The organism is Leptospiraceae bacterium, assembly GCA_016708435.1.
Taxonomy (GTDB): Bacteria; Spirochaetota; Leptospiria; order Leptospirales; family Leptospiraceae; genus UBA2033.
The window spans coordinates 518,482-749,167 of record JADJFV010000001.1; the positions used below are offsets into that span (position 1 = coordinate 518,482).

Below are 230,686 nucleotides of genomic sequence, written 5' to 3' on the forward strand. Positions count from 1 at the left end.
GGATGGTATAGAAGCAACTGTAAGAATTAAATCAAATGCAAATCATAAATCCATTTTTGTTGTAGCTCTCACTGCTCATGCCCAAACAGGTGAGAGAGAAAGAATTTTAAACCATGGCTTTGATGATTATTTAACGAAACCAATTCATTTAAAAGACTTGCGTGATCTTTTTTCTAAATGGGTTCAACTCAAGCGATAGTCAAACTATCCTTCATTTAATTCTTCAACCAATTGTTTTCTTCCCAATAGAACTTTTTGTTTTAATGTTCTCTCAATTACTTCCGGATAATACCTATTAATCAACTTATCATCATCCTTTAGCTTCATTGCCTGTTCCCAGTATGCCTTACAGCGATTGAGATTATCCAATTTATAGTGAGCGATGCCGGCATATTTTAACGCATGGAAATAATTCGGTTTCTTCTTGATTGCTCTTGTAAGATATTTCAATGATTTCAAGTAACGTCTTTCTTTTACGAAGCAATATCCGCGGCTAAACAGAGTTTCCGGTGATTGTTTCTCGGAAGGACCTTCTAAAAGATCTAAAGCTTTTTGGTAATTCTTATTCTTGATATGATTCGAAATCTGAATCCAATAAATCATATCTTCTGTTATATCCTGGCTGGAATTCAGTGTATCTGCTTTTTCTTGAAAACCAATTCTGCATAAGGAAAGATCATCAATTACATCGCCTGCTTTGTAAATTGAATTCACAATTTTTTTGAGATTGCTTTGGCTTCTCTCTATAATTCGCAGAATCAATGTATAATCTTGATTAACCACTGGCTGCTCGGAACCCGGAGACAAATCTAAATCGTCCTTACCGTCACTTCCTGCAAACACAATGTCGCCCGGAAGTAACTGAAACTTCTGAATCTTTAATTGAAACTCAGAAGGACTTCCAAATTTTCGTAAGAATAATTCTTTCTCTATAAACGTTGCCTTACCATCTCGATACAAAATTAAAAAAGGATGCTCTGCATTTACAAATAGCATTTCGCCTGTCGTATCGTTAATCATTCCTATGATTCCAGAAACCATCATTGCTCCGTCGAAGGAAAGAAATATAGTTTGAATTTCATTGTAGGCATCTTTCATCCACTCTTCCGGAGTTACATTTGTAATAGTATGTCCATCCGATCTAGATAAAATTGAATTCAATACAGTTCCCATTACTACAGCACCGCCCGCGCCTTGCACTGATTTTCCCATTGCATCGCCATTGAAGAACAATGTCCAACCCTGGTTTTCGAAAATTAGATTAGCCGATATACAGAGATCCCCGCCTAGTTGATAGTGTTTATTTTTGAATAGAAATGATTTCTTTTGAATAATTACACTGTGGCTACTCACTGTTTTACTCTTATTAAAGTCAACCAACAGTGGTTTCATTAAAAGACTTGTTAAAAAGTAATCTCCGTCCTGCTGACGTTTAAGAGTTTTAATTTCATCTAAAGAAACTGTGAATTCAGTTTGCAGGTTGTTTAATTTTTCAATTGTTCTTTGCAGATCATTTGAATATTTTTTATCAATGTAAAGACCACAATTCATTAGTTTCATTTTGTCAATAAGTGGTTTGATTAATTCTCTTCGAATGACGGAACCATGTTGAGGAGCAATTAAATTAATATCTAATACTTCTATCTTACTGAGCGCATAATTGACAACATCCCTACTTGGCATATATGCCATATGAAATCCTTCTATTTCAGAAAAATAATTTTCATCAGCATAGAAATGCCAGGAATCTTCCAATCCACCAAAGATATCACTTGAGAAAAGAACTTTTGTATTTTCGTCGTAGGTAACAAAGGCTCCGGGCGAATGACAATAAGGCGTTGTATAAAACTGTAAATCTCGATACTTTGTTTTGAGAATAAATTTTTGATGATCTATGTTATAGTATCCAGCTTTGATTCCATAATGTTTAACTAATACTGACATACGACTGTGGGTAACAATCAGTAAATCCTCTCGGTCGATTAATTTCTCAATTGTAGGAACGGCAGCGCAAAGATCTGGATCTTGGTGATGGAGGATAATATACTTTATGTCCTTCATATTACACGCCATATTAATTTTTTCGATGATTCTATCTATCTGCAACATAGAACCTGGATCTACTAGGATGGTTTCATCGCCATTTAGAATTAAATAAGGGTGGCATTGGAATGGATCATTTTCTAAATAGATTCCAACCCAAAAAATATCTTTAGCAATTTCAACTGGTCGAGTGAAGTCTAACTCTGATTCGTTCAATTGCAAAAAAGGCTCATTTAAAATTTTCATGGCGAAACTGTATCATATATTTTTCTGTTTTGCAAGTACAATCATTTCAGAATACCTAAGTTGATACAAAAAATGTTGCTTATATTGAGATTGGTTTTCAGAATTTGCCAAAAACCCCGTTTTTTTGTGGTCTTAACGAGAATTAGCCACTATGATAAAAATTATTCATCTTTAACTCTTCCTACTTCCTAAGACTCTAATACAACTCATCTGTTAAGGCCAAACCAAATCAACATCAATAATTGATAAGATAGCGATGCATGAATGATACGTATCCGCTAATTTAACCCCACCTTCCAAAAGTATTAGAATATGCTAAAGTGTAAGGATGGAAAATAAAAAAACAAAAGATGAACACATGGCTGATTGTGCAATTAGCGGGCTAAGCAAGGCTGAGTATTGCAGACAGAATGGAATACGCTACCAAACCTTTATGAATTGGCAACAGAGGACAAGTGAAAGAAGTATAGACTGGAATCCAATTCAAATACAAGAAGAGGAAGGGAAATTGGAAACTATTTTGAATTACGGATTTTAGAGAATTGGGAATTCGAAATCAGTTTGAGGATACGATTATGATATTAACAAATCCCTTTCAATTTAAAATCTTTCTTTATCCTCAGTATATAGATATGAGAAAATCCTGGAATGGGCTAATTGGTCTTGTGCAAAACGGAATGAATCTTGATCCATTCGAGAAGAGTCTATTCGTTTTCTGTGGACGCTCACAGAGACTAATCAAAATAATCTACTGGGTGCGGAGTCTCCGACTAAGGAGACGTAGGCATGCTAGACGCGAAGCGGGGGCGGCAAATAGTTACTAGCCCCCCTTTCGTCTGATGGACGAAACCTTGCAGACCTTCGCCTTCACGCCTGATGGCTTAAGAAGGCTACGTCGGATGAAGCGACTTGAGAAAGGCAACTTTCCATTTAACCCTAATAAAAATATAAATATTACGAAGAAAGAGTTAATCTGGTTACTTTCCGGTATTGACACAAGGGAAAAAACACAAAGCGATAATTTTTCTAATTCAAAATAAAAAATGCTGTACAAATTCAGGCAGAATGCAAATTAAAAATTGTGAATCTGCCTGAAAATCTTCCTGCTGATATTGAATTTTTACAACAATACATTCGTTCTCTGGCAAACAAGCATAATGCGCTTGAGGAGACAAATGCAAGTCTAGTTAAAAAAATTACTTCTCTCACGCAAGACAAACAATCATTAACCAAAGCAAACGAAATTAAGCAGAATAAGATTTTAAAATTAGAAAGTATCATTTTTGATTTTAATAGAAAGATATTTGGAAAGAAATCAGAGAAAATTGATCCGAGTGAATTGTATTTTGGGTTTCTATTTAATGAAGCTGAAAAAGGAATCAATGATGAAGAAAAAATCTTTGATGGTCATAGTGAAACGATTCATGTAAAATCATTTGCAAGAAAGAAAGTGGGCAGAAAGCCATTACCTGAACACCTTCCAAAAGAAGAAATCATTCATGATATTCCTGAGTCAGAAAAAATTTGTAATTGTGGTCATGAGCTGAAAAGAATCGGAGAGGAAGTTTCTGATAAACTTGGATACATTCCTGCAAAAATTTATATTGAAAGACATATTCGTTTTAAATATGCCTGCAAACATTGCGAAGGTGATGAAAGAAATGAAGTGGGTAAAATTGTAGTAACCGCAGAAATGCCTCCGCAGATTTTACCTAAGAGCCATTTAACTCCTGAATTACTCACATACATTTTAATCAGTAAATTCCTTGACCATATTCCTTTTTACAGAATGGAAAGTATATTTCTTCGACATAAGTTGGAGATAACAAGAGCTACCCTCTGCAATTGGACGATAGGAGTTTACGAGCGGTATCAACATTTATTTTCCTTTTACAAAAATATACTCTTGAGCGGAAGGCTTTTGGGAATTGATGAGACTCGTTTACAAGTTCATAAAGAAGAAGGTCGAAGTGATACCACAGATTCGTATATGTGGCTAATTCGTGGTGGAACTTTTGAACGACCAGTTCTCTTGTATATGTATCGTGAGACTCGAAGTGCGGAATTTCTGAAGAGATATTTGAAAGGGTATAATGGAATTATCCAGACAGATGGATTCGGAAGTTACGATGCACATTTTCGGGATAATGAATATATACTCCATGCAGGTTGTATGGCTCATGCAAGAAGAGAGTTTGAGAAAATCTGGAAGGCAAATAAAAATCCAATTGCTAGAAATATTCTCAATCAAATTCGAAAGCTTTACAAAGTAGAAGAGGAAATGAGAACTTTAGGTCTATTTCAAAAGGAGATGTTTTCTGAAATTGTTCGTATCAGACAAGAGAAAGCCAAACCGATATTAGACGCTCTCTACCTTCACCTACAAGACCTCACTACAAAACCAGAAGGGACTCTTGATCTTGGAAAAGCAATACGATATTCAATCGGTCAATGGGACAAACTCGTATTATACTTATCTCATGGCGAAGTTTACATTGACAATAATCTAGTCGAGAATGCGATCCGTCCCTTTGTTCTAGGAAGAAAGAATTGGCTCTTTTCTGGTTCACCTGTTGGAGCTTTTGCAAGTGCATTCTGGTATTCGCTTCTTCAAACTGCTAAGGCTAATGGTAAAGATACTTACAAATTTCTTCTACAATTTTTAAAAAGGATTACCGTTTTGCCAAACACCACAAGATTGCGAAAAACTTTTTAATGATTCAATAGGGTGGGGTTAATTTAGCGGATACGGAAAGGATTCAGCCCGAAACTAGAATAAAGACTTGAAATAAAATATGTTTATGAGAATCATCATAATCACGATGAAAACTGATTCTGAGATAAGATATGAGGGAATGAATACCCTTTTAAAATACATGAATAATTTAGATGCTGAAAGATTTATTTCTATCATCAAAAGAAATAATTTTGATTATACTAAATGGCGAGAGAATTTACCTAAGTTCAACAGTGTGCAAGAATTGAGCAGGGCTGCAATCCAAAGGTAGAAAGTAATTTTACAAAACAAAGGAAAGCATAACACAAAATGAAAGTAGCAATTATACATGACTGGTTGACGGGGATGAGGGGGGGGGAATTGGTATTAGACTCACTGTTAAAGATTTATCCCGAGGCGGAGCTTTTTACTTTGATTTATAATAAGGGAACGTTAAACGAAAGAATTGAAAATCGAAAGATTCATACTGCGTTTACTGATCGTTTGCCGTTTAAGGCTAGCAAATATCGTTCTTATCTTCCTTTGTTTCCAATGGCAATTGAAACTTTAGATTTGCGCGGATTTGATTTGATTCTTTCTTCTTCTCATTGTGTGGCTAAGGGCATTATTCCTCCCCCGAATAGCATTCATATTTCCTATATACATTCTCCCATGCGTTATGTTTGGGATCTCTATTACGATTATTTTCCCGCAAAGAGTGGACTTAAGTTTCTTATCATTCAAGCTATTTCCAATTATCTACGCTCCTGGGATGTTTCCTCTTCTCATCGAGTAGATCAATATACCGCTAATTCAAAATTTATCGCCAAGCGAATTAAAAAATACTACGCGCGGGATTCTGTAGTCATCCACCCACCCTGTCTGCCAGAAGGATACAAGGTCATCGAGGAAAAGAAAGAGGATTTTTACTTAATCGTCTCCGCTTTCGCTCCTTACAAAAGAATTGACCTTGCCATAGAAGCATTTCGCCAAAATGGAAAGAGACTTGTTATCATCGGAGGAGGACAAGACGAAAAGAAACTTAAACAATCTGTTCCTTCTAATATTGAGTTTCTAGGAGGAAAGCCCCGCGCCGAAATCGCCGAGTATTACAAAAAGGCTCGTGCCTTTATCTTTCCTGGGTTGGAAGATTTCGGAATCACACCCGTTGAGTCCCAAGGCTACTGCACTCCGGTGATTGCTTTTGGAGAAGGTGGGGCTTTGGAGACGGTGGTCGATGGAAAGACAGGCGTTTTTTTCCCAAATCAAACCGTAGAATCGTTAAATGAAGCCATTTCTCGGTTCGAAAGGCTCTCCTTTAAGACAACAGATTTCCAAAAGAATATAAATCGGTTCACGGAAGAAAAATTCATAAATGAAATAAAAAATCAGGTCGATAGACAGATTAGAGAAAACTAAACTCTACACAGGACAGACCTTGATTACCTTACATAGATTAAATAACTCCGAGCTAGTAATAAACTGTAATTTGATCGAAAGTATTGAAGCAACACCCGATTCGGTAATCACTTTACAAAACGATAAAAAAATTATCGTAAAAGAAAAAGTAGATGAAATTATCAAAAGCATCATAGAATACCAAAGAAAAGTTTTTATGAACGCAATACATATTTCCGCAAATGAGGAGAAGTAACTAAAATGGATATAGCAACAGTCGTTGGGATAAGTGCAGGGATGGTTCTATTGACCTTCGGGACAATTTACGCCGGCTTAGGAGCGGGGGACGTTTTGAATATACCTTCCGTTCTTATTACGTTTGGTGGAGCAACTGCTGCTACTATGATTTCTGCCACTTGGGATTCGACTCTTTCTATTGGTAAAGTTACGCGCAAAGCTTTCTTTGTGGATAAGTTCGATATACCTGGACTCATAACAACTCTTGTTTCTTTCTCTGAGAAAGCACGTAGAGAGGGTTTACTTGCATTGGAAGATGATGTAAATGAATTACCGGATGAATTTTTAAAGAAAGGAATTCAGCTTGTAGTGGACGGAACTGACCCTGAGCTAGTTAGAAATATTATGGAAACTGAAATTGGAAATATAGCAAGTCGTCACGCATCTGGTAGAGCTTGGTGGGACACATACGGTGGATTGGCTCCTGGTTTCGGGATGCTTGGAACACTGATTGGTCTTGTGGCGATGCTTAAGAATCTTGGTAGTGGAGACTCTTCTGCTATCGGGGAAGGTATGGCTGCCGCTCTTATTACAACGTTATACGGTTCGTTTGCCGCTAACTTACTTGCAATTCCATTCGTAAAGAAATTAGCAAAGAGAAGTGAAGACGAACTATCAATGAAACAAATTATGATAGAAGGAACTCTTTCTATTCAGTCCGGGGATAATCCTCGTATTGTGAAAGAAAAACTTTCTAGTTATCTTGCTCCATCAGAACGTGCCGTATTAAAAGACGACGGTAAGGACTAAGACTGGTTTATGGCTAAAAAACAAAACTGTCCTGACTGCATTCAAAAAGTAGCGGAGTATATGTTGACCTATGGAGACATGGTGACATTACTCTTATGCTTCTTTATTATGCTGTATACTACTGGAAAAACGAATCAGAGGGAAATGCAAATTATCCTCTCTGTATTCAAATCTTCTACAGGCTTTTTTGATGGGGGACAAACACTTGCGAAAGGATCTCTCGAAGAACTAGGGATGAACGTAGAGAGCTTGCCTTCTCAGACAAGTGGGAAAGCACTTTCTAAAGCTAGAAATCAAGCAACGCAAGTATTCAAATCGGAAATAGAAAAGGGAAGAGTTAGAATCACAGAGGATGAGCGCGGGCTTGTGATTTCTCTGATAGGAGCAGATTACTTTAATCCTGCCTCCGCCATTTTACTTCCACCTGTTAAAGATGTATTAAAAAAAGCTTCTGGACTTATTAAAGATTTAGAGCGTTATGTAAAAGTAGAAGGTCATAGTGATGAAGATGCAGTTCTTCCAGGAACGAACGTTGGGCGTGAAGAAAGAACCTATATCAACAACTGGGATTTAGCGGGGGCAAGATCGATTAACTCCACCGTTTATATGATTAACGTTGGAAAACTTCCTCCCGGATTATTTCAAGCAGTTAGTTATGGCTCAGCAAGACCATTTGCCGTAGAAGATATGGGAAGCCCTGAAGCGAAAGCATACAATCGAAGAATTGATATTGTAATTTTATCTGAAAAATCAGTGAAACGAGGTTTCTCTGAAAGCAACCTAGGATTGCCAGATACAAAACTCCCGAACACGGAAACTTCCGTAGAGGGTGAGGACTAAAAAAAAATTGAACTTGTTTAAGGAGATTACTCATGGGTGATGCAGCAGCAGAATTAGAAGACGAAGATGGTAAGCCGGCGGCGGAGCCGAAAGCATCGTCACCAATTATAAAATGGTTAATATGGATTGCAGCGGGGATACTAGGCGTTATTCTCGTAGCGGTTATATCTACATTTGTCGCACAAAAGACAGCTACAAGTGTTTATAAACAACAAAAGAATATCGCACTTGTAAAAGCTCCACCACCACTCGAAACATTTAACTTCGTTGACGAGTTCCGTATCAATACTGCTGATATTGGCGAAGCACATTTTATCAAGCTGAAATTAACATTTGGTTTTGACGCAGGACAACAAGCATTAGGCGCAGAGCTTGCAACCCGTCTTCCTCAAATGCAAAACATCATCAACTTGATTATCTCTCGTAAAACAAAAGAAGATTTAAAAACTCTAAACGATCAATTGGATTTACGCGAAGAAATTAAAGCTCATATCAATCACATTCTAACAAACGGAAAAATCAAAGAAGTCTACTTCCACGAATTTATCGTGAATTAAGATTTACCACTGAGACAGAGAGGCACTGAGGAGGGTATACATATTCTCTGTGTCTCATTCTGTCATTCCCGAAATTTTTAATCGGGAATCTCAATTTCTACAGATGCCCAATTAAAAAAGAAGCTTAATGTTTATGGGAATGACATCGGAAAATTCAAATCTATTAACAGCCCCTTTATTTCATTGACTAATCGATTTAGAATGAGTAGTTTGTTCACTATTGAAGAGGCAAATCATGATTACATCAAACAAGCCCGCTGACTCTTACTGGGATATTCAAGAAAAATATATTTTCTTTCTAAAAGGCCATTTAAGTCAATGGTGGTATAGTCCATTTATTTATTCTGGAATAGAATTCAATTGTGCAGAACAATTTATGATGTATCAAAAATCAATTCTCATGAATGATCTTGAAACAGCTTCTGATATATTAAATACAGATAATCCAAAAGAGCATCAGCGATTAGGAAGGATTATCCGTAACTTTGATTCAAATTTATGGGATAAAGTAAAATACCAAATTGTATATTTAGGAAATTTTTTAAAGTTCTATCAAAATATTCATCTTAAGGAAATTCTATATCAAACAAACAAAAAAATCTTAGTTGAAGTAAATCCAAATGATAAGGTATGGGGAATTGCTCTTGCAATTGATAATCCTGATAGGTTAGATCCGAAAAACTGGAAAGGCGAAAACCTATTGGGAAAAGCTTTGACCCATTTAAGACAAGATTTACAAAAGGCTATTTGATAAAAATAAATGCAAAGAAAAGAAAATAAGGCTATTGACGATTTGCCTCAGGCTTTTTTGTATGAGACATTTAGGTATGATAAGGAAGAATGAATGCGTATTTATTTAGACAACTGTTGTTTTAATAGACCCTATGACGATCAAAGTCAATTTAAAATTAGAATTGAAAGTGAAGCAAAGCTTGCCATTCAAGAAAAAGTAAAAAATGGGCTTATCGAATTAGTTTGGTCATTTCTATTGGATTACGAAAACGAACAAAACATTGACGAACAAAAGAAAAATGAAATTTACAATTTTGAACGATATGCTAAAATTTACTTTGTTGGAACCGGTGAAACCGAAAAGATAGCTAATAAGTTTCATTTATTAGGAATAGGGAAAAAAGATTCTATTCACTTGGCATGTGCAATTGAAACGAAAGCAGATTATTTTATCACAACAGATAATGGAATTTTATAAAGAAGAAATCGGAAATTTCTGAGATTTCAATTTTAAATCCCGTTGATTTTATTATTAAAATAGGAGAAAGCCAATGAGAACCGATGCAGAAATTAAATCTATAGGATTTAATATCCTATTCAAATATATGGATATTATCGAAGCAGAGAAATTTATTTCTATCATTAATCGTGAAAAGTTTGATTATACAAAATGGAGACAAAATCTGTTTGAAGATATGACGATTGAAGAAATTATTAAAGAAGGCAAAAAGTTCGCTGTTGATTTTAGAAAGATTCAGGGAGTTATATAATAATTCTATGAAAACTAAAAATTTTGATACAATCACTATGAAATGGAAAGCACAAGAAAAAACAGTATGAACATAATCGGAATTATCCCCGCACGTTACGCAAGCACGCGACTTCCTGCAAAGCCACTGGCGAAGATTGGAAGCAAAACTATGATTGAATGGACTTACTTTCATTCCAAGAAAGCAAAGTCATTATCAGATGTAATTGTGGCAACAGACCATGAAGATATTTACAAAGTAATTAAAAATGCAGGTGGAAACGTTGTAATGACCGACCCTAACCATGCAACAGGAACAGACAGACTGATTGAAGTAGTAAGCGGATTATCAGGAGTAGACGTAGTTGTAAATATCCAGGGAGATGAACCTGGAATAGAGCCTGAACTCATTGATGGAGTTGTAGCATTAAAGATAAAAAATAGAAATTGGGAAATGACTACGGCTGCTTGTCTCATGCCTGCATCCGATCAAAGCGACCCGAATCGAGTAAAAGTAGTCTTTGATAAAAACCAGAAGGCTTTGTATTTTTCACGCTCTCTGATTCCATCAAACCACAAAAAGATAACACCCGTTTACCGTCATTTAGGGATCTATTCCTATGAAAGAGAATTTTTACTAAATTACAACAATTTACCGCAAAGCGAACTCGAAGCATCCGAATCACTAGAACAACTCCGCGCAGTAGAAGCAGGGCATAGTATCGGAATTTATTTAACCGACAAAGCAGGATTATCCGTTGACTCACCAGAAGATTTGGAAATAGTGATTAAAGACTTTAAAGAAAGAGGGTTAATCTAGTGGAAGAAACTGCACCTGTGCCAGCACCAATAAAAAGCGGAGTGCCTTACGGTCTCATCTGGGGAGTCTTGTTTATCTGCGTTTACGCTTATCTTTTCTTTTTCTTTGGAATCTATTTCATATGGAACCAGGGACTTCCTAGTGACTTAAGCGGCTTTTTAGTATTAGCCGGAAGTTCCATAGTATATCTGATTGTTAGTGTCTTAGGATTTATTCCCGTATTCATTACCTCAATAGTATTCATTGTCCGCGATCGAAGTATAAGACAAAGCTTTAAAAATAACTGGCCTGTCCTGCTCGCTCTTATTTATCCTGTTCTACCTAACATTCCCGGACCGGTTGATGAATCAGTCATGTCTGTCATCATGTTTTGCATTCGTGTATTTCTTTTCTTCAAAACAGGAAAAGATGTAACTTTGCCTGCAAAGAAATAATTTAACCTATCTAAAATTTACTTCGCTGAATAATAGAATTTTCCAGCGCTAGAAATTACAGTTTAATTTTGAAAGAGCCATAAAAATTTCTTTTCATTTTATGGCTTACTTCATTCTCTAATGTTAGAGGACTTAAATGAAAGAAATTAGAACCTTTGGTGAATTAAAGAAAAGCAATTATATCGAGCGATCTATCAAAATGGAAATGGCAGAAAATCTATCTGCTAAACTCTTAAACAAAGAAATCATATTTCCCAAAATTCACGGCTATGAAGATACAGTAATTCCTCAACTTGTAAATGCAATTCTTTCGGGGCATAATATTGTTATGCTCGGAGAAAAGGGTCAAGCCAAGAGTAGAATCATGCGCGCCTTAGTCAACCTGCTTGACGAAAGAATTCCTATCATCAAAGGAACTGAAATTCCAGAAAGTCCTTTTCACCCTATCACCGCTAAAGGTAAAAAAATAATCAACGAGCAAGGGGATAATACTGAATTAACCTGGCTTACTCCTGATGAACGTTATGGAGAAAGACTTGCTCCCGGTGCAAGAATAGGAGACATCATTGGTGATTTAGATCCTTCTCGTATTGTGAATGGGGAGCCGTTATCTTCTGAAGGTGCAATTCATTTTGGATTACTTCCCCGTATGAATAGAGGCATATTCGCAGTAAACGAAATGCCTGACTTAGATTATCTAGTGCAAGTTTCTCTCTTTAATATATTAGAAGAAGCTGATATTCAAATTCGTGGAATTCCTATTCGCTTTCCGCTTGACGTTATGGTTTGTTTTACTGCAAACCCGGATGATTATTCTAGAAGTGGAAAAATCATTTCTCAATTAAAAGATCGCATTGGTTCGGAGATAAGAACGCATTATCCTAAGACGAGACAAATCGGACTTGAGATAACAAAACAAGAGCTTAAACTTCCCCTCAAGACTCCCGAAATTATTGTTCCTCCTTATATCGAAGAGATCATTGAAGAAATCACTATTCAAGCTAGAAGTTCTCATTTAGTAAATCAAAAATCAGGAGTCAGCGCAAGACTCTCTATCGCAAACTATGAAGTAGCCGTTAGTTCAGCCAGAAAACGTGCTCTGAATTTTGGTGAATCAAAAGGTTACGTAAGACTCACTGACTTGGGAAATATATTTGCATCTTGCTCCGGCAAAATAGAATTAGACCCTTACCGCGACGAAGCCGTCAGCGAATACCAGGTTGTAATCAAACTACTTGACCAGGCAACACGTATAATTTTTGAAGAATATTTTCCTCCCAAAAAATACGCATCGAACTTCAATGACATAGCAAAACAAATATACGCGATGGGCAAATTAGAAATATCCGATCTAATGCCTACTGCAAGTTATCGCGCTTTATTAAAAACCGTTCCTGCGCTATGGGATTTACTGCATGAAAAAGGAATGGATGGAGAAGATCATCTATTTGTAACCGGTGTAGAATTTATTTTAGAAGGACTAGCGTCTACTCAGAAGTTATCCCGTCGTAGACTAGGAGAAATTTCTACTTTTAAAACTGTGGATGCTTATTGATTCAATTTTATGTTTTGAGTTATAGATCAAAAGTATTATGATATTGCCCTAATTAAGACCTTATCGATCTTGACTCCATCCATATCAAGGATTTCAAGCTCGAAGTTTTTCCATTTAAGCTTTTCACCTTCTTTGGGAATATGGGCTAGTTCATTTAAGATTAGTCCACTAATTGTATTAATTTCATAATTATGAACAAGGTCATCTAACTCAAAGTAAATAAGGAAGTCATGTAGCGGATAATGACCATCTACCAACCATGTCCCATCCTCTCGTTTTTCTAACTTTAATTCATTTTGATTAAACTCGGAAGCATTTCCGACAAGGGCTTTTAGAATGTTATCCAGTGTAACAATACCCTGTAGCATTCCATACTCATCAGTAACAAGCGCATAATGCACATTTGTCTTTTTAAATTTTTCCAGTGCCTTATAGGCTGAGGTTGTCTCTGTAATATAAATTGGTTCTTGCAATAGAGATGAAATGTTGAAATTCTCTTGGTCAATATTTACAAATAGGCTCCTTAAACTTACTACGCCTAAAATAGTGTCTGGATTCTTGTTATAAACAGGATATATAGAATGAAGAGCTTCTGTGATTGTCTGTCTTACTTGTTCTTTAGAAAAACCTGACTCCAAGAATGTCATAGAACTTCTATGGGTCATTAGAGAGCTGACCTTTCGATCACCAATATAGAAAACTCGTTCAAGAATATCTTGCTCAATCTTCTGCACTTCTCCATCCTCCGTTCCTTCACGGATAATAGCTTTTATCTCTTCTTCTGTAACTTTATTATCAGTAGAGGGGGTAATTCTAAGTAGCTTTAAAACTAATTCAGTAGTTTGAATCAACAACCAAATAAAAGGAGCTGTGGCGATAGAAATCATCTTCATTGGTTGTGAAATACTCTTGGCGATGCTTTCTGGATAGGTTAATCCAATTCTTTTAGGAACCAACTCACCGAATACTAAAGAGAAAAAGGTAATAGCAACTAATACAGTGCTAACTGCAATTGGGTGTGCGTAGTTTTGAAAAAATTGAATTTGCGCAATATCAGCTTCTAAATTTTTCGTAATATTTTCACCACTGAAAATTCCAGTCAGTATTCCGATTAAAGTAATTCCAATTTGAACAGTCGATAAAAAACGATTAGGAGAACTTGCTAGCTCTAGAGCAATCTTCGCACCCTTACTTCCCTTCTTAGATGCAGATTCAAGCCGGTTCTTTTTGGAAGAAACCAGCGAGATTTCTGACATTGAAAAAATACCATTCAAGAGAATTAGAATTATGATTACAATTATTTCCATAGCACGCTTATCATTCTTTGCAAAAGACGGTTTTCTTGTCTATTTACAATTCGATTTTTGTTAAGAAGAAAAATCGAATTCAGATATCGCGGACTCTAGAATATATTCAAGCCTACACAGGCAATTATCTCTAAAAATCCAAAATTTTGATTCGCTCGATCTTTTGACATACCAGTGGTTTGGATATAGAGTAAATCCATGTAACCGCCTTTGAGGGTTGTGTCAAAGAAATATCTTTTATTATAATCAAACCTAAAACCAACGTTAGTCGATACACCATAACCGCCAATATTGTATCTATTATTCTTTCCTTCGCCAAAAAGTCTTACATCACTCTTGAGGATAATAGGACCTGCACCAACTGCCGCATTTAAACTAAAAGCATGTTTGCCATCAACAGACTCCCAAAGAGCATGAGTAATTCCGATATCACCGCTAAAATAATTTAATCCATCTGTATGCTCAAACTTCAGAAGGTCAGGCGTAACCTTTACTCCTTGCCCTCCGTGATACCCTGCATATGAGTTTGTTGTTTCAGGAAATAAATAAAGATAAACAAGAATATCCGGTGCTGCAAGTAGATGACCTTTTTGAAGTGCGAGTGGGGATATATACCCGTAGATACTTGCATCTTGTCCGCGACTCATTACATATTTCATATGATCTTGCCCAAAGGAAAAAAAGACTTTGTCCGTTATATACTTTCCCCATCGCCAATTGAATTGCGGTATATCGAACTTAGTCGGATTGATATAGTTGCTATCAATCTTTTCTGGTTTGTCTTGAGCGGTTACATCTTGTAAGGTGAACTGATATCCGGGACCTTTGAAGTTAATATCACTTTGCGTATAATAGCCGCGATTGTATCCCCAAGTAAAGAATTTCTTTCCTTTTCGCTCTGTCACTCTACGTTCAGATAAATCAGGAGATTTTTCCTCCTTTGACTGATTGATTTCGGGTGACGGCTTTACTTCTGTCTGCTCCGTGCTTGCCTGTGAATATAAAAATGACCCATTCAATAGGATCAGACATAAAATGATTAATTTTTTTTTTTGCATTATTAGTTTCCAATCAGACTTTAAATTTGCATCAATTTAATTGTCAATGAAAGTAAACCATTAAGCCTCTTATTTATTTCATAAAACGTTTTGAAACATTAGCTAAATCAAAATGAGTCTTGAAAACATTTTGTATCAAACTTATCTTTTATGAAAAATTCAATTGACATTTTGTTTTCTAAGCCTACCATATTTCACCATGCTTTATAGACTTATAATAATTCTATTTTTTCTAGTCAATGTGCTTACTTGTGAGAGTATTCCTTCATCGACTAATTCTAATCTGGGTTTTATTTCATATATAGCAAGACTTTCTAGTATTGTCAGTAATTCAGTAACAGCCGAAAGTGCGCCAACTCTTCCACAAACTCCTACAACTACTGGCATTCCAAAAGTTGTTTCTACAGACTTCACTTCCAAGAATACAATATCTCCTGTTGTCATTTCTAAAACACAAACTCTTTTAGTCACTTTGGACACCCCTATGAGCGCAGTTGGTTGTAATATAAAGATAAATGGAGGAGTTGTTGCTGGCACAACCACAGTTTCAACCGATAAGCTTAGTTTGTCTTTTAAACCAAGTTCTAGTTGGGGAGTAAACATAGTATCTGGTCTTAACTTAGATTTGTCCAGTGATTGTAAAAGTGAAGGTGGAGTTTCGTATGTTCCCGAAAAAGGGGTTACTGTTTATATTGCGGACTCGTTGGTCTACGTAGACTCAATAGCGGGTAATGATAATAATTCAGGAACTTCGCAAAATCCAAAGAAAACATTACAGGCTTCGATTGCTTCCATTCTTTCTCTTTGTTCTGGAACTGTCGCTTGTGTTATAGCTATGAAAGGTGGCACTTACTCTATATCAGCTCCTATATTAATTTCGTCTAACGTTAGTTTGTTTGGTGGTTTTGATCCATCTGATTGGACAAAACGCAGAGCGGATAAGACAAGTTTACCTCCTTATGATACTATTATAACAGATACATCGACCAATGTAACAGGAACAGGACCTGATCCATATTCTTCCGTAAAATTTTTCAATCATGCTGGAACAAAGGAAAAAAGTATCTTAGATGGAATTATTGTAAATGGACCTGTTTCGGCTAATGCTGGCTCTTATGTATCACCAATCGGAGTTGTAAATCTGCAAAGTGGCTCTGGGGTTACTATAAGAAATACCGTTACAAACGATTTTAGTTCAACACTTAGTCTTACTTCGGTAGGCTTTGTTTCTTCGAATAGTGCAGGAACAATCGATCTTACAAATAATAAATTCAATGCTTCTCTTGTTGCAGGCGCATCAAGCACTACGCATGGGATTGTTTATAATGGCTCGACTGGAACAAGTGCAATCTCCATCTTGAATTGTGACATTGATGCTGGAATATCAACGACCAATTCGAGCGGATTTTTTCCAACGAATACTATTAATGGTATTGTAACACTTAGTAAAAATACAATTACAGCTAGAAATTGTCCTGGCTGTGATTCAATTGGGATTACAGCTAGTTTTGCGACAGCAAATGGCATGACTATCTCTGAAAATACAATTAATACTGGATCGGGAATTAATTCTTTCGGTATAAATTATACAAGCGGCAACGGATTATTAGTCGATAAAAATTCAATTACAACCGCGCCTGGAACAACCTCCTCGAAAGGAATCACGACGGGGGCAAGTGCCTCTAATCCTACCATTTCAAATAACACAATCATATCCGGATCGGGCGGGACAAATGGATCTCAAGCAATTGTCTTTTTTAATTCAACGGGGACACATACTATATCTGGAAATAATCTTACATCTGGATTATGCAATGCGGCTAATTGTGTTTCGGCGGGATTACAAATAATTGGTTCTACTACTACAGTAGCAACGAACAATATAATGACTGGCGGGCTATGCACGGGAGTTACTTGTAGTTCAGCAGGAATTCATTTATCAGGTAGTGGAACAACTCATACATTTTCAGGAAATACTATTACATCAAGTCTCTGCAATACCTCAGCTTGTATTAGCACTGGAATTTTTGATAATGCGCAGGCAACGTTAACTTTTAATAATAATACAATTTCATCAGGAACTTGCAGTGGACTTAACTGTGATACCCGCGGTTATTATCTAAGTCATACATTTAATACGATGAGTAATACAGTTACTTTTTCAAATAATAGTATAATATCTGGTAACTGCACTGGAACTTCTTGCAAGGCGTTTGGTATTTCGGCAACAAATTCTATGGGGGCAAGTATTACTTATAATTTTACTGGTAATACAATTTCTTCCGGTGATGCGACATTACAAGCATCGGGAATCAATATTGCTTTTAATAATTCAACATTGACCATAACAAATAACACAATAAGCAGTGGAAGTGCTCCAACTACATGGGGTATCAATAATGCATTTTCTGCAGGAACGACTTATACTGGAAATACAATTTCCGTTGGTGCCTGCACAGGGTCTTGTCTACAAATAGGTATCAGACATGCGGCAAATTCTGGTTTAACGATGACAGGAAATACGGTTAACTCAGGAGTAGCCGGTGCGAGTAATTCAAGCAGAACTGCTCTTAGTTTGGAAAATTGGAGTGGAGGAGCATCAAGCGTTCAAAGAAATTCTTTTTTAAATGAATCCGGTGTAGGAACTCCCATAGCTGTTGATATCCCTACTCCAAATAGTAATCAATTAAAATTTTGTAGCAATGTTTTATTTGGTGGAGGAAGGACTAATGCCGGTAATGCGATAACACTACGAATGGCACAAATGAATGCAGGGGCAGGAACAAAATTTAATGGAAATACAATCATAGGTGCAAGTGTAAGTAGCGGAACTGTTTTTTCTGTAAATTTTATAACTAATGCAGGTTATACGAATTTTAGTTTAGATCAAAATATTATTGCAGGGAATCCGGTATCTTCTGCATCTACGACTTGTATAAAAGAAAATGCTGCATCTACCTATCAAACATTAGCAGCAAATAACTTGTCCAATTGCAATACACTCTATGATGAAAACGGTATTATCCGCAATAATTTTTGTAGTGGAAATTTTGGAAACGGATGCGGGGCAGTTTTGGCTAACCCAACTGGATTGAACAATACAATCTTATCTCCAGTTTTTGTAAACTTTGCAGGAAATGATTTTCATCTTGATCCCGCAACTCCCACAGGAATTTCACAGGGCATGACCTCAGGCGATCTTTCCGTTTTTTCAACTGCCTGCGGAAATTCTCTTGATAGAGATGGAAACACAAGAGTAGCTAACTCAGCTATCGGCGCTTATAAATAACTTTTTTTATGAAACTATGAAATAAAACTCCAAGGCATTAAAAAAGGATTCAATTTAATTGTTATAATCAAATATGGAAAGATATATAAATTTGCTTCTTCGAAAAGGATGCTTGAAGGAATTTTCTGGAATACAAATGGAAATTTATTTTTCACGAGAGATTTATTATAAAAACTGAATAAGATCAGTCTATAGTTAGTCAAAAAATTTCGTCAAATATATATATGAAAACAAGACTCAGAAAATTTATCTTACTGCAAGTAACGACTCTGATCGCTCTATTTGTAAGTTTTTTTTTCTCAGCCTGTGCTCTTGATCAGAATCCTAAGTTGTTTTATATATATGATTTGGTTCAAAAAAATTCAGTAAACACTTCATTAATTCAGTATACGGTGAGCGGAACAGTTACCGGGTTAACTGGTTCTAGTTTAGTTCTTCAGAACAATGGAGCAGATAACATTTCTATTCAAGGAAAGGGTAGTTTTACTTTTAACACTGCATTAAATGCAAATGCAACATATTCAGTGACAATCCTAACATATCCGTCTTCTCCTACACAATATTGCTCCATCGCAAACGGAAATGGATCTATCACAAATGCCAATATCACAAATATTACTATCACTTGCTCGGACTTATCGATAACCTACAGCGGGAGCCCTTTTACCTTTACGATAAATTCAGCAATTAATGCAACAATGCCGACAACAGTTGGATCTATTACATCATGTAGCGCAAATCCTACATTACCCGCAGGTCTAAGTATTAGTAATACCACATGTGAAATCACAGGCACTCCTACGACAAGTCAGACTGCAACTACTTATACAATTACAGCCAGTAATTCCATTCTCACGACGACAACTACGATCAGTATTACAATAAACTCAAATGCATTTTCTGTCACCTTCACAGGAAGTCCTTATACTTATACACAAAATACTCCTATCACGACAAACGCTCCTATCTTGATAGGAACACCAACATCTTGTAGCGCTAGTCCAGCATTACCCGCTGGTCTAAGCATAAATAATACGACATGCGCTATTAGTGGAACTCCAACAACGATTCAAACACTCACTACTTATGTCATTACCGCAAGTAATTCAAATTTGAGTATTACGACATCAATCGGTATAATTATCGATGCAAATCCTCCTTCTGCATTGACCTATACCGGAAGTCCTTATTCTTATAGTCAGAATTCAGCAATCACAACTAATACTCCTACAGTTACTGGCACAGTTACTTCTTGTAGCGCCGCACCGGTGTTACCCGCTGGTCTCAGCATTAATGCGACAACATGCGCGATTTCTGGAACACCAACAGGAACCCAAGCGGCTACTGCTTATACTATCACGGCGTCAAACGCATTCGGAAATACTACGGCTAATATAAATATTTCAGTCATAATTGCTGCACCTTCTGCTTTAACCTATACAGGAAGTCCTTATTCTTATAGTCAGAATACAGCAATCACAACGAATACTCCTACGGTCACTGGCACAGTGACATCTTGTAGCGCATCACCGGCGTTACCCACTGGACTCAGTATAAATGCAACAACATGTGCGATTTCTGGAACACCAACGGTGACACAGGCAACAACGATACATACAATTACTGCCACCAATGCGGGCGGAAATACAACTGCTTCGATTAGTATAACTGTGACAGCAACCCCATCTGCACTAACCTATTCAAGTAGTTCTTATACATTTAAGAATAATACGGCCATTGCAACGATAACTCCGACAGTCACCGGCACAGTAACCTCTTGTAGTGCAAGTCCTGTATTACCCACTGGATTAAGCATTCACAATACGACCTGCGCTATATCGGGAACACCAACAGTCAATCAAGGCACGACGAGTTATACAATTACAGCGAGCAACGCAGGTGGAAGCACAACGGCTACTTTTAGTATTATAGTGCAGACAACTGTCTACAAAATTTTCGTAACTGCTTCCACATTTAATGGAGACTTAAGGACTGCAGGTGGTGGCGGAGACGGTCCTGCTGGTGCGGATAATCTTTGTAATGCGGATGCCAATAAACCAAATACAAGTTCTTATAAAGCAATTTTATTCGCAAATGGTTTAAGAGAAGCAAGGCCAACTTTAAATAATTGGGTTTTACAGGCTAATACTGTGTATGTTCGTGGCTCTGATTCGGCACCTATTTTCACAACCAATGCTTCTAGTATATTTACCTTTGGATCGTTAACAAATCCTTTTGACTCAGGTGCTCAAAAACAATATTGGACGGGCTTTAGAGGATCTGGAAATGAATGGGAATTAGGATTGTTTAGATGTAATGAATGGGAAAGCTCATCGGGTATTATGACAGGACGTTTTGGATTGAGTGATGCTACTAGTTATAGTTCAATTTCAACTGGAGCGCAAAATAATTGCAACACATCAAAGTATCTTCTTTGTGCGGAACAATAATTTGTTGCCAATTCACTCCTAGATTATTTATTCTTAAGTTGCGAATTAAGAATATTACGTTTTATCAACAATGCAGACTTTAGAACAACTTCAATCTGGTAAATTAATTGGAACAAAAAATCTCAAACTCTCCTGTGGATTAAAAAAATTCCCAAGCGAAATACTCGCATTATCCGACACTTTGGAGCAATTGGATTTATCCGGTAATCAGTTATCAGAGCTACCGGATAATTTTGATTTGCTTAAAAATCTAAAAATTCTTTTTCTTTCAGATAATCATTTTACAAAGTTTCCAGGTATTCTTTCTAAATGTATAAACTTAGATATAATTGGATTTAAAGCAAATGAAATTGCAGAAATTGAAGAAGATGCTTTCCCAAATAACTTACGATGGCTTATCTTGACAAACAACCATTTGTCGCAATTACCAAATTCTATTGGCAAATGCTATCGCCTTCAAAAATTAATGCTCGCCGGGAATAGACTTACAACCCTGCCTGAAACCTTAGCTGAGTGTAAAAATTTAGAATTGCTTCGAATTTCAGCAAATAGCCTTACGGAAATTCCTGCATGGCTAGTATCTCTGCCAAAATTAGCATGGTTAGCATTTGCGGGTAATCCTTGTTCTGCTCATTATTTTTCGAGTTCTAATTTACCTGACATTTCATGGAATGAACTTGAAATAAAAGCTCAATTGGGGCAAGGTGCTTCTGGTATAATCCATAAAGCCGAGTGGATAACATCAAATAGGCGGTCTATAGCAATAAAGGTATTCAAGGGCGGAATTACAAGTGATGGACTTCCAATAGATGAAATGCTTGCATCGGTTGCAGCAGGAAGTCATCCTAATCTTGTTAAATTGATTGCAAAACTTTCCAATCATCCAGAGAACAATCAGGGTTTAGCGCTAGAATTAATTCCAGATACTTTTGAAAATCTAGGAAACCCGCCGAGCTTTGAAACCTGCACAAGAGATACTTTTAAAGAAGGCTTGCTTTTTCATCTTGATTCAATACTGAGAATACTTATGAATATATGCTCTGCAATAGAACATCTTCATTCTCGTGAAATCATGCACGGTGATTTGTATGCCCATAATACCCTAGTCGATAAAAGAAATTTCAAAATTCTCTTTGGGGATTTTGGAGCTGCAACCATTTATAAAAGTAATTCCAATGTTGTGGAAAGTATTATTCGCCTAGAAACAAGAGCCTTTGGCTGTCTTATGGATGACTTATTACAAAGAGTTTATGAAACTGAAATGGCATCAGAAGCTTACAAGTCCCTTATGAAAATTAAATTGAAATGTTTAGAAAATGAAGTTCTTGCGCGTCCTGACTTTACAAATATCAATAAAGGACTTGTTGCAATAAAGAAAGATTATTTTGATTGACTTGTGACTCCAACTGCCTTTCATTTGGAATTGTCTATGATGAATTCAAATAAGAAATTAGCAATGGCTGCTCTCGGAGCTCCAGATACAAGAAAAGTTACCGATGAGAAAGTTGAAACTGACATCAAAGTAAGTAATATCATCAGTATGAATGAAGTAACGATTTTTTTAGGGGATGATCATATCAAAGAAGTTCTTCGCTCCAATTACAATAGGCTCAGACATCTCTTCGATCGCTATACTGTTATAATAAAAGATAAACAAGACGAGCGAATTCGTCTGATGAAAAGTTTCGACCAGCCAATAGTAATTTTAAACCGTGACGTTCCTGAAAGCACACCAGCAATGTCAGTGCCATTCAATGATTATTTCCGAATGCTTAAGGGAGAAAAAAATACAGAGCCTTTTAAAGCTGAAATTTGTGTTCCAATAAAATATCGACAGTTTATTATCATTGGATATGTGCAAGTTTTACATTCTAAGAGACTAGATTTAAATTCCTTTAATCTAGTTGGACTTGCCGCTTCGTCTATTAAAAAGGAAATCAGTGAATATAAAAACTATGAAGAATCCACAGAAGTCTGCAAAGTGACAAGCATCACTGAAACTGAAGTTACTTTTTTACATTCATTAAACAAACACTTTTCACGAATTTTTCAAATGGGTTCGATTGTTATTCTGGATTTGTATTCGAAGGATACGCGGCTAACAGTAAAAGTCTCTATTAAGGGACTAAAGCCATTAGACAAATATTTTGCGGTCACAGGTCAGTATGTGAATATGTCAATTGATCAATATGAAAAGATTGAAGGACTATTAATTCCTCAAACAGCTTGATTTTTTCATTCTAAGCTTCCTTTGAATGAAAGCAGAATTTCTGTTCCGTGATTTGTTTTTGGACTTTCGATTGTTTTTATTTCAATATTAGCATTAGACATTTCTAAGAATTTTTTTACAAGTGGCATTCCATAACCTGCGCCTGATTCACCTTTTGTTCCCGGTCTACTAGTTGGCTTAGTTATATCAAAAATATTGTCCAAAATTCTTTGAGGGATTCCTATTCCATTATCTTTGATTGATAGAATTATTTGTTCCTCTTTCTGGAAGGCATGAATCTGAATGCTAGAATTTACAAATGAAAACTTAATTGCATTTGTTATAAGATTATCAATAACGGAGTGCGAAAAAGAGTTCGTATCAACATGTATTAAAAAATTTTTAGGAACATTTACCTCAATGCTTATTTCCTTTTCATGTAATAAATTTTTAAATATTAACAAAGATGAGTTGATTGTTTCTAATAAACTAACTGATTTGATATCTACATTGTATTTCTTATCTTGAATGCTATACATTTTCTTCACACTATCCAAGATTTCCATGCAATTTTTTGTAGCCTGTTGTAATATATCATTCATCTCAATGTAGACTTCTTGATTTTCAGGAAAAATCTGATTGATTGAATCTATTGCGACAATTGGATTTCTGAGATCGTGAAGTAATACTCGAAGCAACTCTTTGTTATTCTCATTTGTTCGTTTTAATTCTTCTGTTCTTTCTTTCAGGGCTAATTGTTGATTCACTCTCGCGAGTAATTCCGGCGGATTAAACGGTTTCGCAATATAATCCACACCACCAACAGCGAAAGCTTTTATTAGATTCTCTGGCTCAGACATCGCAGTTAAAAAGATGATAGGGATTTCTGAAAACCTTTCATCTTCTTTGATTAATTTGCAAGTCTCATAACCATCCATCTCCGGCATATTAATATCTAAAAGAATTAAATCTGGCATTTTTTTTTCGACAGCTTTCAATGCTTGAAATCCACTAGTAGCAAGGAAAATATTATATCCATGTTCTGATAAAACTTGTCCTAATACCTGAACATTTTTTGGCATATCGTCCACGATTAGAATTTGGTGTTGTTTTTTTAATTTTTCCATGAAATATTTTTTAACCCTGCTTATATCTTTAGTTTTAAGAAGAAATTTTTTTTAATTCATCCATTAAATCAGGAAACTGTTTTAGGAGAGAAATAATTTTATCAATATCAAATCGATCTGCATATATCTCTAAATCTCTTCCCCATAAATATAGCGGCTTATATTCATATTCCTTTCCCAGAGATTTGATTTGCTTCGCCAAACGAACAGTTTCCGCTACATCAATTACTTCAATAAGATCTTCCAATTTTTTCATTGTATCCGAAGCTATACTTTTGATGAGTATTCGAACATTGGATAAACTCAATCTTACTTCATTTTCAGATTGGCTTTCTTCGATATCTAATTGCTTAGATTCAACTTTATAGTTCAAAAATTCTGATATTTTTTCAATTAAATTTTTTCGACTTACTGGTTTTTGCAAATAACCATCACAAGAGTCAATCACTTCAGTCTTTGTTTGCTCAAAAGCCGAAGCAGTGAGAGCTATAATAGGAATGTCTTTAGTCTTATTATTAGATTTTAAAATCTGAATGGCTTCGACTCCATTCATAACAGGCATTTTAATATCCATAAGAATTAAATCAGGGCGATTTTCTTCTACCGCCTCAAGGGCAAGTTTCCCATTTTCAGCTTCAATTATTATTAAATTGCTAAAATCTTCTAGAAAATTTCGAACAAGTTGTCTATTCACAAAGATATCATCCACAACTAAGATTTTTCCAGGTTCAAAGTGAAATTCATTTTCTAAAATGTCAAAATTTTCTTCACTGCCAAGATTCGCATTGATGCTAAAGCCTGAGAATACTTCCAAATTTTTTAATACAATTTCAAATCGAGTCCCTTGATTAATTTCACTATGTAAGAAAATTTCTCCGTTCATTAATTTTATTAGTTTCCTAGCAATCGTTAAGCCAAGTCCTGTCCCACCATATACATTGTGATCTTGACCGGATCGCTGTGTAAAGGCATCAAATATTTTACTTTGATCCTTTTTTGGAATTCCTATTCCAGTGTCTTCTACTTCAATTAATAATTCTACTGTATTATCTTTCGAATTATAGGAAATCTGTTTAGCGGATACTTTGATGTAACCAGTATGAGTAAACTTTACAGCATTCCCTATTAGGTTTAGGAGAATTTGTCGTAACCGCAATTCATCCAGAACAATCCTATCCGGGAGCTCTTCCGAAATAATAAAATCTAGTTTTAATCCTTTTTCTTCCAATTTTTGAGAGAAGATTATTTGCATCTCTTCAAACATCTTCTTGAAGTGAACAACAGAATTGTTTAATTCAAATTTACCGGACTCTATCTTTGATAAATCCAATACGTCATTAATTAATTTCAGTAAAACTCTACCGCTGGTAATAATGGAAAGGGCATATTGCTTCAAATTTTCGTCTGTAAGTTTTCTATTTAAAATTTCGCTAAATCCTAAAATTGCATTCATTGGAGTGCGAATTTCATGACTCATATTTGCTAAGAATTCACTTTTTGCCTTATTAGCATTATCCGCAGCATTTTTTGCTTCGATAAGTTTCTTTTGAAATTCATTTCTTTCAGTCACATCTCGAAAACTTGCAATTGCGCCATACAAATTATTGTCTTTATCGAGTAAGGGGAGTGCATGAACAGAAAGCCATTTTTGATTTCCCTCTTCATCTACAATTCCATGCTCAATAGGACCAACTTCTCTTTTTTCTCTCATGGCAATTGCTAAAGGTAATTGATCCAGAGGGTAAGGGTTACCAATTGAATCAACTTGGCGCCATTCTTTAGAATTAAAATAACGCTTTGCAATTTCAGTTTCTTTAATAGAAAGAATTCTTTCCGCTCCCTTATTTGCATAGATGATTTCGCCTTTGAGGTTAACCTCAACTAGCCCCTCAGGCATAGACTCAAGAATCTCGTTTAATTTCTTCTCTGCTTCTTTTAAAGATATTTCAGTTAATTTTAACTCCGTTATATCTGTGACAAGAACAACAAATCCTTTTACTTTTCCTTCGCTGATGTCTGGAATATATTGAGCCCAGGTATATCCTAATTTGCCGTCAGGTTTAGGGATCGCACGCTCAAATCTTTGAGTGACTCCGTTTAAAGCTCCTAATATAAACGGTTCATTTTTTTTGTAGATAGTTTCTCCCAGAACATCCTGAATTTTCATTCCAATCATTTCTTTTGCAGTTCTTCCAAACCATTCATGATAGGCACGATTAGCAAAACAACAACGTAATTCAGTATCCCAATACCCAATCATTCCGGGAATAAAGTCTATTACACTTTGATTGAAATGATTTTGTTCAATAAGAGTTTCCACCTTATTATTTAAATCCAGGAACTTTATTGCATTTCGGCTAAGAGCAATTAACCCATTGATTTGCTTTTCAGAGAATTCTCTGGGCACTACATCCATAACACTTAAAGTGCCAATTCTATAACCGTCAGATGTAACAAGTGAAGCACCTGCATAGGATAACACTTGCTTGCCTCTTAAGAAATAAGGATAATTCCTGAACCGTTCATCTTTAGAGCAATCTGCAACTGTGAGAACGTTATCAGATAAGATTGTTTTTGCGCACAATGAATAAACCAGCGTTGAATCAGAATTCTCAATGCCAATTGCGGACTTAAGCCAAACACGCTCATCAGTTTCGAAACTAATAAATGCAATCGGTGTATCGCAAATTGACCCAGCTAGTGACACAATGTCATCGTATTCTTCTGATGATGTATCAAATGGGGCATAATTTTTAAGCCTCATTACTCTATCCGGATTACTTTGCGAAAATTTTGACATTGCCTTTATGTAACTGTCAATTTGTATAAAAGAATTTCAACCAATTATTTATGAAAAGCGTTTGGGATATTGCATATAACGTTGCGATTTACATTAGCAAATAGAAAAGCTGGAAGTGAACTACCAGCTAAACGTTAGAAGAGAAAATCCTTGAGTGGTTTAGGTAAATCTGCCCACCTACTAGTAGGGAGTAGGCTAATTTATAGTTTAACAAGCATAGCTTATTGAAGATAATACTTATTATGCGAGATTTTAAAATACTAAAAGAAACATCCTATTTATTTTTAATTCTATCAATTCTTATCCAAGGATCTTGTTTCTTTAGAGCCTACAAAGACAGTGAAGAGATTTTGAAATCAGAAACACTGAAGGAAGAAGAAAAATTTGAAGAGAGAATTACATTTGTTATTGCATACTCGTTTAATCAAGAAAACTTATTAATTTCCGTTTCAAGCTATAAAGCTACTCATAGACAAATTATTGCGCTTATAAAAGAGAAATATAAGGATTCTAAGAAAATTAGATTAAACGATCCAGATGAATCGGAAATAGTCAAAGCCTGTCGTCAAATTAGTATCCTATGTGCACCTGGCGCAGTAATTTTAGTTTCAACGGAATTTCTTTTCCTCCCGTTTCGATTAATAAGCTTTCCCGAAGAACGTTACGAAACAAGAGTCATAGACAAAGGTGTTAGTAAAATCGAAGAAATAAAAATCCCAGACAATATTTTTTTAAAAACAGATTATACTCAGGATAAAAATCAAAAGCTTTACGAAATTAAAAATGGATTAGTTCAAATTCCTATTAATGAATTAATCCTTGGAGAATATAAAAAACCTCTCATAAAACTCATTTTATTTAATACCAAAACGGCTACGAATGATTATGCGACATTCATTGATTTAACAAAAGAAATGGAAAAAGATTCCGAGTTGGTAAAGAGATTAAAAGAAAGATTCTAGAAGAAGCTTCTATCATTATCTGTCTTCTCGACATTCTTATAACAGATAAAACAAATCAAAGTTTATTCTTTACGATAGAAATGTCATTATAGAATGGTGGTTTTTCAATTTTACAAATTAACTTATAGTATCCTAAATATTCCGAAAAGGATTTATCATTGTCAATGGAATCAACTGACTCAACAAATTTTGTCTCAATATATATTGTTTCTCGACTGGACAATTCGATATATGTATAGCCATTAAAACTTGCCGCTCTGACTCTTTTATTATCTTTAATTCTACCAAGCAATGGGCACGGATTTCGCAAGGAATTATCTTCTGCCTCCATATTTTGCAAGAAAATACAATCAGAAAAACAGGTTAATAAAAGTAGAATTATAAAAGAAAGAATCGTTTGTTTCATTTTAATATCATAAATCTTTATTTTTTTAATCAAAAAAAAATATTGCGTTAGCGATCAACTGGATGACTGCGGATAATTCATATCATCCGCAGTCAGGAAGGCGAGCGCGGCGGCTGTCTACATAAAAGTAGAGACGCGATTAATCGCGTCTCTACAACATCGAAATTGCGCCGCAACGCCCGAAAGAAAATTAACCTAAAACTTTTTTAAACTCAGCGGTTAATGCAGGAACTACTTCAAACAAGTCAGCAACAACACCGTAGGTCGCTACTTTGAAAATAGGAGCTTCGGCATCTTTGTTGATTGCGACGATGTATTTAGAAGAACCCATACCAGCCATGTGTTGGATAGATCCAGAAATACCGCACGCAATATAGCAATTAGGCGATACAGTTTTACCTGTTTGTCCAACTTGGTGGCTATGAGAAATCCAACCAGAGTCAACAGCCGCACGAGAAGCACCTAACGCTGCACCTAAAAGATCAGCTAGAGATTGTAACATTGGGAAGTTCTCAGGACCTTTCATACCACGACCACCGGAAACGATGATAGAAGCTTCAGTGAGTTGAATTTTGCTTCCACCGGACAATTCAGTTCCAGTGATTTTTACTTTCACATCACCTGCACCTGCGGATACTGCTTCTACTGCACCGGCACCAGCTTTAGAACCAACCTCTTGTGAGTTTGGACGAACTGTGAATGCTTGTATGTCAGTGGTTACTTTGATGTTTGCGTAAGCTTTACCGGAATAGATTGGTTTTTTAGCTACTACTTTTCCACCGTCAACCGAAAGACCAACTACGTCAGCTACAATTCCAGAGCCGATTTTAACAGCTACTCTTGGAGAGTAATCTTTTCCATAACCAGTATGTGGCATTAGAACTACAGTAGGTTTTTTAGCTTTTACAGTTTCAGCGATTACGTTTGCGTAAGCTTCTGCATTGAAGTCACCAACGTTTGCGGTTAACACCTTGTCAGCCCCTACAGCACCGAGGTCGCCAGCAAATTTTTCAGCACCAGCACCGATTAATAATACTTCTACTTGTCCTCCGAGGGTATCCGCGATTTTGCGCGCTGCGGAAGTTAACTCTCTAGAGATTTTTTTTAATTCACCGTCTTTGATTTCACCAACTACGAATACATTTGACATATCAGGGCTCCTTATATAACCTTAGCTTCTTCTCTGAGAGCTTTTACTAATTGAGATGCAAAACCTGCTGCATCAGCCGCTTCTAATTTACGTCCTGCAATACGTGGTGGTGGTGGCTCGAGTCCAACGACTTCGATTTTTCCAGCCGGATTACCAAGATCAGCCGCTTGTTTTACGTCGATTGGTTTTTTCTTAGCAGACATGATACCTTTTAAAGAAGGATAACGTGGCTCATTTAAACCTTTAGTAGCAGTAACAACTACAGGGAGTGAAGTTTCAACGGTAGCAGTTCCACCTTCTACTTCACGAGTAATTTTTGCACTTGTTCCTGCGATTTCAATTTTGATTGCGAGAACAACATGACCTACACCAAGCTCTTCTGCAATTTGAACAGGAACTTGAGAACTATCAGTATCAATCGACTGTCTTCCAGCAAGAATAATATCCGCTTTTTCAGCTTTCGCAAAATTTGCAATTAACTGAGAAGTAAAAATAGAATCGAATGTATTGTAATTGTCCACTTTGATATGAACTGCTTTATCAACACCCATAGCATAAGCAGTTCTAAGAACTTCTTGGACTCTATCAGGACCCACGGAAACAGCGATCACTTCCCCGCCGTTTTTCTCTCTGAGTTTAATGCCTTCTTCGATTGCAAATTCATCATAAGGAGAAATGATCCACTTGATTCCTGCTTCATTGATAGATTTGTCACCGAGTTTAATATTGGTTTCTGTATCAGGAACCTGCTTCACAAGCACGACAACTTTCATAAACGCCTCTTATATATAATATTTTGACTTTAATTGAACTTAATCTTGAAACCCGTATCCTAGAAAAGCCTTTTTTAGTACACTTTGTCTAATTTACGGCGTTTGTTTTAAGCATTGCGATGGTATTAACGGTAGGGAACGCATATATGCATTCCCTACATCGAAAAAACGTCGCCCTAAGCCTGGGTCTTCTTTATAAAACTTAAATCTTCTTTTTTGAATACTTTAAATTCGATTTGTCCGTTTTCTTTTTTGCTGGAGACGTATACTTTGTTGTCATAGAAAGTAATGATCGAATCTGGATTTACTTCTTCTTTAGAGCGGGTAAGGCTTTTTAGATTTTGATCAAAGCGAGTTAGATAAAACTTTCCATCTAAATTTTCGATTGCATATAAAAAATCGCCTCGAATTTCGATTGGTGTTTTGTGATAAACGTTAACTTCTGAATTGCCTACGATTTTTAAATCATTTTTTTTCAGGAAAACTAATTTGATTTGTTCTTTTTTTTCTAAAAAACCTATTACTAAAATATTATCTCCAAAGACTTTAAAGGTTTTTCCACAGATTTTATTGTATTCACTTGTATAAATAAAATCCTCTTTTGCCGGATCAAGCAAATGAATTCCGTTGACGCAATGGCTGTCGATATCGGAAATAGGTTTTATGAAAACTAATTTTCCATCTACAATATGAGAAGAATACTCTGGCTCTAAAAGTCTCGGGTCAAATTTAACTTCTACTTTTTTTTCTTCTGGGGGTAGAGGAATTACTTTGGGAGTTCTTTTGGGTGAGGCAACTCCTGTTAGCTGCTCTTCTCTTTCAATCAAATCGTCTTTTTGTTTTTTAATATCTCTTTTTTGTTTCTCTAAAGCCTGGTATTCTTTTTCTAGTTTTGCGATTTCATCTTTATTTTTCTCAGGATCTTTTTTTAATTCTGTTAGTCTATCTTGAATATTTTTCTGCTTTGCTTCGATTTCTTTTTCTAACTTTTCTAATTCTTCTATCTTTTGGTTAATTTCCATTAACTCCCTGGCACCTTTTTCTTTCATCAATTCTGCAAATTTCTTTTTATCTTCCTCCCCGTTCTTCTTATCGTTAATAATTTTATTCACTTCGTTTTCTAGCTCATTTAAGGTAACATCTTTCTGAAACTCTTTGAGAGCATTTTTTTCAATCGGTATGATGATTTCTGTTTTACCTGGCCAGTCTTTGTATTTAATTGCAATACCTACATTGGAGCTACTCAATTTCTTTAGCAAAGCTTTACTGTATTTTGATTCAAAGAAACTAATATTTCCTCTGTGCATACCATTGTAATACAAAACATAAATCGCTAAAATATCTGCTTTAGCAACATTATAATCGAACGCAGTTTGTATGTATCCTGATAATACTCTTTGGATTGAATTTATATGACCGAAACTAGTGCTTGCATCTAGAAATATAACATCAGCTCCAAATTTATTTTTTTCCATTGAGCCAACACGAATTGCTTTGACTCCATCTAAAGAATGTGCTTCATCGGGTTTATTCGATATTAACCCCGCTAGCTTTTTCCCAATCGATTCATGTAAATATTTCGTTTCAGATGCAGCCTTTTTTCGGCTTTTGTTTTGGAATTCAATCTTTTCGGCTTCCTTGATTTCCGATTCTTCGAGCTTAGTTTTGTCCTCTGCAAATATATCTAAAAAAAATAATCCAGCTATCAAATACAGTATATACTTCATTTTTTCCTTTCCTGAAAATTATATTCTTATTGGTAAAATGTATTACCCCTTCCTAATAATACCACCCAATTCTAGACCTGCAAATTAAAAGTTAAATTACAAAAAAGAATTCAACAGCATCAAATTAAAACCAGTCTTTGGACAAATACCCAAAAAGCTGGAGAACGGCACAACGCTTAGTTTTATAGAGACATAGCCATTGTTAGTGCGGATTATCGCAGATGTTCCTCTCAGATCATAATCTTGGCAACCTCTGTCGCGGAAATGGCTGCACCTTCGTGTAATCCATCATAGAGATAAGCGCCCGCATAACAAGTATTATTCTCTCCATTTGTTATTTTAATTTCTTTCCTATATCTCATTGCTTCTACAGTATAGAATGGGGTTGTATGAATTTGTTTATGTAGAATTTTTTTCGGTGAGATCAGCTTTTCAATGTTATATCCCATAAAGTAAGATGTATTCATGTTCAGGCTTGCAATTCGATTCATATATCCGTTATAGCCGAAGTCTCCTTTCGAGCTTTCAAATATATCAAACTCAGAATAATATTGCAATGGATACTGCGCATAAAGAGAATTATCTGTGTGAATAATGGTTTTAATACGATGAGACTTCCAAGCGCCAAATCTTTTTTTCTCATCGCTTGTCGAATCTTTCAGGAGTTTCAATATCTGATCCGGTGTAGAAGCAAATACAATCTTATCAAAAATAAGCAAATCACCATTAGCCATTTGAATTTGGACTTTGTTTTCATTTCTTGTGACTCCTTGGATTTTACTTTTTAAAATAATTTTTCCTTTAAAGGATTCTAAAATTTTTTCAATATAAGTGTAAATTCCTGTGTGAATTGTATACCATTTAGTGCCAAAAGCATAGGTTTTGAAAAGGGACATACAAAGCTCGGCTGGATAATATCGATCAATTTCTTTATAAGGAACGGAGTGAGCATACATAGCAAGAGAGCGCATCCAACAGTGCAAAATTCTTCTGCTAAATAATTCCCCCGTTGTATATTCTTCGATATGCTTTGGCTTTAATTTTACCTTGATCTGTAATAAGAATAAATCAGGGAAAAGACTGATTAGCTTCAAATATTCTTTCGATTGACTCAATAAGCCTTTTACTTTTGTTTTGATTAAATTTCTTCCCAGATAGTAATCTCCATTGTGTAAATAAAGAGCTCCATTTCCCGGAAAACTAGATAGAATTACTCCCAAATCTTCCATGATTTTAAAGAAGGTTGGAAATTGATTATGCGCAAACTCTATTACTCCGTTATCAATTATAATATCTTCATTTAACGTTGAGTGTTTTACATTTTTATTTAAAGTTCGAATGTTTCCACCGAGTATAGAATCTTTTTCGAATATGGTTATATCATGCTTTGAATTAAGAAGGTGGGCGCAGAGCATTCCTGACGCTCCACCTCCGATGATTGCTATTTTCATATTGTCTCCATGGTGATATGATTGAAAAGACGTGCACCCGTCCAGAAGCCACCGTAAAAACCTGCGTAACCGGAAGATGCGTTACAGAAATATAGGTTATCTAAGGAGCTATTATAATTAAGCCGACCAAGCCCAATATTTTTCGGAGTAAGATTCGAACCATAGGAATGTCCTTCTGGACTCCAGCAAAATCTTTCATTCGTTGTAGGAGAGCCTGTCACATGAAAAGGAGATAGTTCCCGAAAATTCGGTATATATTCTTTCTCTACTACATCCAGAATAGAATTATAAATATAGCTTTTAGCTTCTTTGTATTTTTTTATATCCGTGATTTTTAGTCGCTTGAAATAGTTATAATTGGCTACAGTTAGAATTTCCACTAAATACCTGTCAGACGGACAATCACTATTATCCTCTGTCATGAGTGTGGGACTACAAAGAGCGAAAGAGGGAGAAGAGTAATTAAAGTCATAATACATTTTTCTGAATGATTTATTCAAATCGATATCGCAACTGTGAAAATTATTCCATTTTCCAAATCCTAACTCTTTTAAATCCACTCCAGAAACTACTGCATAGATCATAAAATTGGAAGGAGAATATTGATAAGAAAGTCTCTTTCGGACATCCTTTGAAAAATGTTCTATACCAATCATAGAAGCAGTTTGCTTGGGATCCATATTGCACACATATTCTTTCGCTTTGTAAACAGAACGCTCTAGTGGATTATTTGTATTTTGCGCTAAAACTTCTAAGACCTTACCTTTCTTGACTTCAATGCTAGTTATTTCTTTTTCATACTCGATAACTCCCCCATTTTTAAAAATAACATTTGCAAGTCCCTGGATAACACTTTCAAAATGATGCTCCGGGTAATAGGCTCCATTCATATATCCATCGAATAAAGAAAGCCATGCATAAAAAGATAAAGTATTCGGTGGTAATAAGAAATCCTGCCATTGTGAGGCTATTAGTGATTGTGCGGGGAGTGGAATATGAAAGTGATCAAATGCTTCTTGCAAAGTGGCTCCATAAAATGATAAAGCTTTGATTGCAGAACTCCAGTGATTAATTGAGTATAAAGTGCTTTCTTTCGTAAGATATCCCAATCCTTTTGAAATAACTTGCACCGCTTTAAAGAAACTTCGAAAGTCTTTTCTGTTTTCAGGAAATAAAACACAGAGACGCTCAATTAGAGTTTCATAATTTGCTGGAATGTTTAAAGTATATCCAGGAATTCGCATTCGATCAAACCCATCGGGATCTAGTCTCACAAATGGAATTGCAAGACCAATATGCTTTAGAACCCTGTTTACAAGCTGACCCTCTCCACATCCCCATACATAATGGAATTGAGCGTTAAACTTGTATTTGCCACCAGACTGTGTAAACGTATGCCCGTAACCTCCGGGTTGATCATGTGCTTCCAAGATTCGAACTTTTTTTCCTGAATGTGCCATTAATGCGCCAAAAGATAACGCGGATATACCGCTTCCTAAAATAAGATAATCGTCCATAGTTTTTTTATCAATGCATAACATTGAGACTTCACAACTCATTTTCTTTCTTTACTTTACAATCTAATGATGATTAATCTCACCCCAACTCAAAATAATATCAATTCTATCGCAGTGATAAATCTCATTGGGAAAATACAAAATAGAACTTTAAGAAGTGAAGCCATTCTTTATGCATGGTCGTAGTATAAAAAGAGAAGGAGAAATGTATGTTAGGCGAAATTCTTTCCCAAGATCAAATTTTCTTATTAGAAGAGGAGACTTTGCAAGATGCGTTAGGTATGATGCAATTGCATAGTCCCGGGTTTGAAAAAAAAGAAATTCTCTTTAAGGAATTTCTTCAATCTATTCAAAATCCTTACAACTATGTCAATGATATGATATTAATCCCTCATGTTCGTGTAGAAAAGATGAAAGGAATAAAAGCATTTCTAGGAATATTTCCAAAAGGAATTCTAGTTGGAGAAAACAGAATTCATATTTTACTTTTACTCGCTACACCCAAAGAAAAACCGTCCATTCATTTACAGGTATTACAAGGATTATCCTCACTTCTTCCCTCTATTCAAAACGAACTTCTGCAATGCAAATCCTCCAAAGAAGTCTTAGAAAAATTCCAGTCAGGAGAATCTACTGTTACACTCTCTTTTAAAAATATGACCCAAAAACAAGTAGAATTTGAGTTACAAACGAGCGCAGGTATTGGACTCACCTCAGAACAAGCAGAAGAAAGATTAAATTACTATGGATATAATGAAATTAAGAAAGTTTTAGGAATACCTTGGTATGCAAAACTACTAAAAAATTTCTTCAGCTTCTTTGCAATTTTGCTTTGGATAGCGGCTTTGCTATGTTATATTCCAGGTGTGGATATGCCTGAGCTTGGAACGGCAGTTTTCTTGGTGGTATTCGTGAATGGACTTTTTTCTTTTTTACAGGAATATAAATCGGATAAAGCAATAGAGGCTCTCAGTAAGATGATGGTGCAGCAATGCAAAGTTATCCGCAATGGAAAGTTAACGGAAATAGATGCGAACACTCTTGTGCCGGGAGATTTAATTAGTTTAGAAGAAGGGGATGTTGTTCCAGCAGATGCTAGAATTGTGGAGGCTTATGAAGTAGAAGTTGATAACTCCTCTTTGACTGGTGAGTCTACATCGGCTAAGAGATATAAGTCGGATAAGGAAATTTTAGTCCACGGAAAATTTCTTTGGATTGAATTGCCTAATATTTTGTTCGCGGGTTCTTCTCTGATTAAGGGAAGTGTGAAAGCGATTGTATTCGGAACTGGGATGAATTCTGAAATCGGACAAATCGCGGGACTCACGCAAGCAATTAAAGTAGAAGCAAGTCCTCTTCAAAAAGAATTAAATAGGACAGTTATCGCAATTTCCATTCTCGCCTTTGGAATTGGGATTAGTTTTTTATTTTTGGGTTGGTTCTTTGCTGGACTTACATTTGTTCAGGCTTTTATCTTTTTTATTGGAATTTTCGTAGCGAATGTGCCAGAAGGATTACTACCAACGGTTACACTTGCGTTGGCGATGGGCGTTTCAAGAATGGCGAAGCGAAATGCAATTGTAAAAAATCTTTCTAGTGTTGAGACATTGGGTTGCACAACTGTGATATGCTCGGATAAGACAGGAACATTGACTCAGAACTTAATGATGGTAACTGAAGTATACGCTGATTCAAAACGAATTGAAGTGAAAGGCTCTGGATATAATCCTGTCGGTGAACTCTGGCAGGGAGACAAAAAGCTTTCCAGAGATGATATTCTTAGATTCACAAGTTTAAAAGAATTGCTTACTTGTGCGTATAATTGCAATAATGCGCGACTGGAAACAAGCGGAAATGATATTAAAGTAATTGGAGACCCAACAGAAGGAGCACTTCTTACTCTTGCAAAGAGAGCAGGACTACAAGGAACGGCGCATCGAATCTTTTTAAATCCATTCGAATCCATTCGTAAAAGAATGAGTGTCGTAATTCACAATGGAAATTTAGGAAAGAACTTAGTCTATGTAAAAGGTGCCCCCCTTGAAGTATTAGAGCGATGTGAGTTTGTGCTTACTAAGGAAGGCATTATCCCCATGACGGAAGACTTGCGAGATAAAACCAAACTCGAAAATGATTCAATGGCCAAAAGAGGACTAAGAGTTCTCGCGTTTGCAATGAGAGAGTTTGAACAAATGGATAGCGACTATTCAGTAGATGCCGCAGAAAGGAAGTTAGTTTTCTTGGGGCTTGCTGCTCTTTCTGATCCAATTCGTCCAAATGTTCCAGCGGCAATAAAAGCCTGTCATACGGCAGGTATTCGAGTCATGATAGTTACTGGTGATTATGCGCTAACCGCAGAGAGTATTGGGAGACAGATTGGACTCGGGAGCGGGGGAATATTAAAAGTAATCACTGGAACAGAAATAGCTTTTATGAAAGAGGATTTGCTTTCTGAGCTTCTAAAAGAAGGTGAATGCATATTTGCCAGAGTATCTCCCGAACAAAAACTTCGAATTGTAACAGCCTTACAGAATCTAGGTGAAATTGTAGCCGTAACTGGCGATGGCGTTAATGATGGACCTGCCTTAAAAAAAGCAGACATAGGAATTGCTATGGGACTTCGTGGAACAGACGTAGCAAAAGAAGCGGCAGAAATTATTTTAACCGATGATAATTTTGCCTCCATAGTTTCAGCTATTGAAGAAGGAAGGGCAATATTTGAGAATATCAAGAAATTTTCAGCCTACATATTTAATAGTAACCCACAAGAGCTAATACCATTTATCCTCTGGATGTTAATTCCGGGTTTTCCACTTGTCATGACAGTGATGGGAGTTCTTGCTGTAGATGTAGGAACTGATTTGATCCCGGCTATGGGTTTGGGTATTGAACCTCCAGAGAGAGGTATAATGGAAAAGCCTCCCCGAAAAAAAACAGATAAACTTCTTTCTATTGGATTTGTTATGAGAAGTTATTTTGTGCAGGGCTCTATTCTTGCTTTTTCTTGCTTTGCTACATATTACTATTTTGTTTATACAAGCGGGTTTATGAAAGATGGATTTTCGTTCTTACGTCTTCCGCAAAGTCCCGCAAAATTAAACATGGATATTTCTACAGATTTTTATTTGCAGTCTCTTACTGCATTCTTTTTTCCTACAATTGCAACACAAATTGCAAACGTTATGTGCAAGAGGTCATGGAAAACATCCCTTTTTTCTAAAGATTTTTTACATAGTAGCGTAAGGGAAGGAGTTTTACAAAGAATACGAACTTGGAAAATCGCTCATTATTCTTATTCAATCAATATCCAATATACAATTGAAAGCATAAATAGAAATGAAACAATTCAAGTGCTATCAGTTCTAGTGAAAGAGCTTTTTTTATTTCCGATGAAACTTACTTTACTTACAATGTCTAATTTTGCAAAACCGTTAGATGGGTTCATTGTTAGACCAACTCGATTTGTCCTAGCTAGAGTTCTGGAGCGTTTTCCTTTTTTATTAAATCTTGTTTCAAATCCACTTATTATCGGAGGAATTATTTTTGAGTTAACTTTAAGTTATGCGTTCATTTATACTGACCTGAGACATGTGTATTTTTTTAAAGCAGTTCCCTGGCATGTATATCTATTTGCATTTCATGGTATGATTTTACTTTTAGTTTTCGAAGAAACGAAAAAGTATTTTAGACGTAAGGGTTATTTACTAGAATGGTTAGGATAGTTTTTAGGTTAACGATTCCTTTCCAATTCCCTTAATATACCAATCCTTTCCGCGCACCAATTAGAAAGTCTTGGTTTTTCTTTGGAGTATTTTTCGAAGAAACGAATTACTTGTTTAAAGTCAGATTTTGTAAGAGAAATTGTTCTTAGGTGTAGAATAAAAATATCTATAAAATTCAACTTTATCTGTTTGTAGTAATATAAAAAGAAATTTATTTCACGATTTGATTTGAATTCTTTATTTTTTTCTAGATAATCTTTTTCGAATTCTTCCCATGTTTTATTTAAATCAGATTCTTCATACGTTGTAAAATTTAAAAAAGCAGAAAGTCCCGCGAGTAAATTTTCTAAAGCCTTCTTGTTTTCTTTTTGTAAACAATGAGATTTGCTTAGATTTAGATAATTGGATGCGGTAGTTGCAATAGCTTTAATGTCATTTTGAGTTACAGTTTTTAGATGAAGAGTCTGTGCTTTTTCTAAGTATTCAATTGCTTTTTTGTAATTCTTACGCTCGAACCAAACTTCCCCATAAATCCTATGAGTATTTGCGATATGCGGTAAATCCTGCCAGAGGTCTTTATCATAGATAGCAATTAAGCTCTTAAAAAAATAATTTGCTTTGACTCTTTCCTTTTTCTTTTCATATAAAAAAGCGAGTTCATAAAATATTTCGAACCGAAAAGAGCGTTTTTTGTCGGGTAACTTTTCTAATAGGACAAGAGCTTTATTGTAAGCTTTTATTGAACTTTCTAAATCGCTAGCTCTCTGATATAAAAATCCTAAGTCTATATAGAATTCAATTAGCCCCTTTTGTGAATAATCTTTATTTTCCTCTGCAAAGGCAATCGATTTTTTTAGATATTCAATTGCTTTTTGGTAATCTTGTTTTATTTTATAAGTTCTACTAAGTCCATAATAAACTTGAATCATGCTATCATCAGGAATATTATTTTCTTTTCTGTAACGAATCACTTTTTCTAAATTTTCAACAGCATTTTTTTCATCGCTCATCTTAATATAAGCTTCAGAGATATATGAATAACATTGCATAACCTCAAAGCTATCTGATTTATATTTTCGTAATCGATACTCCAAGAGTTCCTTTCTATATTTGAGCGCTTGTGGGTAATCAGAATTATTCAAAGAAACATCTGCTTTGAGTTTTAATACTAATCCTTTCTCTTCTTTATACTTCTCATATATTGCAATGGATTTATTCAAATATTCGCTAGACTTTTCTAATCTGCCCTTGATTCGATAGCACATACCTAGGTTACTATAAAGCCAACCCAGAGGAAGTTGATTTTTAAAATCTAATTCAAGGTAAATATCTGTTGACCTCTGATAGTAAACGATGGCGGAATCATAATCATCTACACCAGAGCGCGCCAAGCCAAGCTCAGCATAATTTTCAGCCAAGTCTAATGTGTATTCCCCTGTTTCATCTAAAAATATTTTTTCTGCTTTGCGTAAACAATCATAAGCCTTTTCATACTCATCCATTTTATTGTAGGTGAAACCGATTTGATAGTAAAGAATGCCGAGCGGGTAATTGCTTAATTCTGAACCTTGTTTTGCAACAGCAATTCCTTCTTTGAAATAATCTATACTCTTCTGATATTCTTTTTTATTTTGCAATGCTAATGCTTTAGAAAGAATGCGAAGAGCTTTAAACGCTATTTTAATTTCACTAAATATTTGTATCCACATTTGCATTTACGCCGAATTATTTTTTTATTTAGACTAAGAAAAGTAATTTGTAATAACAAAATTTTAGACTTGCTAGAATTCATAAACTCAGTTTTAATAAAGCCATGCATTCTCGAAAATTGGATGAGTTTGCGAATCCTATTGAAAGTCGAAAGTATCAAATACATATGCAATCAATAATGCATCAGGCATGAATAATCATCGGATGAAAATTTATCTGTAATTTCCTTTTAAATCCTCCTCCCGCACCAAGAAGTAAGTCTCCATTAGCCCCCTAGCCTTTGACCTGGATTTCTCGTTTGTCTTTGAGTTTGAGATATACTTCTTTGGAAATTCCTTTACGCATAATGAATAACATTTCTAAACTCCGTTTGGATCGGCTGTATGATTCCACTCTAAAAGTTTTCCTTGTATGAATGTAATGATTTTAGGGTTTATATCTTTTCCGTTTCCTTCTATTTCGATTGGCTCACCAAAGCAGATATGAACTTTTTCTTTCCTGCGAATGGGACCGAAGTTTCGAGTCAAACTCATTTTACCGTTTCCCCAAAAGTCAGTTTTAATTGCGATAGGAAGAATTTTTACTTTTGCTTTCTGAGCCAGCTTTACACCAATAGAACTAAAATGTTCATGATCGAAATAGGGCTTTCTATGACCTTGCTGAAAAATAATGACAGAGGTGCCAGATTGAATTGCTGTAATTCCTTCATCCATTACTGCTTTCAAATCTTCTCTAGGATTTATTCTACCCAATGCAATTGGCTTGGTTGCTTTAATGCAATTTCCAAAAAGAGGCACATTTAATAAGCTATTCTTAACTACAAAAATTGCTTTTTTAAAAGGAAGAATTAAAATCGGAAACACCATCGTCTCAAGTGTGGACATGTGGTTGGAAATAAAAACGACCGGTTCCTCTTTAATTTTTTTTAAATTATCAATTCCCTCGATAGAAAATTTCGCACCCACATCTTCTAATAAATTATAACAATATAAACCATGCAGCATAAATTCTTCATGATGGTATTTATCTTTTTTTGCTAGCTTGGACATTTGGTAAGTAATGTATAAATAAACCCAAACGAAATATATTCTAGAGCCTAAGAACAATTTGTCCCAGAATATTCTGCGCCTATCGACTAACGTCTCTATTTTGTCGTTCACTAACAATTTCTTGAATTCCATTACTTCTTCTCTTCCCTTTTCATGGTTCATGCATTCCTCCGAGCTTAATTTACAGAAGCTAAACTAAATTTCGGTGTCATGGTGAGCTTGTCGAATCCATACTCAATAGAAATAGTATCCTTCGACACGCTCAGGATGACAAGAACCGAAAACCAATTTAGCTTTTGTATGTCTATTCGAATTGTAAGAAAATACCCCATTAAGTCCAGTGTTAAATGGATCGAGGGAAAAATAAAAGAAGGCTAATTACGCAAGAAATACAATCCGAGAAGAATAAATTTAATACTCCATAAGATTGTTCTTATCCAGTTTGTTTGGGTTAATTTATATATTAGAATTATATCTTTACCCTGAAGTAATTTTTCATGAATTGGAACTTGAATAAAAAAAGTGGAAAGCCAAATGAGGATAACAAGGATTAAACTTATAAGAGAAATAGAATTGAAAGCTTTATAAAGATTAAAAAAGCAAGAATTAATTCCATCAACATCAATGGCAATACGATAAAGGTAATATTTCTCTGATGAGAAATCATAGCACTGTGAAAAGTTTCTTCGGCATAATAAATAAAGCTCGGATAGTGCAGAACCTGAATAATCCAGATCAGAACGAATAGTCCAAAACTAATTATAAGCTCTAATATTTCAGGCTTTATTAGATTCATATAATTATCGAATGCTGATTTCAGGTATAATCTCAGTATTCACTGATTGAAGTATAAAACCATTATCGAGCGTTTTTTTTATTAACATATCGGCCTTTCTTTGATCCGAGGGATTGGTGATTTCAATTTTTAGTTTCAGAGTCTTCATCACAGGTTTATTGTTGTCATTTTTATCAACGATTAATTCGCTTGTGACATGCAGCTTATCAAAATTTAATTTTGAATATTCGGCATAAACTTTGAACGTTGCTATAAAACAATTTTGAAGAGAAAGAAGAAAAAAATCTTCAGGACTAAAAGTTCCACCGCATCCTTCAAACTCTTTAGGAACAGCACAACTAGTTTCAAAATTTGAGGATGAAACCGTCCATACATTTTGCATTCCAGAATTTGCTTCACTTACTCCATGAAAAGAAATTGGATAGCTAATCATAATTAACTCCTTATATTTATAGCCTATTTCGGCTAATCATATGTAAATCTTAAATTATCAGTATTTATACCATACGTCAAAAGAAAAGTCTCCATTAGCCTCTTACCTTTGACTTAGATGTCGCGTTTATCCAAGTTTTTTTAAGAAAATTCATTAATAAGAATTAATTTTACATTTTATCCTAGAGACAATAACAAAATTTAAAACTTTAAAAAATGATTTGATTTTACTATTGCTTTTTTATAAAAGAGTAAAAGGAGTAATCAATCAATGATTCAATTCATACAATCCCTAATTTTAATTTGCCTGCTGCTTGCTTTCACTAGTTGCAAAGGAAAGGTGGATACTGACTATTCGGCTCTCTCTGAAAAAAATCTTATCGGTGCTTCCTGGGAGTCAAATCCGTATAGTAAATTCGGGTATGCAATTTCTTTTGAGCAAGGAAATAAATACAAGATTGAATTTTCGGGAGAGGGTTGTGGGGAAGGCTGGATAGGCGAATATGAATTAAAAAGCCCAAATCAAGTTTTATTAAAAAAAGGAATCCAACAAGTCAAAGATTGTGGTTCCGATAAAGAAGAGATCGTATGTGATTACAAAAAAGAATCACAACCGGTTTACTATCAATATTATTTACAATGTGGTCAACATGAAAAGTATTGGAGTCCATTTGCCATTACCCCCTCGAATGTAGAAACAAGTTTTGAGGGAAACCAGGTTATTTCTCTTTCTGGAAAATCGGGAGTAACCACAGATGATGCAAAACTGAGAGCAAAGCCAGATGTAAACTCTAAGTCTTTTAATTGTAGCACGGAAATCGGAGGAGCGCCCGAGTCAAAACCATTCATTCCCAAAAATACACAGCTTGTTCTTCTTTTTAAAACCAAAGAAAAACAAAAAGTTCAAAAATGGGAAAATTATTGGTATTATGCTTATGTTCAGACTGGTTGGTATGGTGGATGTGACTCTCCAGATAATCAAGGTTGGATATTCGGTGAGTTCGTGAAAGAGGATAAGTAGGATTAATCTCTCTGAAAAAATTCATACAGGCTTAAAAGGAAACCAGTAATCCCAAGAATCATCATAAAAGGCTCAACAAATTCCTTGAATGGTTGATAAGTCGCAAGTAGCGTAATCGCGCATGAAACCCATAATGCGCCAAGTAGGAATAGTAATTTTCCACTCATAGGTTATTTTCGAGAAGCTAGTTCTTCTAAGAGGTTATGATCTTGGATTTGTTTTCTATCTAATTCATCTAGCTTCGTTTGAATATTTTTTAAATCAGACTTTTGCATTTTTCTCATTCCTGAATACATTAAATATATCCCAGAAAAAATAGCCAGAAACGAAGATGCAATAAATAGTAAACTCATACTACTTAGTCTAGTAAAAAATGAAATTTGGTCAATCTTTTAAAATGAAATTGTGTTCTTGTTTATTCGATTAAATTATTTTTTTTTCCATAAATAGTATCGACTGCCATGCTCATTCTAGATAAAGTCAATGTATAAAAATCAAGATTTGTTATAAAGCCTTCCTCTTCATAATAAATACCATCTTGCAGAATTATGAAGCCGGAGATTCTTACTAGATTATAGATAACCTTTTGAACACTCGCATTAAGACAAAGCTTTCTAATCTCTTCAGGATTATTGCCAGTAACCGCAAATGTATTATCAAACTTCTCATCTCCAATTAAAATATCTTTGGGATTGATTACTTTCTTAAATAACTTTTCAATAATTCCTTTTCTTTTTATTTCAATTCTATAAGGCAAAGGGTTAGTAGCTAGCATACAGATAATTATATAGGATCTCAGACTTCTACCACTTCCTCTTGTCTCGGCAGAAATTTCGACAAAGGAGTTCTCGTAATTACCAGAAATTTTCCAATTAGAAGGTTTGTTAAAACCAAAATCAATACCTTTAGAACTACTTATCCCGCCTTCATCTATGCTTTGAAATTCAAGCCCCAACTCGAAAGCAATAAACTTTATTGCTTCTAAATCTGCTTTCGCATACATGTATCGAATGAAGAAAAACAGTAAACTAATTAATATAATAACCGCAAAGGGCATCCTAAATCCTCTCCCTCACCAAGAAGTAAGTCTCCATTAACCCCTTTCCTTTTACTTGGATTTCGCGTTTATCTTCGAATTCAAATTTATCTTTGAGTTTTAGATAAACTTCTTTAGAAACATGAATTTTATCTTCCACACCGTGCGATTCCATGCGGCTAGCTGTGTTTACACTATCACCCCAGAGATCGTAAATAAATTTACTTTTTCCGATTACGCCAGCTACGACAGGACCGGTATGAATTCCAATTCGAACTTTGAAGTCTTTTAATTCTCTGGAAATTCCTTTACGCATGATGGATTGCATTTCTAAAGCGCATAACGCTACTGCTTCACAGTGGTCTCGTCTTGCTTCTGGAATTCCTCCAGCAACCATATACGCATCGCCTATCGTTTTAATTTTTTCCAAATTGTAGGCTTTTGTAATTGAGTCAAACTCGGTAAACAAATCATTTAACAGGGCAACTAATTTTTCTGGCTCCATAGTTTGGGATAATACGGTGAAACCCACAACGTCGGCAAACAAGATAGTAGCCTCATTTGTTCTATCGGCAATGACTGCACTACTTGCTTTAAGTCTATCTGCAATTACGGGCGGAAGAATATTTAGAAGTAGCGTTTCTGATTTTTGATGTTCGATTTCCAATAAGTCCTGGGCTTTGTGGAGAGAGTTGTAGTTATACAATGTTACAACATAAATCAAAATGCATAGTGCAACTAACGTAATCAGTCTGCCTAATTGAAAAAACTCTGGCGGTGCTTGAATGATTGGACCTTTGTTTGTTAAATATATTTCAATTCCTACAAATAAAACAAGCGCTGAGAGCGAAACTCTTGTAATATATTTTAATTGGTTCGGCGGATAAGTATAAAATGCCATTACACTGATTAACAATAAAAACAGGTGATTGTCGGATTCCCTTCCAGTTTGTAAAGAGTTACTCGCAACACAGAGCATAGCCGTATAAGAATAAAAAAGTTTCGCAAAGATATACCAATGTTTATGATTAAAATACAAAACAAGAATCCAGATGAGCGGAAAGAAAATCGAATTGAATACAATATATTTGCTAGAAGGATAATAAATTAATATTGGCGGTATAAGCGAGAAGAGCCAGATTCCAACTATCACCACAAGTGCATTTGTTAAACGAACATACTTTGCATCTTTCTCGTGTAATTCAGGGGTAATACCAATATTAGTAATCCTATTCCAAAGAGCTTTCAATGATTTCATAAAAGCGTATACTATTTTAAATTTACCATTATAGCAATCAGAAATTATTCAAAGTTTAAAAAAACGCTTAATACTCGTTATTCTTATAATTATAAAGAGTGACGTTAATTACGGAGCATTACTCTTTAACGATTGAGTTATTATATCTTTGCCTTTATTTTTTTTAATTTATCAGGATAATTAGTAAAAACGCCTGCGACACCAAATAAATTCATTTCACGCATTTCGCGTATCGTATTAACTGTATATACATAGACAGGAATATGCGCAACAGATGCTTTTTTAAAAATTTCTGTTTCCACTTGCGACTTATGCATATTAAGCGATACTGCTTTGACTTTATTCACGAAAGAAATTGGATCTAGTTTTATTTTTTTAAAATTTGGCTCGATTAGATAAGCGAGCTTTACTTTAGCGGATAACTCTCGCAGTCGCGTGAGAACTCTTGGTTCAAAGGAAGAGATTACGATTCTGTTAAAAAGCTTATACTTTTGAATGAGCTGCAATGTTTGTGACTCGATGCAAGAGTCAGAATTTTTTTTTTCAAAGGCAGACGATTTAATTTCTATATTTAAACCAATCTTGGATTTTTTAATTTGTTGTAAGACTTCTTCCAATGTTGAAATTCTCTGGTCTGAAAACTTTGCACTCCGCCATGAGCCAAAATCCAATATTCGTAATTTATCTAAAGTAAGATTTCTTACTTTGCCTTTCCCGTCACTTGTTCGATCAACCATGTCATCATGAATAACAACGGGAACTCTATCACGGGAAAGAGTTACATCTAACTCAATCATGTCAGCACCTAATTCTATAGCCTTCGCAAAAGCGACTTTAGTATTTTCGGGATATTTGCCGCTAAATCCCCTGTGTGCAATATTTTTCATGATTTCTCCTCGGATGTTAAAAAGTAGTTTATTTTAATCCCTATTCCTTACATGCATAACCTAAGAATAAAGAAAGGATTTTTTATGACCCCCGATCAAGTTTTTAAAATTGCAAATACTATCGTGCTTATCCCTTGGATTTTAATGGCGATCTTACCTAGATGGAGTGTCACAGAAAAAATAGTAAACTCTTATGTATTTCCTGCCTTACTCGCTTTCGTTTATATTTTCTACATAGGTATGAGCATAGGAAAAGCAAGTGGCGGATTTTCAACGCTTGATGGTGTCGCAAAATTATTTCGCAATAAGAACGCTCTTCTTGCTGGATGGGTGCATTATTTAGTCTTCGATTTATTTGTTGGAACATGGATATGGAGAGACTCTATTCAAAATGGAATGTCTCATTTCATACTTCTGCCTTGCTTATTCTTTACATTGATGTTTGGTCCTGCGGGATTCTTAGTTTATTATATCATTCGTTTTTTTTTAGTAGGCGCTCCGATTCAGTTTTAAACTATAAAACACAATGAAAAATAAACAGTGCATACTTTTTTATCTATTCTTTCTTATAACAGTTAATTCTATTTTTGCTGAGAAAGTAGTTACGACTAAGGATGATTTGCCGGATGCTTACTTTGGGCTAAAAGTAGGAGCTGTAGTATCTCCTTCCTTTGGATACAGACTACGAGACTCTTCTTCAGGAACATCCAATGCAAAGAAAGATGATCGCACTGGATTTTCTATGCCATGGACTTTGTTTATGGTAAGCAAAGAATGGGAAGATAAAAAAGTTACAGTAGAGTTCTGGGGAGAAATTCTTCGCTCTAGTGTCGTTACCTCGGACACAACAGCGGATAATAACTCTAAGGCGAATGCTTATATACTTGGAATCCGTCGAGCAAGCGTAAAGAAAAATATCGATGTCGGAATATTTAATCTTTCTTTTATATTTGGAATTCATGAACTACCACATGTTTATACTCAATGGAATGGATATTGGAAATGGCGCTATGTTGACAGAGCACCACTTGAATCACTTGGATTTTCTTCACAACCCGCAGACTTAGGCGGTTCATTTCTCATGAAGGTAAAAAGCTTTAACCTTCATGTAGGAGTGGTAAATGGAGAAGGATATAGAGATATGCAAAATACCAACTCTAGCGGATATGATGCTGTTAGCCGTTTTTCTTTCGAGCCCCAATTCGAAAAATTCAAGATGGGTTTTCATGTATTAGGTAGAGCGGGTAACGTTATTGGTGCTGCTGGTGATGAATGCCAAGAAGGAAAAACAAATTGCCTTGCTTCTGACAATAATCTTAAAACAAAAAAGGAAAGAGATCTCCGAGCACAACACAGTGAATCACTTGGGGGTGAATACACATTCTTATTCGCAAATAATATAAATCTAGGAGTCGGCGTTCTCTGGAAAAAACAATACAGAGGAATTACGATTGATAAACTCAACCAAAATACAATGCCTGTGTATCAATCAGATTTAAAAGATCGGGCATTCTACGCATGGATAGGTTTTGGATTTGCAGATTTTCAGTTTGTAATCAGAGGAGAGACTGGAAGAGGGGTTAACGGAGTATTTACCCCTGTAGCAGATAGAAAGAAATTTGTGCGAAAATCTTTTTTTGTGGAATATAATTATTCTGATTCAGTCCGCTTTGCTATTGGTGGTTCAGAACTTATCCAATACGATAACGAGGGACTCAGAGAAAGAACTTATGTAGATCCATTTGGAGATATTTCTACAAAAGAAAAATATAACTCTCAACTACTAAGCGGATCTCCAACAATCGTTGCATACTCTAACCACGATAGGCAATTATTTATAAAATCAACTATGGACTTTTAGGAAACAATATCATGAAATTAAATCGATCAAATTTTTTAAAAAAAGCGGCGGTGGGAATAACGGCAGTAACCGCTTTAAGCAAAACATTCGCTCAAACTTTGCCATCGGAAAAAAAGGCTAGTGGTGCTGCTATAAAGAAAGTAGCCATAGTAGGAGCAGGTCTCTCAGGACTCTATAGCGCCTATCTTTTAAAAAATGCAGGCTATGAAGTAACAATCATCGAAGCAAAAAATAGAATTGGTGGACGAATTCTATCTATTACTGACGACGAATCAAAATTAACTGCAGAACTAGGAGGCGAATGGATTCAAGAAAACCACTCTACAATCAAAAGCCTTTGCAAAGAATTAGAAATTGAATTGAAAGCCTACGTAACTGCAAAAGATATTCTTATTGGGGATAAATTCATAGAATCAAATTTAGTAAAACAGAATCCAGAAACAAAAGAAATCTTAAGAAGGGTTCTTTCCCTCTACGAAAAAATGTCTCCCGAAAAAAAACAAGGATTGGATAAACTAGACATTTATTCTTTTTTAAAATACCAGGGCGTAACCGAAGATGAGCTTTATCTACTCGAAATGAAATACAGTGCACTCTTTGGAGAAAGTATACGCATGGTATCCGCAGAAAAAGCAATTGGTATTTTTGAATTTCACGAAAATGGATTTCCATTTCAATACAAAGTGCAAGCTGGTTCTGATAGAATCATTGAATCTTTGAAAAATAAACTCAAAGGAATTAATTTTTTAATAGCCGATCCAATCATTTCTGTTGAGGATACTGCTAACAGCGTTAAGCTGAAAACAAAATTAGGAAAAGAAATTGCCTCAGATGTTTGTATCTTAGCCATTCCATCTACACAACTTGGCTCGATTAAATTCTTACCTGAACTCCCAAAAGACAAAAAACTTGCAATCCTTCAATCCCGCTTAAGTAGAATGACAAAAGGATTTGTGATTTATAAGGGCACTGATTATGTTCGAGATAAACTTCATGTGCAAAGTGACGGAACTTTTCAGAGCATTTATTCGGGCAACAAGAACAAAGCATTAAACAAAGGAATACTTACGTTAGTTGCTACAGGTGATCGTGCTGATGTAAGTTCAAGAATATCTTCTGAGTTCCAAAATACTTTTATTAAAAATAGCTTAGAGAATATAGAATTACTTTCTACATTAAAACTAGAAAAGATTCAATTGAAAGCCTGGCAAAACGAACCCTATATCGAAGGGGCTATTTCTGTTTATTCGACAGGAACCTATGATGTTAAGTCAATTTTAAAACGTAATCACGGGCGAATCCACTTTGCAGGTGAGCAATTAGGAAATCATAATGGTAGTATGGAGGCAGCACTTTTATCTGCCATCGAAGTAGTTAATAGTCTATAGCCGGCTTAGTTGTGATGGTGATCCACATCATCCACTTTTTTTTCTGCATCTATTTCTCCGTTTATAATTGGACTAGAAATACTATGAGATGAATGATTATGGTTCATACGAAAGTATACAGTGCTAAGACCGATAATGATTATCCCAATCCCGACAAGAGAGGCATAATCTTTTAAAACATAAGACTTAATCCTATGAAAACCGAGACCGAAAAGTAAAAGCCCTGGAAGGGTTCCAAGAAAGAAAGAACTCATTGAGATTCCGCCTAATAACGGATTACCGGTAGCAAGTGCCATAGCGAAAGCAGGATATAGAATCGCACAAGGCAACAATCCAGTAAACATTCCAAACACAAAAGAAAATAAAATAGTATGAGTTGATTTTCTCATAAACTCGATAAACGGAAAAAAGATTTTTTTGATTATCTTATTTGCTCCACTATCTGGAATTAATTTCTTATTCATAATAAGAGCAATGCCAGTTATAAGTATAAACAGAGTCGAGAGAATAACGGATACATTTTGAATTCTCGCTACCTCTCCGGATAAATTTAAACTAAATCCCAAGAAACCCATTAAGAAACCCATCAGTGTATAAGAAGTAAAACGTCCAAAATTATAAACTACGTTTGTGATTAACTTTGATTCGCCGATGATGTTGAGCATCCCAACAAACGGACCGCACATCGTAATACAATGAAAGGAACTACTTATACCATATATAAAGGAAGAGATGAAAATGATTTCATAACTCATTTTTTATTTCCTTTTCATCGTCAAAAAGAATTCTATACTTAGGTGCCTCGATGTCTTCAAACTGCCCATTCTTAACAGAAACTAAGAAGATAACTAATCCAGATAATGCTATTATAAATGCGATTGCAATTGTTAAAAATAAAGCTTCCATTTTAAACCTTCCTTGCGTATAATTTTAATAGAAAAGAATTTGCCACTACGGTCAAAGAACTGAGTGTCATAAATAGTGCACAATAAACAGGCTGCATGAGACCAAATGCGGCTAAGGGCAACATAATTGAATTGTATAAAAGCGAAATTCCAATGTTTTGTTTTATCGTGCGAGAGGTTAATTTTGCGTAACCAATAGCCAGTCTCACACCTTTAAGATCATTCTTCATTAGAATAATATCAGCCTTGTCAATGGAAATATCCGATGCAAGTTCTAATGATATTCCAACATTAGATTTTGCTAAAATGCCTGCATCATTAATTCCATCTCCTACCATTGCAACAATTTTATTTTCTGCCTGTAGGGTAGTTAAGAAATTTAATTTTTCATCCGGCTTCAATTCCCCTTGAAACTTTTCAATTCCTAATTCATCAGAAATTCGTTTTACATTACTAATTTCATCTCCGGATAATAACTGTATATCCTTAACTATTTTTTTCAGTTTGATAATTTCTTCTTTGACTCCTAAGCGAGGAGTATCATTTAAAAGTAAAAAACCCGTATAATCATTGTCTATACTTATATGAATATAAGTTCCAGATTTATCGTTTTCCCTGGCACTTTCGAGAACTTGTTTGGGAGACTTAGTTTGCGTTGCTATAAAATTGAGATTGCCCAAGCATATACGATAATCTTTATTCTTGTGTTTAATCATCCCAATAATTCCTGAACCTTGAACTTCATTTATTTCTACAACTTGAAACTCTGTCTGTTTCTTAAATGAATCATCGGTTTCATCAAATGCGGTTACTATAGATTTTGCGATAGGATGAATAGACTTCTTTTCTATTGCATAAATTAAATTTTTAGTCAATGCTGAATGCTTAAAAGATTCTTCTGTAACTTTTAAACTTCCTTCGGTCAAAGTTCCTGTCTTATCAAAGATTAAGGTGTCTAACTTCGATAAAGGCTCAATGATATCAAGATTTTTTAAGATGATTCCTTTTTCGGAATTAATAATATTGTTAATTACAAGAGTAGAAGGTATTGCAAGACCTAGAGCGCAAGGACAAGCAACGATTAACACAGATATTGCGCTGATAAGAGAAAATTCAAAGTTAGAGGAATAGAGCATCCAACCAACGAAAGATGCAGAAGAAGTAAATAAGACAACTGAAATAAACTTAGTTGCGATCTTATCAGTCTTTCTTTGGATAGAAGGTTTTTCTAAGAGTGCATCTTCAATCATTCTCTGCAAGACTGAAAGAGTAGAATTCTGACTTGAGTTTAATACTCTCAAATAAATTCCACTTGAAATAGACAATGAGCCTGCAAAAACTCGTTCGCCTTTCATCTTAGTAACCGGTTTTGATTCACCGGTTAAGAAGGATTCGTCTACGTGTGCTTGCTCTGATTCTAGGATTCCATCAACGGAGAGTCGTTCTCCCGCTTTAACTATAATTAAGTCTTCTCTTTTTACTTGGCTAGCAGATACTTTCTTTTCTACACCGTCTTCAATGACTGTGCAAAGTTCAGGAAGTTTACTGAGTAGACTGTTGATTTTCCTATTGGCAATATTTCTAGACACTGCCTCAAGATATTTTCCAATTAGAATAAATAAAAAAATAGTGCAGATAGAATCAAAGTAAACCTCTCCCTTGTCGCTCAAAGTTACATAAACACTATAAAAGTAAGCAAGTGAAATTCCTAGAGTTAAAAGGAAGTCCATATTTAGAGTTTTGTTTTTTAGTCCATAATAGGCACCGCGAAAAAAAGGGACGCCCGAGTATATATACACGGGCGTGGCTAGGAGCCAAGAGTAGAAATGGAATAATCTTTTAAAACCTGAATCAATGCCAGAAAAATATCCAGCATACAATGAAACTGTAAACGCCATAATGCTTCCAAACGAGAAAGCAGCTACAACCATACGAGTTAACAAATCTGTCGCATAATTATTATTTGCCTTTTCCTTTTTCCAAGGGGCATACAGTTTTGGTATATATCCAATGCTTTGAATAATGGAAAAAATTTGAGACAACTTCAATACGGAGTCATCCCAAACGATATGTGCTCTACCTGTAGAAAAATTAATTCGAACCTTTTGAATGCCCTTTGTTTCGGATAATACTTTTTCATTTAACCAAACACAGGCTGAGCAGTGAATGTTGGTTACATTAATATAAACTTCGGAATGGTTTATATCCTTTCCGGTAACAAACTCTGTATATGTAAGTTCGCTATCTAGATTATCAGCCTCTTCCCCTTTATAGGATACGATTGGGTCAAGGTTAGAAGATCCGCGAAGATTATAAAAATAATCTTTCCCCATCGCAGTGATAAGCTCACTTACAGTCTGACAACCTGTGCAGCAAAAATATCTCTGCTCATTGTCAACTGTTGAGGAAACAATTATATTTTTTGGAATTGGATTATGGCAATGATAGCAATGATCTAACTCAACTGCCAAAGATTCTACTTTTTCATTACCAGAGTTGGTATCTGTAGATTTAGAATCTTTCAGCAGGCTTTTTATCATTTAACAAGAACCATATAAGCCTTTTCAAATATTCGTCCTTTAAGGTCAGCGGTTAAAGTAACCTGCCAAGATCCATCAAAGGGAAATTCGAGATTTGCTTTATAAACTCCATCTTTATCAAATATGAGTTCTGTTTTCTCAGTATATTTGTTCGTTGCAGTTCTTTCTCTAGTAAGGAAAAGTTTTGCATCATTAACAGGCGCATCTTTTTGAATGAGCTTTACTTGAACTTCTTGCTTTGCTTTTGTTAGATTTGATCCTGCTTGCAAAAGAATAGATTCAAATCTATAACCCTCTACTTGCAACTGTTTACTCTTTGCAATTTCCTTTTCATAGTCCATCCCTTTTTCGTAATAGTTCTTATCTATCACAGGCTCATGCCCCGCCATGGCAACATTAATGGTATGCCAGGTAGCAATAATCAAAGCTGCAAATGCAAGACCTAAAATAGTAAAAAGGAATCTGACACTATTACCACCTTCAGATGGCTTTGGTTTTTGCTCATTGGATGGTTGGGTCATTAGGTAACCTCAAAGGTAAAGTTTTTGTTATTTTATAAGATGGATTATTTACATCTTCAATATTCATAATAATCTGAAATGTGGAAGAAGGTTTTTCTGCTTTAGGTAAATTTTTAGTTTCAATGAAAATTCTTAGTTGAGCACTACCATTAGCAGGAACATTAACAGTAGCCCCTTCTTTTCCTGTGTGGATAACCGGGTGTAACTTTTCACTGTCAACGATTTCCATTTTTAATTCTCTGTCTTCGTAAGTCATGTTGCGAAGGTTCATATTATAGAAATTACGAACTTGTTGTCCGGGAACAATCATTGGCTCCAAACTTCTTTCAGGAATTACACTTGCATAAATGGGAACTCGATTTTTTAACAATACAGCCGCTGTCGTAAGAGTTGCTGTAATAAGAATTGCATAAATAACTGTGCGGGGTCGAATCCATTTTATCTTTTCATTTTTCTCAATTCTATTCAGAGAATCATAGTTAATAAGTGATTTTTTATTTTCTTTTCCCATTTGGATTGTGCAGGCATCAACGCATTTACCGCAGGCGATACATCCAAGATTCAATCCATCGCGAATATCAATACCAGTAGGACAAACCACAAGGCACATATTACATGCCGTGCAATCTCCAATTTTTTCTTTTTTATTTCTACGAGGCTCTCCTCGTTTAAAATCATATGTTATATTATAAGAATGCCCATCCATCATTACAGTTTGAAATCTAGCATACGGACATGCATATTTACAAAACTGCTCTCTCACTACGGTCATATCAATGTATAACGCCATAGCGAAAAATGTCCAAAAGTATGGAAAACTTTTGTCCTTTAAATCAAAATTCATTAATTGAGTAATCATTTCAACGGGATCATTGAAATAAGCTACTATATGAAAGGCAGCAAAGAAAGAGAAAACAATCCAAGCAAAGTATAATAGAAACTTTCCTATTGGACTAGCATCTTTCTTGCCGTATTTGCTTCCTAAAATAAATCGACCGATTATATCAAAAAAATCGGTAAAAACGGTCTGCGGGCAAGCCCAACCACACCATACTCTTCCTATAAGGGAAGTAAAGAAGAAGAGTGACAGACCTGCTGTGATTAAAAACAAGTGCAAGAAAATTCCTTCTTGAGGGATAAAAATACCACCCAGAAGGTGAAATTTTCTTGCTGGAATATCCAGACGCATTAAGGGCTTACCCGCCCAAGAGAGCCAAGGAATGACGATATAAATCAAACCTAAGATCGCTTCTACTACATACCTCTTATTTCTAATTGCCCCTGTAATATGTCTGGAGATTACCATTTGTTTGTTCCTTAATTTTTACTTCTACTTCTTTAAATCCGGATTGATGCTAGCAAGCCAAGCTAAGACTTGATAGACTCTTTCCGAGCCAAGAGATGCTTTGTGTGGAGGCATTGGTCCTCTACCTGTTTTTGTTTTCTCAGCAGGAATGCCTTCCATAACAAGCGCATAGATCACAGCATCGTTATTGCCGTGAATCCATTCATTGTCTGTAAGGTTTGGTCCAACTAATCCTTTTGCTTCTGGTCCATGACAAGCAGCACAAATGCTTTGGAAGTTTTTCTTTCCTTCTTCAATTGCATCTACCTTATCTCGGAGTGGATTAGATCCATCTGCACTCACAAGCACTTTTGCTTCAGGAAATTTAGTTTCATGCTCAGCAACTTCCTTTCTGAAATTATCTTCCATTTTCCAATCTGAAAACCAATGAAAGTAAATGGGGTAAACTATTGCAAAAATAATTGCAAGTCCGAAAAAAAGTTTCCACCATTCTGGCATCGGATTATCCGCTTGTTGGATACCATCAAATTCTTTATTATGATCCATATCTAGTCCTCATCTAACATTCTATATTTTGGAGTTTCTACCAATTCTCTTCTCTTCTTACTATACAAGTAATACGTAATATAGCAAACTGCCACTATCATGACGGGAAGCCTAAGAGCTTTATAAATCATGAGCGCACTCATTACTTGATCTTCCATAGTAGGTTCCTATTTAACGCTTTCCTGCAAGTTTGCAGTATCACGTCCGAGTTTTAAAAGGTAAGCGATTAAAGCATCCCCTTTCGTTTTTCCCGCTACCAAGGATTCAACTGAATCATAGTCAGCTTGGGAATAAGGAACCCCAACTTTTGCAAGACCTTGCATATGGCTTCTAATAGAATCAGGGTTAATTGTAGCATCTGCATCAAACAACCATTCATAAGAAGGCATGATAGAACCAGGAGAAGTCTCACGTGGGTTAATCAAGTGACGCTTATGCCATTCTACAGAGTCTTGAATTTGGGATTCATGCGCTAAATCTGGACCTGTTCTTTTGGATCCCCAAAGGAAAGGGTGATCATATACATACTCTCCACCTTTAGAATATCCATCTTTGCCATAAACTTTCTTAGGATCAAAACGATCTACTTCCCATTTAAAGGGACGAATCATTTGAGTATGACAGTTGTTGCATCCTTCCGCTTGATAAATGTCCCTTCCCGCCAATTCAATTGCAGTGTAAGGCTTTACAGCAGAAATAGGAACAACGGTTTGTGTTAAAAAGAAAGGAGGAACTAATTCAAATAAACCACCGATTAAAACGGCAATGGTTGCGTAGATTGTGAACTTTATTCCATTCAAATCCCATTCTTCTGAAATATCAGAAAACCAATCAAAAAATTTTTGCATCATGATAAACCTCCTTAACCTTTCACTCTTAGGTCTACTTCTTTGAATCCGCTACCTGCAGTTCCAATTGTCTTGACCAAGTTATATACCTGAATAATGAATCCCACTAAAAAGAGCAATCCACCAACGGCACGCATAAGTCTATACGGTTTTAATAAAGCAGTGATTTCTACCCAGTTTGGATATTGTAAAAATCCTTTATCGGTAACTGCACGCCACATAACCCCTTCCGTAATACCAGATACCCACATTGAAACGATATAAAGTAGAATACCAATTGTCCCTAACCAGAAGTGAGTATTCGCCAATTTTTCAGAATATAGATTTGTGTTCCACATTCTAGGAACTAGGTAATAAAAAGCCGCCATTGACATAAATCCTACCCAACCTAGAGTTCCACTGTGAACGTGTCCAACAATCCAATCTGTATTATGACCAAGTGCACTAACTGCACGAATAGAAAGAAGCGGTCCTTCAAAAGTGGACATACCATAAAAGGTAATTCCCACAAGCATCATTTTCAGAGTAGCATCTGTTTTGATTTTTTCTTTCGCCGCCGTCAGCGTCAAGAATCCGTTCAACATACCACCCCAAGAAGGCATCCAGAGCATTATACTAAATACCATACCTGTGGTCTGTAACCAGTCTGGTAAAGGAGAAAAAAGTAGATGATGCGGACCTGCCCATATATACAAGAATATTAAACTCCAAAAGTGAATAATGGAAAGTTTGTGACTGTAAATTGGTTGTTTGATGTGCTTAGGAAAATAGTAATACATCAAACCTAAGAATGGAGTTGTGAGAACGAACGCAACCGCATTGTGCCCATACCACCATTGAATGTTTGCATCAAATACCCCAGAAAAGACAGAATAAGATTTAAATAATCCCACTGGAATAGCCAGATTGTTCACGATGAAAAGAATTGGAACAGTCACGAAAGATGCAATATAGAACCAAATGGCAACGTAGAGTTGTTTTTCTTCGCGCTTAATAATTGTCATCAGGTAGTTTACAAAGAAAATTACATACCAAATTACAATTAATAAGTCCAAAGGCCATTCTAATTCAGCATACTCTTTTGCTTGACTTAAACCCAATGGCAGTGTAATCGCTGCACCAAGTATAGTTAAGTTATATAGAAAAAGATGAACCATAGCGAGTTTATCACTCCAGATTCTAATTCTTAGAAGCCTTTGGGCTGAATGGTAACCGGTGGCAAAAATTGCACTCAAAGCAAATCCAAAAATTGCCGCATTTGTATGCAATGGACGTAATCGTCCAAAGCTAAAATATTGCAGATAGTTCAACTGCGGAAAAACCAATTGAAAAGCAACAATCACACCGATTAGCATGGCGGCAATACCCCATACAAAGGCGGAAATGATAAAAGCTTTTACAATGAAATCATTGTATTTTGTATCAGAGCTGTTCGAAGTAACGTTCGAACCAGGTGATGAGTTTGTATTCATATATATATCCTTCTCCTTGCTTACCGAATTATTCTCTCATCGAAAAGAATCAAAGTGATTTTATAAGTTTTGCTTTCAAACTAATATGATATTTGTCATATGGTAAAAATAGGTATTGCTAATAAGAATTGTAAGGTGACAAAGTATAGATAAATAAAGAAAATGGCTGTCCTTGTTCAACACTTATCAGCCATTTCAGCAGGATTAGGATGGAAGACAAGATTAAATGTGTAAATTGTTCGAGTAGAGAGCATGGAGTTTTCAAATGTGTCGGCTCTGAAACTTTGGATGAAATTTCTGGAAATAAATCATTTTTTCATTACAAAAAAAAAGATGTAATTTTTAAGGAAAGCGAAAAGATCATGGGTTTCTATTGCATAAAAGTGGACTAGTCAGAACCTATAAGACTTCCGGAGCAGGCAAAGAGCAAACTTTTCAAATTGCGGGCAAAGGTAAATGGCTTGGATTTCGAGATATTATCTCAGGTGAAGAATCAAATCACTCATCCGTTTGCCTAGAAGACGTAGAAGTATGCTACATTCCCAAAGAAACGATTACAAGATTAATCAAGACAGATGAAAAATTTCAAATTGAAGTAATGAAATATCTAGCCGAAGAGTGGAAAGAAATGGAAAACCATGTTCACTCTATGGGCACAAAACAAATCCACAGCAGACTCGCTGAACTACTAATTACTTTTCACGGAGCTGCAGGTAGCGACGACCCCGAATTAAATATCAACGTAACCCGTGAAGTAATGGCTACCTGCATCGGAACAACAACAGAAACCTTAATTAGAGCCTTAGCAGATTTCAAAGATAGAAATTGGATAAAAATAGAAAAAAATAAAATCGAGCTTCTTAATTTAAAAGCTTTGTATAACCTTTCGGAAGCTTCGGCGGTGTAAGAGCGTTTGGCTTTAAATCAGATTCACTAGGACCATCTTGTGTGTGCAGTTTTTCATTTTGCTTTCTCTCTGGATTTGGCTCTTTCGATGGATAAACATCAGTATCCTGTGTTTTTAATAATTGATATCCGAGCGCTTAAACCTATCAGCCTGCCCTTGCTTGAATCATTTTTGCATCTTCTGAGCATAAACATAAATCTTTTAAATTTATTAACTCACCTTACGCAAGGTGAGTGCCAGCGTTCCCAGCGCTGAGGGTGGGGTTTACACCTAACGGTGGGTTCGTCCCCCCATCGCTTTTTATTTCGAAAATACATAAATTCAACGTAATGAAATATTTCTTCTAATTTATCATCTGTTAGTTTTTCTAAATAGAAAGATGTTTTCTCTAAAAGTTCTTGTTTGCTCATTTCAGACCTCAACCAATCTCAGTATTATTATAAATTCGTTTAAAAGTAATTCGCAAGTCTTTTAATCTGTAATAAGAATTACCTGCGGATACACCTAAGTTACTCTTTCCTCTTCTATTAGTATCCGCTAATTTAACCCCACCTTCCAAAAGTATTAGAATATGCTAAAGTGTAAGGATGGAAAATAAAAAAACAAAAGATGAACACATGGCTGATTGTGCAATTAGCGGGCTAAGCAAGGCTGAGTATTGCAGACAGAATGGAATACGTTACCAAACCTTTATGAATTGGCAACAGAGGACAAGTGAAAGAAGTATAGACTGGAATCCAATTCAAATACAAGAAGAGGAAGGGGAAATTGGAAACTATTTTGAATTACGGATTTTAGAGAATTGGGAATTCGAAATCAGTTTGAGGATACGATTATGATATTAACAAATCCCTTTCAATTCAAAATTTGTCTTTACCCGCAGTATATTGACATGAGGAAATCATGGAATGGGCTAATTGGTCTTGTTCAAAATGGAATGAATTTGGATCCGTTTGAAAAGAATTTATTTGTATTCTGTGGTCGTTCACAGAGGTTAATTAAAATAATCTACTGGGATGGAAATGGTTTTTGTATGTGGATGAAGCGACTTGAGAAAGGCAACTTTCCATTTAACCCTAATAAAAATATAAATATTACGAAGAAAGAGTTAATCTGGTTACTTTCCGGTATTGACACAAGGAAAAAACACAAAGCGATAATTTTTTCTAATTCAAAATAAAAAATGCTGTACAAATTCAGGCAGAATGCAAATTAAAAATTGTGAATCTGCCTGAAAATCTTCCCGCTGATATTGAATTTTTACAACAATACATTCGTTCTCTGGCAAACAAGCATAATGCGCTTGAGGAGACAAATGCAAATCTAGTTAAAGAAAATACTTCTCTCACACAGGATAAACAATCATTAACAAAAGAGAATGAGATTAAGCAAAATAAGATTTTAAAGTTAGAGTTACAAATATTTAACTTTGAAAGAAAAATCTTTGGAAGAAATTCAGAGAAAATTGATCCGAGTGAATTGTATTTTGGGTTTCTATTTAATGAAGCAGAAAAAGGAATCAATGATGAAGAAAAAATCTTTGATGGTCATAGTGAAACGATTCATGTAAAATCATTTGCAAGAAAGAAAGTGGGCAGAAAGCCATTACCTGAACACCTTCCGAAAGAAGAAATCATTCATGATATTCCTGAGTCAGAAAAAATTTGTAATTGTGGTCTTGAGCTGAAAAGAATCGGAGAAGAAGTTTCTGATAAACTTGGATACATTCCTGCAAAAATTTATATTGAAAGACATATTCGTTTTAAATATGCCTGCAAACATTGCGAAGGTGATGAAAGAAATGAAGTGGGTAAAATTGTAGTAACCGCAGAAATGCCTCCGCAGATTTTACCTAAGAGCCATTTAACTCCTGAATTACTCACATACATTTTAATCAGTAAATTCCTTGACCATATTCCTTTTTACAGAATGGAAAGTATATTTCTTCGACATAAGTTGGAGATAACAAGAGCTACCCTCTGCAATTGGACGATAGGAGTTTACGAGCGGTATCAACATTTATTTTCCTTTTACAAAAATATACTCTTGAGCGGAAGGCTTTTGGGAATTGATGAGACTCGTTTACAAGTTCATAAAGAAGAAGGTCGAAGTGATACCACAGATTCATATATGTGGCTAATTCGTGGTGGAACTTTTGAACGACCAGTTCTCTTGTATATGTATCGTGAGACTCGAAGTGCGGAATTTCTGAAGAGATATTTGAAAGGGTATAATGGAATTATCCAGACAGATGGATTCGGAAGTTACGATGCACATTTTCGGGATAATGAATATATACTCCATGCAGGTTGTATGGCTCATGCAAGAAGAGAGTTTGAGAAAATCTGGAAGGCAAATAAAATCCAATTGCTAGAAATATTCTCAATCAAATTCTAAAGCTTTACAAAGTAGAAGAGGAAATGAGAACTTTAGGCCTATTTCAAAAGGAGATGTTTTCTGAAATTGTTCGTATCAGACAAGAGAAAGCCAAACCGATATTAGACGCTCTCTACCTTCACCTACAAGACCTCACTACAAAACCAGAAGGGACTCTTGATCTTGGAAAAGCAATACGATATTCAATCGGTCAATGGGACAAACTCGTATTATACTTATCTCATGGCGAAGTTTACATTGACAATAATCTAGTCGAGAATGCGATCCGTCCCTTTGTTCTAGGAAGAAAGAATTGGCTCTTTTCTGGTTCACCTGTTGGTGCTTTTGCAAGTGCATTCTGGTATTCGCTTCTTCAAACTGCTAAGGCTAATGGTAAAGATACTTACAAATTTCTTCTACAATTTTTAAAAGGATTACCGTTTTGCCAAACACCACAAGATTGCGAAAAACTTTTTAATGATTCAATAGGGTGGGGTTAATTTAGCGGATAGCGGATACAAAGTGTTTCTAATCTTCTATATCTGTTTCTGTCCAAGTAGAAACTTTTTGAATTCTTTCAAAGTAAACATATTTTATTTCAGGCCTTTATTTCTCTATTTTTCATAGCTGCTTTACTCAATTCTTGCACCTTGGTATATTTGAAATCATCTTCATTGACACGGGAGGAGAAGATTTGTTTTGCGCGAGATTTTTATTACTTGTAAAACTCTATTTCAAAGCTACCTCGGTCAAAATTTTTATTAACTACTCATTTTTTTTAAGTAAAATCATAGAAAGTAGTTTACTTTTTTACTATGATCTTTTGATCTGATCGATCCTAGAGGTTCGAGAATGATTGAAGTAAACAAACTTTATAACTGCGAATGGCAGGATCTAATCCTGAGTATCCCCGATAACTCCATTGACCTAGTTTTGACTGACCCACCATACCAGAGTTTAAGGAAGTGGGAAGAGTTAAAGATGAATAATAGAATGGGACTCGGGCAGAAGGGAACTAGAACGCATAATCCCGATAAGTTCTTTGATACTATTTACAATTCAGAATTACCAAATTTATTAAAACAAATCTATCGCGTATTAAAGCCCGAGCGACATGCTTATATTATGTGTGACTTTGAAACTTTGTTTTTATTACATCGCTCCATTGTTGATGAAAGAATTTTTCCTCCTGTCGGTTATGGAGGAAAGATGTTAGCCTGTAAGCCGCTCATCTGGGATAAGATTCGACCTGGTATGGGATATACCTATCGTGCAACCTATGAAATTATTTTAATGCTTTGGAAAGGCAAGAAACGACAATTGAATGATTATGGAATCCAAGACATTCTTCGTTTTAAAAGAATTCCTCCAACAAAATCAATCGTGCCAACTCAAAAGCCAGTTGAGTTATTTGAAGTATTAGTGAAACAATCCACAAAAGAAAATGAATTAGTTTTAGATTCTTTTATGGGTTCAGGCACTACGGCTATTGCTTCGATAAAAAATAATCGATGCTGGATTGGAAGTGAAAAGAGTGAGTCTAATTTTAAAAAAGCAATCAAACGAATCAAGGATGAAACAGGAATGAAAGATTTGTTTGGTGCCTGATTTTTATTGCTTGTAAAACTTAATTTCTAAACTCATTTAGTAAAAGCACTCGGTAACTGGAGAATCATGAAACAACACGAAGCAGTCATTATTGCATTGGAAAACTTAGGCGGAATTGCAACCTTAGGTGATTTGAATTTGGAAACTATGAAGATTAAAGAGTGTGAATGGAAAACAAAAACTCCATTTGCCAGTATCCGCAGAATTGTTCAGATGAATGAAGAAATTTACAAAATAAAACCAGGACTTTATTCCTTAAAAAAATACCAAAAGAAAAATGAGGCTAATGGTATATTAGTCGAAACTACAAAAAACAAAAATTCTGAAGCAGTAAAAAGTTTCAACCATTCCTATTATCAAGGTATGCTTACCATCATTGGAAATCTAAAGAAATTTAAAACCTATTTACCGAATCAGGATAAGAATAAAAAATTTATCGAAAAGAGTTTAGATGAACTAAGAACTATAAAGGAAATTCCTCATTTTACTTATCAGAAATTAATTCAAAGAAGTTCGACTATCGATGTAATTTGGTTTAGTTCAAGACTAATGGACGAAAATCTCCTAATGCCTACAAGCTTTTTTGAAGTTGAACATTCTACTGATATCCAAAACTCTCTTTTAAAATTTAATGACTTACAAGACTTTGCCGCTCGTATGATAATAGTAGCAGATGAAACTAGAAAGAGAGAGTTTGAAACCAAAATAAAATCAAGTGCGTTCAATGAAATTAGAAATAAAATAGAATTTCTAGAATACGAGGCATTAACGAAAATGTATGAGTATACTTTAGAAGAGCAGGTTTTTAAGACTAAGCTTTAAGAATAATATGAATTTAAAATTTAATAAAGAATTGGCAAAAGGTTATGCAAGCAATACTCAAATCGCTAGAGTATTAACGGAAGGCTGGGTTCGAAATAATATTTATTGTCCTTCGTGCGGAAATAATAATTTAAATAATTTTGAAAACAATAACCCTGTTGGGGACTTCTTTTGTGATTCATGCAAATCGGAATACGAGTTAAAAAGCAAACGAGATTCTTTCACCTTAAAAATAGTTGATGGTGCTTATGAAACTATGATCGAAAGAATTAATTCGAACAATAACCCGCATTTTTTCTTCTTAAACTATTCATTCAAAGAATTAGAAGTTCAAAATTTTCTAGTGATTCCTAAACATTATTTTGTAAAAAACATAATTCAAAAAAGAAAACCGTTAAGTAGCAAAGCAAAAAGAGCTGGTTGGATTGGCTGCAATATAGTTCTTCAAAGTATACCATCTATCGGTAGAATTTTTCTAGTGAAGAACGGTATAGTCGAAAATCGAAAAAATGTGATTGAAACTTGGAACAAAACGGCTTTTCTCGGAAAACAAAAACAAGATAGTAGAGGATGGACAATTGAAATATTAAATTTAATTGAAACTATCAGCGAGAATCAATTCACATTACAGCAAATGTATTCTTTCGAAAGCTTCTTAAAAAATAAATTCCCAAATAACAATTTTATAAAAGATAAAATTCGACAACAACTACAAGTATTACGTGACAATGGTTTACTTGAATTTAAAGAAAATGGATTGTATAGAAAAATCTAATGTTTCTTTACAAACAAAACACTTTTTTAACTTTGAACCTACACATCTAAAAACATCTGTGTTCATCTTTTAAAATCAACGACTTACAAGACTTTGCTGCTCGGATGATTATAGTTGCAGATAAAAATAGAAAAAGGGAATTTGATAGTAAAATAAAATATACTTCATTCGAAACTATTAGCAGTAGAGTAGAATTTCTTGATTATGAATCCTTAAATAAAATGTATGAATATACATTACAGGAGCAGTTTTTTAAAACTAGGTTGTAAATTTATTAGGAAAATAATTATGGATTTGATTGAAATCGAGTAATTTTTATTTCTTGCACAACATAGCTATCAATTTTAGAATTGAATGTAGAGGATAGAATAAGGATATGAAACAGAATCTTTTAGAACCAATGCTCGAATCACTTACTAGAGATGAGAAAGTGCAATTGCTACAACTTATTTTAAAAGATGTAGGAAATAATACTTCCGGAATTGAAAGTCAGCAAGGAAGGAGTATGCGGGGGGAGTGCCTGTATTATCCACACTCGAATTCCTGTATGGCTATTGGTTCATCAAAGAGAGCAGGGTTCAAGTGAAGCTGATATATTGATTTACTATCCGACGCTTCGTGCAGAAGATTTAGTGAATGCATGGAGCTATTATCGTTCCCATAAACAAGAAATCTTAGAAGAGATTAAGGAAAATCAAGACGCATAATGGCTAACTTTTATTCTAATGAAAATTTTCCAATTCCTATTATTCTTGAATTAAGAAAACTTGGACATGATATTCTAACCATTCAAGAAACAGGTAAAAGTGGAATTGCTTTTCCCGATGAAGAAGTTCTTGCGGAGCGTTCGATTTTTAAATATTCATCTACTGTAATAAATGCCTTTTTCTCAGCTTCCATTCAAGTAAATAAGTAGAAAAATTTTAGTAAAGCCCAAAATTGAAAGAATTGACCACTGAGTTTGCCATTCCTGATGAAAATTTCGGGGATGGCACTATTTCTTCCTCTGCGACTCAGTGCCTCTGTGGCAATCCAACCTACCCAAAAAATTACTTTATAAATAAACGTATAGATTTTACACTGTGTTAAAGAGTGAGAATCAAATGGAAGAAATTACAAAATTTTTAGAGCCTTTTTTTATACCGAGAGATTTGTTTGTTAATACAGCTAAGACTCTAATGGAGTTAGTCTATACAGTTGAAGTAACTGGCGATGAGCATGTGCCAAGGACTGGTGGAGCGGTTTTAGTTTGCAATCATACTGACTCGCTTGATATTCCTGTAATCGGTTTTTATATGCCACGCAAAATTGTGATGCTTGGGAAAAATGAAGTGTTTAGTCCACAAGAAGCATTGATTAAAATGATGAATGCAAAGGACTCACCTTTCAATGCACCCGGAATTAATCTACTAAAAACAGGTCTCGAAAATTACCTAAATATTTTAGGAGATATTTATTCTCACCAAATTCAAAAATGGGGTGGAATGCCTATTATCCGTAACTATCATGGAGAAGACGCAAAATCAGCAGTAGCCTACTATGAGGAATTAGAAAATTATATGGTATCACTCTTAAAGGCTGGGGAGATAGTATCCATTTTTCCAGAAGGAACTAGAACTCTCAGTGGAGTCATGGGACCTTTCAAAGCGTTAGCTGCAAAGATTGCCATACGCGCTAACGTTCCAATTATACCGAGTGGAATTTCAGGAGCTTGGAACATGTCTACTCCCAAAGCAATTATTTCTGGAGAAGCACGTAATACTATCATTCGTTACAATATCGGTGTTCCTATTCTACCAGAAGCATTTCCAAAAGAAGCAGAGAAGAAAGCTGCTAAGATATTAACTGAAGAATTGGAAAAGCGAGTTTATTTTTTAACCACACATCCCGAGCGTCGTGGTCAACCAAGACGGTTTGCTACTAAGCTGTAAAAGGTTATGAACAATTCTTCAATCAACGCAAATCTAAAAACAGAAGTTGAAGATATCTGCCAGCAGATTATTAATCTTGTTTCCCCTATATCAATTTATCTTTTTGGCTCCTCCATTAAAAATGAGATGAATGAAAATAGTGATATAGACTGGATGATTGTGTTAGATGATAAAGATATCAATCGAAGAAAAGTTTCTCAATTTTTGTATAAGAATATTAAACGTCAAAAATTTCCATGTGATTTCATTGTAACTAATACTGAGCAATTGGAAAAGCAAAAAAATAATATTGGATTAATCTATTATTATATTTTGAATGAAGGAAAATGTATTTATGCAAGATGATATTCTACCCGGTAGTCCGGCGGATTGGATGCGTCATGCGAAAAGTGATCTTGTTTATGCTTGGGTAGAAGAACAGATTTTTAAATGAAGGATATTCTTCCTAGAATAAGGATTTAGCCATGGCGCAAGAAAAAGATGAGATAGGAAAAATTTATTCTGAAATTGAGTCCATTGAAAATAAAATTGGAAGTTTACAAGGTGAATTAAAAATTTTAAAAACGAAGTTAGATTTATTTGTTCAGAAAATAGAAAAGCCTGCGCAAGAAGAAGTCATTGTTGAGACAGCTTTACAGGAAGAGCTGACTTCTCCGATTACAGGTTCACACGAAATAGTTTCCGAAAATAGCACAAAGGAAACTCAACACTCGCAAGTTGAAGTAAACAAACCAATAGAATCAAAGCCAGTAGGGATTGTTCGACCAAGTCTAACAGCGAATATCCCCACAAAAAAAGAAGAACTCTTCGTTTCTCCCAAGCCAGCCATTAAATCCGAGCCCACTGTAATTCAAAGACCTGTCTTACAGACAGAACCTCCACCAGATATATTCGATGATATAAAAAACTGGGTGAAGAGTAAAATTGGAAATATTCCCGTCGAAGAATTTCTAGGTGTAAATCTTCTAAATAAAATTGGCTTACTCTTACTAGTTGTTGGGTTTAGCTTTTTCTTGCGTCTTGCCTATGACTGGATTGGTCCTTTTACTAAAATCTTTGGCATGTTGTTATTATCGGTTGCTGTATTTGTTGGGGGAGATAGACTCTATCGCAATAAGCTTTATACAGTCTTTGGTCTAGGAACTATCGCTTCTTCGTTTGCTTTGTTTTATTTCACTGCTTATGCTTCTTATAACATAGAGGCAACTCGTATTTTGAAACCCGAACAGGGGTTACTTGGTTTTATCCTCTTACTCCTTGCATCTGGTATTGTAATTGGTGCGAGTCTACGTTATAAGATGGAAGCTTTGACTTCTTTTTCTTATTTCCTTGGCTTTCTTACTATTTCTATAAACGAAAAAGCTGACTTTAATTACTTCTCCATGATAAGCGTTGCGATTCTTTCGGTTAGCTTAATCGGAATTATGACCGTTATGCGCTGGAAGTATTTGACTGGAGTAGGAATTGTAGCTTCCTACGCAAACTATTGGCTCTATGCACAGGGGCTTCCAAGAACGAGTGAAGGATTTTTACTGCGAGTCTCCGAAACTGGACAGAATTATTATTTAGAATCTATTTTGTATCTACTCTTCTTCTGGCTGATTTTCTTTCTTTCTACATTTACTATGAAAGTTGATGATAAGAAGAGTGAAAGAATTTGCTCTGCGATTAATATCATCAATGCTTTTTCTTTTTTTGTGATGCTTGGTCATGTTCGTCCTGAGCCTACAGAGTGGGGACCTTTCACAGTGGATATGACTATGGGCTTATCTTATTTGATTGGGGCTTTTGTATCTAGAAAGATTGGTCGTGAGTTTTTATGGAAGTCTAGCATTATCTTGGGGCTATCTCTTATTACCCTCTCTATTCCTGCTAAGTTTAGTGATTATGCTCATGTATTTGGTTGGTTAATGGAAGGCACGATACTTATAGTTCTAGGATTCTTATACAAAGAAACTTACCTCAAGAATATGGGCTATCTAGTTTTACTTTTGAACCTTGGGAAATTTTTCACTCTTCCCTATGGAGATTTCTTTTATTCGTCAGCGGCTGCTTACCCGTTACTTAGTTTTGATATGAACCGGGGAATGATTTATATCTTTATGCTAATTAGCTTTTATGGGCTAATTCCGTTTATTCGCAATAAGCGATCGGAGTGGGCTAGGTTTGATTTAGCTGCTTATAATATGCTTGGAGTGTTGGCTAGTTTGACTTTGTTTTTGTTTTCCTTTTATTTGATTCAAAAACCTTATCAGGCTTATATAATTATTCCCGCGAGTGGACTTGTTTTATTGGCAGCATTATATTTTAGAAATCGAAATTTATACTATTCTTCTGCGGGGCTTACTGCTCTTAGCCTACTAGCTTCGCTAGAATTAATTATTCAGTCAACGAAAGTTCCCAATCAAATTCACGAAGTCGTATCTTTTCTTTTAATTCTTTCTGGAAATGGAATTCATTATTACTTATCCAAAGAAAACTCTTTAATGATTCGTTATTCTTCAAAGCGGGAAATGAACCATCATAAAAGTTCCCAGTTTTCTTTTTATCTGAAAAATGTATTTTTAAACGGAGAAGTATTTCTCTGGGCGGGAATGATTGCTTTTGTTGGTCTTGTATTAAACGAAGTATCTGCTTATTATCATACTATTTTAATTCTACTTGCGGCTTATGCTAGTATATCTCTACAAAAGAAATATGCGCAGGGAATCAAGCAGGCAGTTGCATTATTTTCAATTGCGTTTTTAGTTGGACTTTATCGATTTGCAGTCTTTCAGGACAATCGAGCAGAAGAGTTAAATGAATATGCATGGGTTGCGATTGCAAACATGGCTACTTTTTGGATTCCCGGGATTGCTATTTTATTCTTGCAGGATACTCTTAATATTGCGCAGGAGTCTAGAAAAATTCTTTCTCCTATTCTAATTTCTGCAACTACTCTCACCGCGATGATGATGGGAGATATTTTAATCAAAGAGCCTTATCTTCTTTCGTTTGCGGCTATTTATTCTTTGGCGTTAATGGGCTCTTATATAAAACTAAAGGATATTTTTTCTGTATACAATTCACTTTTACTGAGTTGGCTTAGCTTAATCCTGGGTGTTGTAGGTATGATGGCAAGTAAACAATCGCCGGTTGGAATTTACGAGCATATGAATTTAGTGACCTATACCATATCGTCCTTACTTGCAACTGTTCTAGCATTTCAGTTAATCTCAAATCCGGTTCCTAGAATTCTTTCTTATGTCGAGAGCATACTAGCGAGTATCTGCTTTATCGTTCTCGTGATTCCAATTGAATATAGACCAATTGCTTTTTCTGTTCTGCATCTGGGTCATTTACTTTTCTTATTCCAGTTTAAAGTTGAGAAGTTTTATGAATATTCCTATCTGACCTTAGGTATTTCTGTTTTATTTTTCCTGAACAATACGAACTTTCCTGGCGCCGGGTTAATTTCCGATACAAAAGGAATTTTACTCGTTAGCGGATACTCACTATTACTCATCGCGCAAACGGTTTATATATTCTTAAACAATACAAAAGAAAGAGATCGTTATCTTTATTATGTTTTAAATTTTCTAATTCTATTCTGGTCAATTCATATTACTGCTCCCCTCGAATATGGAAGCTTACTCTTTGCAGTCTTTGTATTTGCAAATGGAATTTTACTCTCCAGGTTTGAAATAAAAGAAATTGCGAATTTATACTATTATCCGCTTATACTATCAGTAGTTATTTTCTTATACATGCTATTCACAGACAAGCCAAGTGTATTAGAGTCAATGGATTACAGAAGTTTTGGACTTGGTCTTATGACATTATTTTTACTACTACGCGGTGTGAAAGAAGCAGAAATTTACAAAACAAAACAGCCTGACTTTGTTGTGCAAAAGTATAGCTTTGAAAGAATTGTGACTTTGCTATTATTCTTGGAATTTATATTACTGACGATGACTGTAGTTGATGTTAAATGGTGGAGTTTAATTTGGACAATCGAAGCCATGAGCTTTATCGGATATGGCGTATTTAGAAAACAACCATTGATTCGTTATGCCGGTATTGGACTAATAGCATTAGCCGTAGCTAAGATTGCTTTCTGGGATTTACAAAATCTAAAAGAAAACACTCGTGTTTTAGTTTTAATTTCCATTGGCGGCTTATTCGTAGTAGCCAGCTTCTTGTATGCTAAGTTCAAAGATAGGCTTTTTAAGGAAGAAAATTAATTCTAGTTTTTAAGCCTATTTGGGGTTTGAGTTTTTCCCCGTTTGACTGCTTGCTTAACAATATACAAAATGTAAATTACAGCTATACCGATATATATAAATAGACCGCTTATTAATATTTGTCCTAAATTTTCAGTTATCATTTTAAAATCTCCATCTCATCAGTAATTTCAAAACTAGTGATCAATAAACCTAATGTTGCTGTAATCAAAAGCACATTTAGGAATATTCCAATAAAAATCCATAAACTTGTATCATTGCTTCGTATCAATATGATAAGCGAACTTGTTAAGGCAATGATACCAGCTGAAAGAACTTGAATAAGAGTCTTTGTAATTTCCAATAGTCCTTTTAACTTATCTAATCTCATTTTTATTTCCTTTTCAAAATTTTTACAACTAATAATTAAATTAAATCTAACTTTTAGATTCTTAAACATTTGATAGAACCACTGAAAGAAAGTTTTTTGTAAGAGCCTTCAATGTATATAGGTCGAAAAAAAATTTTATGTGCGCTGTTTTTTATAAAAAAAATAAAAAGTTTTAATGGACAGGCAGGGATGCCTATCCTATCATTTAAATTTTCTTACTATTATTTATTACAATTATGAATATAAAGCCTTTTTTAAAACTAATACTTCTTTTATCTTTTTCCCAAATCCAAGCAGAGGATTTTCGTATAGTATATAGCTCTTCGCTAACTGGAAATTTGTATTCTTGTATTTGCGGATTAAAACTTTCCGTGGGTCTTGCCAAGAGAGAAACTTTCTTGAGACAAAGAGGAATTAACCCTTCGAAGGATATATTGGTTGATACTGGAAATTCTTTAGATGTAAAAAGTCCAAAGAATAAAACAGAAGCAATCTTTCATTCCTACCAGAAAATGGGATATGTTTCCGTTGGCTTTGGAACCAATGATTTACAGGAGGAAATTATTCCTGTTGTGGAATTAGACCGTTATCCGCTACAATCTGCGAATGTATTTATTAAAAACTTTTTCGGCTCTACTAAAATCGGAAAGCCGATTAAGTATGTAAAGAAAGGAAATAAGAATATTGGAATTATTTCTTTAACTAGTCCGACCATTCAATACACTCTTTCGGGAAATTTGAAAAAGAAATTTATAATCAAAAGTATTGACTCAACGATTCGCGATCTGCTTTCTTCGCAAGAAGTAGTTGCGGATACTTACATTATACTGCTTCATGGAACAACAGAAGAAGCAGCCAAGCTTGCCTCGATGAATAAAAAGTTCCTAGTCATCTATGGAGACGAAGCAAACAAAAAGCCAATTCTAAACAAAAGCGGCTACTTAGATGTAAACGGTGTTCGCGTCTATTCAACACTTGACTTGCTTGGAGATAAAATCGGAATTCTAAATCTAACCGAAAACGAAACTGGCTTTACAATCAAATCATCCGAAGTAATCGAAATGAACGTTGATAAACTTTCTGATTCAGAGGATATTTTATCTGTAATGAAACAGTATGGTATTAAGCCGGAGTAAAGGATTCCTTGCGTAAACGATTCAATTTCATTAATGCATCTAGTATATTCTGTAGTCGAATTAAATAAGGTATTGAATAGGGCGATGAGTAAAAAATAGAGGGTGCCGAATATAGTTTCATCGCAAGCTGATATAAATGATTTATTCTTGTTAAAATAAGAATTTCTAAAAAAATGGTAAATCCTAGTACAATAATAATATTTTTAGAGGAAAAAAATGGCAGTTCCCAAGAAACGTAAATCAAAATCGAAAGTAAGATCACATAGAGCACACCATGCAATCGGGAAGCCAAACCTAGTTCCTTGCTCGAATTGCAGCGCTTTTATACTTTCTCATCGAGTCTGTCCAGCTTGCGGTTTTTATAACGGCAAATTGGTAGTAGCTCCAAAGATTAAGAAATCTAAACAAGAAGAATAAGCACAATGTGGGTCGCCGTTGACGCAATGAGCGGCGATTTCGGTCCCGCCGGTTTAGTTGAGGGCTCTGTTGATGCCGTAAACCAATTTGGATACTCAGTTATCCTTGTTGGCGACGAAGAAATTCTTAGCGAAGAGCTTCTCAAATACGAATACGATACGTCAAAAATTAGAGTAGTTCATGCTCCTGATGTGATTGGCATGAATGACTCTCCTTCTGTTGCTGTCAGGTCTATGCCTGATTCTTCGATTGTTCAATCTGTAAAATTAGTCGCTGATAGAGAATGTGTTGGTATGTTTTCTCCTGGAAATACAGGAGCCTCTATGGCGGCTTGTCTATTATACCTTGGTAGAATCAGTGGCGTTCATCGCCCTCCTATCGCCGTTCCTCTCCCCCAAGAAGAAGGCAAACCGCTCCTTCTTTTAGATGGTGGAGCAAATGTTGACTGTAAGCCTGAATTCTTAGCTCAATTTGCTCTAATGGGAGAAATCTATGCACGTGAAATCTTCGGAATCGCTCATCCCAAAATTGGAATTTTATCCAATGGCGAAGAAGATAAAAAAGGAAATTCGCTTTCTTTAAAAACATTTGAATTATTAAAAAAAATCCCCTTCAAGTTCATTGGAAATGTAGAGGGACGTGATTTATACGGCTCTGGTCGTGAAGTTGATGTTGTTGTATGCGATGGATTTGTTGGAAATATTGTCCTCAAAGCCACGGAAGGATTATCGAAATCCATCTTTAACATCTTGAAAAATAACATTGCTGAATCTAGTATAGCTAAAACAGGGGCATTGTTATTAAATCCAACCCTAAGGGCAATGAAGAAGCGAATGGATTATGCTGAATACGGTGGAGCAGTTTTGCTCGGTGTCAATGGAACTTGTATTATCGGACATGGGTCTTCGTCTGCACTTGCAGTCAAGAATGCCATTCGGGTTGTAATTGAATGTGCCCGAACAGAAGTGAATATTAGAATTGAAGAAAATTTAATTAAATATGGAATATAATTTTAGGAGAATAAGATGATTGATTTTAAAAACAAGAGTGTGATTATTACTGGTTCGGCAAGAGGAATTGGAAAAGCAATCGCTCTAAAATTTGGTGGTCTTGGGGCTAATCTCGTTATAGTTGATATGAACGAAGAAGCTACTAAAGCAACGGCAGAAGAATTAAAAGGTCTTGGATACAAAGCAATTGCAGTTACTTGCAATGTTACCAAAGAAGAAGATTGTGCTGCAATGATCGATGCTACTGTAAAGGAATTTGGTTCAGTTGATGTTTTAATCAATAATGCCGGTATTACAAAAGATACACTTCTCATGAGAATGAAAAAAGAGCAATGGGATGCTGTAATCGCTGTTAACCTCACAGGAACTTACAATGCGACACAAGCTGCTATCAAAACAATGATGAAACAGAAGAGTGGAAATATCATTAACCTCACTTCTATTGTGGGTATTGATGGTAATGCTGGACAAACGAACTATGCTGCTTCTAAAGCAGGTGTGATCGGATTTACAAAAGCTTGTGCAAAAGAATTTGCTTCTCGTGGAATTCGCGTAAATGCAATTGCTCCGGGCTTCATTGAAACAGATATGACTGCTGCAATCCCTGAGGCAATGAGAGAGGGAATGAAAAAAGCAATCTATCTCGGTAGAACTGGTAAGCCAGATGATATCGCAGGTGCAGCTGCTTTCTTAGCATCTGATGCTGCTTCTTACATTACAGGCGTTGTCCTCGAAGTAAGTGGTGGTGGATTTAGAGCAGGTGGCGGAGAATAGTTTAATTATTCTTATCGTCTTTGTAGAGACGTAGCACGCTACGTCTCTACTCCTATAAATTCATAAATAAAATATTTACAATAACACTCTTAAATTCTTTTTATCCTTGCCGTTTTTACATTTGCGTTCTCTAATGCTTTCTAGTAAATAAATTCTTACGGTTGATAAATGGAATCTGGCAAATCGAAAGACAAAGAACAAGAAATTCGCTATCTTCGCAAAATCATTGACGCGTATGAGAAAGTAACAAAGCTTAGCAACAAAGAATTAATTGAAGCCTATAAAACAATTTCTGCACAGGAAAGCGTTGGAAACCTCGCGCGAGAAGAATTAATCAATGCAACAGTTTCATTGGAAGAATTACGAGGACGCGAAACGAAAATTACAGAAGAAATAATTAAAATCTTAGATGAAGATCTTACAAACGAAGAACTAATCCTTCATAAACTCGAAGCGCTTAGTAAAAATTCTACCGCAGGTTTTTTCTCTGATTTATTTTATGTAATCGCAAACTTAGAACTTACGGAATTCGAAGCATCTGAATTTTGGAAAGAAATTTATAATCATCGTGTTGATATGTGTAATAGAATGGGTAGGAAAGTAAGTTTTAGAGTTGCCCTGCTCGATCATATTCTCGAAAACAATAGAGTCATAAAGAATCCCAAAATAATTGAACTAAATCTTTTTGATTCAGTAGTAAAAAATTCAGTCGTTGACGAACTAACGAGCGTTTATAATAGAAGGTATTTTAATTTAGCAATTAAACGTGAAATTAAAAGAGCCAAGAGATACAATCGTCCACTATGTTTATTTGTTTTTGATGTAGATGATTTCAAATTATTTAATGATAAATACGGTCACCTAGTCGGTGATGAAGTATTGCGGATCATTGGTGTTACCCTGAAAGAATCATTCCGACAAGAAGATACAATTTGTAGATGCGGCGGAGAAGAATTTACAGTAATTCTGCCGGAAGTCGATATCAATTCTGCTTTAATAGCCTGTAAACGCTTTGGTGAAGCTCTGAAGAAGTATTCCATGGAAAAATTAAAAGAACCCGTATTGGTTAGTGGAGGAATCTCTGAATTTCCTGTTCATGGTGATACTCCTGAAGATCTTTATAACAAAGCAGACCTTGCTTTATACCGAGTAAAGAATTCCGGCAAGAACAATATCATTGCCTATTCGGATATTTAGAGAGTCTCTATCTAAAATTACTTTTAGTCAACTTTGCAGTTTGCTTAGAATCAACTCTTGCATTTCTCCTTTCGGATTTACTCCAAGGCTCTGCAACTAAGAATGAAATGGCAAAAACGAAAAGAATAATAGATGTTAAGTTAGCAATGTATAGCATATCTGACGGACCTTCTTTTTTTTTAGGCTCCAAATAATATTCTGCGTTAGATTTAAAGCAAGAATTTTTTTATTTAGGGCTAAATATTTTTCAGGTTATTCCGATATAATTCTGAACGTTATGAGACATAGCTTGAAGATGATTTGTTGAGTAGTTGCTAGTTTTAATAAAGGCAATTTTTTAATTTCTAAATGCCATTTACTACACTTCTTTCTGTTCCTTAATAACCAAATAACTCTTTAAAGATATTCTAGTTTATGTTTCTTATCACATACTTTTGAAATTCCTGTTTGCGGAATGTCAACTTCTTTAAAGCCAGATAGATATTCACAACCGGATAATAGTAATAAGGCGCAAGGAGAAAAAGTAAGAAAGGAAATCTTTGGCACTATTCTGAGTAGCTAGGAGTGTATAGACGTGAATAAATCCATTTGATTTGTTGTGAATTACAAATCCGAGATTTTATTTTTAGAGTAAATCATAACTTCAAAATTTATTTCTCAATATTATTCAAAATCATTTCAGCATTTAGAATTGCTTCTAACGTTACATCAGATGTAAAAGTAGTAATCGCATCATAGTTACTAGCTTGTCTATCTTCAAACAAGCCTTGCAGAATAGCTGTGTAATCTTTTGGAAAAATACTAGACTTCACAAACTCGCGATTAAACGCTCCAATGGTTTAATTATGAGAAGAAAAATTTAGATTCTTAGTCAAAAGCAAAGCTGATATAGCATTAAAGGCACAGTAATAAGAACGTGAAATTGAATCTTCGAATTGACCGTTTTCGAAATCAATGCGAGCGGTTTTTAATTTACTCTTTGCCTTTACCAGCAATGCAAGAATTTCCTCATCTCATTCACAACAAAATTCCTTCTCTCAAAATATTACGACCGATAGAAAAGTTTTTTCTCTTCTCCCACTCAGAAGTATCATAAATTAGACTTGCGGCTAATGTATCGAATTCATCAAGAAAATCAACTTCGAGTTCTCGAACTGATTTAACAAGTTCTCGGTTTTTTTCTTTAAATACAATTAGAAAGTCATAATCGGAATGTTCAGAAAAATCACCACGTGCTCTAGAGCCAAATAGCCATATACCTTCTAAAATATTTGGAAACTTATTCTTAATTTTCTTAGAAAAAGAAATGGCAGCTAGGTCATTCATTGCTTTAATTCAACGACAACTCTTGTCTTGCTTTCTTCAAAACTTCTAGAATTTGGTTGTGAATAAATCCATTCGAGATAACGATATCAGATGGATAAGTAATCATCTGGTCGCCTTTGTAGTCAGAAATGGTAGCGCCTGCTTCTTTGAGGATAACGGATACTGCGGATAAGTCCCATAAGCCCACACGTTTTTCCCAGAGACCGTCGATGCGACCTTCGGCTAACCAGCATAAGTCGAGAACGATAGAACCTGTTCGACGAATACTACGACCTGATGTAAGGAATGCAGAAAGATCTGCGAGAATTTCGTGTAGGATAACTTTACGATTTACAGGGAATGAGGAAATTAACAAAGCACGATCTAGTAATTGAATCTCAGAAACTTTGATGCGAGACAAATTCTTAGTAACCCCTTGTCCGAGGATTGCTTTGTATACATCATTTAACTCTGGAACGATTACAACGCCAGCAACATTTGAATCGCGGTGTTGGATTCCTATTGATATTGCATAGAGTGGAAGCTTACGCAGAAAGTTCATTGAGCCATCGATTGGATCAAGAACCCAGGTAAAATTATTTTTCCCATGCTGGCGATGCTCTTCTTCGGAAGAAACGGAGTCATCTGGAAAAACTTTCGTTATTACTTTCATGAGCGCATCATGGACATTACGCTCAACTTGACCGAGTAAATGCTTTTCCTCTGCGTCTGTTAATGTTGATGAAATGGCTAAATCCTGTTGGATTCGTTTAACAGAGTCGATGATAAATCCAATCTTTTCTTCAATAAAGCTAACTCTAGCTTGGATTTCTTCTAACGGAAAGTTTAATTCGGGAGCGGTGGCATTACTCATAATAATTACACTATGAGTTCATCTTCACCAGAACGAGCAACCACAATTTCGCCCGCTTCCTCAAGTTTACGTATGATATTTACAATTTTTTGCTGAGCGTCTTCCACATCTTTCAATCGGACAGGACCCATAAAGTCCATGTCCTCTCGAAGTAAGTTAGCCGCACGTTTGGACATGTTCTTGAAAATCTTTTCTTGCACTTCGGAGTCGACCGACTTGAGAGCTTTTGCAAGCTCTGTGTTGTCCACCTCGCGCATAACCTTTTGAATCGCACGGTCGTCGAGTAATACGATATCTTCGAAAACGAACATACGCTTCTTGATTTCTTCTGCCAACTCTGGATCTTCTTCTTCGAGAGCTTCGATAATAGTCTTTTCTGTTCCACGATCCACGTTGTTGAGAATTTCCACAACAGAATCGATACCACCTGCTGTCGTATAGTCTTCGGATGCGAGAGTAGAGAGTTTACGCTCTAATACCCGCTCAACTTCACGCAGAACGTCAGGACTAACTCGGTCCATGGTAGCAATCCGCTTTGCAACTTCCGCTTGAATTGTATGAGGAAGAGCAGATAAAATACTCGCTGCTTTGTTTGGATCGAGATAAGAGAGGATTAACGCGATGGTTTGCGGATGCTCCCCCTGTATAAAGTTTAATAATTGCGCAGGGTCAGTTCTTCGCACAAAGTCGAATGGTCGGACTTGGAGAGAAGAAGTCAGACGGTTGATAATATCAATCGCTTTTTGATTACCGAGAGCTTTTTCCAAGAGAGAACGGGCAAAGTCAATACCACCATTGGTGATAAACCCTTGCGCCATCATGAGTTCATTGAACTCTACTAAAACTTTCTCTTTGTCTTCGGGTGTAATCTTATCTAAACGAGCAATCTCAAATGTAATTTGTTCAATTTCATCTTCTCGTAAATGTTTGAAGATTTCCGTGGATACTTCACTTCCTACAGCTATTAAGAAAATAGCAGCCTTCTGGCGACCGGTCAGGTTTGTCTTTTTACTTAGCATTTGAGATTCCTAGTTAAGTATCGGTCACTGCAAAATAAATCAATAAGGAAAAAAGTAGGATTCTTAACTTAATGACAGGTTTAATGCTCTTAGTTCAATAAGCCTTTGCTTTATTTTTAAGGTTATAGCCTTAAAAATAGATTGACTTTTAAGGTTATAACCTTAAAAATAGATTGACTTTTAAGGTTATAACCGTATGAAATCTAAACGAAGAACGCTTATCCTTACACAAATAAATAAAAGATTCTCTAAGTGGGAAAATCTAAAAACTTTGGAAATTCCATCCGAAGGTTGGATTCATTCCATCCGCGTCGCCATTGGAATGAATCTTAGGCAACTGGGTAAGAGACTTGGAATCACGCCCCAAAGCGCAAAGGAACTTGAAAAACGAGAAAAGTCTGGATCGCTGACTCTGAGAGGCTTACAAGAAGTTGCCAATGCATTGAATTTAAAGTTAGTTTATATTCTTTTACCCAATCAAAAAACTTTAAAGGAAATTATCGAAGAGCGATCCCTTGTATTAGCACAAGAAATAGTCCTGAGAACCTCTCAATCAATGAAATTAGAAAATCAAAAAGTCTCTAAAGAAAGAATACAAGTGGCTATAAAAGAAAAAGCTGAGGAAATTCAAAAGGAAATGCCTTCCTATTTATGGGATTAAACCTAGAATACACCGAAGGGCAAACACCGATTGACCCCGAAGAGCGAAATGGATTATTAATTAAAACAATTACTACCCGTAGAGAACTAGACGAACACGAACAACTGAACATTGAGGATGCTTTAGAATGGACTCTCAAGAAAAATTTCAAAGGAGAAGAAATTCTAACTGAAAAATTCATTCGCGACTTACATAAGAAAATGTTTGATAAAGTCTGGCGATGGGCTGGAATTTTCAGAGACTCCAATAAGAATCTTGGCGTAGACAAATTTCAAATTCCTACCTATTTAAAAAATCTACTTGATGATTGTAAATATTGGATTGAAAATAAAATTTTTTCAGAAGATGAAATTTCGATTCGGTTTAAACATAAATTAGTTTCGATTCATTTATTTCCAAATGGAAATGGACGACATTCGCGGCTAATGGCAGATGTGATTATCAGTAAAATATTTTGCAAACCAGTTTATACTTGGGGAAGCCAAACTATTTCGGATGACAATAAACTAAGAGCACTGTATCTCAAAAGTCTACGAGAAGCGGATAATGGTGTTTACTCTAAATTGATTTTATTTTCGCGCTCATAGATATTCTTCGTATGATGGATTTTGATTTGATCATTCAGTCTTTTCTTTAATCGTTCTACCAATCCTTTCTATTTCATCGGCTTTCTCTTGAATCGTGTTTACTATCAGCAGTGCCTTATTAGATGTAGTAACACTCAACTGGGCTATTTGGTTTAATTTAAGTATTCCCCTTTCCCATGGCAAAAAGCCTTCTTCTACAATATTACGGATAATAAAACAGAGAACAGAAAGAATGCTCGTATATACAAAGCAGCAGTTAAGTGAACATTTACCACTATTATAACTAAGTTTGCTCCGAGTAAGGACTTACGAATTACACCAGAAAGCAAACTGAATAAAAATAAAATGCTTTCAATGATTCTAATTCCCAAAAATTGTCTAAGAGAGAGTAAATTGAAATAAAGGAAACATGATTGGAAGATGCAGTAAGAAAAATCCTAACCGATATTGGTGAAGATCCAAAGAGAGAAGGACTTCGGGATACACCTAAGAGAGTCGCTAAAGCTTATGAGTTTTTGACTAGTGGTTACGAAGCGGATATGAATGAAATTGTAAATGGCGCGATCTTTGAAGAGCATGTCGAGGGAATGGTCATAGTAAGAGACATTGAGCTTTATTCTCTTTGTGAGCATCATCTACTTCCCTTTTTTGGTCGTGCGCATGTAGCCTATATCCCTAATAAAAAAATTATTGGGATAAGTAAGATTCCCCGCATTGTAGATGTATTTGCCAGAAGACTCCAAGTTCAGGAGCGATTAACTGATCAAGTTGCCAACGCACTACAAGAAATTCTTGATCCCCTCGGTGTCGGTGTAATTATGAAAGCAAAGCATATGTGCATGATGATGCGTGGAGTCCAAAAACAAAATTCAGAGCTTCTAACTTCTTGTATGCTTGGAGAGTTTCGGGATAGTTCCATTACCCGAAATGAGTTTCTCGATCTTATTCGCACGGGGCAGTAAAATGTATCTTTGGTTTAAAGCAATTCACATCATAGCACTTATAGCTTGGTTCGCTGGAATTTTTTATATCTGGCGATTATTTGTATATCATACAGAAGCAACATCGGAAGAGGTTAAGTCTACATTAGCCGTTATGGAGCGAAAGCTTTATTTCATCATCATGCGACCGGCAATGTATGTCACCCTTATCTTTGGATTTGCGATGCTTTATTTACAATGGAATGCATTCGCCTACACTATATGGCTTTGGTTAAAAATATTTTTAGTGTGTCTAGTGATTGGTCAACATCATATGGCAAATTTCTACAGGAAGAAGCTCTTGGAAGGTGTCGTCTATCGTTCTAAAAAGTTTCGAATATTAAATGAAGTTCCTACTTTACTCATGATAGTTATTGTTATACTCGTTGTATTGAAGCCGTTTTAATTCAAGAGCTTTTAATTGTGAAAAATAAAAGATGACTTCGAATAGATTTAGCGTTGAGAGAAAAGCGGATAAGATTGAGTATTCGTATGACAGGTATGATCATTTCTCCTTTGTTTTAATTGGAGTATCTCTATACTTTATTGTTGATTTCATTTTGAATTTTCAGTTAGATAAAATCAATATGGATTCTCTAGACGATTTTCTTGGTATATTTTTTTTCGTAATTCCTGTATTTTTTCTTTATTCAGCCATTGATACTTCTTTTAATTCTACTGTTGTAACTCTCACACCGGATTTTTTATTCATTGCAGAGTCTCCAATCCCAATTCAATTTACAAAGAAAATCAAGCGATCTGATATTTCGAATGTCATTACGAAGACCGAGACTTTTAACGAGGAAGGCACTTGGAAACACCATTATATTTACCTGAGATTACGGGATAATAGAGAAATTTCTTTATTTAAACTTATTGCTGAATTACGAGAAGCCAAGTCAATCGAATCTATTATGAATGAAGATTTGCTGAATGGGTTTAAAACAATAGAGGATAATGCCTAATAGCAACTCACTCTATTTCACGTGAGTTCGACGAAAGAGTGTCACCCCCATTATGTTGCGACCCTAGGAAGCAACGCTTACGCTATTGAGTTTCGTTTTCTATCGGGGGTCTCTACTTGTTGAGATTCCCGATATAGCTCGGCTGATGGTGAGCGACAGCGATGGGCGGAGAACTCGGGAATGAACTGTGATAAAAAAGTCAAGAAAAACATACTTTTTTATCATCATACAGTTCGCCTTTTTTTACGATTGTGAAAGCAATCTTTACTAGTTTGTTCGCGACAGCCATTAAGGCAACCATTCGATGCTTACCATTCTCTATTAGTCTTTTAAACATTTCCTTACACGATTTATTACATTTGATAGCAGCCATAGAGCACATATACAATAGTTGCCGCGTGGAACTCATACCCATTTTAGATAATGAACTTTTTCCCTTTACACTTGTTCCCGATTCAGAAATACGAGGGCATAATCCAACGTATGCGGATAACTGCTTGTAATTCGTAAAGTTTTCGAAATTCGAAGTGATTGCTATTAATTCAATAGCGGATAACTTTCCTATGCCGGGAATACTTACTAAACTTTCATAAGACTTACTTGCTTTTTCTTTTACTACCTCTTGCATATTTTTTTCTAATTCATCAATCTGCTTTTGCAAATTCGCAATTGTTTCCTCGATAAATTTAATTGAAGTCTTATCAGGACGCACTCTCGCTTTCATTGCATGTAATTGATTTTTAAATCGAACTACAGTTTCTTTAAGTTGACTTAGAACTGCTCTACGTTGACGCATATCGTCAATGTAATCTGGAGTAGGTTTTTCAGGCTCCGGAGACATCTTCAAGCCATACTCTGCAATCATCTCCGCGTCTGACGCATCTGTCTTCGTTCTTCTCAATGTCATCTTAGAAAAATATTTTGTCTGTAAGGGGTTAACAACAGAAACCTCAAATCCAGATTCCATGATTCTTTTGGTTAGCAGTGTTGAATAAGAGCCCGTTGCCTCTAATACACTTCTATCATCTTGTTTTAACTTCTTGATAAACTTTTTCACACCTTCTTCATTATTTACAAACTGAACGACTTTGTAATTTGAATTAGAAGAAGGAAACGCTACGTCAAAAGTATCCTTTGCCACATCAATCCCAATGTATCTCATCGTTATCACCTCTATTAAAATTTTTCTTGTAAAAAATTTCGTCCTTTTGAATAACGGAAATTACCCAAAAAACGGCTTAGCAGGAGAGAAAAAATTAGACTCTATCATCACGCATACAGGCTCGAAGCCTACTGAACTGTCCAGAGTTTTAATTTAGGGTTGGTGAACCTGCATTCCCGTCGGTCTTTCTGACCAATGACACGGACTCGGTTTATTCTCCTCCCCTCTCTCTTGTTAAGTTTATTTTTTTACTATCTTAAAAAGAAAACCTCTTTTTTAACATATGATGACACCTTTAATGTAACATCAAATGATATAAACATCTTACGTCGAACTCACGTTGTTTAAGTTACATCTAATAATTTAGAATCTAATCCTCATTAGCCACTATCCAATCTAATGCAGCAGGCCAAGTTTCTTCGGGAGCATTGATTCCGCACACAATATCCATATGACCATAGCTGGCTTTACTTCCATATTCTTTTCCAAATATCATATGACGGTTGCGGCATTTCAAATTGGTTGTAGTCCATTCAATTCCTTCTAGAGCGCATACCCAGTCTTTGTCTCCGGCTAATAGTAAAGTTGGTGCTACAATACGTCTATCATAAACATAGTGATTGAATCCGCCGGATAAGCGTGTCATACCCTCTACTGCAGAGATAGTCTTTATTTGATTCCATTCTAAAACAGCAATGCGTTGCACTGTTTTATCCATGACAGCGTTTTTTACTTCAGGAGTTAAGTTGTCGGGATTCCAAAGAAACCGATTCCATGGAGTGTTTTCATTTACAAATGCTTTCAGTGGTCTCCAGAGTTGATCGATTGGAAAATAAGGAAGAACAGTAATATAGTCCAACCAAGTTCTAAAATGATTAATTGTAGAATAAGAGTAAGTTAATGCTGCCGCAAATCCTGTGAGGCTTTTTATATTAGCCGCTTTGTGTCTAATCTGATAGAAGAATCCAAGAATCCCTCCAAGACTATGACCTACCCAGTGAAGGTTTTTACTTCCTGTCGTTTCCAGTATGTATTCAACTGCGCAAGGTAAATCACAGAGCAGATAATCATCAATAGACCATTGATTTCCTCTTCCCGTATGAGGACCGTCACTTCCCGATCTTCCACGCAAGTCAATTGAATAAACATCAAATCCTTGTGATGCAAGCCAGGGAGCAAAGTTATAACCCTCAACGCCAATATCCCAGGTCGTGCTGTCAGAAGCAATTCCATGCACGAGTAGGACAGGAGTTTTTCTTGTTATCTTATGACCGTGATAGTGGTAAAGAGCGATTTTCCACATATCGGATGTAGTGAGTTCTAGTTTTTCTTTTTCAATGGTGAGCATGGTGATGACCTTGATACATAGATTCGATTAAGTTTTCATACTTAGTGTGAATTACATTTCGTTTGATTTTTTGTAGATTGGTTAATTCCTGTCCGACTAATAGTTTCTTCGGTAGAAAACGGATATGAGTTACATGTTCAAAAGCTTTAAATCCATTTCTTTCGTTTACGATCTCTGATAATACTGAGCGGAAAAGATGGATTATCTCCGGCATTGTGTTCAGGTTGCAAGTCTCATCGAATTCATTGACAGCATAACCGGCGTCTTCTAGTCTTTCGTAAGAAGGCCAGATTAAAACACCTAAGTTTTTCTTATCTTGACCGACGACTACTGCTTGTTCGATCAGAGGATGTTGTGTTAGAAGAGTTTCGATTGGAACCGGTTCAATGTTTTCTCCTCCTAATAGAACGATAGTATCCTTTGCTCTTCCACGGATACTTAAGTTTCCGAATTCATCGATTCTTCCTAAGTCACCTGTATTTAGCCAACCATCTCTTAATACTGTTTTTGTTGCAATGTCATTTTTATAATAACCACTTGTGACACCGGGACCCTTTACCCAAATCACTCCAATGCTTCCTTGCGGTAAAAGCTCGTTATTCTCAGTTCGAATTTGAATGACCGTTTCATTGACTATGCGACCAACTGTTCCTATTTGCACATTGTCAATGGAACGCATTGCGATTACGGGCGAACATTCTGTCATACCGTATCCTTCATAAACTGGAATTCCAATTGCGTTAAAGAATTCATCTATATGACGTGGCAATGCTCCTCCACCTGAAATTGTTCCTCTCAATTCTCCGCCTAACATTGCTCTCACTCTCATCAGAAAGATTGGATCCAAATACATATCTGGAAATGTTAGCGTTGCTTTTTTTACAACAGACTGCATTAGGTCAGAAATAATTCCTCCGAAAACAGGAAAGGAAGAAAGGAATCCATTTTCTGTAACCCGTTGCCAGGTATGCTGGATTATATTATTGGCTGAGTGTAATTCTTTTTTTATGTCGTAGGATAAATCAAATAATTCTCTGTTTAATGCCTCTGTCTTATCAACGCGCTCTCTGAGTCTTTGGTAAATAGTTTCCCATAATCTTGGTGCGGAAGCCATAAGAGTAGGTTTAACACGAATAAAATCTTCCATTAAATCTTTCGTGCTTGTATAATAATGATTTGCCCCTCGGTAGATAGTGCAGTAAAGCATCAAGCGCTCGAATATATGCCAGATAGGAAGTATAGAGAGGATACGATCTGTTTGCTGCAATTGAAGTAAATCAGGAACTACACGAAGTTGATACATCATATTGGCATGAGTCAAGACGACTCCTTTGGGATTTCCTGTTGTGCCCGATGTATAGATAATAGTAAAAGGGTTGCTTGCTGAAATCTTTGAACGAATTTGATATAATTGGTTTTGTGTTTCGTTAGTGAGAGGTTTTGCATTTGTGAGTAAATCCGCGAGTGTAACACCATTGAACTTTGCTAAACTGTCTTTTGGAAATTCGGGATCTAAGACAAATACTTTTACTTTCAATTCAGAAAGAATTTCTGCTATTTTCTTATAGAGTCGTAAATGCTCTATGAATACAATCTTCGCACCGCAATGCTCTAAGATAAAACGAATTTCATTTGCACTAGAATCACTTCCACGTGGAACACAAACTCCACCAGCTAGTTGAATTCCCATATCAGCAATCAGCCATTCCATTCTATTATCTGCAATGACTGCAACGTTATCCCCCATATTGACTCCAAGAGAAATAAGCTCTAACGCAAGAACTTGTGCTCGCCGATACACCTCCGCAAAAGAAGTGGAGCGATAGTATTTATGTCTGTCCTTGGTGTGAAAGAATTGTTTTGGGTAACTCACTGCTGCTCTTGAGTATACATCTAGTAATGTTTTATCTGGCATGGTATATTCCGATCGAGTTTCTAATGTAAAATTCCTTTCAAGGTCTTTTGTTTAATCCATTCAGTCAAGTAGGAAAAGAAATAATTAAAGCAAGCAAAACTGTTGTTTGTATTCTGTCATCGAGAGCGTGTTCATGGATTCTTTAATAAAAGAGGAATTTGGTTGATTGTATTCGGACGCATTTGCAAACTAGCATGAATAGATTATATCATACATGCTTAGAATGAAAGGTAAAAAGAAGTGATAGAAAAATACTGGGGCATGAAACCAAATTTAGATAAGGCTCTAATGATCGCCAAACGACAATTAGCCGAGCTTGTGCATGATGCAGTGAATCTAGAGGGTCTACATTTTTCTTTGCCAGAAATACAAACATTACTAGATGGAATCACTGTCGGTGGTCATAAATTGTCCGACCAACAAGTAGCGATTAATCAAGCGGAAGCCTGGCGAAAGCTATTTGAATGGGTATCTAGAAAAAGCTTTGCAGTTACAGTTGAGAAAGTCTGTGAATTACATAAAATAGCCGCTAAAGAAGAAGCTTTAACGTGGGGAGTATTTAGAACTGGAAGTGTATTTATATCAGGAACAAGTTATACTCCTCCGCATCATTTAGAATTAGAATCTAGATTCTCTGAAATGTTAAAGTCATTAGAAGGGAAAGAGGATGCATATGACCGAGCTATTCATTTATTTTTAGTGATGGCGAGAACTCAGTTTTTCTATGATGTAAATAAAAGAATGGGTAGATTTATCATGAATGGATATTTACTCATTCACGGGTTTCCAGCGATTAACCTCCCTGCCAAAAGACAATTGGAATTTAATACAAAGATGTTAGCTTTCTATGAATCAGGCGAACAACAAGAAATGAATTTATTTCTCCGATCTTGTTTAGATGAAAAAATAATTCAAATCATGAAAGAAGAATAAATCTAAAGCCTGCTTAATAAATCCGTCTTCTTTGCGATAAATTCAGCTTCGGTTAAGACACCGGCTTCGTGTAGTTTGCCTAACTTTTCTAATAGTTCAAGAACTCCTTCTGAATTTGTATTCATAGGAACTGGATTACTCTGGGTGAAATTAGGTTGTGGTTGTTCTATAAATGGAGTAACTGGTTGCGGATTAATAAAATTAACCTGTTGTTGATTGGCTCCTGCGCCTGAGACTTTAGGAAGGCTATTTACTAATATTGTTCCATACTGACTGCTAAAGGTAAGAGATGCATCTCCTCCTTGTTGTTGGCTAACACCGCCTATACTGTGATCGAGTGTATCGTAAATAGTCACTGATCCATTATAGTCTATTGCCAGTCTACGTGTCTGTGGAAATACCGCATAACGTGTATTATTCTGTGAGCCGCTAGAAGAAGGATTTCCTAACTCAGATGGATACCAATTTGTTGCATAAGGACCTGATGTGATTACTTCAAAGATTTGTGTATTGGCTAGAGCATTCGATAATTCATTGCAGAGGTTGTCTACCGTATTCTTCAACCCGTTGTTGAACATATCGCCAACCATTACCATTCCGCCTCTCATCCATTGACCGCCTCCACCCAATTCAGGACAATTAAATTGTGCCATACTTCCGCTTCCATTGTTCACAGCGATTAACATGTGCATGACCGCATTGTAGCTTAAGTTATATTTGGAACAGATTCTGTTGACTAGGTTTTGACCGTTAGGTGTTAGGTTTTGCATACATTCAACCTAGGCTTGCTCATTCATCTGTCAACGAGTATTTCAATTAATAAAAAACCCCTCTTCCTTGTTCGATTCCTGAGTGGAGTCGAAGGACAAGAAAGAGGGGCTTATTCGTATTAACCAGATCACCCTGATTTTAATCAGGGTGATTTGTTATTAACTATGTTTACGGTTTTTCCAAATTCTTCCTGCTAAGATTGCTCCTACAAGAAGTGCAATAGCGGCAGCAGTTCCTCTTGCTGTATCACTCTTTGCAGTTTTAGAAATATACGCTAGTAGGTTGCTATTTACGGGAAGATCATTCGAACCTACACTCTGTGTGTAATAGGAATAACTAACCGTAATAGGAGTACCCGAAGCTGGAATCGTTCCAGTAAATGAGATTTTATTGGTAGCTGAGTTGTAAATAAACTTTGTAGTTCCAAGACTTGCTATACCCATTTGAATGGAAGAACCATTTACCAGTACCTGTAAGGTATTGGTAATGGGTACATGATCCAATGCGTAAGTTGAAGCACCGGAAGCAGCTTGATCAGCGATCAACTCCATGAAAGCAGAGGGATTGGATGCACAGATAGTTGATCCCATACCACTAGTTTTTGCGATGATATCAGGATATATAGCGTCTGCACCGCCACCTTTTGGAGCTTCTTGGGTATCCCCATTTGGACCTGTACAATACCCTGCATTACCGGAAGTGTTCATTGGATACACTGCATGGACTGTCGCTTTCCCTATGAATTCATTGCTGTCTTTATTGAAAATAGTCGCGGGAGCAGTTAGACCAGCAGTAGTCAGTTCAGTTCTGGCGGCATCGTACTGATCCGGGTCATCACTGATAACGATCACTGTCATAGGTACATTGGAACGACCATTCGTTGCACGTACCTGTGTAAATGTACCGCCACTTGCTATAGCCCTTTCAGCATACAAGATATTAGTTTCTGTACTCCAACCCCGAATACCGATTTTGCTAACGGTTGTATTAAATTCAGTTTCCTTAGTATCGTCAAAATAATTAACTCCGGATCCCCAATCATTGATACCTTCTCCTGTACCTACCCCGGTAGGCTGACAGGTCTGATGTTGACCACTAGCAAAGCCACGTAACACTGTATCTGGTCGCCAGAGTTTGTCGCAGTCAGAGGTAATCACACTCATTCGGAAATCAGTACCTAAACTCTTCAAGCGAGCAAAAAAGCTAGCAAGAGAAGTTTGTAATCCAGTCTGTTCTCCCGCCATAGTTGCCGAGTTGTTGACGGAAATCAGGAAGTCTACTTTTGGTGGTCCGCTAGAAGCAAAGTTCTTAGAGCCGGTTGCTTTGCTATAGCTAGATGGTGCTATGTTAGTTCCATTTACAAGCGAAGTTAGTGGAATCTCAACAACATCAAAATTAGCAGTTGTTGTTATACCCATCATAATGAGAGTACTTGAACTGTTTTTTGATGCCTGAATTTCAATACGGAAAGTGACGCTGGTAGCAACTCCGCTTGTTGCACTAGGTAGGTCAGTAATAGTTCCAGAGCCATCTACTCTTCCAACCAGATTCACATAATGGTTTCTCATGTCATTCACGCTATGAGGTGCAAGTTGACCCGTTTCTGGTAGAGTTTTCGTAGTATTTACTTTTATCTCTACACTGGCAATCTCTGTAGGAATGACAGTACCACTCACTACTTTGCGTGTAACTAGGTTATAGCCACCATTGACAGTTGTTTCAAGAATTGAGTTTGTATTATTTGTTCCGTTAAAATCAAAGTCGTCTTCTGAAATAGACTGTAAAATCTTATTCATCAGGCAGGCTACATCTGCACAATTATGCAGGGTTCCACTGGTAATATTGGCAATAAACCCCTTAGTATTTTGATCTCCAATAATAAGCAAAGCACCATCAAAGGCTCCATTTGGTTTAGTTTCAGTGGTGGTTCCAGAACTTACATCTAGAGTAACTCCAGATATTGCAACAGGTGTAGTTGTAGCAGGTGTAGTTGCAGCAGCACTAATTGTTAATACGGATGTATTACTTGTTACAGTGCCACCACCAGTTACAATACCATTTGTTCCATTTGCTAGAGTTGCTGTGATGTTTGTTGTTCCAACTACCAAGCCATAAGCTAACCCTTTGTCAGAAACCGCATTACTGATTGTAGCATTTGCTGCTGTTCCTGAAAGCCAAGTTACTAAGGATGAAATATCCTGTGTGCTAGCATCAGAAAAAGTTCCCATAGCTGTATATTGAGTTTTATCTCCTGCTGTAATGTTTGTGCTTGCTCCGATATTGATAGAAGTAAGAGTAGCTGCTGAAATATTTAATGTAGAAGCGTTGCTCGTAACAATATTTCCACTAGAGTTAGGGAAAGAAGCTGTAATCGTGCTACTTCCTTGTGAAAGACCAGTCGCTAGACCAATGCTTCCTGTTGAGTTTCCTACGTTCACTTGTGAAGGAGAGCCTGATGTCCAACTAACTAAAGAAGTGATATCTTGTTTGGTTCCGTCTGAATAAACACCGACTGCATAGTATTGTTTTGTAGTTCCCTTTGCAACAGTAAATGGACCAGAAGAAGCAGGTAAGCCTGTTCCTGAATTAATTCCATTTCCAATAGAAATCGATACTAACGTTGCCGATGTTACAGTAAGATTTGCAGTTGCGGATTTTCCACCGATTGCTGCTGTAATAGTCGCTGCACCAGCCGCAATCCCTCTTGCGATACCACCAGTCGTTGAAGAAGTATCAACTGTTCCGAACGATGTATTAGAAGATGTCCAAACTGCAGTTTTTGTTACGTCTGCTGTTGAACCATCGGAATAAGTAGCTGTAGCTGTAAATTGAGTTGTCGTTCCTTTTGCAATTGTTTTTGTAGAAGGGCTTACTGTGATTGAGGATACAGTTAGAGAGTTAATAGTAACTGCTTTAGATCCTGTTACACCGATGTAAGTTGCTTGCACATTTACAGAGCCAGCATTTACAGCAGTAAAGAAACCTTTGCTATCTTGAGCGTCACTGATAACTGCGTTAGCAGAGCTACTAAGAGACCAAGTAGTTTGTGTTGTAATATCAGAAGAAGTTCCATCATCATAAATAGCACTTGCTACATAATTTGTAGTGCTTCCTGCTCCAATCGATGCTACACCAGTTACTGTAATCGAAACGATTTTTGCATTTTTTAATTGTGTAGTAGTAGTTGCAGCACCACCGTTGGTTACGGTTGGGAAATTGGCTGGAGTAATCAATGTAGCAGTAATCGTTGCTGTTGCTGCTGTACTTCCGCCTGTTCCTAAACCGGTAGTAGAATCAATGGCAACGCTGTTTGTAGCACTAGAAGACCAACTAACAAGAGAAGAGATGTCTTGTTTTGTTCCATCAGAAAAAATACCAGTCGCTACGTATTGTGCTGTTCCACCTGGGACTAAACTAGGAATGCTAGTGATTTGAATGGATGAAAGATTAGCACTAGTTACATTTAAATTTGCATCACCAGAAATTGATCCAAAGGTAGCATTGACTTTTGCAGGAGTTCCGGCTGACGTTGCTGTGGAGCCTAAGAATCTACCTTTTTTGGAAGCAACCGTAGATACCTTGTCTGTTTCCGATTTTACAGTCCAAGTGCTTTCTGTAGAAATATTTTTAGTGGTTCCATCAGAATAAACTGCAGGCGCTATGTAATTAGCATGTGTATTTTTAGCGATAGACTGATCACCCGGTGTTACCTGAATTTGTGTGAGGGTCGCCCCCGTTACGTTAGTAGACGGTGAATCAGTCTGTAAAGGTGCACCCGTTGTATTGTTAGAAGAAAAAGGTAAATACTTTTTCTCCTTCTTAGAACAGCCTGCCGTAAAAAGCAGGGCTGTAACCAATAAAAAAATTATTTTTTTCATGACTCTCTTATCTCCATTTTATCTAACTCAATTTGACGTAATCTTTTAAAACATTCTTGTGAGGCATTGTACACAAAACAAAAAAAACCCTCTTCCTTGTCCTTCGGCTCCGCTCAGGAATCGAATTGGAAAGAAAGAGGGGTTAATTTGTATTAACCTCGATCACCCTGATTTTATTCAGGGTGATTTGATATTAACTATGTTTACGGTTTTTCCAAATTCTTCCTGCTAAGATTGCTCCTACAAGAAGTGCAATAGCTGCAGCAGTTCCTCTTGCTGTATCACTCTTTGCAGTCTTTGAAATATACGCTAGCAAGTTGCTGTCGCTAATTTTTGCGGAAGCTACCTGTGCGCTACTGTTCCATTGATATTCTACAGTGATTGTATCACCTGCCGTAGGATAGGCAGTTCCTGAGAATACGATTGTTTTTGTTGCAGAATTGTATGCCCAACCATTCGTTGCATCTTGCGTAACAGCAGTTCCATTTTTCTTAACAACGATTGTTGAAGAAATTGGAGTTTTTGTTAGCACATAGATACTTGCACTACCTGCTGCTTGTGTTGCGATGTTATCCAAAATTGCCGTATAATCATTGCTACAAATAGTAGAAGAAGAGCCACCAGTTGCTAAGGCAAGGTTGTAATACTTGGTGTCAGTGTTGTTGCCATTATCAGCCGATGTTCCTGTTCCAGAACATTTACCAGGCTGACCTATCGCTATGCCAACATTGGCAACAGAGCCATCGTGAATACCTGAAACAGTGTAAACTTTATAGCCATTTGTCACAAAAGTATTACTAGCTGTATTGAAGGTTGTAGAAGGCGCATTTGCACCTGCTTTGTTAGCCATAGTTGTATATCCATCACCTTCATCAGAAAGAATAACAAAGATAAGTTTTGCCCCTGATCTTGGAACAATGGTTGCAGCTTCTCCAGTATGAACACCCAATGCTCTTTCCATGAAGAAAATACCAGTTTCATCTGTTCCACAACCACTAATACCTACAGAACTTACATTATTACTAAATGCGGTTGCTCCATTTGCTGATGTTGTCCAACCAGTTCCCCAAAGTGCCCATGCTTTGTTTTGTGCGTTCATTTCACATTGATTCGTTCCTGTGCTTCCCGTTGCGATTACACCTAAACGGAAATCTATACGCTTTGTGTTGAGTTTAGTAAAGAAAGTTGAAGCATTTGTTACCACGGAAGCTTGCTCTCCTGCCATAGAACCAGAGTTATCCACTACCCATACGAAATCTACTTTAGGATCAGCCGCTGCAGTGAAGGTATCAGTCTTACTTGTATTTGTAGAGCCTGTCGGATTAATATTTGTTCCATCCAATAAGCTTGCTAAGAGGGCAGCATTGTTTGCATAATCTGCTTCTCGACTTACGCCTACACCAACTAATTCACTTCCGGTTGAGCTATAAGTAGCTTGTAAAACAACACGGAATGTTGTTGTAGGTGACTCAGAACCAGCACTTACAGGTAAATTAGAAATTGTTCCACCTGGAACAGTTTTTCCGATTTCCTCAATCAAATGGTTGGAAAGTTGAGTTACTGTCATATTTGCATTTACAGTAACTGCTAGAATATAGACAGCAGAGCAATCAGGATTAGTTCCAATTACGTTGGATGAAATTTGGTTGTTTGTTGTAATCTTATCCGGGCTATCATTAATCATAGCAGTTAGCAGTGTTGATCCAAAGTTTGTACAACCAGCAGTTCCACCATAATTTACAGTACTAACAAAACCAGCTACTTCAGCAGGACTTCCTTGATAAGTAATACCAGTGAAATCTCCTGAAGGAGTCGTTCCATTTGTCATTCCAGATGGAACGGTTACGTTGTAACCAGATACAGTGGAATTGGTTGTTGCTGCTGGAGTTGAAGCTGCAGCCCCGATGGTTAATACAGATGTATTACTGGTTACACCATCGAATCCAGGAGTCGGAGTAGTCGGATTAGTTACAATACCATTTGTTCCATTTGCTAAAGTTGCTGTGATGTTTGTTGTTCCTGCTACTAGACCGTAAGCTTTTCCTTTGTCAGAAACCGCATTACTGATTGTAGCGTTTGTTGGAGCAGAAGAGTTCCAAGTAACTATAGATGAAATATCCTGGGTGCTCACTGTGCCATTATCATTAAAAGTTCCAGTTGCTGTGTATTTGCAGGAGCATCAACTACTAAAGTAGTAGATTTAATCTACAATTGCAATCGAAGTTAAAGTAGCTACAGTGATATTCAAAGTAGAAGGGAGGCTAGTAACCATGTTTCCACTAGAATCAGGGAAAGAAGCTGTGATTGTGCTACTTCCTTGTGAAAGTCCAGTCGCTAGACCTATGCTTCCAGTTGAGTTTCCGACGTTCACTTGAGAAGGAGAACCAGAAGTCCAACTAACTAAGTCAGTGATGTCTTGTTTGCTACCATCAGAATAAACACCAACGGCAAAGAATTTCTTAGTGGTTCCCTTTGCAACAGTAAATGGACCAGAAGAAGCAGGTAATCCTGTTCCTGAATTAATGTCATTTCCAATAGAAATCGATACTAGGGTTGCCGATGTTACCGTAAGAGAAGCAGTTGCAGATTTTCCACCGATTGCTGCTGTAATAGTCGCAGCACCAGCCGCAATCCCTCTTGCGATACCACCAGTCGTTGAAGAAGTATCAACTGTTCCGAATGATGTATTAGACGAAGTCCAAACTGCTGTTTTTGTTACATCTGCTGTTGAACCATCTGAGTAAGTAGCCGTAGCAGTAAATGGAAATGTAGTTCCTTTTGCAATTGTTTTTGAATTAGGACTTACTACAATAGAAGAAACTGTAAGAGCGTTGATAGTAACTGCTTTAGATCCAGTTACCCCAATGTAAGTAGCTTGCACATTTACAGAGCCAGCATTTACAGCAGTAAAGAAACCTTTGCTATCTTGAGCATCACTTACAACTGCGTTTGCAGAGCTACTAAGAGACCAAGTAGCCTGTGTTGTAATATCAGAAGAAGTTCCATCAGAATAAATCGCACTTGCTACATAATTCGTTGTGCTTCCCGCTCCAATCGTTGCTACACCAGTTATTGTAATCGAAAGGATTGTTGCATTGTTTAATTGAGTAGTAGTTGTTGCGGCACCACCGTTGGTTACTCCTGGGAATGTTGCTGGAGAAATCAATGTAGCTGTAATCGTTGCTGTTGCAGCTGTGCTCCCACCTGTTCCCACACCGGTAGTAGAATCAATAGCAACACTGTTTGTAGCACTAGAAGACCAATTGACAAGAGAAGAGATATCTTGTCTTGTTCCATCAGAAAAAATACCCGTTGCTACATATTGCGCTGTTCCACCTGGCACTAAACTAGGAACGCTAGTGATTTGAATGGATGAAAGACCTGCATTTGTAACAGTTAAGTTTGCATCACCAGAAATGGATCCGAAGCTTGCACTTACTTTGGCAGGAGTTCCTGTTGAAGTAGCTGCAGAGCCTAAGAATCTACCTTTTTTGGAAGCAACGGTAGATACTTTTTCTGTTTCCGATTTTACAGTCCAAGTGCTTTCTGTAGAAATATTTTTAGTGGTTCCATCCGAGTATACTGCAGTCGCTATGTAATTCGCATGTGTATTCTTTGCGATCGACTGGTCTGCCGGTGTTACCCGAATTTGGGAAAGGGTCGCCCCTGTTACGTTAGTGGCTGGTGAATCACTTTGTAAAGGTGCCCCTGTTGAGTTGTTAGAAGAAAAAGGTAAATACTTTTTCTCCTTCTTAGAACAGCCTGCTGTGAAAAGCAGTGCTGTTACCAATAAATAAATTATTTTTTTCATGACTCTCTTATCTCCATTTTATCTAACTTCATTTGACGCATTTTTATAAAACATTCTTGTAAGGCATTGTACACAAAACAAAAAAATAAAATCCCGAAAAAAAATTTTATTTGTAATTTTATACAAACAGAAAAAACCCAAAATTACTGTGATTTACTTGATTGTATCTTGCAAAATGCAGTCAATAAATATATGGTTGTTTTCTTTCAATGACAATAAGAATGTATATTAGCAAACTCTAATGTTATGCTTTTTTAATAAAGCAAAAAAACATTTCTCTGAGAAAAGATTTTTCAATTGCGACTAACGATTGTATATCTTTACTAGAGAAAATATAATTAAGCAAGATAAAACTTACCTAGAAGCCAATTCTTCTGAATCAATTTGCTTTCTATTTAAAATACTGAGTTCTGTTTTATCAAATATACTATCATAGATGTCATTTTTTGTGTGGGGGGTTTGTGAGGGGGGGGGGGGGGGTGTTTGTGAGAGGGGGCGCGCGCGGGGGGGGGGGGGGGGGGGAAGAAAAGGGGGGGCCCCCCGCGGGCCCCGGGCACGCGGGAAAAAATTCCCTTTTGATTGAAATTAATTTCCATACGTAGGAAAATAAAGAATTTACTAGAATCTTTATTCAGCTAAGAATTGCAAATGAGGGAACAAAATTGAATTCATTCATTCAAAAGATACAAGCCTATATCTATGAAAGCATTGACAACGATTACCAGGATTTGAATTCTAAGTTAAACTATATTTTCACTTTCGTTTTCGTAATAGTAACTAGTCTGATTTTTATTTTCTTCTGGCCTAAAGAAACAAAACAAGCTCCCATTTCAAAAATAGGAATCGCTCTTTATTCTGTTGAGCCGATTCAACCTATTCCATTAAATGTAGAATTATCAGAAGCTAAAGTTGAATTAGGTAAAAAGTTATTTCATGATCCCATTTTATCCAAGGACAATAGCCTTGCGTGTGCAGGTTGTCACGACTTAGAAAAAGGAGGAGTAGATCATTTGCCTAGATCAATAGGCATTAATAAAAAAGAAGGCGAGATCAATGCTCCAACTGTTTTCAATTCCGGTTTTAATTTCAGACAGTTTTGGGATGGACGATCGGAGACATTAGAAGACCAAATCGGTGGACCGCTTGCGAATAGTAGAGAGATGAATAATAGTTGGGAAGAAGTCATACAAAGACTTTCGAGTCATAAAGAATACAATCAATTTTTTTCAATGATCTATGTGGATGGAGTTACTGCGAATAATATAAAAAATGCCCTTGCCGAATTTGAAAAATCTCTTTATACTCCTAATTCACGCTTTGATCAATTCTTACGCGGTGATTCAAATGCACTGACCGAAGAAGAAAAAAAGGGGTATCAATTATTTAAGGATAATGGCTGTATTGCCTGCCACCAGGGAATGAATATAGGCGGAAATATGTATCAAACCTTTGGAGTATTCGGAAATTATTTTCAAGAGAGGGGATCTGCTACAATGGCGGATAATGGCCTGTATAACCTTACAGGCAATGAGCAAGATAGGTATAAATTTAAAGTCCCTTCTCTTCGAAATGTAGCTCTTACCTCTCCCTACTTTCACGATGGCTCTGTAGATACTCTAGAGCGCGCAATTTCTATCATGGCAAAGTATCAGCTTGGAAGAAATCTAGAAGAAGAGGAAATACAACAAGTAGCCGCATTCCTTAGAACTCTCACCGGTGAATACAAAGGGAAAAGTCTGTGAAAAAGAGAAGTCAATTTGCAATTTGGATATTCTGTATTTGTCTCTTGACCTTTTCTTTTTATCAGACAAGGGCTGTTGACTTTCAAAAACTAGAGCGGATATTTGGAGTTATCCAGTTGATTCGAGAGTCGGACACTGCTCTCGATCAAGATATTTTAAAATCTAGATACTATATAATTAAATCCTATGATCCTTTGAATACTTCCCTTTCTCAAATTCAAACAAGTCTAAACGAATTAAGAAGTGATGAGCTTGCCTTGTTAAAAATCGCGGAAGGAAACGAAGATATTAAAATAGCATTTGATAAATATACGGAAGTCTTTTCGTTTCGGAAAATTCTAATAGATAAATTTAAATCGCAAAATGCTATCTTAAAAAATTCTCTTTATTATTTGCCATTATCTGCTATGAAGTCAAAGAATCTCTCCAGTGGAGGTTATAGTTTATTAGTCGATGATATCGTAAGAGAAACATTACTCTATACGAATTCAGGAGATGAAGAGAATAAAAAACTTGCCGAGGCTTCTATTGTTAAATTAAGAAAATTGAACGAACTTTCTACAGGTCAACTCAAGTCAGAAGCGGAAGTATTCATTAAACACAGCGAGAATATTTTAACTAGAAAGAAAGACTTAGACAATATCGTTAAGGATATTATCAATTTGCCTACGAAGGATGCCATAAACTTGCTCTATTACGCGACGACTGGATTCTACAATCGCTTTTTGAATCAGGCGAATCTATATCGTCTGATATTGTATAATCTGTCTATTGGAATGCTACTCTATATTGCACTTGCCATTATAAAGCTTAAGATTGCGAGTGTGGCTATGCAAAACTTGAATCAAAGTTTAATCCGATTAAATTCTGCTTTTGCTCGGTTTGTTCCACATGATTTTTTAAATATTCTAGACAAGAAAAATATTTTAGAAATTCAGTTAGGAGATCATGTAAAAGAAGAAATGACTGTTTTATTTTCCGACATACGCGGATTTACCTCGCTTTCAGAAAGCATGACACCGGAAGATAATTTTAGATTTATAAATTCCTATTTAGGAACAATGGGACCTATCGTTCGAAACAATAAAGGCTTCATTGATAAATTTATTGGAGATGCAATCATGGCACTCTTTAAAGGTGAATCTGAAAATGCGATAGACGCCGCAGTCGAAATGCTAGAGGGATTAGAAAAATACAACACAGAGCATCGAACAGGAAGATCAAAAGTTCAAATTGGAATAGGACTTCATAGAGGAGAAATGATGTTAGGCACTATCGGAGAGAATAACCGAATGGAAGGAACTGTCATTAGTGATTCTGTGAATCTCGCCGCAAGAATCGAAGGAATGACTAAGATGTATGGAATTCCACTCTTGATTAGCGATAAAGTATTCGATACAATCAAAGAGAAAGAAAAATACAATTATAGAAAAGTAGATACTGTTGTAGTAAAAGGCAAAGCAATTCCAGTGACTGTCTACGAAATTTTTAATTCTGATCCGATTGCCTTACGAACCTTAAAAGACAAATTAAAACCTAACTTCGAGAAAGCGGTAGAATCATATTATGCGCAAGATTTTTTACAGGCTCGAGCGCTTTTAGAATCTCACTTGAAAGAATTTCCCAATGATAAACCTGCAATCTTACATTTGGAAAGATGCACCGATATGATAGAAAATCCTTTAAAAGCAAATACGCAAGGAGCAAGCGTTCTTAATAGCAAGTAAGGTAGATTACTATTTGTCCCATACTTTCTTTAAGAATTGATCTCTGCCTGAGCCATAGCGATAATAGTTGTATCGAACAGGATTTTTCTTATAATAATCCTGATGATAGTCTTCTGCGGGATAAAAGGTAGTAGCCGCTATAATTTCTGTTACGATGGGAGAGTTAAATCGTTTTGATTTGTCTAGGTTTTGTTTTGACTTTTCTGCCAGTGTTTTCTCTTCTTTTGATTTATAGAATATTGCACTTCTGTATTGCTTGCCTCTATCCACAAATTGTCCATCTGCATCTGTTGGATCAATTTGTTTCCAGAAAATGGAAAGCAAATCATTGTAAGAGACCTTTTGTGGGTCGTAGATAATCTGAATTGCTTCAAGATGTCCCGTTGTTCCTGAACTTACTTCTTCATAGGTAGGGTTTTCTTTGTTCCCACCTGTGTATCCACTGATTACTTCTTTAACACCATTTATCTTTTCAAAAGGACTTTCCATACACCAGAAACATCCACCAGCAAAAATGGCAGTCTCTGTTTTTTCGACGGCGGCTAATGGCAAACGAAACATGAGAAATATAAGTATCAAACGATAGAACATAAGCACCTCACATCTAATTAGTCATTGAAAGTTTAGAAAAGTTACAAAAAAAGATTTTCAATATTCCCTTGGTTTGTCGGTTAAGGCATTTAAAAAAGTAACTATGCTTTCAATTTCCTTTTCAGAAAGATTTTTACCTAATTGCATTTCTGCCATTTTCTTTACCGCAAGATCTAGAGTGTTTTGGCTGCCATCATGAAAATAAGGTCCGGTAAGAGCTACATTGCGAAGAGAAGGAACTTTGAATACATACATATCTTCCTCATTCGAAGTAACTTTAAATCTTCCAGTGTCTTCTTTATTCTCATAGTGCTTTTTTACTCCCATTTTTTGAAATGAGTTTCCTCCTAGTAAAGGTCCTTTATGACAATTGGCACAACCCACTGCTAAAAATGTATCGAGTCCTTTTACTTCGTCGCTTGTCAGTGCTTTTGATTTGCCACGTTGAAAGTCATCAAAGCGATCATTCGTTTTAAATGTTCTTTGGAATGCGGAGATACTCCGTGTTATCTGCGCTAATGTAACCTTCCCTGTCTTATCAGAAAATGCCTTTTCGAATAACTCTTTGTATTCCGGTATGGAAGAAATTTTATCAACTAAATATCTCTCATCAGGCATCGCCATCTGCAAAGGATTAAAAAGAGGCACTCGAATTTGTTCTTCTAAAGTTTTTGCCCTTCCGTCCCAAAACTGTGCTATTTGAAATCCAGAATTTAAAACAGTAGGAGTATTTCTTTGTCCTAATTTCCCAAAGACGCCGGGAGATAAATGAAGATTATCCACTCCTGCTTTTTTGTTTAAAACATTATGACATGTGTTACAGGATTGGTTGTCATTGACAGAGAGTCTATTGTCAAAGTATAGTTTTCTTCCTAGGTTTATAATCTGGAGTGAGTCATTTTCACTTCCGGGCATTTTGTCTGGAATGACTCCGAATAATTCATTTGAAGTTCTGATTAATGTTTTCGTTCTCTCACTAGGAGAGCACATAATGATGAGTATACTCAATAATAGAATGCTTGCTTTAAGTTTCATGTTTTAGTATCCATTGATTATATTTGATAAAGTTCTCTTTCCTTCTTTTGTGCTTATTAAAAAAAATTCCTCTTCTTTGATACTTGGATTTTTTTTCTTAGCAATTTGAAAGTATTTATTGAGAGGTGTTAGAGATGCTCGAATGTCATTGCATAAAATTGAATCGCGCCAAACTGTTAAGAAGTCTAATGATGATTTTTCTGACTCCGGTGCTTCTTCAGAAGCTTTGACGGCTAATTTGTATTCGCCTAATTCAAAGTAAGCCTTTGCTAGCATTGTATAATAAGTTTTATCTTTTGTTTTTTCTTTTCTTAGAGGAGTTGCATAAGTTATTACCTCAGTCCAGGATTCATTTATATAGTGAATTAACATCATAGAATGAAGCGCTACCGGATTATACGCATATATCGTCAGAATTTTTTCGAAATAAGGCTTTGCTAAATCCAAATCTCGAATAGAAATAAAATATTCCCCCAATTCTTGGAGTGCTTGCATTTCATATTCTTCGTAATTAGAAATTACATCCAAGAAAAGAACATGTTCTTCTGCTCTACTTGATTCCTTTAAATACTTCATGAATTCAAAGACTTTCTTTTTATCGTGTGCATGATACTTATAGAAATTGTTAAGCATCTTTTTCGCAATCTCGTATTCATCTAGTAAATAATAGATTCTCAGTAAGTTTAGAAATGGAACCATTTCTTGCGGCTTTTCTTTTTGGAGTTTTTTCAATATTTCTTCGCTTGATTCGATATACGATAACATAACTCCGTAGACAGCAAGATTGTTAAGTTCATGAAAAGACTTTGCTCCTTGTAAAGATTTTAATTTTTTGTCCAGAGAAGTAAAATCAGGATTTACTACTGGAGTTAAATTTTCATTGAGCAGTATAAACTGTTTATCCGCTTTCAGTATTTCGGACTTGTCTTCCTCTAATACTGGCGTAGGACGAAATATGGAAACGCATCCAGTGATGGCAAATAATAAAACTAGGCTCCCCAATTTCTTCAAAAGCGGATAACATAGATTTGTCTTATTGGTGAATGATAGATTAAGAATATTTATTCTCTTCATTGATCTGTCTTGCGAAGAATAGATATTTTAATGATTTCTTTTGATTCCCCATCAATAAATATAGAATCGAGAGATCATAAGCGTCCTTCGGATTTGGTTGGATGGAATCTTTTTCATTGTAATAATTTTGTAGATTGTTTTCGAAGCTAACAAGCTTCTTATTTTTTATGGTAATGATCCGATTGATAAAATCTTTTTCTTTAGCTGTAGGATTGATTTTTTTGTATTGCATTTCTTTGATGAAGCTATTGAAACGATCATCCATCGAAGTCGCCTCAGAAACTATCTTGAGGGCTTTCGAATAACGTCCAGTCTTAATCAAAATATCCGACTTAATCAGTTTTATAGAAGAGTCTTCTTTATAGAGGGAATTGTATATACTCAAAGTCTTTATGGCATCTCTATATCTTCTTTGTTTATAATAGAATTTAATTAACTCTTCTAGGCTTGCTTTGTGATGTGGATCAATTTTTATTACATTCGAAAGATATTGTTCCGTTTTATCTACATTATCCGCTTTGGCATAAATGGAAGCAAGGAGAATGTGGGAAAAAAGAAATCGTCTTTTGTAGTAGAGAGATTTTTTTAGACATTGAATTGCTTTTTTAAAACGGTTTTGCTTGTAAAATTCTTGACCGAGATGAAAGTATGTTTCTTCATTTGGATTTAGTTTTGTAATTTTATAAAAGAATTCTAAAGCCTTGGAATTCTCTTCGAGATTGGAATATAGATTTGCTAATCTATAAAGACATTTTATATTGTCTGTCTCCATTTCCAGGCATTCAAGGTAGCACTGTATTGCCTTTTCATACTCAGCATTTTCTTCAAATTGTAATCCGTCTCGGTAAGATTCTCGAAACTTTTTAATTTTAAAATGAGTATACTTTCTCTTTATATTATCTTTCATGCTACTGACGTAACCAGAAAGATTTCTGGATTCTATAACTTCTAATCTATCTTTCATTTTTTAGTAACTCGGAAACTTTGGCTGTGAATAGCAATCTAAGAACCCAAAATAATTTAGCAAGAAAATTAAAAATATTGATTCGAGTTCGATTTTTTACCCAAATCTGTTCTTATTTGCTCTGTTTGCTCCGGGGAAAATTTAATTATTGGAGAAAAATGCCGAATTTGTTTGCTTTTCATGTCGATTATTATACTAATTAAACTTAAGAACTATTAAGGTAGGTTCCAAACACATGAAACATATTCTGATTACATTGGGAATAGTAGCCCTAATCTCCTGCCAATCTTCCCCGAAAAAAGAAGAAGCAGTGACCACCACGACTCAAGAAAAAATTGCTACCGAAACAGAAGTCAAAGAAATTGCAAAAGCAGTTGAGAAGCCTAAATTTGATGAAGTTGGCTTTGCATCTTGGTATGGAATTCAATTTCAGGGCAAACCGACCGCTAGTGGAGAAATGTTTGATCGTTTTAAATTAACGGCTGCTCATAGAACAATTCCTTTTGGCTCTGTTGTTAAAGTGCAAAATCTAGAAAATAATAGAGAAACGGAAGTTGTTATCAATGACAGAGGACCTTTTGATGAAGGAAACATTATTGAAGTAACAGAAAGAGCAGCGGAAATATTGAATTTTAAAGAAGAAACCGTTGTAAAAGTTGGAACAAATATTGTTAAGCCGGCAGAAGAAAACCCTCTTTTAGTAAAAGATGATTCATTCAGCGTTGATGATGACGATGATGACGATGATGACGATGATATTGATGAAGAGACTGCGCCACCTGCCAAAAAAGGAGAGCCCAAAAAGCCAGCAACCGTTACTCCCGTTGCGCCAGAAAAAAAACCTCCTGTAGTAGCACCAGCTCCTGCACCTGCAAAAACAGTTGCACCAGCAAATAACAGTAAGACTGCACCTGCTGAAATCCCTACTATTTCTACTCCTGCACCTACAAATAACAATGGATCACAGCCAAAAGGGGAAACTGTTCAGATTGGAGTATTCAAAGAGCAAAGAAGAGCAGAAGCTTTTAGAGATCAGATTAAAAAAGATTTTTCAGAAAAGATTTTCCTTTTCTCAAGATCAGGAACTTATGTTGTGCAAATAGGCGATTTCGCAAAACGCGAAGATGCTGTAGCCCTTAGAGAAAAACTCAAAGCAAAGAAGATAGCAAATTGTTTCATACCTCCTAAAAACTAAACGTAGTTTAATCACTGCGAAGAACAATAAAACACCCCGATCAAAAGGTCGGGGTGTTTTATGATGGAATGGCTGAATTTATGTCAGTCTCAGGAAAATCATTTCCCTTAAATAGAAGCTTTTCCTTGGTAGCCTTCGTTAATGCATAAGCAAAGCAATCTCCGAAGTTTAATGAGGCAGAGTGACCACTCCCTTTTCCAAAATCCTTAAAAGCTTGTCTTGCAATCTGCGCCTGATCGGGAGTAACCTCTTTTAGCTCTATGCCCATTTCTTCGACTAATTCATCAAACAGACGAGAAAGAATTGGATCACGAAAAGAATCGATTCGAATAGCAGATTCGAGGTAATTTGCAACAGACATTTTTATATACGGGTCTTTTTGGATAGCCTCTAAAAAGGACTCTTTCTCTGGCTCATTAAAAAGAATGGCGAGCAGTGCGGATGAATCTATAATCACTTAGGGAGTCCGTCTTTCCCATAAAGCAGGTCATCATGATCAGAAGAAAGCGCATTTGGAGGAAGACGCTTTAGGAATTTGAGTAATGTATCACGAAGTCTATCATTCTTTACTATGTCATAGGTATGGACAAGCCTATCGAGCCGCTCACGTAAGGAAACTGTTATCACTTGCGTAATGGATTCCCCAGTTAAGCTGGATAACTTACGAGCAAGTCTGTCTGTCTCTGGATCTTTTAAACTGAGTGCCATATATACGTATATAAACTTTGTATATAAAAAAGCAAGATTTTTTTATTTGATATCAATTACCATCAAAGTAACGTCATCGCTATGATTAGAGACTGTATTTCCAATCCAACTTTTGACATCATTCATGACTAATTTCGCAAAGTCAGCAGGCTTCATAAGGTTATGTTTTCGTATATAACCAATCAGTAGTTCTTCTCCGAACATTTCTTCACTTGAATTTCTTGCTTCAATAATTCCATCTGTATAGAGAACGATTCGGTCTCCTTTTTGAATAGGAATCTCGACCATCTCTGTTTGAATTTCAGGAAAGAGTCCTAGAATTTTGCCTTTCTGATTAAACTCTTTTACTTCATCCGTTTCCGATGAATGAATGTAGATAGACGGATGACCTGCCTTTGCATGTTTCATTGTATTATTTTCGAAATCAAGATAGATATAACTTGCAGTAATAAAATTTGTTCCTACATTATTGAGCATACTTTTATTTATCCGCGAAAGTAAACGTGCAGGATCATCAGCAAAGGCGGATTGAATTGAAAAAGCAATCTTTAGCATAGAAGCAATGATTGCAGCAGGAATACCATGACCCGAAACGTCCGCAATAAAGATTCCTATTTTGTTTTTATCTACAACATGGAAATCGTAAAAGTCACCGCCAACTTGCGCCATAGGATAATAGTTTACTGCAATGTCTAAATTTTGTGATGTAGGTATTGACTTTGGAAGGATAGATGTCTGAATCTTTTTTGCTACATTTAATTCATGTCTGAGTGCGGCTAATGACTCTTTTTCTTTATAAGCTTTCTTTAAATTGATGACCATCTCATTGAATTTTTCTGATAGATAGCCAAATTCATCTTCTGATTCAATCACTACGTTTGTTTCCATATTACCAGAAGAAAGCTCATCTACTGCTTGCGAGAGTTTTCTAAGAGGGTCTGTAATATAAATAGACAGAATATAAGATACAATGATAGTGAATATAAGTGCGACTAACGTAATAGTAACCCCTGCCATAGTCATTGTATTATTGAATTGTCTGATGTCGGAAATGGAAACGCTAAAAAGCACAGCACCGACGCATTGAGTTTTTTCTTTGAAGATTGGAGCAATTACAATAATAAAGGTTCCATAGGCAAGTTGTTCTGGTTCATCTGATATATGAGGGGTGCAACTACGAATAGATTTTTTAATTATATTTTTCAGTTCTTCTGTTTCAATAAATTCCCAGCCAGGAATAGATGCTACTGAATTCTTTGATGCAAAGGTGAGAGTAAAAGGAGTTGATTGTCCTTTTAGATTAAGGTGAGCTGATTGAGTCTTATTTTCCTTGTTGATAATTCCATTTTCTGCTTCTGCCAGAAAAGGGTTACGACTGATTATCCTCAAAATACGATTATCGTTTATTCTTAATTCATCCTTATTTGAATCTATTTGAATTTTAAAAAGGTTTTTTTTATATTCAATTTGAAAATCACTGGTATATTCTGTGCTATCCCAGAAAACGCTCAGTTTACCGTTTTTATTGACATATATTTTTAGACCAATGTATTCATTCTCTAACCAAATAGTATCTTCCGGTATCTTTGTTGCGTCTATCGCATATATTAGTTGGTCTGTTTTTTCATCAATGACTACAGAATAAATCCATGTGATATATTCCTCGTTAGCCGCAACATCTTGCATATACTTCAGATATCGTTGAAACTCTTTTAGTTCCATAGATTTCTCATTGATAAAAGTTTGAAATATTTCTCCATCAATGCCTGCTGCAAGGGAGATGCCAAGTGATTTCTTATGTTGCAGAAAAGACTTGTAATAAATTGAATTTGAAATTCTAAAAAGAGTATAACCTAAGCCAACGGAAAGTATAAGGCTTAAACCGCAAAATCCTGTAAATAATTTTACTTTTAGGCGATTCTTCGCTCCGTAGAATTTTTTAATTTGATTTGTTATCACAGCTTTTTCTATTCTCAACCAAGTTAATGTTATGTATCCCAATTCCTTAGTCAAGTGATTCAGTAATTACAGACTCTTTATTTACCCGTAATTAATCTGTAATATCTAACCCATATTCTCTTATTCAATTAAATATAAAAATTTGTGGATTAAAAGAGATTTTAGATGAAACTTAAGCATAAACTATTTCCAATTCTGTTTCTATTGTTTTGTTCTGTTTCCGTTTGGGCACAGGCTAAAACAGGAGCAGGATCAATACAAGGTGAGGTTCTAGACGCGCAAACAGCAGAGCCTATGTTTGGAGTGACTGCTGTCATTCGTTCCATTTCCAAATCAGCTAGAACTGATTTAGATGGTAAATTTACAATCGTTGGAGTTCCCGATGGTGACTTTGATGTGGAATTTATCATGCAAGGCATGGACACTCAAAAAAGAAAAGTATCTATAGCAGGTGGTAAACCAGCAAAAATCAACGTTGCAATGGGAACCAAAAAATTAGATACAGTCGTAGTTGAAGGAAGAGCTTTGAATGATACAGAGTCCTCTCTCCTGAAACTTCAAAAGAAATCTGCAACGGTATCCGATGGTATTTCAGCTCAAGCAATTGCAAAGACGCCGGACTCTAATGCAGGTGATGTTATTAGGCGTGTAACAGGTATTACCCTCGTCGGTGGTAAATTCGTGTTTGTTCGTGGTCTAGGAGAACGTTATTCCAATACAATCTTTAACGGAGTTCCTCTTCCTTCACCGGAACCTGATAAGAGAATTGTTCCGCTCGATTTATTTCCTGCCTCTCTCTTAAAGAATATTATTGTGAGTAAAACGTTTGTGCCTGAGGATAATGCGGAGTTTTCCGGGGGAACTGTTAAGATTGAGACAAAGGATTTTCCTGATCAATTCTTTATGAAGGCAGGACTCACTGCGGGTTACAACAATAATACTACATTTCAAAACTTTAAGACCTACAGTGAAGGTTCATATAATGTCCCAGGTGGAAGTATTGGAAAAGATTTAATAGGCTTGGATGAGGGTAATCGTAAAAAACCCGAAATAGTAGATACGATTCCTGGGGCTCCTTTCCGAGAATCAGGTAGATTCTCTTTCGGATATCCAGAATCAATCATTTCCCTTGGTTCTCAACAATTTAGCAATCAGTGGACACCTAGAAATACAAACGCACCAGCGAATAAAGGATTTAATTTTTCTATTGGAAATACGTATAAAGTGTTAGGTGATCGCAAACTTGGTTTTATAGCAGCCATAACTTATACAAATGATTTTCAATTCAGACAAGAAAAGGATGTGTTTAACCTAGTCGGAACTCTTATTCCGGGTGCTCCCAATTATCAAAATAAAAATAGATATCTCTTAAAATACAATGACTACAACGCAAATGTTTGGACTGAATCCGTAAACTGGGGATCCATCTTTAACACTACATTCGAAATTGCGAATGGACAAAGACTTCATTGGAAAAATTTCTTTGCAGTGAATAACGATAAAGAGGTTCGTGAATACGGTGGATTTACTCAGAAATTGCCGGCAGAGATTTATTCTACGAAATTAAACTACATTCAAAGGAATTTGTTCAACTCCCAAATCGGAGGTGACCATATACTTAGAATTAAGGATATAAATACCAAGTTTGATTGGACACTTTCCCTTGCAGAGGCTAATCGTAATCAGCCAAACATGCGAGATGTTGTATATGCAGCGCAACCTCCATTTACTTTACAAACTGGAACCAGAGCTTCTATATTAACAAATACACAATCGGCGAGTAACTTTTATTCTACCACAAAGGATACAAATCGATATATCTCCCTTAACTATGAAATTCCATTTACCCAATGGTCAGGACTACAAGGAAAATTTAAGACAGGCTACAGTGCCCTCAATAGAGAGCGGGGATTTGAAGCAGAATTCTTTCACCAAGTTCCTAGAACTGGTGCGACTAACGTCGGTTTAACTGGTCAACCAACCCCAGCGCCAACTTATCCTACTCCTCCAGAAATTGTATACAGTCCGCTCAATCGTGGTCCAAGAGGATATTACGTTGCTGAAGATACAAGAGCTACAGACTCATACAATGCGCGTCAAAAATTGCATGCATATTATGGGCAAGTGGACATGCCTATTCTTCCTAAACTTCGCTTCATTGGAGGTGGAAGATTTGAAGATAATTTTCAATCCGTTAAAACATTTAATCCATTTGATCAAAGAGCAGCATTACTCGAAAAATACAATTACAAGACTTATCTAAATGATTTTGAATCGTCTATTATTGATCCTTCCTTTAGAAAATCCAATGTAATCAATGCAAATCGAAATTGGTTGCCAGCGGCTAACTTTGTGTATAGCCCTAATGACAGTTCGAATATAAGAGTTTCTTATTCAGAAACAATTTCTCGACCTGACTTTAGAGAAATGTCTCCGTTCGAATTTACACCAATTCTCGGCGGTCCACCTGTAAAAGGAAACCCATTCTTAAAAAGAACCTATATACATAACTATGACTTGCGTTATGAGTTCTATCCTAAAGGTGATGAGATCATTGCGATCGGCTTGTTTTATAAAAACATGAGTGCGCCTATCGAGAAAGTTACTGAAGTTGACCAACAATTTCGTTATACCTACACGAACGCAAAACGCGCGTATATCCAAGGCTTAGAGTTTGAAGCAAGAAAAGGATTATCCTTTCTTTCTGAGAAAGCAAAGAATTTTTCTGTTGGTATAAATACATTTTTCATCAAATCAGAGGTGACTCTAAACGATTGGCTCTATTATCAATTGGGTCAATTCGGATCTACCAATACGCAATCGCCAACAAATCTATCTCGCCCTCTACAAGGACAATCTCCTTACGTATATAACGTCAACCTTGATTATAAATTTGATGAAAAGGGAGATCACGGTATATCCGTATTATTCAATCAATTCGGTAAACGAATCGAGTCCGTTGGGGGTCTTGGAATTCCTGACACTTACGAAAGACCTGTTGGCATGATAGATATGGTCTATCGTTTGAAATGGAAAGAGAATTGGAATTTCAGAATAGCAGGAAGAAACTTAAACGATGCACGAATCAAAGTGGTTCAAGAAGACCCTTGGAATGGAAAAGACACAACCATCGCATCCTATAGACTCGGACCAACAGTTACGTTTAGTGCAACGTATAATTTTAATTAGTCGGTATCATAGATACAAATTTTAGAAAGGAAAATACAATATGAATAAAATTTTAAGGAAAATAACTCTGTTGAGTATAATAACCATTATACTCTTGGTAACAGCGAACTGCGAAATAATATCTCCTGAAAAGAAGGAAGACAACAGTGCTCTACTTGCACTAGCCCTTCTATCATCTAGCCAAAGCAGCTCTAGAGCACCTGGCGTTTACATTTCAGGAAAATTAGTTGGATCAGATTCTACAACTGCAATTGCAAATGCAACCATTACAATCAAGGGTAGAGGAGAAGCTGCTGCTATCGTTAGAACTGGAGTAACAGCAACTACTCCTGCGGGATTTTATCAAAATGTTCTTTCAACGGGAACAAGCCCTGTTACCCTCTACGGTAATACAACTGGAACACCTACAAACGCTACAAGAGATACAGAATGTGGCACAACCGTTGTATCTATGTATTCTACTAGCACAACAAACAGAGTAATCTGTGACTCTTCTGCGTTAGATGCAACTGCAAAGACTTCAGGCATTTCTGATGCACTTATTGCTGTAGATACAGAAGTAGGAACTATCACATCTGGTGCTGACGGAACTTTTTCTCAAATAAAATTGTCAACTATAGCAACAGGTAATACTTACACTCTTAGCGTTAGTGGAAAGACAAAAACAAGACGACTTAGAATTGCTAAATCAGGGACATCTACATTGCTTGATGGAACAAGTGATTTAATCCTTGGAAGCTCTACAACTGATGCAAAAAAAGGAACTTCAGCAGCAACGGCGGAAGGTGCAAGTGCAAGCTCTACTTCTAATCCCTATGACTTTTCGATCACTGATTTACAGGTAGAAGTAGTTTATTCAAAACCGTATGACATTCTAACTGGAACTCTCGGCAATACTACATTATCCGCTGCTAAAGATTACGTATTGAGTGGAACAGTAATTGTGCCTTCAGGGGTTACTCTTACTATACCTGCCGGAACTAGAATTTATGGAGCAACATCTCCTGCCGGTGCTTTGTTGATCAAGCAAGGTGGAAAAATTGACGCACAGGGCACTGCATCGAGTCCAATTGTTTTCACATCAGAAAAAGCTGTTGGTTCAAGATCCGGTGGGGATTGGCAAGGTATTATCATCCAAGGAAATGGAATACAAACATTCGGTGGTAGAGGTGTAACTGCTGTAGGTGAGGGTGACGTAGGAACGTTCGGCGGAAGCAATGATGCGGATAATTCTGGAACAATGAAATATGTTCGTATAGAATTTGCTGGTGCTCCGTTTTCTCCTGGTAACGAAAGAAATTGCCTTTCTCTAATGGGTGTTGGTTCTGCAACAACATTGGAATACATTCAATGCCATAGAGGATACGATGATGGTTTTGAACTTTGGGGTGGTGCGGTTAATATGAAGTATCTAGTAGCTAGTGGAAATCGTGATGACCAATTTGACTATGCAGATGGTTGGATTGGAAGACTCCAATTTGCAATCGGACATCTTTACGCTACTCCTGTAGCGGCTAATGATGATACTTCCCGTTGTATCGAAGGGGATGGTAACAGTGCTCAAACCTGTACTGGTTCAAAGAAAACTAGCGCCACTGGAACTTGTGCAGATCCTTCTTTTGCGAACGTAACCTGTGTTAGCTTCGGATCTGGTCAAAACATTGGTGATGCAATTTTCGTAAGGAGAGCAAATGGAGAAAAAGCTGGGGAGTTTTCTCACTTCCATATTCTAAATTTTGGTTCTCAAAACTCTTCCGATTGTGCTTCCTCTGGACAAACAGCAACAGCATCAACGGTCAATCATACTTACACGGTTAGCACAGCGGCTAATAACGGTTGCACTAGTGGTGGAACGATTGATCAAGCAGGCGTTGCATTAACTAGCACTTCTGAAACTGCTCCTAATTATGCACCTGCTGCTGCAAATACAGCGGTTGGCTCAGCGAATGTAAATGCACTTAATACAAACTTTGATAGTGCTACTTACTATGGAGCAATTTTAAATGGTGGGACAGATTGGACTACGGGCTGGACATCTTATCCGACTAACTAAGAAAAGATAATAGATATTATCCACAAATTTACTTGGCGGAGGAGACTCCGCCGTTTTTATTTTTGAAGTTACAATTAGGATTCTTATGATTAAATATATTGTAGTATTCTTTCTTTTATTCTGCACTCCCAAAGCTCCGCCACTATCGAACACATTGAACACAAAAGAAGAAGTCATCCAAAAAGCTTTTGAGTTTATTTCTAAAGGGGATGAGGCTTCGCTCGATAAACTACTTCTGACGAGAGAAGAACACAATACCAATTTTTGGAATCATGTTGGAGAGAGATTTACAAGAGATCCTGGGATGACTGCAGATTTGGCATTCGAGCACATGAATATCGAAACCCATTACGGCAAGCAACAATTAATTCATGATTTTAAAGGTAAATACCTCTCAGTTAAAAGCATATCTTGTAGTCGCATTGAAAAATATGGACCATTTAAATTACATTTAGGATGTAAGATAATAGCCATTAACCCGACAGGAAACGGGATTGAAATTACGGGAATTCGAACAGTCATTGAACTGGATGGGAAGTTTAAACTTTATCATTTGAGGAGAGAATGATAAAGTTTATTACTTATTTACGAACTAACAGCAAGATTGTCCTGTATCTGAAGAAGTGGAACAACATGCATTAGCTTGTCCACTCATGAATTTGAATTCAGGGAGCTGGTCTTCTAAGACTACGAATACTTCCCATTCATTTCCATCTGGATCTTTCACCCAAGTTTTATCCTGAATCGCGTAACAACAGGATACGCCTATTTCGTCTCTTGCGGATAATCCTAGTTCTTCCCAATATTGTTTTACTTTTGAAACATCTTCTGTAGAGCTTACTTGGATTCCTAGATGCGATAATCTGCCTTGTGGAATCTTTTGACCCGCTTCATTTAAAGTAAGATTTAATGATGGAAATTCTAAGTCAAACTTAGCGTATCCATTTCTGACTTTCATTGGCTCTATACCAAACATTTTTTTGTAAAATTCAATGCTCTCTTCTACATTTTTTACAACCAAAGCTATATGCGGTTTTAATATACCTACTTTTGGAAATGTTTTTTCTAATACCTTCATTTTATATTCTCCTATATTTTTTTTGCTACATTTGCTTATTTCATTTTGCGTTGAGAATCCTATTTGCAGTTTCTTTGATTCTTTCTTCTTAATTTTTATATCGTATATTTACGATATACATTTTGTCAAGAAAAAAATACAATAATATACACGAGCTAAATTGGTTTTTGATAAAGAAATTTTTTTAGACAGGATTAACAAGATTTACAGGATGAATAATTCCGAAAATGAGTTTAGCTTTTGTATAAGGGACTGTGTAAAAGCATAGAGTTGTACCCCAAAAAAGGCATAAAACTAAATTTTCCAAAATATGGATAATTTAGTTTTAGAGTCATCAGATAAAGAAAAGAAGCAACCTAATGTGAGAAAATCTTCTTTTTACACAGCCTCTGACCAGAGCTGAAGGTGGGATACCTAATGATGCAGTTTTTTGGTTCGCTAAGGTTATATAATTAATTTCTTTTAATTCCTAGGCGATTTCTTACTCTATCGATTACCGGTGCTGCTGCTGCATGAGCTTTCTCGGAACCTTTCTTAAGAAGTTCTTCTACATAATCGCGATTAGCCGCAAGCTCTTCCCTTTTCTTTCTGAAAGGTGCAAAGTAATCCATTATGGTTGAAAATAACTCTTTCTTTACATCACCGTAGCGAAGTCCCGGAGTTTCAAATCTTGTGCGGAGCGTTTTTAAATCTGTTTCATTTAAAAATAACTTGTAAATAGAAAAGATTACACTTTTATCAGGATCTTTGGCTTCCTCAATTCCTGCTGAATCTGAAACGATAGACATTACTGATTTTCGAATAGATGACTCTTTGTCAAAAAAATTAATAGTGTTTCCATATGACTTTGACATTTTAGCCCCATCTGTCCCCGGTATAATGGCAGTATCCTCATCTATCTCTGGCTCAGGAATTAAAAATGTTGTTCCAAAATCATGATTGAATTTGTTCGCAATGTCACGTGTGAATTCTAAATGTTGTTTTTGATCTTTTCCTACTGGAACTTTTTGACTGTCGAACAATAGAATATCTGCTGCCATTAAAACTGGATAGAAAAACAAACCACCTGTTGGATTAATTCCCTTTGCAGTTTTGTCTTTGTAAGAATGAGCAAGATGTAATTGGTTTACATTGATACACATACTTAAATACCATGTAAGCTCTGTTACTAACGGAACATCAGACTGAATCCAGAAAGTTGATTTGTCAGGATCAATTCCAAGTGCATAAAAGTCACATACCGCATCGAATGTATTGTCCAGTAATGCTTCTTTAGATTTGAAAGTTGTAAGAGAATGTAAGTTTGCGACAAAGCAAAATAAATCGTGGTCTTCCTGGTAGCGAATCATCTTTTCCATAACACCAAAATAATTTCCTAAATGAAGTTTCCCTGAAGGTTGAACGCCTGTTAAAATTCTCATATACGGTTAATCTCGTTTATCCGCACTATAAGGTTTAGAAGTTAATCGTTCGTAGTCAGAATAAAGCTTTTGTAATTCAGCTTCGTTCTTTGCGCTTTGACCAAGTTTAGCAAGGAGGGAAGCATCTTTAAAAATAACTGCGTAGTTGTAAAGAAGTCGTGTCATTTCAAAGAGAACTTGAAATACCGTTTTTCCAGAAAGTCTTCCCTGTGCAACTACACGTCCTTCTGCAAAAGGAATAAAGCGTTGCATGATCTTTATTTCTTCAATCACCTTTTCTTTTGTAGCAACGGTCTTTTCGTTGATTTGTCCGCTTTCTTCGTAGCTTTGTGCGAGCATATGATTTTCAATTACGGTAGTCATCTTTGTTGCAAATTTATGAAAGAAATCCGATGCTTCAGTTAATACTTTTAATAATTGTGTTTCAATTTGATCTTGTGTTCCTTTTGCAATGTTTTCAGCATAATTCTGAAAACCGTATTGAAAGCTTGGAAACTTACGATTAAAACTATCAAGTGTGCGGAGTATATTGTTTATCCGATCTACTTCAGGAAAGAATAAACCAATCTGCATAATCAATACATCTTTGACTTGATTCAAATCTAATTTTATATAGCCTTCTACTAAAGGAATATAATTGCTTTGTAGATCACGGCACACTAATTGGAGCAACTTATGTGGGGTATTCTTAAAATTGGATTTTAATAAATCAGTCTGCATATTCTCAGCATAATAGTGAGCTACGTAGTCATCAATGATAGCATTTAGGAATTCAAAGGATAATTTTCCACCCTCAGCAAAAGAGAAATAATTTTTTCTCAAAAAATCTAATTCGTCTTTGATGTTTAATTTAGATTGTATATCATTGGAAAGCTTTGCAGTTGCCAATTCTATTTGCTTTGCTACTTCTGACGTTGCATTGAATTTTCGTTCATCTACTACGGAAACGTTTAAAGTCTTTTCAATTTCTTGCCAGGAAACAAATTTCTTAGTCATAACGATATGAAATGCAACAATAGCATCTGTCAAAGAAGGCTTTCTTGATTCAAGCGACAAACCGTAATTTAACCCTGTGAGAATTGGTTCAATTTTAGAAGAAAGTTTTGCTTCTGTTCGTATTAATGCTGGAACTTTTTCTAGAATAATATCTTTCGTATCGGGTCGTCCTAAAATGCGCGCATAATACATTTGCATTTTCGTGGATCTACCAAGAAATACTTCAGCAGAAATTTCATCTCTAAAAAGACTATCCAAAGATATAAAGGCATTAAAGAACCGATTGTAATTTAAAATAACATTATAAACGAGAGGAGTCCATATTCTCCAGCCTACTTGCTCGGAATATTTTAGAGCTTGGATCGTGCTTATGATTTCATCTTCTTTGAGAGATCGGAAAATCTTTTCGACATTCTTAGATATTGTGGGTTTACGTGCAAATAGCCCCAACTCTAATGATTTGGTTTCTTTTGCAAATTTCGCTACGCTATTTCCTCCACCAAAGAGTTTGTCCATAAACCCGCTTGCATTCGTATCTGTCATTGCAGGGATTTGGGCAGAGGTTTGTGATTTGGATATGACAGGCTTTGGAACCGGAGCGCCTGTTGCCATAGAGACTGCTTTTGAAAATTCTGTTTTACTTCCGACAGAAGCAGACGGTTCTTCTTTTACTCTTTCTTTTTTTTCTTGGTCTTCATCAATTTTTTTAATCAAGTCAATTCGAATAAAAACATCGTTCGAACGAGTTATGGCATCATCGATTAACTGTTGGTGCTCTGGTGAACGCTTTTTGCGATATAAGGATGCGAAAACTTTATGAGCTTCTGTTCTGGATGCTGGATTCAAATTCTTATTCCCTCTGATTCAAAGGATTCTCAACTATCTGTGCATTTGCAGGCGGATGAAAATTGAATATACTAGAAGAAAGCCCAATATTTGTTTGAACTCCTGAAAATGTAATATCCATGAAATCAGATCTACCTTTTGCTCTTAACTTGAGAGACTTTATTATATTATTCGGCGTAACGCTAACAATTATTTCCTCATAATATTTATTATCAGATTTAAGTTTCAAGACTTTTCCTGTGCTTGAGACACTCTCATAGCCAGAAAGTAAACCACCAAGCCCTCCGGTTAGTCCTTTGAGGTCTTGTTTTCCGGCAATTCCTCTTGCAGGCGAGTAAATCCATAAATGTCTTCCATTTCCAGAAAGAACTCGACCATCAGAAAATTTAACATTTAAACTACCTGGTCTTTTATAGGAAATGGAACCAGATAAACCATCTATGGAGATATTTGCTCGAAAGCTATCAAAGCTATTCATTGTTCCAACAATACTATTTAATAGTTCTTCCCCTGATTCAGCAGCGGCAGAAAGGCTCAAAAAAATAAGAAAGAACATAAAGCGAAATTTCATTTTTTCAACTTACAGAGCTATGGTTAATACTACAATTAATATTTTCTTAAGACGATAGGCTTGCACTAGCTGTTTTCCTTGAAGGAGATGCGGACAATCGAAAGATCATCGGATAATTCTCCCTTATTCACCAAATTGGAGTAGATTTTATCTAACTGACCTTCTGACATTTCTATGATTTTTAAGAAAAGCCTTTGATTTTCATTTATGATTCTAGTTCCACTTGAACCTTTATTTAGGATCAAGTCATCCTTACCGTCTGAACCACAGAAAATCACATCTCCTGGTTGTAATTGAAACTGAATTAAACCAACGTCAACATTAAAAGGCATACCAAGCTTATGCGCGGTAATTCCATCTTCGATAAAGTTTGCTTTTCCGTCTCTGTATATTATACTCAATGGATGCTCTGCATTAAAGAATTGCAAGAGTCCTGTTTCATCCTCAATGACTCCCAGGATACAAGAAACGAACATTGTTCCGTCAAATGCTTCCATTACCTTTTGAATTTCGAAGAAAGTTTCTCTTAACCATCTATCAGACTCTTTCGTGATTACTCTCTTGTTTGCCGCTGAGCGTGACATGATAGAGTTGACAAGAGATCCTATGACAAGTGCTCCTCCTGCTCCTTGCATGGATTTACCCATTGCATCACCATTGAAAAACATTGTAAACTTTTTACCTAGGAAGTTTAAATTTCCCGCGATACTGATATCTCCACCTAAATGACGAGTCTTGCCTTTGAATTGAAATGTTTTCTTTTGCTCTGTGAGAAAATCAATTTTTATATAAGGACTTTTGTTTCGATTTTGCATTAAATGCTCTGCAATTAATGTAGTCAGAAAATAATCTCCCTCTTGCTGTATCCTCAATTCCTGAACTTCTGAAAGGGTTTCTTTTAATTCATTTGTTCTTTCTTCAATTCTTTCTTCTAATTGTTTGTTGTGCTTTTGGATTGTTGTAAAATTTGTTTTTAGATTACGAGTCATTGTATTGATGCTTGTAACAAGTTCACCAATTTCATTATTTTCATTGAGGGAAATCGAGTAATTCAAATTACCATTTGCAATTTTTCGAATACCGTAGTTTAATTCGTTAATCGGAGTTACAATCCATTGTTTTATGACTCGACCAGCGAGTATTACAATGATTAACCCTAAAAATAAAAATAATCCGATTAGAAGAAGTGATTCCTTTTTAAGTTCAAGGATTTTTGCAATATTGGAATCAGCGCCTATTACACCTATAATCTTACCATTTACATTAATAGGATAGAATGCAGACTTAAATGTTCCCAACTGATTAGAATAATGTCCATTTACAACGACCATCTTGCCTGATGTAAAGGATTCAAATGCTTCGGAAGGCGGGTCTTTATATTCTTTAAAGTAATTGTCATGCGGTTGTTTTGTAGTCGGATCATCTCCTGAATCATATACAAAGTAGAATTGACTTCTTTCATTCATCAGCACGATGTAAATGGATGCCAATCCCAATTCTTTCTGAATATTTTTAATTTTTTTCCAGTTCTGAATGTATTCTTGTGATTGTGAACTCTTCTTATTGAGATTTGGCAAACTTTCCATATCCACAATATTATAAATGGAAAATAATCCATTGTATAATTTGTCGATTACTGATTTCATCATATAATCATTTTGTTTAAAATAGAAAGTTACTCCAATACTGAGACCAACAGCAAGCAAACTTAGGAATAGTATACTGTTGATCTTTTTCTCGATACCAATTTTCATTTTAGTTTAATTTTTTTTTGAAATCAAAAGATGCGAACAGGCCAGTTAGTAAAAGTCTTATGCTCTTTTAAATTGCAGGTAAACCCGCCAACTCGAATCGTGATGATATTAATTAATTGAGCTTCTGCGGCACACTGGTCTACTTCATATTTATCGTAGAAAGCATTTTCTTTTACTCCAGCAAGCTTATTTGATATGAGTGACAGCAATGCATCTATAGAAACTTTTCCTTCTGCAGAGCTGGAGATGGCTGCACCGGTGATTGCTGCTGTAAGTATAGTGTTCTTAGCCTCTTTGCCTGTAACCGATTCTGGAACAGATAGATTTAATGTATCTAATACAATGCATTGCGACATGCTTAGAACAAAAACTAACAATGTAAAAATTTTTCTCATAGTGAATACTCCTTTTACCCAACATAAAATGCTCATTACAATAAGAATAGTCAATCTATCAATTAGAATTTGATTTTTCCTTGTAATTAAAATGTAATCCTTCTTTGCGAAACTTAGGTTTACGAAAAAAATTTAAAGAGATTGTATGAACAAAGGAGAAGGTTACATGAAATTTACCAAATACATTATTTTATTTTTTATCAGTTTATTTTTCACTGATTGCAAGAAGCAAGAAAAGATTATTATCACTGGCTCGGAAACTATGCACTCGATGATATTGCTCATCTCAAATAATTTTATGAAAGAAAATAAAAATTATTCCATAGATGTTCGAGGCGGTGGTTCAGGAGAGGGAATTAATGAATTAATTAATGGGATTACTGATATTGCTTTAAGCTCTAGAGATTTAACTGAAAGCGAATTTGAAAAACTAAATCATAAACAAACACTAGAATCAATCGTTGTAGCATACGACGGTGCCGCGTTTGTAGTTCATCCAACTAATCCTGTTGAAAAATTAACGTTAGAGCAAGCCTCTGATATATTTACAGGAAAAATAAACAACTGGAAGCAAATGGGAGGTCTTGATAAGCCAATTAAAGTTGTGATTCGAGATAATTATTCAGGAACAGCGCATTATATAAGAGAGCACGTTGTTCGACAACTTGATTTAGGACAGAGTCACTACTTTAAGAATAAACAAAATGATTATTCGAAAGATGCTGTTGTGCTAATTAATAATGAAGAGATTGTTGATTTTGTTGAAAAGAATCCGGATGCCATAGCTTATATGGGAATGGGATTTGCTCATGTGAATAGCAAATTGAAACCATTGAAGTATGCAAGAACTAAAGAAGACGAACCAATTCTTCCAAACATTGATAATATCGTGAAGAGAAAATATAAACTCTCTCGTGCTTTAAAAATTTTATACAAAACAGATAAAGCGGGTGCAAAAGTGGATGCGTTTATAAAATATATTTTGAGTGAGAGTGGACAAAAGGGAGTCTTGCAAAGTGGATATCTTCGCTCCACACTTCCTGAAGTAGAAGTAAATGCAATAAAGCAATGAGGTAAAAGCATAAAATGATTTTCGTTTACATAACTTGTAAGAATAAAGAAGAGGCGATGTTGATTGGTCGATCTCTCGTCGAAGCAAAACTAGCTGGCTGTGTAAACATGATTGAACATATGACATCCATTTATGAATGGGAAGGAAAATTAGAAATCAATGAAGAAGTCATTCTCATAGCAAAAACAAATGAATCTTTTTTTGAAGAAATTATTTTTCATGTAAAGAAGATTCATTCATATACTGTGCCCTGTATTTTATCTATTCCCATTCAAAACGGCAATGAAGAATACTTGAAGTGGTTGGAATCTGGATTAAAAAAGAAGTAATTTGTTGCCACAGAGGCACAAAGACACAGAGAGACAGAGTTTTTGAAATGGGTTTAGTTTATTCATAAGCTTCACTCTAAAGAGAGTCTTTCATGAATAATCAATTTATGAATCTACTTTGAATAAATTCATAAATCATATCCTACATTTAAACCATCTCTGTGTCTCAGTGGCAAAAGAACCAATAAAATCAGGGTTTTTTGATAGGTGTAGATAATAAAAAACCCGCTCGTAAGCGGGTTTAGTTTTAAAAAAAATTGATCTATTTTTTTTAAAGAAGTTTAATTACTTCTTTTTTGCAGCAGGTTTCTTTTTTGCAGCAGGTTTTTTCTTAGCAGCAGCTTTCTTTTTTGCAACCATTGATGTAGCCTCCATTTAGGATTTTGGTCTTTTTTATTTTTTTCTAAATCCGACCAATAGATGTTAGTGACATAATTAATACGGCTATTAAATTATGTAAAGTATTTTTTTATTTTTTACAAAATATTTTTTACTTCTACAAAGAATATCGCAACAAAACACAAAATGCATTAATATTAATTATGAAATTTATTTCATAGATGTATTTTAAAAATAATATTTCATTCAAAGAATAATTTGTAGAGATAAATTATGTGTATTCCCTTCTTTCAATGTCACTTGAAAGTTTTTTTCTTACTCTTAAATAAGATTTTCCATCTTATGAATGACTTATTAACCTAAATAATTTCTTCGAGCTATAGATTAACAGTCTGTAAACGCTATCAATCAAGTAAAAATACTAAATACGTTTAGATGTTTGTGATAAAAACTTATTCACTGTTGTAAAAAAGATACATTTGGAAGAGAAAATGAATGCTAAATTGTTTTAAACAAGACATGTAATTACTTTTATAAAAGATTTCTTTGTCCAGAAAAAATAAATCTTCAATCATTCATTTGTATTGGCTATAAAAAAAATAACTCCTTCTATCGAAGAAGATTCATTTTTTGATTTTATATCATCAAAGCACAGTCTCATGTAATTCTTTTTGTAAAGAGATGCACAAAAAAATATTTTCTTACTTTAATTCTTCAAGAGCAATTTGAATCAATAAAATACAGGCTGAAATCTTACGAATGAAGCACCGAATGAAATGTTTTTCTTTCTAATTTATGCTGAACTGGATTAAAAGTTATGATTTAAGTTCATAAAAAACTGTTTGTCCTCTCTAGAGACTGCATAGTCGAGAGAAATTACAGTAGATTGATTCCAAATAATTCGAAAAAGAATTCCGCGAGAGTATTTATATCCTTGCAAGTTGATTGAATTTATTGAATCCCATACTCTACCCAAACCAAAAGAAGGACCAATATGAAATGTAAAGTATTCATCACCTAATCGAAATGATCCAAACTTATATCTTATTTCTGTATTTGCTAAACTCATTACGTTACCTACAAATCTATCTTGTTTATATCCTTGCAGTGTGCTTCCTCCACCTAAACCATAAATTGGGGTGTCAATGCTCCAGATATGTCTGTATTCGTAGAAGGGGATAGTGCCTGTTATACGCGTGAGAGCAACTCTTCCTGCTAAAACCATTTCCGAAAAGTATTTTGGAAAGAGTTGATAGAATATTTTTGCATGAAGGAGTGATCTTTGAAAATCATAATCGGCTCCCCATGCTTTTGAAGATTTTATGAAATTGATTTCTGCAAAAATTCCTCTTCGTGGATTTGGTTCAAAGTCTCTTGAGTCGTATGCAATTCCTGTTTTAAGATAAATGGTATAGCCACCACCAAATCCATTTATCTTTCCCGCATCTTTGTCTTCTGTTAGTTTTGTTTTTGCGTTTGGAGTTGGAAGAACTACATTCAAAGCCGAAAAATCAGTTTCTCCGAAGTAAGGATCTTTTGCTTTCGAAATCTTTCCGTCGTAGCTCCTTATAATCATACGGGATACGTCCGTTCCTAAAGCAAATCGAAATGCACCCCAAAAGGTTCTGTCTAGATTCAGATTAAAGCCTGAATTTTCTCCCTCGTATTCATTATATCTTTGATCTGTCACATATTCATACCCACTCGCAGTTCTTCCTGGTCTTCTGTAAGATAATGCATCTTCTCGCTTATCATATTCCGCATTGGTTTGAGTTGGTTGCGAATCATCGTTTCTAGGATGATAAGAAAGTGGTTGAAGGGTTGTTTCTCCTACACCAAAATACAAGGCACGAAGGTTTCTATCATAAAAGCTGTAGAAATTGATTCTGTAGGGACTATCTCGAAAGAAAGGTAAGTCAATGCCCGCTCCATAGTATTTTGCACCTACCGACGATTGATAAATGTCGGTAGCAATTCTATATTTATAAGGAGAATACGCAAAGAGAGGATTTGTCTTCTTACCATTTTCAATAAAATAACCACTACCTCCATACCAGACTCCAGTTACAGGATCTGAACTAATAGAAGGAAGTCCTGTCATAAAAGAGCCTTCCCGTTTTGATTTTAATTCTTCCGAATCAATTTTTCTAGATTCATCTAAATGAAAAGGTAGTTTGGTTTTTGTATCTGGATGAATGTCTTCTGAATGCAAAGAGAAAATGCAAAGAAACAAAAATAAAATACTGTAAATCAAAAAGATTTCACTTCACGACAATTGCTCTTGGAAAAGTTGGGCAGGCATGGACACAGATTCCACAACCAGTGCAGTCTTTTGATATACGAGGTTGAAATTTTTTATTATATGTGATAACATTTTCAATAGGACAGGAATCGCGACATGCATTGCAGGTAAGTTGCTCGGTTTTAGTATTGATGCAATGATCCACAAGAGCTTTCGCCTGTCCAAGTTTCAAAGTTTCTTTTTTCTTGAACGACTTCAGTGCATCTACCTCACAAGCATTGATGCAAGGATAGTCAAAACACATCATGCAAGCATTCATGTTCGGATCGAGATGAGGTATATTCTTTTCTAATTTGGGATCAAAAACGGGAAAAATCGTATTGTAAGGACAAGCTTGAATGCAATCTCCACAGCCTGTGCATTTCTTTAGAAATTTTGGCTTATCAACTAGAGCACCGGGCGGATATTTTAAATTTCGATGAATCTTTTTAGATTTTGAAATTCCCGGTGTTTCAGGGAGATACTCTTTATTATCCGCTAGACCAGAAATGTCTTCTGTAGGTGCTTTGCCGGCTACTGATTCCTGAATTGCTTCGTAGACTTCTTCTGTCGTATCAACAGCCTTTTTTAAGGCTTTGAATAATCCTTTTTTAAAAAAATCCTTTCGTTGCATGAATCACCTAGCAAATAGTATGTCGAGACTATGTAAAACAGAATATTTTTCCGATCAAATAAGACTTGAAAATAAGAGTTTAGCCATTTCTCAATGCTTCTGCAAGGCTCGTATTTACTTTGAGCATAGTTTTTAGTTTTGTTAGCTCAAGGACAGCTAGAACTTGCTTGGTAGGACAGCATACTTTGATGTAGCCGTTTAATTTCATAAGCTTAGACTGAACGGCAAGAAAGGCACCTAGACCAGAAGAATCAATGTAGTGAAGATTTTCCACGTTCACGAATATCTTGACTTTGCCCGCATCAGTAAGGTAAGAAAGAATCTGTTTTAAAGCAGGAGTCGAATATAAGTTAAGATCTCCGGCTATATCAAGAATGATTCCATCTGTAGGTTGATTTGGTTCTGATTTAACACGGGTGGTAATTTGTAATTCTGTTCCTTCGTGATGATAGATTGGGTTAGTAAAATCGGTGCTTGGGTTACTCATAAATTTATTTCCTAGTGTAATTCTGAAACTCCGTCTGAAATTTGAAAACCATAAAACGAAGCTTGTATATTAAATTTTTCTTTGTATCGATTTTTGATTTCGCTTTCTATCTTTGCTCGATTTCCAATCTTATCTAAGACCAATACACTCCCACCAAATCCTCCGCCAATCATTCTAGCTCCACTGGCTTGTTCTCGTTTTAATTCAGCAATTAGAAAATCTGTTTCTACACAGGATACTTCAAATAGCTCTGATAAAGAGTCATGCGTTCCGTAAAGACATTTGCCAGCAGAAAGAATATCTCCTTTCTCAAAAGAAGCAAGAAGCTTGTTCGTGCGATCTTTCTCTCCGATGACATGCTGCACTCGCTTTAATTCTTTTTCGGTGAATAAAAAAGAGATTAGGTCAGTTTCAATTGGTAGATCGTAAAGATTTTTTATTTGAGGAAGTTTAGCTTGCACTTTTTTTAACGCACTCTCACATTCTTTTCGGCGATTGTTGTAGTCGCTGTCTTGGAGAGAGTGTTTTACATTGGAATTGATTAAATAAAACTCGTGGTCTTTTAAATCAAGGTTGTGATAAGTTTTTTCGAGAGTGTCTGTATTGAGCAGAATGCATTGATTCTTCTTTCCATTTGCGATGATGAATTGATCCATGATGCCACATTTCATTCCAACGAAGTTATTCTCTGCGGCTTGTCCGATGAGAGCAATTTTTTCACGAGAAATTTCAAATTGAAAAAGAGTAGAAAGCGCAAAACAAGTAACTACTTCCAAAGCAGCCGAAGAAGATAATCCTGCGCCCTGTGGAATGTCTCCATCAATAGCCATATCAAAGCCACCGATAGTAAATCCTTCTTTGTTTAGCTCATCTACGACTCCGTATACATAATTTGCCCAGAGATGGGACTTATCGTATACAGGTTTATCAGTAGTAGCCACTTCTTTGTATTGCTCCGAGTAAAGACGTATCTTTCCGAGTGAATTTTTGCGGATGCTTACACAAACCTGAAAGTCAATGGCAGCAGGAAGAACGAATCCGCCTAGATAATCCACATGCTCACCGATTACATTGATTCTGGCTGGTGCTCTAAATGTATGAATAGACTCATCGCTTGAGCCTAAGTTAGTAGTAAGAAGGTTTTTGATGTTTAAAATCATAAGTTTAATTTAACATATCTTGAAAAAAACATTTACTCTGTCTAGATAAATTTATTTTGTGGAAGATGTTATTTATGACACGGAGGAGTTTTTGTAATGAATATTAAAATTGATTCTAAATTTTTAAAATCTTATTTCCCGGAAAGCTTGCTTTCTAAGAATCTAGAAAAATCCATTTCTAAAAGAGAACTATTACACAATAAAAAAGGCGCTGGCTCTGAGTTTTTGGGTTGGGTAGATTTACCATCCCAAATTAAAGACGCTGATTTAAAAAACATACAAGAAACAGCAGACGAAATCAATTCCCATTCTGAATACTTGGTAGTGATTGGAATCGGTGGTTCTTATCTCGGTGCAAGGGCAATGATCGAAGCAAACGTCAATAGCTTTCATATGTTTGACAACCATAAGAATAAAAAAGCCAAAATACTATATGCAGGACATCATCTTGATGCTGACTATCACAATGACTTACTAGAATTTTTACAAGACAAAGAATTTTCAGTGAATGTGATTTCAAAATCAGGCACGACTACGGAGCCTGCCTTAGCTTTTAGAAGTCTCCTTGCTCTGACAGAAAAAAAATACGGAAAAGAAAATCTAAAGAAAAGAATTTTCTCTACGACAGATGCAAAGAAAGGTGCGCTAAAAAAACTATCCGACGAATACGGACTTAAGACTTTTGTAATTCCAGATGATGTTGGTGGTAGATACTCGGTATTAACCCCTGTAGGTTTAATTCCAATAGCTGCATCTGGAATTTCCATTGCAGAATTTGTAAATGGTGCTAAGTCTATGCAAGCCTATTTAGCTAATGAAAAAGATCCTATAAAGAATCTATCCTGTTATTACGCTGCACTGAGAAATACTCTTTATGAATCAGGAAGAAAAGTTGAGATCATGGTAAACTACAATCCTAAGATGCATTACTTTACCGAATGGTGGAAACAACTCTTCGGAGAAAGTGAGGGTAAAGACAAACGAGGCATTTTCCCTGCTGGAGTAGACTTCACAAGTGACTTACACTCTATGGGTCAATACATCCAAGATGGAGAACGCATGTTATTCGAAACAGTTCTTCATATTGAAGAGCCGGGTCGTGATAGCGTCATACAAGAGTTTGCCGGTGATCCCGATGGACTGAATTACATAGCAGGACAAAAACTTTCTTATATCGGAGAACAAGCAATCAAAGGAACAAAGCTCGCACACTATGAAGGTGGAGTTCCTAATATTGAAATTTCAATTCCTAAAGTATCGCCTACCGTATGCGGAGAGATGGTATATTTCTACGAATATGCTTGTGGTGTTTCTGGTTATATGCTTGGAGTCAATCCATTTGATCAACCTGGAGTTGAGGATTATAAGAATAATATGTTCGCGCTTTTAGGAAAGAAAGGCTACGAAGAAATGAAGGTAAAAGTAGAAGAAAAACTAAAAGGACTAATGTAGGATTAACAACATCATTTCGAACATTGCTTTGCTGCAAGATTTGCAGCAAAGTAAATGAGTGATGTGAGAAATCTATTTTGCAATACGACGGTATTATTAAGCAAAATAGACCTCTCACGATGTTCCCACCCGCTATTGCCCAATGTCATTAAGTTAAGGAAATTAGAGAACATTCTTGTAATTTAAAAAGTTTCGATGTTTGCCTCGTGGCTTACTGACTTTTATGATACGGGGAGATTGTCTATTTAGTCTGACAGGTTCTAGGTGAGATAAGAAAAGTTCATTCAATTTTTTCATTACTAAGTCAGACTTATTGGTCATAAAAATTTTTACGACTTCATCTTTTAATAACCCTAATGAAACGCTTCGATTGAAGTTATAATTTAAATTTCTTTGCTCGTTTATTTTTTCTAATTCAGACTCACTTTTAAGAAATGGGGTAATAATACTACGACAAGACAGATGATTTAGTAAATCGTAATGTATATGCAACCTTGCCAATTTAGTCATGGATTCGAGAGCCTCGTTAGAGCTACCATGACAATCTTAACTCAACTATGATACTTCTTCTTATCTTCGATGATTGTAGCAACTACGGAAGGATCGGCTAATGTGGATATGTCGCCAAGACCATCAAATTCATTTGCAGCAATCTTACGTAAGATTCGACGCATGATTTTTCCTGAACGTGTTTTAGGAAGACTAGGAGCCCAATGAATTATATCGGGACGAGCAATCTTACTAATCATCTTCTCTACAGTAGCAAGTAACTCTTTTTTCAATTCATCATTTGTAGTGATTCCATTTTTAACAGTCACATAAACATAAATACCCTGACCTTTGATGTCATGCGGATAACCAACAACTGCCGCTTCTGCTACCGATTTATGAGCAACAAGTGCGCTCTCTATTTCAGCCGTTCCAATTCTATGCCCGGAAACATTTAATACATCATCCACACGACCGGTTATCCAATAGTATCCGTCCTTATCACGACGAGCCCCATCTCCAGTAAAATACAATCCTTTGAACTGAGAAAAGTAAGTTGCCTTAAATCGCTTAGGATCTCCGTATACTCCGCGCATCATAGAAGGCCAGGGAGATTCAATGCATAGATTTCCACTAACCTCTCCTTTGTCGGTGATCTTCTTTCCTTCATTGTCAACTAGAATAGGCTTGACTCCAAAGAAAGGAAGTGTTGCAGAACCAGGCTTAGTCGCAATTGCTCCGGGGAGTGGAGTAATTAAAATTGAGCCTGTTTCTGTTTGCCAATAGGTATCGACTATTGGACATTTGCCTTTACCAATATTCTTACTATACCACTCCCATGCTTCTGGATTGATTGGCTCACCTACTGTTCCCAAAAGCCGAAGTGATTTGAGTGAATGTTTTTCTATATGAGAAGTTCCTTCTTTGGCTAACGCGCGTATGGCGGTAGGTGCTGTATAAAATACATTTACGCTGTATTTGTCTATCACTTCCCAAAATCGACCGGGATTTGGAAAGGTAGGAACTCCTTCGAACATGATAGATGTTGCTCCATTAGAAAGAGGTCCGTATAAGATGTAGCTATGTCCTGTTATCCACCCAATGTCTGCCGTGCACCAGAATGTATCTTCTGGTTTGTGATCGAACACATAATGAAAAGTTAAATTTGCTCCTAGCAGATAACCGGCAGTAGTATGCAACACGCCTTTTGGTTTACCTGTAGAGCCAGATGTATAAAGAATAAAGAGCGGATCTTCTGCATCTGCTTTGTATGGCTCACAAACACTAGAAGAATTTCTCATTAGGTAATGCCACCAATGATCTCTACCTTCTTGCCAATTCAAATCTCCTTCCATTCCAGTGCGCTTAACAACGATTACGTTCTTGACTTTCGTATGTGACTTATCTAGTGCCTGGTCAATGTTCTTCTTAATGTCAATGAATTTACCGCCGCGATAACCACCATCTGATGTTACAATTAAACTTGGTTTACAATCTTCAATTCTTCCAATCAGTGACTCCGGAGAAAAACCTCCAAAGACAATAGAATGAATGGCACCTATTCGCGTGCAAGCAAGGGCAGATACAGCAAGCTCAGGAACCATCGGAAGGTAAATGAGAACACGATCTCCCTTCTTAACGCCTTGCGACTTTAGAACGTTTGCGAATTTACAAACGTCGCGATGTAGTTCCTGATAGGTTAGAGTTTTAGATTCCTCACCACTATCACTTTCCCAAATAATCGCGGCTTTGTTTTTTAGAGAGGAGTCAAGATGTCTGTCAAGGCAATTGTAGGATACGTTTAATTTGCCGCCTTCAAACCATTTTACTTTTCCTTCGGCAAAATTCTCTGATAGAATTTTCTTCGGTGGGTTAAACCATGTTAGACGCTCTGCCTGTTTCTTCCAAAATGTCTGCGGTGATTTAATGGACTCGTTGTATAATTTCTGGTATTCTTTTAGGTTTAGGTTTGCTGATTTTATAAATTCTTTCGGTGGTTGTATAAATCTTTCTTTTGCCATTTTGCTTACCTTTGATTTTTGTATTGGAATGAAGTTTTATTTCAAAATCGTTTTCATACTCCTATCTGTCAAGAGTAGATTTTTTCATCAAAAAATTGCGCTACACTAAAAAAAGAAATTCACAGAATAAGGGCTTCAAAATCTTATACAACCAATGGTAATTAATGTATGACTCAAAAGAGTAAAGAAACCGAAAAGCAGTCCTCCAATCAGTCCCAATCCTTTTTAGCATCCCTAGGTTCCCTTGCGTTTATTATCATTTTAGTATTTGCTTTTAAATCATCTATCTTGGACGCAAACAATATTCCTTCTGGCTCGATGATTCCAACTTTAAAGATTGGAGACTTCCTTTTCGTAAACAAAATGCGTTATTCTCTAAGGATGCCATTTACCGAAAAAGAACTTTATCGCTTTGATGATCCCAAACGTGGTGATATCGTCACCTTTGCTCCACCGAATCGAGATAAAATTCGCGCCCTATTGATAGCACTCGGATTGAGTCCAGAATTATCTGCCTACATTCCTCCAGCAATCGAGGAAAACTACATCGAGACAAACGCTCCACAAAGATACTTTGGGCTTGGAAATATGTTCTCGAAAAGATTTGTAAAACGAGTTATTGGTCTACCCGGAGATACAATTCGCCTAAGCCAAACACAAATGAAAGCAAATCGCGGCGACCTAGTCAGTTATACATTCATAGAATACAAAGAAAAAGGCGCTAATAGTTTTACAAGCTACAATCCTCAAATTCATCCAGCCGAAAAAGAACTTTCTGATTTAGACAATGTCAATGCTATCGGCAAATCCTTGTTTGTCGAAAACAAGAGAGATTTCAAGCATTTCATAATAGAAGGCTCACATGTAGGAAGCTATACTTTTTTTGAGCACTGTTCTCGAAATGGCGGAGTCTGCAAAATTCCAGAAGGCTATTACATGGTTATGGGGGACAATCGAGATGATTCAAGTGACTCTCGTTTCTGGGGACTTGTGAAGCGTGAGGATATTCTTGGTAAGGCGCTTATTATTTATTTTTCAATCAACTGGAAAGACTACACCTGCATGTATAAGAGTAGCGTAGAAAATATTGAAACTGATCCATATCACGAAGAGAAATACGAGAACGAAGAATTATTTAAACACTGTCATATTTCAGAAATCGATCGCTCCATGATGAATGAATCTTTGCTCGGATGGCTCGACAGAACTTTGCGTTATCGTATCTGGCGCATGGATATTCGTTGGAAGCGCATTGGGCGCATTTTAGAGTGAACCTCTGGGAACTGTCTAGCCTCGGCATCGAGTTTGCATTCATCTTCGTAGGCTCTGTTCTACTTGGAAATTATCTAGATGAAAAATTGAATACTTCTCCCTGGGGATTATTGCTATTTGCCGTTCTTGGATTTTCTTTTGCCATCTACTATATCGTCTATCGTGCCAATAAAGTAAACTCAGACGACAAATAATAGCATTCTCAACCAATTCGGAAACAATTAGCTTAGAATCAAGCCTAGTAACGCCATGCCTTATCTTAAATAACTTTACTATATATTTATGCAGAAAACTCTACGAGCGCAAAGAAATTAATACTGCTTGCATACATTAATTCGAATCTTCTCTGTAAAGAGAAAACATAATGGTTTGACTCAATTCTTTTTCGAAAATGAAATAAATAAGAAGAGAAAAGTTTTAAGGAAATAATAACTTGACTTTAGAAATAAGAGTTGGAAGCAAATGAATTTTTTAAAAAGACATTCGAGAAAACCTTTTTTAAGTAAGATTAGTTCTTATATAGAAAACTCTGTTTCTCAATTATTACTGGCAATTTTAGTTGGAATAAATTTATTTGCGACGAATATTTCTGCTAGCGAAACAGCACTCGATGTGGGAAAATTAAACAGTGACTCGATACCATTGACTCCATACATTTCCATTTTAGAAGATCCCAGCCACAATTTATCTATTACTGATATTCAAAAAGCGGAATATAGTTTTCAATTCAAAAACACCTTTTCCTCGTCGAATGCACTTAATTTAGGTTATTCGCGCTCTGCGTATTGGCTTCGTTTTGAATTAACAAATCCAAGTGAAAAATCTTTGGAGAGGATACTTGAAATTAGCTACTCTCGCATTGCCCACATTCATTTCTACCAGCCATTAACCAATGGAATTTATAATTCAATCCTAACTGGTAATGCCGCTCCTTTTCCTTCTCGTCCACATCCAAATCGATTCTTTGTATTTCCAATTGCAGTGCCTGCTCATTCAGTGCAGATTTATTTTATTAGAATTGAATCTCCTACAGACCTACTCATTCCCGCAAAACTTTGGGATCCGCACGCATATGAGATTTACGAGAGAAATGATTATTTGACTCAAGCTTGGTATTTTGGAATGGCATCTGCAATGGTATTTTTTAACTTACTAATTTTTCTTACCTTATGGGATCTCGTTTACTTATTATATATCTCATTTGTAACAAGTGCTGCCATTACTCTAGCCGCGCAAAATGGATTAGCAAAAGAATTTCTCTGGCAAAACTCAATGTTCTGGTCAGAAATAGATTCAATGGTAGGTTACTGTATTTCTTTACTCACTCTATTGCTATTTATGCGGCAAATGCTAAATACCTGGAAAATTATTCCCAAAATCGACTTAGCTATTAAAACACAAATAGGGTTACTTCTGATTAGTCCCATTGGCTTAATTACTTCATTTCAGACATTTATTAAACCGGTTATACTACTTTGCCTTATCACAATTATAATGGTAATAAGCACAAGCGCTCTCTGTTCCATAAAACGACAACGGAGTGCCTATTTCTTTGTTGTTGCATTTTTAATGCTGTGCGTAGGTGGCATAATGATGATTATGCGCAGCTTTGGACTCATTGCAAGTAATGTAATTTCAACCAATGGATTGCAATTTGGTTCTGCATTAGAAATGCTTTTATTAGGTCTAGCTTTAGCAGATCGTTTTAATAACATCCGCAAAGAAAAAGAAAAAGCGCAAAAAGAAGCACTCGAAGCACAAAACTTATTACTCGAGAATCTGAAATCTCAGGAGAGGTTATTAAAAGAAAGAGTAGAAGAGCGCACAATAGCACTTTCAAAAAGTAACTCTGCCCTTGTAGCGGCTAACGTCGAATTAGAAGAAAAAAGATTACAGTTAGAACAGCTTGCTGTAACAGACAGGCTAACAGGACTTTACAATCGATTTATGCTTGATCATGTTTTGGAAACCGAGCTATATCGAAGCCAATACCATTCCAGTCAATTCACTTTAGTGTTACTCGATATAGACCATTTTAAATTAGTGAATGATAATTATGGTCACCCAGTGGGAGACCAAGTTCTTGTAGAGTTTGCACGTTTGCTTACAAATAATGTTCGACACATAGACATTACCGGTCGATGGGGTGGAGAGGAATTTCTTATAATTTGCCGCAACACAGAAATGGTTACAGCCAGAACGTTAGTAGAAACATTGCGCGATCGAATATCGCAACATACCTTTCCTGTCATAGGAAGTAAAACATCTAGTTTTGGAATCACTGAGTATAAAAAAGGAGACTCAATTATGCAAATGATGTCTCGCGTAGATAAAGCCCTTTATCGCGCCAAAAGAGCCGGACGAAATCGCATTGAATGCGAGATATGACTTTTTAGTAATGGATAAATTTATTCGGTAAAAATAGAAAGTAAAATTATGAGTAAAATTCAATATAACCTTTCAATCCTAGAAGCAGAGCTAATACATATTAATCTCATATTACCATTATTTAACAAATACAGAAAGTTCTACGAAGTAGAAAATAGACCAGAAGACGCAAAAGCATTTATCCAAGAGAGAATAGAGAAAAATCAATCCAAGATTTTCTTGGCGATGCAAGAAGAAAAGGCAATCGGATTCACGCAATTATATCCTTCCTTTTCATCCCTATCTCTTAAATCAGTCTGGATATTAAATGATTTATACGTAGACGAAGACTTTCGTAAGCAAGGCGTGGGAAAATTGCTATTAGACGCAGCAAAAGATTTTGCAGTCAAGACAAAAAGCAAAGGTCTTACTCTTTCTACAGGAATACAAAACGAAGCAGCACAAAGCCTCTATGAAGAATACGGCTTCATTCGCAATGAACATTTCTATGAATACTTTTTGTTTTTCTAATATTATTCTTAAGTTGACAGCATTAGTAGCAAGGTTCACAATCAATAAAAGGATTTTAAATTAACCTTAATCAGATTTAAGAAGGATGCATCCAATGAGCCTGGAAGATAACAAACAAATCGTTCGAAATTACTTTGAATTCATTAACAAAAAAGAGAATCAAAGTGCTTTTGATTTGCTAAGTGATGATATAAATTGGTGGATTTTAGGTAGCACAAAAGTTTCGGGGACCAAAGACAAGCGGCTAATCACTCTTGGCTTCAAAATGATTCAACGTGCATTTGAACACATTGAATTTATCTTACATGATTTCACTGCAGAAGAAAATCGCGTTGCCGTTACAGCGGAGTCAAAAGGTAAACATTCAAACGGGAAAGAGTATAACAACCATTACCATTTTCTTTTCACAATCGAAAATGGTAAGGTTATTAAAGTTAAAGAATATCTAGATACAGAACATGCTTCTTGGATCGATGCAAAGTGATATACTACTTTGCTACGAATAATGTCTTGTAGCTCTCTCTATGATTGTAGGCTAAGAATGAGTTTGCGAAAACTAAAAAAATTCCCACCGGTAAACCTTGCATATCCAGAAATAAATGAACTAATAAAATATTTACTATGATCGGCGCAATCACCACTGTAGCAAGAGGAACAAATCTTCCTGACAGAAACATGATTCCACAGATAAGCTCGATTACCTTCACTGTAGGCATCATATAAATCGATGCTTCTAATCCATCATTAAAAACTTTCATTGCACCCATTTGCTCTGGTGGTGTAATGAGCTTAAACAAAAAGTAATTGAGCCAAATAGGAATAACGCCCCCATTAAACTTCTTACAACTATCACTGCTATTTTCATAAATTAATCTCCTAAAATTTATTCTTTTTTTATCGCTAAAAATTTTGAACCAACAACTTTTCCTTCGTATGCAGTCTTAAATAACATTTATAATTCAAATTTTTTTTAAGCTTCATTATATGCTTTTTCCAGTGGAGCAACTTCCAGTTTTATCATTTCCATCATGGCATCCATTACAGCCTTTACTTTTGTCGGATTAGAGTCGTTGATAAGTTCCATGAAACGTCTTGGAACAATTTGCCAAGTTAAACCGAATGGATCAGTAATCCAACCACACTGCATTGGTTTTGCACCCGCACTGATAAGCTTATTCCAATATTCATCGACTTCTTCTTGATCCTCACAGTTAACAAAAAGAGAAAAACCATTTGAAAACTGGAAATAGGAACCGCCGTTGTATCCCATAAAATTTTGACCGCCGATTACGAATTCCGCTGAAGTAATTGGACCTTCCTTACCATTGCGCGCAACGTTCTTTATTTCTGAATCAGGGAAGGTTGAAGTGTAGAATTCTATTGCAGCCTCAAGTTGATCATTAAACATGAGGAAGGGTGTAATTTTAGACATAGTTGTCTCCTTTATATTTTTGTATTTTTTTTGTAGTGCAATGCAATGACACCAGTTTGAAATTTTTTCGTACTGATGAGATCGAGCTTGAAGACTATTTTTAGATTGAAATGTTTCAAATAACCTCGGACCTTTTCCGGCAACGATTGGTTGAACTACAAAATGGTATTCGTCAATCAAACCAAGATCGGACAATTGGGAAGCTATACTCAAACTTCCTACTGCGATATCTTTGCCAGGTTTATTTTTCAAAGCGATCAATTCTTCTGCGATGTTTCCGCGAACGATTCTTGTTTTGTTTTCGGAAACTTCTTTTAATGTCGTTGAGAATACTAATAAATCAAGAGAGTCAAATACACGAGCAAATTCATTGCTAGACTCATCATCTGATTGGCTCTTAGCAACATCTGGCCAGTAAGGCACCATCAATTGGTATGTTTTTCGACCATAGAGAATAACATCTGTTTTCCGCAACAGTTCAGTAAAATAGTTGTGCAATTCTGCATCAGCAATCCCATCTTCATGGCTACAATATCCGTCTGCAGTAATATTGATTCCAAAAACTACTTTTCTCATATTTCTCCTTGCTGAAATGAATGGAGCAATTCATCCAGTCCCTCCATTGCAATTGTTAAACCTTCTTTGAATCCCATTTGTATGATTGCTTCAAGTTGTGTTAAGTCATCATAGCTAATTAGGATTTCTACCAAGGTGCCTTTTTCTATTTTATTAAATTTTGTATTCCAGTTTGATTTCGGTAATTCATTGTTTACCTCTCCATTTGCATCACAAAAACCATCTTCTAAAGTAAAATTTTTTTGATTTTGTATAGACAGGTATTTGGCGAATGACCAGTGCTCTTCTCCTTCTGGTCCAACCATAGCATAGAGCCAAACTCCACCTTCTCTAAAGTCCATAGATTTTGTTTTTGTCTTCCATGGTTTTGGTGCCCACCATTGATCCAGAATTTCGCTTTTTGTAAATGCATCCCATACTAAAGGGAGTGGTGCGGCAAATTCTCTTTTCACGATGATCGCATTATTACTCTTATCCACAACAAAATTCATAAGTAATCTAATAGGCATTTTATTTACCATTTTTTGTTATAATAATATGCATTGCTGCTTCAGAGGGTTTATGCTCTTTTATTTGATAACCAAGATCTGCCAAATCAATTCCATAAAAAAGATTTTCTCCTTTTCCTAAAAGCACCGGTGATACTGCTAAATGCATTTCGTCGATTAATTTCTTTTGTAGATATTGGCGAATTGTATTTACTCCCCCACCGATACGAACATCTTTACCGTTAGCCGCTATTTTGGCTTTTTGTAATGCTACTTCAATTCCCTCAGTGATAAAATGAAAAGTAGTTCCTCCCTCCATAACAATAGGCGATCTAGCATGGTTTGTTAATACGAAGACGTCGCAGTGATACGGAGGATTATCTCCCCACCATCCCTTCCACTCTTCATCTTTCCATTCCCCACGAATGGGACCGAACATATTTCGTCCAAGAATCCAGGCTCCAATGTTTTCAAATCCTTTAACAGCAAAATCATTATCAATTCCCATGGTGCCTTCCTGTTTATTGCCTCCATGCATTTTTTGAAATGATTGAGTTGGAAAAACCCATTCATGCAAAGCCATCCCCCCCATACCCAATGGATTTTCCAAACTTTGATTTGGTCCCGCTCCATATCCGTCAGCCGAAAGTGAAAAACATAAAACTTTTAGTTTACTCATTCTTATTATCCTTTATCCTTGCACGTGATTAGGATTCATCCAGAAAATTTCCCAGACATGCCCATCAATATCTTCAAATGTTCTGCTATACATAAAACCTAAATCCTGCGGGTCTTTTGTTTGCGTCCCACCGGCAGAGATTGCTTTATCTACTAATTTATCTAATGCTTTTTTGCTTTCAGCGGATAATCCGAGTAATGCTTCAACAGTTGTTTTAGTATTTGCAATTTCTTTGGTATTGAATGTTTTAAAGTAAGTTTCAACAAGTAACATAACATAAATTGTATCACTGATAATCATACAAGTTGCATTTTCATTTGTGAATTGTTGGTTAAATGTATAACCAAGTTTTGTAAAGAATTCAATTGATTTATTTAAATCCTTTACCGGTAAGTTTAAAAATATATTTGTTGCCATTTGATTCTCCTTTTTGTCCTCTCAATTTATTATTTATGAAATGATCCTAACCATACAGTGCACATCTAAATCTGTATAGTTTTTATAAACTTCCAAACAGTAACCTTTGGGATCGAGTTTAGGATGTTTGAGTAATTCTTTAAATGCATTCCCAATATTATTTCCATCTTGAAAATGATTTACTATGTACAATGTTGCAAAATTTCCTTTTTCAATTTTAAACTTTTGTAATTCACTATTTGGAATAGTATCAGAGCTTAATACTTCTGCACAAGCCTTGTATTGGATCACTCCTGTTTTATCAGGATGCGAAATTCCGAAATACCTTCTGTTGGGATGATCTGGTAACAAAGCATGTAATTTTTTGTAAGTCACTGGAACGTTATTTGGAAAATCGGGAGATGGTAGGTATACTACGTCAATATCCTTTTCAATTTTGATTTTATCCATTTATTTCATACCAGCTTTAATATATTTAACTAGCTGGTCTATGCAAGTTCCCCAACCTTCGTAAAAACCCATCTCTTCATGTTTCTTGCACTGTTCCACTGTCCAATGTCTTGCGATTGCGGCATATCTTGATTTACCGTTACCGAGGTCTTCAAAGTCTAAACTTGCAACAAGTAAGAAAGGTCTATCAGATGTATCTTCTGTAGGAAACCATCCCGGTAGAAACGCATCCGTCCACACAATACGTTTATTTTTAATTAGCTCCAAGTAAACTCCGGAGTTAGGAAACTCTTCCCCTTCAGGAGATTTCATCATGGTAAAAAATTCTCCACCAACTTTTAAGTCACATCTTGCGTCTATCGTTTGCCAAGGTTTTGGTGTAAACCAGGGAAGTAAATATTTAGGTTCAGTCCAACATTTCCAAAGAAGCTCTGCGGGTGCTTCTACGATTCTTTCTATTTTTAATTCTCTATCTTTCATGTTATTTGCCTGCTTTGATCCAATTGTTAATTATTATCTTGAGATTTTTCGATTTTGTTTTTATATCATTCTGATCTTTAAAGGATGCGACTGCTCTATCAGTAGTTTTCCAAACCAATAATCCTTTATCATCCGCAATCAAATTTTCACTTGGTAGCTTTTGCGTTTTTGCTCCTCGATGAAAAATCAATTGAATTTGAGTTGGTGGATGAATTCGCATCGTTATTCTATCTTGTCCTTCATAACAAAAGTTGGGAGCATTCCATTTAATGTTTTCCGTTAGCCCCTTGTTTGCTTCCAATATAACTTTGCGTAAGTATTCTATTTCTTTTTTTAAAGGATGTTTGAGGTTAAGTAAATACTGGTCAAGACTGCCTTCCTGTTTTGTTGATTTGGAAGTAACTTTTGTTTTATTTGTTAATTCCTCTGCTCTAAACCTTACAATTCGTTTAATCAAATCATAAGGGATTGGTTGATCCAATGGAAATTGAACGGAGCCTTTTCCTTGTTTATAGTTTGCTAGTTCCTTTTTAAATTCTTTATGTCCGGTAGGCGTTGCATAAAATCCAATATGATTTTTAAATCCAGCAAAATGAACCAATGACTTTCCATTTAACTGAAAAGTAGGTATCGCATAACTAATAGTTTCCTCTGCCTTCGGAATTATTTTTTTTATCGTTGCTCGTATTTTTTCTAAAATTTTCTGCACATTGTTAGGAAAGCTTGCGATGTATTCATCAATTGTTTTAAATTTTGTATTCATTTTGTTTTCCTTTTAAAAGCAGAATCAAATGGCTATCTTGCCATGTTTTTTCTTTTAAAATTAACTGCTCAGAATCCGCTTCACTAAACTTAATGGCTTTTAAGGCGTATTTAGCAGCATAAATCGCATGCGTAGCAACATGTGCTGTGGCGCAAGCATGACCTACTGCTCTAGCAGCAAATATTGCTGATTCGAAAGTGGAATTTCTTGCAGAATTATGACATGCAAAGGCTTTTTTTCTAGCCTCTACCATTTTTATTTTATCATTTATCCACAATCTTGCAGTCAAAATTGCATTGACGAGATTAGAATCGTCAGGATGTTCTTTTTCGAAAAGATTCAAAACACGCTCCGCACAATCACAAGCCCATATTGCTAATATTTTATGATTTGCTTTATCGGCAACAATTCGGTCATACTGATTTTTATCCATGGTTAACGAGGCTCTTTATGTTCCTGTTTTTTTGAACATGCACTCATTTTTCCGTAGCCTCGTAGTAAAGCGTTACAGCACTACCACCAAAAGTTTTAGTCTTCACGAGTTTCAAAATAGTTCTGTCGTTTATATTTTCAAATAATGCCTTACCGCTTCCAGCAACAACAGAGTGAACACAAAATTGGTATTCATCAATCAAATTAAGTTTCATTAGCTGTATAATTAAACTAGGACTGCCAACTAAAATGTCTTTAACCGATTGTTGTTTTAGTTCTAAAACTTCTTCTTCAACAGTTCGATTTGACAATCTTGCACTCTTCCATTCTAAATCTTTCAGCGTATGCGAAAAAACTATTTTCGGAATTCTGTTTATTGCAATCGCAAAGTCATTCATTGATTTTTCTTCGGAAGGATTTTCTAATATAGTTCGCCAATATTCCATAAGCTGATAGGTTGTTCTGCCATAGAGTATCGAGTCTGCTTGACTTAATAGATCCGTATAATGCTCGTGCATTCCTTCAACTGGTAGTCCCGCCGTATGATCGCAAATCCCATCCAGTGTCATATTCATAGCTGCAATTAATTTACTCATAGCATTCTCCTTTAAAAAATTTTTTTCATCAGTTTACGCTTATTCATTAGTATCCTCAACATCATAATCCTTTTTCATTTTCTCGAAAAAGATTGAGGCCCCCGTCTGTTCTCTCCCCCAAGAGGGGGAAGGAATAGAATGGGTAACGCCCAAACTATTTTTGTAATTCAGCCAAGTATTCTTCAAACTTAGCAAATGATCCTGCCCAACCTTTACTCATTCCATCCATTGCACCATTGAAGGTAACAATATTCTCGTCATTAGCCTCATACGGTGTCCATATTAAGGTTAATAATGTTTTGCCGCTCTTTTCTTCAAGGGTGATTGTTGTTTTCATTGTGAGAGGCCAAGTGGCGCTCATTGGATGAGAGATGATGTTTCCTTCTGCATCGGCGAAGGATTGGAGGTAAACCAACTTATGCGTTGGATGGATTTCTAAGTATTTTTGTTTGCCCCACATTTCGTTACCGTCTAACGTTCTTTGGCAGTAGTGATTTTCTCCACCTACTTTGAACTCAAACTTTTTGCAGGTCATTGTGAACCCTTGTGGCGAGCCCCACTTTTCTAAATGCGCTTGTTCTGTCCAAGCCTTCCAAACTAAATCTTGTGGAGCGTTAAATTCTCTTGTGATTATAAAATCTTTTAATTCCTCTTTATTTGCCATTGTCCTTCTCCTTTTTTTGTATCTCTTTTAAATATTCATCCAACCGATCAAAGCGCTCTTCCCAAAACTTGCGGTATTGGTCTAACCAGTTGTTAGCCTCATGCAAAGGCTCGGTTTTGAGATGACAAGGCCGCCATTGTGCGTCCTTGCCACGCGTGATGAGACCAGCTTTTTCTAAAACTTTCAAATGTTTGGTGATTGCCGGCATGCTCATATCAAACGGCTCAGCCAATTCTGAAACAGAAGCCTCCCCCTTGGAAAGCCTCGCGAGCATGGCTCGTCTAGTGGGGTCTGCCAATGCCCCAAAAGTCAAACTGAGCTTGTCTGTATCGCCTACATATTTAACCATTTAGTTAATTAACCTTTTGGTAAAATAAGAAAGGTAGGTTTTATTGTCAAATATTTTATATATTTTTAAGGAAGATTTATAAGTATTGAGAAACCTAATAATAGGTAGGAGACAAAATGAAAACAATATCAATGATTATCATGGTAACTTTAATTGCGATCGCTTCCCTTTCTGCAGAAACATCGCAAGAATGCACAAAGAAAGCAATGGATGTAAACAAAGAAGAGAGAAAAGCTTGCGATGCAAAAAAAGGGGACGAAAACAAAGCCTGTAAAAAAGAAGCAGCAGATAAGTTGACAGCAGCAAAACAATCTTGCGCTGAAATTGGAAAAAAATAATTTTAAAATTTAAAATTTAATTAACATAAACCAAGACAATCCTCATAATTAATAGTAAACTAGGTTGACATTATAGTCAACTTAGTTTACTATTAATTCATGCTAGGAAATTTCGAAAACTATAACTCCAACCCGCCAAATGAGCACGAACCACTTGTCTTTCAATTATTTTCTTTGTATAAGGAGATTGAAAAGGAATTATTAAATCAAATCCATACTCAGAACTTTGCGAATCTTACGATGGTTGATATTCAAACTTTATACTTAATCAAACAATCTGGATTCTATGCAAAAAATCTTATCAAGAAAACTGGGACGACTAAGCAAGCCGTTAGTAAAAATATAAATTCACTCGTGAGTAGAAAATATTTATCTTACGTCGAAGACAAAGAAGACGCAAGAGCAAAACAAATTTTAATTACCAAGAAAGGAGAGCGGCTACTTATTGAAGTTTATAGCATTCTTAAAATGATTGAATCAAAATATGAAAACCAAATTGGGAAATTTACCTTCGTTCAACTCAAAATGAATTTACAAAAATTATTGTCCACGCATTCAACTTCGAATTAAACGTTAAAATCTATTTCACAATCGAGCCTTCTTTGATTCCTTCCCCTGGAAATAAAATCACTTCGTCGTTTTCAGCTAACCCTTCGGTTATTGACGCAAATGATCCGCTTCTAACTTCTACTTTTAAAATAGTCTTCTTTGCTTTTCCGTTTACAACTTTATAAACCGCCCATTCTTCTCCTTCCCTAAACATAGCGGAAGATGGGGCTAATATTCGATTATCCTCACGACTTGTTTCAATTTTACAGAGGACTTTGAATCCTTCTCCCATATGCTCCGGGGTTTCAAAATCTATAATTACTCGAACACGCTGCTCTTCTACACCAAGGGAAGAAACTTTTTTATAAGCCTCTGGCTCCACAAGCCTAACCTTCCCGTTTAAGGCATTCCCACCCCAACCTTCGAGTAAAACGGGATTATCTGAATTAATCTTTACCGCCTCTTGAGTAAGAACTTCCGCGACAATCTCCTGCTTAGCCGTGTCACCAATATCTAAAATCGGATTTCCCATCGCAATCGGTCCGGCGCTTTCTCTTTGAACTAAAAGAATTTTTCCTGCGATAGGCGAAAGAACTTCTCTCTTATAATCCCAATCTATTACAGCTACAATTTCTCCCTTTTTAACAACGTCACCTGCATGTTTTTCCACTCGCTTTAAAACTCCGTTCACAGGAGAAAGAATGCTATACTTTTCTTTGACTCTAGAAATTCCTTCTTCTTCTACATACTGAATCAAAGTGCCCCGATGAATCGTAGCCAATTCTGCACTTACCTTCTTTGGCTTAAAAGAAAACCAAACTAAGAAAACAATAAAAAAGATTCCAATTCCATACTGAACATTTCGCATTTTTAAGATTGTTTTTATTTTTTCCGACAAATTCATATTATTCCCTTACCTTTAGGATACTGATTAGATCCATTGATTTAATTTTGAAATATAAAATAATAAAGCTGATGATGGACGTGGCAATGGTTGTAAGAAGTGCAATTCCATAAGTCGTGAGTGAAATATTCAATGGAACATTGAATCCTTCTGTCTCTACAGAGGAAAACATCAAATAGGCGAAAAAGTATCCAGTTAAACATCCAATCGGAAGAGCAACTATGGTCAAAATAGTTAACTCTCCAGCAAGAATAGAAAACACTTCTCGTTTTTTAAAACCTAAAATTCTAAGACTGCCCAATTCGAAAGCTCTTTCGGATAACGCAATCATCGCCGTGTTGTATACGACACCGATCGCAATGATACTCGCAAAAATCAAAAGCACGAGAGTAGTCGCGAGCATACTTCTAGAAGTCATCTCATGAAATACTTTTAGAGTTCCTGCTCTTGTATTCACGCCCCCGATCTTGGGGATACTTTTGAGTTTGCGCAAAAGAGAGGCCTCTTCATTAGAGTCTGTTCTAAGTGCGAGTAAATTAAAGGAGTCGCCTTCTCCAAGTAATCTACTGACTGCCTTTCTCTCCATATATGCACCTTGACCTAGAATCTCGGTTACAATTCCTTCTACAATTACATTTACCTTTTTACGATTTCCTTCTAAAATTTCTATTTGAATTTCTTGTCCAACGGATATTCCTAATTTGCCGGCAACTTGAGAATTCAAAAGGATTCCTGTTTCGGGTGGAATTAGAATTTTTTCTCCTTCGCCGATGAGCCTTCTAAGCTCTGCTCCCTTTGGCAAGCCTTGCAGTAAAATTTCTTTACTCAGTGAACTCGACCTGATACGAATGGGAACCAATCTATATCCTTCCGTAAATAAAACGGATTTTTCTTTTGCAATTTCTAATTCAACGTCAGACGATACAGGTCCAAAAAAAGTAATAGTGACAGACTCCCGTTGCAGCAAATCAAATTGAAGCTCAAGCATATTATCCACTGCATCATACATAAAAGTTCCAATCACCATAATCATCACAGAAGTAGAAATTCCAAGAGAAGAGAGAATGGTTCGAACAGGTCGCTGGAATAAATTACGTAGAATCATCTTTCCCTGTGTAGGCAAAGACTGCATTAGCCGCTCGAGAGGAACTCTAGAAAAAGATTCCGGCATAGGTGGTCTCATCGCTTGAGCTGGATTTAATTTTAAAACGCTTCGAATAGAAAAGAGTCCGCCTAAAATTCCTGAAAGCATTCCCACTCCAAAGCCCTGCAAAATTAAAATTGGGTCAATTAGTAGTTTTAGATTTGGAAATTGATAATACTCTCCGTATAAAGAAAGCATTGCATCTCCAAAACATATTCCCATAAGAATTCCAAGAATTGCTCCCCCCGAACTGATTATCGTTAATATTTTTACATAGTGCAGCGCTATGGTCAAATCACTGTAACCCACTGCCTTTAAAGTAGCAATTTGTTCTCTCTCTTTTGAAATGATTCGAGTGGAAACAATGTGAAGCAAAAAGGCTGCTACACCTAAAAAAATCATTGGCATTGCATAAGCGGTTGTTCTAAGTTGTTTAAATTCATCTCTCAGAAAAGAATGAGAAGGGAGCTTTTCCCTATCATAAGCGCCTAATCCACCGTAACCTTCCAACTCGTGATCTAATAATTTAAGTGTAGATTTTCGATTCGCATCTTTGGAAAATATAAAGATTATATCATTAAAAGCACCCTGCATTTGAAAGGCGGCTTCTAGGGCGTCTTTTTTCATCCATAGAATTCCAAAATGTTTTGGATCGGGTAGTGGACTTGAACTTCTAAAAATATAAACAAATTCAGAAGAGAGAGCAAGTCCTACTACGTTTAGAAATTTCCGCCTGCCTTCTAAAATGACTGCCACCTTCTTCCCCGGCAAAAGATGATTAGCCCGCGCAAAGGATTCACTCAATACTACTTCGTCATTCGTAAGAGGCATCCTACCTTCTGTAATCGTAAGTTCATTCATTCCATCTGTGATAGAGACAAACTTTCCCGCAGAAGGCAATTCCTCTTCTGGAAAGTCAATCACTGACTCATGCACAATGCGAAGTCTTAGGTCTTGGACTCCGGGGATATTTCGTATTCGCCGCTCTAGAATTTCTGGCGCTGGTTTTGAAGAAGCAAATCCTTCTGCGAATAAAGTATTAGCGTAAAATTTATCGCGGGCGTCCCATAGAGAATCATAAGCCGTTCTTGAAGCGATAAACATGGCAATTCCCGAAGCAACAACTAAAGCTATTGTAATGCTTTGTGATTTTAAGCCGAGAATGGCTCGAACCACTTTCAGATTTAAAGTCTTCACCAGCTAATTTCTCCAATGGAAATTCTTTTTGTGTTTTTCTCATCCGAAAGAATTGTTCCATCTCGCATTGTAATAATTCTATCAGCCATGCCAGTAATCGAAGCGTTATGCGTTATAATAATCGTTGTCGTTCCTAGTTCGCGATTTACTTTTTCAATAGCCTCTAAGACCACGCGACCTGTTTTAAAATCAAGCGCTCCTGTTGGTTCGTCGCATAATAATACATCCGGTCTTTTTGCAATCGCTCTCGCAATGGATACTCGTTGTTGTTCGCCACCGGATAATTGCGCGGGAAAATGATCTTTCCTATCTAAAAGACCGACAAGTCCTAAGGCTTCTTCCGGTGCCATTGGATTGGAACTAAGCTCTGTCACTAAAGAAACATTCTCACTTGCGGTAAGACTCGGAATTAAATTGTAAAATTGAAATACAAATCCAACATGCTCACGCCTAAACAGTGTTAACCGCTCTTCGTCCGAATCAAATAAATCCTGGTCTTTAAAACGAACCGCTCCTTCTGTTGGAGTATCCAGAGCACCAAGGATATTTAATAAAGTAGACTTGCCACTTCCCGAAGGACCAAGAAGCACAACTAACTCACCTGCATTTATTTCAAGATTAATTCCATGAAGCGCATTCACACGAATTTCTCCCATCGAATATATCTTTGAAACATCTCTGGCGTGAAAAACTATTTTAGTGGATTGAGTTTCATTATTTAGTATCATAATATTAAATTTAATGATTCTACCTTACCGTCACCCCCGAAATTTTCTGTCGGGGGTCTCAATATCTAGAGATTCCCAACATCGCTTGGCGGTCGTGTGAGCGAAGTTCCACCCATTTGCTTGGTCGCAAATCCAACGCCTTCGCCAGGGTGGAATTTTGGGAATGACAATTTAAAGGATTTCAATATTTTTATTCTTTCAACATCTCGGCTCTCTCTTCTAAAGAAAGCGGTTTTAATTTTTCCATTTCCGCATGAAACTTTTTAAAATCTCGACCGACTTCTTTGAACTTGTCCTGAAAAAGTTTTGAGCCAGAATGGTAGCGCAAAATACCGATAAAGTTCTCGTTGTTAAGAGGAGTCTTCTTAAATTTTTCAGGATTAAAATTGGAAAACTTATCAGCATTCGCTAAAATTTCAGTTCTATATTCTTCAATAATTCTTTTTTTCTGTTCCAATTTTTCTATGTCAGCCAAATCTTCTCTCTCATACATTGCTTTTAGTTTAAAGGCAGTTTCTTTTACTTTAGAGATAATAATATCCGATTGTAACTTTGCTTTTTTGCGCTTCTGTAAAACCTCTTCCGCCTTATCAGAATTATGCGCTCGATAGAAAAGTTCCGTTCCTTCTTCCTCAACAAAGCTTGCATAGGATTCATTAAAATTAGAATCTCCTGGAAAATACACAGTAGCATGAGACATTTCGTGTATCACAAGTGAAACCAATTCATCTTCGGTCATACGAAGTTGTGGAGAGAGAACTGGATCCGAAAACCAACCAAGTGTGGAGTAAGCAGCCGTTATCCGCACGCGTGTATCCAAACCTTTTTCAATGAGATTTTTTTCTTCATCCTTGGCTTTGGCTAAATCAAAATAGCCTTTATAAGGAACAGTTCCAGCAAACGGAAACCACCAGGTATACGATTCAAATTTTAAGGGATAGGAGGCACTTACATTCCAACCAACTTCCTCCCTATCAAGATTAGTAAAATATTCAAAGCCACCCTTCGGATTCAAATGAATTTCTTTGACTGCAAAATTTCTTACTGTTTGAATGAGCTTGAGTTTACTCTTTGTTAGGCTCTCTTCTTTTTCAGATTCTATTACCTGAGGAATTTCTTTTCGATTTAAAATTATTCTCGCCTGTTCGGTGCTTACATGGTAAAGATAAGGAATGCAGTTTTGAAAAAGGAATAGGGAAAATAAAATAGAATTTTTTACAGAAAAGTTGTTCATAAGAATCGATGGTTTGCAAGATGTTAATTGCTGTCAAGATAAGGATTTATACAGTCATTATATCATATACTTTGTTTGTAAAATAGACCTCTCACGATTTTCCTCCCTGCGCTTGGTCGCGCCCTTCGCCTTCGCATGTTCGAGGTGACTGTGTAAGCACTTCCTCAACTTGACAGCATCACTCTACGTTACCTGTGCCAAATCTTTGCTATTTTATTTCCGAAGCGCCCACACTCCATCCCAGTTCTTCGGCGGATTTTTTATTAAGTATTCACAGCGTATAGCATACACCTTGGAAGGATTTGTAGGTCGTCCGGGATAGACTTCCTCTAATTTATTTGCTTGCACAAAATGGTTCTTAGCCTCTAGAAATTTTCCTCGCACATAAGCATCCTTTCCGCGATTGTAAATTTCTAAAAGTTCTCTTTGTGTGTCAGTTAGTTTTCCTTTCTTTCCAAGTAATTCATAAACAATGACGGGAACATTTTTTCCATAGACTTTGATTTTATCTATTTCGCGAACTTCAATCGACTCAGAGACTAACGCATACGTATATTGACTTAACAACGATTCAACGCCATATTGCTTAGAGGCAGATTCCAAACGCGCTGCAAGATTTACATGATCTCCAATGACGGTCAAATCAATTCTAGCCTCAGAGCTTCCAATATCGCAAAGAATAATTTCTCCTGAATTCATACCATAGCGAATGCGTATCGGATCTTTTGTTAAAATTTCCGACTGTAAATTTGCTTCTGCAATTTTATCGCGAATCTCCTGCACTGCGTTAATTAATTTTAGAGCGGATGACGCGTGTTCGTCGCCAATCCAATAAGCCATACAAGCATCGCCCATAAATTTATCAACATCCCCCTCATGCTTATGAATCGTTTTTGTAATGAGTTCAAAGATTGTATTGATTTGTTCCACGACTGAATCGGGAGGATACTTCTCACAACGCGCTGTAAAATTTACAATGTCCGTAAAAAGTAGAGAGGCATATTTTTTTTCTGATCTACGTCCTCCTGCTCCATTTGTCAGGATCGCTTTTTCAGAGGCAATCTTAGCCGATGACTTTGACAAATACTTTAGAAGTTGTTTTCTCTCTGCAGCAGTGCGTCTATCAGCGAGTAACCGCTCAACAGAAGCAAGAAGTGTATCCATCGAAAAGGGCTTACTGATAATTCCTGACACACCCATATTCATAATCATTTTATAATCAGCATTATTATCACGAGAAGTGAGAATTAAAATAGTTGGATGAAATCCAGTATTCGCATTCTTTAGCGACAAACATAAATCCATTGCTGTCTCTGCACCTAATTCCATTTCGCTAATGATTAAATCAAAAGGATATTTCTGAATCAGATGAATCGTTTCCTCGATTGTAGAAGTGGAGCGAACGGAAAAACCCTGCTTACGTAACGACTTAGTTATATTCGCAATAATATGCTCATCCTTCTCGAGGATAATAATGTTTTCCCGCCCACTCAGAGATTGTTTGAAATGTCGATTAATGCGCTCGAGCAATTCTCCAATCACAACAGGCTTTGTAATATATTCATCAACGCCCGCATTAAATCCTTTTTGAATGTCAGAAGCAGAGCCGAGAGTGCTTGACATGATAATATAAGTATCTTTCACATCTGGATGCTTTCTGATTTCTGTGCAAACTTCAAACCCGTTCATATTCGGCATTTCAATATCGCAAATAATTAAATCAGGCTTATATTCAATTGTTAAGTCTAATCCCTCTTTGCCGTTAAATGCTTCAAAAACTTTATAGCCCTCATTTGCAAGCGGCGGGACGAGATGATTGTGAACAAGCTTTGAATCATCAATCACTAAAATTTTATGAGTATCCGTTAAAAATTTCTGAATCGAATTTTCAATTTCTCTAAATGTTACAGGCATTTGAAAAAATTTATCGGTTACATTGCTTGCATCTTCTTCTGTTTTATAATCAGCAGAAAGAAAAATAATTCTAGTTTCATACCCATAAAACATTTTTAATCTACGCGAAAGTTCGATTAGGTGATACTCGTCTTCATCTGTTTGTAAAATCAAAAGTGATTTTTTAAGTTCAGAAATTTTTAAGGTGAGTTCAACAAAGCTTATTTTTTCAAAGGCAAATTTGTTAATCGATAATTCATTGCTTAAATATTCACTTAACAGCGGATTATCCACACAAACGAAAATGGGATAATTTGAATTTTTTATTATAACAGGCTCTTCCACTATTCAACTCCAATATAACGCTTAGCTAAATCAGTCAGTATTTCAGGATCTACAGGTTTCTCCAAAAACTCACTCGCGCCAATTTTTAATCCTCGCTCTTTATCTTCTGTAGAATTTTTTGAAGTAATCACGATAACCGGAATACTTTTGTATAACGGTAAACTTTTCAAGCGGGTAACAAGATCAAACCCGTCCATGAGTGGCATAACTAAATCAACGCAAAAGAGAGAGTATTTTTTTACACGAACCATTTTCAATGCGTCGAATCCATTTTCGGCTTCATCCACAATGTATCCCGCGCGGGTTAAAATAGATTTAATACTTTTTCTTTGCATTGGCGAATCATCCACAACAAGAATAGAAACTGGATCTTCTTTTTTTAACATTTTAAGGAATGGAGTTTTGTTATCTAACTTATTTTCTTGATTATTTAAGGCTGCGACTGTTTGAGTGGCTACTTCTATTAATTCTCTCGGATTTAAAATCAACACCAGGCGCCTATCGCTAAGGATTGTGCATCCCATGATAAAGGGGACTTTCTTTAACAAGTTTCCTAAATTTTTTATAACTATTTCCTGTCGTCCTAAAAGAGAGTCTACAATGAGTCCCACTTTTTGAACACCATCCGAGAGGATAATTACAGGTATCTCCTCTTTAAAAAATACAGGTTGTGAAATTCCAAGTAAATCCGAGATAGGAACTAAAGAAATTACTTCTGATCGCAAATGATATAAAAGTTTAGAGCCAACGCTTTCAATCTCATCTCTAGATACAGTTAAAATCTCATCGACATTAGTCATTGGAAAAGCAAGGAGCTGACTTCCAGATTCAAAAAGTAAAACACGAACCACTGCAAGTGTCAGAGGGATTTTTAAAAATATAGAAGTGCCCTGTCCTTTTTTAGTTTGAATGTCAATACTTCCCTGCAAGCTTTTGATCGTAGACATTACAACATCCATTCCAACTCCACGTCCACTTAGCTCTGTAACTTTTGCCGCAGTAGAGAAGCCTGGAGCAAATATAAATTCTAAAATTTCTTTCTGGCTAATATGACTTAGCCGATCTTCTGTTACTAATCCTCTTTCAATTGCTCGCTTTAAGACTGCATCTGTATCAATTCCTCTTCCATCATCTTTAATTTCAATGACAGCATGAGAGCCTTGGTAATAGGCACTTAAATGAATACTACCCGTTTCATTTTTTCCAGCCTTAATTCTATCTGCCGGCTCTTCCAAACCGTGATCGATTGAATTTCGTAAAATATGAAGAAGCGGATCTAAGAGGGTATTTATCATTACCCTGTCAAGTTCCGTTTCCTGTCCGTATAAAATCATTTTTACTTTTTTGCCGGCTTGCCTTGCCATATCTCGAATCAAAGAAGGAAATCTTTCGAACAATGTAGAAATCGGAACCATTCTGAAATTCATCACTTCATTTTGTAATTTAGAAGTAAGTGTTTCTAAGTTCTCTACGTTTTTCATCATGGAATTTTTTAATTCCTGGAATGAAATTAAAATAAGCGTTAGTTCCTCTTGTTGGCTTAATTCATTTCTAGAAATTTCTGATTTCATTTCATTGTGAAATCTATAAACCAAATCATACAATGTGCTTTCGGGAATATTTGAGCCTGATTTTTCTAACTGTGATTTTAATTCAGAAATCAAAGTTTGATTCGAGCGCGAAATTCTTTCTAGTAATTTCTTTGATTCAAATTCTTCCGAGTTAACAAGACTTCTTTTTATATCACGAGTCATTCGGGAGATATTCGCTATTTGCTCCTGAAATTGAATTCTAGAAATAGACAGCTCGGAAGCAGTATTGATTACCTCATCTAGTTTATCAATACTGACTCGAATGGATTCAACTTGTCTATCTTTGATTCTAACAACTGGCTCTTTTTCTTTTACAATTATATTTTCTGATTTTGTCGTAACGGGAGCGGGTAATTCTGATTTTACCGCAACTTCTTTTATTGGCTCTTTTTGAATTTCTTTTGGAGTTTCCTGTCTTAGTTTCTCTTCCTTAGTTGTAACTTCCGGAAGACCAATTCCACAGGCTTCATTTAACTTTCTAACGAGAGGAGCAATTCTAGTTCGAATCGGACCTTTGGAAGCAACTTCTTCTATCATCTCACTGATTGCAGTTCTAGCCTCAAGCAGATAATCAATATAAACCGGTGTTACTTCCATCTTTTGATTTCGAAGTAAATCTAAAAGATTTTCAACCGAATGGCTTAGTTTTTCAATCTTAACAATTTTTAAAAGCCGCGCTCCTCCTTTTACGGTGTGAACGGAGCGAAATAATTCATTTATAATTTCTAGTGAATCAGGATTTGACTCTAAATCAATTAATCGATTTGCTATCTTGGAGAGATTCTCATAACTCTCTTCATAAAAATCACTAATGAGACTAACTTTTTCGATTGGAATATTTAAATCTTCCGGCTCATCATTTATTTTCTCTGATTGAGCTTGTTGCATGGAAGAATCTTTAATAATAGGAGGTGATTTCTCCTTTAGAACAGGTTGCTCTGGCGGATTATTCGTATTTTGCGCAGTAGTTTCAGTTTCTTCTGATTTATATGGAGTTGGGATTGTGTAAGATTTTTTAGCAAATACAATCTGGTTTTGTTTTTGTCTTTCATTCCAAATTTCTAATGGCTTAGACAAATAGACCTTAGACTCTTCTACCAATAAAGAAATATCTTCTTTAATAAAACCTGCATCCGAAAGTTGATTTAATACCTTTACTTCCGAATTCAAAATTAATTTTATCAAATAATCTACAGAGAATTTAGAAACAGAATTTTCTTTTCTAGCAAAATCAAAAATAAAATCTAAAATGGAAGTGAGATGAATCATTTTTTGAATTCGCAAAATTTTTGCAAATCCAAGAATTGTATGATTTTTGCGATAGGCGGTATCTAAGTCTCCCTGTTTATTTTTACTTAACTCAAGGCCATTTACAATGGCTAATATCGATTGCACTTCACTGAGAGACTGAGTGATAAATTGCTTGAATAGATTTCGACTCTGAGCTTCGATCAAAGGATTCTCTGGACTTTTGTCTTCTTGCCAGATTGTTAAAATTTCTTCAGAATACATTACTGCGCCTCCGATGAAAAATATCCGCGTAAATCACTCGACTCAACTAAGTTCTTGGCAGAAATCATAAGTAGAGTTTGTTTTTGTAACTGTAAAATTCCAGTCGCGTATTCGCTAATCGGTCCAGTTAAAACACCTTCGTTTGATTGAATCAAAGCATTGTCGACTTCTTTCATTTTAGAAACTGAATCCACACATAGAGCAATCTCAGCACCACCGCTTTGCAAAATTACAAATTTAGTATTCTCATTCAGACTACGAGCGGATAACCCTAAGTATGTGGAGATATCCATACAGGGAATTACTTTTCCTCTTAAGTTAATAAGTCCTCGTAAAACAGGAACGACTTTAAATAAGGGAGTAACGTCTAAGCTTTCTAAAACTTCAAGGACTTCTTTAATTGGCACGCCGAAGTTTACTTCCCCAATCGTGAAAAAAATAAATTTTTCTAGAACTTGTTGTTTGGTCGAAACAAACGTTTCTTCTTTTTGATTAGATTTTAATGAAACTTGTTTAGTAAAAATTTTTCTGTAATGTTTGGTAATTTTTTCTTCATTTAAAATAACAAGAGGTTTATCGGCTAACATAGAAAAACCGACAATAAAACTTTCAAATGAATCTTCTTGAAAATCTTCCGAATCTTTTTCTGGCTCTGGAATTATATTATAAAATTTATCAACAGCAAGTGCAATTTTACAGTTGTCTCTTTCAAAAATTACGACAGTTTTTATCGGACGATTTTTTTTGTCAGATTTTAAATTTGCAATTGCTATTGGATCGATTACAGGAATTGGAATTCCGCGGTATTGAATCATTCCACGAAGTCCAATCTCTTCCCAAGGTAAATCTTTTACATCCGGGGAATCATAAACTTCTATTACACTCGTGAGTTGAATTGAAAAATAGGCAGCACCGTATAAAAATACAAATTGCTTATTTTCTAGAACGGTATTTAACTCGGCTGGATTAATTGTTAATTCATTGGACATTTGACATTACCCGCTAGTTATTCAAAACGTTTTTGTTGTAAAATCAACACACACCAACCCTTACCCTGATACTTATTATATCCTTCTGTTCTAGAATATCCAACTAAATAGATATTGTTCGAATCAGAATCTCGCTCTACGATAAATCCATTTCCTCCTTCCATAGCGAGTTTAAATGCTTCAAACTTACTAAAATCTTTTTTGAGGATTTCTCGATTATCCTGTGAGGCAATGACAAGACCGGCAGAGTTTAGAAGGTATACTTTGCAATCACTGTATACTTGCGTTGCGTTAATAATATCCATAATAAAATTCCAATTAAATCTTGTTGTGAGGACACCCACGATTTGCCCCATTTTATTTTTTACAGGTGCACAGTAAGTAACGGTATGAACTCCAATCGTATCAGATTTATACATATCGGTTACTGTGACGTAGCCTTGAATTGCCTGCTGAAACCAATCTCTATCGGATTGATCTTGACCAATTAAATCCTGCCTGATACCAGCGGCGCATACAATTCCTTTCTGATTTAAAAGGTAGATATCGTAATACACTTCATAAATTCCATGCAGATCTTTTAGAAGAGCGCACGCCTCGTCTCGATTCATGCCTGACTCAGCGCAATTGATTACTTCATCAAATGTTGTCCAAGCCTGAACGTCACAATTTCTTTCGAAAAGATTTCGGTCAACTTTATCAATCGTGTCAAATGCAGCATCCGCAAGACGGGTAGATACGGTTTCACGAACGACTTGATTTAGAGAGTCTAACGTAGTATTAATCTCTTCTGTTAGTTGATCTGACTTTTGAGAAAAGGCTCTGACTTCTTCGGCTAATACTGAGAAGGCGCGACCTTGATCCCCAGCTCTATCAGCACGAATGGCAGCGTTTAAAGCAAGAGTAGTTGTGACATTATTTATTTTATTGATTGATTCAATCGATTCACCTAGCTGGTGGGTAATCTGTAGTAACTGGTTGTTGACATCTTCTGAGTGTGCTCTTGATCTAGTTCCGATTTTATTTTCACCTGTTTCAGGAAAGGATTCAATTATCACTCTCGGATTTTCTAATTGGATTGGCTCATCTACAACTACAGACCAACCTTTGCCAGCATATGCATTGTATCCTTTTGTTCGAGAAAAACCGTAAGCTTTCCATTGACCATTGCGAGCGGTTTCTATACTGTAACCTCTATGACCCTGAATGGCACTTTCACCAGCTCCAAGCCATAAAAGATTATCTCGCAAAATATCATACATGTGTTTGGAAGAAATGATCGTTCCAAAAGATGAAATTAAAAATATTTTACAATGCTTTTCTAGTTTTACTTTCTCAATGATGTCATAAACAAAATCCCAATTAAATCTAGTAGTAAGAACTCCTATGATATTTTTGTTCTGATCTCTAACAGGAGCCGAGTAGCTAACGGTATAATTCCCCACCGACTCAGAAAAATACATATCTGTTACATGCACTGAATTGGAGCGGATAACTTCGCGAAACCACTGCCGATTTGATTGATTCTGTCCAAGTAGGTGCGGATTCTTTCCTGTTGCAATGACATATCCATCTTTGTTTAAAAGAATTATATCATGGTAAACTTCATATACATTAACAAGGTTGTTTAAAAGATTACTAGCATCAAATCCATTTCCAGTCAGACAAGCGTTGACATTATCCTCAAAAGTTGCCCAGGCTTGACAGTCGCAATTACGTTCAAATAAATTTCTATCAATTTTATCGATGATGTCTATAGATAAATCTGCAAGTCGAACAGCGATAGCTTTTGCACAACAAATTCTTAAATTCTCAATCAAAACTTGAATCTCACTGAAAGATTCTTCTGATCGAGTCGAAAGAGTTCTTACTTGTTCGGATAAAGAAGAAAAGTTATCCGCTAATTGTGCTGACCTAGAAGACTCGATTGCAGCATTGATTGCAATTAGTTTGGTTGTGCTATTGATGTCCTTAATTTGTCTTAGAATATTTACTATCTTAGTTGTTGCATCGATAAGTTGTGAACTAATAGATGTATTTGCCATTTTTTTCCTCTATTTGATTTTAAGTTGCAGCTTTCTATTAAAAAAATACGCGATAAACCCTGTTGGGCGAATTAAAAATAAATTCGTAAATAAATTAAATAAAGAAATATAAAGCAAGCAATTTTGCTTAATAAATAAGTATTTTACGGATTTAGAAATAGGCTGAGTGTTAGAAAATTAATCAATCTTTCCCAGTTCCTATTTATAGATAATAAATATGCAGGTATCAGACCAAAGTGTAATAATTTAGTAATAAAAAACTTAAACTATTAATGAGACATATACAAGATTATTATGTCACAAGAATGTCAATAAGACATAAGTAAGTTTTACGCAAGTGTAAATAAGACATAATAATTTATTATGTAACTTAATTTTTTGCCGTTAGGAATCTTTCTGTAGAAAACAAAAAAAGTTATTTTCAAAAATCAATGCGACATATTCCTTATAAAAACACGCTGCTTTTAAGTTATCTACTTATTTACGGGTACAACAATCACAGCAATTAATATATATATTTATAATATGATAGGGAGTAAGACATGAAATTTAAAGTTAAAACATCTGATTTTCAAAAAGCGATTAGTTCTGTAGAAGGGGTTATCACTGTAAGGGAAATAAAGTCGATACTTTCTAATATCAAAGTCGAAGCTGAAGACGGCAAAGTATACTTATCCGCTACTGATTTAGAAATTTCTATTAAGACATCTGTAAGCGCAGATACATTAGAGCCAGGATTAACTTCTATTCCAGCGAAGCAGCTCAGTAACACTTTCAAAACAATTAATTTTCCAGAAGCGTTAATTGCTCATAATCCTGATGCAGAAGGAACTGTCAGCACAGTTATCACTGACTCCGAAAAAAAGAAAGATTTCAAAATGAATATCAATGGAATTGAAGGCGAAGAAATTAAAACCATTTCCAAAGTGGATGATTCTCTTGTAGTTGATTTCCCATGTTTTACAATTTCTGAAATGATTAAGAAGACTTCTTACTCCGTTGCTCTCGAAGATACTAGATTTGTATTCAATGGTCTTTATGTAACTTCTAGCGAAGGAAAAATTTCTTTTGTAGGAACAGATGGTAGACGACTTGCAAAAATTGATCGAGTGATTCCAAATTCTCTCCCATTCAGCAAAGGTGTTATTATCCCCCACAAAGCAATCAAAGAAATTATGAAGATGATTGATTCAAATGATTCTGGAAAAATTGGAATTGTAGAGAATCAAATTTACCTCAAGATTGGAAACGTTGAACTACTCTGTAAATTAATTGATGGAAACTATCCAGACTACGAAGCAGTAATCCCAAAAGAATCAAAGAACTCTGTTCGCATTAACAAAGACGAATTACAAGTAGCTCTTCGCCAAGCATTGATTGCTGCAGAAGAGCCATCTAGACAAATCAGAATGACTTTTTCTGGAAACCTACTTCACATCAATTCTTCTACTCCCGGCTCAACAGAGGTTAATGTGAGTATACCGGTAGACTATAAAGGTGAAGAAACTTCCATTGCGTTTAAGGGCGATTATCTCGCTGACGTAATTAAATCTATCGACGATCCAGAAATCATCATGGAATTTTCTAGTTCAAATTCCCCTGCAGTATTTAAGGACCCGTCTGACGCTCAATACATATCTGTCATCATGCCGATGAAGTTGTAAATTTTAAACTGTCATTTCGAACTAGCGTCATCCGAGTTTGCGCCGTGAGAAATCTATCTGGCAAATTTAGTAATAGGTTAATCTTTTACCAAGTTTGCCAGATAGACCTCTCACGAAAGGCTGTTCGAGGTGACTGGGGTAATACCCTGAATGACAGCTTGACACACAGCAAGCAAATCAATGTTTCTCACTAAACTAAAACTTCAAAACTTCCGCAGCCATGCGGAGGTTCAATTAAACTTCAAAGCCAAATTAGTTTTCTTCATTGGAGAAAATGGAGCTGGGAAAACAAATATTATAGAAGCAATCAATCAATTTGCAACTTTAAAAAGTTTTCGTGATAATTCAGACGAAGAACTTGTAAATTGGAATTCAAATTTTTATTATATCAAAGGCGATCTTGTTTCAGAAGAAATGAACAAGACAATCGAGATTGGTTATAGCAAAGCTGATTCTTTAAAACGCAAAGTAAAATTAAACGGCGAAATTATTCAAAAGAAGCAAGACATTATCGGCGAACTAAAAGCAGTCGTGTTCTCTCCTGTTGATTTAAAAATAATTGATGGTGGTCCTTCTGAAAGAAGACGTTTTATCGATAGTTTTATCTCAACGGTTAATCGTAGTTATTTCGCAAATATTTTAGATTATAATAAAATTCTAAAGCATAGAAATACACTTCTGAAGAAAAAAGATTTTTCCCAGTCTGAACTCGCTCCCTGGGATCAAATGCTTGTAAAAAAAGGAGTCGAAATAGCAAAAGAAAGAGCGCGCGTCATTGAAATCATTAACCAAATTTATAAGGAGAATCTTGCCAAACTCAGCGGGGAAAAAGACAAATTTGAAGTAGTCTATAAACCCAACGTAGCGAATAACGAAGAGTATGCGAAAAAACTTGCTGAACGAGTTTCGCGAGATACTCATTTGGGTTATACTTCTGTAGGAATCCACCGTGATGATATTTTTGTTGGGGCTAATGGCAAAGACATTATAGAATTTGGTTCGCAAGGACAAAAAAGAAGCACTGTCATTGCCCTTAAAACTTCTCAATTCAAATTCATCCAAAACCAAATTGGAGAAGCTCCAATATTATTAATCGATGACGTTATCCGCGAGCTAGATGTGAAACGCAGAGAATATTTTGTGAATCTCATAATAGACTGTGGTCAGGCTTTTTTTACGACTACTGACTTAGAGGGTATTCAAGATTACCTCGGAAATTTAGAAGAAGCGAAACAGGTTTTTGTAATTCAAGAAGGGAATATAAATGAGCTAGGTTAAAATTTTGGAATGTCATTCCCAAAATTTTCTCTTGGGAATCTCTAGTTCTTGAGACCCCCGACAGAAAATTTCGGGGGTGACACCAAAAAATTATTAGAATTTGCTTAAATAAACTATGTCCGACATACACAAAGTAAATATTACTGATTTAGAGTCCCTTGTTCATCAGATTGGATATGATAAAGAATCTCTTTTAAATTCCGTTATACTCAATCAAGTAAAAGAAAACTGGAAAGATATTATCGGACCCGTTTATGTCAATCAAGCACAGCCTTTTAAAGTAGATCGAGATATTCTATTTGTGCGAGTCGCGCATTCAGCATACAAGATGGAGATAGGATTTATAAAAGAATCTATTTTAAGAACTGCAAATAAAATGTTTCAGCAACCACTTCTAAAAAGAATCGAAGTTCAAGTTGGGAATTTACAGTATAAGCCAGCTTCTCGAGAAACGCCAATAGACACCCTGGAAGGAAAATCAGAGTTAGTCGAAACTATCGAAAAGGAAGAAGACGAGTTTATTCGTAATAAGCTATTAAATTTTGTGAAGAAGTTAAAGATTTAGTAATTCATAAAACATACAATTATCCACGGGGAAAAATACCCTAACAAATAAATAAATTATCAATCGACAAACCTAAAAGGATTTTCTAGTTTGGAACTATGATAAAAAGAATATTACTGTTAGGTTTTCTTGTAAGCTTTTTAATAAATTGCGATACTAAGAAAAATCAATACCCTGAGCAATTTAGATCACAGTTGCTTTGTTACGTAGGAGCCATTTGCCCTACGCAGCGTGGAGTAAAGTATGGCATTTTGGGAGATAGTTGGACGGACTTAGTATTAGGCGTTCCACTCATTGAAACCCTTCGTGTGCAGCTTGAAAAGCATTATAATTATAAGATGGTTGGGTCTACTCTTGGTGGTCAGACAATGACAACAATTTACCAAACAGGCACCCATACAAGAGTAATTGATGAAGCTGGTCCTGATATTAAATACATGTTACTTTCTTTGGGAGGCAATGATATTCAAGGAAATCCTGGAAGATATGTAGGTAGATTCGCTACAGAAAAACAAGAGCGATTTAATCTTGTCCAAACAACCCTGCTTAATATGATTCGAACGGGTAATGCGTATAAGGTTCAGAAATACGGAGGAGCTCCCTTGCTTTGGATTATTCATGGATATGATTTTCCGAATCCAGATGTTCCAAGCATGCAAGATTCTACTGGTTGTAGACCAACATTGAAGTCAGTGGGATTTACGGATTCAGAAGTTACAGCCTTAGTAGTAGATGGATTAGCAGATTACAATAATATGCTGCGCGATATCACTACGAGAGAGCCTCAATTGCGTTACATTGATCTTCGTGGAACGTTAGGCGGTCCGCCAGCATCGTCAGCGGGAAATATGTGGGATTGTATTCATCCTAATACGGGTGGGTTTAATTTAATTGCTAAAAAATATGTAAATGCTTTAGAAGGATATACAAATTATGAAAAATAAAGTGATTAGCGTTTTCGGTTTGTTAGCCTTTACAATTGGAATATATGCTGACGATAAGAGTTCCTTTGCTGTTCCTCTCCGAGTAGAGCCAGCAGCGGTATATACAAAAATCCGTATCGATGGACAAGCAGCAGAAAATAGAGAAGCCAATGTATACGAAAGAGAAAAGCAAGGTAATATAGAAGGTGAATTGAAATTTCTACAATATTTTTCTGTAAAAGTAGGAACAACAAAATCACAATGGGAAAAATCTGGATCTAAAACTCTAACGCAAATGGATCGTTTATATGCAGGGCTTAAATTTGCAAAAGAACATCAATTATCTTTCGGCTCCATCGTATGGGGTGGAGGTGTTAAATGGTTTGACCAGCAATCCAAAAAATATGCTCGTGATGGTCAGGCTCCAGAGTTATACTTATTACGTCCAAATTTAAATTTTGGATTAAAGCTAGGAGCATTTGAAGCCATTGTAGATCTACAATTTCAAACTGAGACTAACAGGGCATTCAAAGAAAACCCAAAAGAAGAATTCAGAAGATATTACCAGAGTGGACTTTCTCTATCTTATGGGCTAACAGAGAATTTCCGCATATTCGCTGAAACAGAATACAGAAAGCCTTATAACCCAACAGTAGATGTTCATACAAAATTCTGGAATGTGTATCCGGGAGTTAGTTATCAAATTTATAATGGTGGCTTTCTTTCTGCATCATTACAATTTCCTATTATTCCAGAAAGACAAATGGACAGGGGAATACGCATTAGCTACTTCCACATCTTTGATTATTAAGGAATAAGGTATCGCATAAAAGCATTACCACAGAGACGCAGAGAAAGCAAAGAGTATTGATTTAATTAACTCACATTACGCAAAAGAGTAAAACTATTGAACAATTTATGAAATTAAAAATATTAGATAATTCTAATGGACTAATAAAATCGATAGCCCGCGGCAGCGAACCCACCGTTAGGTGTAACCCACACATCCAGCGATGGGCACGCTGGTCACTCACCTTGCGTAAGGTGAGTTAATTAACTCTTTTCTCTGTGCCTTCGCGTCTTTGTGTGAACAAATCTTCTTTTATACAACCAGTTATTTAATATCTCTTGATAATATTAAAATATCTTTATCTGATGATTTTAAACTAGATTGAATTTTTCCTAAATCCTCTGAAGTCTGTGCTGGCTTTGACAATACGTTAACTAAGTCGGCAAATGGATATTTGTCTCCCTCCAATCTATCAACGTAATAGAGCGTATTTACTCCTTTTCTCATCCAGAAGTCTGACCAGAAATAATAATCAAGGGAAACTGAATCGAGTGACGATTTTGGAAAGATTGTATTAGAAAATAAGATTGCATTTGGTATCATTCTTAGATCTACGCGACGTTGCATCTTTAAGAATGATATAGACGAATTATTTTGACATCTCCATTCAAAGTTTTCTATGGAAGAAGTGTCGCGATTTCCTAAGTCTCTTGTGTTCCAAATATGAAGTCTGTCTTCTGTTGGAAAAGTTTTAAGTCCTTCGAAATAATCTGTGGGTAAATATTGAATTGTTCCAGCAGATACTTCACTTCCATTCTCACAACTTACGGCAACTGGTTGTAAGTCGCTTTCTAACTTTTTAGAATTAGATTTACCAAATCGATAAAATAGCCTTACATTTAATAATGCATTATTCTTTTTCATTGCTTGGTATAAATCTATACCAATTGGATTCAGGAATATTTGCACGTTTCCTGCTCTTTCAAGGAAGGGAATAGATGCAAAGACCTTATTGTAATAAGCCGTTGTTCTATAGTCGATAGAATTATGCTGACTATAATTCCATTTATCCCTTGTTGCTTCTGGATTGTAAGAGATAACATAGATTTTTTCGTTAAATGAGAACGCCGATACAAACGGATCCTTTAACTCTTTGAGAATGCTTAAATCAAAAGTTTCTGTTTCTGAAATAATCTTAACTGCTTCTGCGTCGCGTAATTTAGAGTAACCGCTTTTGCTATAATACATATCGTTCGCAGGTCTAAAGGCTCGGTATTGTTTCATTCTTTTTACAACATCTGGAATTTGCGAAATGCTTTTACCTGCAATGACTGGAGATTTCACTCTCATCTTTTGATAATAATACAAAAATTCAGCAAGCGATTGGTAATTTTTAGTGTGAATAAAAAACTGAACGGCATTTCTAAAGAATGCTTCTGTATCAAAGCGAGAATCTAGAAAATTTTTAACTCCAAGTATATCGTCTAACGGTTCTTCATTTCGCATAGAATGGAGTAGAGAACGATAAGATGCTGCATGATTGCCACGTTCTCCGCCTTGCACACGAGCAAATAAGATGCCAGATGATCGCATCCATTCAGAACTAAACACTGGATCTGAACCACCAATGATGCCATAACTCTTTGTAAATTGAACAGTGGACTTGCGGTATTTCTTACTCAATATACTGCAATAACCGTTCATCAAAGTCGCCGCATATTCTACACGTTTCCAGCCTTTGCTTTGCGCAATATACAGAATATCCTCTGAAATCTTTTCGGCTACTTCTGGTTTATCAAACATCATTATCTGTGCAATGCGAAGTCGGATAAAGAGGCTATCCTCTGTCACTCTTCCTTCTGGATTTAAGCTTTTAAGTGCTTTGACTGCATTCACTGCTGACTTCGATTTCCATAAAGAAAGGGAAATTAGATTTCTAGCACCGTTAATAGAAATGTAATCATCGTAGAATGGGTTTTTCAAAGATTTATTCCAATCTTTTAAATTCAATTCCAAGTAGTAGGTTAATGACTGTTTGTAATCTTTTCGCAGGTATGCTATGGCGCCGAGCTTTAAGAATAAATGATTTTTATTCGAACTAATCGATGGTGTTCGTTTCGATACATAAACAAGTGATTCTTCTGCTCCCAATAAATCATCATTTAACATTTGGTAATACGATAGTCTTTCATGATTTACAGGATCGAAAGAGCCACTTACCTTTTGTAGATTAACTAACGTTTTTTGAAAATGCACTGCTTCGAATACAAATCCGAGATAGGCTAATTTAGTTGGTAAGTCAGTCGAGAATTGAGATAGATAGCTAATATGGAATAATTCCGATTCTTCAAAGAAAGGAGCAACCAATCTGTCGAGATTTAGAAAGTCACGGTGGGGATAATCGCTGTTTTCTACTAAATGTTCTAAATGGATCGAGAGTTTCATCAGCCTACAATAACCATACATGGGTTTGCTTCGATTGCAGTTTAGATTTTTAATTGCCTCTTTTGTGTCTGCGCCAACGGCTGTTTTCTTTAAATTGCTTTTTATTAATTTAGCAATGCTAATGTTTAGAGGATTTTCTTCTCGATTAATTAAATCATCTAGCTTGACAGTTGCATCAGCAGTTTCTCCTTTTTCAATTTTCCAAAATACTAAAATAAGGTTTGCTAGAAAGTCATAATTATTTTTGTCATTCTTAAGAAGACTAACTAGGTTGGTTAATCCGTCTTTATCCCCACGAGCAATATAGTATTCAGAGACAAATAAAGCATATTGTTGCATCTGGTCACTGTTTAACTTTTGTGGCAGATAACGAATCGTATCCCTTGTATCGAAACTATTTATATCATTAATATATAGAATGGAATGGTTATTACCCACTTCCCATCCTGTAAAAGGTGCTGCTAAAATTGTTGTGCTGAAAATAAGAAAAAGGAAAAATGCTTTTTTAAAATTCATAAATTTTTACTCAGTAGAAAAGAAATTTTTATTCGCTAATCTCTTTTTTGATTAGATTGACCAAATCCTGCAAACTTTTTTTATCCATTACGAAACTAATATTCCCTGATTCAAATAATTTTGGTAATGGAACCGAACCTCCAAGCGAGAGAGCTTTTAAATAGTATTCTATTGCTTCTTTTTCATTTACAAGACTATTACGCCAAAATTGCAAAGCTCCTAATTGTGCAATGCCATATTCAATATAATAAAAAGGAGATGTGTAGACATGTGGATACTGCCAACGGGTCTTTTCGATTCTATCTAATCCACTCATATCGAGGAAAGGTTGAAATCTACGATTGAGCTCTTGCCATTTTTTACCTCTTGCCTCCCGTCCATTATCTTCTGTCGTATAAACCCAGTGTTGAAAAGAATCAATCATAGACATAAATGGGAAAAATTCTACAATCTTAATGAGTTGCTCTCGTTTAACGCGCGTTATCTCTTCTTTCTTGTATACGTTGTGAAAGTAGGGTCTTCCCAAAAGTTCCATAGACATGGAGGCGACTTCTGCAAATTCTAAAGGAGACGAACGATAGCTTTTTAGGAATTGATCTCGTGCTTGAAATGCATGAAAAGAATGACCGGCTTCGTGTAACAATGTATCTACATCTCTTTTGGAACCGACTGCATTCATGAAAATAAAGGGAACTCTTTTTTCGGAAAGCTCAGTCATGTATCCACCCGGAGCTTTGCCTTCTCGACTTGACAAATCTAATAGCTTATGCTCTCGCATATACTGAAAGTATCCACCGATAATCGGATTTAATGCAGAAAATATTTTTTCTGTCTTGTCGCAAAGTTCTTTCTCTGAATCAAATGCTTTTATAATTCCGTATCCATCCGGGTCAACATATAAGTCCCAGGGGCGAAGGCTTGTTATTCCTAACTTCTTACATTTTTCCTTTGTCCATTCTGAAATTAAAGGAACCAATGTTTCGGCAATGGAGTCATGCATATTTAAACAGTCTTGAGGAGTATAATCAAATCTTCCCTTTGAAACAAACGCATAATCACGATAATTCGCAAAGCCTGCATTGCGTGCTGCTTGCGTTCTGATTTTCAACATTTCATCAAATAAATCTTCTAATTGCTCTGCATCTTTTAGGTGAACGTCAACTCTTGCTCTGTATGTTTTCTCGCGTATAATGCGATCTGGATTTTCTTGGAAAACAGCCATTTGCTGCACAGTATAATTTTTACCTTCGTATTCTACCATCCAGGAGCCGGTTATCTTTTGATAAGTCTGTGATAACTTTGCGTCTTGTATAAATAAATCAATGTTTTCCTTTCTGTAAATTTCTTTTTCTGATTTAGTCTTCTTGATAAAAACCGCATAATAACTATTATCCAGTTCATTTATAAAGGAAGAGGCTAGAAATTTTTCTTGTAGGGAATTCTCAAACGGATCAATGATTGGGGAAATATTTTCAATAAAGTGTAGGTATTCTGCTTCTGCCGCTTTATCTTTAGTATCCACAGTCATGTTTACATAGCTAATAGAAATTGCTTCATCTACAATTGAATTAAGTTCTGACCAGAACTCAAGGAAGGATTTTAAATCATCTACAGAGTTAATTTTATAATCGAGTAATTGTTGGTAAACGGTTTTTAGCTCTGATTCGTTTTTGGGGTTTAGTTCTTTGCTTAGATATTTTCTACTATACGTTTGGTCAAGGTTCTTCATGCAATGCCTTATTCTAAATTGATATCTATCTTCTCTGATTCAAGAGATGAATCCTCGCTTTTTTTGAATCGGAAAGAGATCATATCCACAATGTGTTCTGTATAATATCTGTCATTCGTATAAGTTTTGGAGATTTCATATAATTGCTTTTCTTCCTCGTGATTGAGTTTTCGTTCCATTGAAATATTGAATAGAGTAAGAAATCCAAGCGCGGATAATGCTTTGTTTTCTGATTTCAGATAGCCGAAGAATTCTTCGGATTTTATATTCGAGAAACTTGGAATCAATGTGGAAAGAAGTTCAATCGCTCCATTTGGGGTATCTTCTTTAAAGTTTTGAATATACCATTTTACTATTGCATAGGCTTTTTCATTTCCAATATCTATTAATACATAGAAAATGCCCACTACAAGATTGGTTTTCTCGTTCCATATATTGCTATCTTTTATCAAATCGCCAACTATGTTTTTAAATAAAAACCAGATTGCCTTTTCGTCCTCTAATGCTTTTTCTTTCAACTCTTGTAAAAGATTTTGAAAATGAAATGAGCCTTCAACTTCCGCCAATTGCTTTAAATATTCTTCTACCTTCTCATTTATGGGGTCACTCATTAAATCATAAACCTCTCTCGTTTTCGCTACTCTTAAATAATTTACTCACTATGAAATGCAATTAAAAAAAACTTCAATGAAATGAACTGAGTCCCATGGCTGGAAGTTTGTATTTTTTTCTTTTAGTTACGAAAATATCATCAATTGCAATCAGATATTCCTTCTCTTTTGTCAAACTTTGATGCGGATTGAATTGAATTCCAGTGATTTTACTGTTACCATGCTTTCCGATGAGAAAATCAGATTGTGCAATTCGATTCCCAATTGGTATTCGGAAGCTTTGCCAACCTTCATAGTTTAAATTAGCAATTCGAATCTTATGCTTTTCAAACTTTGCATCTTGCAAGTAAAGAAATAATTCACCGTTCGCTTGATTCGAATAAATATAGAACTCAAATTCAATAATATAATCCTCCAATTTGTATGGGCTAGGGAATGATAAGTCTATTGGAATACCGTTTCCTTCGGTCGAAATTCGAATGAATAAACTCGTATTGGATTGTAAATCTGGAGATGTTAAATTCTTACTCATTCGAACTTCTGGTAGATAATGTTTGTTTGCCTGCACTTGAATAGATTTATTCGTGATTTGGACTGATTCAAAATCTTCCAATAGAATCTTTTCTTTATAATCAAGGACTTTTATCTCTTGCCCATAAAGTAAAAGAGTTGATAGACCTATCATCAACGTAAATATTTTTTTTGTCTTCTTAAAATAGAGCATAGGAGGCAAAAACAATGTTGATTTTATGACATTTTACTTCAAGAGTAAATGTGTTTTTTCAAATTGAATATTCCTCGCATAGCTGTCAATCCTTGACATACATGCTTGTATTGTAATATATGGTAAATTAAACAGTTAAATTACACATTACTAGGAGACTTTAGATGAAAAACATCATTAAACTCTTTCTCATGCTTACCTTTACTATCGCATTGGTTGCACAGTCCGGTATTAAACCTCTTCCTAACGACGGAAAAATGGATAAAGCCGAGAAAGCTATCGAAACAATTCCTACGACTTCAGTTGACAAAATGAAAACTGAGTCTAAAACAACAACTACAACGACCACAACTACTACTTCAACAGTGCCTGCGGTAACTTCTACTCCAGTTGCACCTGCTCAACCTGCTCAACCACCTGTAACAACTACAAGAGCAATTGATCCAAACCTAGGTAACTCACCTGCTCTTTATATCAATTCTAGAACTGCTTTCGAATTGGTAACTGGTGACGACTTAAGTGGTGTTGATTACATTGAATACAAAATTAATGATGGCGAATACTCAAGATATACCGTTCCTATTTCTTTAAGCAAAGAAGGTCCTGCTACCATTACTTACAAAGCAACTGATAAAGTTGGAAATAAAGAATTAGCAAAAGTCATTAACTTAATTGTTGATAACACCGCTCCTTCTGTAAGTGTTAAAGCTTCTGAGCCTTTATTTGCAACTGGAAATACCCAGTATTCTTCTCCAAAGAATACATATCAAATTCTTGCTGAAGACAAATCTTCTGGCGTTAAGCAAATTGTATACTCTGTTGACAATGAGCCTAAACAAGATTATAAAAATGAGCCACTCAAATTAGAGAAGCCTGGATTTCATGTTATTAACTTTTATGCAATTGATAATGCTGGAAACGTAAGCCAAGAGAATAGCTACATTGTGAACGTAGATGGAATCAAACCAACTGTTGACATCAAAGAATCTATCCCTTACATCGTAATCAACAACAAAGTTTATGCAAAGAAAGAAACTATATTCACCGTTACTGCGGCTGATGGACAAAGTGGAATCAAGCAAATTCTAGTAAAAACAGATGGTGCTCCTGATTTCGTTCCATACGTTGAAGCTCTTACCTTCGGAACTTCTGGCGAGCATGTTATCGAAGCAAAGGCTATTGATAATGTTGGAAATGAAAGCGACATTAAGAAAGTTATTTTCTCTAACGACATCAAAGCTCCAAGCACAGTTATTAAAGCCGTTTCTAATTAATTCTAAAAAACTCTCTGGGGCGCACATTCGTGCGTCCCTTTCTTCTAAAAAAATAATCTTCTTTTCTTAAAAAAATTAAGACTTTCCTGCACATTATTCTAATTTCTTAGCCTATTCTATGTATGATTCAGAAATTTATCATACTCGTCTTAGATTATTTATTCCCTATCGCTTGTAACTTTTGTGGAGAGTTTGATTTTTTTTCCTCTAAGTTGTCTCTTTGTAAAAAATGCTATAAAGAAGGAAATAAAGAGAAAGCGGTATTGCTGGATACTTCCTATTGTGGTGTTTGCAAAACTGAACTAATAAATGAAGAATGCAATTATTGTAACTCCCGCAATGTTTTCTTTTCTCAGTTAAATTACATTCGTATTCGCGGGGAGTTTGAGAGGGAAATTATTCAAAGAATAAAGTTTGGGAATGCACCGCATTTGAGCAATTACTTTCGACTCGGTCTTAGAAAAGTAATGCGAGGCTTGAACAAAAAGAGATATACTGCGATTGTAAGCATTCCTTCTAACAAAAGCACTATTCGCAAAAGACCGATTCCTGTTTGTAAACCTGTCACTGATTTGTTGATTCATCATTTACGAATCAAAACTATTATCCCCTTCGAAAAGAAGTCAAAGGAATTACAATCCGGAAAAAGTTTCCGAGATAGATTTATACATGCCCAATCTGCCTTCATTATTAAAGAGTCTTATTCTAATAAATTGAAAGGCAACTATCTATTAGTCGATGATGTATTTACCACGGGTGCAACCATCAACGAGATGGCAAAGATATTACTCTTAAATGGCGCAAACGAGGTGGATGTATTAGTGCTTGTAAAAGGGAAGATGTAAACCTTACTCTAAGAATTTAAAATCATCCTTTACTTCTGGCTTCGTCATCTTCTGATTGTATTTGGCGTCTCCACCGGTTAACCAAATATTGCCTTTCAATGCACCTGATTTTTTGAACTGGTATTGTAAGTAAAAGTTAGTAATTTTTTTCCAGAATTCCTTTTGATCGGATCCTACTTCTTTAAGATTGCATTCATCGGGAATGACTTCAATGGTTCCATACGTTGCTGATACTTTTTTCGGATTTGTAAAGGATACTATGGAGTATTCACAAAAATCATTTTGATTTGCAATATAAGGAATTACTTTAAGTTTATACGTATTCAAATCTGTATCTTTACGAACAGAAAAATATCCCCGTTTATTTCCTGTAATTCGCGCTGAATTCGGAAGCTTAAAATAACTATGCATCACTTCATTTTGAGAAAATTCAGCATGTATTTTGCTAATTTCCTTTGTAGGATTATCTTTGTTATTCGCTGTGATAATTTTAGAATCTTTTTTAGGCTGTGTATTCGTATTTTCTGTTACACCATCTTTGCTGATAAAAATGCTTACATCTGCACTTACCCATTGTTCGGGCGGGAGTTTTTTCGTTAGTTTTTTTAACCAGGCTAAATTATTCGGACTCATTCCTTGATAGACTGGCTTTATCCAATACTTAGCTTTGTGTAATTTCTTAATTCTATTCCTAGATGCAATGGCAATGATTGTGTCCTTTCCAAGTGCCTCTCCTGCAAGAAATTCGTAATCCTTTGTATCATCAGGAATTCGAATCTCTTCGTTAAAGATCATATTATCTTGCTCATCTTCATTTGGATAAAGTAGGTTTAAGTTTCCATCACTTTGCAGTGTTAGAATATAGAGATAAGCTGCTTGTTTTAGCTTAACATTAATTTTGATAGATTGACCCGGGCGATAATTTCGATAGTTTGTCTCTAAAGAAATTCCCATATCATTGGAGGAGGGAGAACTGGAAAATAAAAGTAATAAGGGGATTAGAATTAGAAACCGCTTCATCCCATGACAATTTTACAGATTTTTATTTTGTCAACAAAGATAGTAGGAAAAAACGATGACAAGAGACTTAGGTTCTAAAGATTGTAAAGGAAAGATGAGCGAAGAAAAAAAAACGAGAGATTATTTTGAGATATTCAGAATCACTCTTATCCATGTAACAATTATAACTTTTTGTTATGTCCTGCTAAGCATTTTTTCCCAATTCACGATGGCAACCGTTGCCCTTCAGAATCGTTTTCCTGACAACTTCGTTGAATTAAGCGATGAACAAAAATCAGAAATTCAAAACAAAACCGTTAAGGAATTTGAAGTTTTGATGAAGAATAATCCACAAAAAATTAATGATGAATACATCGAAGCGGTTACTAAAACATCTCCTAGTCTTTTGTTTGTTCAAAATTTTCTCTGGCTAATCTGCTTTGTTCTCCCAGTTTATTTCATTCTAAAGAAATTAGTTCGAGTAGATATAAATAGTCTGAATGATGAATTGGGGTTTATTCAGATTAACCGTGGACTCGTTGCAGGTTGCGTTGTCTTTTTAATATTACTTGCAGTTTCGATGGTTTTTTCTTTCGTGAATTTTAAACCAAAGATTAATGAATTTCAAGCTAAGCTCTTTATAAATTTAAAGGGAAATTATTATCTACTCGCTTGGGCAATCTATACTGTGGGTTTAATTACAGGAATCTTAGAAGAGTTTTTATTTCGCGGTATGTTTCTTGCGCATTTCGTAAGTAAGGGATTGGCTAGAGAGGGACTTTTTATTACTTCCTTTCTTTTTGGTATGATGCATTTCTCATTTGATGCGTCTCCCGTTGTGCCTGTCATATTGACTTTTGTAGGTGTATTGTTTGGTTTAATCTATCTTCAGTCTAAGAATATATGGGTTGCGGTTGGTGCTCACGCTACTTACAATTCATTGGGACTGATTGCAGCATATTTCCTTGGGGACAAACTTCTGTGAGAAAAAATTTTCTTTTAATAGCGCATACTCTTATTTATCTCTTTGCTTTGTTTTTTTTCTTTCCACTTTCTGCTTCTGAGTCATTTGAAAGTCCTGCCTCGGTAGAAGATACAAATCTAAAGATTGTAAAACTTTTAAATAAAATTACCGACAATTCTATTCTTCCTGTAGAGTCTACAGGTGGTTTTAATTACAGGTATCGGAGTAGTCTTCTCAGTCCATTTCGATTTAATGTTTATGTAGGTCGGTTCACTAAGAAGTCAGAGGATTCTATTGTTAGAATAGAAGCAAGCAAGAACGGAGAGGCAAAGTTGTTGAAAACGATTTTGGAAGTAGAAGTAAATAAAAACACTGCCGAATATAGATTCGAGCAAGCACTAAATCCTAAATATCATGTCGTATCACAAACTTTGAACTTTGTTACCCCAGCCGCAAGTGTATTCTACAACTCTTACAACTCTCCCTTTTATACTACATCTGATACCGTAATCAAGATGGGAACTTATGCCTTGATTGATATGGTAATCCTAGCAATTGCTGCATTCTATATAAATAACAATAAGACAGGAAATAAAAATATATACGCGGATTTGTTAAATAAGCAAGGTCCGAGCAAATATATGTTTGCCCCGCCGCACGGGGAAATAATTTTAGCCGCTCTTTTGTTGCCTAGAATATATAGAAGTGTAGAAGCATTCCATGATACCTCTGCACAAAATCGAATTGCTGAACTTTCTTATACTTATAGATTTTAGTATAAACCTATTGTATTTACTCAGTGGGTTTGCCACAGAGGCACTGAGACACAGAGGGTTTTGGGTTTGCTCTATTTCTAATCATATAAGACATCCTAAAGAGAACTGAGAATACCAATTTGTATTTTAAATGCATACACATAAGCTTGAATTGGGAAAATAAGCGTTATTTGTTAAACAAACTCTCTTGAAATTCCTCCGTGCCTCTGTGGCAATCTTTTATGCTAAGTAGTTACAACCTATTTTATATTCATATTCGAAAGTATGCGATCCATTTCATCCATATTGTTGTAGCTAATAATGATTTTCCCCTTTCCTATTTTGGAATTGTGGGCAATCTTTACTTTTGCCGATAGCTTATTGCGGATTTTACTTTCAACGTTTGTAATGGAAGGATCTGAATTATCTCGCTTTGTGCTAAGTGTAGTTTTTGTTTCCCAAAGTCCTGCTACATACTCTTCGACTTCTCTAACAGTAAGATTTTTTTCTACGATTTGTAATGCATACGCTTCAAGTTTGCGTTTGTCTCCAATTGAGAGGAGAGGTCTTGCATGACCTTCTGACAGCTTTCCTGTTTTAATCAGTTCCTTTACTGAATCAGGAAGTTGGAGGAGGCGAATCATGTTTGATACAGTGGAACGATTCTTTCCCACGCGTGCGGCAACTTCTGTTATCTTCATCGATAATTTTTCTGTGAGTTGTTGGTATGCCATCGCTTCTTCGATTGGATTTAGATCCTCTCTTTGAATGTTTTCAATGATCGAAACTTCAAGTGTTTCTTTTTCGGAATAATTTCGAACGATAGCAGGAATTTTATGAAATCCAGCTTCTTTGCAAGCGCGGTATCTTCTTTCACCGGATACTAGCTCGTAACCGTCAGTAGTTCGATTCACTACAATTGGTTGAATCAGTCCATGTTGTTTTATAGTCTCTGATAATTCAGTGATTGATTCGGCGGAGAAGGTTTTTCTGGGTTGGTTTGGATTTAGCTTTATCTCGGATAGTTTAATTTCCTTAAGTGGTGAATTACCGGTATTATCCGCTGCTTCCGTATTTCTTGAACTTGATGCACCAATTAGATTTCCGAGACCTTTGCCTAGAACTTTAGGTTTCATTTTTTCTCCTACGCGTTTTGCGCGATGACTTCTTCTGCTAGCCCACGGTAACTTTGTGCACCAATTCCGTCGGGGTCGTAAAGGTTAATTGGTTTCCCGAACGATGGCGCTTCCCCCAATTTAATATTTCTAGGAATCATAGTCTTATAAACTTTATCCTTGAAATATTCTCTTACATCATTTGCAACCTGGTTTGCTAAATTGGTTCTCTTATCATACATGGTGAGAACTACACCTTCTAATTCGAGAGAAGTGTTAAGGTTCTCTTGCACCAAGGAGATAATCTTCATTAGCTGCGTAAGACCTTCTAAAGCAAAATATTCAGTTTGCAAAGTAATCATCACACTATCGGAAGCACAGAGTGCGTTCACAGTGAGAACTCCAAGGGATGGCGGACAATCAATGATTATAAAATCAAATCTTGGGCGAATCGAAGTAAGTGCTTCTTTGAGTCTAAATTCTTTTCTATCTTCAGACATTAAATCTATTTCGGCTCCACTCAAATTAATATTGGAAGGAATCATCGAAAGATTTTCAATTCCTGTTTTTTGGATTGCTTCAGTTGCTGAGACTTCTCCAATCAAAACTTCATAAGAAGTATTTTCCATTTGGTTGATGTCGATGCCAAGACCCGAGCCTGCATTTCCCTGTGGATCAATATCAACTAATAAAACTTTTTTTCCTCTACTGGCGAGAAAAGAACTGAGGTTGATAGACGTAGTTGTTTTTCCAACTCCTCCTTTCTGATTGCTAATAGAAATTATTTTTCCCATGATGTCCTCTTAATCTCTTTACTTATTGCTTCCCAACTTCTTGGAAAACCTTTTTTTGATTCTGCTACCTTTTTCAATAATTTAAGATGCCGCTTTCCTAAAAACTCTAATTCATCTAGTTCGAATTCTTTTTCTATTTTTAATCCCAAATTTTCTAACATCTTGTTCTCGAAATCTAAATCGTAGTTTTTTCTTCCGAGAAAAGGAATAAAGTAAGAATTAGTTTTTAGAAGCTTATAAATCATTTCTGCCGACCATGGATACTTTACTGTAGAGCGCATGACTACAAGATCAAACTTTTCTTTTAAATCTTCCACTCTTCCATAAATGAAATTAACCCCTTGGTCTTTGAATTTTTCTTTGTGAAATTTTTCTAAAATTCCAAGCCTTCTCATTTGGGAATCTACAAGCGTAATGACTGGAGCATTTTTTAGACAGAAAAAAATATAGCCAGGCAGTCCGGGACCTGTTCCGATATCCGCCAATCTAGTTTCATGTGAAACCGAATAGGAAGATAGAATCCTGTGAATATGAAAAATGGATTCAACGATATGCCTATCTAAAATATTTTCTGAATCGGACTTAGAAAAGAATCCGCCAATCTCATTATAGTCTTTTAAGAATTGAAAATAGACTTCTAACTTATCAAAATCAAATTCTCTTTCGATTTGATTTATTAATTCAGGAAATAATTCGGATAATCTGTTCTTAATTAAATTATTATTCATGTAATTTGCTTTTAATTCATTATTATTTTTGTCCATTTTTCACAAACAAGGTTTTTTATTTCATTCAGTTCGAAACTGCTTTTTATTTGCTCTTTATGTGTTATGAATCTGTCAGCTAAGCAAGAAATTTTTTAAGTAATTCTGGATTATCTGACTACTGTTGGTTAGGCTATGCCAAGGAGAGACTACATAAATTGATTTGCCTTATTTAGTCTGTCTATGAGCTAAAGAGTTAGCTCATAGCGGTTCATGTTGCGGTTCAAGTTGCAGTTCATCTATCACTTATTGATTTTTTTGGCTAAACTTAGACTGCAACATGAACCGCAACATGAACTGCTACATAGGCTATAGAGATTATGAAGTTAAATTAATTTTAACAATTTGGAACCTAGAAAAAAGAGGAAGGTCTTACTTTCAAAACAAGGAGATAAGAATGAAACATCTTATTAAAATATTTTCCATTTCGTTGATAGCATTGCTTGCTATTGTAAATTGCCGCCATCACTCACTCGCAGATCGAGCTGATTGGATCGCGAAGAGAGTTGCAAGTGAACTTGATCTAAATGATAAGCAAAAAGCTGAATTGCAGAGAATCAAAAAAGAGATTCTTGATAAACGAAAAGAGCTCGATGTAAAAATGTTCCCAGACGAAATTGTTGATCAGATCCGTCAGGCACAGATTGATGAAGCAAAGGTTAACAAAGCATTCGAAACCAGTGGAACTAAAAGAGATCAGATGAGAGTATTCATGACAAAAAAATTCATAGAATTCCATGCTGTTCTTACACCCGAGCAAAGGAATAAATTAGCCGATAAAGTAACGGAGCTTTTAAAGAAACACAGCCATGACTAATTCTGACTTTACCGAAATAGTAAATTCGACTAAGTCTATAGTTCTCTCTGCGATAGAAAAAAATCTCGCAGAGAGATTCTTTCATGCTATAGATGATGTAGTGCAGGAGACTTATCTTCGAGCATACAAAGCATTGTCGAGTGGAAAGTTTAGAGAAGAATCAAAACTTTCCACTTGGCTCTATACGATTGCTCGAAACGAAGCATATCGTATGAATGAGAAACTCTTGCGGGAGGAAAGAAAAATTGAAAAGGCAACTATTAAACTCAAAGAGTCTAGATCAGACGATTCTAATTTACTTGAAAGAACTAATACTCTGATTCAGTATCTGAAACAAATACCGGAAAAATATAAGACAATTTTACAGCATTATTCAAATGGACTCTCTGAAAAAGAGATAGCTGAAAAACTTTCTATAAAACAAGGGACTGTTAAATCAAGAGCCTTCAGAGGAAAAGAGATGTTGCGAAAAATTGCATTTATGGGAGATAAAAATGAATAATGAAGAAATACATTCTAAAGAAATTCTATCACGTTTGGAAAGCGAGCAATGGAGTCAAAGTATTGCAAAGAATGTTTCTATTCGATATGAGCGTAATCAAACTAGGAATCGAATTCTAATTTCTACTACTGCTTTTATTATTTTAGGAATGGCTGTTGGAATTGCTTTTTTCTCTCCAATTGAATTATTAAATCCTAGTCTTGTTGACCTGGATTTGTATAATTTATTTTTCTCGGATGAACTCTCTCCAATTTACGAAACGGTATATCGAGAAGAAGGAATGTCATCCCTACTTGAACCAATTTCTTATCTGATAGAATAAAAAATCTCGCAGGTGTAATTCATTATCAGACCAATGATAATAGGATAATGATTTTTACGCTGCCCTTACACTACTAATTTTATTTTTGATTTCGTCGATACAAGTATTGATGAAATCATTATTAATCTTTCTATTAATTTCAACTTTTAATCTATCAGCTTACACTCCCGGTAAATGGTCTTACTTAGATCGTTATTCCCTTGGTTCAGAAAAATCAGGTCCTGTTGGAGAAACTGTAAAAAATAGGACAGGACAGATCGTATATTCCGCTACATACGAATATGATCCAGATGGAAAACTCAGTAAGGAAAAATTCCTTAACATGAAAAATGAGCCTGATGGAGAAATTGTTTATACATACGAAAATGGTAAGCTGAAAGTAGAAGAATTATTTGCTCCCGATAAATCCTCTCAAGAAAAAAAAACTTTTCTATACACTCAATCAGGAACTTTAAAAGAAATTAACGTTGTATTGGGAAATGGAAAGGGACTTCTTCGTCATAGAATTTATTCCATGAATGATTCGTTTGCTATGGAGTGCGAAACAAAATGGGAAGAGGAAGCCAGCCAGGAATCCTTTTCTACAAAGAAAGATATCCTGGAGGAGAATATTTTAAACCAAGAAATTTTCGATGAAAAGAAGAAGTCTATCGGTTTTATAAAATACTATTTTGATAAGAAGGGTCGCCTAGAAAAAAGAGAAAATATCCAAGGCTCCTCTAAAAGAATGCAAGTTCTCACTTACGATGAATCTGGAAGGTTAATTAGTTTTTCGTTTCACGTGAAACAAGACGAAAACTGGGTTTTACTAAAAACACATTATCTTACGTATAAGTGAATTAAGATAATGCATTGCCACAGAGGCACTGAGACACAGAGAAATTTTGAGAGACTCTTTCTCAAAGAATATTGCTTGTTTTCGTAATTCAGGTTAATAATATTCACTGACAACGTGATATTTTTTCAAACTCTTTTACTAACTCTCTTTCACATGATGCACATGAATAAAACGGAAACATTTCATAACCCTCTGCGACTCTGTGACAAAATAATCTGAGTAGATATGAATTAAGTCTACTTATTGGAATCAACTTCTCCCTCTGATGAAATTGGTTCGATATTCTTTTTTGTTAAAATTTTGGTAATACTTTCGGCGATAAGGCTTAACGTAATTGTAAACGCTCCTCCATAATTTAAACCATTCAGAAGCTGATATATCATCTTCCTAAGTGCAAGATCAAAAGGCATTTGATAATCAGACCAATCAATCTTAAATTTATAATTCAATTTCTTTGGCTCAATAATTGTTTCTTGCTTCAACGGATTGCGATCAATTTGTCCAAGAGTTCCAACGAAGGTTGTAGACTTTTTACTATGAGTAAAGGAAACATTTAGATCAATTTTGTTTTTCAAAAAGCCAATTGGTAGTATATCTAAATTGACAAGCTTGCCCCATGTCACTCCTTGCACTTGAAGACTACCTTCTCCATTTTCACAGCTAGATAGTATATCACCTGAATCAATTTTACAGTAAGCATACTCAGAATCAAAGATTAGTTTTAAGGGAATGCCTAAATCAATATTGGAATTTTCAAGATCAATGTTTTCAATTGTAACTTTATACAAAGGGAATACTGTGCGATCTTCAATTTCGATTTTCCCATTTCTTATAATAGCGGAGGGAAGAATTACTTTTCCTTCTGGCGGCATATACTTAATTTTCTGAATTGAGGGAATTCTATTTACATACTTCATCTCCATACTCGTTATTTCGAAATTGCTAATTCTAATTTTTCCTACGATTAGATAGAAGGGATTGATCCAGAAGAAGATTTTTTGGGCTTTCAGTTTGACAATGTCTGTTTTATTAAATCCACTTGTCTTGATTTCGAAATCCTTTGCGTAGAAAATAAATAAAGGAAGTATGAAGCCGCTAGATTGCATTTTAATTACTAGGAATTTTTTAAAAAAGACATTTATAATTAAGACAATAACAGGACCTAGAAGCAAGACCTGTAAAAGCAAATAAATGGAAAAGAAGGAATATAGAATTTCTGATTTCATAAACGCCCTATGAATTAAAGTAACCTAATACCATAGACATAGCTGTAAACTACAAAACTGATTTAATTTCTTTATCATGGCACCTTGTAATGAATCTGTGCTTCATCAGTAAACTAGATCGAGTATTTAAATCTTATCAGACATAATGAAATCCAAATCAGGAAGAGAGTTATTTTTTCCGTTAGGCATATTTTAATTGAAAGAATTGGGGAAGTAAAAAAATTTAATATGTATTGAACTTGGTAAAAGTCTTTTTGAATAATACAGAAAAAAACAAAGAAATTTTTGAAATTCAGAATTCTGAGATTAACGTAGCAGAGATCATGCACGAAATCGAATCGAATTTGAGACAGCGCTCTATCGATAAAAGCGAGATTGATAGAATTGCAAAGTTAAAACTTTCATCAGATTCGCCAGCCGGACATAGAGAGTTTGATCCATCCCTTACAGCGAACTTATTTGAAAAAGGAATTGCTCCGCCTAAATTTTCTAATCCACGATATTGGTTTATTAGGGGACCTCTAAAATGGATTATTATAAAGTTTACTGAGTTCTACTCCTTGGTGGATAAAAAGCTTTCCGAAAATCGAATCAAGGCTTTCTATTCAGTTTTACATGAATTGATTTTATTAAAAGCGAAACATCAACGGTTGGAATTGAAACTTGCTGATTTGTATAAGCATGTTGTTGAGTTGAGAGCTTCTTACAATCCAGAATTTCAAAATGATTTTTATGATAATAATAAACCACTCTCGGAGAATTTTAGTAAAAGCAATTTGAGAATTCTATCTTTATTAAAGAATGAAAAGCCAACGCTAGTATTGCTCCCTGATTGGGAAAATTTTTTAAACCTACTAAAAGTAAATCGAATTCCATTTCATGCAATCGTTCAAAGCAAAAGCCAATTTGATTATATTGAAAAGCAAATTACCAGTCAGGTCACGCTCATTGAATCGATTGAAGAATTCTCTCAATACAAAAAATATTCTAATATAATTTTGCATTGCAATGCCTGTATTCTTCCTGCTTGGATTATGGATAAGATAATTCTTTGTGTAAAAGAAAATGCAGACAAAGATACTCAGATATTTATAAATTATTCCAACTCTGCCAACAACAACTATTCTCCTTTTCAAGAAAATCTTCGGACCCGAATTGACATAGATAAAATTCATTCTTATTTGAATGATCTTGGATTTAAAAATATCGTTTCGCACTGTGTTGATAAAGATGAAATGCAATTATTTACATTTACTCTTCCATGAAAATTTATCAACATGTAGACGAATTGAATGATCGGGATGGAATTGGAAATGATATCTACGGGTTTCATTCTGTATTTGAAAAATTGGGATTTGAAAGTTCAGTAGTTACCAGAATTAATAATTCTAAAAATACCTTTCCAATTCATTCTCCTCAAAAGCATCCTTGTTTCTTATCGAGTGATATTCATATTCTACATTTTGGTTCCACCGGTTACCCTTTAGATTTTTTTGAGGATTTACCTGGACAGAAAATACTTCGATTTCACAATATGACACCTATTTCTTTTTTCAAAAGCTTTATGAATGAAGACTTATTTAAAACATTCGAAAAGAATGAAACGAAGGCGCATCTTGAATTGTATTCGTTGCATAGATCAATTTCTCACGTAATTTCTGATTCTAACTATAATCAAGATGAGTATCTACAGATTGTTGGTCGCAGAGGAAAAGTTCGATTTGAAGTAATACCGGTTATTCGTAATTATCCGCTAATAGCAAAGACTGGAAAATCGGGATATAGAATTGGCTTCCTCGGTAGATGGGTTCCAAACAAAAAATTGGAGGATTTATTATTTACACTTTTCTTTTTACGAAAAATTGATTCACGCTATACGCTTGTCTTACTTGGAAAAAAAAATCCAATCTTCCAACTATATAACAATGAAATACAAAGACTCATTACGAAGCTAGACCTTGGCAATTCTATTGAGATATCTGAAAATCTGACGGATGAGGAAGTTAAAAAACAGTTAGCCAATTTGGATATTTATCTATCAATGAGTGAACACGAAGGATTTGGAATTCCAATTTTAGAAGCTATGGCAGCGAATGTTCCCGTCCTTGCGTATTCCTGTAGTGCTGTCATCGAAACGGTGCGAGATGCAGGAATCCTTTTTACTAAAAAAGATTTCCCTTTACTTGCTGAATTGATTCATAAAATTCGGACTTCAAGCGATTTAAAAGAATCTATTTTAAAAACTCAATTTAATCGTTTATCGAAATACAATCATTTTCCCTTTGGATCCTCATTATCTAATCTTTTGCAAAAATAAAAAAATTGTCATAGTAAGCCCATCGAATCCATGACTATTATAGAAAAATGACTTCGATCAGTATAAAAAGAATTATTCAATTCTCGGCTGGTTTTAATCCAGGCGACGCTATTAGCAATGAAATGCTTATACTCAAATCTTACTTTTTAGAAATTGGATTTGAAGGAGAAATCTTTTCAGAGAACATTGGAAGAAATACAAAAGGACTTGCTAGTAAGTTCAAATCATATAGACTAAGAGAAGGTGATTTTATAATTTATCATCATTCTATTCATTCTGCTGTATTCGAATTTTTATTGGACATTCCTTGTCCTAAAGCGTTGATCTATCACAATGTAACTCCGAGTCATTTCTTCGAGCCTTATGATTTAAAGTTAACTCATTATTTAAAAAAGGGAAGAGAAGAGTTAATTGAGTTGAAGGAAAAATTTCAACTTTACTTTGCGGATTCAAAATTTAATCAACAAGAACTTTTAGATTTAGGTTTTCCCTCTGTGCAAGTGCTTCCGATTATTTACGATTTTGGACGTTTGATAAAAAAAGAAATCTTGCAAAAGCCGCAGACAAAGAGTATTATCTTTGTGGGTAGAATTGCTCCGAATAAAAAGCAAGATGATATAATTAAATTAGCAAAAGTATTAAAAGACCATTTTCTAACGGACTTTCAAATACATCTTGTTGGATATTGTTCGCGCGAATTAGAATTGTATAAAGAAGAATTGAATTCTCTCATTCAACTTTTTGATTTAGATAAGCATGTGTTTTTCTCTGACTTTATTGATGATGAGCGATTGGCAGAATATTATCAAAATGCAGATTTATTTTTATGTATGAGTGAGCACGAGGGATTCTGTGTGCCTTTACTTGAATCGATGTATTATGAAGTCCCTATTCTTGCCTTTGATGCGGGAGCTGTAAAAGATACACTTGATGGTGCCGGTATTCTATTTAAAGAAAAAGACTTTCCAACTATTTGTGAATGCATTCTAAAAATACTTTCCGATAAAGAGTTTAGAGAGAAAATTTTAGTGACCCAAAGAGAAAGACTTGATCGTTTTCAGAAAGGGAACTTCACTAGCATCATAGGTTACGCAATCAAATACTTCAATTTATGAAAAAATACTTTATCAAAAGATTCTTACTTTTATTTCCAACTGTTCTCGGAATTACCTTTGTTGTTTTCATCATTTCCCATATGGCACCCGGCGGTCCTTTTGAGTCAGAATTAGCAAAATGGAGAGGGACAGCAAATGAAGCAGGAGGAAGCCAAAAACAAATCTCTGCCGAAGAAATTCAGTTATTAAAAGAGCGGCTACACTTGGATAAACCCGCACCGGTAGCTTACCTCTACTGGTTAAAAAATATCGTTCAGTTCGATTTGGGAGAATCTCGCATTAATTATAAAAAAGTGAGTGATTTGATTTTTGAGAAAATGCCTATCTCGCTTACGTTTGGACTGAGTGGGTTTTTTATTTCTTATTTGATTTGCATTCCACTTGGAATTTACAAAGCTCTTCATCACGGAGAAGCATTTGATCTGGCGACTAGCTTTTTAATTTTCTTTACCTATTCCATTCCTATCTTTGCGCTTGCACTTTTACTTTTATATTTCTTAGCTTCTGGAGAATTCTTTTCTCTTTTCCCATTGGGGCATGAAGTCTCTGATAACTATGAATCCTACGACACCTGGGGGCAAATATTGGATAGACTCCATCATATGTTTCTTCCTGTGCTCTGTTATATTTTCCATTCCTTTGCTGTGCAAACTATCTTAATGAAAAATTCTCTCTTAGAAGAAATTAGCAAAGACTATGTAAGAACTGCTGTAGCGAAAGGAATGACATTTAAAGATGCAGTCTTCAAACATGCATTTAGAAATTCATTGATTCCGATTGCTACTGGCTTTGGAAGTAATCTTGGTTTGCTATTTGCTGGCTCTCTTATTATTGAATTAGTCTTTAGTATCGACGGGATGGGTTTACTCAGTTTTAATGCTGTGAGAGAACGAGACACAGATCTTATGATGGGACTTCTTCTAGTGCAAAGTATTCTATCTCTTGCTGGAAATATTCTTTCTGATTTTTGTTATGTATTAATTGATCCAAGGATAAAGTTCGAATGACACTAAATCCAAATACTAAAAAACGATTACAAAAATTTCGAGCGAATAAAAGAGCTTATTATTCTTTTTTATTTTTGCTCACAACTTACGTCATATCCTTGTTTGCCCCAATTCTTGTGAATGATATTCCGATTTTAGTTTATTACAAAGGCTCAACGTATTTTCCTATTTTTAAATTTTATCCCGATAAGACTTTCGGCGGGAAGCAGGACACGGTTGCCAATTATAAAAAATTAAGAAAATCCCCTCAATTTCAAGAAAGCGGCAACTTTATGTTATTCCCAATTGTTTCTTATGGCTACAATGAAAGTAATATGTCCGACTTGCCCTTCGGTGTCTCTCCTCCAACTAAACCAGACGCGAAGCATTGGCTGGGAACAGATGATAGAGGTAGAGATGTATTTACGCGAATTTTTTATGGATATCGAATTTCACTTAGCTTTAGCTTGATACTTGTATTTCTAGAAATTTTAATTGGAACTATTATTGGCGGCTTACAGGGATATTTCGCTGGAATCTTTGATCTTACCTTTCAACGAATTATCGAAATCTTTTCTGCCATTCCATTTTTGTATTTGATTTTAATCATGGGCTCTTTCTTTGGAAGAAGCTTTACTGTGCTATTAATAACGTATGGAGCCATTAGTTGGATTGGAATCAGTTATTATATGCGTGGAGAATTTTATCGACTCAGGCAAGCACAATTTGTAGAAGCAGCAAAAGCATTTGGCGTTCCCTCTTACACGATCATATTTAAGCATATCGTTCCAAATGCGCTTACTCCGATTGTAACATTTTTACCTTTTATATTAATTGGGTCTATATCCGTGTTATCCGCTCTTGACTTTTTAGGTTATGGGATTCCCGCTCCCAATCCTTCGTGGGGAGAACTGATTGGGCAGGGAAGAGAAAGACTCAGTGCGTGGTGGCTAATAGCATTTCCCTCCTTTGCACTATTTCTCACCATACAATTGAGTGCATTCATTGGAGAAGGACTTAGAGATGCATTTGATGCAAAGGAAAAGGTTACATTCAAATGAAAAAAGCCAATCCAACTCCAAAGACGAAAACAGTAAAACCAAAAAAAGAAATCATCAAAAAAGAAATTCTTTCTATTGATAATCTGTCTGTCACGATTCAGGCTAATCCTGTTTTGCCGGTATTGCAGAATGTTTCCTTTTCCATGGAAGAAGGAGAAATTTTGGCTCTAGTGGGAGAGTCCGGAAGTGGAAAGTCTCTCACTGCTCTTTCGATTACAAAACTTCTTCCCGTTAAACAATTCGAATACACAAACGGTTCGATTGTTTTTAATGGGACGAATATTTTACAAATCGAAGATGAAAAACTAAGAAGTATTCGCGGGAAGGAAATCGCCTATATTTTTCAAGACCCATTTACATCTCTAAATCCTCTTAAAAAAATCAAAGACCAAATTATTGAGTCGTATAAAATTCATATTTCTGAAAATGAAAGAGAAGCAGTGGATAAGGCAAAGTATCTGCTTAATAAAGTGGGACTCACAGAATTAGATGAAAGACTCAATTCCTATCCAGGTCAGATGAGTGGTGGAATGCTACAACGAATTTGTATTGCAGCAAGTTTAATGTGCGATCCAAAGCTTTTGATTGCAGATGAGCCAACAAGTGCTCTCGATGTAACGATTCAATCCCAACTTGTAGATTTACTTCTAAAGATCAAAGAAGAAAATCAAATGTCGATTTTATTTATCTCTCACGACATATCGCTAGTAGCCTCTCTAGCCAATCGAATTGCTGTCATGTATGCGGGACAAATCGTTGAAATTGGTGAAACAGATGCTTTGATAGATAAGCCAACCCATCCTTATACAGAAGCACTTCTTCGCTCCATTCCAAGTGGAATTAAAACACATCATAGGCTAGCTGTAATCGATGGGATTGTTCCTTCACCTGCTGATTATCCTGTCGGGTGTCATTTCTCTACTCGATGCCCGGAAGTAATGGATAGATGTAGAAGGGAAAAGCCCGCCTTATACCAGCTAATTAAGAATAGGCGCTCAGCTTGTTTTTTAAGGGAGAAGAAAAAATGATCGAAGTAAAAAATCTTTCTTCCAGTTATAAAGTTAGCTCAAAAGAATTTTTTAAGAAGAATATAATTCGCGCTGTAGAGGATGTTTCCATTATTATTCCGGAAAATCATACACTTGGACTCGTTGGCGAATCCGGTTGTGGTAAATCATCATTAGGCAGAACAATTCTTCGTTTGCAATCCTTTAACTCTGGAAGTATAAAATACAATGGAGTTGAGTTAACTACTCTTTCGCAAAAAGAATTACTTCCATATAGAAAGAATCTGCAAATTATTTTTCAAGACCCTTATTCATCGTTAAATCCTAGACTTACTATTTTTGAAATCATTACGGAAGGGCTTACTATACATAGAAAAGTTTCTCGTAAAGAATCGCAAGACCTAGCAGTTGCTATCTTAGAAAAGATGAGTCTTAAGTCGGATATACTTAGCCGTTATCCGCACGAATTCTCTGGTGGACAACGACAAAGAATCGCAATCGCTCGAGCTCTTATTCTAAATCCTGAATTTATTGTATGCGATGAAATTGTTTCCGCTTTAGATGTATCTAACCAAGCACAGGTGATTAATCTTTTAGCAGATTACAAGATGGACAAAAATCTTTCTCTTTTATTTATCTCTCACGATTTAAATATCATAACTCATATTTCAGATGACATTGCCATTATGTATCTAGGAAAAGTAGTAGAAGTAGGAAGCAAAAAAGAAATCGTAGACAAGCCATCTCATCCTTACACAAAATCGTTATTTGCCTCTACATTCGAGCTAGAGAACCGTAAAAAGAAAAGAGTCATTCTCTCAGGGGAAATTCCAGGTGTATTAAATAAACCCAGCGGATGTTACTTTCACACTCGCTGCCCAATTGCACAGGATATTTGTAAAAGAGAAGCGCCACCAGTGAAGACTCTTTCTAAGACCCATACTTCGGCTTGTCATTTTAGTTAGCGCGATTCCCCCAGTCACCTCGAACATGCTTCTTCATCCTCCCTTCGCTCCAAGTATTCGCGACCAACGCCTTCGCAAGGTCTATCTGACAAAAATAGTAATAGATTAGCCTTATTGTTTTTTTACCAAATAGATTTCGCACACTGCGCACATACTGAAGTGCTTGGTTCGAAATGACCGGCTAAAATCTTATCTGTATTCAATCTATCGCTCGCTCCATTTATTTGCTCAAAGCCTTCCAAAGGTAATCTTTAATTAGAAAAGAGTTGACATTTATATAAAATTCCTCAATTCTAAGTTATGGCATCGCATGTATTAGAAAGAGAATTCCTTCGAGAAAATTTTGTTCCCATTACTGTAGAGGCATACCATTATCTTGCCGAAAAAAATCTAATATCTGAAAACTCAGAATTAATCGAAGGAGGTATAATTAAAAAAATGCCTAAATCTCCAATTCATTCTGCTTTAGTTCGAAAATTGATACAGTTTTTTCAGAAATCCATTGGTGCAGAATACAATGTATCAAGTGAAAATCCCCTAACACTAAAACACTCTGAGCCAGAGCCAGATATTGCAATTGTTGATTTTAGAGACGACTATTACGCAGTTGCACATCCAAGTTATGCGCATCTTGTTATAGAGATTTCTCTTACAACGCTTGCATTAGATCGAGATAAGGCAGATATTTATGCTTCATCCAATATTCCTGAATATTGGATATTTAATTTACAGAATAAAACTCTGGAAGTATTTCAGAATCCTTCTGACGACAAATACCAATTAACCACAATTCTTACAGCTACTGATTCTATTCATCCTCTCTTTCAGCCTGAGCTTTCTTTAGATTTAAAAGAATTTTTATAAATGAATACAGCATAAAAAGAAAAATCACCAAAAGGAAACCTTACATTATTCTTATCTCAGTTATTTAAAGGCAAATAACTATTAGTCTATAACTTGAAACTCTGTCCGTCTATTCAGTCTATTGGATTCTGGTTCAAGATTATTGATAATAGGTTGAGTCGATCCTTTGCCATCTGAAATCATTCTCTTCCGATCAATTCCCTTTGAATGTAAGTATGTGCGAACAGATTCCGCTCTCTCAAGGGATAATATCTTGTTAAGCGCTGTGTCCCCTGTAAGATCAGTATGACCAGTGATTCTGATTTTGCTTTCTGGATTGTCTCGGAGAAAATCTGCAATTTGATTTAGAATAGGAAAAGAATCACTTAAAAGCTCACTTGAATTGGTATCGAAATGCACACTATTAAGAGTTAATTTCTTCTTGTCTTTAAGCGTTTGCGTTATTTCGTCTTTAGTTACTACATCTTTCTTCGGAGTCTCTTTCTTGGGAAGCTCAACTACATTTGGAATTTCAATGTCTTTTTGTGGAGGATTGACTTTAGCCTCTTCGATTGGTTTATCTCGAATCGGTTTATCATTGATTGCAACTTCTGTATCGTCCTTCAATATGAGAGCAGTGTATATATCATAATTCTCATTTACATTCTTTCTACAGAAATAAAATGCGTTATTCGCCTTATCGATAATCATATAGGCTTCATCGCCTTGTGTGTTTATTTCTGGTCCTAAGTTTTCTGGCTCTCCATATGAGCCATCTTTTCCGATTTTTGAACGATAGATATCATAGCCACCGTAACCACCGGCACGATTCGATGCGAAGTATATGTATTTGCCGTCCTTAGATATAACGGCAGCAATATTAGAGGTGCCTTCAAGATTGATAGGCGAAGGAAGTTCTTCTGGTTCTTGTAGTTGGTTACCGATAATCTTTGCTCTCCATATCTTTGCTTCTGCCGGAGTGCCGAATGGGTAACGTGTAAAGTAAAAATCATTTTCATGAAGGAATGGATTTTCTTCCATTTCCTCCGTATTAATTTTATCGGATAGACTAGAGGCTTTTGCCCATTTGCCTCCAATGCTTTCTGCATAGTATAAATCTCTGGATACTCCTAATTTGCCGTTAGCCAATCTAAACTCTATTGAGCCATCACGATTAGAGGAGAATACGATAAATTTTTCATCATCTGATACGAAAGGACTTTGGTCATCATACGGAGAGTTTAATGCGCGTAATTCAACAGGATTTGACCACTTGCCATTGACAAGTGTTGATTTATAAAGATCAGTGTATTTAGAATTATTTCGCTTTGAATAAAAATACATTGTCTTGCCGTCAGCAGTCAGTGACGGAGCAAATTCTTGCATATCTGTATTGATATTTCCTGGAATTGGAATTACTTTTACTTCAGGAATAGAGAATAAAGAAATAGATAAAAGAAAAAGAATTAGAACGAACATTTTTTTACCGGACATAAATCAAAATCTCCTTTGTGATAGATCGAAATTTGAGATTAATCAATGTATCGGAAAAGAAAAAAATAGATTAACGCGTCTATAGTCTATTTCGTTAAATTTTCGTAAGACAGTTTATCATAAAGAATGGCAGCGCCAAGAATCATTTGATCTAATGTGCTGATTAATCCTACTGCTTCCTCTTCTGTGATAATTTTGTCTTCGAGTGCTTTCTTTAAATCCTCTGTAAAATTCAGAATTTCTATTTTGAAATAATGTTCATACCAGAACTTTACTGATTTTACATTTTGAATTTCTTCGACAGAGTATGTATACGTTAGCTGAAATGAATACTCATCAATAAACTTGAGATTTAATTTCTCAGACGGAATTTGTTTCTTAACATATTTGGTTTGAAGAAAGTTTCTCAAGGTGACGGAAATTTGAATAATGTCGCGCATATTGCGGATGATTACGATTTTTTCATTCCCAATTAATTTCCCATCATTCTGAACAAATGCATCATACACTCCACCTGTATGTTTAAATTCGTGAATCAAAGATGATATCAATTCGTTGAATTGCAATTTTGCATAACTTGAACTTATGTTCCAACGTATATAGAGTTCACCGCTTTCGTTTAAAGAAAAATCTTCCATAAAGTTAGTTTCAATTCATCCAAGAAAAAGTCAAGTGGGATGATAAAGGATTTGAAATCTTATCTATAATTCATCCCAGCCTGATTCACTGCGCAAAATTTGTTCCGTTCACTTTATAGTGTAATCAGAATAATCTTGCATTTTTTTAAAGCTTCTTTGAAAATGCCTCATCGTATGAATCCAATCAATCTCTTCCGAAAATCAATCAATGTTCAATTCTTAACTTTATCGGCAGTCTCAATCGCCTTTACGGGAGCCCTTGTTGGTTTTCTAAGTTTTCAATACGCTAAGGATGAGTTTGAAAGTAAATTAACGAATAAAGACATACCTGCTTTATTAAGCTTAAAAGCTACAAAGATTGAAAGCGAATTAGATAAAGCACTTGAAGTCTCCGAAATATTTTCTTCTGATCCAGAATTAATCGAATGGTTCAAATCAAATGGTTCGAATTCTAAATTGGAAAACTCAGCGAAAACCAAAATGAATACTATCGCGAAACGCTTGAATTATACGAGAGTCTTTGCTTCTAATTATTCTACAAAGGAATATTTTTTTTATGGAGAAAGAAAACAAAATCGACTGGGAAAATTCGAAAATAATCCAGCTATCTTGGATGAAGGCGAAGAAGGGGACAAATGGTTTTTTGACTTTTGGAAATCAGAAAAAGATTCTGAAGTGAACATTGGTAAGTTGAGTGAGCAAGACAAATTAGACAAAGAGAATACGAATGCATATATTAATACGATTATAAAAGACGGACAAAATAGAATTGGAGTGGCCGGTGTAGGTGTTCGATTGACTGACTTTGTAAAAACATTCTTTGCTGATGATGAAGATGGCGGTAGAACGTGGTTAGTCGATAAAAAATCAATGACGATAAAAATTAGTATGGATTTCTCTGAGATTGATAAAGAAGCAGCAGATATAATTTCAAGAGATATAAAAAACCATATTCAAAACTACGAACAAAACAAAGCAGAGAGCATAAAAAAAATATTAAGCAAGAATGGGGAACTAACCTTCTTTGGCTACAGGAAGTTACCCATGCATGAGTCTTTGATTGTTGTTTATGCAGTTCCTTATGAAAAAGTTATGGAGCCATTATCTATTATCCGTAAAGTTACAATTGGTTCAACTATTTTCATTGTAATGATTGCTTTCTATGTGTTCTTAGTTTATTCACGAAAAATTACGAGACCAATTATAGGACTTACGGATATTGCTGAAAGAATTAGTGATGGTGAGTTAAATCTCCGTTATGCTACAACTACTAGAAACGAAATTGGAAGATTAGCTGCTTCTTTTAATGCAATGACAGAAAGCCTTGCCGAGAAAAATCGTAGTCTTGAGGATTACAGTAAGAATCTCCAAGAAAAAGTTTATGAGCAAACCTATGAACTGGCAAGGCAGAAGAGAGAATTAGAAATTAAGAATAAAAGTATGCAGAAAGAATTGGAAATGGGACAGAAGGTGCAAGGAATTTTTCTTTTGCCATTTAATAGTCGTTCGGATTGGTATGAAGTCTATGCTACTAGTTTTCCTTCAAAGGAACTAGGTGGTGATTTTTTTAGAATTTATGAATCCTCAAGAGACGAATTATGGCTTTTTATCGGAGATGTGTCAGGAAAAGGCGTTGGTAGTTCACTGATTATGACTGCTGCTGTTTCTCTTTTAGATCAGATGCAGGGAATTGGAGGATCGCTAAATGAATTGGCAAGAGATTTTAATTCTCAGCTATTTCATTTGATTGGTTCTAATAAAGGTAGTGCTCCAGGATTCTTCATTACTGCTGGTTGTGCTTTTTTAAAAAAAGAAGGTAATCTATATTATGCGTATACAGTGAATGCAGGGCATGAGCCACCATTACTTTTGCGAGAGAATAACTTTACCGCTTTACCTTCGGGCGGGAGAGCTTTTGGTATATCTGGGGATACTCATTATAAGCTGTTCAAGACAGAATTGAAGAGAGGAGATATTCTTTTCTACGTCACTGATGGTATATTTGAGCAAAGAAGTGAAACGGGTGATTTTTTTGAGTTTAATAATATCCAAGACTCAATACAGAAATATCAAAATGAATCAATGGAAACTATTTGTCATAGATTGCTCGAAGAACTAGATGAATTTGCCGCGAATGTTCCCCAAGAAGATGACAGAACTGTTATTGCCTTAAAAATTTTATAGTCTTATAGTAAGAAAACAATCTTGGTCTAGTTTTTTATTTTTTATCTCTTAATTCTTCTAGATCACTTAATTCAACGGAAAGTGCGTTAGTTGAAATCTGTATTTCCCATACAGAAAGAGAAAGAGACACTGCCAAAAGAACTAGACTTAGTTCGAAGATGATTCTAGCAAATGATAGTTCACTTACAAAAATAAGCAACATACAGATAACGCAAAGTAGAATACTGGAAATTCCAAAGAATTGCATATAGCGAATAAGGTTTAGACGATGACGAAGCGATTGTATTTGAACGAGGAGTTTTTGCTCCTTTGTAGTGGAATATTCAGTGTATAGGTCACGGATTAATTTGGCTAAACTCAGAAATCTATTTGTAAAGGCTAGCATCAAAAGTGAAATTGCGGGGAATAAGAGTGATGGGGTATTCAATGTAAGTTCCATTCCTTTCATCTATTTTTATATTTGTCTTGGGTCAACGTAAAGTTTTCTATTAAAGTAAAAATAGTCTTGCTAAAAAAAATAAGAACACAAATTTGAAGAGAACAAAGAAAGGAAGTTGAATATGCAATGGCTTAATGATCTAATTCAAAACCATCCAGACTTAGTAAAATTTATTTCCATACCTGTTACTTGTGCATTCGTTGGTTGGATAACAAACTATATTGCAGTGAAGATGATTTTTCATCCTGCTGAATTTTGGGGGATTGGTAAGCTAGGTTGGAAAGGAATTATCCCTAATCATGCAGTTAAAATGAGCACCCTCATTGGAAAGATTTTAACAGAGCGTTTGATTAAGCCACATGAATTATTTTTGCGAGTGGATCCGAATGAAATCAGCCATCAGATACAGGACTTGATTGATATTAAAGCAAAGGAAATTATAAAAGATATTATCGCAACAGAGAATCCTGTTCTCTGGTCATTGCTTTCTGAGGATATAAAAAAAGCTCTCGAAGAAGAAGTTCGTAAAGAAATTCCAAAACAAATTGTAGAAGTATATAAATCCTTTGGTCTTGAATTAGATAATGTGTTAGATTTTGAGGAAGTTATCAAGTCTTCCCTCAGTGGTCACAAGACTTCCATATTGATCGAAATGTTTGAAAGATGCGGAGGACCTGAATTTCAATTCATCATTGTATCTGGAATTTATTTTGGATTCTTAATCGGGCTGATTCAACTTGCCTTCATTAATATTCTAGGTCAATGGTGGACGATGCCGATTATGGGTGTTGTTGTCGGGTATTATACAAATTGGATTGCAATTCAGATGATTTTTAAACCTCTTGAACCAACTAGATATTTTTATTTTATTAAATACCAGGGACTTTTTTTAAAGCGGCAAGAGGCTGTATCAAAAGAGTTTGCGAATGTTGTTGCACATAACGTATTAAACACAGAGAACTTAATTCGTCTTATCTTTACAGGCAAAGGTGGGGATTTGATAATTAAACTTGTAATTGAGCGTGCATATAAATTAACTCACGACAAGATGATGGAGAAGGCTCCTCTTATGCCAGTTATTTTAGGCTCGGAGAAAATTCGAAACATAAAAGAAACGATTGCTGAAAGGCTAATCTGGATTTTACCCGATGTAGCGAATCGTATCCAAAAATACTTGAATGATAAATTACAAATAGAAAAAACAATTGCAGAAAGATTATCCGTATTGCCAAAAGCAGAGTTCGAAGAATTACTTCATTCTGTTTTCAAAGAAGATGAGCTAACGCTGATTATCCTTGGCGCCTTGCTTGGTGGACTTGTGGGGCTATACCAAGCTTATTTAGTGTTCTAAGAAACTATTTAAACGAAAGATGAATCGTTAAGGCTTAGCTACACATCTTACATAGAAGCGAGTTAGCTTCGTTGAGTAAAATGCATCGTAGCTCTTTACCGAAATTGTATATGCTGAATCAGGCTCGTCTTCGTAAGGGGTAGATGACCAGTATTCGCAGCATGGACTTATCAAACGATGAATTTCAGAACTATAAATTAGTTTTAATTCATTGCGACTAGGTAGACGCATCTTAAGATTACGACAGTAACTAATAGCAGAATACCAATTCATTTGTTTTATATCAGAGGTTTGCCAAAGTAAGCCCCCGTAAGAAAGTAAACCATTGTCTTTCACAGGCTCTTTTACTTCTGTAGTGTCCTTTGTATCTTTCGCCTCTTTTGCGTCGGTAGAATCTTTTGCATCCTTCGTGTCTTTAGCATCTGGAGGATTAAGTGTATTATCCGTTATGTCAATCAGAGGCGGCATATCTGCTTCTAGCTTAACGAGTCTAGTCTCTTTTTTTTGTAAGTCGCTCAACTGAATTTCGGTTATGCCTTCTTTATAACCGTCTAGTATTAATTTGTAATTATAAATTCCAGGCTGATCTTTGGAAGAGACAAAGGGAGTTTTGCCTTCTTCTATATTCGTTGTAGTGTTAATTACTTTTGCACCGGGAGGATCTGTATCAATGAAAATATTATTTCCAATTTCGACTTTAGAAGTCAATACAATCATGCGATAGCCTAAGAATCCACCAATTCCCAATCCGAGAAGGAGCATAGCCACGATTAGCCCCCAGTTGAGATTGCGGTGAATAGGACTTTGCTTAAGCGTGTTAGGAATATCTGAGCCAACTAAACTGGCTAATGCTTCTGCAAATTCTTTAGCTGACTGATATCTTTTCTTTCTGGATTTTGCACAGGCTTTTTCAATGATTGCTTCGAGTTCCGGTCCTAAGACTGAAAAGTCAGGGTCAACTTTTTCGGATTTTGATTTCATCTTACCGGAGAGGCTTGGCATTTTTTCTTTTACTTGCTTGATCATAATGGAGAGTCCACTATCACCTTTAAAGGGAAGATCACCTGTCAATAATTCAAAGAGCATAATTCCGACAGAATATACATCGCTTCTTCCATCAATGTCCTTTCTTCCCTGGCATTGCTCTGGGCTCATATAATTTGCTGTGCCCATTGTCATACGAGTGCGGGTAATCGAAGAATCCGTTATCTTGGCAATTCCAAAATCTACGATAATAGGCTCGCCATTTGCGCGATACATAATGTTTGCAGGTTTAATATCTCTGTGAGATTGTAGATTATTCAAATGACAGTAATGAAGTGCATCTAATACTTTTGTGATTAACTCGGCTGCTTCTTTTAATGGAAACATCGAGCCCTGGTCACGGTATTTTTTTTGCTTATCTGCAACAGAACCACCGGATGCGTATTCCATAATATAATAAGGTCTATCATCGCAGAGACCTACATCTATTACCTCAACGATATTTGGATGCTTTAGTCTTGCAGGAGTGCGGGCTTCTAAAATAAAACGCTCTCGTATTTCATCATCATCAGAAATGTCTTTATTTAAGAACTTAACAACGATTTTGCGCTGAAGAGCTGTTTGCTCGCCTAGGTAAACTGTTGCCATTCCTCCTTTGCCAATCTTTTTCTCGATTGTAAATTTGGGAGAAAGATGAGAACTCAATAGCTCGATATCGGCATCCGGTTTATTTCCCGTAACCGCTGACTGTAAGCCATTGCCACATTGGCGACAAAACTTATCTGTCTCCGAATTTTCTGTTCCGCAATAAAAACACTTTATCATATATTTACTAACGATCTGACCTGCTAGAGAGTTGCAGTGAAATCCTTATACTTATTTGAATCCATTAGAGAATCAGCCTCTGTTAGGTTAATATTTTTTACTTTAATCATCCATGCGCCAAATGCATCTTTGTTTACAATGGAAGGGTCTTTTGAAATCGCTGGATTGATTTCGATTACCTCGCCACTCAAAGGAGCGTATAAATCTTCGGCTGCTTTCACGGATTCAATCGTGCCAAAGCTTTGTCCTTTCTTTACTAGCTTTCCGATTTTTGGTAAGTCTACAAATACGATGTCCCCTAACGCATTTTGTGCAAAATCAGAGATTCCGAAAGTTGCTGTATCTCCTTCGATTTTCACCCATTCATGTTTTTCTGTATATTTATGTCCGTCTAAAATTTTTGTCATAGAATCCTACTTATTTCTTTCTAACGCTTCCCTTAATAAAATTTCCTGTTTGAATAATGCTTTTTTTCTTAGCACCACGAATTTCAACAAACACGACTTTGTCGTTTTGAATGAATCCTTTCTTTATAAAAACTAATCCGATTCCTTCTTTGAGGGAAGGTGAATAACTTCCCGAAGATGTCTGACCGATTAAATTCCCTGCCTCATCATAAACGGAATAATTTTCTCGCAATACTCCCGCCTCTGTGAGCTTAATGCCTGTTACCCCGTATTCGGCGCCATTCTTTTTTTGCGAAATGATTTTGTCATATGCCAAATAAGGAGTAGTCTTTTCCTTTACGATCCAACCGATTCCTGATTCTACAGGCGTTCTAGTCGAATTTAATTCGTGACCGTATAATGCATATTTTGCTTCTAAGCGAAGTGTATCTCTTGCTCCAAGTCCAACGGGAGCTAAGCCAAAAGGTTTTCCGAATTCTAAAAGTTCTGTCCAGATTTGAACTCCAGTTGGAATGGTTGAATAGATTTCAAATCCATCTTCGCCAGTGTAGCCTGTGCGGGAAACAATCATTTGCTCCCCTTTAAATGAAATGAGTTTAAACTTATAATAACCAATGTCTTCTAAATCTTGACCAAGGTATTTTGAAAAGATTTGATTTGCCTTCGGACCTTGGATTGCAATCTGATGCCAGTTTGCACTTTCATTTGTAATCTTGAGATCAGTATTAAATTTGAGTAAATGCGCATATACCGCTTCATAATTAGAAGCATTTGAGCATATCATGTATTTCTCATCGTTGAATTTATAAATGGTAATATCGTCTACCAAGCCACCATTTTCATTGAGGACGGCATTGTATTGGACTTGAAAGTCATGCATTGTTGCGACTTGGTTGCAAGTTAGCTTTTCTAAAAAAGTCAGGAGAGATTCCTTTTTCCCGGTGAGGAAAATTTCTCCCATATGAGATACATCAAATAGGCCAGCGTTTGTTCTCGTAGAGAGATGTTCCTGTATAATGCTCGTATATTGAACAGGCATATCCCATCCGCCAAAAGGCACCATACGCGCACCAAGATTTCTGTGAACCTCGTTCAATGGAGTAACTTTTAGATTTTCCAAACATCGCCCTCGTTTCGTTTTTTACCAATATCTAATGACTCTATCAAATGCCAAAAGCAAAATTTCTATTGAAATAAAAAATGAGTAAATCCAGGTTAATAAAAGAACATAATCTTCTTGTTTTCAAGCCAATAAATCCCTTTCGAGATGTTATCTATAAAGAGTATGGAAGTAACTTTTAAGAAACGGCGATTGGACTTTATTATAAATTAATAGAAAATATGGGCTTTAATAAAATGGAAGCCTTAAATAGCATTCAATCTTTTACGCCTGACCTATTTGTAAAATAAGCCTCGATGTCTTGTAGCAATTTTTTACTAAAGCCCTTTTTGCAGTAAGTCATGAATTAACACTATACCTACAAGATGATTTTCTTGGTCGGTGATTGGGGCAACAGAAATGGGGCGGGATCTTTCTTCCATAGCGACTAATACATCGTATGCTTTCATTCCTAGTTTGAAGGAACTTGGATTTGGATTCATGATTTCGCGTGCTGTCTTTTCTTTGGTGAGGGAGCCTTGTAACAGAAACTTTCGAATATCATAATCAGTGATAAAACCGATGAGTAGGTTTTGTTCGTCTACAACACCAACAGCACCAAGTCGCTTTGTTGTGATTTCATTTAGAATGGTTGAGAGATCAGCATCTGGTTTAATGACTGCATTGTTTTCCCCGGCGCGCATAACGTCTTCAATATCAAGACTAAGCCTTTTTCCTAATCTTCCTGCTGGATGAAATAGAGCAAAGTCATTGGCTTGAAAATTCTTTAATTCCATGAGAGCCATTGCTATCGCATCTCCCGCGATGAGTGCAATAGTTGTGCTTGAAGTTGGTGCGAGTGCTAAAGGGCAGGCTTCTTGTAATATGGGGGTAATGAGTGTTACATCACAAGCAAGAGCAAGTTTTGATTTTGAATTGGCAGTGATTCCTATTAGTTTGGCACCGATTTTTTTGATAGTGGGGATAAGGGCTATTAGTTCATCACTCTCTCCGCTTTTTCCAATGGCTATTACTACATCATCTTTGGCTATCAGTCCCGCATCTCCATGAGCAGAATCGGTTGGGTGAAGAAAAATTGCTGGAGTGCCGGTGGAACTCATTGTGGAGGAAATCTTTTTAGCTATGTCTCCTGACTTTCCGACTCCTGTAACAATCACTTTTCCATTGGATTGTAAAATTAGCTCAACGGCTTGCTCAAAGTTCGGGTCTAATGTCTCTTGGAAGTGTTTGATTGCGTCTACTTCGATTGTGACAGCTTTTTTTATTTTTTCTAAAATCTCGCTCATAGCTGAATGAAAAATCTTTGAATTTGTTATGTCAACAGTAAAAGATTTTACTTCTTCGAATAACAGTGGAAGAAAAAAGATTGCACTCTGCTTGCAATTTAGGATTATACAATTAGGAAAAGAATTAATTTATGAAATATATTTATTTATTTGCCGTAACATTTTTAATACAAGCTTCGCTTTTTGCCGATTCAAAAGTTGTCCTTGGAGAAGAGGAAATACGAAAAGCCCCCTACACAAAATTTGAGAACCGTTCTGATAAATTTGCTACTCCCGAATTGAAAGCTATTGAAGTTGAGATTGGAAAAGGACTTCATGAACAAGTAATTGAAACGAATAAGCCAATCAATTACAAAGGCTTTACTCTCCAAAGATTTTATTCAGACGAGCCTGGAAAATTCGGCGGTGATATTTTAGTTTTAAATAAAAATTCTAGTTACGGACATATCAATTCTATTAAGAGAATTTTAAATGCATATATTCAGAGTTCATTTGAGTATACAGAAAAAAATGCAGATGTTCTAGTAATGGAAGTTTTATACTACAATGCACAAAATCGTCAGAAGCTAGATCGAATAAAAAAAAGATACACCAAATCGCTAGTAGCCGCTCTAAATAAAAACAAAGTTGGCATTGGTAAAAAATTCAATGACTGGCCTGGTAATACACAGATTGTAATTCCAATTAAATCTTCCGCCGAATCTAAAACTCCTACGATTACAGAAAATAAGACTGAGAAAAAAACTGAAACCAAGACTGAAGAAAAGAAAGAACCCACATCCACTGAAAAAAATCCAGTTACAGAGCGTGAAAAAATAAAACCAACCAAACCAAAAGTTCCTAGCTCTGAAATGTCAAAAGAAAATATTACCAATACCGCTAAGACGGTGGATGATAAAAAAACTCCTGCGAAGGAAACGGCTAAGGAAGCGAAACCGACAGACGTTGTAGTGGAAAAGAAACACATTGAAGAGCGAGTGGTTGAAAAGGATAAAGGAAAAACATCCAATATAACTGAGTCGGAAGTAAAACAACCGGAAAAAACAAAAGAAAGCAATCCTGAAATTAAAAAAGCGGTTACTATAGATAAACCGGTAGCAAAGGATACAAAACCAACAGTAGTCATAGAAGAAAAGAAAACACCTGCGAAAGAGCCTGCAAAAGAAGTAGCAAAGGAAACGAAACCCGCAGTAGTCATAGAAGAAAAGAAAACACCTGCGAAAGAGCCTGAAAAAGAAGTGGCTAAGGAAACGAAACCAGCAGTAGTCATAGAAGAAAAGAAGACTCCTGCGAAAGAGCCAGCAAAGGAAGTAGCAAAGGAAACGAAACCGGCAGTAGTTATAGAAGAAAAGAAAACACCTGCAAAAGAGCCTGAAAAAGAAGTGGCTAAGGAAACGAAACCAGCAGTAGTCATAGAAGAAAAGAAGACTCCTGCGAAAGAGCCAGCAAAGGAAGTAGCAAAGGAAACGAAACCGGCAGTAGTTATAGAAGAAAAGAAAACACCTGCGAAAGAGCCAGCAAAAGAAGCGGCTAAGGAAACGAAACCGCCAGTTGTTATAGAAGAAAAAAAGACTCCTGCGAAAGAGCCAGCAAAGGAAGTAGCCAAGGAAACGAAACCACCAGTAGTCATAGAAGAAAAGAAGACTCCCGCGAAAGAAGTCGCTAAAGAGACAAAGCCAGAAGAACCAAAGAAAGAACCTGCCAAAACAGTTGCGCTGAATGAAACCAAGCCTGAGCCTGCAAAGACGGTTACTGTTGATAAGCCAGTGGAGCAGCCTAAAAAAGTAGAAGAGCCAAAGAAAGAAGCACCCAAGACTGTAGTTACTCCTCCACCAGCTAAGAAAGTAGAAGAAAAACTACCGACTACTAAAACCGAAATAAAAAAGATGGCGCAAGAATTAACTGAACTCAAAGCAAAAGAAAAAGATAAAGTAGAAAACAGCGAAAACGTTGTTGGAGAAAAAATTGTTTTTCTAAAGGTAAAAGAATTTTTAGCAGAAGGTCATTATAGCTCTGAAATGTGGGCGGTAGATACTGAAAATGATGACGAGCTTTTTCAAAGTCCATTTAAAAAAGTATGTGGGAAAGAATTCAAAGAGCTTGGAACCGGTGTAGTGGTAATGAGCTTTAGAGAGAATGACGTTCTTGGAACGGATACTCATCATCTTGCGCTACTTGATAAAGAAAATTTAAAATTAATAAAACAAACACAGGAAATTATTTTCTGGAGATCTTTTGTTAAAGAGCAAAGCGGTAAAATTTATGCAATCGAAGTTAAAGATGGAAAGTATTATCTAGCTCAATTCAAAGAAGATCTTACATTTGAAATGAGAAGTAGCGATCCAATTAATCCTGACTGTGAAATCGCATTTAAGAAAAATAAAATCTATCTAACCAAGCGAGCACCGGATAACTCAGGTGTATCGATTCGAGTTTTAAATCGCGACAATTTGAAATTACGCGACCTTAAGGTAATGAAGTAGTCGATTGTGAAATTTAATTTAGTTTCTTATGTAAAAACAGTCTCTAGAAAAATTCTAGAAGAACTGAATAATGTAAAATTATTTTTTATTCGTTCGAAAGATCGAATTATAAAAAAAAGAAAAGAGTTTCTCACTGTGATGATTATTCCTCACAATGAGAAACCAAGTTATAAAATTAGCATAACTTATAAATCTATCACTCTTGTGTTTCTTGCTCTCTCTATTGTAATTGCAACTTCGGCAGTCATTGTGCTTGGTTATAGCGGGAGAGTTCATGAGATGGAAGAGTTAGAAATTTCCAGTGGTGATTTTCAAAGACAATCGCTGAAGCTCAAATCCGAAATGAATCTTTTACATGAAATGAGTTCGTATTATTACCAGAGAGTTTCTAGGCTCTATATAAAATTGGGTGGTGACCCTTCGCGTGTAGGCTTGAGCGACAAATCGAAATTACCCCTTGGAGTCTTTGATACAAAATCCGATATTATTCCCGAAACATATACTTTGAAGTCAGATATTTACTCTTTAAAGAAATCAGCAGAGCTTACAAAAGAAATTATCAAAACGATTAAGCAAAGAAAGTCAATCATCAAGAACACTCCCTCACTCTGGCCAACTCGCGGTTATATTTTATTTCCATTCGGAAAATACTTTTCCTCAATCACTGGACGGGAAGTAATCAACAATGGAATTGATATTGGAACATTTCCTGGAACCGAAGTAGTTGCTACTGCACCCGGAGAAATTTATGAAACAGGTTATACTGAATCCACTGGATATTATTTAAAGATTACACATAAATATGGTTGGAGAACAATATACTCTAATCTAGAAAGATTGCAGGTGAAGAAGGGAGAGATGGTTTCAAAAGGGGATGTGCTTGGTTATGTTGGAAAAACTTCTGGTAGTTCCATATTCCACTTGCATTATGAAGTGCATGTTGGCACAAATCCATTAAACCCATATTCCTTTTTAAATCAGGTGCAAAATTAGGGAGCAAAATGAGCGAAGAACAAGAAGAATTTTCAGTTAATAGTATTATCGGAGAAGGTTCCGAGTTTTACGGCGAATTCAAATTATCCGGTCTAATCCGTATTGATGGAAAATTCAAAGGTCTAATTCAAACAGATGGAAAAGTAATCATCGGCAAAACGGGATTAGTCGAAACTGACATTAGAGCTCGCGTAGTTGTGGCGGGTGGAGAGATAAGAGGAAATATCTATGCCTCCGAAAGAATTGTTCTCCTGTCAACATGCAAATTATATGGCGATGTAATTACTCCTAAGCTACTAATTGAAGAAGGTGTCCTCTTTGAAGGCAAGTGCACGGTAAATCCATAATGCAATTCTCGATTAATACGGATAAACCAAAAGCTACTGCTGATAAAAATTCTAAAGGAATAAAATCAGATGGCTCTGCTAAAATAAAAGAGAAGGAAAACTCTTTTCTCTCAATCTTAGAATCTATAGTTCCATCTGATAGAGAAGACACAAGAGAAATCAATGAGCTATGGCAAAAGCTTCCAGAAATGGAAAAGCGTTTTCTAAATACTCCTAGCCAGGATAATCTACAAGAATATAAAAAATTAGTCAAAGACATCACAAATACGATTCTCAAAAACAACACGCAATTATCACAAGCAAAGCAACGCGGTCGTAATGATAAGAAAATTTTAATGACAGTCAAAATTTTGGATGAGAATATTCAAATTCTCGCTTCCACAATGCTTAGCCCTCAGAACTCTGCTTTCTCTCTCTTGAAACAATTAGAGCGCATTCGCGGCTTACTCATGGATTTAAAAGAATAATCGAATAGGTAATTCAAGTAGTTAGGGAAACTACTCATGGCGTTAATTTAATTTTTATGAGATAATGGTATCATTATGAAACGATTAATGATAGTTATTCTTGTTTTTATTTCCCTTGCTTGCTCCAATCCTCAGATGGAGGAAGAGAAAAAAATAAACGAAAGAAGAATCTTACTGCAAGTTCTTTATAGAAGTGATAATCCAATAAGCGCTACGCCCACGAGCGAAAGCTATGGCTCGACTTCATCCGGGTCAACTAGTAATTATGGCTCAAGTAGTAGTTCCTCTGGCAGCAGTGGAACTGGATCGGGTAGTAGCTCAAGCTCAGTATATAGCGACCAATGGCCATTAGACTACATCGCCAAGCTATCATCTGGAGATTGTAAAGCAATTGCTTCCGGGGATAAATACTATTGCACCACAAACGATTGCAAAGGAATTGTAAGAAGCGACAAATACTACTGCACTACCTATGACTGTAAAGGTGTAGCGGCTAACGACAAATACTATTGTAGATCAAAATTATGCAAAGCATGGGTGACAAAAGACAAATACTATTGTGACTCAAGCGATGCTGATTGTAGAGGTATTGCGAGTAACGATTCCTATTATTGCAAATCAAGACAATGCAAAGCAATTGTGAAAAGAGATAAGTATTATTGTAATTAACGTGAGTTTGACGTAAGGATTTTTGTCTACCGTCACCTCGAACAGCTTCACCGTGAGAGGTCTATCTTGCTTAATACTATCGTAGTATTGTCAGATAGATTTCTCACATCCACTCATTTGCTTAGCTGCAAATCCAGCCGCCAAGCGATGTTCGAAATGACAGTATAATTCTTATATCAAACTCATGTTAATTACTCAACTCGCGCAAGGTGAGTAATTAAAACTTATTTCAATCTATTTTTAATCTCTATCAAGAAAGGCACGAACTTATCTAGTATCTCTGGTAGTTCGTATTCTAGAATATCTCCAGCGGTTACTATGTCTTTATCCGCTAAAGCTTTTTCTATTTGGGAAAGTTTTTCAGTCAATAGATTGTTTGTTGTAAATAAAGTCTCACCGTTAATCTGAATGTCTTCTACTTTTACATCGTTTCCGCGGCTACCGACAGAAATTAGTCCAGATATCATTACATGTAGTCGTCCAGTAGAATGAGATAGTAATTCAGTGGCTAAGTGATCTTTGCCGGATTGAAAGTTTTCATTGACGCGAACGAATTCTTTTTTTAAGACTTCCATATGCTCGCCATAGGTAGTAAGAATTTCTTTTACTGTTTCTGTGTCAATGTTTAAGAGTGTTACCCGATTGAGTAAGTCCATTGTGAATAGTTTTAGGTCTCGGAGATTTTCGAGGTAATCTTCGATTAGCTTCACTGAATCTAATTTATTGCTCGGATCTACTGCTTTCGCAATGATCTCGAGCATGTTCTTATCTGAGCCGTGGGGGATAATGCGTGTATAATCCAAACGAAGAAGAGTCTTTGCGGAGCTAAGAACAGTCTGAATCCAATTGAGTCCTTCTTTTAAATCATGAGATTCTTTTTGAGTAAGGGAGTCTCTTCCAAAAAGAGCGCTTCCTACATTATCAATGTATTTATCTAATTCAAGAAGGCTAGCGATTAGTATATCAATGTCTTCGCCAACATAGAAATCAAGTCTTTGCACATTGCTTATTTCTATTTCTTTTAACTGAGAAAGACTTTTCTCGACTCCGTCCACGAAACAATTTACTAAATACTTTCCACTTGATTCAATCCAAGAATTAATAGCATTGTATACTTCATCTACTGTTTTTTCTTGTTCAAGTTTTGTCTCTAAGACTTCTTCATTTAAATAAATAATCATAACTTTATCTATAGAATTTTAATAACGTATACTAGCAAATAAAAATTTTCGGGAATAACAAATCAATCATCCCCGCCTCGACGTTGAAAATTATTTTTTAGGTAGCTGCCAACTGCTTTGTTTTTGCCTACGCCTTGTTCCATGTTGAGATATTTCTGTTTTAATTTCTTTTCAAAGCTAACGAGATGGGATTCAAAGTCTTTCACCTTCTTGCTATTTTCAGAAATGGTAGACTCGGCTAATTTGATTTTACTCGTCACAAGTCCTGATGTTAATTGTGTGTATGGCTTTAAATGCTCCAAGATAGCAACACCTACTCCATCATCGACTCGGTTGTCGTTGTTGTTGTCAGAGGCAAATAGTTCACGAATCGATTCAGGATTATCATTGAGAGCAATGGACAGAGTCGATTCATCAATTTTAAGAAGTCCTTCTTGAATTTGTTTCCAATTGCTTCCTAGTTCCCCGGTAGAAATTCCAATATCAGAAAGGACTTTGTATCTTGGTTCAGCAGATGATGGATAAGACGCACTAGTCGCTGTCTTGAGTCCTGCCACTAAGCGGATAATAGCATTATCCCCTGCAAGGATTCCTGATTTAGTTTTATTTTTCCAATATTCTTCTGAAATATCTACTGCATTATTATCTTCTGCCGCTGTGCTTAGATCTACCTTTGCATCTTTGTTTGCTGTGCTTACTTCTTTTGAATACTTAATCAATTCATTGTATGCATCCACAAATTCTTTTATCATCACAACTCCCTTGTTTGTCTCAACGGAAATTTCCATTGTAATAGGTTGTGTTGTTTCTTTGATTAAGTTAAACGATACACCTTCAATTGCATCTTTGATATTCTCATTCGTGTCGCGTGTTACTTCGATTCCATCAATCTTAAAAAGAGCATTTTCTGCTGGCGCAATAATGTTGTTAATCGCTGCACCTTGTATTTCTCCAGGAACTACAAACTTGACTTCGGAGACAGTCATCTCTGCATCTCCCGTGTTTCCTAAAACGATTTTGGTAATTAGATTGTCTCTCGCAAAAGTCGCAACGGGGACTACATATTTTCCACCTTTTGCGGGAATGTTTTCGTATTTTAGTTTTTCTCCGTCTTTGGTTTCGTAATAAATTCCAATCGCTAAATAATCAGGAATAGTTCCAGTTGTCTTTTCTGGATAAAATTCTAAATAGGAAAGTTTCTCTATTCTAAATTTATCTACTGGGAATGCAAAGGCAGTATTTTGTTTAATCAACACTCCTCCATTCACTCCAGGTGTAGCGGCAAATTCAGGTTTTGCGTTATTGACAAATTTCTCCGGCTGATACGAAGTTTGTCCTTCTGCACTGAGTCGGATAGAACTGATCGTTGGTGCAGGCTCTGGCACGTTAGCTCCTACAATTCCAGCAGCCTGTAAAATTCCATTTGGATCTAGAAATTTCATCGCTGCTTCTTGTCCATACTGCAATGCATGAATAGAGAAAACCATATTGTCAGAATCTACTTTCATTAAGTTTGATTTGACAATCTGACTTCCGAAGTTTCTAATTTTTTCTTGTAAGTCTTCTAATTTTCCACCGGCAAAGTCAATGTCTATACGCTTGTCTTTGGAGATAATAGAGAATTGCCCCGCAGGCAGAGTTGTGTCCAGTTTAACTTTGCTACCTGCAATTTTTTGTTTGGAGGCGAGTTTCATAATTTCAATTTCTTGTTTTGCTGACTTAGCATTTCGATTGGCTTCGCCGGTAATATATCCTTCTTCGTTAGCAGAAACTTTCTTGGAAGAAAAAGGAGCAGTAAAAGATGTGAGGGCTTTTGTCTTGATTTGTAAGTTGAGTGTTAAATTTCTAAGCTCATTCCATGCCTTAATTTGAATTTTCTGGTATTCATTTTCTTTTTCCCACCTTTTAATGGGCTTTGCTTCTAATTCCAGAAGTTTACGGATTATGTCATTTGTGTTCTGACCAGAACTAAGTCCTGATATTGTGTATGCGGGCATAAGAAATTTTCTCCTACCAAAATATGTTCGTCTTATCAATAAAAAAGATTACTAATTTAGACCAAAAAAATACAATGGAAACATGGATAGATTGGATAGTTTAAATAACAAGGATATATTTTTTGAGCGAGAGCTCTCTTGGTTAGATTTTAATTTTAGAGTTTTAGAAGAGGCATGTGACCCTTCTAACCCGGTATTAGAAAGACTGAAATTTTTATGCATCACTGAATCGAATCTCGATGAATTTTTTATGGTTCGAGTCGCTGGTCTCCGAGATCAGATTAATTCAGGCATTGACGAAAAAAGTTTAAACGGAATGAGAAGCTCGGAAGTCATTCTAGAGATTTCCAAGAAGGTAAATATTTTCATCAAAAAGCAATACGAAGTCTTAGTTGAAAAAATTATCCCCGATCTAAAAGCAAATAAAATCAATATCATTAACAATGAAGCCGAACTCAAACCAACAGAGATTGCTTACATAAAAAAATATTACAAAGAAGAAGTATCCAGTATTCTTACTCCGCTTGCAATTGATCCATCTCATCCGTTTCCTCATCTACTCAATCGTTCTCTTAATCTTGCTATTACACTGACAGGAGATGAGGATAATACGCGTAATCTCTTTGCTATAGTGCAAGTGCCTTCTTTGTTACCGCGCTTTCTTGAATTGCCCTCTAGCGATGGAGATAGAAGATTTTTTCCTTTAGAGGGGATAATCACTCTTCACCTCTCGGATTTGTTTTATGGATTGACTGTTAAAGAAATTCATGCCTTTCGAATCATGCGAGATTCTGATCTTTCGATTCACGAAGAATTAGAAGGAAGTCTATTAACAAACGTAAAGAAAGAATTAAAGAATCGTTTTTGGGGAGACGCTGTAAGGTTAGATGTTCACAGTAAGATTCCAGAAAATCTAAAACAAATAGTGATGGAGCTTCTTAAAATTCAAGATCATGAAATGTATGAAATTCCGAGCTTCTTAAATCTTGGAGATTTAATGTATTTCTATGGAATCTCTGATACTGCTGCATTAAAATTTCCAGCAGTCCCGGTAAAGAATAAACTAAGTGAATACAGTCTGGATAAAATTTTTCAACTTATTCGCAAAGGCGATATTGTATTTCATCATCCCTATGATTCGTTTCAAGCTGTTGAGGATTTATTAAAATTTGCGAGTGAAGATCCAAAAGTTCTCGCTATCAAAATGACTCTCTATCGCACAAGTGGGGATTCTCCGATTATCCAATACTTAAAGCAAGCAGCGGAAAACGGTAAACAGGTCACAGTTCTTGTTGAATTAAAAGCTCGTTTTGATGAAGAGCGAAATATTATTTGGGCACAGAGATTAGAAGATTCAGGTGTTCACGTAGTATACGGAGTAATCGGTCTAAAGATTCATTGTAAAGTGTTACTGATTCTCAGGCGAGAGACTGACAAATTAAAACGTTATGTGCATTTGAGCACAGGTAATTATAATTCGGCAACGGCGCGGTATTACACTGATTTGTCGCTATTCACAAATAATGTAAGTATCACCGAAGACATTGGAACTCTTTTTAATGCGCTCACAAGCTCAGCTAAAATGCCAAAGCTCTCCACCATATCTGCGGCTCCTTTGTATTTACGAGATGATATATTGAATTTAATTTGGAATGAAATTGAAAATGCTAAGCAGGGAAAACCAGCAGCCATTTTTTTAAAAATGAATTCGCTTGTAGATAGAGAATTAATTCTAGCTTTGTATGAAGCAAGCGGCATGGGAATCAAAGTGGATCTAGTCATCAGAGGAATTTGTTGTCTAAGACCGGGCATTCCGGGTGTTTCGGAGAATATTGTTGTTCGCTCTATCATTGGAAGATTCTTAGAGCATTCGCGTATTTTTATTTTCCACAATGCAGGAAAGCCAAAAGTCTATCTATCGTCTGCGGATTGTATGCCTAGAAATTTCTTCAAGAGAATCGAGGTAATGTTTCCAATTCTAGATGAAAGAATTCAAAATAAAATTTTCAAGATTATCGATATTATAATGAAAGACAATGTAAAGGCTCGCATTCTCGGTAGTGATGGAATTTATCGCAAACTTTCTCCGGCGGAAGGAGAAATTCCGATTGATTCTCAAATGGAACTCGCAAAAATATAGCTTTATTGGATAGATTCATGTTGTTAAAATTTTTACTTTCATTCTTTATTTTATTTTTTGCGGTTACGCAAAGTTATGCGGACGATTGTGATCGAATGCTAAATTCTTTTGATGAACCAATTCCTCTTAAGTCTGGATGGGTGTTCATGAAAGGCGACAACCCGGAATGGAAAAGTCCTGACATGGAAGATTCAAGTTGGGCAAAGAAGACTTTGCCAGATTCAGGCTATGATCAAAATCCAGAAGTTACAGTAACAGGCTATCATTGGTATCGATGTCGCTTGCTGCTTCCTGAAAATATAAAAGAGGCTTCTATTTCTCTTGCCATTAACTTTGGAAAAATTCGTGACGTTGATGAAGTCTTCTTTAATGGAATCAAAATTGGCTCAACCGGAAAAGTATCTCCAGTCCTACAAGCGGATTTAGAAAAAGATAGAATCTATTCCATTTCTTCTAAGTTGCTACAACCCGGCAAAAACCTATTAGCCGTTCGAATCTATACTTCTACCGACTATTACGGATTAGATAACGTTCCTGTGATTGGAAATGAATTTACTTTATCTTGGAAGAATGCGAGAAAAGAAATATTCAATATTATTTCGGGCTTTGTATTTATTGCGATGGGACTTTTTTTTATTTTAGGCTCACTTGCCCGCTCTACCAATAAGAGTAATCTCTTCTTTTCTTTCTTCTCAATTATTTTGGGTATGTATACTCTTATCCGCACGCAATTTAGATATAGAATATTTGATGACTTTAGTTTATCTTATCGAGTCGAATTAATCCTTCTCATGATGCTTCCGATTTTGTTTGTAAATTTCATTACTTATTTTGTAAACCATAAACGCAAATGGCATAATTGGATTTATGAATTAATTATGGTTTTACTTATGATTGTTACTTGGTTAGCGCACACTCCTGACAAATGGGAGACTATTGTTCGATATAACGGCTACTTTATGTTATATCCTCTAGCGCGTTGCTTTTATATCATTTCAAAAAATTATATAAAAAATAAAGATAAACTCAAATACGTATTTATTGGAACGCTTGCACTTCTGCCTAGCGTTGTTGTAGACTTACTTAAAGCTTTGGAGTTTATAAAGTTTCCTTCTATAGTTCATTTTGGATTTATGTTTTTTCTAATCAACATTTCAGTTCAGCTATCTGAGGAGATGGTAGAAAATTATAATCGTTTCCTTGGACAGGAAAATGATTTAAAGAAAATGGAAAAGTCAAAAACAAAATTTTTAGTTAATCTTTCTAATGAATTCAAGCAGTATATGGATGGAATTAATTCTACCGTCAAAGACTTGTTAGCCGAGTCTGATCCCAAACAGACTCCAGACAAAATCAAGCGTCTTGAAAGCTATGAGGGTTTAACACGCTCTATTATCAGTGATGCAGTTGTATTAAATGCAATTGAAAGTAGAAAATATGAAAATGTAATCGAGAAATTTTCTTTGAAAGATTTAGTCAATGATACTCTTTCTATGATTGAAAGCAGACTTTCTCAGACTAGAGAATCGAAACAGGTTTCTATTTCTTCGGGTGACATTGAACTCATGCAATCAAAGGAGTTAATCTTCCTTATCCTTTATCATTTGTTAGAAAATGTATATAAGTATACACCGGAAGATACAGGCTTACAAGTTTTGATAAAATCAGAAACTAAAAATTTAATCGAAATCACTGTGATTGATGAAGGAAAAGGAATTGATAGTCTAGAGCAGCTAGACATTCAGAAAAAGTTTGTGCGTGGAACAAGTGGTAACGACAAGACAATGGGTGTTGGAATAGGGCTCACACTGGTGAAAGCAATTTCCGAATTCTTAGGCGGTGGCTTAGAAATCCAAAGCGCGAAAGGCACTGGATCAAAATTCATAGTAACAATTCCGGTATAAAACATGAAAAAATATTTAACCTTTTTTAGATTTTTAACATTAGCCGCTTCTTTATTCGTTCTAGGAAACTGCTATGCGCCTTCGGAAGAATTGAGCACAGAGATTATCAATCTTGCTGAAACAGAATGGCAGGTCGATTTTGAGGATAATGCTGAGTATGCAAACTTAGATTTTTCTCATCAAAACTGGCAAGCAGTAGAAGTTCCCGGAAATCTCAGAACAGTAGATAGTTCTCATCGGGGAATTTTTTGGATGAGAAAGTCTTTCGAACTCGATGCTGAGAATTTTACGAGCGCATTAGCTCTTACCCTAGGTATTATATACGATAGGGATGAAGTTTATCTCAATGGTAAAATCATTGGTATCAATGGAAAAAGTCCGGAAGATATTCATCAAAATGAAGTTGCTTTTGGTAGATTACGAATTTATTCAATACCGCCCGGATTGCTACGAAAGGGCAATAACGTATTAGCCGTAAAGATAAATTCAAACTTCCGAGCGTATGCTGGTATAGTTTCTGGTCCAGTGGGAATTGCAACTTTAGAATCTGCAACCTCTTTTATTATTCAAAATTCTGTTGATGATACAATTTTTGAAGCAGTTTATCTTTTTATTGGAATATTTTTCGTTATCAGTTTTTTAAAGATGAAAGAGATGAAGGAATACCTTGCGTTTAGTATTTTTATCATTTCCTTTTCGATTCTTTTGTTTACCAAAAATGAATTTCGATTTGAATTTTCGCATAATTTTCTAGTTTTCAAATACTTGGAATCAGCGTTAATTTTGAATATGCCATTCTTTTATGTGCAGTTCTTTCAAAGTTTTTTCAAACTATCAAAGATAAAATATCAGAATTATTATTTCCTGCTCAATCTTGCCTTCTGTGTTTTATTTCTTGTAATTCCCAACTATGTTTTCTGGAATAATTTTATCAATATATGGGTAATCAATATTTTGCTCATCTTGGGCTATTCGTTGTACGTCTCTATTCAGAAAGTAAAAGAAAAAGATAGAGACGCAATTATCTACAGTGTCGCACTCGTATACTTTATTTATAGTGTAATCAAAGAGGTTTTCCTGCTTAGAGGTTATATTCAGGGACAATCTTCCATTGAGGCATCAGTTCTGTTTTATATTCTTTTAGTAACTATGGCTCTTCGCCTTAGATTTATTTTTTTGAAAATTAAAATTCAAAATAGATTTGAGCAGCTAACAGAGATTGATCAACTACGAGAAAAGATTTTCTTATATATGGATAGAATTTTAAGTCCTTCTATAGATGAATCTATTTTAACAACTAGAGCACTCAAGAATAACAATAATCCGCAAGCAGTAAAGGAATCTCTTTCGAAAATCCAAGTCATTTACGATGAGATGCAATATTCTCTCGATGATATTTTAGAATTATCGCGTCTAGAAGTAATGGCAGAGCCCTTATCGAAGGAGACAGTTGATTTCGTCGATTTTATAAGAACGATACTTGCAATGGCTAATGTCACTTATACCATCAAAGTAGATGACAAATTTCAAATTCACAATAGTTTAGATTTAATTAATTCGCTTATCATTCGCCTGATTGACTTTACTGGCTTTAAAGATATAAGTAGCATAGATTTAATTGTAACGTCGGATTTAAAAAATCATCTTCATTTTCGGTTTATGCTATATAGTCTCGATCATAAGAAAACACAAAAGCTTTACAAGCAGTTAAATGATTTTACAGTTGGGGGTAATATCCATTCTGTGCGATGGGCGATTATAAAAGAAATTCTACGTTTACTCGATGGTCATTTAGAAATGAAACTTATCAATAAAAAATATGTGAGAATCGACTTCGAATTACAAGCGTTACCTCTTGAACAAGAAAAAGTAGAAAAGCCAAAGTTTGAATTAAAACTTCCTAAGTTAAAATTTAATTTTAAAATGCCTACATTCAAGAAATAAAAGTTAAGGAAGCAGTATGGATTTTATTATTGCTAATGATGGGACTCGGATTGCTTACTATGTGCAAGGGGAAGGATTTCCTATTTTTATTTTCAATGGCTTTACTTGTAGCGAAGCAAATTTAAAACCAATAGTAAATCTACTTTCTGAAAAATATAAAGTCATCTATTGGGATTATAAAGGGCATGGTATGTCTGGAACACCTAAGAGCTATAAGGAAGTAACCGTTGCAGGAAGTGTTGATGATGCAAGAAGAGTCATAGAAAAACTAAATGTAAAGAAAGCGATTTTTCTTGGTTACAGCACAGGTGCGCAAATCATGTTTGAGTATAATTTCCGTTATCCGGACATACCGAATTCTCTTATATCAATCGCGGGATTTAGTGATAGAGTGATGGATTCTTTTTTAAATTTAGATACTACTGTGTTTGGTCAACTCGGCGAGGCTTTAAAAAAACTTTCACCCGTTGTTCCACATGCATTTGCTAGTGCGTGGAGATGGATTCATGGACTTCCTTTTGATCTTAGACTCTTTGTTGCAAAGAAGACTTTTTTGAACGAAGAAAGAACAGTTCGCGAAGACATTCAACCATTTCTAGAAAGTATGAAGCGTCAGGATCTAAATTTACTCATTCATTTTTTAATGGATGTGCACAATCATCCTCTCTGTCAACCATTGGAATCAATTCTTTTACCTACTCTTGTTATCGCAGGCGGAAAAGACCTATTTGCCCCAGCAAGACGTTCCGAGGAAATGCATCAAAAGATTAGCCATTCCGAATTGCTAATCGTCTCGCGCGCATCACATAATATAGTTCAAGAGGAGTATGAAATTTTAGCATCCACTATTCTGGATTTTTTAAAAAAGAATAATTTGTGAAGAAAATGATCCATTGAGTTACACTTGACAAGCTGCTTTTTGGATAATTTATGGAAGGTAAGTATTAAGGAAGGATAAATGACAACTAATCCAAACTCAACTCTCTCCCAAAAATCTATCAATCCGCTCGACCCAGCAGACAGCTTCTTGAAACGTCATGTGGGATCTGACAATAACGAAGTGCAAGAAATGTTAAATACTCTTGGATACTCATCGTTAGACGCAATGATTGATACAGCGGTTCCCAAAAACATTCGCTTAAAAAATCCGATTCGTGTGACTGAGCCAAAGAGCGAATACGAAGTGTTGCAGGAGTTAAAGAAAATCCTTTCGCAGAATAAAATTTTTAAAACATTTATTGGAACAGGATTCAATGACTGTATTATTCCAGCAGTCATTCAAAGAAATATTTTAGAAAATCCCGGTTGGTATACAGCGTATACACCTTATCAGGCAGAGATAGCGCAAGGACGTTTAGAAGCACTTCTAAATTTTCAAACTATGATCATCGACATGACCGGTCTTGAAATTGCAAATGCCTCTTTACTTGACGAGTCAACAGCAGCAGCAGAAGCGGTTACTCTTTGTCATGCGGTGAAGGCTGATGATAATGGAGACACGATTTTTATTTCAGATGAATGTCATCCGCAAACAATCGACGTAGTAAAGACTCGTGCTCTTCCTGTCGGAATCAAAGTAGTTGTAGGAGATTTTAAAACGTTCAAAGCCGACAAATCGTATTTTGCCGCTGTGGTTCAATACCCTGCGACGAATGGAAATGTCTATGATTACGAAGAATTTGTAAAACAAGCTCATGCTAGCGGAGTATTGGTAGTAGTCGCCGCTGACTTACTTAGTTTGAGTATTCTAAAAGCTCCGGGAGAATTTGGTGCTGATGTGGCAGTTGGTAGCACACAAAGATTTGGTTTACCGCTTGGCTTTGGTGGACCTCATGCGGGATACATGGCAACGAAGGAAGGATTTAAACGTAGCCTTCCGGGAAGACTCATTGGTGTATCTAAAGATTCACAAGGTGCGCCTGCTATGCGTTTATCGCTACAGACTAGAGAGCAACATATTCGTCGCGATAAAGCAACTAGCAATATCTGCACGGCTCAGGTATTACTCGCTGTAATTTCCTCTATGTATGCAGTCTATCATGGACCGGAAGGAATTAAACATATCGCTACTCGAATTCATTTGCTTACTTCTATTCTTGCAAAGGGAATTGAGTCGCTTGGATTTAAAATCAATACTGCAAATTATTTCGATACCATTTCTATTGCTGCGGATAAAGGCACACAATCCGAAATTCGTGCACTTGCAGAATCTAAAAACGTAAATCTTCGCTACGAAGAAAACTCGATTGGAATTTCTTTAGATGAAACTGTAAGCAAAGAAGATATTCTTACACTGCTTTCCGTATTTAATAAAGGCGTAGCGGTTAATGTAAATATTGCGGCAGACACCGTATCTTATAATTTTCAGAAGTCACTCGTTAGAACCAGCAAATACCTGACTCATCCTGTATTTAATACTTATCACACTGAAACAAAAATTTTGCGTTATATCCGCAAACTTGAATCTAGAGATGTGAGTCTCACTCATTCTATGATTCCACTTGGTTCTTGCACGATGAAACTAAATGCTGCTACTGAAATGCTTCCTTTAACTTGGCCTGAAGTTTCTAAGCTTCATCCATTTGTGCCAGAAGCGCAAACTCGTGGTTATCTAGAAATGTTTTCTCAATTAGAAAAATGGCTTTGTGAAATCACTGGATTTAAAGCAATTTCACTTCAACCAAATGCAGGCTCTCAAGGAGAATACGCGGGATTACTCGCTATTCGAGATTACCATTTAGCTAAGAATCAGGGGCATAGAACTGTTTGCCTCATTCCAACATCTGCTCATGGAACAAACCCTGCGTCTGCTGTGATGGCAGGATTTAAAGTAATCGTAACTGCTTGTGATGAAAATGGAAATATCGATGTCGCTGATCTAAAAGAAAAAGCTGAGAAGTATAAGAACGAACTTGGTGCGTTGATGATTACTTATCCTTCTACTCACGGTGTATTCGAAGCAACGATCAAAGAAATTTGTGAAATCATTCACGTCAATGGTGGACAGGTTTATATGGACGGAGCAAACATGAATGCACAGGTGGGATTAACCAGTCCCGGTGAAATTGGTGCGGACGTTTGCCATTTAAACTTACACAAAACATTCTGTATACCACACGGTGGTGGTGGACCCGGTGTAGGACCTATCGGAGTTGCGGCTCACCTAGTTCCATTTCTTCCAGGACATGCGTTAGTCGATAACGGAAGCAAACGAAATACAAATTCAGTAACTAGTGCACCTTGGGGTAGTGCAAGTATAACAACAATTTCTTGGATATACATTGCTATGCTTGGTGGAGAAGGTTTAACATATGCAACCAAGATGGCAATTCTCAACGCTAACTATGTTGCAAAACGTTTAGAGTCTTATTATCCTGTTCTCTATCGCGGTAATAAGGACTTAGTCGCTCATGAGTGTATTATCGATGTTAGACGCTATAAGGCGAGCGCAAAAGTAGAAGTAGACGATATTGCAAAACGTCTTATGGACTTTGGATTTCACGCTCCTACTATGTCCTGGCCTGTTCCTGGAACTCTCATGATTGAACCAACGGAAAGCGAGTCTAAAGAAGAGCTAGATAAATTCTGTGATGCTATGATTGCCATCCATAAAGAAATCAAAGACATCGAAGCTAAGAAGCTAGACGAACTAGACAATCCTCTCAAGAACGCACCGCACACTGCTAAGATGGTCATCTCTGATAAATGGGATCATCTCTACTCCCGTGAGTTAGCCGCTTATCCGCTTGCCTATCTTCGTGAGCACAAATACTGGCCTGTTGTAGGTCGTGTGGATAATGTGTATGGAGATAGAAATCTGGTTTGTGCTTGTTTGCCTCTCGAGAGTTATAGCGAGTAATATAGGATTAACACCCTACTTCTTCGCAAAATACAATTCAAGTATTTCATGATAGCGCAAGTAGCCGACGAATTCGTTTTCTTCGTTGACGATAGGCGCTTTATCTAGGTGCTTTTCTTTGAGTAGATTGAGGGCATCACCGATGCTCTCTTCTAGTCGAATGGGATGAATGAGAGAAATGGATGACTTGAATTGTTTTTTATTTTCGATACGAGTCAATTGCAAAGAAGTAATCATTCCTACATATTTATTTTGGGAATCAACGACTACGAAATCTTTATCATCGAACTTGATTAATTCTTTTTTAATACTACTGAGCGGTTTATCGAGAGAAACCACAAGAGAATGTAAAAGGAATTTCTTGTAGCGGAAAACAGGCATTGTCTTCAAGACATCTGTCTGTATATCCCATGCGTGTGCGGGAGAGTGAAAGCGGTTATGTGTTTGTGCTTGGTAGAGGTTGAATTTTTTGGATAGCAATACAACTAGAATGGAACAAAGCATAAGAGGTGGAAGCAATACATAACTTCCGATCATTTCACAAATCATAATCATGGCAGCGATAGGCGCACTTGCGATACCCGCATAAAAAGCTCCCATTCCCACTAAGACGAAGCTTTGGTAATGTGCAGAGTCTAATTGATAGTAGACTCCAACAAATTCTGCTGTAAGCATTCCAATTGAGCCACCTAGAAATAAAGAGGGACCAAAGATTCCTCCTGATCCGCCAGAGGCAATTGTAAAACTTGTTGCGATTACTTTAAATCCTATCACGAATAAAATGAAATAGATTAAATCTAACTTTGCAAAGGTTGAGCGTAGTCCTGATTCTAAAAGAAATTTATGAATAAAATTCTCTCCCGTTCCTGAAACAATAGGAAAGAATAAATAAATAATTCCGCATACTAACCCACCGATAGCGGGTTTTAAAGGAGGATAGATTTTCCATTTAGCAAAAAAGGCTCTTAGCGTCTTAATGAAATTAACCAATAAAAATCCTATTAGAAAACAAATAAAACCGAGTATAGGGTAAAATGGTAAGTATGCGACAGACAATTCATCGAGTGGAAATAAATCTCTATGTATGACGCCAAAGAAACTCAATAAAAAATAAGCTGATACAGACGAAATGATAGAAGGAATCAGAGCATCACTTTCTAAATCTTCTTTGTAGACCATCTCTATTGCGGTTAACGCACCACCAAGAGGCGCTTGGAATATTGTTCCCAGAGATGCACTGACTCCGGCAAGGAGCATAGTTCTTCTTGCTCGTGCACCTCCGCCGAAAAAATCATTGATCGATGAACCTATGCTTGCTCCTATTTGCGCGGCAGGTCCTTCTTTACCGGCACTTCCGCCTAGAGAGAGTGTAAGAATTGTAACGATTGATTTATAGACAGAAACTCTTCCGCGCATCTCTCCATCTCTGTTATGAAAGGCATCCAATACATTGTCTATCCCGTTGCCCTTAGCCTCAGGACAATAGTAATGCGTGATAAATCCAACCAATAAACCACCTAATACCGGTAGAAATAGATACTGCCAGTTGAACCCTTGCGTTAAATATGAGTTAGCCGATACATTTAGGAATGGAAAAAAGTTTTCGGCGTAGGAAAGAATTTTTGAGAATAGGATGATGAAGCATCCGGTTATAATTCCTGTCAGAAAGGAAATGAAATATATATGAATACTATTTTTTATTTTTAACATTATTACTTATTTTATTGGTAATGAGACTTGCCACGGAGGCGCAGAGACACGGAGTAAGGTTCATTGTTGAATTTGAATTGTCTCAGTATAATATCAGAAATAAACTTACTAAATTCTCTGCGTCTCCGTGCCTCTGTGGCAAAATAATCACCCAGCTACATACATCGATTCAACTAATATATCAGGGACTTTCATTGAGCTAAAGGAGTCATTGTATTCATTAGAAAGTCCGCGAATGAGAGGAAGTAAATCAAAGTAGTTTGAATTGAGTGTGATGCGGTCAATCGGTCTTATGCGCTTTCCGTTTTGATAGAGAAATCCTTGCACTCCAATAGAAATTTCTCCAGAGATAGCAGAGCATCCCGATGATCCTTCTAGCTTTGTTACATAAATGCATTCAGGATAAACGGCTAATAGCTCTTCGAGGCTCTTAGTTCCTTTGTCTACAATTAGATTGGATGTCCCGGTGCCTGCTTTGCCGGCATAAGAGCGACTTCCATTTCCTGTCGGTGCAATTCCTGCTTTCTTAGAAGATTCTAAATTGTAGAGAAATGTTTGTAAGACTCCATTCTTGATAATGGGAGTAATCTTTGTTGCAACACCTTCACTGTCAAAAAGTCTAGATCCAGGGAATCCCGGCAAATGAGGATTACACGTCATGTTAAAATCATCAACTGAAATCTTTTGATTGATTTTGTCGGCTAATCGGGATTGTCCTTTCTGAACTAATTCAGCGTAATAAGGAGCTAGAAACATACCGATGATTCCAGAACTCACTCGATTGGAAAATACAACAGGATATTGTTTGCTTTCAACTGGCTCTGCGCCTAATAGTTCCAGTGCTCGCTCTACTGCTTTTTTTGACATATAGTCTGTATTAAAAATAGAATAAGACCTTCCCCCGTTGGAGTAAACTCCCATTTTGCTAGAATCGCCTTCTTTGGCTACTACACCTAGACCTGCGGATACCGCGTTAGCCCGCTTTGCATAATTAACACCTTTAGAATTTTGAATTACAGAACGACCGGAAGATTTAGATACTCCTAAGAAAGGAACATTTACAATCTTCTTGTCTTGGCTAAGAGCGATTTGCTCCAATTCCATTCCTAGTTTTATCATTTGATCAAAGCTGATTTTATCTACTTCTTCTTTATAGCTTTCTAAATCTAGATCAAGTAGCTTGACTCCTTCGGGTAAGTCTAATTCCATTTTGTCTGTGATTTTGGAATGAGCCGTTGCATCTATTACTGCTTGCTTAATTGCTTCCATGGAAAATTTTTCTGTGTAGGCAATACCGGGACGACCATCTCTAAAAAGTCTAATTCCAATTCCTCTAGAGCTCGCGATTTCTGTGCTCTTTACTTTTCCTTCGAATACTTCTACGCCCGATTCATCGGATTCTACGCCAATCACGTCGAAGCTATCTGCTGTTTGCCGCTTAGCTTCTGCACTCATAAATTCTACTGCTTCTTCTAATTTCATTATCTACCACCCACTAAAATTTCATCTACTTTTATACTTGGCTGACCTACTGTTACAGGAATAGAACCAGATGAAGCACCGCACATACCCGCTGTAATCTCCAAGTCATCTCCCACCATAGAAATTTTTGGCAGTATTTCATGACCCTTTCCTATTAACGTTGCTCCTCTGACTGGAACGGTTATCTTTCCGTCTTTAATTAGATATCCTTCTTCCACGGCAAAGTTGAATTCGCCGGTAGCAGGATTCACAGAGCCACCACCCATTTTCTTTGCATAAAGTCCGTCTTTAATAGAAAGAATCATTTGCTCGAATTTGTCTTTTCCTCTGTCGATGTAAGTATTTCTCATACGTGACACCGGCGCATAATGGTAAGATTCCCGTCGTGCTGATCCAGTTCTTCGCACCCCTGTTTCCATTGCGCCGACTTTGTCTGAGAGATAGTTTTTTAAAATTCCATTTTCAATGAGAACTGTTTTTTCTACCGGATAACCCTCATCATCCACATTGATTGAACCCCATGAATAAGGAATGGCTCCTTCGTCTATCGCTGTCACAGAAGAGTGAGCAATTTGCTGACCCAATTTATCACAGAAAGGAGACGCTTTTTTACGAATAGCTTCCGTTTCAAGCGGATGGCCACATGCCTCGTGAAAGATTACTCCACCAAATCCATTTCCCATAACGACTGGCATTTTACGACCGGTTGCATATCCAGCGGATAACATAAGTAAGGCTCTCTCTGTTGCTGTCTTTGCGTAACTTGCAACATCTAGAGACTCAAAGAATTCAAATCCTCTTTGTGCGCCAGGTGATTCTCCAGCAGAAAACATTTCTCCTCCATCTTGTGCTGTTACGGACATTGAGAAGCGAGAGAGAACACGGAAGTCTTTTACCATTAGCCCCTCGCTATTAAAAATAATAATATTTGATACAGCATCAAAAGCGCGTGCACTCACTTGTGCAATCTTAGGAGAGATAGCGCGAGCTGTTTCGTCTGCTAGTTTTAAGATAGATAATTTCTTTTCTTGTCCAACTTTTCTCGGGTCGAGGGTAACAGTGTGTATGCTTGGAAAGAATTTCTCTTGTAGATGAATTAGTTTGCCCGCTTGACTTGAGTCTCTAGTTTCTGATTTTGTTTTGGATAATGCTTCGATGAGTTGAAGCAAATGCTCTTCGTCATCGTTACTTGTATTTGCATAGAACACTTCTGTTCCGTAGATCATTCGAATTCCGATACCATAATCAGTTCCTGCACTTGCAGTCTCCACCTTACGGTTGTTATACGCTACAGACGCACCACGCGTTTCTTCTACAAATATTTCTACGAAGTCTGCTTTTTTATCAAGCCCAGCTTGAATGATTTTCTCTGCCTTTCTCTCGTCCATTGATTACTCCATAAGTGTTAGACCATTTTGAAACTAAACAGACTAGTCTTTCTGTCGAGTGAAAATTTTTTTAGAAATCCTGTCAGTAAAGGTAAGATATTCTTCGTGAGCGGCTAATCGAAACTAAACTGAACGAAATAAATAGTGCATGTGTCCTAGACATAGCGGTTGTAGAAAATCTTGCGATAATTGAACAGGTTAGTTTTGGTAACCTGTATAAAACCACCGAAGAATTACAGGTCATATAGAAAACTTGCAGTTCTTCTTGCAGTTCATCTATACTCTCAAAATTCCAAGACTAAGGATGGACTGCAACATGAACCGCAACTTGAACTGCAAGGAAGGGATAAGCGCTGTATAAAAAAACTCATAGATTGCTCTTTACCTGCCAATTAAATTCTCTTGCAATCTTAGCTATTTGAAAAAAAATTAATTTTAGGAGTAATTATATGAGACCATTTAAAGTTTTAGGAATTCAACAAGTTGCAATCGGAAATGAGAGCAAGGATAAACTCAGCAAGTTCTGGGGCGACATCATGGGACTAACAAAAGTCCATGCTTACAAAAGTGAAAAAGAAAACGTAGACGAAGATATTTATCGGATCGGAAATGGGGCTTTTGCAGTAGAAGTCGATTTAATGATGCCGATTGACGCAAACAAAAGTCCCAAAGTTCACGATCCAAAATTAAACCATATCGGATTGTGGATTGATGATTTACAAGCTTGCGTTAAATGGCTAACAGAGCAAGGAGTTCGTTTTACTCCAGGTGGAATTCGCAAAGGTGCCGGTGGATTTGATGTTTGTTTTATTCATCCAAAGGGTAATGAAGAGTTTCCTCTCTGCTCGGAGGGTGTGCTTGTTGAACTTGTGCAAGCACCTGAAGATGTAATTAAAGCATTTAGTAGCATTGCATAATTTTTCTTATCAAAAGAATTTTCGTTCGTAAGTAAACTAAAAAAGTCAAAAACTCGCTTTTGCTTGCACTTTGGTAAGCAAAAGCAATCCTTTTAGTAAATAATCAGTATTCTCCCTTCTATTATGTCTTATATCTGCTTAACTGCGTAAGTTTTGCAAAAAAATATCTCTAACTTTTATTTCTGATTTGTAAAAGTTCTACCATTTAAGAAAAAAGTTTAATCATCATACTCTAAGTTGTCCTATGGTTATAAGATAATGCAATGTATGGATGATAAAACTTTTTTGGAAGGGCTAATTCGTATGTATCAATCTAACGTAAAGATAAAAGAGACAGATAAAAATTTAGATGGCTCCTATTTCAGTAAATCAGAAATTCTTGAAATTATTTCCGCAATGAAAGAGAACTACAATCATCTTATCTGGTTCAAGCTTCTATATTCGTTTGGAATGAATTTGCAAGAGCTTGTAAATTTGAAAGTGAGAGATGTTGATTTCGAGAATGCTAGCCTCAGAATAAATTCAGGTAAGCGCTCTACTCCCCGGAATTCCGACATTCCCCAATCATTGGTCCAAGAATTAAGGCTGCATTGTAATCATAAGTCTCCTGATGCTTATGTATTTCATGGAAGAAATGGAAAGCTTCATACCCGAACCATTCAAAAGGCTTTGGAGAAAATCGAGCAGCGAATAAATAAACAAATTACCATTGCAAAGCTTAGAAAAAGCATTGCAGTTCATTTATGTCAAAATGGATGGGATTACAGTGAGATTGGTTCATTCTTAGGACATTCAAGTTATCGCGCGACGCGTAATCTGCTGGGTCAGCCGAGAGGTCATTACAGATCCACTGCTCAAACGATAGATGATATTTTTCAATAAGTTATTTTAGTTTACAAGACTTGAACAATTGTTAAAAAACATCTTGACAATTAATTTATTGGAAAAACACTATTTGACTAAGAATGATTTTCTAGTAGAAGCTCAGTTGCTTTGGTATTGAGTTCTATTTTTGAAATTAATTGCTCAGGAGATTCCTTTGGATATCAAAACTCAAACAATAGGTAAGCACGTATTAGTTAAACTCGCAGGTAGGCTAGACATCACTCAGTCAGATGAAGTAGAGTCACACCTTGCGAAAGACGTACTCTCTGGAGGTGGCGATATTATAATTCATTTGGGATCCATTTCCTATATTTCCTCTTCGGGAATTCGTATTTTTGTTGGAATGGTAAGGGAACTAAATCGACAAGGTAGAAAGTTAAAACTCTGCAATATTACTCCCCCTGTTAAAAAAGTATTCGATGTAGTAGAGCTTCTAGACCTTTTTGATGTATATACAACAGAAGAGGAAGCAATCGCCTCTCTTCCATAATTTCAGAACAGTGCTTATCTAGTTTCGAAAAAAGAATCAGTATATTTGGATTCAATGAAATATAAGCACGTAGTTTTTTTCTCCCTTTTTCTTTTTTCTTTTTTTTCTATTCTATTTCATACAAACATTCCAGTGATTTGGCCGGATGAAGTTTTATTCTTTAGTCCTGCCTTTGAACTTGGGATAAATGGGATTATGCGCACTAATGTATTGAATGGATTAATTCCGGGAATGGATACGCATACTCTTTGGATGCCTCCCGCATACATTATTTTATTATCAGGTGTGTTTCATTTTTTTCCAACAGAATTACTTACTGCAAGACTCTTTAGTTCTTTCATTAGTCTTGGTTCCATACTTCTTGTTTATAGAATCTGTTTGCAATATCAGTTCTCTTTTAAGCGAACTAGTTTGGTATTATTGTTGTTAGCCTCTGATTTTCTTTTTTTGAAATTTTCCCATACGGCTCGCATGGAAAGTCTTTGCTTATTCTTTGCACTATTGGCTTTTTACTTTATACTGCGTAGTGCAGGCGTCTCCCTTCGTAAGGACTTGATTAATCAAGTCCTTACGAAGGGAGACGCCTCTACGAAACCAACGAGATTTGACATCTTTCTTTCCGGTATCTGTCTTTCTTTTTCTTTCTTGTCTCATCCATTTGGGATTGTGCATTCTATTCCAGTATTGTTTTTATTATACCAGAGAAATGCTTTAACGATTCAGAATTTAGCTCTGTATGCAATCGCAGGCTTATTGCCAATAGCCGCTTGGGGAGTTTACGTTGTTCCTAACTGGGAATTATTCATTGTTCAGTTTGGTGCCCAGTTGTCACGAAAGAATGAACTATTGGGAAAGTTTACCTGGCTTGATAAAGTGAAAATTATTTTTTCTGTCTATAAATTTCCAATGGTTAAACTGGGATTATTTGCTACAACGATTGCTTTGTTGCTCTATGGATTCATCTCACAGAAAAAGAAAGGGGATAATGCTAATAATTCTCTTTTGCTCTGGATAAAGAATTCGCCGGAAATTTTTTTCTTTGTATGGCTTTTTACTTTATTAGGGTTTTTATTTGTCTCTAGCGAGTCCTGGTATGTTTTTCATATTGTAGTTCCGTTTACTTTGTTGTTATCCGCAATGGTTGATAATAAAGAAAAGCCCATTCGTATTTTTCTTTTTATTAGCATTGTTTATAATATTTTTGTTATACTATGGGTTCCATTCAGTGTTTACTTTGTTTATAAATCTCCAGAGAAAACAAAAGAATTTTTTCTTTTAATAGAGAAAGAAATTGAGCGCAAAAACAATATTTACCTCCAAGCAATTCCTGATCCCTATTTTTATTTAAAGAAGAAATTTCCAGAAAAGACATTGCATGAGTTTATTCCCGGTGAGTTATCTGCTATCCAGGATAAGAATCCGGATGGGTCAGAAAAAAAGAGTCTTCTAAATAGATTAGGAATTGCAAAAGAGAATTATAAAATTGATGCAAATTTTTATAAAGAAACAATTCATAGGCAAGAAGTTTTTATCTTTTACAATGAGAGCCTCATGAATGACTATATTCATGCATATTTAATGAAAAATGCTGATAAATTTGAGCGTAAACTTCTCCACGTAGAAACTCCTAAGGGAAGCGATTTAAAGCTTGAGGCAGTGATTTTTGTTCAAAAGTAAAAAGCTTACCTTTTTTTGCCTATTTATTAAAATTTGTAGTCAAAAACAACTATTTCAGAGATTTGTTATTTTAAGAGTACACTTGGAGTAAGGAATGATTTTCGATAATTTATATGCTCTCTTTTCAAATGACATGGGTATCGACCTAGGTACTGCGAATACGCTTGTACATGTCAAAGGTCAGGGCATTGTTCTATCAGAGCCCAGCGTTGTTGCAGTTCAGGCGTCCACAGGTAAGGTTTTAGCTGTAGGCCAAGAGGCGAAGCGTATGCTTGGTAGGACTCCAGGTGATATCGTCGCAATTCGACCAATGAAAGACGGTGTAATCGCCGATTTCGAGACAGTCGAAAAAATGATTCGTTATTTTATTGCTAAAGTTCATAATCGCACGACCTTCGTTAAACCTAGAATCGTAATTGGTGTCCCTTCTGGGATTACTGAGGTAGAAAGACGTGCTGTTCGTGAGTCTGCTGAGCAGGCTGGAGCACGCGAGATATTCTTAATTGAAGAAGCTCTTGCGGCCGCTATTGGCGCTAATGTCCCTATACACGAGCCTGCTGGAAATATGATTGTAGATATAGGTGGGGGAACTACCGAAATCGCTGTAATTTCTCTTGGTGGTATGGTAATCGCAGAATCCATCCGAACAGGTGGAGACGAATTCGATGAAGCCATCATCAAACATCTACGTAACCAATACAACTTAGTAATCGGGGATAGAACCGCTGAAGACATTAAGCTTACCATCGGAAACGCTTACATGGATAAGCGAACTGATACAATGGAAGTAAAAGGTAGAGATGCAATTTCCGGTTTACCTAGAACTCTCGAACTTGACAGTAACGAAATCAGAAAGGCTCTCAAAGAACCAACCGATCAAATTTTAGATGGTGTAAAGCGTGTTCTTGAAAAAACACCACCTGAACTTTCTGCTGATATAGTAGAGCGTGGAATTATTTTAACAGGCGGCGGATGCCTGCTTCGTGGTTTGGAGTATTTTATTTCTAGAGAAACTGGTGTTCCTGTGTTCCGTGCAGAGAATCCATTGACCTGCGTCGTATTAGGAACAGGTAAATATCTAGACGAATTAAAATACATCAAGCGTGGAGTTAAGTAAGATTGCTCCAATATGCTATGGGATAGACTTAGTCAACTTCGAGAATTCATTTCTGTCCTATTTTGCATCCTTTTCTCTATTTCTTCCTTGATCTGGAATGGCAACCTTGTTGTAAAAGGGGTTGCTAGCACTCAGACAGTCAGCAATGCAGTATCCTCTTCCATTGACTCCTTTGGAAGTTTCTTCAAAAGTGCTTATAACAAATTAGAATCGTATGAATCAGTTCGTAAAGAGCGAGATTCTTATGCAAAGTTAATTGAGGAATACAAGGTGTTGCCGCAAGACATTAATGCCTTACGTGCCGAAAATGATTTACTCAGAAAGGAGCTTGGCTTTGCGCCTAAGATCGAGTATCCTTATATTAAAGCCGAAGTCCTCTCCATACGGCTAAACTCTATTTACCGCATTATTATTATCAATAAAGGAAAAGATGCTGGAATTCGTCCTTATATGCCTGTGATAGGACGTGCTATTGATGAGTCAAATGGTCAAGTGATCCAAGCCTTAGTCGGTAAAGTAATTGCTGTAAACAATGGCACGAGCGTGGTGCAACCGATTATTAATTCTAATTTTACAATGGGTGTTCAAATTCCGAAGACAAATTTCTGGGCAACTCTTTCAGGCAATTCAGGGAGAGGAATGGAAGCCGTTCTTAATTACATTGACAATGGATTTATAATTGATCCAAAGCTCATTACAGGAAAACAAATTGGACCTAGCCTACCTACTAGTGAAGCAAGTTTTATTGATTCATTTGGTAACTTAGGCAAACCAGTATTTTCCTCTTCCAGTGGTGGAGTATTTCCGGCTGCTATTCCTGTTGGAATTATTGCAGAAGAAGGACCACGCTCCGGTTCATTCAAAACTGCTTATATAAAGCCATATATCCGATTTGAAGAGTTGCAATTTGTGTCTGTAATCAAGAAGACTCCTGATAAATGGGTAGAAGATTGGCCTGAAGAAAAAAGTATTTCTATTGAAAATCCTTACTTCGGTGAGTTAAATTTCCCGGGTGAAATTTTAGAAAGCAAAGAAGCAGGGAGCAAAGACAAAAAGCCATTACCCGCTCCAGCACCTCAGCCTATACCAGTTCCAAAGAAAATAGAAATTAAGCCGGTTAATCCAACGACTCCTGTAATTCCAAAAGAAAAAAAGAAACTATCTACAGATACCGATGATAGTGATGAAATGCTTCGTAAGTTAGAGGATACAAATCAATGATCTTAGAACGAATCGTAATAGGAATAGGAATATTGCTTGCGCATGTATTGAACGGGACAAATCTTTTTGATATTGGCACTGCAATTAAACCTGATTTTATGATTCTTCTCGTAATCTTTTTTGCTCTTCGTAAGGGAGGAATGAGTGGATTATGGATTGGATTTATCGGAGGACTTTTGACGGATGCAGCACTGGGTGGAGAAGAAGGAATTGGTGGTAAGGTATTTTATAAAATAGGGATTCATTCTTTAAGCTTTTCCATTATTGGATATTTGTTAGGAAAATTCGGAAGAATATCTTACAATGAAAACTTTGTATCCATTTCTATATTTGCATTTTTCTTAACTCTTGCAGCTCGTGGATTAACATATATGCTTTTTAGTTTTTTCTTTCATCCAAATCTCAACTATTCATTCGTAGCAACCTCCATTTATAACGCAGCCATTGCACCACTAACGTTTTTTACATTGTCATGGGTATATAATTTAGATCCTACGTCTTCAGAGGGAATTAGATAGTGTCAAGAAATTCAACCTCGTCGATTGAGTTTAAACTTGAGCAGGGATTTAGATATCGTCTGTATTTTTTTACGGGGCTAATTTTATTTACCCTCATTGCATTCATATTACAACTATTCAATTTACAAATCATCAATGGAAGTGAAAACTCTTTAAAGGCAGAAAGGTTTGTAAGACGAAGTGAATCCTTGCCAGCAGCACGCGGTCAAGTGTATGATAGAAATTTTATCAATCCAGAAATGTCTACACAGCATATGCTGATTTCCAATTCTGCTTCCTTAGATGTTATAGTCAATTCAGGTTTACTAAAAAATAATCCACAGCGGATAAAAGAGTTTATGCTCGTATTCTATAAGACTCTTTCCATTCCTGAGGCTTATTATGCAGATGAAATTAAAGAGCCAAAGTTTACTAAGAAAGTAAAATCGAAAATTCCAATTGTTTTATTACAAGGTATTTCCTCTGAGCAACACGAAAGAATTTCTGTTTTTGATAATATATCTCGCTTTGTTGTTTTAGTTCCTTCGCCCAAAAGAAATTATATTATGGGTCCTGCATTGGCTCATGTGTCCGGCTATGTTGGTCTTCCTAATTTAAAAGATTTAACCAATCGTGAAATTAAATCTTATCAATTAGTTGGTAAAGGTGGTTTGGAAATTCAATATGATTCTTACCTGCGTGGGACTGATGGATTTAGATATCAAAAACGAAATTCAGATGGGAATATTGAAGAAGAGAGAATCATTGAACATGCAAAGATGGGAAACCATTTAGTTCTTACGATTGATAAGAAAATACAATTTGCTGCCTACAATGCGCTCAAGAATTATCGTGGAACTGTAATTGCAATTAAGCCTGCTACTGGAGAAATATTGGCATTAACCTCTAATCCAAGTTTTGATCCAAATCTTCTTTCGGGAAAGAACAAGCAATTAAAACTGCAACACTTCAACCGCGTAAAAAATAATGGCTGTTTTTTAAATATAGCACTTCAATCTAAATTTCCTCCTGCCTCTACATTTAAGACTCTTGTAGGACTTGCAGCTTTAGAGAGCGAGCACAAAATAGACTTTAGCCCCTCACAGACATTTCATTGTAATGGGAGCTTTATTCTAGAATCTTCTTTTGCGAGTGTTCCAGATCAAGAATTTAAATGTTGGGATAAGAAAGGTCATGGAACAAATGATCTTATACATGCAATTGAAAAATCTTGCTCTGTGTATTTCTACAATTTAGGACATAAGCTTGGTTCAGAGGCAATTTTATATTATGCGAAGCTATTTGGTTTAGATAAAAAAAGCAATATTGATTTACCTAGCGAAATTGAAGGATTTGTTCCTAGCAATGAATGGAAGAAAAGATCTTATGGAACTAAATGGTTTGCTGGGGATACTGTTAATTTGTCGATAGGACAGGGATTTATTTCTTCGACTCCGATGGGGATGACATTATTTTATATGGCGCTTTTGAACAATGGAAAGATTCATCAGCCATTTCTTGTTTCTGAAATTCGAAACCCAATTGATAATTCAATAGTTGTAAAGAATACTGGCAAGATGTTGCGAGATATTCCGTTGAAGAGCTCTACTCTAGAAGCATTGAAGCAAGGCTTGCGTGCTGTTGTAAAAACTGGGACTGCTTCAAGAATATTAAACTTACCAGAGCTGCCTGAGCTTGCGGGCAAAACTGGAACCGCGCAAACAAGAAGACGTGGTTTGTCAAAATCAAATCACGCATGGTTTATCGGTTATGGACCATATAACGCTCCAGTGGAGCAACAAGTGTTAGTCACTGTATTCGTTGAATATGGTGTTGGTGGATCGGTAGGTGCGGCACCTATCGCTAAAGAAGTTTTTAAAGCTGCATTTCCACCTGGTTCCTTTAAAAGAACAGAACGAATTGATGGAAATAGAATGGATGATGAGATGCCAGTTGAGGAGATACTGCAATAATGCTAGAAAGAAGATTGGAAAAAATCGATTACTTCTTAATTATCTCTGTTGTCGTTGTTGTTCTCTGCGGTATATTCACATTATACTTCCAAGAAGCAAATATCTCCGATGGACCAGGTAAATGGTATAAACAATTATTTTATTTTATCATTGGTCTTATGACAATGTATTTCATGAGTCGAATTAATTATCAATTGCTTGGCTCTTATGCATTGCCGATTTATCTATTCTCTATTTTTTTATTAATCCTGACTTTGATTCCAGGCATTGGCTATTTGCCTAATGGAAGAGGTGCAAGATCCTGGTTAAAGCTTGGTCCCTTTAGTTTGCAGACGAGCGAATTCGCCAAATTATCCACTGTGATACTGCTCGGACAGTATTTAGTTTTAAAAGAAAGAGAAATTCGAAGTATTACAGTTTTAATTATTCCATTTATTATTGTGATTATTCCAATGGTGTTCATTATTGTGCAGCCTGATTTTGGAACTGCGGTTTCTTTTATTCCAATTTTACTTGCAATGCTATTTCTTGGTGGGGCGGACATAATGCACATTAGCTCCTTGATAATACTCGGAGGAATTTCTCTTAGCATTCCAATGTATTTAGAATATACAAGGCTTACCCTGATGGCTCCACTTGTTGAGCTTCTAACTAAGACAGAGAAGACTGAAGTTCTATCTGTTGTAAATCAACTCGGTGGAAAGATTTGGCTTGTATTAAATGGAGAAACGGTTCTTGCTAAGGAAGGGGCAATTCTGATTAACCCCAAGAATTTTAAAATATTACAAGACGCTGCAGACCAAGTAATTGATGAGAATACCAGTTTCTTGTTTAAGCTTTTTTCCAATGAAAGCTTTATGATTACATTTGGTGGAAGTCTTATTCTAATCAGTGCCATTTTGATTGGCTTACGCATTACTCGTGGTTCTGATAATCTCAGAAAGTATTATATCCCATTGGGGGTTCTCGGTATTAGCTTCTTATTTGCATTTGCGGTAACAAAGAAAATTCCTTTCCGAGAAAACCAAGTGATTCGTTTAACTGCATTTATCAATCCTGATCAGTTTAAACAGGGTGCAGGTTATCAGCTACGTGCTTCTAAACCGGCGATTGGCTCTGGACGTTTTGTTGGTAAAGGGTTTGGTCATGGTGAGATGACAGAGGGAAGAGTTCCTCATGTTCCTGAAAGTAGCACTGACTTTATATTTGCCTCCTGGGCAGAGCAGACTGGGTTTATTGGATCTGTATTTCTTTTATTTTTCTTATTATCAATTCCTTTGCGTGGACTTCAGATTAGTTTCGAAAGTAAGGATAGGTTTGGTTCGCTGTTAGCCGCAGGCATTGTCGCGTTGATTTTTTTTCATATGGCTATTAATATTGGAATTGTAATTGGACTTATGCCTATTACTGGTTTGCCTCTTTCGTTCATGAGTTATGGAGGCTCACATCTACTTATGTCGATGGTTGCCGTTGGTATCATTCTTTCTATAAAACTTAGAAAACATGCAAATTAAAGTTGTGCGATAATGCTAAATAGATCTACTATTCATGAAGAAGTAAGAGAATTTTTTGACGTAAAGAGTAATCTTGTCAGAGAAATCGAAAGGTATGAAAAGAAAGTCTATTCCGAGAAGCAAGACTTAGCTAGGATACAGAAAATATTAGATCAACTATGGACGCTTGTTGATAAAAGTAATTCTGAATATTTCAGAGTAAGACTGGTTACTCTTGATAAGCTGCTCAAAAGAAATGCAGAAAAGAGAACTTACCGTAAAATTGAATTTGATAGAATCTTTAAAATTCTATCAAAGATCAAAGAAGATGATGGAGTAGAATTCTTAAATGAAGGACTCAGGAATCGGATTGAGAAAATATCAGAAAGACTATTTCGCACAACGCATCATTTAGAACCGGAGACTG

209 protein-coding genes and 5 pseudogenes (2 of these 214 running past the window's edge) are annotated in these 230,686 nt (G+C 35.9%); 108 read left to right on the forward strand and 106 right to left on the reverse strand.

The features are described 5' to 3' along the window. Positions 1-199 carry the 3' end of a response regulator gene (locus tag IPH52_02540; GenBank protein MBK7053920.1) on the forward strand. The gene continues 2,258 nt to the left of window position 1, outside the view, so only the last 199 of its 2,457 coding nucleotides appear in the window; its start codon lies off the left edge, out of view; its stop codon occupies positions 197-199. A 5-nt stretch (positions 200-204) separates the two neighbouring features. Here IPH52_02540 and IPH52_02545 read toward each other — a convergent pair whose 3' ends face one another. Continuing rightward, the gene (locus IPH52_02545; protein ID MBK7053921.1) at positions 205-2,289 is read right to left on the reverse strand and encodes a SpoIIE family protein phosphatase; all 2,085 of its coding nucleotides are present in this window, start codon (positions 2,287-2,289) and stop codon (positions 205-207) included. A 328-nt stretch (positions 2,290-2,617) separates the two neighbouring features. On the opposite strand from IPH52_02545, the gene IPH52_02550 reads away from it, so the two are divergent. The 15 genes and pseudogenes from IPH52_02550 (at position 2,618) to IPH52_02620 (ending at position 13,136) form a co-directional block, all read left to right on the forward strand. Continuing rightward, positions 2,618-2,827 (forward strand): hypothetical protein, encoded by a 210-nt coding sequence (locus IPH52_02550; protein MBK7053922.1) that lies wholly within the window; start codon positions 2,618-2,620, stop codon positions 2,825-2,827. Positions 2,828-2,864: 37 nt separating this feature from the next. Next, the gene (tnpB, locus tag IPH52_02555) at positions 2,865-3,113 is read left to right on the forward strand and encodes an IS66 family insertion sequence element accessory protein TnpB (GenBank protein MBK7053923.1); all 249 of its coding nucleotides are present in this window, start codon (positions 2,865-2,867) and stop codon (positions 3,111-3,113) included. 257 nt (positions 3,114-3,370) lie between these two features. Continuing rightward, positions 3,371-5,005 (forward strand): IS66 family transposase, encoded by a 1,635-nt coding sequence (locus IPH52_02560; GenBank protein MBK7053924.1) that lies wholly within the window; start codon positions 3,371-3,373, stop codon positions 5,003-5,005. A 106-nt stretch (positions 5,006-5,111) separates the two neighbouring features. After that, positions 5,112-5,297 (forward strand): hypothetical protein, encoded by a 186-nt coding sequence (locus IPH52_02565; protein ID MBK7053925.1) that lies wholly within the window; start codon positions 5,112-5,114, stop codon positions 5,295-5,297. Between the two features lie 38 nt (positions 5,298-5,335). Beyond that, positions 5,336-6,424, forward strand: a complete 1,089-nt coding sequence (locus IPH52_02570; protein MBK7053926.1) for a glycosyltransferase — start codon at positions 5,336-5,338, stop codon at positions 6,422-6,424. Between the two features lie 19 nt (positions 6,425-6,443). Further along, positions 6,444-6,659, forward strand: a complete 216-nt coding sequence (locus IPH52_02575; protein ID MBK7053927.1) for a flagellar FlbD family protein — start codon at positions 6,444-6,446, stop codon at positions 6,657-6,659. 5 nt (positions 6,660-6,664) lie between these two features. Then, positions 6,665-7,450 carry a motility protein A gene (locus IPH52_02580; GenBank protein ID MBK7053928.1) on the forward strand — a complete coding sequence of 262 codons (786 nt, stop codon included), beginning with the start codon at positions 6,665-6,667 and terminating at the stop codon, positions 7,448-7,450. 9 nt (positions 7,451-7,459) lie between these two features. Beyond that, positions 7,460-8,290: a flagellar motor protein MotB gene (motB, locus tag IPH52_02585; GenBank protein ID MBK7053929.1), complete on the forward strand. Its 831-nt coding sequence runs from the start codon at positions 7,460-7,462 to the stop codon at positions 8,288-8,290. Positions 8,291-8,322: 32 nt separating this feature from the next. Beyond that, positions 8,323-8,847 (forward strand): flagellar basal body-associated FliL family protein, encoded by a 525-nt coding sequence (locus IPH52_02590; protein MBK7053930.1) that lies wholly within the window; start codon positions 8,323-8,325, stop codon positions 8,845-8,847. A gap of 235 nt (positions 8,848-9,082) precedes the next feature. Next, the gene (locus IPH52_02595) at positions 9,083-9,598 is read left to right on the forward strand and encodes an NADAR family protein (GenBank protein MBK7053931.1); all 516 of its coding nucleotides are present in this window, start codon (positions 9,083-9,085) and stop codon (positions 9,596-9,598) included. Positions 9,599-9,691: 93 nt separating this feature from the next. Then, positions 9,692-10,134, forward strand: a pseudogene (locus IPH52_02600) (PIN domain protein). Further along, entirely contained in the window at positions 10,131-10,349 is a 219-nt protein-coding gene (locus tag IPH52_02605; protein ID MBK7053932.1) for a hypothetical protein, read from the forward strand. Before IPH52_02600 ends, IPH52_02605 begins: the two are co-directional and overlap by 4 nt. Before the next feature lie 66 nt (positions 10,350-10,415). Beyond that, positions 10,416-11,147 carry a 3-deoxy-manno-octulosonate cytidylyltransferase gene (kdsB, locus tag IPH52_02610; GenBank protein MBK7053933.1) on the forward strand — a complete coding sequence of 244 codons (732 nt, stop codon included), beginning with the start codon at positions 10,416-10,418 and terminating at the stop codon, positions 11,145-11,147. Beyond that, complete coding sequence (locus IPH52_02615; GenBank protein MBK7053934.1) at positions 11,147-11,581, forward strand: hypothetical protein; 435 nt, start codon at positions 11,147-11,149, stop codon at positions 11,579-11,581. The genes kdsB and IPH52_02615 overlap by 1 nt, the downstream gene beginning before the upstream one ends. 136 nt (positions 11,582-11,717) lie before the next feature. Next, a complete protein-coding gene (locus tag IPH52_02620) occupies positions 11,718-13,136 on the forward strand; it encodes a magnesium chelatase (protein MBK7053935.1) in 1,419 nt (472 codons plus the stop codon). 35 nt (positions 13,137-13,171) lie between these two features. Here IPH52_02620 and IPH52_02625 read toward each other — a convergent pair whose 3' ends face one another. From IPH52_02625 to IPH52_02635, 3 genes are all read right to left on the reverse strand, one after another. Further along, on the reverse strand, positions 13,172-14,443 hold the full coding sequence (locus IPH52_02625; GenBank protein ID MBK7053936.1) for an HlyC/CorC family transporter: 1,272 nt from the start codon (positions 14,441-14,443) through the stop codon (positions 13,172-13,174). A 95-nt stretch (positions 14,444-14,538) separates the two neighbouring features. After that, on the reverse strand, positions 14,539-15,501 hold the full coding sequence (locus IPH52_02630) for a hypothetical protein (GenBank protein ID MBK7053937.1): 963 nt from the start codon (positions 15,499-15,501) through the stop codon (positions 14,539-14,541). Between the two features lie 204 nt (positions 15,502-15,705). Then, positions 15,706-15,972, reverse strand: coding sequence for a hypothetical protein (locus tag IPH52_02635; protein MBK7053938.1), 267 nt, complete (start codon positions 15,970-15,972; stop codon positions 15,706-15,708). Positions 15,973-15,985: 13 nt separating this feature from the next. Between IPH52_02635 and IPH52_02640 the strand changes: the two genes are divergently transcribed. The 4 genes from IPH52_02640 to IPH52_02655 all read left to right on the forward strand — a co-directional run bounded on the left by IPH52_02640 (position 15,986) and on the right by IPH52_02655 (position 23,470). Continuing rightward, positions 15,986-18,790: a right-handed parallel beta-helix repeat-containing protein gene (locus IPH52_02640; protein MBK7053939.1), complete on the forward strand. Its 2,805-nt coding sequence runs from the start codon at positions 15,986-15,988 to the stop codon at positions 18,788-18,790. Positions 18,791-19,014: 224 nt separating this feature from the next. Then, entirely contained in the window at positions 19,015-21,240 is a 2,226-nt protein-coding gene (locus IPH52_02645; protein MBK7053940.1) for a putative Ig domain-containing protein, read from the forward strand. A gap of 70 nt (positions 21,241-21,310) precedes the next feature. Continuing rightward, positions 21,311-22,633: a protein kinase gene (locus IPH52_02650; GenBank protein ID MBK7053941.1), complete on the forward strand. Its 1,323-nt coding sequence runs from the start codon at positions 21,311-21,313 to the stop codon at positions 22,631-22,633. Positions 22,634-22,669: 36 nt separating this feature from the next. Continuing rightward, a complete protein-coding gene (locus IPH52_02655; GenBank protein ID MBK7053942.1) occupies positions 22,670-23,470 on the forward strand; it encodes a hypothetical protein in 801 nt (266 codons plus the stop codon). A 5-nt stretch (positions 23,471-23,475) separates the two neighbouring features. Here IPH52_02655 and IPH52_02660 read toward each other — a convergent pair whose 3' ends face one another. Both IPH52_02660 and IPH52_02665 read right to left on the reverse strand, forming a co-directional pair. Next, the gene (locus IPH52_02660; GenBank protein MBK7053943.1) at positions 23,476-24,576 is read right to left on the reverse strand and encodes a hybrid sensor histidine kinase/response regulator; all 1,101 of its coding nucleotides are present in this window, start codon (positions 24,574-24,576) and stop codon (positions 23,476-23,478) included. A 34-nt stretch (positions 24,577-24,610) separates the two neighbouring features. After that, positions 24,611-27,376, reverse strand: coding sequence for a response regulator (locus IPH52_02665; protein ID MBK7053944.1), 2,766 nt, complete (start codon positions 27,374-27,376; stop codon positions 24,611-24,613). 242 nt (positions 27,377-27,618) lie between these two features. On the opposite strand from IPH52_02665, the gene IPH52_02670 reads away from it, so the two are divergent. After that, positions 27,619-28,338: a hypothetical protein gene (locus IPH52_02670; GenBank protein ID MBK7053945.1), complete on the forward strand. Its 720-nt coding sequence runs from the start codon at positions 27,619-27,621 to the stop codon at positions 28,336-28,338. Positions 28,339-28,393: 55 nt separating this feature from the next. Here IPH52_02670 and IPH52_02675 read toward each other — a convergent pair whose 3' ends face one another. The 6 genes from IPH52_02675 to IPH52_02700 all read right to left on the reverse strand — a co-directional run bounded on the left by IPH52_02675 (position 28,394) and on the right by IPH52_02700 (position 35,386). Beyond that, entirely contained in the window at positions 28,394-28,744 is a 351-nt protein-coding gene (locus IPH52_02675; protein MBK7053946.1) for a hypothetical protein, read from the reverse strand. Between the two features lie 190 nt (positions 28,745-28,934). Further along, on the reverse strand, positions 28,935-29,894 hold the full coding sequence (locus IPH52_02680) for an electron transfer flavoprotein subunit alpha/FixB family protein (GenBank protein MBK7053947.1): 960 nt from the start codon (positions 29,892-29,894) through the stop codon (positions 28,935-28,937). An 11-nt stretch (positions 29,895-29,905) separates the two neighbouring features. Continuing rightward, positions 29,906-30,667 (reverse strand): electron transfer flavoprotein subunit beta/FixA family protein, encoded by a 762-nt coding sequence (locus tag IPH52_02685; GenBank protein MBK7053948.1) that lies wholly within the window; start codon positions 30,665-30,667, stop codon positions 29,906-29,908. 176 nt (positions 30,668-30,843) lie between these two features. Next, positions 30,844-32,394: a hypothetical protein gene (locus IPH52_02690; protein MBK7053949.1), complete on the reverse strand. Its 1,551-nt coding sequence runs from the start codon at positions 32,392-32,394 to the stop codon at positions 30,844-30,846. 230 nt (positions 32,395-32,624) lie between these two features. Next, positions 32,625-33,845: an NAD(P)-binding protein gene (locus IPH52_02695; protein MBK7053950.1), complete on the reverse strand. Its 1,221-nt coding sequence runs from the start codon at positions 33,843-33,845 to the stop codon at positions 32,625-32,627. Beyond that, on the reverse strand, positions 33,842-35,386 hold the full coding sequence (locus IPH52_02700; protein ID MBK7053951.1) for an NAD(P)/FAD-dependent oxidoreductase: 1,545 nt from the start codon (positions 35,384-35,386) through the stop codon (positions 33,842-33,844). Before IPH52_02700 ends, IPH52_02695 begins: the two co-directional genes overlap by 4 nt. Positions 35,387-35,571: 185 nt before the next feature. Between IPH52_02700 and IPH52_02705 the strand changes: the two genes are divergently transcribed. Then, positions 35,572-39,084, forward strand: coding sequence for an HAD-IC family P-type ATPase (locus IPH52_02705; protein MBK7053952.1), 3,513 nt, complete (start codon positions 35,572-35,574; stop codon positions 39,082-39,084). Positions 39,085-39,092: 8 nt separating this feature from the next. Here IPH52_02705 and IPH52_02710 read toward each other — a convergent pair whose 3' ends face one another. The 4 genes from IPH52_02710 to IPH52_02725 form a co-directional block, all read right to left on the reverse strand. Continuing rightward, entirely contained in the window at positions 39,093-40,793 is a 1,701-nt protein-coding gene (locus IPH52_02710) for a tetratricopeptide repeat protein (protein MBK7053953.1), read from the reverse strand. Positions 40,794-41,153: 360 nt separating this feature from the next. Next, positions 41,154-41,975 carry a 1-acyl-sn-glycerol-3-phosphate acyltransferase gene (locus tag IPH52_02715; protein ID MBK7053954.1) on the reverse strand — a complete coding sequence of 274 codons (822 nt, stop codon included), beginning with the start codon at positions 41,973-41,975 and terminating at the stop codon, positions 41,154-41,156. A 424-nt stretch (positions 41,976-42,399) separates the two neighbouring features. Then, positions 42,400-42,639 (reverse strand): hypothetical protein, encoded by a 240-nt coding sequence (locus IPH52_02720; protein MBK7053955.1) that lies wholly within the window; start codon positions 42,637-42,639, stop codon positions 42,400-42,402. Positions 42,640-42,643: 4 nt separating this feature from the next. Then, positions 42,644-43,072 carry an OsmC family protein gene (locus IPH52_02725; GenBank protein MBK7053956.1) on the reverse strand — a complete coding sequence of 143 codons (429 nt, stop codon included), beginning with the start codon at positions 43,070-43,072 and terminating at the stop codon, positions 42,644-42,646. Between the two features lie 270 nt (positions 43,073-43,342). Between IPH52_02725 and IPH52_02730 the strand changes: the two genes are divergently transcribed. After that, positions 43,343-44,092 (forward strand): hypothetical protein, encoded by a 750-nt coding sequence (locus IPH52_02730; GenBank protein ID MBK7053957.1) that lies wholly within the window; start codon positions 43,343-43,345, stop codon positions 44,090-44,092. A gap of 2 nt (positions 44,093-44,094) precedes the next feature. Here the strand turns inward: IPH52_02730 and IPH52_02735 are convergent, their stop codons facing one another. The 5 genes from IPH52_02735 to IPH52_02755 all read right to left on the reverse strand — a co-directional run bounded on the left by IPH52_02735 (position 44,095) and on the right by IPH52_02755 (position 47,273). Beyond that, positions 44,095-44,259: a hypothetical protein gene (locus IPH52_02735; GenBank protein ID MBK7053958.1), complete on the reverse strand. Its 165-nt coding sequence runs from the start codon at positions 44,257-44,259 to the stop codon at positions 44,095-44,097. A 3-nt stretch (positions 44,260-44,262) separates the two neighbouring features. Beyond that, complete coding sequence (locus IPH52_02740; protein ID MBK7053959.1) at positions 44,263-44,445, reverse strand: hypothetical protein; 183 nt, start codon at positions 44,443-44,445, stop codon at positions 44,263-44,265. Between the two features lie 62 nt (positions 44,446-44,507). After that, positions 44,508-45,149: a hypothetical protein gene (locus IPH52_02745; protein ID MBK7053960.1), complete on the reverse strand. Its 642-nt coding sequence runs from the start codon at positions 45,147-45,149 to the stop codon at positions 44,508-44,510. A gap of 1 nt (position 45,150) precedes the next feature. Then, a complete protein-coding gene (locus tag IPH52_02750; GenBank protein MBK7053961.1) occupies positions 45,151-46,386 on the reverse strand; it encodes an adenylate/guanylate cyclase domain-containing protein in 1,236 nt (411 codons plus the stop codon). A 140-nt stretch (positions 46,387-46,526) separates the two neighbouring features. Beyond that, entirely contained in the window at positions 46,527-47,273 is a 747-nt protein-coding gene (locus IPH52_02755; protein ID MBK7053962.1) for a glycerophosphodiester phosphodiesterase, read from the reverse strand. Between the two features lie 51 nt (positions 47,274-47,324). On the opposite strand from IPH52_02755, the gene IPH52_02760 reads away from it, so the two are divergent. From IPH52_02760 to IPH52_02770, 3 genes are read left to right on the forward strand one after another with little or no spacing between them, the layout of a single operon-like run. Continuing rightward, the gene (locus IPH52_02760) at positions 47,325-47,786 is read left to right on the forward strand and encodes a DUF4281 domain-containing protein (protein ID MBK7053963.1); all 462 of its coding nucleotides are present in this window, start codon (positions 47,325-47,327) and stop codon (positions 47,784-47,786) included. 13 nt (positions 47,787-47,799) lie between these two features. Continuing rightward, a complete protein-coding gene (locus tag IPH52_02765) occupies positions 47,800-49,134 on the forward strand; it encodes a hypothetical protein (protein ID MBK7053964.1) in 1,335 nt (444 codons plus the stop codon). 11 nt (positions 49,135-49,145) lie between these two features. Further along, positions 49,146-50,522: an FAD-dependent oxidoreductase gene (locus IPH52_02770; GenBank protein MBK7053965.1), complete on the forward strand. Its 1,377-nt coding sequence runs from the start codon at positions 49,146-49,148 to the stop codon at positions 50,520-50,522. A 5-nt stretch (positions 50,523-50,527) separates the two neighbouring features. Here the strand turns inward: IPH52_02770 and IPH52_02775 are convergent, their stop codons facing one another. The 9 genes from IPH52_02775 to ccoN are packed head-to-tail and all read right to left on the reverse strand — an operon-like array spanning position 50,528 to position 58,660. Next, positions 50,528-51,277 (reverse strand): sulfite exporter TauE/SafE family protein, encoded by a 750-nt coding sequence (locus IPH52_02775; GenBank protein MBK7053966.1) that lies wholly within the window; start codon positions 51,275-51,277, stop codon positions 50,528-50,530. Next, positions 51,267-51,428, reverse strand: a complete 162-nt coding sequence (ccoS, locus tag IPH52_02780) for a cbb3-type cytochrome oxidase assembly protein CcoS (protein ID MBK7053967.1) — start codon at positions 51,426-51,428, stop codon at positions 51,267-51,269. Before ccoS ends, IPH52_02775 begins: the two co-directional genes overlap by 11 nt. Before the next feature lies 1 nt (position 51,429). After that, positions 51,430-53,967, reverse strand: coding sequence for a heavy metal translocating P-type ATPase (locus IPH52_02785; protein ID MBK7053968.1), 2,538 nt, complete (start codon positions 53,965-53,967; stop codon positions 51,430-51,432). Continuing rightward, positions 53,964-54,488, reverse strand: coding sequence for a FixH family protein (locus tag IPH52_02790; protein ID MBK7053969.1), 525 nt, complete (start codon positions 54,486-54,488; stop codon positions 53,964-53,966). Before IPH52_02790 ends, IPH52_02785 begins: the two co-directional genes overlap by 4 nt. Further along, a complete protein-coding gene (gene ccoG / locus IPH52_02795; GenBank protein ID MBK7053970.1) occupies positions 54,469-55,794 on the reverse strand; it encodes a cytochrome c oxidase accessory protein CcoG in 1,326 nt (441 codons plus the stop codon). The genes IPH52_02790 and ccoG overlap by 20 nt, the downstream gene beginning before the upstream one ends. Before the next feature lie 24 nt (positions 55,795-55,818). After that, positions 55,819-56,340 carry a c-type cytochrome gene (locus tag IPH52_02800; GenBank protein ID MBK7053971.1) on the reverse strand — a complete coding sequence of 174 codons (522 nt, stop codon included), beginning with the start codon at positions 56,338-56,340 and terminating at the stop codon, positions 55,819-55,821. Positions 56,341-56,342: 2 nt separating this feature from the next. Next, on the reverse strand, positions 56,343-56,483 hold the full coding sequence (locus IPH52_02805) for a cbb3-type cytochrome c oxidase subunit 3 (GenBank protein MBK7053972.1): 141 nt from the start codon (positions 56,481-56,483) through the stop codon (positions 56,343-56,345). 24 nt (positions 56,484-56,507) lie between these two features. Then, on the reverse strand, positions 56,508-57,191 hold the full coding sequence (locus IPH52_02810; GenBank protein ID MBK7053973.1) for a cbb3-type cytochrome c oxidase subunit II: 684 nt from the start codon (positions 57,189-57,191) through the stop codon (positions 56,508-56,510). A gap of 11 nt (positions 57,192-57,202) precedes the next feature. Then, complete coding sequence (gene ccoN, locus IPH52_02815) at positions 57,203-58,660, reverse strand: cytochrome-c oxidase, cbb3-type subunit I (GenBank protein MBK7053974.1); 1,458 nt, start codon at positions 58,658-58,660, stop codon at positions 57,203-57,205. Between the two features lie 373 nt (positions 58,661-59,033). Here ccoN and IPH52_02820 point away from each other — a divergent pair, with 373 nt between their 5' ends. The 12 genes and pseudogenes from IPH52_02820 to IPH52_02875 all read left to right on the forward strand — a co-directional run bounded on the left by IPH52_02820 (position 59,034) and on the right by IPH52_02875 (position 71,302). After that, complete coding sequence (locus tag IPH52_02820; GenBank protein MBK7053975.1) at positions 59,034-59,567, forward strand: Crp/Fnr family transcriptional regulator; 534 nt, start codon at positions 59,034-59,036, stop codon at positions 59,565-59,567. A 587-nt stretch (positions 59,568-60,154) separates the two neighbouring features. After that, positions 60,155-60,406, forward strand: coding sequence for a hypothetical protein (locus tag IPH52_02825; GenBank protein ID MBK7053976.1), 252 nt, complete (start codon positions 60,155-60,157; stop codon positions 60,404-60,406). Then, positions 60,403-60,747, forward strand: a complete 345-nt coding sequence (gene tnpB / locus IPH52_02830) for an IS66 family insertion sequence element accessory protein TnpB (GenBank protein ID MBK7053977.1) — start codon at positions 60,403-60,405, stop codon at positions 60,745-60,747. Before IPH52_02825 ends, tnpB (IPH52_02830) begins: the two co-directional genes overlap by 4 nt. 182 nt (positions 60,748-60,929) lie before the next feature. Continuing rightward, positions 60,930-62,443: pseudogene (locus IPH52_02835) on the forward strand (IS66 family transposase). 352 nt (positions 62,444-62,795) lie between these two features. Further along, positions 62,796-63,551: a site-specific DNA-methyltransferase gene (locus IPH52_02840; protein MBK7053978.1), complete on the forward strand. Its 756-nt coding sequence runs from the start codon at positions 62,796-62,798 to the stop codon at positions 63,549-63,551. 66 nt (positions 63,552-63,617) lie between these two features. After that, a complete protein-coding gene (locus IPH52_02845; protein ID MBK7053979.1) occupies positions 63,618-64,373 on the forward strand; it encodes a hypothetical protein in 756 nt (251 codons plus the stop codon). Between the two features lie 7 nt (positions 64,374-64,380). Then, on the forward strand, positions 64,381-65,148 hold the full coding sequence (locus IPH52_02850; protein MBK7053980.1) for a restriction endonuclease: 768 nt from the start codon (positions 64,381-64,383) through the stop codon (positions 65,146-65,148). A gap of 376 nt (positions 65,149-65,524) precedes the next feature. Beyond that, a pseudogene (locus tag IPH52_02855) lies at positions 65,525-65,855 on the forward strand (DUF433 domain-containing protein). After that, the gene (locus tag IPH52_02860; GenBank protein MBK7053981.1) at positions 65,855-66,064 is read left to right on the forward strand and encodes a DUF5615 family PIN-like protein; all 210 of its coding nucleotides are present in this window, start codon (positions 65,855-65,857) and stop codon (positions 66,062-66,064) included. Before IPH52_02855 ends, IPH52_02860 begins: the two are co-directional and overlap by 1 nt. Positions 66,065-66,251: 187 nt before the next feature. Continuing rightward, positions 66,252-67,079: a 1-acyl-sn-glycerol-3-phosphate acyltransferase gene (locus IPH52_02865; GenBank protein ID MBK7053982.1), complete on the forward strand. Its 828-nt coding sequence runs from the start codon at positions 66,252-66,254 to the stop codon at positions 67,077-67,079. Positions 67,080-67,085: 6 nt separating this feature from the next. After that, positions 67,086-67,424, forward strand: coding sequence for a nucleotidyltransferase domain-containing protein (locus IPH52_02870; protein MBK7053983.1), 339 nt, complete (start codon positions 67,086-67,088; stop codon positions 67,422-67,424). A gap of 119 nt (positions 67,425-67,543) precedes the next feature. Continuing rightward, positions 67,544-71,302 carry a DUF2339 domain-containing protein gene (locus tag IPH52_02875; GenBank protein ID MBK7053984.1) on the forward strand — a complete coding sequence of 1,253 codons (3,759 nt, stop codon included), beginning with the start codon at positions 67,544-67,546 and terminating at the stop codon, positions 71,300-71,302. Positions 71,303-71,441: 139 nt separating this feature from the next. Here the strand turns inward: IPH52_02875 and IPH52_02880 are convergent, their stop codons facing one another. Continuing rightward, positions 71,442-71,672, reverse strand: coding sequence for a hypothetical protein (locus IPH52_02880; protein MBK7053985.1), 231 nt, complete (start codon positions 71,670-71,672; stop codon positions 71,442-71,444). A 236-nt stretch (positions 71,673-71,908) separates the two neighbouring features. Here IPH52_02880 and IPH52_02885 point away from each other — a divergent pair, with 236 nt between their 5' ends. From IPH52_02885 to IPH52_02905, 5 genes are all read left to right on the forward strand, one after another. Further along, positions 71,909-72,808 (forward strand): hypothetical protein, encoded by a 900-nt coding sequence (locus IPH52_02885; protein ID MBK7053986.1) that lies wholly within the window; start codon positions 71,909-71,911, stop codon positions 72,806-72,808. A gap of 216 nt (positions 72,809-73,024) precedes the next feature. After that, positions 73,025-73,225, forward strand: a complete 201-nt coding sequence (gene rpmF, locus IPH52_02890; protein MBK7053987.1) for a 50S ribosomal protein L32 — start codon at positions 73,025-73,027, stop codon at positions 73,223-73,225. A gap of 5 nt (positions 73,226-73,230) precedes the next feature. Beyond that, on the forward strand, positions 73,231-74,235 hold the full coding sequence (gene plsX, locus IPH52_02895) for a phosphate acyltransferase PlsX (GenBank protein ID MBK7053988.1): 1,005 nt from the start codon (positions 73,231-73,233) through the stop codon (positions 74,233-74,235). A 15-nt stretch (positions 74,236-74,250) separates the two neighbouring features. Next, complete coding sequence (gene fabG / locus IPH52_02900; protein ID MBK7053989.1) at positions 74,251-75,009, forward strand: 3-oxoacyl-[acyl-carrier-protein] reductase; 759 nt, start codon at positions 74,251-74,253, stop codon at positions 75,007-75,009. 168 nt (positions 75,010-75,177) lie between these two features. After that, a complete protein-coding gene (locus IPH52_02905) occupies positions 75,178-76,206 on the forward strand; it encodes a GGDEF domain-containing protein (GenBank protein MBK7053990.1) in 1,029 nt (342 codons plus the stop codon). 7 nt (positions 76,207-76,213) lie between these two features. On the opposite strand, the gene IPH52_02910 is transcribed toward IPH52_02905, so the two are convergent. The 6 genes from IPH52_02910 to fliG form a co-directional block, all read right to left on the reverse strand. After that, a complete protein-coding gene (locus IPH52_02910) occupies positions 76,214-76,396 on the reverse strand; it encodes a hypothetical protein (protein MBK7053991.1) in 183 nt (60 codons plus the stop codon). A gap of 460 nt (positions 76,397-76,856) precedes the next feature. Continuing rightward, positions 76,857-77,018 (reverse strand): hypothetical protein, encoded by a 162-nt coding sequence (locus IPH52_02915; protein ID MBK7053992.1) that lies wholly within the window; start codon positions 77,016-77,018, stop codon positions 76,857-76,859. A gap of 27 nt (positions 77,019-77,045) precedes the next feature. Next, positions 77,046-77,201 carry a HEPN domain-containing protein gene (locus IPH52_02920; protein MBK7053993.1) on the reverse strand — a complete coding sequence of 52 codons (156 nt, stop codon included), beginning with the start codon at positions 77,199-77,201 and terminating at the stop codon, positions 77,046-77,048. A 22-nt stretch (positions 77,202-77,223) separates the two neighbouring features. Further along, on the reverse strand, positions 77,224-77,532 hold the full coding sequence (locus tag IPH52_02925) for a nucleotidyltransferase domain-containing protein (GenBank protein MBK7053994.1): 309 nt from the start codon (positions 77,530-77,532) through the stop codon (positions 77,224-77,226). A 4-nt stretch (positions 77,533-77,536) separates the two neighbouring features. After that, positions 77,537-78,385, reverse strand: a complete 849-nt coding sequence (locus IPH52_02930; GenBank protein MBK7053995.1) for an inositol monophosphatase — start codon at positions 78,383-78,385, stop codon at positions 77,537-77,539. Positions 78,386-78,390: 5 nt separating this feature from the next. Continuing rightward, on the reverse strand, positions 78,391-79,404 hold the full coding sequence (gene fliG, locus IPH52_02935; protein MBK7053996.1) for a flagellar motor switch protein FliG: 1,014 nt from the start codon (positions 79,402-79,404) through the stop codon (positions 78,391-78,393). Between the two features lie 196 nt (positions 79,405-79,600). Between fliG and IPH52_02940 the strand changes: the two genes are divergently transcribed. Both IPH52_02940 and IPH52_02945 read left to right on the forward strand, forming a co-directional pair. Then, positions 79,601-80,065 carry a mobile mystery protein A gene (locus tag IPH52_02940; GenBank protein ID MBK7053997.1) on the forward strand — a complete coding sequence of 155 codons (465 nt, stop codon included), beginning with the start codon at positions 79,601-79,603 and terminating at the stop codon, positions 80,063-80,065. Then, positions 80,056-80,652, forward strand: coding sequence for a mobile mystery protein B (locus IPH52_02945; GenBank protein MBK7053998.1), 597 nt, complete (start codon positions 80,056-80,058; stop codon positions 80,650-80,652). Before IPH52_02940 ends, IPH52_02945 begins: the two co-directional genes overlap by 10 nt. A 30-nt stretch (positions 80,653-80,682) precedes the next feature. On the opposite strand, the gene IPH52_02950 is transcribed toward IPH52_02945, so the two are convergent. Together IPH52_02950 and IPH52_02955 are read right to left on the reverse strand one after the other, a co-directional pair. After that, positions 80,683-80,835 (reverse strand): hypothetical protein, encoded by a 153-nt coding sequence (locus IPH52_02950; GenBank protein ID MBK7053999.1) that lies wholly within the window; start codon positions 80,833-80,835, stop codon positions 80,683-80,685. Between the two features lie 11 nt (positions 80,836-80,846). Further along, positions 80,847-81,023: a hypothetical protein gene (locus IPH52_02955; protein MBK7054000.1), complete on the reverse strand. Its 177-nt coding sequence runs from the start codon at positions 81,021-81,023 to the stop codon at positions 80,847-80,849. Between the two features lie 42 nt (positions 81,024-81,065). On the opposite strand from IPH52_02955, the gene folE reads away from it, so the two are divergent. From folE to IPH52_02970, 3 genes are read left to right on the forward strand one after another with little or no spacing between them, the layout of a single operon-like run. Then, positions 81,066-81,614 (forward strand): GTP cyclohydrolase I FolE, encoded by a 549-nt coding sequence (folE, locus tag IPH52_02960; GenBank protein ID MBK7054001.1) that lies wholly within the window; start codon positions 81,066-81,068, stop codon positions 81,612-81,614. A 1-nt stretch (position 81,615) separates the two neighbouring features. Further along, complete coding sequence (hemJ, locus tag IPH52_02965) at positions 81,616-82,038, forward strand: protoporphyrinogen oxidase HemJ (protein ID MBK7054002.1); 423 nt, start codon at positions 81,616-81,618, stop codon at positions 82,036-82,038. A 31-nt stretch (positions 82,039-82,069) separates the two neighbouring features. Continuing rightward, entirely contained in the window at positions 82,070-82,597 is a 528-nt protein-coding gene (locus IPH52_02970; protein ID MBK7054003.1) for a hypothetical protein, read from the forward strand. A 199-nt stretch (positions 82,598-82,796) separates the two neighbouring features. Here IPH52_02970 and IPH52_02975 read toward each other — a convergent pair whose 3' ends face one another. From IPH52_02975 to IPH52_02985, 3 genes are all read right to left on the reverse strand, one after another. Then, positions 82,797-83,759, reverse strand: coding sequence for an IS110 family transposase (locus IPH52_02975; protein ID MBK7054004.1), 963 nt, complete (start codon positions 83,757-83,759; stop codon positions 82,797-82,799). 370 nt (positions 83,760-84,129) lie between these two features. Then, entirely contained in the window at positions 84,130-85,107 is a 978-nt protein-coding gene (locus tag IPH52_02980; GenBank protein ID MBK7054005.1) for an alpha/beta fold hydrolase, read from the reverse strand. Further along, positions 85,094-87,022: an AMP-binding protein gene (locus IPH52_02985; GenBank protein MBK7054006.1), complete on the reverse strand. Its 1,929-nt coding sequence runs from the start codon at positions 87,020-87,022 to the stop codon at positions 85,094-85,096. The genes IPH52_02980 and IPH52_02985 overlap by 14 nt, the downstream gene beginning before the upstream one ends. 261 nt (positions 87,023-87,283) lie before the next feature. Here IPH52_02985 and IPH52_02990 point away from each other — a divergent pair, with 261 nt between their 5' ends. After that, positions 87,284-87,955: a Fic family protein gene (locus IPH52_02990; protein ID MBK7054007.1), complete on the forward strand. Its 672-nt coding sequence runs from the start codon at positions 87,284-87,286 to the stop codon at positions 87,953-87,955. Positions 87,956-87,957: 2 nt separating this feature from the next. On the opposite strand, the gene IPH52_02995 is transcribed toward IPH52_02990, so the two are convergent. The 4 genes from IPH52_02995 to IPH52_03010 all read right to left on the reverse strand — a co-directional run bounded on the left by IPH52_02995 (position 87,958) and on the right by IPH52_03010 (position 96,415). Then, the gene (locus IPH52_02995; GenBank protein MBK7054008.1) at positions 87,958-88,725 is read right to left on the reverse strand and encodes an SHOCT domain-containing protein; all 768 of its coding nucleotides are present in this window, start codon (positions 88,723-88,725) and stop codon (positions 87,958-87,960) included. A gap of 159 nt (positions 88,726-88,884) precedes the next feature. Further along, on the reverse strand, positions 88,885-92,604 hold the full coding sequence (locus IPH52_03000) for an Ig-like domain-containing protein (GenBank protein ID MBK7054009.1): 3,720 nt from the start codon (positions 92,602-92,604) through the stop codon (positions 88,885-88,887). 193 nt (positions 92,605-92,797) lie between these two features. Continuing rightward, entirely contained in the window at positions 92,798-94,735 is a 1,938-nt protein-coding gene (locus IPH52_03005; GenBank protein MBK7054010.1) for a hypothetical protein, read from the reverse strand. A 69-nt stretch (positions 94,736-94,804) separates the two neighbouring features. Continuing rightward, the gene (locus tag IPH52_03010; protein ID MBK7054011.1) at positions 94,805-96,415 is read right to left on the reverse strand and encodes an Ig-like domain-containing protein; all 1,611 of its coding nucleotides are present in this window, start codon (positions 96,413-96,415) and stop codon (positions 94,805-94,807) included. 662 nt (positions 96,416-97,077) lie between these two features. Here IPH52_03010 and IPH52_03015 point away from each other — a divergent pair. Beyond that, positions 97,078-98,157 carry a cytochrome-c peroxidase gene (locus IPH52_03015; GenBank protein ID MBK7054012.1) on the forward strand — a complete coding sequence of 360 codons (1,080 nt, stop codon included), beginning with the start codon at positions 97,078-97,080 and terminating at the stop codon, positions 98,155-98,157. Further along, positions 98,154-99,884: a hypothetical protein gene (locus tag IPH52_03020; GenBank protein MBK7054013.1), complete on the forward strand. Its 1,731-nt coding sequence runs from the start codon at positions 98,154-98,156 to the stop codon at positions 99,882-99,884. Before IPH52_03015 ends, IPH52_03020 begins: the two co-directional genes overlap by 4 nt. Before the next feature lie 9 nt (positions 99,885-99,893). Here IPH52_03020 and msrA read toward each other — a convergent pair whose 3' ends face one another. Genes msrA through IPH52_03040 form a run of 4 tightly spaced genes read right to left on the reverse strand, consistent with a single transcriptional unit; the run spans position 99,894 to position 103,548 of the window. After that, complete coding sequence (gene msrA, locus IPH52_03025) at positions 99,894-100,475, reverse strand: peptide-methionine (S)-S-oxide reductase MsrA (GenBank protein MBK7054014.1); 582 nt, start codon at positions 100,473-100,475, stop codon at positions 99,894-99,896. A 57-nt stretch (positions 100,476-100,532) separates the two neighbouring features. Further along, positions 100,533-101,510 carry a c-type cytochrome gene (locus IPH52_03030; GenBank protein MBK7054015.1) on the reverse strand — a complete coding sequence of 326 codons (978 nt, stop codon included), beginning with the start codon at positions 101,508-101,510 and terminating at the stop codon, positions 100,533-100,535. Positions 101,511-101,513: 3 nt separating this feature from the next. Next, complete coding sequence (locus IPH52_03035; protein MBK7054016.1) at positions 101,514-102,584, reverse strand: hypothetical protein; 1,071 nt, start codon at positions 102,582-102,584, stop codon at positions 101,514-101,516. Then, on the reverse strand, positions 102,562-103,548 hold the full coding sequence (locus tag IPH52_03040) for a hypothetical protein (protein ID MBK7054017.1): 987 nt from the start codon (positions 103,546-103,548) through the stop codon (positions 102,562-102,564). Before IPH52_03040 ends, IPH52_03035 begins: the two co-directional genes overlap by 23 nt. A gap of 235 nt (positions 103,549-103,783) precedes the next feature. Between IPH52_03040 and IPH52_03045 the strand changes: the two genes are divergently transcribed. Beyond that, entirely contained in the window at positions 103,784-104,743 is a 960-nt protein-coding gene (locus IPH52_03045) for a septal ring lytic transglycosylase RlpA family protein (GenBank protein MBK7054018.1), read from the forward strand. A 58-nt stretch (positions 104,744-104,801) separates the two neighbouring features. Here the strand turns inward: IPH52_03045 and IPH52_03050 are convergent, their stop codons facing one another. The 3 genes from IPH52_03050 to IPH52_03060 are packed head-to-tail and all read right to left on the reverse strand — an operon-like array spanning position 104,802 to position 107,428. Beyond that, the gene (locus tag IPH52_03050) at positions 104,802-105,200 is read right to left on the reverse strand and encodes a type II toxin-antitoxin system VapC family toxin (GenBank protein ID MBK7054019.1); all 399 of its coding nucleotides are present in this window, start codon (positions 105,198-105,200) and stop codon (positions 104,802-104,804) included. Beyond that, complete coding sequence (locus IPH52_03055) at positions 105,197-105,451, reverse strand: type II toxin-antitoxin system VapB family antitoxin (protein ID MBK7054020.1); 255 nt, start codon at positions 105,449-105,451, stop codon at positions 105,197-105,199. The genes IPH52_03050 and IPH52_03055 overlap by 4 nt, the downstream gene beginning before the upstream one ends. 42 nt (positions 105,452-105,493) lie before the next feature. Beyond that, entirely contained in the window at positions 105,494-107,428 is a 1,935-nt protein-coding gene (locus tag IPH52_03060) for a PP2C family protein-serine/threonine phosphatase (protein MBK7054021.1), read from the reverse strand. A 147-nt stretch (positions 107,429-107,575) separates the two neighbouring features. On the opposite strand from IPH52_03060, the gene IPH52_03065 reads away from it, so the two are divergent. From IPH52_03065 to IPH52_03075, 3 genes are all read left to right on the forward strand, one after another. Beyond that, complete coding sequence (locus IPH52_03065) at positions 107,576-110,599, forward strand: TonB-dependent receptor (protein MBK7054022.1); 3,024 nt, start codon at positions 107,576-107,578, stop codon at positions 110,597-110,599. Positions 110,600-110,639: 40 nt separating this feature from the next. After that, positions 110,640-112,652: a hypothetical protein gene (locus IPH52_03070; GenBank protein MBK7054023.1), complete on the forward strand. Its 2,013-nt coding sequence runs from the start codon at positions 110,640-110,642 to the stop codon at positions 112,650-112,652. 85 nt (positions 112,653-112,737) lie between these two features. After that, positions 112,738-113,220, forward strand: coding sequence for a hypothetical protein (locus IPH52_03075; GenBank protein ID MBK7054024.1), 483 nt, complete (start codon positions 112,738-112,740; stop codon positions 113,218-113,220). A 24-nt stretch (positions 113,221-113,244) separates the two neighbouring features. Here IPH52_03075 and IPH52_03080 read toward each other — a convergent pair whose 3' ends face one another. The 6 genes from IPH52_03080 to IPH52_03105 form a co-directional block, all read right to left on the reverse strand. Further along, positions 113,245-113,730 carry a VOC family protein gene (locus tag IPH52_03080; protein MBK7054025.1) on the reverse strand — a complete coding sequence of 162 codons (486 nt, stop codon included), beginning with the start codon at positions 113,728-113,730 and terminating at the stop codon, positions 113,245-113,247. A gap of 452 nt (positions 113,731-114,182) precedes the next feature. Beyond that, a complete protein-coding gene (gene trpS, locus IPH52_03085) occupies positions 114,183-115,151 on the reverse strand; it encodes a tryptophan--tRNA ligase (protein MBK7054026.1) in 969 nt (322 codons plus the stop codon). 6 nt (positions 115,152-115,157) lie between these two features. Then, a complete protein-coding gene (locus tag IPH52_03090; GenBank protein MBK7054027.1) occupies positions 115,158-116,993 on the reverse strand; it encodes a hypothetical protein in 1,836 nt (611 codons plus the stop codon). 4 nt (positions 116,994-116,997) lie between these two features. After that, on the reverse strand, positions 116,998-117,564 hold the full coding sequence (locus IPH52_03095) for an outer membrane lipoprotein carrier protein LolA (protein ID MBK7054028.1): 567 nt from the start codon (positions 117,562-117,564) through the stop codon (positions 116,998-117,000). 65 nt (positions 117,565-117,629) lie between these two features. After that, a complete protein-coding gene (locus IPH52_03100; protein ID MBK7054029.1) occupies positions 117,630-119,318 on the reverse strand; it encodes a SpoIIE family protein phosphatase in 1,689 nt (562 codons plus the stop codon). Positions 119,319-119,341: 23 nt separating this feature from the next. After that, positions 119,342-119,713 carry a TIGR04452 family lipoprotein gene (locus tag IPH52_03105; GenBank protein MBK7054030.1) on the reverse strand — a complete coding sequence of 124 codons (372 nt, stop codon included), beginning with the start codon at positions 119,711-119,713 and terminating at the stop codon, positions 119,342-119,344. Between the two features lie 145 nt (positions 119,714-119,858). On the opposite strand from IPH52_03105, the gene IPH52_03110 reads away from it, so the two are divergent. Both IPH52_03110 and IPH52_03115 read left to right on the forward strand, forming a co-directional pair. Continuing rightward, entirely contained in the window at positions 119,859-120,785 is a 927-nt protein-coding gene (locus tag IPH52_03110) for a phosphate ABC transporter substrate-binding protein (protein MBK7054031.1), read from the forward strand. A 14-nt stretch (positions 120,786-120,799) separates the two neighbouring features. After that, entirely contained in the window at positions 120,800-121,114 is a 315-nt protein-coding gene (locus IPH52_03115; protein ID MBK7054032.1) for a divalent-cation tolerance protein CutA, read from the forward strand. A gap of 1,147 nt (positions 121,115-122,261) precedes the next feature. On the opposite strand, the gene IPH52_03120 is transcribed toward IPH52_03115, so the two are convergent. The 4 genes from IPH52_03120 to galK form a co-directional block, all read right to left on the reverse strand. After that, a complete protein-coding gene (locus IPH52_03120) occupies positions 122,262-123,665 on the reverse strand; it encodes a BamA/TamA family outer membrane protein (GenBank protein ID MBK7054033.1) in 1,404 nt (467 codons plus the stop codon). 49 nt (positions 123,666-123,714) lie between these two features. Beyond that, entirely contained in the window at positions 123,715-124,368 is a 654-nt protein-coding gene (locus IPH52_03125; protein ID MBK7054034.1) for a 4Fe-4S dicluster domain-containing protein, read from the reverse strand. A 79-nt stretch (positions 124,369-124,447) separates the two neighbouring features. Further along, a complete protein-coding gene (locus IPH52_03130; protein MBK7054035.1) occupies positions 124,448-124,855 on the reverse strand; it encodes an STAS domain-containing protein in 408 nt (135 codons plus the stop codon). An 11-nt stretch (positions 124,856-124,866) separates the two neighbouring features. Next, positions 124,867-126,015 (reverse strand): galactokinase, encoded by a 1,149-nt coding sequence (gene galK, locus IPH52_03135; GenBank protein ID MBK7054036.1) that lies wholly within the window; start codon positions 126,013-126,015, stop codon positions 124,867-124,869. 96 nt (positions 126,016-126,111) lie between these two features. Between galK and IPH52_03140 the strand changes: the two genes are divergently transcribed. Then, positions 126,112-127,467 carry a glucose-6-phosphate isomerase gene (locus IPH52_03140; protein MBK7054037.1) on the forward strand — a complete coding sequence of 452 codons (1,356 nt, stop codon included), beginning with the start codon at positions 126,112-126,114 and terminating at the stop codon, positions 127,465-127,467. Between the two features lie 551 nt (positions 127,468-128,018). Here IPH52_03140 and acs read toward each other — a convergent pair. After that, entirely contained in the window at positions 128,019-129,977 is a 1,959-nt protein-coding gene (gene acs / locus IPH52_03145) for an acetate--CoA ligase (protein ID MBK7054038.1), read from the reverse strand. 168 nt (positions 129,978-130,145) lie between these two features. On the opposite strand from acs, the gene lepB reads away from it, so the two are divergent. The 5 genes from lepB (at position 130,146) to IPH52_03170 (ending at position 134,631) form a co-directional block, all read left to right on the forward strand. Then, a complete protein-coding gene (gene lepB, locus IPH52_03150; GenBank protein MBK7054039.1) occupies positions 130,146-131,249 on the forward strand; it encodes a signal peptidase I in 1,104 nt (367 codons plus the stop codon). After that, a complete protein-coding gene (locus IPH52_03155; protein MBK7054040.1) occupies positions 131,171-131,443 on the forward strand; it encodes an AtpZ/AtpI family protein in 273 nt (90 codons plus the stop codon). Before lepB ends, IPH52_03155 begins: the two co-directional genes overlap by 79 nt. Positions 131,444-131,711: 268 nt before the next feature. After that, positions 131,712-133,637 carry a diguanylate cyclase gene (locus IPH52_03160; protein MBK7054041.1) on the forward strand — a complete coding sequence of 642 codons (1,926 nt, stop codon included), beginning with the start codon at positions 131,712-131,714 and terminating at the stop codon, positions 133,635-133,637. Between the two features lie 48 nt (positions 133,638-133,685). After that, entirely contained in the window at positions 133,686-134,147 is a 462-nt protein-coding gene (locus IPH52_03165; protein ID MBK7054042.1) for a GNAT family N-acetyltransferase, read from the forward strand. A gap of 94 nt (positions 134,148-134,241) precedes the next feature. Continuing rightward, positions 134,242-134,631 (forward strand): nuclear transport factor 2 family protein, encoded by a 390-nt coding sequence (locus IPH52_03170; GenBank protein MBK7054043.1) that lies wholly within the window; start codon positions 134,242-134,244, stop codon positions 134,629-134,631. Positions 134,632-134,635: 4 nt separating this feature from the next. On the opposite strand, the pseudogene IPH52_03175 reads toward IPH52_03170, so the two are convergent. The 13 genes and pseudogenes from IPH52_03175 to IPH52_03235 form a co-directional block, all read right to left on the reverse strand. Then, positions 134,636-135,012, reverse strand: a pseudogene (locus tag IPH52_03175) (DoxX family protein). 105 nt (positions 135,013-135,117) lie between these two features. Next, complete coding sequence (locus tag IPH52_03180; GenBank protein MBK7054044.1) at positions 135,118-135,579, reverse strand: VOC family protein; 462 nt, start codon at positions 135,577-135,579, stop codon at positions 135,118-135,120. A gap of 11 nt (positions 135,580-135,590) precedes the next feature. After that, positions 135,591-136,155, reverse strand: a pseudogene (locus tag IPH52_03185) (dihydrofolate reductase family protein). After that, positions 136,152-136,664, reverse strand: a complete 513-nt coding sequence (locus IPH52_03190; protein ID MBK7054045.1) for an SRPBCC domain-containing protein — start codon at positions 136,662-136,664, stop codon at positions 136,152-136,154. Before IPH52_03190 ends, IPH52_03185 begins: the two are co-directional and overlap by 4 nt. 1 nt (position 136,665) lies before the next feature. After that, the gene (locus tag IPH52_03195) at positions 136,666-137,322 is read right to left on the reverse strand and encodes a dihydrofolate reductase (GenBank protein MBK7054046.1); all 657 of its coding nucleotides are present in this window, start codon (positions 137,320-137,322) and stop codon (positions 136,666-136,668) included. Between the two features lie 12 nt (positions 137,323-137,334). Beyond that, positions 137,335-137,739: a glyoxalase/bleomycin resistance/extradiol dioxygenase family protein gene (locus IPH52_03200; GenBank protein ID MBK7054047.1), complete on the reverse strand. Its 405-nt coding sequence runs from the start codon at positions 137,737-137,739 to the stop codon at positions 137,335-137,337. A 33-nt stretch (positions 137,740-137,772) separates the two neighbouring features. After that, positions 137,773-138,189: a transcriptional regulator gene (locus tag IPH52_03205; GenBank protein MBK7054048.1), complete on the reverse strand. Its 417-nt coding sequence runs from the start codon at positions 138,187-138,189 to the stop codon at positions 137,773-137,775. Further along, positions 138,190-138,669 carry an SRPBCC family protein gene (locus IPH52_03210; protein MBK7054049.1) on the reverse strand — a complete coding sequence of 160 codons (480 nt, stop codon included), beginning with the start codon at positions 138,667-138,669 and terminating at the stop codon, positions 138,190-138,192. 1 nt (position 138,670) lies between these two features. Further along, a complete protein-coding gene (locus IPH52_03215; protein MBK7054050.1) occupies positions 138,671-139,432 on the reverse strand; it encodes a DUF1801 domain-containing protein in 762 nt (253 codons plus the stop codon). Beyond that, a complete protein-coding gene (locus IPH52_03220; GenBank protein MBK7054051.1) occupies positions 139,416-139,865 on the reverse strand; it encodes a hypothetical protein in 450 nt (149 codons plus the stop codon). Before IPH52_03220 ends, IPH52_03215 begins: the two co-directional genes overlap by 17 nt. Positions 139,866-139,908: 43 nt before the next feature. Continuing rightward, positions 139,909-140,460, reverse strand: a complete 552-nt coding sequence (locus IPH52_03225; protein MBK7054052.1) for a dihydrofolate reductase family protein — start codon at positions 140,458-140,460, stop codon at positions 139,909-139,911. Positions 140,461-140,614: 154 nt separating this feature from the next. Next, positions 140,615-141,124 carry an SRPBCC domain-containing protein gene (locus IPH52_03230; protein MBK7054053.1) on the reverse strand — a complete coding sequence of 170 codons (510 nt, stop codon included), beginning with the start codon at positions 141,122-141,124 and terminating at the stop codon, positions 140,615-140,617. After that, positions 141,114-141,473, reverse strand: coding sequence for a winged helix-turn-helix transcriptional regulator (locus IPH52_03235; protein MBK7054054.1), 360 nt, complete (start codon positions 141,471-141,473; stop codon positions 141,114-141,116). Before IPH52_03235 ends, IPH52_03230 begins: the two co-directional genes overlap by 11 nt. Positions 141,474-141,589: 116 nt before the next feature. On the opposite strand from IPH52_03235, the gene IPH52_03240 reads away from it, so the two are divergent. Both IPH52_03240 and IPH52_03245 read left to right on the forward strand, forming a co-directional pair. Next, the gene (locus IPH52_03240; GenBank protein ID MBK7054055.1) at positions 141,590-141,811 is read left to right on the forward strand and encodes a hypothetical protein; all 222 of its coding nucleotides are present in this window, start codon (positions 141,590-141,592) and stop codon (positions 141,809-141,811) included. Between the two features lie 99 nt (positions 141,812-141,910). Continuing rightward, positions 141,911-142,381 carry a MarR family transcriptional regulator gene (locus IPH52_03245; protein ID MBK7054056.1) on the forward strand — a complete coding sequence of 157 codons (471 nt, stop codon included), beginning with the start codon at positions 141,911-141,913 and terminating at the stop codon, positions 142,379-142,381. 10 nt (positions 142,382-142,391) lie between these two features. Here IPH52_03245 and IPH52_03250 read toward each other — a convergent pair whose 3' ends face one another. From IPH52_03250 to IPH52_03285, 8 genes are all read right to left on the reverse strand, one after another. Beyond that, entirely contained in the window at positions 142,392-143,264 is an 873-nt protein-coding gene (locus tag IPH52_03250; protein ID MBK7054057.1) for an HlyD family efflux transporter periplasmic adaptor subunit, read from the reverse strand. A 1-nt stretch (position 143,265) separates the two neighbouring features. Beyond that, a complete protein-coding gene (locus IPH52_03255; GenBank protein MBK7054058.1) occupies positions 143,266-145,608 on the reverse strand; it encodes an FtsX-like permease family protein in 2,343 nt (780 codons plus the stop codon). Next, positions 145,602-146,333, reverse strand: coding sequence for an ABC transporter ATP-binding protein (locus IPH52_03260; GenBank protein ID MBK7054059.1), 732 nt, complete (start codon positions 146,331-146,333; stop codon positions 145,602-145,604). The genes IPH52_03255 and IPH52_03260 overlap by 7 nt, the downstream gene beginning before the upstream one ends. A 190-nt stretch (positions 146,334-146,523) precedes the next feature. Next, complete coding sequence (locus IPH52_03265; protein ID MBK7054060.1) at positions 146,524-147,567, reverse strand: aminopeptidase; 1,044 nt, start codon at positions 147,565-147,567, stop codon at positions 146,524-146,526. A 213-nt stretch (positions 147,568-147,780) separates the two neighbouring features. Then, on the reverse strand, positions 147,781-149,805 hold the full coding sequence (locus IPH52_03270) for a response regulator (GenBank protein MBK7054061.1): 2,025 nt from the start codon (positions 149,803-149,805) through the stop codon (positions 147,781-147,783). Further along, complete coding sequence (locus tag IPH52_03275; GenBank protein ID MBK7054062.1) at positions 149,805-152,909, reverse strand: response regulator; 3,105 nt, start codon at positions 152,907-152,909, stop codon at positions 149,805-149,807. The genes IPH52_03270 and IPH52_03275 overlap by 1 nt, the downstream gene beginning before the upstream one ends. Continuing rightward, complete coding sequence (locus tag IPH52_03280) at positions 152,909-153,898, reverse strand: chemotaxis protein CheW (GenBank protein MBK7054063.1); 990 nt, start codon at positions 153,896-153,898, stop codon at positions 152,909-152,911. The genes IPH52_03275 and IPH52_03280 overlap by 1 nt, the downstream gene beginning before the upstream one ends. A 17-nt stretch (positions 153,899-153,915) precedes the next feature. Continuing rightward, positions 153,916-155,943, reverse strand: coding sequence for a hypothetical protein (locus IPH52_03285; protein MBK7054064.1), 2,028 nt, complete (start codon positions 155,941-155,943; stop codon positions 153,916-153,918). A 542-nt stretch (positions 155,944-156,485) separates the two neighbouring features. On the opposite strand from IPH52_03285, the gene dnaN reads away from it, so the two are divergent. The 5 genes from dnaN to IPH52_03310 all read left to right on the forward strand — a co-directional run bounded on the left by dnaN (position 156,486) and on the right by IPH52_03310 (position 161,184). Then, complete coding sequence (dnaN, locus tag IPH52_03290) at positions 156,486-157,607, forward strand: DNA polymerase III subunit beta (protein ID MBK7054065.1); 1,122 nt, start codon at positions 156,486-156,488, stop codon at positions 157,605-157,607. A gap of 180 nt (positions 157,608-157,787) precedes the next feature. Then, positions 157,788-158,885 carry a DNA replication/repair protein RecF gene (recF, locus tag IPH52_03295; protein MBK7054066.1) on the forward strand — a complete coding sequence of 366 codons (1,098 nt, stop codon included), beginning with the start codon at positions 157,788-157,790 and terminating at the stop codon, positions 158,883-158,885. Between the two features lie 115 nt (positions 158,886-159,000). Further along, a complete protein-coding gene (locus IPH52_03300; GenBank protein MBK7054067.1) occupies positions 159,001-159,450 on the forward strand; it encodes a DUF721 domain-containing protein in 450 nt (149 codons plus the stop codon). A 98-nt stretch (positions 159,451-159,548) separates the two neighbouring features. Then, a complete protein-coding gene (locus IPH52_03305; GenBank protein ID MBK7054068.1) occupies positions 159,549-160,394 on the forward strand; it encodes an SGNH/GDSL hydrolase family protein in 846 nt (281 codons plus the stop codon). Continuing rightward, positions 160,384-161,184: a hypothetical protein gene (locus tag IPH52_03310; protein ID MBK7054069.1), complete on the forward strand. Its 801-nt coding sequence runs from the start codon at positions 160,384-160,386 to the stop codon at positions 161,182-161,184. Before IPH52_03305 ends, IPH52_03310 begins: the two co-directional genes overlap by 11 nt. Positions 161,185-161,487: 303 nt before the next feature. On the opposite strand, the gene IPH52_03315 is transcribed toward IPH52_03310, so the two are convergent. From IPH52_03315 to IPH52_03330, 4 genes are all read right to left on the reverse strand, one after another. Next, complete coding sequence (locus IPH52_03315) at positions 161,488-164,124, reverse strand: hypothetical protein (protein ID MBK7054070.1); 2,637 nt, start codon at positions 164,122-164,124, stop codon at positions 161,488-161,490. Between the two features lie 28 nt (positions 164,125-164,152). Further along, entirely contained in the window at positions 164,153-165,853 is a 1,701-nt protein-coding gene (locus IPH52_03320; GenBank protein ID MBK7054071.1) for a M3 family oligoendopeptidase, read from the reverse strand. 8 nt (positions 165,854-165,861) lie between these two features. Beyond that, complete coding sequence (locus IPH52_03325) at positions 165,862-166,464, reverse strand: hypothetical protein (protein MBK7054072.1); 603 nt, start codon at positions 166,462-166,464, stop codon at positions 165,862-165,864. 73 nt (positions 166,465-166,537) lie between these two features. Next, the gene (locus IPH52_03330; GenBank protein ID MBK7054073.1) at positions 166,538-167,149 is read right to left on the reverse strand and encodes a hypothetical protein; all 612 of its coding nucleotides are present in this window, start codon (positions 167,147-167,149) and stop codon (positions 166,538-166,540) included. Positions 167,150-167,352: 203 nt separating this feature from the next. Here IPH52_03330 and IPH52_03335 point away from each other — a divergent pair, with 203 nt between their 5' ends. Further along, complete coding sequence (locus IPH52_03335; GenBank protein MBK7054074.1) at positions 167,353-168,462, forward strand: hypothetical protein; 1,110 nt, start codon at positions 167,353-167,355, stop codon at positions 168,460-168,462. A gap of 122 nt (positions 168,463-168,584) precedes the next feature. After that, on the forward strand, positions 168,585-169,307 hold the full coding sequence (locus IPH52_03340; protein ID MBK7054075.1) for a ComF family protein: 723 nt from the start codon (positions 168,585-168,587) through the stop codon (positions 169,305-169,307). Between the two features lie 3 nt (positions 169,308-169,310). Here the strand turns inward: IPH52_03340 and IPH52_03345 are convergent, their stop codons facing one another. Then, a complete protein-coding gene (locus tag IPH52_03345) occupies positions 169,311-170,327 on the reverse strand; it encodes a DUF4384 domain-containing protein (GenBank protein MBK7054076.1) in 1,017 nt (338 codons plus the stop codon). A gap of 55 nt (positions 170,328-170,382) precedes the next feature. Here IPH52_03345 and IPH52_03350 point away from each other — a divergent pair, with 55 nt between their 5' ends. Together IPH52_03350 and IPH52_03355 are read left to right on the forward strand one after the other, a co-directional pair. Then, on the forward strand, positions 170,383-171,291 hold the full coding sequence (locus IPH52_03350) for a CPBP family intramembrane metalloprotease (GenBank protein MBK7054077.1): 909 nt from the start codon (positions 170,383-170,385) through the stop codon (positions 171,289-171,291). After that, positions 171,288-172,046, forward strand: a complete 759-nt coding sequence (locus tag IPH52_03355; protein ID MBK7054078.1) for a hypothetical protein — start codon at positions 171,288-171,290, stop codon at positions 172,044-172,046. Before IPH52_03350 ends, IPH52_03355 begins: the two co-directional genes overlap by 4 nt. Positions 172,047-172,285: 239 nt before the next feature. On the opposite strand, the gene IPH52_03360 is transcribed toward IPH52_03355, so the two are convergent. From IPH52_03360 to IPH52_03370, 3 genes are read right to left on the reverse strand one after another with little or no spacing between them, the layout of a single operon-like run. Then, positions 172,286-173,161, reverse strand: a complete 876-nt coding sequence (locus tag IPH52_03360; GenBank protein MBK7054079.1) for a ParB/RepB/Spo0J family partition protein — start codon at positions 173,159-173,161, stop codon at positions 172,286-172,288. 8 nt (positions 173,162-173,169) lie between these two features. Next, positions 173,170-173,934 (reverse strand): ParA family protein, encoded by a 765-nt coding sequence (locus tag IPH52_03365; GenBank protein MBK7054080.1) that lies wholly within the window; start codon positions 173,932-173,934, stop codon positions 173,170-173,172. Further along, positions 173,922-174,662, reverse strand: coding sequence for a class I SAM-dependent methyltransferase (locus tag IPH52_03370; GenBank protein ID MBK7054081.1), 741 nt, complete (start codon positions 174,660-174,662; stop codon positions 173,922-173,924). Before IPH52_03370 ends, IPH52_03365 begins: the two co-directional genes overlap by 13 nt. 433 nt (positions 174,663-175,095) lie before the next feature. Here IPH52_03370 and IPH52_03375 point away from each other — a divergent pair, with 433 nt between their 5' ends. The 4 genes from IPH52_03375 (at position 175,096) to IPH52_03390 (ending at position 177,177) form a co-directional block, all read left to right on the forward strand. Beyond that, complete coding sequence (locus IPH52_03375) at positions 175,096-175,515, forward strand: Spy/CpxP family protein refolding chaperone (protein ID MBK7054082.1); 420 nt, start codon at positions 175,096-175,098, stop codon at positions 175,513-175,515. After that, entirely contained in the window at positions 175,508-176,017 is a 510-nt protein-coding gene (locus tag IPH52_03380; GenBank protein ID MBK7054083.1) for a sigma-70 family RNA polymerase sigma factor, read from the forward strand. The genes IPH52_03375 and IPH52_03380 overlap by 8 nt, the downstream gene beginning before the upstream one ends. Then, a complete protein-coding gene (locus tag IPH52_03385; protein MBK7054084.1) occupies positions 176,010-176,339 on the forward strand; it encodes a hypothetical protein in 330 nt (109 codons plus the stop codon). The genes IPH52_03380 and IPH52_03385 overlap by 8 nt, the downstream gene beginning before the upstream one ends. Positions 176,340-176,448: 109 nt before the next feature. Further along, on the forward strand, positions 176,449-177,177 hold the full coding sequence (locus IPH52_03390) for a hypothetical protein (GenBank protein MBK7054085.1): 729 nt from the start codon (positions 176,449-176,451) through the stop codon (positions 177,175-177,177). A 236-nt stretch (positions 177,178-177,413) separates the two neighbouring features. Here the strand turns inward: IPH52_03390 and IPH52_03395 are convergent, their stop codons facing one another. Further along, positions 177,414-178,403 carry a hypothetical protein gene (locus tag IPH52_03395; protein MBK7054086.1) on the reverse strand — a complete coding sequence of 330 codons (990 nt, stop codon included), beginning with the start codon at positions 178,401-178,403 and terminating at the stop codon, positions 177,414-177,416. A 254-nt stretch (positions 178,404-178,657) separates the two neighbouring features. Between IPH52_03395 and IPH52_03400 the strand changes: the two genes are divergently transcribed. From IPH52_03400 to IPH52_03435, 8 genes are all read left to right on the forward strand, one after another. Further along, a complete protein-coding gene (locus IPH52_03400) occupies positions 178,658-179,668 on the forward strand; it encodes a hypothetical protein (protein ID MBK7054087.1) in 1,011 nt (336 codons plus the stop codon). Then, on the forward strand, positions 179,665-180,720 hold the full coding sequence (locus IPH52_03405) for a glycosyltransferase (protein MBK7054088.1): 1,056 nt from the start codon (positions 179,665-179,667) through the stop codon (positions 180,718-180,720). Before IPH52_03400 ends, IPH52_03405 begins: the two co-directional genes overlap by 4 nt. A gap of 62 nt (positions 180,721-180,782) precedes the next feature. Next, a complete protein-coding gene (locus tag IPH52_03410) occupies positions 180,783-181,835 on the forward strand; it encodes a glycosyltransferase family 4 protein (GenBank protein MBK7054089.1) in 1,053 nt (350 codons plus the stop codon). Further along, positions 181,832-182,842 carry an ABC transporter permease subunit gene (locus IPH52_03415; protein MBK7054090.1) on the forward strand — a complete coding sequence of 337 codons (1,011 nt, stop codon included), beginning with the start codon at positions 181,832-181,834 and terminating at the stop codon, positions 182,840-182,842. Before IPH52_03410 ends, IPH52_03415 begins: the two co-directional genes overlap by 4 nt. Continuing rightward, the gene (locus IPH52_03420; protein MBK7054091.1) at positions 182,839-183,882 is read left to right on the forward strand and encodes an ABC transporter permease subunit; all 1,044 of its coding nucleotides are present in this window, start codon (positions 182,839-182,841) and stop codon (positions 183,880-183,882) included. The genes IPH52_03415 and IPH52_03420 overlap by 4 nt, the downstream gene beginning before the upstream one ends. Then, positions 183,879-184,910: an ABC transporter ATP-binding protein gene (locus tag IPH52_03425; protein ID MBK7054092.1), complete on the forward strand. Its 1,032-nt coding sequence runs from the start codon at positions 183,879-183,881 to the stop codon at positions 184,908-184,910. The genes IPH52_03420 and IPH52_03425 overlap by 4 nt, the downstream gene beginning before the upstream one ends. Next, a complete protein-coding gene (locus IPH52_03430; protein ID MBK7054093.1) occupies positions 184,907-185,854 on the forward strand; it encodes an ATP-binding cassette domain-containing protein in 948 nt (315 codons plus the stop codon). The genes IPH52_03425 and IPH52_03430 overlap by 4 nt, the downstream gene beginning before the upstream one ends. Before the next feature lie 300 nt (positions 185,855-186,154). Continuing rightward, entirely contained in the window at positions 186,155-186,718 is a 564-nt protein-coding gene (locus tag IPH52_03435; protein ID MBK7054094.1) for a Uma2 family endonuclease, read from the forward strand. 81 nt (positions 186,719-186,799) lie between these two features. On the opposite strand, the gene IPH52_03440 is transcribed toward IPH52_03435, so the two are convergent. Continuing rightward, complete coding sequence (locus IPH52_03440; protein MBK7054095.1) at positions 186,800-188,191, reverse strand: PD40 domain-containing protein; 1,392 nt, start codon at positions 188,189-188,191, stop codon at positions 186,800-186,802. Between the two features lie 86 nt (positions 188,192-188,277). Further along, positions 188,278-188,829 carry a hypothetical protein gene (locus IPH52_03445; protein ID MBK7054096.1) on the reverse strand — a complete coding sequence of 184 codons (552 nt, stop codon included), beginning with the start codon at positions 188,827-188,829 and terminating at the stop codon, positions 188,278-188,280. A gap of 174 nt (positions 188,830-189,003) precedes the next feature. Here IPH52_03445 and IPH52_03450 point away from each other — a divergent pair, with 174 nt between their 5' ends. Continuing rightward, entirely contained in the window at positions 189,004-191,013 is a 2,010-nt protein-coding gene (locus IPH52_03450; GenBank protein MBK7054097.1) for a SpoIIE family protein phosphatase, read from the forward strand. A gap of 34 nt (positions 191,014-191,047) precedes the next feature. Here the strand turns inward: IPH52_03450 and IPH52_03455 are convergent, their stop codons facing one another. Further along, entirely contained in the window at positions 191,048-191,452 is a 405-nt protein-coding gene (locus tag IPH52_03455; GenBank protein MBK7054098.1) for a DUF2721 domain-containing protein, read from the reverse strand. A gap of 121 nt (positions 191,453-191,573) precedes the next feature. Here IPH52_03455 and IPH52_03460 point away from each other — a divergent pair, with 121 nt between their 5' ends. Then, positions 191,574-192,803: a DUF445 family protein gene (locus IPH52_03460; protein MBK7054099.1), complete on the forward strand. Its 1,230-nt coding sequence runs from the start codon at positions 191,574-191,576 to the stop codon at positions 192,801-192,803. A gap of 27 nt (positions 192,804-192,830) precedes the next feature. Here IPH52_03460 and IPH52_03465 read toward each other — a convergent pair whose 3' ends face one another. The 4 genes from IPH52_03465 to IPH52_03480 all read right to left on the reverse strand — a co-directional run bounded on the left by IPH52_03465 (position 192,831) and on the right by IPH52_03480 (position 197,425). Then, a complete protein-coding gene (locus tag IPH52_03465; protein MBK7054100.1) occupies positions 192,831-194,612 on the reverse strand; it encodes a protein kinase in 1,782 nt (593 codons plus the stop codon). Positions 194,613-194,635: 23 nt separating this feature from the next. Next, complete coding sequence (gcvH, locus tag IPH52_03470) at positions 194,636-195,019, reverse strand: glycine cleavage system protein GcvH (protein MBK7054101.1); 384 nt, start codon at positions 195,017-195,019, stop codon at positions 194,636-194,638. A gap of 10 nt (positions 195,020-195,029) precedes the next feature. Then, positions 195,030-196,139 carry a glycine cleavage system aminomethyltransferase GcvT gene (gene gcvT / locus IPH52_03475; protein MBK7054102.1) on the reverse strand — a complete coding sequence of 370 codons (1,110 nt, stop codon included), beginning with the start codon at positions 196,137-196,139 and terminating at the stop codon, positions 195,030-195,032. A 317-nt stretch (positions 196,140-196,456) separates the two neighbouring features. After that, the gene (locus IPH52_03480) at positions 196,457-197,425 is read right to left on the reverse strand and encodes a KpsF/GutQ family sugar-phosphate isomerase (GenBank protein ID MBK7054103.1); all 969 of its coding nucleotides are present in this window, start codon (positions 197,423-197,425) and stop codon (positions 196,457-196,459) included. Positions 197,426-197,556: 131 nt separating this feature from the next. Between IPH52_03480 and IPH52_03485 the strand changes: the two genes are divergently transcribed. From IPH52_03485 to IPH52_03505, 5 genes are all read left to right on the forward strand, one after another. Next, entirely contained in the window at positions 197,557-199,908 is a 2,352-nt protein-coding gene (locus IPH52_03485; GenBank protein ID MBK7054104.1) for a hypothetical protein, read from the forward strand. 138 nt (positions 199,909-200,046) lie between these two features. Next, positions 200,047-200,901 carry a M23 family metallopeptidase gene (locus IPH52_03490; GenBank protein MBK7054105.1) on the forward strand — a complete coding sequence of 285 codons (855 nt, stop codon included), beginning with the start codon at positions 200,047-200,049 and terminating at the stop codon, positions 200,899-200,901. Between the two features lie 8 nt (positions 200,902-200,909). Next, positions 200,910-201,248 carry a polymer-forming cytoskeletal protein gene (locus tag IPH52_03495; protein MBK7054106.1) on the forward strand — a complete coding sequence of 113 codons (339 nt, stop codon included), beginning with the start codon at positions 200,910-200,912 and terminating at the stop codon, positions 201,246-201,248. Beyond that, entirely contained in the window at positions 201,248-201,715 is a 468-nt protein-coding gene (locus IPH52_03500) for a DUF327 family protein (GenBank protein ID MBK7054107.1), read from the forward strand. The genes IPH52_03495 and IPH52_03500 overlap by 1 nt, the downstream gene beginning before the upstream one ends. Positions 201,716-201,790: 75 nt before the next feature. Next, positions 201,791-202,384 carry a hypothetical protein gene (locus tag IPH52_03505; protein MBK7054108.1) on the forward strand — a complete coding sequence of 198 codons (594 nt, stop codon included), beginning with the start codon at positions 201,791-201,793 and terminating at the stop codon, positions 202,382-202,384. A gap of 224 nt (positions 202,385-202,608) precedes the next feature. On the opposite strand, the gene IPH52_03510 is transcribed toward IPH52_03505, so the two are convergent. After that, positions 202,609-203,565 carry a hypothetical protein gene (locus tag IPH52_03510; GenBank protein ID MBK7054109.1) on the reverse strand — a complete coding sequence of 319 codons (957 nt, stop codon included), beginning with the start codon at positions 203,563-203,565 and terminating at the stop codon, positions 202,609-202,611. 62 nt (positions 203,566-203,627) lie between these two features. Continuing rightward, positions 203,628-205,562, reverse strand: a complete 1,935-nt coding sequence (gene fliD, locus IPH52_03515) for a flagellar filament capping protein FliD (GenBank protein ID MBK7054110.1) — start codon at positions 205,560-205,562, stop codon at positions 203,628-203,630. A gap of 82 nt (positions 205,563-205,644) precedes the next feature. Here fliD and ppk1 point away from each other — a divergent pair, with 82 nt between their 5' ends. The 5 genes from ppk1 (at position 205,645) to gcvP (ending at position 215,409) form a co-directional block, all read left to right on the forward strand. Further along, positions 205,645-207,702, forward strand: a complete 2,058-nt coding sequence (gene ppk1 / locus IPH52_03520) for a polyphosphate kinase 1 (GenBank protein ID MBK7054111.1) — start codon at positions 205,645-205,647, stop codon at positions 207,700-207,702. Between the two features lie 17 nt (positions 207,703-207,719). Then, entirely contained in the window at positions 207,720-209,606 is a 1,887-nt protein-coding gene (locus IPH52_03525) for a hypothetical protein (GenBank protein MBK7054112.1), read from the forward strand. Between the two features lie 3 nt (positions 209,607-209,609). After that, the gene (locus IPH52_03530) at positions 209,610-211,550 is read left to right on the forward strand and encodes a hypothetical protein (protein MBK7054113.1); all 1,941 of its coding nucleotides are present in this window, start codon (positions 209,610-209,612) and stop codon (positions 211,548-211,550) included. A 16-nt stretch (positions 211,551-211,566) separates the two neighbouring features. Then, positions 211,567-212,430, forward strand: a complete 864-nt coding sequence (locus IPH52_03535; GenBank protein MBK7054114.1) for an alpha/beta hydrolase — start codon at positions 211,567-211,569, stop codon at positions 212,428-212,430. Between the two features lie 78 nt (positions 212,431-212,508). After that, entirely contained in the window at positions 212,509-215,409 is a 2,901-nt protein-coding gene (gene gcvP, locus IPH52_03540) for an aminomethyl-transferring glycine dehydrogenase (GenBank protein MBK7054115.1), read from the forward strand. 15 nt (positions 215,410-215,424) lie between these two features. Here gcvP and IPH52_03545 read toward each other — a convergent pair whose 3' ends face one another. From IPH52_03545 to IPH52_03555, 3 genes are all read right to left on the reverse strand, one after another. Next, positions 215,425-217,119 carry a chloride channel protein gene (locus IPH52_03545; protein ID MBK7054116.1) on the reverse strand — a complete coding sequence of 565 codons (1,695 nt, stop codon included), beginning with the start codon at positions 217,117-217,119 and terminating at the stop codon, positions 215,425-215,427. A gap of 147 nt (positions 217,120-217,266) precedes the next feature. Beyond that, positions 217,267-218,601: a TldD/PmbA family protein gene (locus tag IPH52_03550; GenBank protein ID MBK7054117.1), complete on the reverse strand. Its 1,335-nt coding sequence runs from the start codon at positions 218,599-218,601 to the stop codon at positions 217,267-217,269. Further along, complete coding sequence (locus IPH52_03555) at positions 218,601-219,989, reverse strand: TldD/PmbA family protein (protein ID MBK7054118.1); 1,389 nt, start codon at positions 219,987-219,989, stop codon at positions 218,601-218,603. Before IPH52_03555 ends, IPH52_03550 begins: the two co-directional genes overlap by 1 nt. A 449-nt stretch (positions 219,990-220,438) precedes the next feature. Between IPH52_03555 and IPH52_03560 the strand changes: the two genes are divergently transcribed. From IPH52_03560 to IPH52_03605, 10 genes are all read left to right on the forward strand, one after another. Next, on the forward strand, positions 220,439-220,906 hold the full coding sequence (locus IPH52_03560) for a VOC family protein (protein MBK7054119.1): 468 nt from the start codon (positions 220,439-220,441) through the stop codon (positions 220,904-220,906). Between the two features lie 267 nt (positions 220,907-221,173). Continuing rightward, positions 221,174-221,788: a tyrosine-type recombinase/integrase gene (locus tag IPH52_03565; protein ID MBK7054120.1), complete on the forward strand. Its 615-nt coding sequence runs from the start codon at positions 221,174-221,176 to the stop codon at positions 221,786-221,788. 157 nt (positions 221,789-221,945) lie between these two features. Further along, positions 221,946-222,281 carry an STAS domain-containing protein gene (locus tag IPH52_03570; protein MBK7054121.1) on the forward strand — a complete coding sequence of 112 codons (336 nt, stop codon included), beginning with the start codon at positions 221,946-221,948 and terminating at the stop codon, positions 222,279-222,281. A 54-nt stretch (positions 222,282-222,335) separates the two neighbouring features. Next, positions 222,336-223,958 carry a phospholipid carrier-dependent glycosyltransferase gene (locus tag IPH52_03575; GenBank protein MBK7054122.1) on the forward strand — a complete coding sequence of 541 codons (1,623 nt, stop codon included), beginning with the start codon at positions 222,336-222,338 and terminating at the stop codon, positions 223,956-223,958. A gap of 94 nt (positions 223,959-224,052) precedes the next feature. Next, the gene (locus IPH52_03580) at positions 224,053-225,075 is read left to right on the forward strand and encodes a rod shape-determining protein (GenBank protein ID MBK7054123.1); all 1,023 of its coding nucleotides are present in this window, start codon (positions 224,053-224,055) and stop codon (positions 225,073-225,075) included. A 12-nt stretch (positions 225,076-225,087) separates the two neighbouring features. Continuing rightward, positions 225,088-226,296 carry a rod shape-determining protein MreC gene (locus IPH52_03585; protein MBK7054124.1) on the forward strand — a complete coding sequence of 403 codons (1,209 nt, stop codon included), beginning with the start codon at positions 225,088-225,090 and terminating at the stop codon, positions 226,294-226,296. Then, on the forward strand, positions 226,293-226,814 hold the full coding sequence (gene mreD / locus IPH52_03590) for a rod shape-determining protein MreD (GenBank protein ID MBK7054125.1): 522 nt from the start codon (positions 226,293-226,295) through the stop codon (positions 226,812-226,814). The genes IPH52_03585 and mreD overlap by 4 nt, the downstream gene beginning before the upstream one ends. Further along, the gene (gene mrdA, locus IPH52_03595; GenBank protein MBK7054126.1) at positions 226,814-228,766 is read left to right on the forward strand and encodes a penicillin-binding protein 2; all 1,953 of its coding nucleotides are present in this window, start codon (positions 226,814-226,816) and stop codon (positions 228,764-228,766) included. The genes mreD and mrdA overlap by 1 nt, the downstream gene beginning before the upstream one ends. Then, the gene (rodA, locus tag IPH52_03600) at positions 228,763-230,280 is read left to right on the forward strand and encodes a rod shape-determining protein RodA (protein ID MBK7054127.1); all 1,518 of its coding nucleotides are present in this window, start codon (positions 228,763-228,765) and stop codon (positions 230,278-230,280) included. Before mrdA ends, rodA begins: the two co-directional genes overlap by 4 nt. Before the next feature lie 12 nt (positions 230,281-230,292). Continuing rightward, positions 230,293-230,686, forward strand: partial view of a hypothetical protein gene (locus IPH52_03605; GenBank protein MBK7054128.1) — the 5' portion only. The gene runs 368 nt beyond the window's last position; only the first 394 of its 762 coding nucleotides appear in the window; the start codon lies at positions 230,293-230,295; the stop codon falls past the right edge of the window.

Coding starts and splice junctions, on each gene's coding strand:
- IPH52_03340 (MBK7054075.1), top strand. CDS start 168,585: ATGATTCAGAAATTTATCATACTCGTCTTAGATTATTTATTCCCTATC.
- IPH52_03445 (MBK7054096.1), bottom strand. CDS start 188,829: ATGGAAGATTTTTCTTTAAACGAAAGCGGTGAACTCTATATACGTTGG.
- hemJ (MBK7054002.1), top strand. CDS start 81,616: ATGTATCTTTGGTTTAAAGCAATTCACATCATAGCACTTATAGCTTGG.
- IPH52_03560 (MBK7054119.1), top strand. CDS start 220,439: ATGAGACCATTTAAAGTTTTAGGAATTCAACAAGTTGCAATCGGAAAT.
- IPH52_03125 (MBK7054034.1), bottom strand. CDS start 124,368: ATGCAACGAAAGGATTTTTTTAAAAAAGGATTATTCAAAGCCTTAAAA.
- ccoS (MBK7053967.1), bottom strand. CDS start 51,428: ATGGAAGCTTTATTTTTAACAATTGCAATCGCATTTATAATAGCATTA.
- IPH52_03430 (MBK7054093.1), top strand. CDS start 184,907: ATGATCGAAGTAAAAAATCTTTCTTCCAGTTATAAAGTTAGCTCAAAA.
- recF (MBK7054066.1), top strand. CDS start 157,788: ATGTTTCTCACTAAACTAAAACTTCAAAACTTCCGCAGCCATGCGGAG.
- IPH52_02570 (MBK7053926.1), top strand. CDS start 5,336: ATGAAAGTAGCAATTATACATGACTGGTTGACGGGGATGAGGGGGGGG.
- IPH52_03130 (MBK7054035.1), bottom strand. CDS start 124,855: ATGAGTAACCCAAGCACCGATTTTACTAACCCAATCTATCATCACGAA.
- IPH52_02880 (MBK7053985.1), bottom strand. CDS start 71,672: ATGAGATTAGATAAGTTAAAAGGACTATTGGAAATTACAAAGACTCTT.
- tnpB (MBK7053923.1), top strand. CDS start 2,865: ATGATATTAACAAATCCCTTTCAATTTAAAATCTTTCTTTATCCTCAG.
- IPH52_03220 (MBK7054051.1), bottom strand. CDS start 139,865: ATGGATAAAAATCAGTATGACCGAATTGTTGCCGATAAAGCAAATCAT.
- IPH52_02625 (MBK7053936.1), bottom strand. CDS start 14,443: ATGGAAATAATTGTAATCATAATTCTAATTCTCTTGAATGGTATTTTT.
- gcvP (MBK7054115.1), top strand. CDS start 212,509: ATGACAACTAATCCAAACTCAACTCTCTCCCAAAAATCTATCAATCCG.
- IPH52_02810 (MBK7053973.1), bottom strand. CDS start 57,191: ATGATGCAAAAATTTTTTGATTGGTTTTCTGATATTTCAGAAGAATGG.
- IPH52_03075 (MBK7054024.1), top strand. CDS start 112,738: ATGATTAAATATATTGTAGTATTCTTTCTTTTATTCTGCACTCCCAAA.
- IPH52_03195 (MBK7054046.1), bottom strand. CDS start 137,322: ATGAGTAAACTAAAAGTTTTATGTTTTTCACTTTCGGCTGACGGATAT.
- fliG (MBK7053996.1), bottom strand. CDS start 79,404: ATGCTAAGTAAAAAGACAAACCTGACCGGTCGCCAGAAGGCTGCTATT.
- IPH52_02630 (MBK7053937.1), bottom strand. CDS start 15,501: ATGCAAAAAAAAAAATTAATCATTTTATGTCTGATCCTATTGAATGGG.
- IPH52_02750 (MBK7053961.1), bottom strand. CDS start 46,386: ATGAAATCATTGAAAGCTCTTTGGAATAGGATTACTAATATTGGTATT.
- IPH52_02865 (MBK7053982.1), top strand. CDS start 66,252: ATGGAAGAAATTACAAAATTTTTAGAGCCTTTTTTTATACCGAGAGAT.
- IPH52_03385 (MBK7054084.1), top strand. CDS start 176,010: ATGAATAATGAAGAAATACATTCTAAAGAAATTCTATCACGTTTGGAA.
- IPH52_02620 (MBK7053935.1), top strand. CDS start 11,718: ATGAAAGAAATTAGAACCTTTGGTGAATTAAAGAAAAGCAATTATATC.
- galK (MBK7054036.1), bottom strand. CDS start 126,015: ATGATTTTAAACATCAAAAACCTTCTTACTACTAACTTAGGCTCAAGC.
- IPH52_02725 (MBK7053956.1), bottom strand. CDS start 43,072: ATGATTAGCTATCCAATTTCTTTTCATGGAGTAAGTGAAGCAAATTCT.
- IPH52_03000 (MBK7054009.1), bottom strand. CDS start 92,604: ATGAAAAAAATAATTTTTTTATTGGTTACAGCCCTGCTTTTTACGGCA.
- IPH52_02580 (MBK7053928.1), top strand. CDS start 6,665: ATGGATATAGCAACAGTCGTTGGGATAAGTGCAGGGATGGTTCTATTG.
- IPH52_02930 (MBK7053995.1), bottom strand. CDS start 78,385: ATGAGTAATGCCACCGCTCCCGAATTAAACTTTCCGTTAGAAGAAATC.
- IPH52_03285 (MBK7054064.1), bottom strand. CDS start 155,943: ATGGCAAATACATCTATTAGTTCACAACTTATCGATGCAACAACTAAG.
- IPH52_03585 (MBK7054124.1), top strand. CDS start 225,088: ATGCTATGGGATAGACTTAGTCAACTTCGAGAATTCATTTCTGTCCTA.
- IPH52_02715 (MBK7053954.1), bottom strand. CDS start 41,975: ATGGAATTCAAGAAATTGTTAGTGAACGACAAAATAGAGACGTTAGTC.
- IPH52_03440 (MBK7054095.1), bottom strand. CDS start 188,191: ATGTCCGGTAAAAAAATGTTCGTTCTAATTCTTTTTCTTTTATCTATT.
- IPH52_03350 (MBK7054077.1), top strand. CDS start 170,383: ATGACAAGAGACTTAGGTTCTAAAGATTGTAAAGGAAAGATGAGCGAA.
- IPH52_03530 (MBK7054113.1), top strand. CDS start 209,610: ATGAAAAAATATTTAACCTTTTTTAGATTTTTAACATTAGCCGCTTCT.
- IPH52_03425 (MBK7054092.1), top strand. CDS start 183,879: ATGAAAAAAGCCAATCCAACTCCAAAGACGAAAACAGTAAAACCAAAA.
- IPH52_03380 (MBK7054083.1), top strand. CDS start 175,508: ATGACTAATTCTGACTTTACCGAAATAGTAAATTCGACTAAGTCTATA.
- IPH52_03310 (MBK7054069.1), top strand. CDS start 160,384: ATGAAAAATAAAGTGATTAGCGTTTTCGGTTTGTTAGCCTTTACAATT.
- IPH52_03320 (MBK7054071.1), bottom strand. CDS start 165,853: ATGAAGAACCTTGACCAAACGTATAGTAGAAAATATCTAAGCAAAGAA.
- IPH52_02755 (MBK7053962.1), bottom strand. CDS start 47,273: ATGAAAAATATTGCACACAGGGGATTTAGCGGCAAATATCCCGAAAAT.
- mreD (MBK7054125.1), top strand. CDS start 226,293: ATGATCTTAGAACGAATCGTAATAGGAATAGGAATATTGCTTGCGCAT.
- IPH52_02805 (MBK7053972.1), bottom strand. CDS start 56,483: ATGAGTGCGCTCATGATTTATAAAGCTCTTAGGCTTCCCGTCATGATA.
- IPH52_03465 (MBK7054100.1), bottom strand. CDS start 194,612: ATGATAAAGTGTTTTTATTGCGGAACAGAAAATTCGGAGACAGATAAG.
- IPH52_03455 (MBK7054098.1), bottom strand. CDS start 191,452: ATGGAACTTACATTGAATACCCCATCACTCTTATTCCCCGCAATTTCA.
- IPH52_03180 (MBK7054044.1), bottom strand. CDS start 135,579: ATGTCTAAAATTACACCCTTCCTCATGTTTAATGATCAACTTGAGGCT.
- IPH52_03545 (MBK7054116.1), bottom strand. CDS start 217,119: ATGTTAAAAATAAAAAATAGTATTCATATATATTTCATTTCCTTTCTG.
- IPH52_02695 (MBK7053950.1), bottom strand. CDS start 33,845: ATGAAAATAGCAATCATCGGAGGTGGAGCGTCAGGAATGCTCTGCGCC.
- IPH52_03110 (MBK7054031.1), top strand. CDS start 119,859: ATGAACAAAGGAGAAGGTTACATGAAATTTACCAAATACATTATTTTA.
- IPH52_03330 (MBK7054073.1), bottom strand. CDS start 167,149: ATGATAGGTCTATCAACTCTTTTACTTTATGGGCAAGAGATAAAAGTC.
- IPH52_03510 (MBK7054109.1), bottom strand. CDS start 203,565: ATGATTATTTATTTAAATGAAGAAGTCTTAGAGACAAAACTTGAACAA.
- IPH52_03190 (MBK7054045.1), bottom strand. CDS start 136,664: ATGCCTATTAGATTACTTATGAATTTTGTTGTGGATAAGAGTAATAAT.
- IPH52_02605 (MBK7053932.1), top strand. CDS start 10,131: ATGAGAACCGATGCAGAAATTAAATCTATAGGATTTAATATCCTATTC.
- IPH52_03235 (MBK7054054.1), bottom strand. CDS start 141,473: ATGGTTAAATATGTAGGCGATACAGACAAGCTCAGTTTGACTTTTGGG.
- IPH52_03550 (MBK7054117.1), bottom strand. CDS start 218,601: ATGAAATTAGAAGAAGCAGTAGAATTTATGAGTGCAGAAGCTAAGCGG.
- IPH52_02685 (MBK7053948.1), bottom strand. CDS start 30,667: ATGAAAGTTGTCGTGCTTGTGAAGCAGGTTCCTGATACAGAAACCAAT.
- tnpB (MBK7053977.1), top strand. CDS start 60,403: ATGATATTAACAAATCCCTTTCAATTCAAAATTTGTCTTTACCCGCAG.
- IPH52_03580 (MBK7054123.1), top strand. CDS start 224,053: ATGATTTTCGATAATTTATATGCTCTCTTTTCAAATGACATGGGTATC.
- IPH52_03395 (MBK7054086.1), bottom strand. CDS start 178,403: ATGAAATCAGAAATTCTATATTCCTTCTTTTCCATTTATTTGCTTTTA.
- IPH52_02985 (MBK7054006.1), bottom strand. CDS start 87,022: ATGCCAGATAAAACATTACTAGATGTATACTCAAGAGCAGCAGTGAGT.
- IPH52_02760 (MBK7053963.1), top strand. CDS start 47,325: ATGCATAACCTAAGAATAAAGAAAGGATTTTTTATGACCCCCGATCAA.
- IPH52_03225 (MBK7054052.1), bottom strand. CDS start 140,460: ATGAGTAAATTAATTGCAGCTATGAATATGACACTGGATGGGATTTGC.
- IPH52_02655 (MBK7053942.1), top strand. CDS start 22,670: ATGATGAATTCAAATAAGAAATTAGCAATGGCTGCTCTCGGAGCTCCA.
- dnaN (MBK7054065.1), top strand. CDS start 156,486: ATGAAATTTAAAGTTAAAACATCTGATTTTCAAAAAGCGATTAGTTCT.
- IPH52_03095 (MBK7054028.1), bottom strand. CDS start 117,564: ATGAAATTTCGCTTTATGTTCTTTCTTATTTTTTTGAGCCTTTCTGCC.
- IPH52_03065 (MBK7054022.1), top strand. CDS start 107,576: ATGAAACTTAAGCATAAACTATTTCCAATTCTGTTTCTATTGTTTTGT.
- fliD (MBK7054110.1), bottom strand. CDS start 205,562: ATGCCCGCATACACAATATCAGGACTTAGTTCTGGTCAGAACACAAAT.
- IPH52_03370 (MBK7054081.1), bottom strand. CDS start 174,662: ATGAATAATAATTTAATTAAGAACAGATTATCCGAATTATTTCCTGAA.
- gcvH (MBK7054101.1), bottom strand. CDS start 195,019: ATGACAAAAATTTTAGACGGACATAAATATACAGAAAAACATGAATGG.
- IPH52_03325 (MBK7054072.1), bottom strand. CDS start 166,464: ATGAGTGACCCCATAAATGAGAAGGTAGAAGAATATTTAAAGCAATTG.
- IPH52_03500 (MBK7054107.1), top strand. CDS start 201,248: ATGCAATTCTCGATTAATACGGATAAACCAAAAGCTACTGCTGATAAA.
- IPH52_02665 (MBK7053944.1), bottom strand. CDS start 27,376: ATGTCAAAATTTTCGCAAAGTAATCCGGATAGAGTAATGAGGCTTAAA.
- IPH52_02800 (MBK7053971.1), bottom strand. CDS start 56,340: ATGGATCATAATAAAGAATTTGATGGTATCCAACAAGCGGATAATCCG.
- IPH52_02850 (MBK7053980.1), top strand. CDS start 64,381: ATGAATTTAAAATTTAATAAAGAATTGGCAAAAGGTTATGCAAGCAAT.
- IPH52_02875 (MBK7053984.1), top strand. CDS start 67,544: ATGGCGCAAGAAAAAGATGAGATAGGAAAAATTTATTCTGAAATTGAG.
- IPH52_03360 (MBK7054079.1), bottom strand. CDS start 173,161: ATGAAACCTAAAGTTCTAGGCAAAGGTCTCGGAAATCTAATTGGTGCA.
- IPH52_03565 (MBK7054120.1), top strand. CDS start 221,174: ATGGATGATAAAACTTTTTTGGAAGGGCTAATTCGTATGTATCAATCT.
- IPH52_03280 (MBK7054063.1), bottom strand. CDS start 153,898: ATGTCCAATGAATTAACAATTAATCCAGCCGAGTTAAATACCGTTCTA.
- ccoG (MBK7053970.1), bottom strand. CDS start 55,794: ATGGTAATCTCCAGACATATTACAGGGGCAATTAGAAATAAGAGGTAT.
- ppk1 (MBK7054111.1), top strand. CDS start 205,645: ATGGATAGATTGGATAGTTTAAATAACAAGGATATATTTTTTGAGCGA.
- IPH52_03490 (MBK7054105.1), top strand. CDS start 200,047: ATGATTATTCCTCACAATGAGAAACCAAGTTATAAAATTAGCATAACT.
- IPH52_02980 (MBK7054005.1), bottom strand. CDS start 85,107: ATGCTCACCATTGAAAAAGAAAAACTAGAACTCACTACATCCGATATG.
- acs (MBK7054038.1), bottom strand. CDS start 129,977: ATGGCAAAAGAAAGATTTATACAACCACCGAAAGAATTTATAAAATCA.
- IPH52_02740 (MBK7053959.1), bottom strand. CDS start 44,445: ATGAGTTTACTATTTATTGCATCTTCGTTTCTGGCTATTTTTTCTGGG.
- IPH52_03100 (MBK7054029.1), bottom strand. CDS start 119,318: ATGAAAATTGGTATCGAGAAAAAGATCAACAGTATACTATTCCTAAGT.
- IPH52_02565 (MBK7053925.1), top strand. CDS start 5,112: ATGAAAACTGATTCTGAGATAAGATATGAGGGAATGAATACCCTTTTA.
- IPH52_02745 (MBK7053960.1), bottom strand. CDS start 45,149: ATGCCCTTTGCGGTTATTATATTAATTAGTTTACTGTTTTTCTTCATT.
- IPH52_03115 (MBK7054032.1), top strand. CDS start 120,800: ATGATTTTCGTTTACATAACTTGTAAGAATAAAGAAGAGGCGATGTTG.
- IPH52_03035 (MBK7054016.1), bottom strand. CDS start 102,584: ATGAAGAGAATAAATATTCTTAATCTATCATTCACCAATAAGACAAAT.
- IPH52_02675 (MBK7053946.1), bottom strand. CDS start 28,744: ATGAAACAAACGATTCTTTCTTTTATAATTCTACTTTTATTAACCTGT.
- IPH52_03485 (MBK7054104.1), top strand. CDS start 197,557: ATGAAATATATTTATTTATTTGCCGTAACATTTTTAATACAAGCTTCG.
- IPH52_02550 (MBK7053922.1), top strand. CDS start 2,618: ATGGAAAATAAAAAAACAAAAGATGAACACATGGCTGATTGTGCAATT.
- IPH52_02690 (MBK7053949.1), bottom strand. CDS start 32,394: ATGAAGTATATACTGTATTTGATAGCTGGATTATTTTTTTTAGATATA.
- IPH52_03495 (MBK7054106.1), top strand. CDS start 200,910: ATGAGCGAAGAACAAGAAGAATTTTCAGTTAATAGTATTATCGGAGAA.
- IPH52_03555 (MBK7054118.1), bottom strand. CDS start 219,989: ATGGACGAGAGAAAGGCAGAGAAAATCATTCAAGCTGGGCTTGATAAA.
- IPH52_03420 (MBK7054091.1), top strand. CDS start 182,839: ATGACACTAAATCCAAATACTAAAAAACGATTACAAAAATTTCGAGCG.
- IPH52_02590 (MBK7053930.1), top strand. CDS start 8,323: ATGGGTGATGCAGCAGCAGAATTAGAAGACGAAGATGGTAAGCCGGCG.
- IPH52_02595 (MBK7053931.1), top strand. CDS start 9,083: ATGATTACATCAAACAAGCCCGCTGACTCTTACTGGGATATTCAAGAA.
- IPH52_03405 (MBK7054088.1), top strand. CDS start 179,665: ATGAAAATTTATCAACATGTAGACGAATTGAATGATCGGGATGGAATT.
- IPH52_03210 (MBK7054049.1), bottom strand. CDS start 138,669: ATGAAAGATAGAGAATTAAAAATAGAAAGAATCGTAGAAGCACCCGCA.
- IPH52_03240 (MBK7054055.1), top strand. CDS start 141,590: ATGAAAACAATATCAATGATTATCATGGTAACTTTAATTGCGATCGCT.
- IPH52_03460 (MBK7054099.1), top strand. CDS start 191,574: ATGCAATGGCTTAATGATCTAATTCAAAACCATCCAGACTTAGTAAAA.
- IPH52_03300 (MBK7054067.1), top strand. CDS start 159,001: ATGTCCGACATACACAAAGTAAATATTACTGATTTAGAGTCCCTTGTT.
- IPH52_03365 (MBK7054080.1), bottom strand. CDS start 173,934: ATGGGAAAAATAATTTCTATTAGCAATCAGAAAGGAGGAGTTGGAAAA.
- IPH52_03505 (MBK7054108.1), top strand. CDS start 201,791: ATGAAACGATTAATGATAGTTATTCTTGTTTTTATTTCCCTTGCTTGC.
- IPH52_03315 (MBK7054070.1), bottom strand. CDS start 164,124: ATGAATTTTAAAAAAGCATTTTTCCTTTTTCTTATTTTCAGCACAACA.
- IPH52_03205 (MBK7054048.1), bottom strand. CDS start 138,189: ATGGATAAAATCAAAATTGAAAAGGATATTGACGTAGTATACCTACCA.
- IPH52_02680 (MBK7053947.1), bottom strand. CDS start 29,894: ATGTCAAATGTATTCGTAGTTGGTGAAATCAAAGACGGTGAATTAAAA.
- IPH52_03010 (MBK7054011.1), bottom strand. CDS start 96,415: ATGAAAAAAATAATTTATTTATTGGTAACAGCACTGCTTTTCACAGCA.
- IPH52_03305 (MBK7054068.1), top strand. CDS start 159,549: ATGATAAAAAGAATATTACTGTTAGGTTTTCTTGTAAGCTTTTTAATA.
- IPH52_03375 (MBK7054082.1), top strand. CDS start 175,096: ATGAAACATCTTATTAAAATATTTTCCATTTCGTTGATAGCATTGCTT.
- IPH52_03080 (MBK7054025.1), bottom strand. CDS start 113,730: ATGAAGGTATTAGAAAAAACATTTCCAAAAGTAGGTATATTAAAACCG.
- kdsB (MBK7053933.1), top strand. CDS start 10,416: ATGAACATAATCGGAATTATCCCCGCACGTTACGCAAGCACGCGACTT.
- IPH52_02710 (MBK7053953.1), bottom strand. CDS start 40,793: ATGTGGATACAAATATTTAGTGAAATTAAAATAGCGTTTAAAGCTCTT.
- IPH52_02940 (MBK7053997.1), top strand. CDS start 79,601: ATGAAATCTAAACGAAGAACGCTTATCCTTACACAAATAAATAAAAGA.
- fabG (MBK7053989.1), top strand. CDS start 74,251: ATGATTGATTTTAAAAACAAGAGTGTGATTATTACTGGTTCGGCAAGA.
- IPH52_03165 (MBK7054042.1), top strand. CDS start 133,686: ATGAGTAAAATTCAATATAACCTTTCAATCCTAGAAGCAGAGCTAATA.
- IPH52_02945 (MBK7053998.1), top strand. CDS start 80,056: ATGGGATTAAACCTAGAATACACCGAAGGGCAAACACCGATTGACCCC.
- rpmF (MBK7053987.1), top strand. CDS start 73,025: ATGGCAGTTCCCAAGAAACGTAAATCAAAATCGAAAGTAAGATCACAT.
- plsX (MBK7053988.1), top strand. CDS start 73,231: ATGTGGGTCGCCGTTGACGCAATGAGCGGCGATTTCGGTCCCGCCGGT.
- trpS (MBK7054026.1), bottom strand. CDS start 115,151: ATGAGAATTTTAACAGGCGTTCAACCTTCAGGGAAACTTCATTTAGGA.
- IPH52_03070 (MBK7054023.1), top strand. CDS start 110,640: ATGAATAAAATTTTAAGGAAAATAACTCTGTTGAGTATAATAACCATT.
- IPH52_03170 (MBK7054043.1), top strand. CDS start 134,242: ATGAGCCTGGAAGATAACAAACAAATCGTTCGAAATTACTTTGAATTC.
- IPH52_03155 (MBK7054040.1), top strand. CDS start 131,171: ATGGCTCGACAGAACTTTGCGTTATCGTATCTGGCGCATGGATATTCG.
- lepB (MBK7054039.1), top strand. CDS start 130,146: ATGACTCAAAAGAGTAAAGAAACCGAAAAGCAGTCCTCCAATCAGTCC.
- IPH52_02735 (MBK7053958.1), bottom strand. CDS start 44,259: ATGAGTGGAAAATTACTATTCCTACTTGGCGCATTATGGGTTTCATGC.
- msrA (MBK7054014.1), bottom strand. CDS start 100,475: ATGTTCTATCGTTTGATACTTATATTTCTCATGTTTCGTTTGCCATTA.
- IPH52_02785 (MBK7053968.1), bottom strand. CDS start 53,967: ATGATAAAAAGCCTGCTGAAAGATTCTAAATCTACAGATACCAACTCT.
- IPH52_02765 (MBK7053964.1), top strand. CDS start 47,800: ATGAAAAATAAACAGTGCATACTTTTTTATCTATTCTTTCTTATAACA.
- IPH52_02700 (MBK7053951.1), bottom strand. CDS start 35,386: ATGTTATGCATTGATAAAAAAACTATGGACGATTATCTTATTTTAGGA.
- IPH52_02650 (MBK7053941.1), top strand. CDS start 21,311: ATGCAGACTTTAGAACAACTTCAATCTGGTAAATTAATTGGAACAAAA.
- IPH52_03245 (MBK7054056.1), top strand. CDS start 141,911: ATGCTAGGAAATTTCGAAAACTATAACTCCAACCCGCCAAATGAGCAC.
- IPH52_03030 (MBK7054015.1), bottom strand. CDS start 101,510: ATGAAACTTAAAGCAAGCATTCTATTATTGAGTATACTCATCATTATG.
- IPH52_03160 (MBK7054041.1), top strand. CDS start 131,712: ATGAATTTTTTAAAAAGACATTCGAGAAAACCTTTTTTAAGTAAGATT.
- IPH52_03265 (MBK7054060.1), bottom strand. CDS start 147,567: ATGAACAACTTTTCTGTAAAAAATTCTATTTTATTTTCCCTATTCCTT.
- IPH52_03105 (MBK7054030.1), bottom strand. CDS start 119,713: ATGAGAAAAATTTTTACATTGTTAGTTTTTGTTCTAAGCATGTCGCAA.
- IPH52_02790 (MBK7053969.1), bottom strand. CDS start 54,488: ATGACCCAACCATCCAATGAGCAAAAACCAAAGCCATCTGAAGGTGGT.
- IPH52_02885 (MBK7053986.1), top strand. CDS start 71,909: ATGAATATAAAGCCTTTTTTAAAACTAATACTTCTTTTATCTTTTTCC.
- IPH52_03250 (MBK7054057.1), bottom strand. CDS start 143,264: ATGAATTTGTCGGAAAAAATAAAAACAATCTTAAAAATGCGAAATGTT.
- IPH52_02825 (MBK7053976.1), top strand. CDS start 60,155: ATGGAAAATAAAAAAACAAAAGATGAACACATGGCTGATTGTGCAATT.
- ccoN (MBK7053974.1), bottom strand. CDS start 58,660: ATGAATACAAACTCATCACCTGGTTCGAACGTTACTTCGAACAGCTCT.
- IPH52_02770 (MBK7053965.1), top strand. CDS start 49,146: ATGAAATTAAATCGATCAAATTTTTTAAAAAAAGCGGCGGTGGGAATA.
- IPH52_02860 (MBK7053981.1), top strand. CDS start 65,855: ATGGCTAACTTTTATTCTAATGAAAATTTTCCAATTCCTATTATTCTT.
- IPH52_02905 (MBK7053990.1), top strand. CDS start 75,178: ATGGAATCTGGCAAATCGAAAGACAAAGAACAAGAAATTCGCTATCTT.
- IPH52_03055 (MBK7054020.1), bottom strand. CDS start 105,451: ATGGCACTCAGTTTAAAAGATCCAGAGACAGACAGACTTGCTCGTAAG.
- IPH52_03345 (MBK7054076.1), bottom strand. CDS start 170,327: ATGAAGCGGTTTCTAATTCTAATCCCCTTATTACTTTTATTTTCCAGT.
- IPH52_03045 (MBK7054018.1), top strand. CDS start 103,784: ATGAAACATATTCTGATTACATTGGGAATAGTAGCCCTAATCTCCTGC.
- IPH52_02775 (MBK7053966.1), bottom strand. CDS start 51,277: ATGAGTTATGAAATCATTTTCATCTCTTCCTTTATATATGGTATAAGT.
- motB (MBK7053929.1), top strand. CDS start 7,460: ATGGCTAAAAAACAAAACTGTCCTGACTGCATTCAAAAAGTAGCGGAG.
- IPH52_02840 (MBK7053978.1), top strand. CDS start 62,796: ATGATTGAAGTAAACAAACTTTATAACTGCGAATGGCAGGATCTAATC.
- IPH52_02845 (MBK7053979.1), top strand. CDS start 63,618: ATGAAACAACACGAAGCAGTCATTATTGCATTGGAAAACTTAGGCGGA.
- IPH52_02730 (MBK7053957.1), top strand. CDS start 43,343: ATGATTCAATTCATACAATCCCTAATTTTAATTTGCCTGCTGCTTGCT.
- IPH52_02990 (MBK7054007.1), top strand. CDS start 87,284: ATGAAACCAAATTTAGATAAGGCTCTAATGATCGCCAAACGACAATTA.
- IPH52_02705 (MBK7053952.1), top strand. CDS start 35,572: ATGTTAGGCGAAATTCTTTCCCAAGATCAAATTTTCTTATTAGAAGAG.
- IPH52_02870 (MBK7053983.1), top strand. CDS start 67,086: ATGAACAATTCTTCAATCAACGCAAATCTAAAAACAGAAGTTGAAGAT.
- IPH52_03335 (MBK7054074.1), top strand. CDS start 167,353: ATGAAAAACATCATTAAACTCTTTCTCATGCTTACCTTTACTATCGCA.
- IPH52_02670 (MBK7053945.1), top strand. CDS start 27,619: ATGCGAGATTTTAAAATACTAAAAGAAACATCCTATTTATTTTTAATT.
- IPH52_03200 (MBK7054047.1), bottom strand. CDS start 137,739: ATGGCAACAAATATATTTTTAAACTTACCGGTAAAGGATTTAAATAAA.
- IPH52_03390 (MBK7054085.1), top strand. CDS start 176,449: ATGAAATCATTATTAATCTTTCTATTAATTTCAACTTTTAATCTATCA.
- IPH52_03275 (MBK7054062.1), bottom strand. CDS start 152,909: ATGTATTCTGAAGAAATTTTAACAATCTGGCAAGAAGACAAAAGTCCA.
- IPH52_03575 (MBK7054122.1), top strand. CDS start 222,336: ATGAAATATAAGCACGTAGTTTTTTTCTCCCTTTTTCTTTTTTCTTTT.
- IPH52_03230 (MBK7054053.1), bottom strand. CDS start 141,124: ATGGCAAATAAAGAGGAATTAAAAGATTTTATAATCACAAGAGAATTT.
- IPH52_02720 (MBK7053955.1), bottom strand. CDS start 42,639: ATGAATCTAATAAAGCCTGAAATATTAGAGCTTATAATTAGTTTTGGA.
- IPH52_03260 (MBK7054059.1), bottom strand. CDS start 146,333: ATGATACTAAATAATGAAACTCAATCCACTAAAATAGTTTTTCACGCC.
- IPH52_02640 (MBK7053939.1), top strand. CDS start 15,986: ATGAGCGCAGTTGGTTGTAATATAAAGATAAATGGAGGAGTTGTTGCT.
- IPH52_02645 (MBK7053940.1), top strand. CDS start 19,015: ATGAAAACAAGACTCAGAAAATTTATCTTACTGCAAGTAACGACTCTG.
- IPH52_02545 (MBK7053921.1), bottom strand. CDS start 2,289: ATGAAAATTTTAAATGAGCCTTTTTTGCAATTGAACGAATCAGAGTTA.
- IPH52_03480 (MBK7054103.1), bottom strand. CDS start 197,425: ATGAGCGAGATTTTAGAAAAAATAAAAAAAGCTGTCACAATCGAAGTA.
- IPH52_02995 (MBK7054008.1), bottom strand. CDS start 88,725: ATGCAAAACCTAACACCTAACGGTCAAAACCTAGTCAACAGAATCTGT.
- IPH52_02925 (MBK7053994.1), bottom strand. CDS start 77,532: ATGAATGACCTAGCTGCCATTTCTTTTTCTAAGAAAATTAAGAATAAG.
- IPH52_03535 (MBK7054114.1), top strand. CDS start 211,567: ATGGATTTTATTATTGCTAATGATGGGACTCGGATTGCTTACTATGTG.
- IPH52_03525 (MBK7054112.1), top strand. CDS start 207,720: ATGTTGTTAAAATTTTTACTTTCATTCTTTATTTTATTTTTTGCGGTT.
- IPH52_03435 (MBK7054094.1), top strand. CDS start 186,155: ATGGCATCGCATGTATTAGAAAGAGAATTCCTTCGAGAAAATTTTGTT.
- IPH52_02975 (MBK7054004.1), bottom strand. CDS start 83,759: ATGAGATACATTGGGATTGATGTGGCAAAGGATACTTTTGACGTAGCG.
- IPH52_03040 (MBK7054017.1), bottom strand. CDS start 103,548: ATGAAAGATAGATTAGAAGTTATAGAATCCAGAAATCTTTCTGGTTAC.
- IPH52_03140 (MBK7054037.1), top strand. CDS start 126,112: ATGAATATTAAAATTGATTCTAAATTTTTAAAATCTTATTTCCCGGAA.
- IPH52_02660 (MBK7053943.1), bottom strand. CDS start 24,576: ATGGAAAAATTAAAAAAACAACACCAAATTCTAATCGTGGACGATATG.
- IPH52_02970 (MBK7054003.1), top strand. CDS start 82,070: ATGACTTCGAATAGATTTAGCGTTGAGAGAAAAGCGGATAAGATTGAG.
- IPH52_03450 (MBK7054097.1), top strand. CDS start 189,004: ATGAATCCAATCAATCTCTTCCGAAAATCAATCAATGTTCAATTCTTA.
- IPH52_03415 (MBK7054090.1), top strand. CDS start 181,832: ATGAAAAAATACTTTATCAAAAGATTCTTACTTTTATTTCCAACTGTT.
- IPH52_03215 (MBK7054050.1), bottom strand. CDS start 139,432: ATGAATACAAAATTTAAAACAATTGATGAATACATCGCAAGCTTTCCT.